The organism is Mycobacterium lacus, from assembly GCF_010731535.1.
GTDB classification, from domain to species: Bacteria; Actinomycetota; Actinomycetes; order Mycobacteriales; family Mycobacteriaceae; genus Mycobacterium; species Mycobacterium lacus.
This window is the reverse complement of record NZ_AP022581.1, coordinates 2,764,355-2,994,333: the sequence shown is the minus strand read 5'-3', so window position 1 is coordinate 2,994,333 and position 229,979 is coordinate 2,764,355. Positions and strand designations below refer to the sequence as shown.

Genomic DNA, 229,979 nt, shown 5'->3' with positions numbered 1-229,979 from the left:
AACACGTGACCTCGGATCTGGCGGCCGGGCTGGTCGAGCGCGACGTCGCGGTGGTCTCTGGTGGCGCGTACGGCATCGACGGCGCCGCTCATCGCGCCGCGCTCAGTTCCGACGGCATCACCGTGGCGGTGCTGGCGGGCGGCTTCGACATCCCCTATCCGGCCGGCCACTCGGCGCTGCTGCATCGCATCGGCCAGCACGGGCTGCTGTTCACCGAATACCCGCCCGGCGTCCGCCCGGCCCGGCACCGATTCCTGATCCGCAACCGCCTGGTGGCCGCGGTTGCCGCGGCGGCCGTCGTCGTGGAAGCGGGCTTGCGCAGCGGCGCCGCGAATACCGCCGCCTGGGCACGGGCGCTGGGCCGGGTGGTGGCGGCGGTTCCCGGGCCGGTCACGTCGTCGGCGTCGGCGGGTTGTCATCTGCTGCTGCGCAACGGCGCGGAGTTGATCACCCGAGCCGACGACATCGTCGAGCTGATCGGTCGCATCGGCGAGCTGGCGCCCGAAGAACCCCGGCCGATGACGGCGTTGGACGGGCTCGGCGAAGCCGAGCGTCAGGTGTACGAGGCGTTGCCGGGCCGGGGCGCCGCCACGATCGACGAGATCGCCGTCGCCTCCGGACTGATGCCCGAGCGGGTACTGGGGCCGCTGGCGATCCTCGAGGTGACCGGGTTGGCTGAGCGCCACGACGGTCGGTGGCGAATCGTTCGCGTCGCTAAGGCCGACGCCGCGGCCCGGATTTCGCAGCCGCGGCTCGTATAGTCAACGAGGGTCGAGTCTGGACAGGAGGACAGAGTGGCAGGTCGACCTCTGCAAGCCTTCGAGGTTGTCGGTACCCAACAGCTCACACCGCACATGGTTCGGGTAGTGCTCGGCGGCAGGGACTTCGACAGCTTCGTGCCCAGCAAGTTCACCGACTCTTACGTCAAGCTGGTATTCCTCGCCGACGACGTCGACGTGGCCGGGTTGGCGCGGCCGTTGACCCTGGACAGCTTTGCGGGCCTGCCCCCCGAGAAGCGGCCTTCGGTGCGGACCATGACCGTCCGGCGCGTCGACGTCGCGGCCGGCGAGATTGCCGTGGACATCGTGGTGCACGGTGAGCGCGGGATAGCCGGTCCGTGGGCGCTATCGGCCCAACCCGGTCAGCCGATATACCTGATGGGCCCGGGCGGCGCCTACACCCCCGACCGGGCCGCCGACTGGCATCTATTGGCCGGGGACGAATCCGCGCTCCCGGCCATGGCGGCGGCGTTGGAAGCGTTGCCCGACAACGCAATCGGCAAGGCCTTCATCGAAGTCGCAGGCCCTGATGACGAGATCGGATTGACGGCGCCGAAGGCTGTTCAGGTGAACTGGGTTTATCGCGGCGGCCGGGCCGATTTGGTTCCCGAGGACCGCGCCGGTGATCACGCACCGCTGATCGAGGCGGTCACCACCGCCGAGTGGTTACCGGGGCAGGTGCACGTCTTCATCCACGGCGAGGCACAAGCCGTCATGCACAACTTGCGCCCCTACATCCGCAATGCGCGCGGTGTGGACGGGGCGTGGGCGTCGTCCATCTCCGGTTACTGGCGGCGCGGACGCACCGAAGAGACGTTCCGGCAGTGGAAGAAAGAACTGGCCGAGGCGGAGGCGGGGGCTCAGTAGCGCTGACCACCGGCTGGGATCTCCACCCCACGGCATGGGGACCTCAAAGATCTCACCCCGGACACATTGCGGCGCGTCGAATACCACTCGGCGGGACGCGCCTGCGACCGTGGGGGGGTGGAGACCGTCCTCGACGAGTTCGACGACTATCTGGCGCTGCAGTGCGGTCGCTCGGTGCACACCCGCCGCGCATACCTGGGCGACCTGCGCTCGCTGCTCGCCTTTCTCGCCGACCGCGGGGCCGATCTGGACGCGCTGAGCCCGCCGGTCCTGCGGTCGTGGCTGGCCACCGCGGCCGGCGCCGGCGCGGCGCGCACGACCCTGGCCCGGCGCGCCTCGGCGGTCAAGGCGTTCACCGCGTGGGCGGCCCGGCGCGGCCTGCTGGCCACCGACCCCGCCGCCCGGTTGCAGGCGCCGAAAGCGCATCGCACACTGCCGGCGGTGCTGCGCCAGGACCAGGCGCTGGCGGCCATGGCGGCGGCGAAATCCGGTGCCGAACAAGGTGATCCGCTGGCTCTGCGGGACCGGCTGATTGTCGAACTGTTGTATGCCACCGGAATCCGGGTCAGCGAACTGTGCGGCCTCGACGTCGACGACATCGACTCCGGTCATCGGCTGGTGCGAGTTCTCGGTAAGGGAAACAAGCAGCGCACCGCGCCGTACGGCCAGCCCGCCGCCGACGCGCTATCTGACTGGCTGGCCGACGGGCGTCCCGCGCTGGCCACCGCGGAGTCCGGCGCGGCGCTGTTGCTCGGCGCCCGGGGGCGGCGGCTCGATGTGCGGCAGGCGCGCACCGTGGTGCACCAGACCGTTGCCGCGGTGGACGGCGCGCCCGACATGGGTCCGCACGGGCTGCGGCACAGCGCGGCAACCCACCTGCTTGAAGGCGGCGCCGACCTGCGCGTGGTCCAGGAGTTGCTGGGTCATTCCAGCCTGGCGACCACCCAGCTGTACACCCATGTCACGGTCGCCCGGTTGCGAGCGGTGCACGATCAAGCCCATCCGCGGGCTTGATGGTATGAGGGTTGTGGAGTGGACGGGCGAGGACGACAGAATCCTAACTTTGGATGAAAAGTTGGCGATTCGCGGATTAACGGCGACTCGCCGGAAATCAACAATCCGACGGTGTTTCCCGGGATGACCGTCTTATCGCACTAATAAGCGACTGTTGCCTGAATCAACTGGGGCAGAAAGCGCTTATTGTTTGTAACCGCATACCCGAAAATGCTGGCGGCGACGGTGCCAACTATCCAGCTATCAGCGATGAGAGCACAGATGGAATGGTTTGCCTTACGACCGGCAGGGTTGCCGCCGTGCGATCCACGTGGACAGCCGGCTTGGTTCGTGACGGCGCCGCGGGTCACCACCCATTCCCATGGGGCGGTCGAGAACGTTGCCGCGATCTCGGCCGGCTGAGGAGGGATTGTGTGGGACTTCGGCGCTTTACCGCCCGAGATCAACTCTGGGCGCATGTATGCGGGTCCGGGATCGGGACCGTTGCTGGCCGCCGCGGCGGCCTGGGATGGTCTGGCGGCCGAATTGGCGCTGGCGGCCGCCGGCTACAGCTCGGTGATCTCCGAGCTGACCAGCGCGCAGTGGGTGGGGCCCGCGTCGGCGGCGATGGTGGCCGCGGTCGCGCCTTACGCGGCGTGGCTCGGCACTACCGCGCAGCGGGCGGAGCAGGCGGGCACACAGGCCAGGGCGGCCGCGGCGGCCTATGAGCTCGCGTTTGCGATGACGGTGCCGCCACCGGTGATCGCGGCCAATCGGGCTTTGTTGATGACGCTGATCACGACCAATTTCTTCGGTCAGAACACCCCGGCGATCGCGGCCACCGAGGCGCAGTACGCCGAGATGTGGGCCCAGGATGCGGCCGCCATGTACGCCTACGCCAGCTCCTCGGCGACGGCCTCGGTGTTGACCCCCTTCATGCCGGCGCCAGAAACCACCAACCCGGCCGCAGTGGTCCTGCAAGCCGCGGCGGTCGGCCAAGCCGTCGCCGCACCTGCCGAAAGCGCCGCGTCGACGGCGTCGATGACCCCACAGCTCGTCGCTGCCACCGCGGTCGCCGAAGTGCTACGGCAACTCTCGTCGCCGGCGTCGATGCCGTGGTACTGGGAAATCGCGCAGTGGATTGAGGCGCACCTGCCTGACCTCACGGTCGCCAACCGGGTCACAATTGTCCGGATCCTCGGGCAATCCTATTTCTTTGCCGGGATAAGCCAATATGTTGCCTCGATCGTCCAGCAAATGATCCCAGGCACCCCGGGTGGCGCGGGTGACGCCGGATCCTCGGTCCTTGACTGGTGGGGACCGAGCTTGGCGTCCGGTTTCGGGGCGGGCCACGGCACCGCGGCCGGCGCGGGCGGCGCCGTTGTTCGCGGCGTGCCGACGGCGGTGTCGCAGTACTGGGCATATCAGGGCCACCCGAGCGCGGCATTGGGCAAGGGTGGCTCGATTGGATCGTTGCGGGTACCGGAGGATTGGGCCTTCCGCGTTCGAATGGCCAATCCGACAGCTATGGGAGGGCCGGTCGCGAACAATGTCACCGAAATCCTGAAGGGTCCGACGGAAAACGCCCTGCTCCGGGGAATCCAAATGTCCGGCGCTGGCCAGGCCACGGGTGGCGGCTATGGCCACAAGTACGGGTTCCGCCTGGCGGTGATGCAGCGCCCGCCGTTCGCCGGTTAGCACACCGTTAGTCGTCCCAGCGGTTTGAGCCGGAGCGGAGTGGACCTCAACAGACCCAGCGGATCGACATACCGGGCGGCCGACGCCGGACCCCACATCGCGCCCCAGTGCAGGCACGCAGCGGTCGAGCAGCCGGGGTGCCCGGCAACCACCTCGCCGATGACCGTCGCGGTCGTCACCGGCTGCCCGACCCGGACGGCGGCCCGGACCGGCTCGTAGCTGGTGTGCAGACCGCCGGGGTGGGCCAGCGCAACGACGGGCCGTCCCGCCAGCATCCCGGCGAAGACCACGGTGGCATTGCCGGCGGCGTAGACGGGCTGTCCCGGCGCCCCGGCCAGGTCGACGCCCCGGTGCCCGGGATTCCAGTTGGGCGACGGCGCGTCGAATCCGCGGACGACGCCCGGAGGCGGCCGCAACGGCCACTGAAGCCGCTCGCCCTCGGCATGCGCCGGCGCTGTACACAGCAGTGCCAGGGCCAACAGCATCACCCACCGCATGTATACAGTTCACTCGCGTGCCGGTGACCCGGCCAGCCGGGTCGGCCCGTTCTGTGCACGACGGCGCCGCTGTGGACAAAGCGCCAGCTGGGCCGGTGTAAACTGCTCGTCGCAGCTCGTTCGCGGGCTGACTTCGCGCGCTTGCGCCGCGGCTCTGAGTTTCTTGCGGAGTTCGCACCGCATGCCGGGCGGTCCCGTAACAGGGTCCGGCATCGCAGCAGACGCCAGGGCCCGGCTTCACCCGATGCCGGGCGACAACCGACACACAAGTAAGGCACAAGCATGGCCGTAGTGACCATGAAGCAGCTGCTTGATAGCGGCACCCACTTCGGGCATCAGACCCGTCGGTGGAATCCCAAGATGAAGCGGTTTATCTTCACTGACCGCAACGGCATCTACATCATCGACCTCCAGCAGACGCTGACCTTCATCGACAAGGCGTACGAGTTCGTCAAAGAGACTGTGGCCCACGGCGGGTCGGTGCTGTTCGTCGGCACCAAGAAGCAGGCACAGGAGTCCGTCGCGGCCGAAGCGACCCGCGTCGGCATGCCATACGTGAACCAGCGCTGGCTGGGCGGCATGCTCACCAACTTCTCCACGGTGCACAAGCGCCTGCAGCGTCTCAAAGAGCTCGAGGCGATGGAGCAGACCGGTGGCTTCGAGGGCCGCACCAAGAAGGAGATCCTGGGCCTGACCCGCGAGAAGAACAAGCTCGAGCGCAGCCTCGGCGGCATCCGCGACATGGCCAAGGTGCCGTCGGCGATCTGGGTCGTCGACACCAACAAGGAGCACATCGCCGTCGGCGAGGCCCGGAAACTGGGCATCCCGGTCATCGCGATCCTGGACACCAACTGCGACCCCGACGAGGTCGACTACCCGATCCCGGGCAATGACGACGCGATCCGCTCGGCCGCGCTGCTGACCAAAGTGATCGCCTCGGCGGTCGCCGAGGGCCTGCAGGCCCGCGCCGGTCTGGGCCGCGGTGACGGCAAGCCCGAAGCGGAATCGGCCGAGCCGCTGGCCGAGTGGGAGCAGGAGCTGCTGGCCTCGGCAACCCCCGCGGCCGGCACCGAGTCCACCACTGACACCACAACCACGGAAGGCTGATATGGCGAACTTCACCGCGGCCGATGTCAAGCGACTTCGGGAGCTGACCGGTGCCGGCATGCTCGACTGCAAGAACGCGCTGGCCGAAACCGACGGCGACTTCGACAAGGCCGTCGAGGCGCTGCGCATCAAGGGCGCCAAGGATGTCGGCAAACGCGCCGAGCGGGCCACGGCCGAAGGTCTGGTCGCGGCCAAAGAGGGCGCGCTGATCGAGCTGAACTGCGAGACGGACTTCGTTGCCAAGAACGCGGAGTTCCAACAGCTGGCTGACGAGATCGTGGCCGCCGCTGCGGCATCGAAGGCCGCCGACGTCGACGCGCTCAAGGGTGCCAGCGCCGGCGACAAGACCGTCGAGCAGGCGATCGCCGAGCTGTCGGCCAAGATCGGCGAGAAGCTCGAACTGCGCCGCGTCGCGATTTTCGACGGCACCGTCGAGACCTACCTGCACCGGCGGTCGGCCGATCTGCCGCCGGCGGTAGGGGTTCTGGTCGAGTACACCGGCGGCGATGCCGAAGCCGCGCACGCCGTCGCCCTGCAGATAGCCGCACTCAAGGCGCGCTACCTGTCCCGCGACGACGTGCCCGCGGACGTCGTGGCCAGCGAACGCCGCATCGCCGAGGAGACCGCAAAGGCCGAGGGCAAGCCGGAGCAGGCCCTGCCCAAGATCGTCGAGGGCCGCCTCAACGGCTTCTTCAAGGATTCCGTCCTGCTCGAGCAGCCCTCGGTCGCCGACAGCAAGAAGACCGTCAAGGCCCTGCTCGACGAGGCCGGCGTGACGGTGACGCGGTTCGTTCGCTTCGAGGTGGGCCAGGCTTAACCGCCAAGAGTATGAACCGCGTACACGCTTTCACTGACGACGCCCTCGGCGACCTCGACGCCGTTGCCCTTGCCGACGCCATCCGGTCCGGCCGGCTGGCCCGGGGCGAGGTCGCCGAGGCCGCGATCGCGCGCGCCGAAGCGGTCAACCCGGCACTCAACGGCTTGGCCTACGCCGCCTTCGACACCGCACGGGCCGCAGCCGCAAGAGGGGACTCCGACCACGCCTTCTTTCACGGCGTGCCCACATTCATCAAGGACAACGTCGACGTCGCCGGGCAGCCGTCGATGCGGGGCACCGACGCATGGGAACCATACGCGGCCGTCGCCGACAGCGAGATAACCCGGGTGGTGCGGGCCACCGGGCTGGTGTCGCTGGGCAAGACGCAGATGTCGGAATTCGGCTTCAGCGCCGCCGCGGAGCATCCCCGGTTGGGACCGGTCCGCAACCCGTGGAACACCGACTACACCGCGGGCGCCTCGTCGTCGGGCTCGGCCGCGCTCGTCGCCGCTGGTGTGGTGCCGATCGCGCATGCCAACGATGGTGGCGGTTCCATCCGCATCCCGGCGTCCTGCAACGGGCTCGTCGGGCTGAAGCCCTCACGCGGGCGGTTGCCACTGGACCCGGTGTATCGACGGATGCCGGTGGGGATCGTCGCCAACGGCGTGGTGACCCGATCGGTACGCGACACCGCCGCGTTCTACCGGGAGGCCGAGCGTCTCTGGCGTAACCCCAAGCTGCCGCCGATCGGTGACGTCACACGGCCCGGCAAACAGCGGTTGAGCATCGCTATGGTGACCCGCTCATTGCTGCGCGAGGCCAGCCCCCAGGTGCGGGAGCTAACACTGAAGGCCGGGGCGCTGCTGGAGGAACTGGGGCACCACGTCGAACACGTCGACGAGCCTCCGGTACCGGACAGTTTCGCGGACGATTTCGTGCTGTATTGGGGACTGTTGGCGCTGGCGCAGGTTCGGATCGGCCGGCGCGAATTCGGCGCCACGTTCGACCCGACCCGGCTGGACAAACTGACGTTGGGGCTGGCCCGCCACAGCGGCCGTAACCTGCACCGGCTACCGCTGGCGATCCTGCGTCTGCGCAGGGTGCGACGGCGCAGCGCATCGTTCTTCGGTACCTACGACGCCGTGCTCACACCAACGGTTGCCGAGGAGACGCCGCGGGTAGGGCATCTCGCGCCCACCGACTATCAGCAGGTCATCGACCGGCTGGTCGACTGGGTCGCGTTCACGCCGCTGCAAAACGTCACCGGGGAGCCCGCGATATCGCTGCCGCTGGCTCAATCGGCCGACGGCCTACCCGTAGGCATGATGCTGTCCGCGGACGTGGGGCGCGAGGCGCGGCTGCTGGAACTGGCCTATGAACTCGAAGAGGCCCAGCCGTGGGCCAGGATCCAGGGCCCCCAACGGTGAGTCGCGCCTGAGCGTCAGTCGGATCCGAGCGTGTGCAGCATGCGTTTGAACTCGCGCTGCTGAGCCCCGCTCAGTCGGGCGAGGATGCGGGCATCGGCGGCGCGCACGACTGCCTCCGCCCGCTTCAGCAGGATGTGGCCTTGGCCGGTGAGCGTGGCCGGCAGCGCGCGCCCGGACGACACCGATGCGGGCCGTGCCACCGCGCCGAGGTCTTCCAGCCTGCGCAGCACGGTGTTCATCGCCTGTGGTGTGACGTTGGCGTGCCGGGCCAGTTCGGCGCTGGACAGTCCTGGCGAGATCGAAAGAATGCGCAGGCACACGAATTCGGGGAGCGTCAGGCCGAGCGGACTCAAGGCCGTGGAAACCTCCGGCCGCAATACGGCCGCCACCCGGTACAACAGGTAGCCCAGCGGCGCGTCTTCGGCCTGAACCATATCAACGATCTTGACATATATGTGGCCTTCGACCGCGCCGACGTGCCGAGCAGATGCCTATCGCGCGATCGAGTCGGGCGTTGGCGCCGGCGTTGATGCCAGCGCGGCACCGAGCACCGGCTCGCCGACAATCCAGCGCGGCTGCGGCGGTGTCACCGCCATGTAGCCCACGCCGCGGACGGTGTCGACCATCGATTCGTGCTCGGCTCCGAGTTTGGCGCGTAGTCGTCGCACGTGAACGTCGACCGTGCGGACGCGGCCGGTGCAGTCAAACCCCCAGACCTCATGCATCAGCCGGGTACGGGAAAACGCCTGACCGGCATGTTGCACCAGGAAATTCAGCAGCTTGAACTCGGTGAGGGTCAGACCCAGGTCCGTGCCCCGAAGCGACGCGGAATAGCGGGCCGGGTGAAGGACGAGGTCGCCGAATTCGAGTGTGCCCTCGAGCGCACAGCGTCGACGCGCGATCGCCAGCCGCAGCCGCGTCTGCAGCTCGGCGGTGCCGGCAGGCGCCAGCAGCACGTCGTCGAAATGCCAGTCCACGTCGACCTCCACGAAGTCCGCCGGCGTGACCACGGCGACAACCGCCAGGGCTGGCGCGCTAGCTGTCAACCGCCGACACACCCAGCGTGCCGCCGTCGGGTCGGTGCGGGCGTCGATGATCGCGACGTCGGCCCCCTCATGGTTCCCGTCGGCACCTGCGTCAAGGGGTTCACGCCGCACCCTACGCGCGAACGACTCCAGCGTCGGCAAGGCCGATTCGAAATCGGCCGCATCGGTAAGCAGTACGACGTCCAACAGGCATCTCCGGATTTCTTGTGGGTGCCATTACCCCCCGACCCAATGGACAGCTCATTGGAAGATGTCTATCCGCGCAGCCGTGAGTACCCGATTCGGCGCAGAATTATGCATTGCTTCTGGTGCACCCGGCCCACGCCGCAGTGCGGCGATGAGGCAGGATGTGTGGTGCCGTCCCGGGGTGGCCGCCGGGCTGGCAGCTCATGCACGCAGTTGCATACGAGGAGTCTGATGACGGAGTCGGATGTCGCCGGTGCGGCGCCGGGAAAGCCCGAGCCGAGTAGCGGCAACGGCGTGCCGGCAGCTGGACCGCGCTCTGGACATCCTCGCCTCCAATCGGCGACTCGGCCCAAGTATTCGCGAGTGTTGCTCAAGCTCGGCGGCGAAATGTTCGGCGGCGGCCAGGTGGGGCTGGATCCGGACGTCGTGGCGCAGGTGGCCCGTCAGATCGCCGAGGTGGTGCGGGGCGGCGTGCAGGTCGCCGTCGTGATCGGCGGCGGCAACTTCTTCCGCGGCGCACAACTTCAGCAGCGCGGCATGGAGCGAACCCGTTCGGACTACATGGGAATGCTCGGCACCGTCATGAACAGCCTTGCACTGCAAGACTTTCTCGAGAAGGAAGGCATCGTCACGCGAGTCCAGACCGCGATCACGATGGGTCAGGTGGCCGAGCCCTACCTCCCGTTGCGGGCCGTCCGACACTTGGAAAAGGGCCGGGTGGTGATCTTCGGCGCCGGCATGGGGCTGCCGTACTTCTCGACGGACACGACGGCAGCGCAGCGGGCGCTCGAGATCGGCGCGGACGTGGTCTTGATGGCCAAAGCGGTCGATGGTGTGTTTGCCGAGGATCCGCGGGAGAACCCCGAGGCCGAACTGCTCACCGCGATCAGTCATCGCGAGGTCATCGACCGCGGGTTGCGGGTAGCCGACGCCACCGCATTCAGCCTGTGCATGGACAATGGCATGCCGATTCTGGTGTTCAACCTGCTGACCGATGGCAATATCGCCCGGGCGGTCGCTGGTGAGAAGATCGGAACGCTGGTCACCACCTGAGGAGGAGCGGCGCAAGTGATCCGCGGCGGCGACGATGCAGAGCAAAGCGATGAGGAGGAGCGGCGCAAATGATCGACCAGGCTCTCTTCGACGCCGAAGAGAAGATGGAGAAGGCCGTGTCGGTGGCCCGGGAGGACCTGTCAACCATCCGGACCGGCCGCGCCAACCCGGGTATGTTCTCCCGGATCGTCATCGACTATTACGGCACGAGTACTCCCATCACGCAGTTGGCCAGCATCAATGTCCCCGAGGCGCGGCTGGTCGTCATCAAGCCTTACGAGGCCAACCAGCTGCATGCGATCGAGACGGCCATCCGTAACTCCGACCTGGGGGTGAACCCCACCAACGACGGCACCCTGATCCGGGTGGCCGTGCCACAGCTCACCGAGGAACGCCGGCGGGAACTCGTCAAACAGGCCAAGGGCAAGGGCGAGGACGCCAAGGTGTCGGTGCGCAACATCCGTCGCAAAGCGATGGAGGAGCTGCATCGCATCCGTAAGGAGGGCGAGGCCGGAGAGGATGAGGTCGGCCGCGCCGAAAAGGATCTGGACAAGACGACCCACCAGTACACCGCCCAGATCGACGAGCTGGTCAAACACAAAGAAGGCGAGCTGCTGGAGGTCTAGCGGCCGCCAGCAATCAAGTCCGTGGCAACGACCAATGCCGGCGCAGGCAATCCGCCCGACGAGCCGGTCGCCAAGAAGACGTCCCGGGCGGGACGCGATCTGCCCGCCGCGATCACGGTCGGCGTTGCCATCGGCGGCGTCCTCATCGCGGCGCTGCAGTTCGCTCCTCGCCTTTGGGTTGCCATCGTCGCCGTCGCGATGTTTGTCGCGACTCACGAGGTGGTGCGGCGCCTGCGCGCAGCGGGGCATCTGATCCCGCTCATCCCATTGCTGGCCGGTGGTCAGGCCATCGTGTGGCTCACCTGGCCGTTCCACGCCGTAGGGGCGTTGGCAGGCTTCGGTGGCACGGCGGTTGTCTGCATGATCTGGCGGTTGTTCATGCGGGACACCAGGTTCCATGACCCCCATGACCCCAATGGCGTGGCGGGGCAGTCGTCTTACCTGCGCGACGTGTCCGCAACGGTCTTCTTGGCGACGTGGGTCCCGCTGTTCGGCTCGTTCGGAGCCATGCTGGTCTACCCGCACAACGGCGCGGGACGGGTGTACGTCCTGATGCTCGCGGTCATCGCTTCCGACGTCGGTGGCTACGCCGTGGGGGTGCTCTTCGGCAAGCACCCGATGGTCCCGACGATCAGCCCGAAGAAGTCCTGGGAGGGATTCGCCGGTTCGCTGGTCTGCGGGATCACCGCAACGATCCTCACCGTGACGTTCCTGGTGGGCAAAGCGCCGTGGGTCGGTGCGCTGCTGGGTGTTCTCTTCGTGCTTACCACCACGCTCGGCGACCTGGTGGAGTCTCAGGTGAAGCGCGACCTCGGCATCAAGGATATGGGCCGGCTGTTGCCCGGCCACGGAGGCCTGATGGACCGGCTCGACGGCGTGCTCCCATCCGCGGTGGCGGCCTGGATCGTGCTGACTTTGCTACCTTAGGCTGCCCCTGACTTGGCCGATACTGGACGGGTAATGGTCCAAGAGTTGACGTTCCACGTGCCGCGCCGCGGCAAGCCGCCGCGGCACCTCGCCGACCTCGATGCGGCGGGTCGCGCTTCGGCCGTCGCGGAACTGGGGCTGCCGGCGTTTCGGGCCAAGCAGCTTGCACACCAGTACTACGGCCGATTGATCGCGGACCCGCGACAGATGACCGACCTTCCCGCGGCCGTTCGCGACCTGATCGCCGAGACGATGTTCCCGAACCTACTCACCGCGGCCGCCGAACTCACCTGTGACGCCGGCGAGACGCGAAAGACGTTGTGGCGGGCCATCGATGGCACCACATTCGAGTCGGTGCTGATGCGCTACCCGCACCGCAACACGGTGTGCATCTCGTCGCAGGCCGGTTGCGGCATGGCCTGTCCGTTCTGCGCCACCGGCCAGGGCGGGTTGACGCGGAACTTGTCGACTGCGGAGATCCTCGAACAGGTGCGGGCCGGGGCAGCGGCGCTGCGGGACGACTTCGGCCCCCATGGTCAGCGGCTATCGAACGTGGTGTTCATGGGCATGGGGGAGCCGTTGGCGAACTACGCCAGGGTGCTGGCCGCGGTCCGGCGTATCACGGAGTCGCCGCCGCACGGATTCGGCATCTCGGCCCGCTCGGTGACGGTGTCGACGGTGGGTCTGGCCCCGGCGATCCGCAAACTTGCCGACGAACGGCTCGGGGTAACCCTGGCGCTGTCCCTGCACGCGCCCGACGACGGGCTGCGCGACACGCTGGTTCCGGTGAACAACCGCTGGAAGATCGGCGAGGCGCTCGACGCCGCCCGGTACTACGCGGATACGACCGGCCGGCGAGTGTCTGTCGAGTACGCGCTGATTCGTGACGTCAACGACCAACCGTGGCGGGGCGACCTCCTGGGCAAGCGGCTGCATCGTGTTCTCGGGCCGCTGGTGCATGTGAACCTGATACCGCTTAACCCGACCCCCGGAAGTGATTGGGACGCCAGCCCCAAGCCGGTGGAACGCGAGTTCGTCAAGCGTGTGCGCGCGAAAGGGGTCTCGTGCACCGTGCGAGACACCCGCGGCCGCGAAATCAGCGCCGCCTGCGGACAGCTGGCCGCCGAAGGCGGGTAGCTGGAGCGCAGGCGATTGAGCACCAGCCTGCGGACAGCTGGCCGCCGAAGGCCCTCCGTACCCGCGCCGAGTGTGAACCACACGACGCGACACGCCGCGCAGGCGTCGTGGATTTCCCGCTGGGCAGTCACGGGTGCCCGCAGCGGGCTGAACCACCAAGGCGGGAATTTCGTCGTCCTAGGCGTACCTACCAGCAAATGAGGCCAGCCATGCGTATTCGACCGTTGTTCCCACTCAAGTTGTTTGCCGCTGGCGTGGTCGCCGCCGCTCTGACGTTCGGGCTGGCCACCGCCCCGCGCGCCCTGGCCGCGGACGATCGTCTGCAGTTCACCGCCACCACCCTCAGTGGTGCTCCTTTCGATGGCGCGAGTCTGCAAGGCAAGCCGGCGGTGTTGTGGTTCTGGGCACCGTGGTGCCCGTTCTGCAACGCCGAAGGCCCGGGCCTTAGCCAGGTGGCGGCCGCCAATCCGGGGGTCACGTTCGTCGGCGTCGCGGCCCGCTCTGACGTCGGCGCGATGCAGAACTTCGTCTCCAAGTACAACCTGAACTTTACGAACCTCAATGACGCCGACGGCGCGATCTGGGCCCGCTACAACGTGCCGTGGCAGCCGGCGTGGGTGTTCTATCGCGCGGATGGCTCGTCGACGTTCGTGAACAACCCCACCTCGGCTATGTCCCAGCAGGAGCTGGCCGGCCGGGTGGCCGCGCTGACGTCCTGACGTCGTGAACCAGGCCCTGATCGGTTTGGCCTTCGCCGCCGGACTGGTGGCAGCGCTCAACCCGTGTGGTTTCGCCATGCTGCCCGTGTACCTGCTGCTGGTGGTGCGCGGGCAGCAATCCGGCGCGCGGCGGGGGTTGGCTCCGCTCGGCCGCGCTCTGGGAGCCACCGTGGCGATGGCGCTCGGCTTCTTAACGGTATTCGGATCGTTCGGAGCGCTAACCATCTCGGCGGCCACGACGGTACAGCGATACTTGCCGTATGCGACGGTGGTCATCGGAATCACGCTTATGGCCCTGGGGGTTTGGTTGCTATCGGGCCGAGAGTTGACGGCGCTCACGCCGCGTCAGCTCGGCGTGCGATGGGCTCCCACGGTTCGGCTTGGGTCGATGTATGGGTACGGCGTCAGCTACGCGATCGCCTCGCTGTCGTGCACCATTGGACCGTTTCTCGCGGTCACCGGCGCTGGGCTGCGGGGCGGTTCGATTCTCGGGGTCGTGTCGATCTACCTTGCCTACGTCGCTGGGCTGACGCTGGTCGTCGGCGTGCTTGCCGTCGCCGCGGCGACGGCAAGCACGGCGCTGGCTGAGCGTGTGCGCCGCGTCCTGCCAGTGGTGCACCGGATCGGTGGTGCGCTGCTGGTGCTGGTCGGGTTGTACGTGGCCTACTACGGGCTCTACGAGGTGCGCCTGGTCGCGGGCGCCGGGGCGAATCCCCAGGATGCGGTGATTGCCGCGGCCGGTCGGCTGCAAGGTGCGTTGGCGGGCTGGGTGCACGTGCATGGCGTGTGGCCTTGGGCGGCGGCGTTGGTGCTGTTGGTGGCCGCCGCACTCGCCGGTACTTGGTACCGGCGAGTGCGGCGCTGACTGGCTTGTCCCCGACCCGGCGCGGCTACCTGATCCAGCCGCGCCGCCGCCCCCACAGGTCGCGTACCAGGACGATGAGCACGAGTGCGGCGAACCCGATCAGGAACCAGTTCTCGACATGGCCGACGTGGTTGCCGCGCAGCATCGCCAGCAGGAAGCCGAAGGCACACAGACCGGTGATGTGCCAGGTGCGGTGATTGATTGCGCTCCATCCCCAGTGTGCGGACGGCACCTCAGCTATGTCGACGCCGGTGAACTGCTCCACCTCGGTACTGGCCACGGCGATCCCTCCGGTTGGTCTGGCCCCTGATCGACAGGGTTTGCAAATCTCCCGACATTCTGGCACACCCGGTTCTGGCGAGCCGCGTGGCAATTACATGGGCGGCATCAGCACGGTGTCGATCATGTACACCGTCGCGTTCGCGGTCTGCACGCCACCGCAGACGACCGAGGCGTTGTTCACCTTCAGGCTGTCACCCGATCCCGCCACGGTCACCGGGGCACCCTCGACGGTGTTGTGTGCGCCACCGACTTGTGCCGGGCTCAGCTGCCCGGAAACCACATGGTAGGTAAGGATCTTATTCAGGAGCGGCGCATTGGTTTTCAGCGATTCGATGGTGGCAGCGTCGAGCTTGCCAAACGCCTGATCGGTGGGAGCGAATACCGTGAACTGGCCGCCGTTGAGGGTGTCCACCAGGTTCACCTTGGGGTTGAGCTTGCCGGAGACCGCCGCGGTCAGCGTGGTCAGCTGCGGGTTGTTCGACGCCGCCACGGCGACCGGGTCCGTCGCCATCCCGGCCACCGAACCCGGTCCAGTGGGTACCTGTTGCGCGTAGGCCTGGCAACCGGGTCCGACCAAATTGGATGTGGGCGCGGCCGCTGCCAGCGGGCTGGCGGCCACCGCGAAACCTATTGCCGCGGCCGCGAAAGTCGTTGCCGCTACCGCCTTGTCGTGGAATTTCATTGCCGTGTACTCCTCGTAATCGATGAGGCGGATGAGTACCGCCCAATTTTTCTCTGACACAATGGATTCGGAGCCAGACGGCACTTGGATTGGCGCCGCCGCAAGATCGCTGGGTCAGCCGTAGGTGAAGGAGTAGACCTGTAACCCCTTGCTGGGCCGCACTTCCAGCATTCCGGACATCGGCTGATCGCCGGCGACGATCTCGTGAGCGGTCGGTGCCCCGCCGATGGGCAGCGTGGCTGACTTTCCGTCACGCACCACGGTCACAGTCCCGGTCCCGCCGACAACGATGTAGACGTTCTTGGCGTGGAAGTTGAGTCTGATCGTGGAGTTGTCGCCATCGGGCGTCGCGCCTTGATAATCCAGCGACCACGGGCCACTCAGCGCGAATTTGTCGGCAGCCAGAGCCGGCGGGTAGCTGAACGTTGCCGACCCCTCGTCGTACGCGCCGTCCCCGCCGTAGTTGACCACCTTGCCGACCCCGAAGTAGGTCTCCGGGGTAAGCGTGGTCTGCGGGGTAAGGTCGGGCGCGGCGTCTGCCCCTACGGGCCGGGGCAGCTTGAGGCCGGGCTTGGCATCGGTGAGCAACCGCCTGATCAGTGTCTCGGTGCCGTTGTAATCGCCTTCGCCGAACTTGATGTGCCGCACCGTGCCGTTGGCGTCGATCAGATATTCCGCGGGCCAGTACCGGTTGCGGTAGTTCGTCCACGTTGAGTAGTTGTCGTCCAGCGCAATCGGATACGTGATGCCCAGATCGGCCGCGCCTTTGGCCACGTTGCCCGGGACTTTTTCGAACGCGTACTCGGGGGTATGCACGCCGATGACCTCGAAACCGCTGTCCTTATACGCCTGGTACCAGCCGACGACATGCGGGATGGCCCGTTGGCAGTTGATGCAGGAATAGGCCCAGAAGTCGACCAGCACGACTTTGCCGCGCAACGAGTTCAGAGCGATCGGTTTGCCGCTGGGTGTGTTGAGCCAGCCGGTGATTCCCTTGAGATCTGGTGCAGTGCCGCAGTTTTCGAGTTGCGTGGCTCCATTGCTGCAGTTCGACAGCTGCGCATTCTGGTCGTTGACAATGCCGCCGAGATTCAGCTTTTGCCGTATCGCCTCAGAACTGCCGACCCTGTCTTGCAGCGGCGCGGTGTAGTCCGGAATGGCACGCTGCAGGGCCGCCGGCAGGTCGAACACCAGCGCAACCGCGAGCAGAATCGTCACGATGCCCGCGCCGATTCGGATCTCGCGCTGGCGGCGCCGAAACGCGTTCACCCGCTCGGCTATCCGTTGGCCGGCCAGCGCGAAGAACAGCAACGGCAACGCGGCCCCGATGGCGAACGCGGCGGTGAGCACGATCGTTCCCACGCCGATGGTGGCAGTGGCGCCGGCGACGACGATCGCGGCCAGCACCGGACCCGCGCAGGGGACGTAGAGCACACCCAGCGCCAGGCCCAGTCCGAAACCGTTACCACGAGTGCCGACTTGCCTCTGCGGAATCCGGGAGAACGGCTTTTCCAGCAGCTGTTCGAAGCGCGGAAATATGAGACCGATGCCGATCGCCACCAACGCGACCAGCGCAACCCAGCGGATCGCGTCCTGCGGCAGGTGCAGCACCGACAGCAACGCCGAGCCGAGCAGGGTGACCACGCTGAAGCTGAGCACCAGACCGCCGATCACCCGGTAGGGGCGCAAGGTGGCTGACAGTGTGCGTTTCGGCTTGACCGCCACTGCTCCTTCGGATTTCGCGGCAGTTCCAGTGCCGGTGCTCTGCGCGCCGGAGAAGAAGATCACTGGTAGGACGGGCAGGATGCATGGTGATATTCCGGTGATGAGGCCTCCGAGGAAGCCCACTAATGCGAGGGTCAACACGTCTGCTATTCGTTGCCGCCGCGCTCATGGATTGGCCACGGCGGCAACGAGTTTTACCCCACCGAACACACGAAGACGGCAAGGTAGCCCGCGGACCGGGCCACCTTGCCGTGATGCGAAACCAGCGCTACTGCCCCGGAGGCATCAGCACGGTGTCGATCATGTACACCGTCGCGTTGGCGGTATGTACCCCGCCGCAGACCAGGCCGGCGTTGTTGACCGTGAGCGCGTTGCCGGTGCCCATCACCGTCACGTCGGCACCCTGCAGGGTCTTGTGGGTGCCGTCGATCTTGCTGGGGCTCGCCTGACCAGCCACCACGTGGTAGGTCAAGATGCTGCTCAGCAGCTTGGAGTCGGTCTTGAGTTGGTCGATGGTGGCCGCGGGAAGCTTGTCGAATGCGGCATTCGTGGGCGCGAAAACCGTGTACTGGCCGCTGTTGAGGGTGTCGACCAGGTTCACGTCCGGGTTCAGCTTGCCCGACAACGCGGCGGTCAGCGTGCTCAGCTGCGGGTTGTTCGATGCCGCGGTCGCGACCGGGTCGGCCGCCATCCCGGCCACCGACCCGGGGCCGCTGGGATTCTGCGCCGCGTATTCCGCGCACCCGGGACCTATCAGGTCGGCCGCGGGGTCCGCCATCGTCGACGGCATGGTGGGTGCCGCCATGCTGGTCGCGGGTTGTGGGGTGGTGGTGCCTTGCGACGCGGGCTTCGTGCTGGAACACCCCGCTAAACCCGCGATCGCGAGCGCGGCGAGGCTTGCCGCCGCGACGGTCTTGGCCTGCATGTTCATCATCGCGATTCGATTCCTTTGCTACTGACGGTGCTAGTGACGGCCTTTGAAACGACGATTTCCGCCATCCATCCGGCCGTACACGAGTGATTCGGACTCACGGGGGTCATGGATGGGCCGGGCCCCGAACCGGCGAGGAAAAGGCGACACGCGGGCACGCGCGCCGCTTCGCAGGCGGCACAATGTATGGGTGACTAACCCCGCCGACGGGCGCCTGCGTGTGCTGGTGCTGGGCTGTACCGGTTCGATCGGCACCCAGGCGCTGGAGGTGATCGCCGATAATCCGGACCGCTTCGAGGTTGTCGGCTTGGCGGCGGGCGGTGCGCGCGTGGACACGCTGCTGCGGCAGCGCGCCGAGACCGGGGTCACCAACATCGCCGTCACCGACAATCACGCGGCCGAGCTGATCGGCGATGTCCCGTACCGCGGGCCCGATGCGGTCACCCGGCTGATCGAGGAGACCGAGGCCGACGTCGTCCTCAATGCGCTCGTCGGGGCGTTGGGCCTGCGACCGACGTTGGCTGCGCTCGCCTCGGGAGCCCGGCTGGCCCTGGCCAACAAGGAATCGCTGGTTGCCGGGGGTTCATTGGTGCTGCGGGCCGCGCGGCCGGGCCAGATCGTGCCCGTCGACTCCGAGCACTCCGCGCTGGCCCAGTGCCTGCGCGGCGGTCGCGCCGACGAAGTCGCCAAGCTGGTGCTGACCGCCTCGGGCGGGCCATTTCGGGGCTGGTCCGCCGCGGACCTCGAGCGCGTCACCCCCGAGCAGGCCGGCGCGCACCCGACCTGGTCGATGGGGCCGATGAACACGCTGAACTCGGCGTCGCTGGTCAACAAGGGGCTCGAACTCATCGAGACCCACCTGCTGTTCGGCATCGATTACGACCGCATCGAGGTGGTGGTGCACCCCCAGTCGATCGTTCATTCGATGGTCACCTTCATCGACGGCTCGACGATCGCCCAGGCCAGCCCCCCGGACATGAAACTGCCCATTTCGTTGGCGCTGGGCTGGCCGCGGCGGGTGCCCGCGGCGGCCACCTGTTGTGATTTCCATACCCCGCAGACCTGGGAATTTGAGCCGCTGGATACCGACGTTTTTCCCGCCGTCGAGCTGGCCCGGCAGGCCGGCCGGGCCGGCGGCTGCATGACCGCCGTCTACAACGCGGCCAACGAGGAGGCGGCGGCGGCGTTCCTTGCGGGCCGGATCGGCTTCCCGGCCATCGTCGGCACCATCGCCGAGGTGTTGCATGCCGCCGACCAATGGGCCCCCCAATGGGGCGAGGTACCCGCTACCGTGGATGACGTACTCGAGGCGCAGCGCTGGGCCCGTGAGCGAGCGCGGCGCGCGGTATCCGGAATGGATTCCGTGGCGATCGTAACCGCGGCGAAGCCGGGCGCTGGGGGTCGACACGCATCGACTTGAGAAAGGTCCTGACGCACCTGATGATGTTCATAGTCGGCATAGTGCTGTTCGCGCTGGCCATCCTGATCTCGGTGGCCCTGCACGAATGCGGCCACATGTGGGTCGCGCGGGCCACCGGCATGAAAGTGCGTCGCTATTTCGTCGGCTTCGGGCCGACACTGTGGTCGACCCGGCGCGGCGAGACGGAGTACGGTGTCAAGGCCATACCGCTGGGCGGCTTCTGCGACATCGCCGGTATGACGCCGGTCGAGGACCTTGCGGCCGACGAACGTGACCGCGCGATGTACAAGCAGTCGACGTGGAAGCGCGTTGCGGTGCTGTTCGCCGGGCCCGCGATGAACTTTGTCATCTGCCTGGTGCTCATCTATGCCATCGCCGTGATCTGGGGGTTGCCGAACCTGCATCCGCCGACCAGGGCCGTCATTGGCGAAACTGGCTGTGTCGCACAGGAAGTCAGTCCGGGCAACCTCGGCAAGTGCACCGGTCCCGGCCCGGCGGCGCTGGCCGGAATCCGCGCCGGTGACGTCGTCGTCAAGGTCGGTGACACCCCGGTGTCCAGCTTCGACGACATGGCCGCCGCGGTGCGCAAATTGCACGGCACCGTTCCGATCGTCGTCGAGCGCAACGGCACCACACTCAGCACCTATGTCGACGTCGCCGTCACCCAGCGCTTCGTCAGCCACGGGCGAGGTGGTCAGCCCGAGCCGGCCACGGTGGGCGCGATCGGGGTCGGCGCTGCCCACGTCGGGCCGAAGCAGTACACCGTGATCTCCGCGGTGCCGGGCACCTTCGTCTTCACCGCCGACCTTGCCCGTGAGGTGGGCAAGGCACTCGTGGCGATCCCGACCAAGGTCGGCGCGCTGGTGCACGCCATCGGCGGCGGACAGCGTGACCCGCAGACCCCGATGAGCGTGGTCGGGGCCAGCATCATCGGCGGCGACACCGTCGACCATGGGCTCTGGGTGGCGTTCTGGTTCTTCCTCGCCCAGTTGAATCTCATTCTGGGCGCCATCAACCTGCTGCCGTTGTTGCCGTTCGACGGCGGCCACATTGCCGTCGCGGTGTTCGAGAAGATCCGCAACACGATCCGGTTCGCCCGGGGCAAGGTGGCCGCCGCGCCGGTGAACTACCTCAAGCTCATGCCCGCGACGTATGTGGTTCTGGCCTTAGTCGTCGGCTACATGCTGTTGACCGTCACCGCCGACCTGGTCAACCCAATCCGGCTCTTCCAGTAAGGGGTTAACAGTGACCATTGGCCTAGGCATGCCGCAGCCGCCGGCACCCACGCTGTCCCCCCGGCGCGCCACGCGTCAGCTGATGGTCGGCAACGTCGGGGTGGGAAGCGACCACCCGATCTCGGTGCAGTCGATGTGCACCACCAAAACCCACGACATCAATGCCACGCTGCAGCAGATCGCCGAGTTGACCGCGGCCGGCTGCGACATCGTGCGGGTGGCGTGCCCGCGTCAGGAGGACGCCGACGCGCTGGCCGAGATCTCCCGGCACAGCCAGATCCCGGTGATCGCCGACATCCACTTCCAACCGAAATACATCTTCGCCGCCATCGACGCCGGATGCGCCGCGGTGCGGGTAAACCCGGGCAACATCAAGGAATTCGACGGGCGGGTCGGCGAGGTCGCCAAGGCCGCCGGCGAGGCGGGCATCCCGATCCGCATCGGTGTCAACGCCGGCTCACTGGACAAGCGGTTCATGGCCAAGTACGGCAAGGCCACGCCGGAAGCCCTGGTCGAGTCGGCGCTGTGGGAGGCCTCGCTGTTCGAGGAGCACGGCTTCGGCAACATCAAGATCAGCGTCAAGCACAACGACCCGGTGGTGATGGTCGCCGCATACGAGCAGCTGGCCGCCCAGTGCGACTACCCGCTGCACCTCGGGGTCACCGAGGCCGGCCCCGCCTTCCAGGGCACCATCAAGTCGGCCGTCGCGTTCGGTGCCCTGCTGTCGCGGGGCATCGGTGACACCATCCGGGTGTCGTTGTCGGCCCCGCCCGTCGAAGAAGTCAAGGTCGGCAACCAGATTCTCGAGTCGCTGAACCTGCGGCCGCGTTCGTTGGAAATCGTGTCCTGCCCGTCGTGCGGACGCGCGCAGGTCGACGTCTACACCCTGGCCAACGAGGTGACCGCCGGGCTGGACGGCCTCGAGGTGCCGTTGCGGGTGGCCGTGATGGGGTGCGTCGTAAACGGCCCGGGTGAGGCGCGCGAGGCCGACCTGGGCGTCGCGTCGGGCAACGGCAAAGGGCAGATCTTTGTTCGCGGTGAAGTGATCAAGACCGTGCCCGAAGCCCAGATCGTCGAGACGCTGATCGAGGAGGCGATGCGGATCGCGTCGGAAATGAGCGACAACGATCCGGGCGCGACAGCCAGCGGTTCGCCTATTGTGACCGTAAGCTGATAGTGGCCAATCCTCCAGGCCGTCAGTTCGCGCCCGCATAGATTTCTAATCCAAAGAGTTCTAACCCAGAGAGTTCTTCAGATGTCGGCTCCGCCCATCTTTCGCCTTGTCGGCGAGCGACGGGTGTCCGTGGTGCGTGATCTCGACGCCGTGTGGCGCGTACTTGACGACGACCCGGTGGCTTCGTGCATGGTCGCCGCACGGGTAGCGGACTATGGCATCGAACCCAATTCGATTGGCGGGGAACTGTGGACCCTTCGCGGCGCCGAGGAATCGCTGTGCTTCGCCGGTGCCAACCTCATCCCGCTGCGTGGCGGTCCGATCGACTTGAATGCCTTCGCCGACGCGGCGATGGGCTCGACGCGGCGGTGTTCGTCGTTGGTCGGCAGGGCCGACCTGGTGTTGCCGATGTGGCAGCGGCTCGAGTCGGCCTGGGGTCCGGCGCGTGATGTGCGTGACCACCAACCACTGATGGCGCTGGCTACCCACCCGAGTTGCGAGATCGACCCCGGCGTGCGCCAGGTTCGGCCGGAGGAACTGGACGCCTACTTGGTGGCCGCCGTCGACATGTTCATCGGCGAAGTGGGCGTCGACCCGCGGCTCGGCGACGGCGGGCGCGGCTACCGCCGCCGGGTGGCTGGCCTCATTTCGGCCGGCCGTGCCTGGGCGCGCTTCGAGCAGGGGCACGTTGTCTTCAAGGCCGAGGTGGGATCGCAGTCTCCCGGCGTCGGGCAGATCCAGGGGGTCTGGGTGCATCCCGAGTGGCGCGGCCTGGGGCTGGGCACCGCCGGCACCGCAACGCTCGCCGCCGTGATAGTCGGCAGCGGGCGCATCGCCAGCCTGTATGTGAACGGCTTCAACACAGTGGCCCGCGCCGCGTACAGCCGAGTCGGGTTCAAGGAAGTGGGCACCTTCGCGACGGTGCTCCTGGACTGAGTCGCGAGCCTGTAGTTAGCGCGCGAAAGTGCGAATAGCGAGCACGGTAACGACAGGCTGGAGATGTCTCGGTGTGTCGGTGCCGATGTCCAAGTCACAGTTCTAACATCAGCAACGATGGTAACTCGAACAATATTTGCCTCAACTGCCGTGTGTGTGCTGTTTGTCGCGGTTTCCGCGCTGCCGGGCTGCACTCCGCGGCCCGACGGTCCGGGCCCGGCCGCCGAGAAGTTCTTCGCGGCGTTGGCCGTTGGCGACATCGCGACGGCCGCCCAACTCTGCGACAACCCCAACGAAGCCCGTGAAGCGCTCAACGCGGCCTGGTCGGGACTGCAGGCCACCCACCTCGACGCGCAGCTGCTCAGCTCGAAATACGCCGAGGACACCGGCATAGTCGCGTATCGCTTCACCTGGCATTTGCCCAAGAACCGGACCTGGAGCTACGACGGCCAGCTGAAGATGTCCCGCGACGAGGGACGCTGGCAGGTTCGCTGGGCCACCACGGGGCTGCACCCCAAGCTGGGCGAGCATCAGACGTTCGCGCTGCGGGCCGACCCGCCGCGCCGCGCCTCGGTCAACGAACTCGGGGGCAGCGATGTGCTGGTGCCCGGCTACCTGTACCACTACGCGCTGGACGCCACTGCGGCCGGGCCCGCGCTGATTGCGACGGCTCACGCGGTGGTCGAGGTCCTGCATCCCTTTAACGACACGCTGAACGACCCGCAGTTGCTCGCCGAACAAGCCAGCTCGGCGACCCAGCCGATCGATCTGGTCACCCTGCATCCCGAGGACAACGACAGGGTCTTCCCAGCGATTGGAAAACTACCCGGCGTCGTGATCACACCCCAGGCCGACATGTTGCCAACCGATCCCCATTTCGCGCCGGCCGTCATCAGCGAAGTGAAGAAGGTCGTGATCGATCAACTTGACGGTCAGGCGGGCTGGCGGGTGGTGAGCGTCAACCAGAACGGCGTGGACGTCGCCGTGCTGCACGAGGTCGAAGGGATACCGGCGCCGTCGGTCTCGATCACCCTGGACCGGGCGGTGCAAGACGCCGCTCAGCGCGCGGTGGACACCCGCGGTGGCAAAGCGATGATCGTCGTGATCAAGCCGTCGACCGGGGAGATTCTCGCGATCGCGCAGAACGCCGGGGCGGACGCGGACGGCTCGATCGCCACCACCGGCCTGTTCCCGCCCGGGTCGACCTTCAAGATGATCACCGCCGGTGCGGCCGTCGAGCGTGACATGGCCACGCCCAACACGATGCTGGGCTGTCCGGGCCACATCGACATCGGGCACCGCACCATCCCCAACTACGGCGGATTCGATCTTGGCGTGGTGCCGATGTCACGTGCGTTCGCCAGCTCCTGCAACACCACGTTCGCCGAGTTGAGCAGCAGGATGCCGCCTCGTGGCCTGACGCAGGCCGCCAGCCGGTACGGGATTGGCCTCGACTATCAAGTCCAGGGCATCACCACCGTGACCGGGTCGGTTCCACCGACGGTGGACCTGGCCGAGCGCACCGAGGACGGCTTTGGCCAGGGCAAGGTGCTGGCCAGCCCGTTCGGCATGGCCCTGGCCGCGGCCACGGTCGCGGCCGGCAAGACCCCGGTGCCGCAGCTGATCGTGGGCCGCCCGACCGCTGTCCAGGGCGACCTCACGCCGATCAGCCCGAAGATGGTCGACGCCCTGCGACCGATGATGCGGCTGGTGGTGACCAACGGCACCGCCAAGGACATCGCCGGCTGCGGCGAGGTGTTAGGTAAAACGGGTGAAGCCGAGTTTCCGGGCGGATCGCATTCCTGGTTCGCCGGGTACCGCGGTGACCTGGCGTTCGCATCGCTGATCGTCGGGGGTGGCAGCTCGGAATACGCGGTCCGGATGACCAAGGTGATGCTCGACTCGCTGCCGCCGGGCTACTTGGCTTAGTGGCCGGCTACGTCAACCCGTTCAATCCGTTCTGGCCCAGCAGCAGCCCGCCGGTGCCGACGCCGCCCGTGGTGCGGCCCGTCCGTTTGCGCAACAGCAACGGCGGAGACCCCGCGGCCGGGCTGATCGTTGACGCCGCAACGGCGGTAAGTTGCGGGGGAGGGCGGAGACCGCCGTCGCAGCACCCAAGGAAAGGCCATGACGAACGGCAGTGGTGGGGACATGGTGGCGTTGCGGGTTTCCGACGCCGACCGCAACGGCACGTTGCGCCGGCTGCACAACGCCGTTGCGCTCGGGCTGATCGACATCGACGAGTTCGAACAGCGCTCGTCACAAGTGGCCTTCGCGCGGACCCGAAACGAGTTGGACGGGCTGGTCGGCGACCTGCCCGGGCCCGGCGCCATCGTCACCTCGGCGGCTGACCGGGTGGAACTGCGCGGCTGGGCGGGCTCGCTGAAGCGCCACGGCGCCTGGACGGTGCCCACCAGGCTGGCACTGGTGCGCCGGCTCGGCTCGATCGATCTCGACCTCACCAGGGCCCGTTTCGCGGGGCCGGTGGTGGTCATCGAGCTCGACCTGAAGTTCGGCTCGCTGGACCTGCGGCTCCCGGACGGCGCCAGCGCGTCGATCGACGACGTCGAGGTCTACGTGGGCAGCGCGAGCGATCGTCGCAAAGACGCACCGGCGGAGGGAACGCCGCACGTCGTACTGACTGGTCAGGTGGTGTGCGGCTCGGTGGTCATCCGGGGACCGCGGCGGGCATTGCTGCGCCGCGCGCGTCACGCGTGACCTAAGCTAGCCGCATGCCTACCCGAACCGCGCTTTCCCCCGGCGTGCTGTCGCCGACGCTGCCGGTGCCGAAGTGGATCGCGCGCCCGGAATATGTCGGCAAGTCGACGGCCAAGGAGGGCACCGAGCCGTGGGTGCAGACGCCGGAGGTAATCGAGAAGATGCGCGTCGCCGGGCGGATCGCGGCCGGTGCGCTGGCCGAGGCGGGTAAGGCCGTCGCACCCGGGGTGACGACCGACGAACTCGACCGGATCGCGCACGAATACATGGTCGACAACGGCGCCTATCCGTCGACGCTGGGCTACAAGGGATTCCCGAAGTCGTGCTGTACGTCGCTCAACGAGGTCATCTGCCACGGGATCCCTGACTCGACGGTGATCGAGGACGGAGACATCGTCAACATCGATGTCACCGCCTACATCGACGGGGTGCACGGCGACACGAACGCGACTTTCCTCGCCGGCGACGTCGCCGAAGAGCACCGCCTGCTCGTTGAGCGAACCCGGGAGGCGACGATGCGCGCGATCAACGCCGTCAAACCGGGGCGCGCGTTGTCGATCATTGGCCGCGTCATCGAGTCATATGCAAATCGGTTCGGGTACAACGTGGTTCGCGACTTCACCGGTCACGGCATCGGCACCACGTTTCACAACGGGCTGGTCGTCCTGCATTACGACCAGCCGGCCGTCGGGACAATCATGCAACCGGGAATGACGTTCACCATCGAGCCGATGATCAACCTCGGCGCACTGGACTACGAGATCTGGGACGACGGCTGGACGGTGGTCACCAAGGACCGCAAGTGGACCGCGCAGTTCGAGCACACCCTGCTGGTCACCGACACCGGCGCCGAGATCCTCACGGTCGCCTAAGTGGCGCGAGCAGACGCAAAAGCCCCCATTTCGGCACGAAATTGGGGGCTTTTGCGTCTGCTCGCCACAACGAGGTGAGCGGGGCGCTGCTGGTGGCGGGCACCAGCTCCGACGCCGGGAAGTCGGTGGTGGTCGCGGGTCTGTGCCGGCTGCTGGCGCGCAACGGCGTGCAGGTCGCGCCGTTCAAGGCGCAGAACATGTCCAACAATTCGGCGGTCACCGTCGAGGGCGGTGAGATCGGCCGGGCCCAGGCCATTCAGGCCCGGGCGGCGGGGCTGGAGCCCAGCGTGCGGTTCAACCCGATCCTGCTCAAACCCGGCGGTGATCGGACGTCGCAATTGGTGATTCGGGGACGGGTCACCGACGCGGTCACTGCGTCCGGGTATCTGCGGCACCGCGACCGGCTCGCCGGCGTGGTGATCGACGAATTATCTTGCCTGCGTGACGAATTCGACGCTGTGATCTGCGAGGGCGCGGGCTCGCCAGCCGAAATCAACTTGCGGGCAACGGATTTAGCCAACATGGGACTGGCCCGGGCGGCGAACCTGCCGGTTGTTCTGGTGGGCGACATCGACCGTGGGGGCCTGCTGGCACATCTGTTCGGGACGCTAGCGGTGCTGGAGCCCGACGACCAGGCGCTCATCGCGGGATTCATCGTCAACAAATTCCGCGGCGACCCGGCGCTGCTGCAACCCGGGCTGCAGCAACTGCGCACATTGACCGGCCGCCCAACCTACGGAGCGCTGCCCTACACCGATCAGCTCTGGCTCGACGCCGAGGACTCGCTGTCGGTGGTCGCTCACCGCGCCGTCGGCGCGCCGGCGCCGCCGCGCGGCGACGAATGGCTGCGGGTGGCCGCGATCCGGCTGCCCCGGATTTCCAACTCCACCGACGTCGAGGCGCTGGCCTGCGAACCGGGCGTGCTGGCGCGCTGGATCACCGACCCCGCCGAGTTGGCCGACGCCGACCTGATCGTGCTGCCCGGCAGCAAGGCCACCGTCGCCGACCTGGCCTGGCTGCGTGAGCGCGGCCTGGCCAGCGGGATTGCCCAGCACGCGCGCGCGGGCAAGCCCGTATTGGGCATCTGCGGGGGTTTCCAGATGCTATGCCGGCGCATCGAGGACCCGGTGGAATCCGGTGCCGGGGTTGTCGCCGGGCTGGGGCTGTTGGACGCCGACATCGTCTTCTCCGCGGCCAAGGTCCTGCGCCGCTGGCAGGCGCCGCTGACCGGCTATGAAATCCATCATGGTCGGCTCGCCCGCTGCGCGGAGGCGTCCTGGTTCGACGCGGGATCCGAACCGCACGGCATAGTGCGCGACGCGGTTTTCGGCACCCATTGGCACGGCCTCCTCGACAACGACGACTTTCGTCGCGCATGGCTCGCCCGCGTTGCCGCTGCCGCCGGTCGGAACCGATTTCATGTCGCCGACGACGTCAACGTTGCCGCCCGACGCGACGCCCAACTGGATCTGATGGCCGAGCTGTTGGCGTCGCATCTCGACATGGACGCCGTCACCGGCCTGCTCGATGGCCCACCGCCACGACGGCCGCATCTCGTCAGCGAGCTCCGAAGGTAGCCGCTCGCAGGCCCATTCCGGTAACTTGCGTAAGTGCCCTCGATGATGACCACGCTCGATGGGTTTCCGGTCCCGGTGGCCGTGGCCGGTCCGGAAAAGGGCGTTGTCGTCGTGGTCCTCGCCGCCGAACAGCGACCGCCGACGGCCTATGACCCGGTATGTGAGCGCCTGCACAACGCATCGCTTCGGACCGTGGTCATCGGTCCTGACCCGCGGCTGACCCCCAAGTCTGTGATCGGCATCCTCGACGGCCTGGGAATCGGGTGGGCGGTGGTGGTCGGCGACCGCGCCGGGGCCGAGCTCGCCTGGGTGCTGGCGGCGACCAGGCTGGGGCGGTTCGTCGGCCTGGTGGCCATCGATCGCGGGCATCCGGCGGTGCCCGGTGTCGATGGCGTGATTCGCGACCCACACTGCCCGCCGGTGGAGGCCGCGACCACCGTCCTGGTGAGCTCGGACGCCGTCCGGGCAGTGGCCCGCGACAGCCAGCGGTTGGTGTACGCCGACTACCGCATCGTGTGCCTCCCGGGGCGACGCAACGCACACGACTCGACCGCGCAGCTGGCCACCGAGATCGTGTTGCGCACCAGCGGCTGGTAGCGCCATCGGCCCCGCGCCGCCGTCGGGACATAGGGGTGGCCCGCGACGCGCTAGCCTGAACTGTTCACGGCGGCGGATGGTTTGGCGGAAGGCGGGGCGGCTCGATGAATGGTCCCGGTGCTCCCATGCTGTCGCCGGACGACCTGGAACGGCTGGTCGCGGCCGGCGACGTCGACACCGTCATCGTCGCGTTCACCGATATGCAGGGCCGGCTGGCCGGCAAACGGGTCTCGGGCCGGTTTTTCGTCGACGAGGTGGTCGAGCACGGGGTCGACTGCTGTAGCTATCTGCTTGCGGCCGACGTGGACCTGAACACGGTGCCCGGGTATGCGATGTCGAGTTGGGACACCGGGTACGGCGACATGGTGATGACCCCGGACCTGGCCACCCTGCGGCGCGTTCCCTGGCTACCCCGCACGGCACTCGTGCTGGCCGACCTGGGTTGGGCCGACGGCAGCGCCGTCGCCGCCTCGCCGCGCGCCATCCTGCGCCGCCAGCTCGACCGGCTCGCTGAGCGCGGACTGGTCGCCGATGTCGCCACCGAGCTGGAGTTCATCGTGTTCGACGAGCCGTATCGCCAGGCCTGGGCTAGTGGCTATCGCGGCCTGACGCCGGCCAGCGACTACAACATCGACTACGCCATCTTGGCGTCCACGCGGATGGAACCGCTGCTGCGCGACATCCGGCTGGGCATGGAGGGGGCCGGTCTGCGGTTCGAGGCCGTCAAGGGTGAATGCAACAGGGGCCAGCAGGAGATCGGATTCCGCCACGACGACGCGCTGGTCACCTGCGACAACCACGCCATCTACAAGAACGGCGCCAAGGAAATCGCCGACCAGCACGGCAAGAGTCTGACGTTCATGGCGAAATACGATGAGCGCGAAGGCAACAGCTGCCACATCCACCTGTCGCTGCGGGGCAAGGACGGCTCCGCGGTGTTCGCCGATGGCGGCGGACCGCATGGCATGTCGTCGATGTTCCGCGGTTTCCTCGCCGGCCAGCTCGCCACCCTGCGCGAGTTCACACTGTTTTACGCGCCGAATATCAACTCCTACAAGCGATTTGCGGATGCCAGCTTCGCGCCGACGGCGGTAGCCTGGGGACTGGACAACCGCACCTGCGCGGTGCGGGTCGTCGGCCAGGGCCGTAACATCCGGATGGAATGCCGCGTCCCCGGCGGCGATGTCAACCCGTACCTCGCGGTGGCTGCCCTGGTCGCCGGGGGGCTGTGCGGAATCGAGCGGAAACTGGAGCCACCCGAGCCGTGCAATGGCAACGCCTACGAAACCACCGGCATAGCTCGCCTACCCACCACGTTGGCGGAGGCCGCCGAGGCCTTCGAGGCGTCGGCCGTCGCCCGGGAGGCGTTCGGCGACGGCGTGGTCGCGCACTACGTGAACAACGCGCGCGTCGAGTTGGCGGCCTTCAACGCGGCGGTCACCGATTGGGAGAGGATGCGTGGATTTGAGCGTCTCTAGACGGCCGGTAGTGGGCATGACGGCATACCTCGAGCGGGTGCAGGCCGGAATCTGGGATGTCCCGGCGTGTTACTTGCCCGCCGATTACTTCGAGGGCGTCACCATGGCCGGTGGTATCCCGGTGCTGCTGCCGCCGCAGCCGGTCGACCCCGACATCGCCGGCCGCGCGCTGGACAGCCTGGACGCTCTGGTCATCACCGGCGGGTATGACCTCGACCCCGCCGCCTATGGCCAGCAACCCCATCCGGCCACCGACGAGCCCCGCCGGGCCCGCGACGCCTGGGAGTTCGCGTTGTTGGCGGGCGCGCTGGACCGGGGGCTGCCGGTGCTGGGCATCTGTCGCGGCGCGCAGGTGCTCAACGTCGCGCTCGGGGGCACGCTGCACCAGCACCTACCCGACGTCCTCGGCCACCACGGGCACCGGGCCGGCGACGGGGTGTTCACCAGGTTGCCGGTCCGCACCGTGCCGGGCACCCGGCTGTCGGCGCTGATCGGGGAGTCCGCCGACGTGCCGTGCTACCACCATCAGGCCATCGACAAGGTGGGTGCGGGCCTGGTCGTCAGCGCGTCGGACATCGACGGCGTGGTCGAGGCGCTGGAGCTGCCCGGCGACGGGTTCGTGCTCGCCGTGCAGTGGCATCCGGAGAAGTCCCTGGACGACCTGCGGTTGTTCAAGGCGCTGGTGGACGCCGCGGGGTCGTACGCAGGCCGCCGATGAGCACGGTGCAACTGATCAACCCCGCCACCGAGGCAGTGCTGCGGTCGATCGAGCACGCCGATGCCGCTGCCGTCGACGACGCGGTGCGGCGGGCGCGGGTGGCCCAGCGGCGGTGGGCACGCTTGCCGCCCGCCGAACGGGCGGCCGGCCTGCGGGCCTTCGCCGCCGCCGTCGAGGCGCACAGCGACGAGCTGGCCGCCCTGGAGGTCGCCAACTCCGGACATCCCATCGGGTCGGCGCAGTGGGAGGCCGGCCACGTCCGCGACGTGTTGGCGTTCTACGCCGCCAGCCCGGAACGGCTGTCCGGCAAGCAGATTCCCGTCGCTGGCGGGCTCGACGTCACCTTCAACGAACCGCTGGGCGTGGTCGGTGTGATCACGCCGTGGAATTTCCCGATGGTGATCGCGTCCTGGGGCATCGCGCCGGCGCTGGCCGCCGGCAACGCCGTGTTGGTCAAACCGGCCGAACCGACACCGCTGACCACGCTCCGGCTCGGCGAGCTGGCGGTCGAGGCCGGGCTCGACGCGGACCTGCTGCAGGTGCTGCCGGGCAGGGGCGCGGTGGTCGGGCAGCGGTTCGTCACCCACCCGGACATCCGCAAGATCGTGTTCACCGGGTCCACCGAGGTCGGCAAGCAAGTGATGGCCGGTGCGGCGGCTCAGGTCAAGCGGGTGACGCTGGAACTGGGCGGCAAGAGCGCCAACATCATCTTCGATGACTGCGACCTGGAACGCGCAGCGGCGACCGCGCCGGCCGGGGTATTCGACAACGCCGGACAGGACTGCTGCGCCCGCAGCCGGATCCTGGTGCAGCGCAGCGTTTATGACCGGTTCATGGAGCTGCTGGAGCCGGCGGTGAAAAGCGTCGTCGTCGGTGACCCGGCTTCGCGCGACACCGAGATGGGTCCATTGGTCTCCGCGGCGCACCGGGCCAAGGTGGCCTCTTACGTGCCCGACGACGCACCCGTGGCGTTTCGCGGCACCGCACCCTCCGGACCCGGATTCTGGTTTCCGCCAACGGTTCTCACGCCAGCGCGCACCGACCGCACCGTCGCCGAGGAGATCTTCGGTCCGGTGGTCACCGTGCTGGCGTTCGACGACGAGCACGACGCGATCACGCTGGCCAACGACACCGCCTACGGACTGTCCGGATCGATCTGGACCGACGACCTGTCCCGGGCGCTGCGGGTATCGCGGGCCGTGGAATCGGGGAATCTGTCCGTCAATTCGCACTCGTCGGTGCGCTACAACACGCCGTTCGGCGGCTTCAAGCTGTCGGGCCTGGGCCGTGAGCTTGGGCCGGATGCGCCGTTGCATTTCTCCGAGACCAAGAACGTGTTCATCGCTATCAAGGAGGTCGAGTGACTGACCTGACGCGGCGGCTGGCGGGCCGGGTGGCGGTCGTCACCGGCGGCGGTAGCGGCATCGGCCTGGCCGCCGCCCGCCGGATGCGTGCCGAAGGCGCGACGATCGTCGTCGGCGACATCGACCGCGAGGCCGGCGGGGCGGCCGCCGAGGCGCTTTCCGGATTGTTCGTGCCCGTAGATGTTTCCGACGAGGGCGCGGTCAACCGGCTGTTCGACACTGCAGCCGAAACCTGCGGCGCGGTCGACATCGCATTCAACAACGCCGGCATCTCGCCACCGGAGGACGACCTGATCGAAAACACCGAACTGCCGGCGTGGCAACGGGTTCAAGACGTCAACCTGAAATCGGTGTACCTGTGCTGCCGGGCGGCGCTGCGGCACATGGTGCCCGCTGGGAAGGGGTCGATCATCAACACCGCGTCGTTCGTGGCCGTGATGGGTTCGGCGACCTCGCAGATCTCCTACACCGCATCCAAGGGCGGGGTGCTGGCCATGTCGCGCGAACTCGGGGTGCAATTCGCCCGGCAGGGCATCCGGGTCAACGCGCTGTGCCCCGGCCCGGTCAATACCCCACTGCTGCAGGAGCTTTTCGCCAAGGACCCCGAAAGGGCCGCCCGCCGCATGGTGCACGTTCCGTTGGGCCGATTCGCCGAGCCCGACGAAATCGCCGCTGCGGTCGCGTTTTTGGCCAGCGACGACGCGTCGTTCGTCACCGCCTCGACGTTCTTGGTCGACGGCGGCATCAGCTCGGCCTACGTCACCCCGTTGTAGTGCCCGTGTGGCGCTGGTCATCCTCCTGCTGGTGAGCGGGGGACCACGCTGGGGCGCAGCTCGAACCGGGACGCGGGAGGGCCGCCGGTGCCACGACCGCCCATGCTCGCGAACGGCATCAGCGGCATTCCCGCGGATCCGAGGTCTGCCGATCCGAGCGGGGCAGCGTTCAGTCCGGCGCTTGGCAACGCCGCGGCGATAGGACTCGCCGGCGTCGTGATCCAGGCCTGCGGCACCGACAGCGCTCCGATCGACATCCCGCGGCCCACAGCCGCGGACATCGCCGCGTCGCTGCCGGCGCCGCCCACGCCCAACACGACCGATCCCAACGAATGCGCCCCGGACTCGACCGCCTTCATCGCACCAGCGGCAGCTGCCGTGACCGGCCCGGTGGCGGCCTTGGCGAACCCCAGGCCCTTATCCAGGAAGTTCAGCGGGTACATCGCGAAATTCAAGGGCACGGTCAGCGAACTCAGCTTCGACACAGACGATGACAGCGACGCCCACGCCGCGTTGAGCTGTGTGACTGTCGACGACGCGGCGAGCCCCTCGAGTACTTGGGGCACAGTCGAGACGAGCCGAGACCCGGCCAGTATGGCCTCCTGAGCCGCTGTCCCGGCCGACGTGCCGATCGCGTGGGCCACCGCGGCGCCTTGCATGGCCACGCCTGCCGGGTCGGTAGTCGTCGGCGGCGGGGTGAATGGTGTCACCTTCGACGCGGTCGCCGAGGCGGCGGCATAGCCGTACATGGCGGCGGCATCCTGGGCCCACATCTCGTCGTAATCGGCCTCCGTGGCTGCGATCGCGGGGGCGTTCTGACCAAGGATGTTCGTCGCCATCAGCGACATCAGCAACGTGCGGTTGGCGACGATCATCGGCGGCGGAACCGTTGCGGCGAACGCCGCCTCATAGGCGCGGACGGCCGCCCGAGCGCGGGCGGCCGCCTGCTCGGCCTGGGCGGCGGTGGCGCTGAGCCAGGCCGTATAGGGTGCCGCGGCTCGGGCCATCGCCGCCGCCGCGGGGCCGTCCCACTTGCCGGCCAGTCCCGCGGTGGCCGAACCGTAGCCACTGGCCGCCGCGTAGAGCCCGACGGCCAGCTCCTCCCAGGCCGATGCGGCGGCCAACATCGATCCTGCGCCCGGACCGGAATACATGCGCCCGGAGTTGATTTCGGGCGGTAACGTCGCGAAATCCATTGTTATCCCACCCCGAGTGCGACTGGAAGAACGACGGTTTCGAATTGCGTTGTGCTGCTAAAGAACATGGACTTCTCCTGCAAGATACGGAAGTTACTGTGTCGTGTCGCGGAGGGCCTTGGCCCGCGCTGCGGAGCCGATTCACGCGGAGCGCTGTGATCGAGTTTCCCCATCAAACCGACGCTGCGGATGAATGCTCACCGGCGCTCGTGACAGAGCGCGAAATAGCCTGGCGCCGGCCGATCAGCGCCGGGCGACGCAGAGTTGATTCAGTAGGTCGTGACCACCCTGAGGGATGGCAGGAGCACGGGAATGTGGTACACCCGGCGCGTGCCCGACGGTCCTCACGGAAGCCGGCGTTGGCAGTGACCACTCCGGTGGCGCCGAGCGCGACCAAGTCGGTGGCCGATCACGCTTTATCCCAGCGCTTTTGAGTGGCTTCTGATTTTTCGAGGAGGAACCCCGATCGACTGTCATTGCCGGCTTGGAGCTATCGGTCACTTGGGCGGGGACAATAGCGACAGTCAGCTGTGACGCCGCCACGGGCTGCGGCGGGCCGGCCGCAGCAAGATGGGTCCGCAATGTCCAAAATCCGACGATGGCGGCCAACAAGGCTAGCCCGGCGACAGCTGCGATGACAGACTGCCATCGCGGAGGTCTGCCCGAGCCCCGGAAATTCACAGTGCCCCAACTGTAGCAGTGACGAGGGCCGCCCGGGATGCGAAACAGCGGGCCGCGCCGACCGAGCTTCCCCCGTAGGTCGAACCCGGTTGCGGGCCAGCGGATGTGGTAGGCGCCCGCTATCCGGCGGCCGGCGGGTGGGTCACCACCGTCGGCCGGAACCCGTAGCGGGGGGCTTCAGCGAAGCCGCGTCCGGACGAGCCGGTCAGCGGCATCCCGCCGAGCATGCTCGACGGTCCTCCGCCGACCGCGGGGGCGCCCGCGGCGCCGTTGGGCAACGCCGACCCGGCGGCGCCGAGCGGCGTCGTCGCCGTCCAGCTGGGCGGCACCGACAACGGCCCGATCGAGGCCGCGTTGCCCACCCCCGCCGACACCGCACCCCCGAGGCCGCCCATCCCGGGCACCGCGTCGCCAAGCCCGGTTGCCGCGGCCTCGGCGGCCCCTTCGGCGGCCTCGGCGGCCGCACCCGCACCGGAAAGGCCGATGAAATCGCACATGGTGCCGAAGAAGTTGCCCGGCGTGTAGAAGCCGGAGGAAAGGGCGTTCATCTCGATGGCATTGAGGAAGGTGCCCACCGGAGACCCGTCGGACCCGTTCAAGAACGCGAGCAGCCCGGTTGGCGTTGTGAGGTCGATTCCGCCCAGCCCGAGCCAATTCTTCAGGTCGCCCAACTGCACGGTTGAGGTAGGCGCGGCGAGTCCCTGCAGCGCGCCGGGTACGGCGGACATCAGCCGCGCGAGCGTGGCCTGCGTCCCCGCATTGCCGGTGGTCGCGACGGTCTGGGTGAGCGCGGCGGTTTGGGCGCTGGTGGTTGGTGGTGGGTCGGTGAAGGGCGTCAACGCCGATGCGGTCGCCGACGAGCCGGCGTAGCCGTACATGGCCGCGGCATCTTGGGCCCACATCTCGGCGTACTGCGCCTCGGTGGCGGCGATCGCCGGAGTGTTTTGGCCGAACAGGTTGGTAGCCACCAGCGACGCCAGCAGCGCACGGTTGGCGGCGATCGCGGGCGGCGGCACCGTCATGGCGAACGCGGCCTCGTAGGCCCCGGCGGCCGCCTTGGCCTGGACCGCGGCCCGCGCGGCTTGCGCGGCCGTGCTCCCCACCCACTGCACATACCCGGCGGCGGCCGCCGCCATCGCCACCGATGCCGGGCCCCGCCACGGCCCACCGGCGAGATCGGTGACCACCGAAGCGTAATTGCCAGCGGCCGTGGATAATTCGGCGGCCAAGCCCTCCCAGGCCGTCGCCGCGGCCAGCATCGGGCCACAGCCCGCGCCGGTGTACATGCGCCCGGAGTTGATTTCGGGTGGCAGCGCTGCGAAATCCATCGGTTGTCCTCCTCTAGCTCGCGTCGACGGCCGCCGTGCAAAGCATTTCGGGTACGATGTGGACGAACGACATGGAATGCTCCTTGGGAATTGACGGCCCGGGGTAGGGCGCCGGTATCAGGGCGCACGACCGTAGCGCACGACGGCGATCTGCGAACGTGCGTGAGAGATGGCTTGGCGAACCGTGTTTCAGCCAGCAACAACCGCGCCGGGACCGCAGCGGATTGGCTACAGTCGTCGACTCCTACGGTGCTGCAACGATCTTCGTGTTTTCTTCGTCAAGCCCAGAGCCGGTGGTGATCGCGGCTTGCGGTAAACCAAAGCCGATTTGTCGAGGAGCCGACTATGTGGTGCCACGGTCCCCCGCCGCCTGGATTGCGACGGCGGCTGCCGGCTCCAGAATGGAACGGCCATGTGGCGTCCCCTCGACGTGGGAAGAAACCTCCTGTCACAAATAGGTAACTCCAGCCGGCGCGCAGATGCAATCGATTTGCAGAAGCAAATATGCGAACTTATTCGCAGGTTGGCGACCTGCCGCGGTCGCTGGGGATCGGCACGTCCGGTAAGCGCCCGAGCGGGTCCGTCAGCCGCGCGAGACCGCGTTGAAAACGATTAGCGGAATTGCCATTTCGACTGCGGTGGCCCCACCATGAAATCCGATGAGTCGGGCCGTTTCTGGGGGCTCATGGCCGGTCGCCAGCACGGCGGCATCGGAGGTGCAGGTGACCACGACGTCTCCGACCCGGGGCAGGTGCCGAGGGCTCATCGGCCCGAAGATGCCAGTGGCCACCGCCTCTTCGCGGGTTTGCACGTTGGCACAGCCGCCAAGGAGCTCGCTCCAGGTGGCCACTACATCGGCCGCGGCGCCGGGCTCGGTGTGCAGGTAACGCACCCGCGGCTCGCCGGCGACCACCCGTACGCCCGCTCGCAGCCTCGGGTCGGTGTCGAAGTCGACGCGGGCATTCGCCGGAACGTTGAGGCCGCCGTGGTCCGCGGTAACCAGCAGCGCCGCGTTGCGCGGCAAGGCCTCGACCAGCCGGGTCAGCAACACGTCGATACGGGCGCCCGCGTCGTGCCAGTGGTCCGAACCGATGCCGAACACATGGGCAGCCGTGTCGAGTTCGGCCGTGTAGCCGTAGACCAATCCTGGTGCCGCGTCCAGCTCGTTGGTCAGGCGCTGGGCGTAGTCATCCGCCGTGCGCGTCGGGCACAACCGAGCGCCGCGATACGCGGCATCGGTCAGCCCGCTGCCGACCAACCACTCCGGTAGCACGGCGCGCGCGCCGAACCCGGCCCGCGTCAGCCGCTCGAACCACGTTGGCAGCGGCTGCCATTCGGCGTGTGGTGGGTCATCGCGCCAACGGATGTGGTTGAGGACCCGGTCGGTGCCGGGGATGTTGAGGGTGAAGCCCAGGATGCCATGCTCGCCGGGTTGTGCGCCGGTGCCCAGCGACACCAGGCTGCTGGGTGTGGTCGACGGGAAGGTGCAGACGAGTTGCTCCAGCCGTCCGTCGCCGCCCGCCAAGACCGACGCGAGGAGCGGCGCGTCGCCGACCAACTTCGGTAGCAGGTGCCAGCCCAAACCGTCGACCAGCAGCACCGCGACACGATCAACCTGATCGACGTCGACCGATTCCGACAATCCCAGCGGGTCAACCACACCCGGTGCCCCGAGCAGCGCGGCCGCGGCGGGCAGCACATCGCAGATCGAACCGGGCACGATGGTCAGTCTGGCACGAAGTGAAGCGTGCGCCAGCCGTCGGCCGGTCACCCGCGGGTGGGCCATGCCCCGGAAAACCTCGTCGCCGCGCGGCGCACCTCGTCGACCGATCCGTCTCGCAACGTGGCGCCCGGTGGGGGACCGCAATAGCCCAGCGTGTTGGGGGCGTAGGCGCAGCGAACATCTCGACGCCCCGGTTGTCCGTCAAGCCCGCCCCGCCAGCTTGGCGGCGTCACGGTGGATGCGCCCGAAGTTGTAGTAGGCCGCACACGCCCCCTCGGGGGACACCATGCACGTCCCGATCGGGGTCTCCGGGGTGCATGCGGTGCCGAAAACCTTGCATTCCCAGGGTTTGAGCACGCCCTTGAGCACCTCCCCGCATTGGCAGGCCTTGGGGTCGGCGACCCGCACGCCGGGCATCGCGTAACGCAGTTCGGCGTCGAATTCGGCGAACTCGTCGCGCAGCCGCAGCGCGCTCTGCGAGATGAATCCCAGCCCACGCCATTCGAAGTGCGGGCGCAGCGCGAACACCGTGCCCAGCAGCGCCAGCGCCGCGGGGTTGCCGTGCTCGGGCACGACCCGCGTGTATTGGTTCTCCACCTCGCAGCGGCCCTCGCGGAGCTGGCGCAGCAGCATCGCGACCGACGCCAGGATGTCCAGCGGCTCGAATCCGGAGACCACCAACGGTTTTCGGTACACCGCCGGCACGAACCGGTACGGGCGGGTGCCCACGACCGTGGATACGTGCCCTGGTCCGATGAACCCGGACAGTCGCAGGTCGGGTGATTCCAGGATGGCCTTGATCGGCGGCACGATCGTGACGTGGTTGCAGAACACGCTGAAGTTGGGCAGGCCCAGGTCGCGGGCGCGCACCAGGGTCACCGCGGTCGAGGGTGCGGTGGTTTCGAATCCGATGGCGAAGAACACGACCTGCTTGGCGGGGTTGTCGGCGGCGATCTTGAGCGCATCCAGAGGGGAGTAGACGAACCGCACGTCGGCGCCGCGGGCCCTGGCGTCCAGCAGGCTGCCGGACGATCCGGGCACCCGCATCATGTCGCCGAAGCAGGTGAAGATGACGCCGGGTTGGCCGGCCAGCCACATCGCGTCGTCGATGCGGCCCATCGGGATCACGCAGACCGGGCAGCCCGGGCCGTGCACCAGTTCGACGTTGTCGGGCAGCAGGCGTTCGATGCCGTGGCGGTAGATGGTGTGGGTGTGCCCGCCGCAGACCTCCATGAACTTGAAGTGCTCACTGTTACCGGCCAAATGGTCGATGGCGCCCAGCAGTTGGCGGGCGGCCGCGGGATCGCGGAATTCGTCGACGAAACGCATGGACACTCCCTAGCCGATGGCCGACGAGTCGAAGGCCTCCAGTTCGGTGGCGTACGCCTCGCCGAGCTTTTGGACGGCGGCCAGGGTGAGCAAGGCCTCGGTTTCGTCGATCTTGGCCATAGCGAAACCGACGTGCACCAGTACCCAGTCGTCGGGTTCGGGCATGTCGTCTTCCAGTAATCGCACGCTGATGGTGCGTTGCACACCGCCGACGTCGACCCTCGCCAAATAGTTTGCCGGATCGGTGATCTCGACGATCCGGCCCGGAATCCCCAGGCACATGTCGCTCTCCTCCCTTGGCGGTTCAGCAGATTCGCGGCAGCGGGTCGCCGACGAGCATCTCGACGATGCGGGTGCCGCCGAACCCGGTACGCAGCACCACGCATTCCGCTGGCTCGGCGACGATTTCCCCGATCTCGACCGCCTCGGCGCCCAAAGGATGCGAGCGCAGCGCGGCCAGCCCCACCTGGGCCTCCTCCGGCGCGACGACGGCGACGAACTTGCCCTCGTTGGCGACGTAGAGCGGGTCGATGCCCAGCAGTTCGCAGGCGCCATTCACCGTGGGCCGCACCGGAAGTCGCTCCTCGGTGAGCAGCACCCCCAGACCGCACGCCGCCGCCAGTTCGTTGCACACGGTGCCCACCCCGCCCCGCGTGGCGTCGCGCAGCCAGCGGGTCGACGGCGCGGCCGCCAGCAGCAGTTCCACGAGCGGGCTGACGGAGGCCGTGTCGGAGGCGATGTTGGCCTCGATCCCCAAATCGCCCCGGGCGAGCATCACCGCCATGCCGTGATCGCCCATCGACCCGGACAACAACACCTTGTCCCCGGCGCGCACCGATTGTGCCGACAGCCGTCGCCCCGCGGGAATGACGCCGGCGCCGGTGGTGGTGACCAACACGCCATCGGCGGCGCCCTTGGGCACCACCTTGGTGTCGCCGGTGACGATCTGCACCCCGGCGTGGGAGGCCGCCGCCGCCATGTCGGCGACGATCCGTTTGAGTTCGGCGATTCCGAAGCCCTCTTCGAGCACGAACGCCGCGGCGATCCAGGCCGGCACCGCCCCGGCCACCGCCAGGTCGTTGCAGGTTCCGTACACCGCGAGCTCGCCGAGGCAGCCGCCGGGAAAACGACGCGGCGCCACCACAAACGAATCGGTGGACATCGCGATTCGCTCGCCGCCGGGCAAGGCCAGCACCGCGCTGTCGCCGAGCGATTCCAGCGGCGGATTGCGGAACGCCTCCACGAACACCGCGTCGATAAGCGCCGCCGAGGCCTTCCCGCCCGCCCCGTGCGCCAGCGTCACGTGATCGTCGAGCAGGCGGGGACGGCGCCGCCGGAACGATTCGATCCGCTCGCCGACCTCGCCCTCGCCGAACCGCGGCCCCGAGGACAGGTATTCGCTTGCCGGTCTGCTCACGCCGCGCCCCGATCATCGACGTGTTCATGGGTGGCCAACCACAGCCGATAGCCCAGCAGCGCTTGGGATTCCTGGATCCGGTGCACGCTTTGGGAGCGAACCACGAAGCAGGCGTCCACGTCGGGATTGTCGGCAAACGCGCCGCCGTCGTATCCGGCGAAACCGACGGTATACAGGCCACGCCGGCGCGCCTCGGCCAGCGCGGTGAGCAGGTTGGGCGAATTGCCGCTGGTCGACATGGCGATCGCGATGTCGCCGGTCCTCGCGCGCGCGATCAACTGGCGGGCGAACACTAACTCGAATCCCACATCGTTGCCCAGCGCGGTCAGGATCGCCTGGTCGGCGGTCAACGACCAGGCCGGCAGGGATTTTCCGACCGGCGGGTGGGCGAACAGCCCCGCCAGGATGGTCGAATCCGTGCAGCTGCCGCCGTTTCCGAAGGTGAACAACCGCCCACCCGTCGCGAAACGGCGCGCCATCTCCGCTGCGGTCCGCGCCAGCAACTCGGCATTGGCTTCCAGTGTCCAGCGTCTCAGGGCCAGGCTCTCGGCCGCCTTGGCCTGCGCCGACGCGGTCAGGTCGGCAAGCAGCGAGTCGGCGTCGTCTTCGGCTGCGTCGATGAACGGATACAGGAAGTTGGTCGGCTCGTCGTGCGTCATGAATCGTCCTCCTCGTCGCCGACGCGGCCGATCGCGGTACCGGCGTGCACCAGCACCAGATCGCCGGCGGCGACCGGGCCGACCAGCGTCGTCGCCACGTCCTCGATGCCGCGCGCGGTGCGCACCGCGGCCAGCCCGTCGTCCGAGGCGGCCACCACCTCACCCAAACGACCCTCGTCACCACACGTGACACAGACGTCGTCGGCATCCCCCGGCTTGAGCAACCCCGGATGCTCAAAACAGACATGGGTCAACTCCCACAACAGGTGATACAACAGCACGAAGCCACCGGTCGCGGGCGCTCGGGGGTCCGGATCGTCGAGCCACAGCACGTGGTCCGCCCTGCCCGCCGAAGGTCGCTGGCCGCTGCCGATCCACACGGTGGTGGCACCCCACGCCGGGGTGCGGCGCATCACCGAACGCACCTGCGCGTCGTCCGCAGCGGCGATCGCGACCACGAGGTCGCCGGGCCGCACCGACACCCGCGCCAGGTCCACCAGGCCGGGGCCGGTCAGCGCCACCGCCGGCAAGGCCCGCTTGCCCATGATCACCGGATGCACGAACTCGACCGCGATGTGCAGGGCATGCGGTTCCCAGGACGGCGCGATGGACCACATCGTGGCGCCCGCCGCGAACCGTCTGGCCAGCGTGAACGCGGTAGCGGCCAGGTCGGCGGCCAGGTCGGCGCCAAGCCCGCGATCGATACCGGTAGCGCCCGTCACCGTTTCGCCTCCCCTAGCCCCGCCAGCATGCCGACCACCGCCTGACCCAGCGCCAGCCCGCCGTCGTTGGGCGGAACGGTGTGATGGGTCAGCACGTCAAATCCTGCCAGCCGCAACCGCTCCCGGCACGCGCGCAGCAACAGCACATTCTGGAACACCCCACCGGTGAGGCCCACCAGCCGCACCTCGCCGGCCACCTGACCGACCACCTTCGCGACGGCGTCCGCGACGGCCCGGTGGAAGGCCGCCGCCAGCAGCACCGGCGGCGTGCCGGCGCGCAGGGCCGACACCAGCGTTTGCACCAGCGTGGCCGGATCGATCACCCCGTCGGCCCGCACCGTGAGTGGCAGTGACGGGCCAGGCCGGCCGGGCGCCGAGTCGGCCAGCGCCTCGAGTTCGATGGCGGCCTGGCCCTCGTAGTCGATCCGGTGCCGCACCCCGAGCAGGGAGGCGACCGCGTCGAACAGCCGGCCCATGCTCGAACACGGGACACATCCCACGCCGCTCTCCAATTGCGAACGGGTGAGCCGCAATTCGTCCGGCGTTGCCGCGGCGACCGGCGCCAGATCCGGGGTCCAGTCGATGTCGGCCATCCACAACGCCGACAGCGCCACCCGCCAGGGATTGCGCACCGCGGCGTCGCCGCCCGGCAGCGGGACCGGCAACAGATGCCCCACCCGCACGAAACGGTGGCTGTCATGCCCGAGCGCGAGGATCTCCCCGCCCCAGATCGTCCGGTCGCTGCCGTAACCCGTGCCGTCGAAGGAGACCCCGACGATGGGTTCGCCGATGCGGCCGTGCTCGGCCAACAGCGACACCACGTGGGCGTGGTGGTGCTGCACCAGGTCCACCGGTCGATCGTCCGCGTGGCGCTCCGCCCAGCCGCGGGTGTGATACCCGGGATGCAGGTCGGCGGCCAATCGCGCCGGCCGGCCCCGTAACTCGCTGAGCTGGCCGAGCGCGCGCTCGAACGCGCGCAGCGTCTCCCAGGTGGCCATGTCGCCGATGTGCCCGGACATGTAGGCGCGTGACCCGTCGGTGAGGCAGAAGGTGTTCTTCAGCTCCCCGCCCACCGCAAGGACCGCCGGGCCCCGGTACCCGATCTCGATTGGCAACGGCGCGTAGCCGCGGGAACGCCGGATCGGCAATTCCCGGCCGTCAACGACGCGCACCACCGAGTCGTCACACGGCACGTGGATGACCCGGTCGTGGTCGAGGACGGCATCACTGAGCAATGGAAGCCTGAGTGCGGCATCCTCTTCGGTGAAACAGATGGGTTCGTCGGAGCGGTTGGCGCTGGTGAGCACCAGCGCGTCGGGGACCGGACCGCGCGCACCGGGCACGGCCGCCAGCAGCAGGTGATGGATGGGGGAGTACGGCAGCATCAGCCCGATCAGCGGGCTGCCGGGCGCGACCGCGTCGGCGACGGGCGCGGTGTCGCTACCGGGACGTCGGCGCAGCAACACGATCGGCCGTGCGGGATTCGACAGCACCGCCGCCTCCGCGTCGTCGATGTAGGCGTAGCGCCGCGCCACGGCCAGGTCGCGGACCAGCACGGCGAAAGGCTTGGCGCCCCGCGCCTTTCGGACCCGCAGCGCGCTCACCACCGCCTCGTCGTGCACGACGCACGCCAGGTGGTAACCGCCGATTCCCTTGACGGCGACCACCTGACCCGCGGCCAGGGCCCGTTGGGTGGCCGCGAGTGCGGCGTCCGACCCGTCGATGCGGCGCGCGGCATCCGTCCGGAACCACAGCGATGGCCCGCAGTCCGGGCAGGCGATGGGCTGGGCGTGGAACCGGCGATCGGCCGGATCGTGGTATTCGGCGGCGCAGCGCTCACACATGGCGAACTCCGACATGGTGGTGGACGCACGGTCGTAGGGCAACGCGCGGATGATGGTGAACCGCGGCCCGCAGTTGGTACAGGTCACGAAGGGGTGGCGGTACCGCCGGTCGTGCGGGTCGAACAGCTCGGCGACACAGTCGTCGCACACCGCGATGTCGGGGGGGATGGCGGTTTTAGAAGTCTTAGCACCGGTGACGGCCTGGCTGGCCACGATCCGGAACTCGCGTTCGGCGGTGTCGATGGGAACGTCGGTGACGGAGACGGCGCTGATCCGCGCCAGCGGCGGGGCGTCGGCGCGCAGCCGGCGACCGAATTCCTGCACCCGTGCGCGGTCTCCCTGCACCTCGAGAAAGACTGCGCCCGAATCGTTTCCGACGAATCCGGCCAGGCCCAGCTCGCTGGCGATGCGGTGGACGAACGGGCGAAAGCCAACCCCCTGGACGACACCGGTCACCGTGACGCGTCGGCGGACCTGCGTACAGGGTGGGCCGGCCCGCAACATCAGGGAGACGTCGGTCATCTCAACCGCCACCCGGATCGCCGCGGCCCCGGCCGATCAGCTCCAGGCCGGCCATCGCTTGCTTGGCGTTGGCCCGGCCTGTCCTCTCGGCTACGAAACCCATGTGGATGATCAACCCGGTCGCCGGGCGCGGATGTCCCTTCCGGGGGCATGCCGACATCGACCTTGCGTTGTTCGCCGGTGACAGCTGCCCCTGGTAACCGTCCAGCAATCCTGATCACCTGACCGGGCATGCCCAGACGCATGGGTCAGCACTCCTTTCGCACCGACGCCGCGCCCGCCGGGATTTGCAACGCCGCGACGATCTCCTCGACGGCCCGCACCGCGCGCGGGACGGCTCTGGCCACCGGCTCGCTGAGCCCGATTCCTTCCTCGACGCTTCCCACCTCGCATCCGACGACGACCGTATACGGCGGACTGCCCCCCAGCGCGCGCAGTCGGGCGAATACCGTTGCCGGATCCATGCTGTGCGCATCCATGCCCGTCGCGCTGGGCCAATATGCTTGGTCGGCTTGGAAATCGGCCTGGAAGACGTGCAACGTGCCCGGGCTGCCACGATTGGGTACCGCGTCGACCAGGATCAGCGTGTCCCATCCCTCGAGCAGGTCGTGGGCCAGGTGCATGCCGCGGATGCCGTAGTCGATGACGCGCACGGCCGTGTCGTCCCGCAGGAGCTCGGTCTGTCGCACCACCTCCGAGCCGAACCCGTCGTCGCCCAGAAACATGTTTCCGATTCCGGCCACCAGGATGCTTGCTGCCATCGGGTCACCCCACGCTACATGCGTCGGTGCTTGAGGTAGCGGCGGGCGTCCGGGAGGGACACCGGCCCAATCACCACCGCCGCCGCGACGGCAATTGCGATGACGGCCAGCAATACCCAACCCAAGACATCCATCTCGAACTCCTTTCGTCGGTTGGTGTGGCATCGGGGGCTCCCAGCGGTTCGAATGCGCTAGGGCCAAAGGACATTTCGCAGTCAACCGCCTCGTCCCACGTCAGCCACGAGCCGCCCGGCGTGACCAGGTCGCCGACGGGCTCGAAAGCCCGTCATCGAGCGCGCGCTCGGCCCGGCGACGTTGCAACCGCAGGAACCGCACCACCACGCTCAGCGCCCGGGCCGGTTGCCGTGTAGAGCGGATAGGTCAGCGTCTCCGACAGGTTGTCCGGGTGGATCGGGCAACCCGGAACGCAGACGATCGGAATACCGGCCTTGCTCTTCCACTCCCAGCCGAGATGATCGGACACACCCATCGCACCGGCGACCTTGAGGCCGCGAAGCGCGCCGAGTGCGATCTCCTCGATGCTGGGCTGGGTGGCGGCAGTTGACGCCACCGAATCGCCGTCACAGCCAAGACCCGCGTTGATCCAGAGAACGTGGGTCGATGTTTCCGCTGCTTCGGGTGGCATGCTGCAGCTCTCCGGGGCCGGGCTGAAACCCCTGCGCCGCCGGAGTCGACCGTCGGCCCACTTGCGCAGCGCTGTGTCTGGGTCTACTCCCGCGGCCCGGTCGTTGTCAACGGTTCGCGGTTGGCTTCAATCGGCTGGACCTGCCGCGAACCGCCGCAGCCAGCCGAACCAGGCGCCCATGCCGGCTCCGGTGCGCGCGGAGACCGGCAGGATCGTGGCGGCCGCGTTGACCTCGCGGACGTGCGCGATGTAGGCGCCGACATCGGCATCCAGGTAGGGCACCAGGTCGATCTTGTTGAGCAGGACGACGTCCACCGATCGGAACATCACCGGATATTTCAGTGGCTTGTCCTCGCCTTCGGTGATGGAGTAGACCATGGCCTTGGCGTGCTCACCGACGTCGAATTCCGCCGGGCACACCAGATTGCCGACGTTTTCGATGATCACCAGGTCCAGGCTGGGAAGGTCCAGGCCCGGCAGGGCGCGGTTGACCATCGGCGCGTCGAGGTGGCATTCGCCGCCGAAGCCGTTGCTCGTGTTGAGCAGCGACACCTGGGCACCGCGACCGCTGAGCTTGGCGGCATCCAGATCGGTGGCGATGTCGCCTTCGATGACCCCGATGGCGAACTCGCCGGCGAGCTCATCGAGCGTGGCCTGCAGCACGGTCGTCTTCCCCGACCCCGGGGAGCTCATCAGGTTGAGCGCGCGGATCCCGTGGCTCTCGAAGACCGCCCGGTTGAGGTTCGCCCGGATATCGTTTTCGGCGAAGATCCCCTCCAACACGTCGACGCGTTGTGGTCCGGTCTCATAACTACTGTGATCCCCGTGTTCATGGGTGTGCACGGTTCCGTCGTCGTGCCGGTGAAACCTACCCACTGTGAACACCTTTCACGAGACGTCCAGCGACGTCACCAGGAATTCGTTGCCGCGTAGCACCTCGACGTCGGAACTGTCACACCCAGGGCACCAGATCGACCAGGCCGAGGTGATCTCCGACCGTCTACCGCACGCACGGCAGCGCACCTCGGCGGTGACGCACTCGAGCTCCAGTTCCGCATCCGGCATGTTCTCCGAGTCCCGGACCAGTGTCCAGCAGAACGACAACGATTCCGGGACCACCTGCCGAAGCGCGCCGACCCGGACCCGGACCACGTCGACGTGGCGACCGTGGGCATGCGTTTTGACCACACCGGCGATCGCTTCGCACAGGGACAGCTCATGCATGAGCACCGTTCTACACCGCGCCGAGATTGCCGCCAAGGCTGTGATTCTGACGCCGGTCGCGACCATGGTGGCAATTTCGATGCGTGACCGCGCTGCGGTCAGTTCGCGCTGTCGGCCGCTGGGGCCCACTTTTCTTCAATGCGACCGTAGCGCCAGACGAGCACGGCGACGGCCCACGTGATCACGAACATCCCAACGACAAAGAAGCCGGCGGCGTTGAGGTCGAGCGCGCCGACCCAGTCCCAGAACGCTCCGCGCCAGCCGAACTGGCCGGCGAACAGGCCGAGCAATTCGACGCTGCCGATCAGCAGCGCCACGCCCACCGATAGCCCGGTGATGGTGATGTTGTAGAAGATCTTGCGCACCGGCTTGGAAAGCGCCCAGCCGTAAGCGAAGTTCATGAACGAGCCGTCGATGGTGTCCAGCAGGCACATGCCGACGGTGAACAGCAGGGGCAGACACAGGATGGCATACCAGGGCAACCCGGCCGCCGCGCTGGTGCCCGCCAGGACCAGCAGCGCGATCTCGGTGGCGGTGTCGAATCCGAGCCCGAACAACAATCCGACCGGATACATGTGCCAGGACTTGGTGATCGACCGGGTGAGGCGGCGCAGAATTCGGTTGAGCAGCCCGCGCCGGAGAGCCTTGTCCAACTGCTGTTCCAGCTCGGCTCCGTCTTTTTGTGGGTCGTAGTGCCCTCGGCGCAGTCGCACGAACACCCTCAGGATCCCAACCAAGACCACGACGTTGAGGACGGCGATCAGATACAGAAACACCCCTGAGACGCCGGTGCCGATCAGCGTCGTGTAGTGGTGCAGCGTCGAGGAGTCGTCGGCGACCGGGCCGATGATGGCTTTGATTCCGGTTGCCAGCAGCACCGCGAGCCCGAAGACCACGGTGGAGTGGCCCAGCGAGAAGAAGAATCCGACGGCGAGGGGGCGATGCCCGTCGCTCATCAGCTTGCGGGTGGTGTTGTCGATGGCGGCAATGTGGTCGGCGTCGAACGCGTGCCGCATGCCCAGGGTGTAGGCGGTCAGCCCGATGCCGACGCCAAATACCTTGCCGCCCACGGCGAATCGCGCCGGCTCCACGAGAAAGACCAGCGTGATCCAACCAACCAGGTGCAGCGCGACGATGACCGCCAACATCGCCGCGAGGCGCCGCCACTCCGATGGTGTCAGCAGCCTAGACCACCATGACAGCCGCAAGTCGAGCGCGCTGTCGGCCATGCCCGTCCTTCCACCGCTGGGCAGAAAGCAACCGACCCGACTTTAGGTTCGGTGATGGGCTGGATGCAAGTCAGTTGCAAGAATGGTGTCATGGCCGGGGGAGGCCAGCGCTGGCAATCCCGGGTATCAGGCGCAACACTGAAAAGGTGACACGCAAGCCGTCGGGGCTGGACCCGGCGGTCACCGAACGGATCGGCGAATTCCTGCGCGCCCGTGGATTGCGGCGCATGGCGTCGCGGATCCAGGTGTTGGCGGTGCTCGAGCCGGTCAACGGGCATTTGTCGGTGGCCGAGATCCATCGGCGGCTGCCGGAGTGCGTGCCGCCCGGCGCACCGGTGCCCGACCTGGCGACGATCTACCGCACGGTGACCACGTTGGTCGGCCAGGGGGTGTTGCACACGTTGACCCTCGACGGCGGGGTTACCACCTATGGGCTCGCCACCGCCCCACATCACCACGCGGTGTGCACCCAGTGCGGTGCGATCATCGAGGTACCCGCGCGGCAGCTGACCTCGGCGCTGGAGCACGCGATGGCGGGCAGCTCGTTCGCGCTGTCGGAGCGGGCCGGGCTGACGCTGCGTGGCCTTTGCCCGCAGTGCCAGGACAGCGCGCTGGATCTTGACGACCCGACCGACCCGCGTCCGCTCAAGCGGCGCGACCCGCGGCAGCGTCGACGTTGAGCTCAGCGCAGACCCAGTAGCGCGTTTTCGACGACCTCGGGCAGCGCCGGGTGTATCCAGTACTGTCCGCGCGCCATTTCGGCGGCCGTCAGCCCGAAGCTCATCGCCTGGATCAACGGCTGGATGATCGAGGACGCCTGGTAGCCCATGATGTGCGCGCCGATCAGGCATCCGCTGGCGCGATCGGCGATGAGCTTGACGATTCCAGTGGTGTCCTCCATGGCCCAGCCGTAGGCGACATCGCCGTAATCCTGTATCGCCACGGAGATATCGAAACCCCGTGCGATTGCCTGGTTTTCGGTCAACCCGACGGCGGCGAGCTGGGGATCGGTGAACACCGCCGCCGGAACATAGCGGTGGTCGGTCGCGGCCATCGATCCCGTGTCGTCCCAGTCGCACAGCAGGTTGCGCGCGACGACGCGGGCCTCATGGTTGGCGACGTGCTTGAGCAGATACGGCGAGGAGACGTCGCCGAGCGCGAAAACGCCACGCGCCGAAGTCCGTTGGTATTCATCAACCAGCACTCGACCGTCCTCGACCTCGATGCCGGCCTGCTCGGCGTCCAGGAGATCGGCGTTGGACACCCGCCCGGTCGCCACCAGCAGCAGGTCGGCGTTGAGGACGCCGCCGTCGTCGAGCTCCAGGGCTATGCCGGGGTCACGGTTTCGCGCGTTCACGACGTTGCGGTGGGTGTGCAGCTCCCACTTGGTTGCCGCGATGCGGGTGAACCGTTCGCAAATGGTGTCGTCGCAATGCCGCAGCAAGCAGCCGCCCCGGATGACGATGGTGACCCGCACCCCGAGCGCGGAGAAGACGTGTGCGAATTCGGCTGCCACGAAGCCGCTTCCGATGATCACCACGTGCTCGGGCAGCTCGGCGATCCGCATCACGGTGTCGCTGGTGTGATAGTCGACCCCCGATGTGAGGATGGCCGGCGGAATCACCGGCCGTGAGCCCGCCGCGATCACCACCTGTTCGGCGGTGAATTCTTCGCCGGCGTCGGTGCGCAACAAATAGCGCCCGTCCGCCTGAACCGGCCCGAATCGCGTGTGCTGGCGGTACACGTCGATGTTGGGCGCGGAGCGTCGATAGTCCTCGCCGCTGAGCGCGATGGGATCGATCCGCCCGAAGACGCGCGACACGATGTCGTCCCACCGCACCCGGTCGATGCGGGCGTCGACGCCGTAACGGGCCGCGTTCCTAATGGTTTTGGCGACTTCGGCGGCGTAGACGAACATCTTGGTCGGGATGCACCCGACATTGAGGCAGGTGCCACCGAAGGCGCCCTGCTCGCATATCGCCACCCGTTTGCGCGCGTAGCGCTCGTCGAGAATGCTATTGCCCGAACCGGTTCCGATGATCGCGATGTCGTAGGTTTCCATTTTATTGGGGCCGTTGGCCTTTCGTTGACGAGGACGAGGCGTGGGTGTCGTTGCGTGTGTTGAGGTAGTGGTCCAGCCAGAGATCCAATTGCTGGTATGCCACCTGGCGTGGCTGAGGTAGCGACAAAAACACGTCGTGTTTGGCGTCCGCCACCGGAACGACGGTGGTGCGGTTGCCGATGCAGCCGGCCCACCGGGCGATCTGGCGGACGTCGAGAACCGCGTCGCCGCGGTGCAGCGCCGTCGGGCCGGCACTCTCGCGCACCGTGTGATCCGAACGCAGGATCAGGTTGGGCACGCCAACGTCGAGACCGCGATGCAGCCGGACCTGGCCGCGGCGCACGGCGTGCAGCCAGCCGAAGGTGACCGGAAATCCGCCCACCGGTTTCCACTGAAGGTTGTAGTCGAACTCCCCGTCGTAATCCCGGTGCAGGCTGGTGCCGTAACCGCCCTCAACCGGCCCGCGGGCCACTGCCTTGGAGCGCACTCGCGACACCGCCGCGATCGTTGCCGCGGTCACGCTCAGTCGCACAATCGCCGGCCCCCGCAGATCCAGAAACGGGCTGTTGAGCACCAGGCCGGCGATGCCCGAGCGGGTGGTGGCGGCGCGCTGACGTAACCGGTCCAGCCACAGCGACACGATGAGCCCACCCGCCGAATGGCCGTAGATCAAGACCCTGGGGGAGCGGTTCTGCTCGCCGATGACCGCGAGGGCGTGTTCGAGTTCGGCGTCGTAGTGGGCCAGATCCGTGGTGAAGTGCGGCGTCTGGCCGTCCCGCCGAGACCGGCCGCACTTGCGCAGGTCCAGCGCATAGAAGGCGAAGCCACGGCTGGCGAAGTGATCGGCCAACTCGGTGTGGAAGAAGTAGTCGGTGTACCCGTGCACCGCCAGCACCGCCCGCTCGGCGGCGTCGGTGTCTCCGCGGCGGATCAGGGTCGCGACGATCTCGCCCTCACCGTCGGGGTCGGGCCCGAGCGGGATCGTGTGCTGCCAATAGCCGGGCAGGACGTCGGGTACCCAGCCAGTCACGGGGTCAGCTTAGAGCGTGGTCAGCGCTCGTGCGGTCAGCCGTCCTGGCCGGGGTTGCCGTGGAAGCCCGCTTTGCCGGACACGCCGGTGGCACCGGAGGTGGTGTCCCCATGGCCGCCCGCGCCGCCGCCGCCGGCCGCGCCGCCGGCACCCCCGGCACCACCCAAGCCGCCGGCGCCACCGGCGCCGGTGCTGCCCGCCTGTCCGATCAGCCAGCCCCCGGCCCCGCCGTCACCACCGAGGCCGGCGGCCCCGCCGGGCCCGCCGTCGCCGCCGTTACCGCCGTCGCCGCCCGCGCCGCCGTCACCGCCCGCGCCGCCGTCACCGCCATTGGAGGTGGTAGAACCGGCGCCGGCAAGGGCTTCGCCCCCGGCACCACCGGTGCCGCCGCCGCCGCCGGTGCCGCCCACACCGCCCGCACCGCCGCTGCCGCCGTCGCCGCCGTCGCCGCCGTTACCGATCAGCAGCCCGCCCGCACCCCCGTGACCGCCCAGACCCCCGGCGCCCCCGGCGCCCCCGGTGCCGAGGGCGCTGCCGCCGTCACCGCCGTCTCCGCCGTCGCCACCGGTGATGGTGGCACCGCTGCTGAGGCTGTTAGCAACGTCGGCCTTGCCGCCGCTGCCACCGGCACCACCGGCGGCACCGGCGCCGCCCATGCCGCCGGCACCACCGCTGCCTCCGATGCCGCCGTTGCCGGCCAGCAGACCGCCGCGGCCGCCGTCACCGCCGGCGCCGCCCCTGCCGCCGGCGCCGCCCGACACGTCGCTGTCGTGGCCGTTGCCGCCGTTACCGCCGTTACCCCCGGTCACGCTGGTGTTGGCCTGAGCAAACCCGCCGTTGCCGCCGTTTCCACCGTTCCCGCCGGAAGCCAGGGCGTTGCCCCCGTTGCCCCCGGCACCACTGATCGCAGTAGCACCGCCGTCAGTGACGGCTTCCCCACCGGCGCCACCGCTGCCGCCGTTGGCGCCGTCTCCGCCGTGGCCGCCCGCGCCTCCAAAGGCGTTACCGGTACCACCAAATAGGTTCCTTACTTCGCCGCCGTGGCCCCCGTTGCCGCCGTTCACGGTGACGCCGCCAGCATCGCCGGGATCCCCGGGGCCGCCGGTGAGGTCGGTATTACTACCATTCACGTCGTGACTCGCTCCGTCGCCGCCGGCAGCGGCGGTGCCGAGGGGGGTGGGATTGCTGCCCGCGATGCCGGTGGCGCCGGTGCCGCCCTGCCCGCCGGCGCCACCGTCGCCGAACAGGACGGCGTTGCCGCCGTGGCCTCCCAGCCCGCCGACGCCGCCGTTGACACCGGCTACGCCGATCCCGCCGTGGCCGCCCGCCCCGCCGTTCCCGAACAGCAGCCCCCCGGTGCCGCCGTTACCGCCGGCCGCGCTCGTCCCCCCGGCGCCGCCGGCCCCGCCGTGGCCGATCAGCCCGGCGTTGCCGCCGGGGCCGCCCGCCTGGTTGGGTCCGCCCGCGGCGCCGTTGCCGCCGTTGCCGTACAACAACCCGCCGGCCCCGCCGGCCTGGCCCGGGGCCGACCCGTCGGCGCCGTTACCGATCAGCGGGCGTCCCAGCAGTGTCTGGGTGGGCGCATTGACCGCGTCCAGCACGGTCTGCAGCGGCGACGCGTTGGCGGCCTCGGCGCTGGCATACCAGACCCCGGCCGTGGTCACCCCCCGGGCGAACTGGTCATGGAACGCCGCCGCTTGGGCGCTAACGGCCTGGTATTCCTGGGCGTGCGTGCCGAACAGCGCCGCCACGGCCGCCGACACCTCGTCGGCGGCCGCGGCCAGCAACCGTGTCGTCGGAACCGCCGCGGCCGTATTAGCCGCACCGATCGCCGACCCAATGGCCGCCAGATCTGACGAGGCGGCCGCGAGCATGTCCGGTGTTGCGATGACGAACGACATGGGGGCGACCTTCCACTCAAGAGGCCGGCCATCCGGCCCTCCGTCAGAGCACGATCGGCAAATCAGATCGTATAGCTAACACGCAGGTGGCGTCTCGCGGATTGGAGTAAGAGGCGCGGGCGCGTCGTGCGGTCGGCTGAGAGCGCGGTCGGGCCATTGCCCCCTGTCCGGTCGGCTCGATCAACCGTGTGCGCCAGTCGCGCCATTCGCGCCCGCAACACCGCCGACGCCGTCGCTGCCGGACGTGATTGACCCGAAGCCCCCCGCGCCGCCGCCGCCGGCAGCGCCGCCCGCGCCGCCGGCACCGCCCGCACCACCCGCGCCGCCGGCACCGGTGCCGCCGGTGCGTCCGATCAGCCACCCCCCAGACCCACCCGTGCCACCGAAGCCCGGGGCACCGCCGGCACCGCCGTTGCCGCCGTTGCCGCCGTAACCGCCGTCGCCACCGTCGCCGCCTATGAACTGGAGAGACGCGCCGCCACCTGTACCGGCTCCGCCGGCGCCACCAGCCCCGCCGGCGCCGCCGTCGCCGCCCGCGCCACCGGCACCGGCGTTGCCGCCGGCGCCGCCGGCGCCGCCGTCCCCAATCAGCAGCCCGCCCGCGCCCCCGTGACCGCCCAGACCCCCGGCGCCACCCGTGCCGCCCGTGCCGAGGGCGCTGCCGCCGTTACCTCCCGTACCGCCGTCGCCGCCGATGGCCGAGTTGCCTGCGCCGGCGATGTTGCCGGCATCGCCGCCGCCGCTACCGCTGCCGCCGGCACCGCCGGGGGCGCCGGCACCACCGTCGCCGCCGGTGCCGCCGCTGCCTCCGATGCCGCCGCTGCCCGCCAGCAGACCGCCGCGACCGCCGTTGCCACCGGTGCCGCCGGCACCGCCCGCGCCGCCGGACACGTCGGTGTCGTGGCCGTTACCGCCGCTGCCGCCATTACCCCCGGTGGAGTTGCTGACCGCACTGGCGTTCCCGCCTTTGCCACCGTTTCCGCCGGCACCGCCGAGAGCCTGCCCGTTGCCTCCGTCACCGCCGGCACCGCCGACGGCGGTCGCGCCCCCGGACGTGGTGGCGGTCCCGCCGGCACCGCCATTGCCGCCGTTGCCGCCGTTCCCGCCGTCGCCGCCGTGGCCGCCGGTGGCGGTGCCAACTGAGGTGCTCACGCTGCCGCCTGCCCCGCCGGTCCCGCCGGTCATGGCCACCCCGCCGTCAGCTCCGGCCCCGCCGGGGCCGCCGACCCCATTGGCCGCGGTTGAATTTGCGCCGTCGCTGCCGGGCGCGGCCGTGCCAACGGGGATGGGGTTGCTGCCGGCGACGCCCGTGGCCCCGGTGCCGCCCCGCCCGCCGATTCCGCCGTTTCCGAGCAGGACGGCGCTGCCACCGTGACCGCCGTGCCCGCCAACGCCGCCGTTGACACCCGCGACGCCGAGCCCGCCTTGGCCGCCGGCCCCACCATTGCCGAACAGCAGGCCCCCCATTCCGCCGTTGCCACCCGCCGCGCTCGTCCCCCCGGCGCCGCCGGCCCCGCCGTTGCCGATCAACCCCGCGTCCCCGCCGGCACCGCCAGCTTGGGTGGGTCCACCGGCGGCGCCGTTACCGCCGTTGCCGTACAGCAACCCGCCCGGCCCGCCGGCCTGACCCGGTGCCGACCCGTCGGCGCCGTTGCCGATCAGCGGGCGTCCCAGCAGGGCCTGGGTGGGCGCGTTGACCAGGTCCAGCAGCGCGTCCAAAGGTGACGCGTTGGCGGCCTCGACGCTGGCATAGGCGCCCCCGGACGTGGTCAAGGCCTGCACGAACTGGGTATGGAACGCCGCCGCTTGGGCGCTGAGGGTCTGATAGCTGCGGGCATGCGCCCCAAACAGCGCCGCGATCTGCGTCGACACCTCGTCGGCGGCCGCGGCCACAACCCCGACCGTCGTCAGTGCCGCCGCGCCGTTTGCCGCCTCGATCGCCGAACCAATCTCCGCCAAATCCGTGGCCGCCGCCGCAACCAATTCCGGTGAAGCGACCACGTACGACATCGGTTACCTCCCAGGGAGAACCGGACTCGGATTGTGCGGATTGTATGGCGGCCGGGGCCGCGCAGTGTGCGCTTCGGGGCAAACGTCTTGGGCTGGCTGCGCCCGGGAGGCATCGGTCCGGGTAGCTATGCGCGTCGGGATAACCTGGGACCGGCACAGCCCAGGAAAGGAACCCGGTGTCAGAACTGGCCAGAACCGACGTCGTGCTGGTGGGCGCGGGCATCATGAGCGCCACCCTGGGTGCGTTGCTGCGACGGCTGGAGCCGGACTGGTCGATCACCCTGATCGAGCGGCTGGACGCCGTCGCCGCCGAAAGCAGCGGTCCCTGGAACAATGCCGGCACCGGGCACTCCGCGCTGTGCGAGATGAACTACACCCCCCAGCGACCCGACGGTTCGATCGATATCGCCAAGGCCGTACTCGTCAACGAGCAATTCCAGGTCACCCGCCAGTTCTGGGCGTATGCCGCCCAGAATGGGATCCTGACCGACGTGCGCGGCTTCCTTAACCCCGTCCCGCACGTGAGTTTCGTGCACGGGGCGCAGCGCGTCGACTACCTACGGCGGCGATGGCTGGCGCTGGCCGCCAACCCGTTGTTCGGCCGCACCGAATTGATCGACGACCCGGACGAATTCGCCCGCCGGCTGCCGTTCATGGCCGCCAAACGTGGTTTCTCCGAGCCGTTTGCGCTCAACTGGGCCCAAGACGGCACCGACGTCGACTTCGGAGCGCTGTCCCGACAGCTCATCGGCTTTTGCGTGCGCAACGGCACAACCGCGCTGTTCGGTCACGAGGTCGGCAACCTGTCGCGACGGTCCGACGGCGGCTGGACGCTGAGCGTCAGGAACCGCCGTAGCGGCGAAAAGCGCAAGCTGACCGCCAAATTCGTTTTTGTCGGCGCTGGAGGTGGCGCGTTGCGGTTGTTGCAAAGGTCCGGCATCGCCGAGGTGAAGGGCTTCGCCGGCTTTCCGATTGGCGGCCGGTTCCTGCGCACCGACAACCCGGCGCTCACCGCGGCGCACCGGGCCAAGGTGTACGGCTCTCCGTCGCCGGGCGCGCCACCGCTCGGCGCGCTGCACTTGGACTTGCGGTTTGTCAACGGCAAGTCCTGGCTGGTATTTGGGCCGTATGCCGGGTGGTCGCCAAAGTTCTTGAAATACGGCCGCTTCAGCGATCTGCCCCGGTCGGTCAAGTCGGATAACCTGCTGTCCATGCTTGGTGTGGGCGTCACCCAGGTCAAGCTGCTCAACTATCTGGTCGGCCAGCTGCGGCTCTCCGAGCCCGACCGTGTCCGTGCGTTGCGCGAATTTGCACCCAGCGCATCCGATTCCGATTGGGAGCCGACGATAGCCGGTCAACGAGTGCAGGTGATCCGGCGAGACAAGCGCAAGGGCGGGGTGCTCGAGTTCGGCACCACCGTGCTGTGTTCAGCGGACGGCAGCATCGCCGGGGTGCTCGGCGGTTCCCCGGGGGCGTCGACCGCCGTGCCGATCATGCTGGAGGTGTTGGAGCGCTGTTTCGCCAACCGGTATCAGTCCTGGCTGCCCGCGCTCAAGGAGATGGTGCCGTCGCTGGGGGCCGAGCTGTCCCGCGAACCCGCGCTGTACGACGAGGTGTGGTCATGGGGCACCAAGGCACTGCAGCTGGACGTCGCATGACCGAAACGCTGCGCCGCATGTGGGCCAAAGACCTTGACGCCCCGACCCTTTACGAATTGCTCAAGCTAAGGGTGGAGGTTTTCGTCGTCGAACAGGCGTGCCCGTATCCGGAGCTGGACGGACGTGACCTGCTCGCCGAGACCCGGCACTTCTGGCTCCAAACGCCGGAGGGCGAGGTGATCTGCACGCTGCGGCTGATGGAAGAGCACGCCGGAGGCGAGAAGGCGTTCCGGATCGGCCGGCTGTGCACCAAACGCGATGCGCGTGGACAGGGCCACACCACCCGGCTGCTGCGCGCCGCGCTGGCCGAAGTGGGGAACTATCCGTGCCGGATCGACGCGCAGACCTATCTGGCGGACATGTACGCCCAGCACGGATTCGTCCGCGACGGCGACGATTTCATCGACGACGGCATACCGCATGTGCCCATGCTCAAGCCCTCACGCCCGCCTCCTGCGCAGGCCGATACCCCGCCTGCATCGTCGGCGGGCGGGCCCGGCTCCGGTCTGGCGGCGCAGCCGTGAAGCCGTACCCATTCAGCGCGATCGTCGGGCACGACCAGCTGCGCCTCGCGCTGCTGCTGTGTGCGGTCCGCCCGGAGATCGGCGGCGCGCTCATCCGCGGCGAGAAGGGCACCGCCAAGTCGACGGCCGTGCGCGGGCTGGCCGCGCTGCTGTCCGCGGCCACCGGGAGTAGCGGGGCCGGCCTGGTCGAGATGCCGCTGGGCGCAACCGAAGACCGGGTGGTCGGCTCACTGGATCTGCAGCGGGTGCTGCGCGACGGCGAGCACGCGTTCTCACCCGGGTTGCTGGCGCGTGCGCACGGCGGCGTGCTCTACGTCGACGAGGTCAACCTGCTGCACGATCACCTGGTCGACGTGCTGCTCGACGCCGCCGCGATGGGACGGGTACACGTCGAACGCGACGGCATCTCCCATTCACACGAGGCCCGGTTCGTGCTGATCGGCACGATGAACCCGGAAGAGGGCGAGCTGCGTCCCCAACTGCTGGACAGGTTCGGTCTCACCGTCGACGTGCACGCGTCACGTGATGTTGACGTGCGGGTGCAGGTCATCCGCCAGCGGATGGCCTACGAGGCCGATCCCGATGCGTTCGCCGAGCGCCACGCCGACGCCGACGCCGAACTCGCGCGCCGGATCGCCGCCGCGCGCGCGATCGTCGACGATGTGGTGTTGCCGGACAACGAGTTACGACGCATTGCGAAGCTGTGCGCCGCGTTTGACGTCGACGGCATGCGGGCCGATCTGGTGGTCGCCCGAACCGCCGTCGCCCACGCCGCCTGGCGCGGCGTCAAGGCCGTCGAGGAGCAGGACATCCGGGTGGCGGCCGAATTGGCGCTGCCGCATCGGCGCCGTCGGGACCCGTTCGACGATCACGGCATCGACCGCGACCAGCTGGACGATGCGCTGGCGCGGGCCGGTGCTGACCCGGAGCCTGATCCCGACCCGCCCGGCGGCGGCGGGTTCACCGATAAGTTTGCGCCGCAACCGAACTCGCAATCTGGTTCGAAGCCGCAACCGCCGCGGCCCAGTGCGCCGCCTTCGCAGACCTTCCGTACCCGCGCGCTCACCGTGCCCGGGGTCGGTCAAGGGGCGCCGGGACGACGATCACGGGCCCGCAACGCCTCCGGCAGGGTCGTGGCCGCCGCCGACGGCAACGACGCCCACGGACTGCACCTGTTCGCCACCCTGCTGTCCGCCGCCGAGCGCACCACGGGCGCCGGGCCGTTGCGCCCGCGGCCCGATGATGTCCGCCGGGCCGTCCGCGAGGGACGAGAAGGCAATTTGGTGATCTTTGTCGTCGACGCCTCCGGCTCGATGGCCGCCCGGGATCGCATGGCCGCGGTCAGCGGCGCCACCCTGTCGCTGCTGCGCGACGCCTACCAACGGCGGGACAAGGTCGCGGTGATCACCTTCCGCCAGCACGAGGCGCGGTTGTTGCTCCCGCCGACCTCGTCGGCGCACATCGCCGGCCGCCGACTGGCCCGGTTCGACACCGGGGGCAAGACGCCGCTCGCCGAGGGCCTGCTGGCCGCGCGTGAGCTGATCCTCCGGGAGAGGGTGCGCGACAAGGCTCGACGGCCGTTGGTGGTGGTGCTCACCGATGGCCGGGCCACCGCCGGGCCGGACCCGTTGGGCCGCAGTCGAACCGCGGCGGCCCGGCTGGTCGCCGAGGGCGCGGCCGCCGTGGTCGTGGATTGCGAAACTTCGTATGTGAGGCTGGGGTTGGCCGGGCAATTGGCCCGCCAGCTGGGGGCGCAAGCGGTGCGGCTGGAGCAGTTGCACGCCGATCACCTGACGCGGGCCGTGCGTTGCGTGGCATGAGTGGGTACAGGTAACCGTTTATGCCACAAGGTAATCCGCTCCAGGTGCCCGATGATGGCCTGACCACCCGGGCCCGGCGCCACACACCAGTGCTGGCCGTGCATACCGGTGCCGGCAAGGGGAAGTCGACGGCGGCGTTCGGGATGGCGTTGCGGGCTTGGGATGCCGGGCTGGACGTTGCCGTCTTCCAGTTCGTCAAGAGTGCCAAGTGGAAGGTGGGCGAGGAGGCGGCGTTTCGTCAACTCGGCCGGTTGCACGACCAGCACGGAGTGGGCGGATCGGTGGAGTGGCACAAGATGGGCAGCGGCTGGTCCTGGACGCGTACGTCGCGCAAGGCCGGCAGCGACGCCGAGCACGCGGCGGCAGCTGCGGACGGCTGGGCCGAGATCGCGCGCCGGCTGGCCGCGCAACGCCACGACTTCTATGTGCTGGACGAATTCACCTACCCGCTGCAGTGGGGCTGGCTCGACGTCGACGAGGTGGTGGACGCCTTGCTGGCCCGGCCCGGCTTTCAGCACGTCGTGATCACCGGGCGCGACGCCCCGGCGCGGTTGGTCGAGGCCGCCGACCTGGTCACCGAGATGACCAAGGTCAAGCACCCGATGGATGCGGGGCGCAAGGGGCAGAAGGGCATCGAGTGGTGAGCGTTGATGTGCGCGGCGAGCGCGCGTGTCTGCGCCACGACACGCCGTATCGGGCGGCATATTGCGCACGCTCGCGGCGCCGGGTCACGACGTGACCCGCGTACCCGCGGTGGTCGTATCGGCTCCCGCGTCCGGTAGCGGAAAGACCACCGTCGCAACCGGTTTGATCGGAGCCCTGCGGCAGGTGGGCCACACTGTGGCACCTTTCAAGGTGGGCCCGGACTTCATCGACCCCGGCTACCACACGCTGGCCGCGGGACGGCCCGGCCGCAACCTGGATCCGGTTTTGGTGGGGGAAACGCTTATTGGCCCGCTGTACGCCCACGGTGCTGCCGGCGCCGACATCGCCGTCATCGAGGGCGTGATGGGCCTATTCGACGGTCGAATCAGCGAAGCCGCGACCGCTGCGGCGGCAGGCTCCACCGCGCACGTGGCCGGTCTGCTCGGCGCCCCGGTGGTCCTGGTGGTCGACGCGCGTGGCCAGAGCCATAGCATTGCGGCGCTGCTGCACGGGTTTTCCACGTTCGACACGACGACCCGGATTGCGGGCGCGATCCTCAACCGGGTCGGAACGGCCAGACATGAGCAGGTGCTGCGGCAGGCGTGCGAGCGGGTCGGTGTCGCGGTGCTGGGCGCCATCCCGCGCACCGCTGAATTGGAGCTGCCGACCAGGTATCTGGGACTTGTCACCGCCGTGGAGTACGGCGGTCGTGCACTGTCGGCGGTGAACGCGATGACCGCCCTGGTCGCTCGCCACGTCGACCTCGCCGCGGTGATCGGCGCCGCGGGAAGCACGGCCGCCGCTCCGCCGTGGGACCCCGAAACGGCGGTGGGCGAGGCAGCGGGCCCGCGACCCACGGTCGCGATGGCGGCTGGCAAGGCATTCAGTTTCGGCTATGCCGAACACGCCGAGCTCTTGCGGGCCGCCGGGGCCGAAGTGGTCGAGTTCGACCCGCTCGTCGACCCGCTGCCCGACGGGACCGGCGCGGTGCTGCTGCCCGGGGGTTTCCCCGAGCAGTTCGCCGCGGAGCTGTCGGGCAACGATGTCGTTCGTCGACAGATCGCCGAGTTGGCCGCCGCCGGCGCGCCGGTACATGCCGAATGCGGGGGGCTCACCTATCTGGTGTCCGAACTCGACGGATACCCGATGTGCGGCGTGCTGGCCGGATCGGCGCGGTTCACCCAACACCTCACGTTGGGATATCGCGACGCCGTCGCGGTCGCCGATTCGGCGCTGTATTCGGCCGGCCAGCGGGTGGTTGGGCATGAATTCCACCGCACCGCAATCACTTTCACCGATAACTATCAGCCGGCGTGGATATATCGCGGCCAGGACGAAGCCGCACATGACGGCGTGGTGCATACCGGGGTGCACGCGTCATACCTGCATACCCATCCGGCTGCCAAGCCCGATGCGCTCGCCCGCTTCGTCGCACACGCCGCCGCCACTAAGCTTGGCGGGTGACTGAGAGTCCCTACCTCGTCGGACTGCGACTGGCCGGCAAGAGGGTCGTCGTCGTCGGCGGGGGCACGGTGGCCCAGCGTCGGCTGCCCCTGCTCATTGCCAGCGGCGCAGACGTGCATGTCATCTCCCGGAGCGCCACCCGGGCCGTCGAGGCCATGGACGGGATCACCCTGGTGACCCGTGAATACCGCGACGGCGACCTCGAGGGGGCATGGTATGCGATCGCGGCCACCGACGACGCGCACGTCAACGCGGCCGTCGTCGCCGAGGCCGATCGCCGCCGCATCTTTTGTGTCCGTGCCGACATTGCCGTTGAGGGGACGGCGGTCACCCCGGCCTCGTTCAGCTACGCGGGACTATCGGTGGGTGTGCTGGCCGGTGGCGAGCACCGCCGTTCGGCGGCGATCCGATCGGCCATTCGTGAGGCGTTGCAACAGGGCCTTATCGCCGCCGAGAGTTCCGATGTCGTCCGCGGTGGGGTCGCGCTGGTCGGCGGCGGCCCTGGCGATCCCGAACTGATCACGGTGCGTGGCCGCCGTCTGCTCGCCCAGGCCGATGTGGTGGTCGCCGATCGGCTCGCGCCGCCCGAACTGCTGGCCGAGCTGCCGCCTCACGTGGAGGTCATCGACGCGGCCAAGATCCCGTATGGCCGGGCCATGGCTCAGGACGCGATCAACGACGTCATGATCGAACGGGCCAGATCGGGGAAGTTTGTGGTGCGCCTCAAAGGGGGGGACCCCTTCGTGTTCGCCCGGGGTTATGAGGAAGTGCTGGCCTGCGCCGACGCCGGAGTTCCGGTGACCGTGGTGCCGGGTGTGACGAGTGCCATAGCGGTGCCCGCGCTGGCGGGCGTTCCCGTCACCCACCGGGCCACAAATCACGAGTTTGTGGTGGTCAGCGGCCATCTCGCGCCGGACCACCCCGAATCGTTAGTAAATTGGAATGCACTGGCCGCAATGACGGGCACCATCGTTTTGCTGATGGCGGTCGAACGCATCGAGCTTTTCGTGGAAGCCTTGATTAGAGGCGGACGACCTGCGGATACGCCAGTGCTGGTGGTTCAACAAGGAACGACGGCCGCTCAGCAGACGTTGCGGACGACCCTCGCTGACACGCCGGAGAAGGTCCGCGCGCAGGGGGTTCGACCTCCCGCGATCATCGTGATCGGGGCCGTAGCGGCGTTCGGGGTTTAAACAATTCTTAAGATTACTGTAAGGTAACCCGCTATGACGGCTCTCAATGACACAGAGCGGGCAGTCCACGACTGGACGTCCGGCCGCCAGGAACGTCCGGCCCCGGAGCGTCCGCCGCGCCCGACCGTAACCGTCTCAGAGCGTCTTAGCAGGTATTACCCGACCTGGCTGCCCTCGCGTAGCTTTGTCGCCGCCGTCATCGCCATCGGTGGTATGCAGCTGCTGGCGACCATGGACAGCACCGTCGCCATCGTGGCGCTTCCTAAGATTCAGAACGAGCTGAGCCTGTCCGACGCCGGCCGCAGCTGGGTGATCACCGCCTACGTGCTGACGTTCGGTGGGCTGATGCTGCTCGGGGGTCGCCTCGGCGACACCATCGGACGCAAGCGCACCTTCATCGTCGGCGTCGCGCTGTTCACCATCTCGTCGGTGCTGTGCGCGGTCGCCTGGGACGAGGCGACGATGGTCATCGCGCGGCTCTCCCAGGGCATCGGGTCTGCGATCGCTTCGCCGACCGGTCTGGCGCTAGTCGCGACCACCTTCCCGAAGGGGCCGGCCCGTAATGCCGCGACGGCCGTGTTCGCCGCGATGACGGCGATCGGCTCGGTGATGGGCCTGGTGGTCGGCGGGGCGCTGACCGAGGTTTCCTGGCGGCTGGCCTTCATGGTGAACGTGCCGATCGGGCTGGTGATGATCTACCTGGCCCGCACGGCGCTGCGGGAGACCAGCAGAGAGCGGATGAAGCTCGACGCGACCGGGGCCGTGCTGGCCACGCTGGCCTGCACGGCCGCCGTCTTCGCCTTCTCGATGGGGCCGGAGAAGGGCTGGATCTCCATCACCACGATCGGCTCGGGCATGGTGGCCTTGGCGGCCGCCATCGCGTTCGTCGTAGTGGAGCGCACCGCCGACAACCCCGTCGTGCCGTTCCGCCTGTTCCGCGACCGCAACCGGCTGGTGACGTTCACCGCGATCTTCCTGGCCGGGGGTGTCATGTTCAGCCTGACGGTGTGCATCGGCCTGTACGTGCAGGACATCCTGGGGTACAGCGCGCTGCGCGCGGGCGTCGGCTTCATCCCGTTCGTGCTCGCGATGGGCATCGGTCTGGGTATCTCGTCGCAGCTGGTGTCGCGGTTCTCACCACGCGTGCTCACGATCGCCGGTGGGTACCTGCTATTTCTCGCCATGCTGTACGGCTGGTGGTTCATGCACCGCGGCGTGCCGTACTTCCCGAACTTGGTGGCGCCCGTCGTCGTGGGCGGGATCGGCATCGGCATGGCCGTCGTCCCGCTGACGCTGTCGGCGATCGCCGGCGTCGGCTTCGACCAGATCGGCCCGGTGTCGGCGATGACACTGATGCTGCAGAGCCTGGGTGGGCCGCTGGTGTTGGCCGTCATCCAGGCCGTGATCACCTCGCGCACGCTGTACCTGGGCGGTACCACCGGCCCGGTGAAGTTCATGAACGACGTTCAGCTGCAAGCCCTTGACCACGGCTACACCTACGGCCTGCTATGGGTGGCCGGGGCGGCCGTCATCGTCGGCGGCGCGGCGCTGCTCATCGGCTACACCCCCGCGCAAGTTGCCCACGCGCAAGAGGTCAAGGAAGCGATCGACGCCGGCGAGCTATAGCCGGCCGAGCAGACACAAAGGTGCCTTATTTCGGGCAGACCTGGGAGCTTTCGCGTCTGCTCGGCTAACTAGGCTTGCGCGCTGTGATCACCCGGATGTCCGAGTTGTTCCTGCGCACGCTGCGCGACGATCCCGCCGACGCCGAAGTCGCCAGCCACAAACTGCTGATCCGGGCGGGATACGTACGGCCCGTCGCGCCCGGGCTCTACAGCTGGCTACCACTCGGCCTGCGGGTGCTGCGCAAGATCGAACGCGTCGTCCGCGACGAGATGAACGCGATCGGCGGGCAGGAGATTCTGTTCCCGGCGCTACTGCCGCGGGCGCCGTACGAGACGACCAACCGGTGGACCGACTACGGCGACGGGGTATTTCGCGTCAAGGACCGTCGCGGCAACGACTACATGCTGGGCCCGACGCACGAAGAGTTCTTCACCCTGACGGTGAAGGGCGAATACAGCTCCTACAAAGACTTTCCGCTGCTGCTGTACCAAATCCAGAACAAATACCGCGACGAGACGCGGCCGCGCGCCGGCATCCTGCGCGTCCGGGAGTTCCTCATGAAGGACTCCTACTCCTTCGACATCGACGACGCGGGCCTCAAGGCCGCCTACCACGCGCACCGCGAGGCCTATCAGCGCATCTTCGACCGACTGCAGGTGCGCTATGTCATCGTGTCCGCGGTGTCCGGGGCGATGGGCGGCAGCGCGTCGGAAGAGTTCTTGGCCGAGAGCCCGATCGGTGAGGACACCTTCGTGCGGTGCCTTCAGTCGGGTTACGCGGCCAACGTCGAGGCGGTCGTGACCTCGCGCCCGGAGACGCTGCCCATCGACGGGCAGCCCGAGGCGGTGGTCTACGACACCGGTGACACCCCGACCATCGCCAGCTTGGTGGCTTGGGCGAACGAGGCCGACCTGGGCCGCGCGGTCACCGCCGCGGACACCTTGAAGAACGTCATGGTCAAGGTTCACCCGCCGGGCGGGGATTGGGAGCTGCTGGCCATCGGCGTGCCGGGCGACCGCGAGGTCGACGACAAGAGGCTGGCCGCGGCGCTGGAACCGGCCGACTACGCATTGCTCGACGACGACGACTTCGCCAAGTATCCGTTCCTGGTGAAGGGTTATATCGGACCGAAGGCGTTGCGGGACAACAATGTTCGCTACCTCGTCGATCCGCGGGTGGTCGACGGCACCAGCTGGATCACCGGGGCCGACGAGCCCGGCCGCCACGTGGTCGGGCTGGTGGCCGGCCGCGACTTCACCGCCGACGGCACCATCGAGGCCGCCGAGGTGCGCGACGGTGATCCATCTCCCGATGGTGGCGGTCCGCTGGTATCGGCGCGCGGTATCGAGATCGCGCACATCTTCCAGCTTGGCCGCAAATACACCGACGCGTTCACCGCCGACGTGCTCGGTGAGGACGGCAAGCCGGTGCGGCTGACCATGGGCTCCTACGGCCTCGGGATTTCGCGGTTGGTGGCCGTTATCGCCGAGCAGCATCACGACGAGTTGGGACTGCGCTGGCCGTCAGCGGTGGCACCGTTCGACGTTCACCTCGTGATCGCCAACAAGGACGCGCAGGCGCGCGCGGGAGCCGCCGCGTTGGCAGCCGACCTGGATCGGTTGGGCGTTGAGGTGCTCCTCGATGACCGCCAGGCCTCGCCCGGCGTGAAGTTCAAAGACGCTGAACTGCTGGGTATGCCTTGGATCGTTGTCGTGGGGCGAGGCTGGGCGGACGGCGTGGTCGAGCTGCGCAACCGCTTCAGCGGCGAGATTCGCACGATGACCGTCGGTGCGGCGCTGGCCACCGATATTGTGGCGACGGTCACCGGCTAGCGACGGCGCTAGTCCGAAGTTGCGACTGTTGGGTTAGGTGATTTCTTGGGTTTACCTGGGGTTTTGCCGGTTCGGGTGGGTGTTTGTTCTGGCTACGCGGCGATGGTGAGGGGAATGGTGGTGTCGATGAGGTCGAAGGCGCGGCGTTGGTCGGGGGTGGGTTCGGTGAGTTTGTCGATTTCGATGTCGGTGTCGTGGTAGCGGATGCGGTCGCGGGTGAGGGTGCCGAGATGGTCGAGCAGGCCGCGGAAGCTGCGTAGCGGGTTGCCGTCGGCGTCGTGTTTTGTCGAGGCTTTCGCGTTGGCGGCGGCGGAGCGTTGCGCGGCGCGACCGGGTTGTCGCGCGCCGGTGGTGTTTCGTCGGTGAAGGTCAGCGGCGCCCAGGCCTGCGTAGGTGCCAGACGAGGTAGCAGGCCAGCAGGCAGATCAGCACGTGCGCGCGCACGCTGATCGAGACGGTGATAGATGGGTCGCAGATCCAGGTCGTCGGCTTTGATGATGCGAAAGTCGCGTTCGATATTGGCCAGGTTCTTGTAGCCGGCGACGACGCCGGCCGCATCGAGGGTGTCGGGGTCAACGCTGGTGCGTAGCACGTAGATGCCATCCAGGGCGGCTTCGGCGTCGATGGCCGCCTGGTTGCGTGCGAAGGTGAAGCTGGTGTCGGTGATGGTGGTGACAAAGTGCTTGTCCACCTTGTATTTTCCGCTGACTTTGCCGAGGGCTTTGCCGATCTCGGCGGCGCCGGACAAGGTGCCGCGGTCCACCGGTCCTTGATCCGGGCGAGCTCTTTGTCGGTGGCGTCCAGTAGATCGCGGCGTTTGCGGGCACGCTCGGCCGCCAGAGCGGGTTGCGGCAGGCGATGAGCCGTTCGTCGGGGTAGTCGGGGTGGACGATCTCGGCCAGGTCCTGGGTGTCGAACAGGGTCATCTGCAGTGGCCCGTCGTCACGGGCGAGTTTGGCGATCGCCGGTGCCCGCAGCGCGGTGATCCACCCGAAATCGGTTGGGGCGTCGGGGTTGTCGTTGAGTTCGCGCAGCATGCCGATGCGCGCGGAGGTGATCATGCCGCGATCACCCACCAGCACCAGGTCGGTGAGGCCGAAGGTGGCGGGCAGTTCGGCGACGATCTCGGTGAACGCGACCGGGTCGGCGGTATCCCCGCGCACCACCCGCACCGCCACCGGCCGTCCGCCGGGGTCGGTGAGCACCCGTACTCGATCTGCGCGCAGCCCTTCTTGCCGTCGCGGGAATACCCGTGCGCGGCCAGCTCACAACACCGCCCGGTCACCCACGAACTGGTCAGGTCAAACAACGCCATCCGATGCGGGTTTGCTTGCGGGCTCAGGTGTTTGGCGGCCAGTTTGCGCTCGATCGCATCTTGGCGGTGCGCCAGCCAGTCCATCGCCGCGTAGATCTCGTCGGTCGACGCCCCCCGCCACGTCCAGATCGACACCCAACGTGGTATCGGGCCACCGTGACAGGGTGGACAGCTTGGACGCTGGGCGGATCACCCGCGAGATGATCAACGCGAACACCACATCGCGTGACCGGCAGGCCGGGCCCAGCAGCGCGGGAAACCCGAGCCGATGCGCCATCGCCGACACCGCGGCCACATGCCCGTGCGGCAGCGAGCGGGTCTTGGTGAACTCGCTGCCCGCCGGGATCAGGGCCTGCCCCCTTCAGCGTCGCCTCCAGCGCGGTGATCGAGGCCGCCGGCAGCATCGACAGGTTGGCCACCGTCTCGTTCCGCACTTTGGCGCCGTCGCGAAACGTGCGGCGCAGATACACCGATTCGTAGTCACGCCGCCGCCCCTGCTTATCCACATGAGTCTTCTTGACTCTGACTACGTGGACTTTCCCCATGTTGCGCGGCATACCAAGCATCGTAACCGACCTACCGCGACGATCATCAACACAACACACCAGTATTCTGACTACAAACACCAGGGCTTCAACACCCGAAACGTCAGGTCACATCACACTTCCGCGTCAGAACCCGTCGCAACTTCGGGCTAGTTTTGCCGAGCAGACGCAAAATCCCCCAAAACAGGGCTCTTCTGACAGTTCCGTGGGTGGATAGCAGCGAAGTAGGGGCGCACGCCGTTGTGGCTTAAGGTTTCTGGCTTGTGAAGGGTCCGAAACCAAAGGAGCCAGCAACGACGTGCGCAATGTGAGGCTATGGCGTGCGCTGCTTGGTGTCGACCGCCGCACGGTAATCGAGGACATCGAGTTCGCTGAAGACGGCGATGGCGCGGAGTTGGTGGTGGCGCGGGTGCGCTCGCGCAGCGGTATGTCGGGCCGCTGTGGCCGCTGTCAACGCAAGGCGCCCTGGTATGACCGGGGTGAGGGACCGCGGCGGTGGCGGGGCTTGGACTTGGGCACGATCCGGGTGTTTTGGAGGCCGAGGCGCCGCGGGTGAATTGCCCGCCCATGGGCCGACCGTGGTGATGGTGCCGTGGGCGCGTCACCATGCTGGACACACGTTTGCCTTTGATGACACGGTGGCCTGGCTGGCGGTGGCCTGCTCGAAAACCGCGGTGTGCGAACTGATGCGAATCGCCTGGCGCACCGTGGGGGCAGTCGTGGCCCGGGTGTGGGCCGACACCGAAAAGACCGTCGATCGGTTCGCCAATCTGCGTCGTATCGGCATTGACGAGATTGCCTACAAACGCCACCACAAGTATTTGACGGTGGTGGTCGACCACGACAGCGGCCACCTGATCTGGGCCGCGCCGGACGCGACACCGCCACCCTGCGGCGCTTCTTCGACGCGCTGGGTGCCGACCGGGCCGCGCAGATCACCCATGTGTCCGCCGATGCGGCGGACTGGATCGCCGACGTCGTCGCCGAGCGTTGCCCGGCCGCGATCCGTTGCGCCGATCCGTTTCACGTGGTGGCCTGGGCCACCGAGGCCCTGGACGCCGAGCGGCGCCGGGCCTGGAATGACGCGCGGACGCTGGCGCGTACCGAGGCCAAATGGGGCCGTGGCCGGCCCGCCAAGAACACCGCGCCGCGGCCGGGTCATGAGCGGGCACGGCGGCTCAAGGGTGCCCGCTATGCGCTGTGGAAAAACCCCGAAGACCTCAGCGAACGTCAAACCGCCAAACTGGCCTGGATCGCCAAGACCGATCCCCGGCTATACCGTGCCTATCTGCTCAAAGAGGGCCTACGGCACGTGTTTTCGGTCAAGGGCGAGGAAGGCAAACAGGCCCTGGACCGGTGGATCTCCTGGGCGCGGCGCTGCCGCATCCCGGTATTCGTCGAGCTGGCCGGCCGCATCGTGCGCCACCGCCAGGCCATCGACGCCGCCCTCGACCACGGCCTGTCCCAGGGACTGATCGAATCCACCAACACCAAAATCCGGGTCCTGACCCGCGTCGCGTTCGGGTTTCACAACCCCGCCGCACTGATCGCGCTGGCCATGCTCGCCCTCGGCGGCCACCGCCCACACTGCCCGGCCGCGGCTAACACCCCACCAGGGCACCCCTGGCGGGCCCCTTCCGCAGCGTCGCCGATTCTGCGCCACCCGCGCGTCGGTGTCCATGTCGTTCCGCCTCGCTGCGCTCGGGGGGCTCCACATGGACACCTCCCACGCAGGCAGCGCCAACGAGCAACTATCGCGGAAGGGAGCAAGAAGAAACTTCCAACCCATCAACCCACGGATAGGTCAGGAGCACCCAAAACAGGCTGGTTTTGGGGGATTTTGCGTCTGCTCGGCAAAACTACTCGTTCCCGCCCGGGAAGGACGCGGTGATGGGCCAGGCGCCCAGGACCCGGTTCCAGCGGGCGGCCATGACCGCGCTCTGGGTTAGGGCCGTCGACGCGAACGCGCGGTCACCCGCCGTGTCGGCGCGCTCGACGACCGCGCGCCACGCGGTCGCACCGTCGTTCTCCATCCGCACGGCCAGCCGCGCCGCATCCGCCGCGCTGCCCACCTGCATGGGCAGCTGGTAGCCCGCAGCGGCGACCGGGGCGGTGATCTTGCGGGCGGCCAGCATCGCGATGACATCGTCGCGGCGCTGGCGGTGCTGGGTCAACGCCTCCGCCACCAACGAGTTGACACTCGGAGGCGACAACGCCGACACGATGCCGTAGCCGTAAATAGTCGCGTGCTCGATGGCCAGTGCGTCGCTGAGCGACGTGTTGTCGCCGTTCTTGCCGGTGGGGGACCGCTTCGGAGTGGCACCCGGGGTCGGCTCGGATGAGGTCATATCGAGGGACCCCCGGGCACGAGGGCAACCGTGTAGGACGCGGTGCAGGAAGCGGCGATGGAGGCCAGCAGCCCGGCCCGGTAGCCCGACGCGGTGGCCACCAGGCGACCGGCATTTTCGGCCGACGAGCGCAGCGAATCGATCACGTCGGACACCGGTGGCGGCGGTGGCGCCGGCTCGGTTGGGCTGGGGCCAGGGCTAGAGCTACTCGTTTCGTTCGTTGCGGAGGCGAGTTTGCCCGCGGCCCGGGCGATTTCGGTGGCCAGGGCGCGCGCGTGCGCGGCACGTTGGGAGGCGACCACGGTCAACGCGGCGGCGATCTGCGGCGGGTTCCCGACCGCCTGGGCCGCTGCGGAAGCCAGGGCGCTGTCCCGCCGCGCCTGGTCCAACGGCGACAACAGCTCGTCGACCGCGGGAGGCTTGGGCGGGGGCCCGCCGCAGGCGGACACGACCACCCCGAGCGCAGCGAGAGCGGCACCACCGGCGAGCACACCCCGCCTGTCAACGACAGGTACTGCTCTGGGCACAGCAACATCCTGCCACTAGAACCCACCGCGATGGCGGCGGGCACGGCGCGGTGACCTTGACGAGGCGATGACGGCTGGATTGGCGATTCCTGGCGTATCGTTGATAACTGGCTCTCCGGATTTTCTCCGAACGCCGGTCTTGGTGTGCGGTGAGACCCTGGGAGCCGCGCCTGGCGGCGATTTGTGCCAGATGACCGGACAACTCAAGATGAGGAGCTCGCCGTGACCACCGGGCTACCGTCGCAGACGCAGGTGATCGAGCTACTCGGTGGAGAGTTCGCGCGCGCCGGCGTTGAGATCGAAGACGTGGTCATCGACACCCATGTCCGCCCGCCGCGGATTGCCGTGATCGCCGACGGTGACATCCCGCTGGACCTCGACACCATAGCCGCGCTGTCGCGTTCGGCGTCAGCCTTGCTGGACGGCCTGGACGGCATCCGCGACCGCTACGTCCTCGAGGTCAGTTCGCCCGGTGTGGAACGCCCGCTGACCAGCGAGAAGCACTTCCGGCGCGCGCGCGGCCGCAGGATCGAGCTGGTGCTGTCGGACGGATCGCAGTTGACCGGTCGAGTCGGCGAGACGCGGGCTGACGCGATCGCGCTGGTGGTCCGGCAGGGCCGGGAATTGGCGGTACGCGAAATTCCACTTTCCGACATTGTGAAAGCCGTTGTCCAGGTTGAGTTTTCGCCACCAGCCCGAGCCGAGTTGGAACTGGCGGGATCGGCCGAGACGAGTCGGCCCCGTGGGACGGAGGCCGGAGCGTGAACATCGACATGGCGGCGCTGCATGCGATCGAGGTGGACCGCGGCATTTCCGTCAATGAACTGCTCGAGACGATCAAGTCGGCGCTGCTGACCGCCTACCGGCACACTCATGGCCACCAGAACGACGCGCGCATCGATATCGACCGCAAGACCGGCGCTGTCCGGGTGATCGCGCGCGAGACCGATGCCGACGGCAATCTCATCAGTGAATGGGACGACACCCCCGAGGGGTTTGGCCGTATCGCTGCCACCACCGCGCGTCAGGTGATGCTGCAGCGATTCCGCGACGCCGAAAATGAGCGCACCTACGGCGAGTTCTCCACCCGTGAGGGTGAGATCGTCGCCGGCGTGATCCAGCGCGACAGCCGCGCCAACGCCCGTGGCCTGGTCGTGGTCCGGATGGGCACCGAGACCAAGGCGTCCGAGGGTGTGATCCCGGCGGCCGAACAGGTCCCCGGCGAGAGCTATGAGCACGGCAACCGCCTGCGGTGTTACGTGGTCGGCGTGACCCGGGGTGCGCGTGAGCCGCTGATCACGTTGTCGCGCACCCACCCCAACCTCGTACGCAAGCTGTTCTCACTGGAAGTTCCCGAGATTGCCGACGGGTCGGTAGAGATCGTGGCGGTGGCGCGGGAAGCTGGCCATCGCTCCAAGATCGCGGTGCGCTCGAACGTTCCCGGCCTCAACGCCAAGGGCGCTTGCATCGGTCCGATGGGGCAACGGGTTCGCAATGTGATGAGCGAACTTTCCGGGGAGAAGATCGACATCATCGACTATGACGAAGACCCGGCCCGTTTCGTCGCCAACGCGCTGTCGCCGGCGAAGGTGGTTTCGGTGACGGTCATCGACCAGATCGCCCGGGCCGCTCGCGTCGTGGTGCCCGATTTCCAGCTGTCGCTGGCCATCGGCAAGGAGGGGCAGAACGCTCGGTTGGCGGCTCGGCTCACCGGGTGGCGTATCGACATCCGCGGTGATTCCCCGAGTTCTCCGGCTGGCCAGCCCGAACAGGGCGCTAGCCGCGGAATGGCACACGAGCGGTAGCCCGGCGACGATGCAGACGGCGCAGCCGTCTGGGGAGAGCTGGACAATCGGGCTTGAGCACCCGACGGCTTATCCCCGGGTGGTTCTGACCACCCATTTGGTGACGCTAGACTGAGCCGTGATCCAGCGCGAGCCTTCGGCCCCCCAAACCCGCTGGGCGCACAGAAGCACGGATGGTCCCGTGCGAACGTGTGTCGGGTGCCGGAGGCGAGAGTTGGCCGTCGATCTGCTTCGAGTGGTGGCTGTGTCGATCGGGAACGGCAACTACGCCGTGATCGTTGACACAGGCGGAAGCCTGCCGGGGCGGGGTGCGTGGCTGCACCCCACACGGCAGTGCGTGCAACGGGCGATTCGACGGCGGGCTTTCACCAGAGCGCTGCGCATCGCCGGTGCACCGGACACATCCGCGGTGGTCGAGCACATTGGTGGTTTGAGTGAGCTCGCCCCACCGGGCAACAGAACAGGTAGCAACGAACATGAGCACACCGTGAAGTCCCGATGACTCCCACCTCTATGCGTTACAGCTAGCACTCGAGGCGCGGCCCACGACTGTCGCCTCATGGACAGGAGATGTAGTGGCAGGTAAGGCCCGCGTACACGAGTTGGCCAAGGAACTCGGTGTAACCAGCAAGGAAGTTCTCGCCCGACTGAGCGAACAGGGCGAATTCGTCAAATCGGCATCGTCGACGGTGGAGGCACCCGTCGCCCGGCGGCTGCGCGAATCGTTCGGTGGCGGCAAGGCGGCGTCCGAGAAGGCTCCGGCCAAGGCCCCCGGCAAAGGCCCGGACAAGTCCCTCGACAAGGCGATTGACAAGGCCCCCGGCAACGGCGAGGCGGCCGGCGCGGCTGTCAAGGCCGTCGGCTCCGGTGCGGCGGCAGCTGCCACCGCGCCTCCTTCTCCAGCCGCGACGGCCGCGGCTTCCGCGCCGCCAGCTCCCGGACAGCTGCCGCCGACGCCCGGCCCGTCCGCGCCCCACCCGGGTATGACGCCGGGTCCGCGTCCGGGCCCGGCGCCGAAGCCGGGGGTTCGCACGCCGCGCGTCGGCAACAACCCGTTCTCGTCGGCGCAACCGGTCGACCGGCCCATCCCGCGTCCGGCGGCTCCTCGCCCCGGAGCGGCCCGGCCAGGGGCGCCGCGTCCGGGCGCTACGCCCGGCAGCATGCCGCCGCGTCCCGGCGGCGCGGCCGGTGGACCCCGCCCACCACGCGCCGGTGCGCCGCGACCCGGTGGCCGTCCCGGTGGGCTCGGCGTCGGCCGCCCCGATGCCGGTGGTAACTACCGCGGTGGCGTGGGCGCCGCGCCCGGAGCCGGCCCCGCAGGTTTTCGGGGTCGCCCCGGTGGCGGCGGGCCGGGCGGCGGTGGTGGCCGTCCCGGGCAGCGCGGCGGTGCGGCCGGCGCGTTCGGCCGTCCCGGCGGCGCGCCCCGGCGCGGCCGCAAGTCCAAGCGGCAGAAGCGGCAGGAATACGACTCGATGCAGGCCCCGGTCGTCGGTGGCGTGCGGTTGCCGCATGGGAACGGCGAGACGATCCGGCTGGCCCGCGGGGCGTCGCTGAGCGACTTCGCCGAGAAGATCGACGCCAACCCGGCGGCGCTGGTGCAGGCGCTGTTCAACCTCGGCGAGATGGTGACGGCCACGCAGTCGGTGGGCGACGAGACGCTCGAGCTGCTGGGCAGCGAGATGAACTACAACGTTCAGGTCGTCAGCCCCGAGGACGAAGACCGCGAACTGCTCGAGTCGTTTGACCTGACCTACGGGGAAGATGCGGGCGACGAGGCCGCCCTGCAGACTCGCCCGCCGGTGGTGACGGTGATGGGCCACGTCGACCACGGCAAGACCCGGCTGCTGGACACCATCCGCAAGGCCAACGTCCGCGAGGCCGAGGCCGGCGGCATCACCCAGCACATCGGCGCGTACCAGGTGTCGGTCAACCTCGACGGCAGCGAGCGGCCGATCACCTTCATCGACACCCCGGGTCACGAGGCGTTCACCGCCATGCGTGCCCGCGGCGCCAAGGCCACCGACATCGCGATCCTGGTGGTCGCGGCCGACGACGGCGTGATGCCCCAGACGGTGGAGGCGATCAACCACGCGCAGGCCGCCGACGTGCCGATCGTGGTGGCGGTCAACAAGATCGACAAGGAGGGCGCCGACCCGGCCAAGATCCGCGGGCAGCTCACCGAATACGGTTTGGTGGCAGAGGATTTCGGTGGTGACACGATGTTCGTCGACATCTCGGCGAAGGTGGGCACCAACATCGATCAGCTGCTCGAGGCGGTGTTGTTGACCGCGGACGCCGCCCTGGACCTGCGGGCCAACCCCGACATGGAGGCCCAAGGCGTGGCCATCGAGGCGCACCTGGACCGCGGTCGCGGTCCCGTCGCCACCGTGCTGGTGCAACGCGGCACGCTGCGCGTCGGCGACTCGGTGGTCGCCGGCGACGCGTACGGCCGGGTCCGCCGGATGGTCGACGAGCACGGCGAGGACGTCGAGGCGGCGTTGCCGTCGCGTCCGGTGCAGGTCATCGGCTTCACGTCGGTGCCCGGCGCGGGCGACAACTTCCTGGTCGTCGACGAGGACCGCATCGCGCGCCAGATCGCCGACCGGCGCAGCGCCCGCAAGCGCAACGCCCTGGCGGCGCGCAGCCGCAAGCGGATCAGCCTGGAGGACCTGGACTCGGCGCTGAAGGAAACCAGCCAGCTGAACCTGATCCTCAAGGGCGACAACGCCGGTACCGTCGAGGCGCTGGAGGAGGCCCTGATGGGCATCCAGGTCGACGACGAGGTGGCGCTGCGCGTCATCGACCGCGGCGTCGGTGGCATCACCGAGACCAACGTCAACCTGGCGTCGGCCTCGGACGCGATCATCATCGGCTTCAACGTGCGCGCCGAAGGCAAGGCCACCGAGCTGGCCAACCGCGAAGGCGTCGAGATCCGCTACTACTCGGTCATCTACCAGGCGATCGACGAGATCGAAAAGGCACTGCGCGGCCTGCTCAAGCCGATATACGAGGAAAACCAGCTGGGTCGCGCCGAGATCCGGGCGTTGTTCCGGTCCTCGAAGGTCGGCCTCATCGCCGGCTGCCTGATCACCTCCGGGGTGGTGCGCCGAAACGCCAAGGCCCGGCTGTTGCGAGACAACATCGTGGTCGCCGAGAACCTTACGATCGCGTCGCTGCGGCGGGAAAAGGACGACGTGACCGAGGTCCGCGAGGGCTTCGAGTGCGGTCTGACGCTGGGGTACGCCGACATCAAGGAAGGCGACGTCATCGAGTCCTACGAGCTCGTTCAGAAAGAACGCGGGTAATGGCTGACCAGGCCCGGGCGCGTCGGCTGGAGAAGCGGATCTACTCGATCGTCGCGTCGGCGATCGAGTACGAGATCAAGGACCCGGGGTTGGCCGGTGTGACAATCGTCGACGCCAAGGTGACCGCCGACCTGCACGACGCCACGGTGTACTACACGGTGATGGGACGCACGCTGGACGACGAGCCGGATTACGCCGGCGCAGCCGCGGCGCTGGAGCGGGCCAAGGGCACGCTGCGCAGCAAGGTCGGGGCGGGCACCGGCGTGCGATTCACTCCCACCCTGACGTTCACCCGGGACACGACGGCGGACAGCGCGCATCGAATGGACGAGCTGCTGGCTCGGGCCCGCGCCGCCGATGCCGATCTCGCGCGGGTTCGGGTCGGGGCAAAGCCGGCGGGGGAGGCGGATCCGTACCGGGTGAGCAGGGAGCCCAACCCTAAGGACACCGGTGACGGCGACCGACCCGAAGACTGAGCTGGCCGCGGACGTCGGACGCGTCGATGCTTTCGGCGCCGCCGAACTACTGTCGGCGGCGACGACGATCGGGGTGGTCTGCCACGTCAATCCCGACGCCGACACCATAGGTGCCGGGCTGGCGCTGGCCATGGTGCTTGACCGGTGCGGCAAGCGGGTTCAGGTCAGCTTCGCCGCGCCGACGACACTGCCCGAGTCGCTGCGGTCGCTGCCCGGCTGCCACCTGCTGGTCGCGCCGGAGGGCATGCGCCGCGACGTCGATTTGGTTGTGACCGTTGACGTTCCGACTGTCAACCGACTCGGCGGGCTCAGTGACCTGGCGGCGCCGGGCCAGGAGCTGCTGGTCATCGACCATCACGCGTCCAACGACATGTTCGGCACCGCGAACTTCATCGACTTGTCGGCGGATTCCACCACGATGATGGTCGCCGAACTGCTCGACGCGTGGGGGAAGCCAATAGACACCGACGTCGCGCACTGCATTTACGCCGGGCTGACGACCGACACCGGGTCGTTTCGCTGGGCCAGCGCGCGCGCTCTACGGCTGGCCGCCCGGCTGCTCGACATCGGTGTGGACAATGCCGCCATCAGCCGGACGCTGATGGATACCCATCCGTTCGCGTGGTTGCCGCTGCTTTCGCGGGTGCTGGGCTCGGCGCAGTTGGTGCCCGAGGCGGTCGGCGGTCGGGGGCTGGTCTACGTGGTCATCGACCATCTGGAGTTCGCCCGCGCGCGCTCGGAGGAGGTGGAAAGCATCGTCGACATCGTGCGCACCACGGCCGAGGCCGAGGTGGCGGCGGTGTTCAAGGAGGTCGAACCGCGGCGGTGGTCGGTGTCGATGCGGGGCAAGGCCGACGTGGATTTGGCGGCCGTGGCTTCGGGGTTCGGCGGCGGCGGCCACCTGCTGGCCGCCGGCTATACGACCACCGGCTCGATCGATGACGTGGTGGCGTCGCTGCGGGCGGCGCTCGGCTAGCCGCCTTGACGGAAGCGGATTCTGACCCGGGCCGACATGGCGGGCCTCCTCCCGGCGATGGGCCGTGACCGAAACGGCGTAACGCGCCGAGATTGCCGCCATGGCTGTCGTTCGCGCATCAAGCACGACCGTGGCCGCACTTTCGGCGAAAAGCCAGCGGCTACACTGCGCCCGTGGTGACGACGCCGCGGCCATGGCGAGACCGGCCGTCCAGGGATTATCTGTTGTTCGCCGTCTTGGTGGGTCCCAATGTCGCGCTGTTGGTGTTGTTCATCTACCGGCCGTTGGCCGACAACATCCGGCTGTCGTTTTTCGACTGGAATATCTCCGATACGAGCGCGCAGTTTGTGGGGTTGTCGAATTACGCGGAGTGGTTCACGCGTTCGGATACCCGTCAAATCGTGCTCAACACCGCGGTGTTCACCGCCGCGGCGGTGATTGGTTCGATGGTGCTGGGCCTGGTTCTGGCCACGCTGCTCGATCAACCGCTGCGGGGACGGAATCTGGTGCGTTCCACCGTGTTCGCGCCCTTTGTGATCTCGGGTGCCGCCGTCGGCCTGGCGGCCCAGTTTGTCTTCGACCCGCATTTCGGTCTGGCGCAAGACCTGTTGCACCGTGTTGGAATCGGCGTGCCCGACTTCTACCAGGACCAGCGCTGGGCGTTGTTCATGGTGACCGTGACCTACATATGGAAAAACCTCGGGTACACCTTCGTCATCTATCTGGCCGCGTTGCAAGGGGTACGCCGAGACCTGTTGGAGGCGGCCGAAATCGACGGCGCCAGCCGCTGGGCCACCTTCCGCCGAGTGCTGTTGCCCCAGCTGCGTCCGACCACCTTCTTCCTGTCGATCACGGTGCTGATCAACTCGTTGCAGGTGTTCGACATCATCAACGTCATGACGCGAGGCGGCCCGCTCGGCACCGGCACCACGACCATGGTGTATCAGGTGTACTTGGAGACCTTCAGGAATTTCCGGGCCGGTTACGGCGCCACCGTCGCCACGATCATGTTCCTGGCCTTGCTGGCCGTGACGTACTACCAGGTGCGTGTCATGGATCGGGGGCAGCGGCAGTGACCGAGGATCGGCGTCGCGGGACCGCGCGACTGCTCGGCTATGCGGCGATGTTCCTGGTTGTCGTGTTGATCGCCGGGCCGCTGGTATTCGTCTTCTTCACGTCGTTCAAGGACCAGCCCGACATCTACTCGCAACCGACCACGTGGTGGCCGCCGCGCTGGTATCCACAGAACTACCGGACGGCCACCGAGCAGATTCCATTCTGGAGGTTCCTGCGCAATTCGCTGATCATCACGTCGGTGCTGGCCGTGGTGAAGTTCGTCCTTGGTGTGCTCAGCGCGTTTGGCTTGGTGTTCGTGCGGTTTCCGGGCAAGAACGCGGTGTTCTTGTTGATCATCGCCGCGCTGATGGTGCCCAACCAGATCACCGTGATCTCGAACTACGCGTTGATCTCGCAGGTGGGCCTGCGCAATACCTTCCCCGGCATCATCGTGCCCCTCGCGGGAGTCGCATTCGGAACCTTCTTGATGCGCAACCATTTTCAGTCGCTGCCGTCCGAGGTCATCGAGGCGGCCCGGATGGATGGCGCGCGTTGGTGGCAACTTCTGCTGCGGGTCGTGTTACCGATGTCCGGGCCCACCATGGTGGCCTTCGGCATCATCACGGTGGTCAACGAATGGAACGAGTACCTTTGGCCGTTCTTGATGTCCGACGACGAATCGGTGGCGCCGCTGCCGGTGGGCCTGACCTTCCTCCAGCAAGCCGAGGGTGTGACGAACTGGGGTCCGGTGATGGCGGTGACGCTGCTGGCGATGCTGCCCATCCTGCTCATCTTCATCGCCTTGCAACGGCAGATGATCAAGGGCCTCACCTCGGGCGCGGTCAAGGGTTGACATGGACGCCCTGAGCCGACGGAGCTTCTTGGCGCTAGCGAGTGCGACCGTCGCAGCTGGCTGTGCAGGGATGGGCCGCGGCGTCTCGGTGAAGTCGGGTTCTGGACCGATCACCTTCTGGTCCAATCACCCTGGTCAATCCGGTGGGGTGGAACGAGAACTCATCGGCCGCTTCCAGCGCGAGTTCCCCGCGTTGCCGGTCAAGCTGATCGACGCCGGCAAGGACTATGACGAAGTGGCGCAGAAGTTCAACGCGGCGCTCATCGGCACCGATGTTCCCGATGTCGTTGTGTTGGACGACATTTGGTGGTTCCATTTCGCCCTCAGCGGCGTCATCGCCCCGCTCGATGACCTGTTTCGTCAAGTCGGAGTGGACACCACCGATTACGTCGACACGATGCTGGCCGACTACGAGTTCGATGGACGCCACTATGCGTTGCCCTATGCGCGCTCGACGCCGCTGTTCTACTACAACAAGGTGGCCTGGGAGCTGGCCGGCCTGCCCGACCGCGGGCCGCAAAGTTGGCAGGAATTCGACGACTGGGGTCCGCGGCTGCAGCGCGTCGTCGGCGCTGGGAAATCGGCGCACGGCTGGGCCAACGCCCAGTTGATTTCGTGGACGTTCGAAGGACCAAACTGGGCATTCGGCGGCGCCTACTCCGACGAGTGGGCCTTGAGGTTCACCGACCCGGCCACGATTGCGGCGGGCAACTTTTTCCGGGATTCGGTCCACCGCAAGGGTTACGCGGTAATCGCCAACGATGTGGCCAACGAGTTCGCCACCGGCATCCTGGCCTCCGCCGTGGCATCGACCGGCGCCCTGACCGGCATCACCGCCGCGGCTCGATTCGATGTCGGGGCGGCGCCGCTGCCCACCGGCCCCGGTGGAGCGCCCGCCTGTCCGACGGGCGGGGCGGGGCTGGCGGTTCCCGCGAAGCTGTCCGAGGAGCGGAAAGTGAACGCGCTCAAGTTCATTGCGTTCGTCACCAACCCGGCAAACACCGCCTACTTCAGCCAGCGCACCGGCTATCTGGCGGTGCGAAAATCCGCCGGCGACGACCCCAGCGAACAGGACTACCTGGCGAGCAATCCCGCCGCCCGGGTGGCGCTCGACCAGCTCCCGCACACTCGCCCGCAGGATTACGCGCGCGTGTTCCTGCCCGGCGGCGACCGCATCATCTCGGCCGGCCTGGAATCCATCGGGCTGCAGGGGGCCGACGTGACCACGACCTTCGCCGAGATCGACCGGCAACTGCAAGTCATCCTCGACCGCCAGATCAAGCGCAAGCTGGCGCGCCATGGCTAAAGTCCAGTACCGCGCGGTCACCCACCGCTATCCCGGCGCCGACGCGCCGGCCGTCGACAACCTGGACCTCGACATCGCCGACGGTGAGTTTCTGGTGCTCGTCGGTCCTTCGGGTTGCGGCAAGTCCACCGTCCTTCGCCTCTTGGCTGGGCTGGAATCCGTTGAGCGTGGCCATATCACGATCGGTGATCAGGATGTGACGCACCTTCCGCCGCGGGCTCGCGACGTCGCGATGGTGTTCCAGAACTACGCGCTGTACCCGAACATGACGGTGGCCGCCAACATGGGGTTCGCGCTGCGAAACGCCGGCGCATCGCGCGCCGAGACCCGACAGCGCGTGCTCGAAGTCGCCACCATGCTGGAACTGACCGAGCTGCTTGACCGCAAGCCTTCGAAACTGTCCGGTGGGCAGCGCCAACGGGTGGCGATGGGACGTGCGATCGTGCGGCGGCCCCGGGTGTTCTGCATGGATGAGCCGCTGTCGAATCTGGATGCCAAGCTGCGGGTGAGCACCCGATCGCAGATCTCGGAATTGCAGCGCAGGCTCGGCACCACCACCGTGTACGTCACCCACGATCAGGTGGAGGCGATGACGATGGGTGACCGGGTCGCAGTGCTCAAAGATGGTGTGCTGCAACAGGTCGACGTTCCTCGAGCGCTGTACGACAACCCGGTCAACACGTTTGTCGCGACCTTCATCGGGGCGCCGGCGATGAACCTCATCGACGCGGCGGTGGCCGACGGCGTCGTGAAATCACCCGACCTGTCGATACCGGTTCCCCGCGGAGTGGTTGGCCGTGTGCTGGTCGGTGTTCGGCCGGAGTCGTGGGACGTGGTGCCGGCGGGCACACCGGGAGCGTTGACCGTTCGCGTCGAGCTGGTCGAAGAGCTTGGCTTCGAATCGTTCGTCTACGCAACGCCCGTCGCGCAGGAGGGGTGGTCGTCACGCGCGCAACGGATCGTGTTCCGCGCGGACCGCCGCACCGGGGTCAGTGTGGGCGAGGCGTTGTCGATCGTGCCACACGCGGTCGAAGTGCGCTTTTTCGATGCCCAGACCGAGACCCGTATTCGTTGAGCGCTGGTTGCCCGGCGCGGGTAGTCCGTTAATAGGTCAGCGCGAATTCTTGATCGATCCGCACGCCCAGTGCGGGCTGCGCCGGGCCAACGGCGGACCTGCTCGACCGCGTCAGCGGGCATTGCCAGCCGCGGCGCGGCACCCATCCTCGTGGAGCCGAAGCTGACGGCATCCGGGGGCTGCGAGCCGATCGGCGCCGGCTGCGGTGACGGGTCGCCGCCCCCCGGTCAGCCGACCGCGCCGGGCGCTCCGGGTGCCCCCGTCACGCCTGATGCCCCGGATTTGCCGGCGGCACCGGCGCTCCCCGGGATGGACCCCGCGCCGGCCGCGCCGCCGAGGCCGCCCACGGCACCCGAGCCGGCGCCACCGCCGGCTCCGCCTGCCCCACCGGCGCCCGGGTTGCCCGCGCTGTCGAACAGTCCGCCCCTGCCGCCGGCGCCGCCGTTGCCACCCGCTCCACCGGAACCGCCATCACCGCCATCACCGCCCGCGCCTCCGTCCCCGCCATCGCCGCCGGAGCCTGAAGCGCTGGTGACGTCGCCGCCCGCACCGCCAGCACCCCCGATGCCGCCATTTGCGCCGAGGCCGCCGGCCCCACCGGCACCCCCGGCCCCACCGGCACCCCCAACCCCGAACAGCAACCCGCCATTACCCCCGGCCCCACCGGCCCCGCCGGTGCTGCCGGCCCCGCCGGCGGCGCCAGCGCCCCCGGCCCCACCGGGCCCACCGTTCCCGCCGATGGCGGCGCCGGCAGGAGCGTTGGCGAAGCCACCGGCCCCGCCGGCCCCACCGGCCCCACCGACCCCACCGGCACCCCCGGCCCCGCCGACACCCCCGGTGGCGGAGCCAAAGCTGGCGATGGCGGCCCCGCCGCCGGTTCCGCCCGCCCCGCCGCTGGCCCCGCCGCCGCCATCACCGCCGGCACCGCCGGCGCCGCCGATGGCGGTGCTGCCGCCGCCGGTGGCGCCGGCGTCGCCACCGGCACCGCCCGTCCCGCCGGGTGCGCCGCCGCCGGGCGCGTCGCCGCCGTCGCCACCGGCACCGCCGTCCCCGCCGGTGACGCTTCCGCTGGACATGCCCGAGCCACCGTCGCCGCCGGCGCCGCCGGCCTGCCCGGCGGATGCGCCGGCGGTTCCCGCGCCGCCGTGGCCGCCATTGCCGCTGGGATTGTTCGTGCCCGCGCTGCCCCCAGCCGCCGGCGTCACCGGGGTAGCCGGAACGGGATTGCCGTTAGCACCCGTGGCGCCGGTACCGCCGGTGCCGCCGGCACCCCCGGCGCCCCACAACCCGGCGCTGCCGCCGTCGCCGCCGGCCGCACCGATCCCGCCGTTGACCCCGGCGACCCCGGACCCTCCGGCGCCGCCGCTGCCCCCGTTTCCGAACAGCAGCCCGCCGGCGCCGCCGTGGCCGCCGCGCGCGCCGGCCCCGCCTGCCGCGCCGCGGCCGCCGTTGCCGATCAGCCCGGCGGCCCCGCCGCTTCCACCGGCCTGACCAGGATTGCCGGCGGCTCCATTACCGCCGTTGCCGAACAGAATTCCGCCGTCGCCGCCGTTGCCGCCGGGCGTCGTCGCGTTGGCGCCGTTGCCGATCAGCGGGCGCCCAATCAGCGCTTGGGTAGGCGCGTTGACCACGGCCAAAGCCTGCTGCATCGGCGATGCGTTGGCCGCCTCGGCGGCCGCGTATGACACCGCGCCCGCGGACAAGGCCTGCACGAACTGCTCATGAAACCGCGCCGCCTGGACGCTCAGTGCCTGATACGCCTGCCCGTGCGTGCTGAACAGTGCCGCGATGGCCGCTGACACCTCGTCGCCGCCGGCAGCCAGCACCACCGTCGTCGGGGCCGCCGACGCGTTGGCGACCCGATCGCCGACCCGATACTGGCTAGATCTCTGGCTGCGGCGCTCACCATCTCCGGCGCCGCGATTAGATACGACATCGGCTTTCCTCTCGCCATGGACGCTCAGCGACCTGCTACTGCGCTCGGGGTCAACCCACCGTGAACGACACAGTAATGCGGTCCAGTCCACGATCTAGCGTTTTCGCGTTAATCCAAATGATCATGGCCACGAGGAACGCGGTGACGAGTACCGTGAACGCGAACGCCGACCACTCCCACAGAGGGTGTTCGGCGTGCACCCGCGATGACCATTCCGATACATGCCAGCAGGGCATCATCAACCACAACGACCGCAACAGTGCGGCAGCCAGCGCCAACGCGCATGCCGCCGGCAGTACGACAGACCACAGCACGGTCGCCACGATGTCGGCTGTCGATCGCCGCTGCGGCGATCCCTGCGGTGAGGCCATCGCGGTCAGCGCACCTGGGAGCGTCCGCGTTGCAGCACGGCCTCTCGATTGGCCGCGATGTCGTCACCGCTGACCCGGAATTGCCTGGCCGCCATCGCCTCCAGCCACAGGCCCCCGCTGGTCTGCGACTCGTCGATCCGGTGGTAGGACGCCAGCAATGCACGCACCGCGTTCTGGTTGTTGCCGACGATGGTCGTGGCGACCCGGCGGGCGGTGGCCAAAAGTTGGTCGTGCGGTACCACCTCGGTGACCAGGCCGGCCCGCAGCGCGTCGGCGGCCGACAGGTAGTCCCCGGTGAGGCTCATCCGGCGGGCCAGGCCCACACCCACCTTCTGCGGCAGCCGCACGCTCAGCCCCAGGTGGGCAGCAGGCCCACGCGGGCATGCGTGTCGGCGAATCGTGCGTGCTCCGAGGCGATCACGATGTCGCAGTAAAGGACCAGCTCCAGCCCGCCGGTGACCGCGGCGCCGTTGATCGCGCCGATCACCGGTTTGGTCATCGCCGGCCACCGCGGTGAGATGTCCGGCAACGCTGACTGGCCGCCCAGCTCCTTGAGATCCAGTCCCGCGCAGAACACTGGGTCGGCGCCGGTGACGATGACGACGTCGACGCCGTCGTCGGCCTCGGCGTTAGCCAGGGCCCCGAAGAACCGATCGCGCAGTGCCGCGGACAGGGCATTGCGGGACTGCGGCCGGTTGAGCGTCAGGGTGCGGACCCGCTCGTTGGTTTCGATCAGCAGGATGTCCTCGGTCATGAGTTTCACCGTAGCCAGCCGCGTGCAGACCAGTAAACTGACGATATGACCAGAAATATGACCGCTACCGAGGTGAAGGCGAAGATCCTTGCGCTGCTTGACGAAGTGGCAGCCGGCGAGGAAATAGAGATCACCAAACATGGCCGCGCGATAGCCCGGCTGGTAGCAGCACCGGGTCCCACGCTCTCAAGGGTCGGTTGTCCGGGATCGCGATGACGGCCGCCGATGAAGACCAACTCTTCACCACCGGGGAATCCTGGAACGCCTCGTGACGACCTTGTTGCTCGACTCCCACGTGGTCCATTGGTGGTCGGCCGAGCCAGAGCGACTCAGCAAGGCCGCCAGCCGGGCGGTTGAACAGGCCCACGAGCTCGCGGTTGCCGCGATCACGTGGTACGAGCTGTCTTGGCTCGCGGAGCACGAACGCATCCACTTGACGATTCCGATGCGGTCCTGGCTTGAGCGGCTCGCCGAGCACGTCCGCACAATCGGCATCACTCCGTCCATCGCGGCCACCGCGGTGTCGCTTCCCTCGTCGTTCCCGGGCGATCCGGCCGACCGGTTGATCTATGCCACCGCCGTCGAGCAAGGCTGGCGCCTAGTGACCAAGGATCGGCGGCTGCGTGGTCATCGGCATCCGCGCCCGGTCACGGTCTGGTAGCCGCGGGCCGCGCCTATCGTTGGGGGCATGTGCCGGAACATCACCGAACTGCGCGGGCTCGAGCCGCCGGCGACGGCCACCGAGATCGCGGCGGCGGCGCGCCAGTACGTGCGCAAGGTCAGCGGCATCACCCACCCGTCCGGGGCCAGCGCCGGGGCGTTCGAGGCCGCGGTCGCCGAGGTCACCGCGACCACGACCTGGTTGCTGGGTGAGCTGCCACCACGGCGCCAGCCGCCGAAGACCGTACCGCCGCTGCGCCGACTGGCGGCCAGATGACGCGGGTGGCGACGACGTCCGCGCTCAAGGAGTGGAGCGCGGCCGTGCACGCCCTGCTCGACGGTCGTCAAACCATCCTGCTGCGCAAGGGCGGCATCGGAGAAAAGCGATTCGAGGTGGCGGCCCGGGAGTTCCTGTTGTTCCCGACGGTCGCGCATAGCCACGCCGAGCGGGTCCGACCCGAGCACCGCGACCTGCTGGGCCCGGCGGCCGCCGACAGCACCGACGAGTCCGTGCTGGTGCGTGCTGCGGCGAAAGTTGTTGCGGCGGTGCCGGTTAACCGGCCCGACGGTCTTGGCGCCATCGAGGATCTGCATATCTGGACGGCGGAGTCCGTGCGCGCCGACCGGCTCGACTTCCGGCCGAAGCACAAGCTGGCCGTGCTGGTGGTCTCGGCGATCCCGCTCGTCGAGCCCGTGGCGCTGACCCGCACCCCCGAGTATGCCGGTTGCACCAGTTGGGTGCAGGTTCCGGTGACGCCCAGGCTGGCGGCGCCCGTGCACGACGACGGCGCGCTAGGCCGAAGTTGCGACGGGTTCTGACGCGGAAGTGTGATGTGACCTGACGTTTCGGGTGTTGAAGCCCTGGTGTTTGTAGTCAGAATACTGGTGTGTTGTGTTGATGATCGTCGCGGTAGGTCGGTTACGATGCTTGGTATGCCGCGCAACATGGGGAAAGTCCACGTAGTCAGAGTCAAGAAGACTCATGTGGATAAGCAGGGGCGGCGGCGTGACTACGAATCGGTGTATCTGCGCCGCACGTTTCGCGACGGCGCCAAAGTGCGGAACGAGACGGTGGCCAACCTGTCGATGCTGCCGGCGGCCTCGATCACCGCGCTGGAGGCGACGCTGAAGGGGCAGGCCCTGATCCCGGCGGGCAGCGAGTTCACCAAGACCCGCTCGCTGCCGCACGGGCATGTGGCCGCGGTGTCGGCGATGGCGCATCGGCTCGGGTTTCCCGCGCTGCTGGGCCCGGCCTGCCGGTCACGCGATGTGGTGTTCGCGTTGATCATCTCGCGGGTGATCCGCCCAGCGTCCAAGCTGTCCACCCTGTCACGGTGGCCCGATACCACGTTGGGTGTCGATCTGGACGTGGCGGGGGCGTCGACCGACGAGATCTACGCGGCGATGGACTGGCTGGCGCACCGCCAAGATGCGATCGAGCGCAAACTGGCCGCCAAACACCTGAGCCCGCAAGCAAACCCGCATCGGATGGCGTTGTTTGACCTGACCAGTTCGTGGGTGACCGGGCGGTGTTGTGAGCTGGCCGCGCACGGGTATTCCCGCGACGGCAAGAAGGGCTGCGCGCAGATCGAGTACGGGGTGCTCACCGACCCCGGCGGACGGCCGGTGGCGGTGCGGGTGGTGCGCGGGGATACCGCCGACCCGGTCGCGTTCACCGAGATCGTCGCCGAACTGCCCGCCACCTTCGGCCTCACCGACCTGGTGCTGGTGGGTGATCGCGGCATGATCACCTCCGCGCGCATCGGCATGCTGCGCGAACTCAACGACAACCCCGACGCCCCAACCGATTTCGGGTGGATCACCGCGCTGCGGGCACCGGCGATCGCCAAACTCGCCCGTGACGACGGGCCACTGCAGATGACCCTGTTCGACACCCAGGACCTGGCCGAGATCGTCCACCCCGACTACCCCGACGAACGGCTCATCGCCTGCCGCAACCCGCTCTGGCGGCCGAGCGTGCCCGCAAACGCCGCGATCTACTGGACGCCACCGACAAAGAGCTCGCCCGGATCAAGGACCGGGTGGACCGCGGCACCTTGTCCGGCGCCGCCGAGATCGGCAAAGCCCTCGGCAAAGTCAGCGGAAAATACAAGGTGGACAAGCACTTTGTCACCACCATCACCGACACCAGCTTCACCTTCGCACGCAACCAGGCGGCCATCGACGCCGAAGCCGCCCTGGATGGCATCTACGTGCTACGCACCAGCGTTGACCCCGACACCTCGATGCGGCCGGCGTCGTCGCCGGCTACAAGAACCTGGCCAATATCGAACGCGACTTTCGCATCATCAAAGCCGACGACCTGGATCTGCGACCCATCTATCACCGTCTCGATCGCGCGTGCGCGCACGTGCTGATCTGCCTGCTGGCCTGCTACCTCGTCTGGCACCTACGCAAGGCCTGGGCGCCGCTGACCTTCACCGACGAAACACCACCGGCGCGCGACAACCCGGTCGCGCCCGCGCAACGCTCCGCCGCCGCCAACGCGAAAGCCTCGACAAAACACGACGCCGACGGCAACCCGCTACGCAGCTTCCGCGGCCTGCTCGACCATCTCGGCACCCTCACCCGCGACCGCATCCGCTACCACGACACCGACATCGAAATCGACAAACTCACCGAACCCACCCCCGACCAACGCCGCGCCTTCGACCTCATCGACACCACCATTCCCCTCACCATCGCCGCGTAGCCAGAACAAACACCCACCCGAACCGGCAAAACCCCAGGTAAACCCAAGAAATCACCTAACCCAACAGTCGCAACTTCGGGTTAATAGGTCAGCGCGAATTCTTGATCGATCCGCACACCCAGTCCGGGCTGCGCCGGGCCAACGGCAGACCTGCTCGACCGCGTCAGCGGGCATTGCCAGCCGCGGCGCGGCACCCATCCTCGTGGAGCCGAAGCTGACGACATCCGGGGCCTGCGAGCCGATCGGCGCCGGCTGCGGTGACGGGTCGCCGCCCGCAACCCCGGTCAGCCGACCGCGCCGGGGGCTCCGGGTGCCCCCGTCGCGCCTGATGCCCCGGATTTGCCGGCGGCACCGGCGCTCCCCGGGTTGGACCCCGCGCCGCCCGCGCCGCCGAGGCCGCCCACGGCACCCGAGCCGGCGCCACCGCCGGCTCCGCCTGCCCCACCGGCGCCCGGGTTGCCCGCGCTCCCGAACAGTCCGCCCCTGCCGCCGGCGCCGCCGTTGCCACCCGCTCCACCGGAACCGCCATCACCGCCATCACCGCCCGCGCCTCCGTCCCCGCCATCGCCGCCGGAGCCTGAAGCGCTGGTGACGTCGCCGCCCGCACCGCCAGCACCCCCGATGCCGCCATTTGCGCCGAGGCCGCCGGCCCCACCGGCACCCCCGGCCCCACCGGCACCCCCAACCCCGAACAGCAACCCGCCATTACCCCGGCCCCACCGGCCCGCCGGTGCTGCCGGCCCCGCCGGCGGCGCCAGCGCCCCCGGCCCCACCGGGCCCACCGTTCCCAGCGGTGGCGGCGCCGGCAGGAGCGTTGGCGAAGCCACCGGCCCCGCCGGCCCCACCGGCCCCACCGACCCCACCGGCACCCCCGGCCCCGCCGACACCCCCGATGGCGGAGCCAAAGCTGGCGATGGCGGCCCCGCCGCCGGCTCCGCCCGCCCGCCGCTGGCCCCGCCGCCGCCATCACCGCCGGCACCGCCGTCGCCGCCGATGGCGACGCCGGTGCCGGCACCGCCGGCGTCGCCACCGGCACCGCCCGCCCCGCCGGGTGCGCCGCCGCCGGGCGCGTCGCCGCCGTCGCCACCGGCACCGCCGTCCCCGCCGGTGACGCTTCCGCTGGACATGCCCGAGCCACCGTCGCCGCCGGCGCCGCCGGCCTGCCCGGCGGATGCGCCGGCGGTTCCCGCGCCGCCGTGGCCGCCATTGCCGCTGGGATTGTTCGTGCCCGCGCTGCCCCCAGCCGCCGGCGTCACCGGGGTAGCCGGAACGGGATTGCCGTTAGCACCCGTGGCGCCGGTACCGCCGGTGCCGCCGGCACCCCCGGCGCCCCACAACCCGGCGCTGCCGCCGTCGCCGCCGGCCGCACCGATCCCGCCGTTGACCCTGGCGACCCGGACCTCCGGCGCCGCCGCTGCCCCCGTTTCCGAACAGCAGCCCGCCGGCGCCGCCGTGGCCGCCGCGCGCGCCGGCCCCGCCTGCCGCGCCGCGGCCGCCGTTGCCGATCAGCCCGGCGGCCCCGCCGCTTCCACCGGCCTGACCAGGATTGCCGGCGGCTCCATTACCGCCGTTGCCGAACAGAATTCCGCCGTCGCCGCCGTTGCCGCCGGGCGTCGTCGCGTTGGCGCCGTTGCCGATCAGCGGGCGCCCAATCAGCGCTTGGGTAGGCGCGTTGACCACGGCCAAAGCCTGCTGCATCGGCGATGCGTTGGCCGCCTCGGCGGCCGCGTATGACACCGCGCCCGCGGACAAGGCCTGCACGAACTGCTCATGAAACCGCGCCGCCTGGACGCTCAGTGCCTGATACGCCTGCCCGTGCGTGCTGAACAGTGCCGCGATGGCCGCTGACACCTCGTCGCCGCCGGCAGCCAGCACCACCGTCGTCGGGGCCGCCGACGCGTTGGCGACCCCGATCGCCGACCCGATACTGGCTAGATCTCTGGCTGCGGCGCTCACCATCTCCGGCGCCGCGATTAGATACGACATCGGCTTTCCTCTCGCCATGGACGCTCAGCGACCTGCTACTGCGCTCGGGGTCAACCCACCGTGAACGACACAGTAATGCGGTCCAGTCCACGATCTAGCGTTTTCGCGTTAATCCAAATGATCATGGCCACGAGGAACGCGGTGACGAGTACCGTGAACGCGAACGCCGACCACTCCCACAGAGGGTGTTCGGCGTGCACCCGCGATGACCATTCCGATACATGCCAGCAGGGCATCATCAACCACAACGACCGCAACAGTGCGGCAGCCAGCGCCAACGCGCATGCCGCCGGCAGTACGACAGACCACAGCACGGTCGCCACGATGTCGGCTGTCGATCGCCGCTGCGGCGATCCCTGCGGTGAGGCCATCGCGGTCAGCGCACCTGGGAGCGTCCGCGTTGCAGCACGGCCTCTCGATTGGCCGCGATGTCGTCACCGCTGACCCGGAATTGCCTGGCCGCCATCGCCTCCAGCCACAGGCCCCCGCTGGTCTGCGACTCGTCGATCCGGTGGTAGGACGCCAGCAATGCACGCACCGCGTTCTGGTTGTTGCCGACGATGGTCGTGGCGACCCGGCGGGCGGTGGCCAAAAGTTGGTCGTGCGGTACCACCTCGGTGACCAGGCCGGCCCGCAGCGCGTCGGCGGCCGACAGGTAGTCCCCGGTGAGGCTCATCCGGCGGGCCAGGCCCACACCCACCTTCTGCGGCAGCCGCACGCTCAGCCCCCAGGTGGGCAGCAGGCCCACGCGGGCATGCGTGTCGGCGAATCGTGCGTGCTCCGAGGCGATCACGATGTCGCAGTAAAGGACCAGCTCCAGCCCGCCGGTGACCGCGGCGCCGTTGATCGCGCCGATCACCGGTTTGGTCATCGCCGGCCACCGCGGTGAGATGTCCGGCAACGCTGACTGGCCGCCCAGCTCCTTGAGATCCAGTCCCGCGCAGAACACTGGGTCGGCGCCGGTGACGATGACGACGTCGACGCCGTCGTCGGCCTCGGCGTTAGCCAGGGCCCCGAAGAACCGATCGCGCAGTGCCGCGGACAGGGCATTGCGGGACTGCGGCCGGTTGAGCGTCAGGGTGCGGACCCGCTCGTTGGTTTCGATCAGCAGGATGTCCTCGGTCATGAGTTTCACCGTAGCCAGCCGCGTGCAGACCAGTAAACTGACGATATGACCAGAAATATGACCGCTACCGAGGTGAAGGCGAAGATCCTTGCGCTGCTTGACGAAGTGGCAGCCGGCGAGGAAATAGAGATCACCAAACATGGCCGCGCGATAGCCCGGCTGGTAGCAGCACCCGGGTCCCACGCTCTCAAGGGTCGGTTGTCCGGGATCGCGATGACGGCCGCCGATGAAGACCAACTCTTCACCACCGGGGAATCCTGGAACGCCTCGTGACGACCTTGTTGCTCGACTCCCACGTGGTCCATTGGTGGTCGGCCGAGCCAGAGCGACTCAGCAAGGCCGCCAGCCGGGCGGTTGAACAGGCCCACGAGCTCGCGGTTGCCGCGATCACGTGGTACGAGCTGTCTTGGCTCGCGGAGCACGAACGCATCCACTTGACGATTCCGATGCGGTCCTGGCTTGAGCGGCTCGCCGAGCACGTCCGCACAATCGGCATCACTCCGTCCATCGCGGCCACCGCGGTGTCGCTTCCTCGTCGTTCCCGGGCGATCCGGCCGACCGGTTGATCTATGCCACCGCCGTCGAGCAAGGCTGGCGCCTAGTGACCAAGGATCGGCGGCTGCGTGGTCATCGGCATCCGCGCCCGGTCACGGTCTGGTAGCCGCGGGCCGCGCCTATCGTTGGGGGCATGTGCCGGAACATCACCGAACTGCGCGGGCTCGAGCCGCCGGCGACGGCCACCGAGATCGCGGCGGCGGCGCGCCAGTACGTGCGCAAGGTCAGCGGCATCACCCACCCGTCCGGGGCCAGCGCCGGGCGTTCGAGGCCGCGGTCGCCGAGGTCACCGCGACCACGACCTGGTTGCTGGGTGAGCTGCCACCACGGCGCCAGCCGCCGAAGACCGTACCGCCGCTGCGCCGACTGGCGGCCAGATGACGCGGGTGGCGACGACGTCCGCGCTCAGGAGTGGAGCGCGGCCGTGCACGCCCTGCTCGACGGTCGTCAAACCATCCTGCTGCGCAAGGGCGGCATCGGAGAAAAGCGATTCGAGGTGGCGGCCCGGGAGTTCCTGTTGTTCCCGACGGTCGCGCATAGCCACGCCGAGCGGGTCCGACCCGAGCACCGCGACCTGCTGGGCCCGGCGGCCGCCGACAGCACCGACGAGTCCGTGCTGGTGCGTGCTGCGGCGAAAGTTGTTGCGGCGGTGCCGGTTAACCGGCCCGACGGTCTTGGCGCCATCGAGGATCTGCATATCTGGACGGCGGAGTCCGTGCGCGCCGACCGGCTCGACTTCCGGCCGAAGCACAAGCTGGCCGTGCTGGTGGTCTCGGCGATCCCGCTCGTCGAGCCCGTGGCGCTGACCCGCACCCCCGAGTATGCCGGTTGCACCAGTTGGGTGCAGGTTCCGGTGACGCCCAGGCTGGCGGCGCCCGTGCACGACGACGGCGCGCTAGGCCGAAGTTGCCGTTCGGGTCCGCGACGCGGTGGGCTAAGGGGGGATCACCCCCGCGTTTGCGGGGAGCACCTTGTCAGCGATGTAGGCGGCTCATCCTCGCTCGGATCACCCCCGCGTTCGCGGGGAGCACGGCGGCCGCCACAGCCAGCGCGGTGCGGATCGCGGATCACCCCCGCGTTTGCGGGGAGCACCGGTGCTGTAGCCAGCCGGCCAGCCCATCTTGCGGATCACCCCCGCGTTTGCGGGGAGCACATCGCGGCGCGCACACGGTGTGACCTGATCTGGGGATCACCCCCGCGTTTGCGGGGAGCACCTGCTGAACGGGAAACGCGACGACGTCAAGGAGGGATCACCCCCGCGTTTGCGGGGAGCACTCGTCGTCACTCACTACTTCGGCGATGAGCTGGGGATCACCCCCGCGTTTGCGGGGAGCACCCACGTCGGCAACCCAATCATCGCCGCAACACCGGATCACCCCCGCGTTTGCGGGGAGCACGCGGACGGTGTGGACGTCTGGGGAGCCAGTCGAGGATCACCCCCGCGTTTGCGGGGAGCACGACCACACGCCTTGCCGCATTGCGAACAGGTAAGGATCACCCCCGCGTTTGCGGGGAGCACGGGGTCGTTCATCGCGGCGCGGCGCCGCTGTGGCGGATCACCCCCGCGTTTGCGGGGAGCACCCCTGGTCGACTGAGTCTGAACGTGCCTGGTCAGGATCACCCCCGCGTTTGCGGGGAGCACCAGCAAGCTGATTGGGTGCCCAAAGCGGATACCGGATCACCCCCGCGTTTGCGGGGAGCACAGCATGCGGCGGAGCCGTATTAGGTCGGTGAACGGATCACCCCCGCGTTTGCGGGGAGCACGCGGATGATCTGCGACTGCTGGTGCATACGGGCGGATCACCCCCGCGTTTGCGGGGAGCACTCGGTGCGCAGGTCCGGCGGGGGCCGCTTGCCAGGATCACCCCCGCGTTTGCGGGGAGCACCGCATAGATGTGTAACCTGTGCTGCACCCACCCGGATCACCCCCGCGTTTGCGGGGAGCACGTACCTGTCCGGGCACGTACATCAAATAGCCTCGGATCACCCCCGCGTTTGCGGGGAGCACGCCATGGGTCAATATTGAGAATTTCCACAATAAGGATCACCCCCGCGTTTGCGGGGAGCACAGACGCCGACCTTGACGCCGTACGCAAAGCGGCGGATCACCCCCGCGTTTGCGGGGAGCACGCCTGCCCGCCGCGCGCGAACTCGGCCATCGCCGGATCACCCCCGCGTTTGCGGGGAGCACATTCGTCCATTTCCGCATCAAGCGCGTCAAGGAGGATCACCCCCGCGTTTGCGGGGAGCACCACACCGGCTTTGATGAATTTAGTCGCATCAGGGGATCACCCCCGCGTTTGCGGGGAGCACAATTTCAGGACGCGCTGACGCAGTTCATTTTGCGGATCACCCCCGCGTTTGCGGGGAGCACGTGTTGACCTGTTTCCGAACGCGCTCGGAACCCGGGTCACCCCCGCGTTTGCGGGGAGCACTTCGGAGTCTTCTTCTGCTGCGCGCAGGGTGATGGATCACCCCCGCGTTTGCGGGGAGCACGCGGTCAAAGCGTGCCCCTTGTTGGTGGCCAACTGGATCACCCCCGCGTTTGCGGGGAGCACCAACCGCGGGTTCACCCCTGATGACGCAGGACGCGGATCACCCCCGCGTTTGCGGGGAGCACTCCCTTCCTCTCTAGCCTCTCAGACATCGATAGGGATCACCCCCGCGTTTGCGGGGAGCACTGGCCATTTTGTGGGGGTAGTCGATTGACCCGGGGATCACCCCCGCGTTTGCGGGGAGCACCCAGCAGCCTGTGCCTGTGCCTGCCCGACCTGCGGATCACCCCCGCGTTTGCGGGGAGCACCTCGCGAATCTGAGCGTGGATTGGCGTGCCTGGGGATCACCCCCGCGTTTGCGGGGAGCACGCCCGGCGACCCGCAACCCCCAGGGGTTGGCGTGTGGATCACCCCCGCGTTTGCGGGGAGCACGGAGACGCAGCAATCATGACGCAGCAGCCTGACGGATCACCCCCGCGTTTGCGGGGAGCACTCGAGGACTGCGATCGCGAGCCCGATGTCGATCGGATCACCCCCGCGTTTGCGGGGAGCACTGACTGTTGTCCCACGCGGTCACGCGGCTGCTGGGATCACCCCCGCGTTTGCGGGGAGCACCGATCAATAACCCAAGCGCCCTGCGACAACACCGGATCACCCCCGCGTTTGCGGGGAGCACGCCAGTACTAGTCACCGATACCCGCAAATACCGGGATCACCCCCGCGTTTGCGGGGAGCACCCCAACGCGCACCCACAGACATCAGAGCTCGCCGGATCACCCCCGCGTTTGCGGGGAGCACAGGCAAACTGCACTCCGTGTGTCTCGCAATTTGGGATCACCCCCGCGTTTGCGGGGAGCACTCGAAAATGGATGCAGGCCATCGTGGTTGGGGAGGATCACCCCCGCGTTTGCGGGGAGCACGTTTTCGGCTTACCTTTGACGCGGTCTAGCAGAGGATCACCCCCGCGTTTGCGGGGAGCACGCATGTGTTGGTCTGAATCGACGCTTGATCACTGAGGATCACCCCCGCGTTTGCGGGGAGCACACGGCTATCGCTCACGGATACGGGCGGGTCGGGGGATCACCCCCGCGTTTGCGGGGAGCACTCGCGGGCACACACTGACATGTGCTGACAGGCGGGATCACCCCCGCGTTTGCGGGGAGCACGGCTCCCTGTGCCCGGCCAAGAGTGGAAGTTGAGGATCACCCCCGCGTTTGCGGGGAGCACGGACCTCGATGATGCTGTGTTTCATGCTGGTCGGCATCACCCCCGCGTTTGCGGGGAGCACCGCAGCATATTCACATGTCAGTGCCACCTACAGGGATCACCCCCGCGTTTGCGGGGAGCACTTACTGGTATCAACCGGCATCGGCAGATGAATCGGATCACCCCCGCGTTTGCGGGGAGCACTCGCGCGAGGTAGTCAGCGACGGCCCGCTCAGCGGATCACCCCCGCGTTTGCGGGGAGCACCACATCAACGCAAATCGGACGGTGCGCAACGCCGGATCACCCCCGCGTTTGCGGGGAGCACCCGCCCTACTCGCGGCGGCCGATCTTGCAACACGGATCACCCCCGCGTTTGCGGGGAGCACGTGCTCCTCACGACACGAGACGTCGCCGAGCGCGGATCACCCCCGCGTTTGCGGGGAGCACGCCAGCCGGAGCAGCCGCGCGATCTTGATCATTGGATCACCCCCGCGTTTGCGGGGAGCACGTCTCCATCGGAGACACCTCCTGCCAGTACGCCGGATCACCCCCGCGTTTGCGGGGAGCACAGGTCCTCCCGCAAATCCGTCGCCATGCGTCTCGGATCACCCCCGCGTTTGCGGGGAGCACGTGCTGGCTTGACTGCTGATGAGCTTGTGGTGGTTGGATCACCCCCGCGTTTGCGGGGAGCACTCTCCGTTCAACAAAACCCACGGCTGAACGAAGGGATCACCCCCGCGTTTGCGGGGAGCACTGCTTCCTGTAATCCGAGTTCGCCCTTTTGCACGGATCACCCCCGCGTTTGCGGGGAGCACATTCCCGGTGACATGCGGCGCGTCGTTAACTTGGGATCACCCGCGCGTTTGCGGGGAGCACTGTCGTATCCGTTTGGGTTCGGCGGCAGTGGCAGGATCACCCCCGCGTTTGCGGGGAGCACAGCGTCGGCCCGGTTTCAGTTTCCGGTCATCGAGGATCACCCCCGCGTTTGCGGGGAGCACCACGATGGGCAATGTGTCAGGTATGCAACAGAAGGATCACCCCCGCGTTTGCGGGGAGCACCTGTGTTTGTACTACGCCGTCAATGACACTTTCGGATCACCCCCGCGTTTGCGGGGAGCACGCCAACGAGCTTGCAACAACAGTTCCTTGATGTGTGGATCACCCCCGCGTTTGCGGGGAGCACTCGCCAAAACCATGCGCCACCGTCGCAGCCTGCGGATCACCCCCGCGTTTGCGGGGAGCACGCACACTGGTGACATGACTACACAGCAAGCTGAGGATCACCCCCGCGTTTGCGGGGAGCACCAGGGATACCGAGCGACCTGCTGTCGGGAATCTGGATCACCCCCGCGTTTGCGGGGAGCACGCTGCGACAGGTTGTGCGGGACTGGTTCGCATCGGATCACCCCCGCGTTTGCGGGGAGCACTTTGTAGTGGGCGCGTTTTCGCGCGTTGATCGCGGATCACCCCCGCGTTTGCGGGGAGCACTCCCGTAATGCTCAGCGGAAAGGTCCGGGTGAAGGATCACCCCCGCGTTTGCGGGGAGCACCGTCCGCATGGGTCCTGCTGTTTGTAGCGACTGGGATCACCCCCGCGTTTGCGGGGAGCACTGGTCAACCGTCTGACATGTTCGGTACCCCGGAGGATCACCCCCGCGTTTGCGGGGAGCACGTTCCAATCTGCTTTAGCCGCAGTTGTTTTCGCGGATCACCCCCGCGTTTGCGGGGAGCACGGCGCGCTTGACAACTGGGTAGCCTGCGGTGTGGGATCACCCCCGCGTTTGCGGGGAGCACCCAACTATCGGTCTGGTGAACAAGCCGTTGAGCGGATCACCCCCGCGTTTGCGGGGAGCACAACGCCTGCGTCGCCTTGGACAACCGGAGCTGCGGATCACCCCCGCGTTTGCGGGGAGCACCATATCTTCTATCTGTCTGGTCCGCTGGCTCCGGGATCACCCCCGCGTTTGCGGGGAGCACTGCGAAAGAGGGGGACAATGACCGCCTCGACGAGGATCACCCCCGCGTTTGCGGGGAGCACAGACCGGGTACACGTCTTCGGTGCCACGATTGGGGATCACCCCCGCGTTTGCGGGGAGCACCTTGTGGTGTTGTTTTCTCGTCTACGCTGTATCGGATCACCCCCGCGTTTGCGGGGAGCACGCCTGTAGGGGTGATCCAGCCTAGCGAGGACCAGGATCACCCCCGCGTTTGCGGGGAGCACACCGTCACGTTCACCGCAGATGGGACGGACACCGGATCACCCCCGCGTTTGCGGGGAGCACAGTCGGTCACATCACCAAAACGCCAACTGGATAGGATCACCCCCGCGTTTGCGGGGAGCACGGCTCGATGGGGCCCGCGACCGCGTCATGGTCGGGATCACCCCCGCGTTTGCGGGGAGCACTGGTGCGTCGTTCAGTAAGGCGTTTGGTGGTGGGGATCACCCCCGCGTTTGCGGGGAGCACTTTTCCAGTATCTTGCGTGTCATTTTTGCCTTCGGATCACCCCCGCGTTTGCGGGGAGCACGTCATCGTTTATTGCCCGCATCTGAATCACCTGGGATCACCCCCGCGTTTGCGGGGAGCACACGGGCGGTAATACGGACACTGTCACGCAGATAGGATCACCCCCGCGTTTGCGGGGAGCACGTTTGCCGTTTGCTTTGATTATGGGTTGCATCGGGATCACCCCCGCGTTTGCGGGGAGCACAGTGACTGTGGTACCTGTCCGGGCAACGCACACGGATCACCCCCGCGTTTGCGGGGAGCACGAGCAAGCTTGGGCGATACGGAGTTGTCGAGCAGGATCACCCCCGCGTTTGCGGGGAGCACGCTGTGCGCTACACCGAATGGGGCTGGCACGTAGGATCACCCCCGCGTTTGCGGGGAGCACGCACCTCATTGCTGTCCAACGCGTACGTGAGACAGGATCACCCCCGCGTTTGCGGGGAGCACAGGACTAGCACGGAGTTTTCCGGTGTCAGATAGGGATCACCCCCGCGTTTGCGGGGAGCACTAACCAGTCAATCAACTTGGGGCGGAACGGGTAGGATCACCCCCGCGTTTGCGGGGAGCACCTGCTCGCACAGCGCATCGTCGGATGCTTTCGCGGATCACCCCCGCGTTTGCGGGGAGCACCCTGCATCGACTGCTGGGAATCCTACCCAGAACGGATCACCCCCGCGTTTGCGGGGAGCACGGCTTCAGCGATTTGGAGATTCCAGCCTCTGGAGGATCACCCCCGCGTTTGCGGGGAGCACGGTGTCCTGGTCGACCCTCCGTATGAGGTGGAGGGATCACCCCCGCGTTTGCGGGGAGCACGAAGTACACCCCCCCGTCGGGGCCGACGACGACGGATCACCCCCGCGTTTGCGGGGAGCACTAAAGAGCCCTTTGCGTATCCGTTGGAGGATGGGGATCACCCCCGCGTTTGCGGGGAGCACGCATCTGGGTCGAGTGCCTCCGGGTCGAGTGCCGGATCACCCCCGCGTTTGCGGGGAGCACAATGGTTCGTTGATGCCCCTCAAGTGCCTCCAAGGATCACCCCCGCGTTTGCGGGGAGCACGTTCATTCGGGGAGTTCCTCGATCAGTTGACGGGGATCACCCCCGCGTTTGCGGGGAGCACCAGCCGCCTTGACAACGCTAGTAAGCACCACGCGGATCACCCCCGCGTTTGCGGGGAGCACAAATCCGACAGAGGGACATCGAGCAGGGGCTACGGATCACCCCCGCGTTTGCGGGGAGCACTCGCAGATGAGGATGTCGAGTAACGTGTAAAGCGGATCACCCCCGCGTTTGCGGGGAGCACCCGAGCATGTCAGGCGTGCAAGCGGCAATCATGGGATCACCCCCGCGTTTGCGGGGAGCACCCTAACCCGTTGGTGTTGCTGTTGTCTACGCGGGGATCACCCCCGCGTTTGCGGGGAGCACTCATGGTCTTCTACCTCCTCGACGATATCGCTAAGGATCACCCCCGCGTTTGCGGGGAGCACACAGTGAGCGCCTCGACGCGCTGTGGCGTGCGCGGATCACCCCCGCGTTTGCGGGGAGCACCAGGGATGAGGTGGTGTGCTGCCTCTCGCGCTGGGATCACCCCCGCGTTTGCGGGGAGCACGCACGGTCCGCGAACGTTGCCGGCCGCTTCCTGGGATCACCCCCGCGTTTGCGGGGAGCACGTGCGTTCATCGAGGACCGCATGTATGGGGTGAGGATCACCCCCGCGTTTGCGGGGAGCACGTGCATCGTCAGTCGGTGTACCACCAGTGGGGAGGATCACCCCCGCGTTTGCGGGGAGCACGTCTCCCCCCTCTTTTGATAGCTACATATACAGGGATCACCCCCGCGTTTGCGGGGAGCACTTGACATTGCCTGGTGTGTCAGCTAAGGACGCGGGATCACCCCCGCGTTTGCGGGGAGCACACAATGTCGTTTTACAGATCCGTGATGGCGACAGGATCACCCCCGCGTTTGCGGGGAGCACAAACAACCGGTCAATTAACCTGTGCTTCGCTGGGGATCACCCCCGCGTTTGCGGGGAGCACCCGCCTCCACCGTCTCCCGTTGGTGGCCATAACGGATCACCCCCGCGTTTGCGGGGAGCACGCGTTGGGCAATTTCCGCGACAGCCCGCGCAGCGGATCACCCCCGCGTTTGCGGGGAGCACAAACGCGCGATTATTTTTTTGATCACTTGTTTCGGATCACCCCCGCGTTTGCGGGGAGCACTCTATAGCAGGATCCATGCGGACGCAAGAGGTGGGATCACCCCCGCGTTTGCGGGGAGCACTCATTCGGTCCACTCAACAGCGGGCAGGTTGCGGGATCACCCCCGCGTTTGCGGGGAGCACTAGCCGAGCTACTGGACAACCCAGAGTGGGGAAGGATCACCCCCGCGTTTGCGGGGAGCACCCGCAACAGGAAGGATTAGTCGATGAGCGACGAGGATCACCCCCGCGTTTGCGGGGAGCACGCAAGAGGTCCGCATGGGTCCTGGCGACGCCTCGGGTCACCCCCGCGTTTGCGGGGAGCACCTGCGAAACTGTAATCCTGTGGGCCACAACCGGGGATCACCCCCGCGTTTGCGGGGAGCACCAGCAAGCTGACTGGGTGCCCAAAGCGGAGACCGGATCACCCCCGCGTTTGCGGGGAGCACGGGACTGGGAATAGTCAGTCAACACAGGCCACAGGATCACCCCCGCGTTTGCGGGGAGCACAGGGCTGTCAACGCGATGCAAAACGTGTTTGACGGATCACCCCCGCGTTTGCGGGGAGCACGGTGGAGAAAACCTGTGGACGATGTCACCTACCGGGATCACCCCCGCGTTTGCGGGGAGCACTTTGGTAAGCGAGTGGAAGTTGATTGTCGGCACGGATCACCCCCGCGTTTGCGGGGAGCACCCATCCTTTCAGCAGCTGTACTGATGACGTTATTAGGATCACCCCCGCGTTTGCGGGGAGCACGTAGACCAATTCGTCGGGCAGGCGGCTAAGGCGGGATCACCCCCGCGTTTGCGGGGAGCACCGTAGGTGATGATGGTGGTCATTTCCGTTTCCCGGATCACCCCCGCGTTTGCGGGGAGCACCCGAGCATGTCAGGCGTGCAAGCGGCAATCATGGGATCACCCCCGCGTTTGCGGGGAGCACTGGGTCTTGAGCGGGTAGCCTCGGGCGGCGAACGGATCACCCCCGCGTTTGCGGGGAGCACGTTGGCCACTAGCCGATCGACATAGCCGGGTTCGGATCACCCCCGCGTTTGCGGGGAGCACCCGCAACAGGAAGGATTAGTCGATGAGCGACGAGGATCACCCCCGCGTTTGCGGGGAGCACGGAGATGATGGTGGCGTCTATGCCGGAGAGCGCGGATCACCCCCGCGTTTGCGGGGAGCACATAATCACCAGTCGTGTGACAATTGGGCGCGCCGGATCACCCCCGCGTTTGCGGGGAGCACGTTGCAGCGCTATGTTTCTCGGTATGTGATCGAGGATCACCCCCGCGTTTGCGGGGAGCACACTCGTAAATTGGTCTCCCGCCAGGATGCAGCCGGATCACCCCCGCGTTTGCGGGGAGCACGACATACCCGAGACACGTAGTCCTGCCCGATGAGGATCACCCCCGCGTTTGCGGGGAGCACACTTCTTGACTAGGGCAATCGCTAACCTTTCCCACAAATTTTGATCACTTGGCCGGTAACGAGATGTGGCAGATGTTCACGTCTTACCTTTGAATTTCCTTCGGGCGTTGCGGCGCTTCCAGATTGTGTCCGAGGCTGTTCCCGTCGCTTGACGTGAACGCTGCGGCGGCCGAGCGGCCGCATCATGGGCCGGTCGGTAGACCGGTACATAGTCGGGAACAGTCTGTCGGCGCATTAGCGAAATCCCCTCGTAGTCAACCGGAACCCAATCATGACCGTGCACCTTGAAGGCGAGTCGTTGTTCGTTTCGTGCCGTGAAGACCATCAAGGCTCGGCCATCGGTAACGAACTCGACTACACGCTGCCACATTAGCTCCCTGACGCGCGCGGAGATGTGGCCTACGAACACTCCGGGGCTGATCTCAAGCAACCAGCGGGTCAAGTGCCCTCGTAGGCCTGGTGGTACGGCGGTAAGAACGACGACGGTCACAAGTCGCTCCCGTATGACGTGCCGCCCGGCACCGCTTCGGCGCGTTCGTCCCAAAGCGAGAGGACGTCGAAGTCGAGGTAGTCATCGCTGGGTGGTTCCGAGTCTCCGAGTAAGAGCATCTGAACGTCCTGAGCGCAGCGTTGCAGGAGTCGGCCATCGTGCAATCGATCGCGCATTCGACGCCGCGTCTCACCGCCGAGGTCCGTGACTGTGTCGGCTGCGACGTCGAAGGCCACCGGAATGCTGACCTCCGCCTTGTATAGATCGGCAATGTCATACACGAAGGATCGGTAGCTGTCAAGGTGTTTGAGACAGCGTCTCACTATGTGGACACTATTTTCGGTTGTGGGGTCGGTGGGTTGATCCATGCCGCGGTCGGTAGTTTCGGGGGCTGTGGTGGGCTGCTAAACCGGTTGGGGTTGGCGGCGTAGGCATCGGCCATGACCCGGGCTCGTTTGGCCTGGATGTCGGCGGCGGTGCCGAAGTACACCGACGCCGGTGTGTGCAGGCCGAGCGCGGAATGGCGGTGCTCGTGGCGCAGGTAGTCGAAGAAGTCTTTGCACCAGGTGCGGGCGTGCTCGATCGAGTCGAACCGTTCGGGAAAATCGTTGCGGTACTTCAGCGTTTTGAACTGGGATTCGCTGAACGGGTTGTCGTTTGACACCCGTGGGCGCAGTGGCTGCGCGCCACGCCGAGGTCGATTAGCAGCTGGGCGACGTTCTTCGACGTCATCGCCGAACCCCGGTCGGCGTGGATCGCGCCGGGCCGCCCGTGTAGCGCGGTCAGCTCGGCCATCCAGTCCTGGGCGATGTCGGCGTCCTCGTGGTACTCGACGCGCCAGCCGACGGGTAGCGGCTGAAGATGTCCAGCATCACGTAGAGCTGGTAGAACTCGCCGCGCACCGGTCCCGCCAATTTGGTGATGTCCCAGGACCACACGTCGTTGGGTTGGTGGGCGACCAGCTCGGGTTTGACCCGCGGCGGGTGTGGCTACCCGCCGCCGTTCGCGGGTCATGTTGTGCGTGCGCAGGATCCGGTACATCGTGGACTGCGAGCACAGGTAGACGCCCTCGTCGAGCAGCTCGGCCCACACTTGGGCGACCGCCTTGTCGGCGAAGCGCGGCTGGCACAACACCGTAAGGATCTGCGTGCGCTCGGCCGCGTCGAGCGCATTGGGCGGCGGTCCGCTCGGCCCGGGTTTGCGGCGTGGACCGGCAGGGCGGTTGCGCTGCCGATACAGGCTCGCGCGCGGCTTGCCCAGCAGCGCGCACGCCTTCGCGGTCGAGGTCAGCCGCTCCACCTCGGGCAGCAACTGTGCGATCACTTCTTCGACCCGGGCCGCGTGCCCGTGCTCTCGGAGAGCGTCTCCAAGAGCGCGTGTGCTTTTCCCACCAGATCCAACGCGGCCCTCGTGCGTTCAAGCTCGGCCTCGGCCCGTTCGGCCCGCTTCCGTAGCCGTTCGATCTCGGCCTGGTCGCGGTCCTTACCACGACCGCCTGACCGGGCAAGCCCGTCCAACGCGCCCGCGTCGCGCGCTCGGCGCCACTCCACGATGTGCGATGAGTACAGGCCCTCACGCCGAAGCAGCGCACCCCGCGCACCCGGCTCGGTCAACGCGTCGTACTCGGCCACAATGGCCGCCTTGTACTCCGGGGTGAAGTTGCGCCGCCGGGGACGATCCGCCCGCGGACCCTGGGCCGAATCGGTTCCCACGCCTTCATCATCGGCGCTACCCTTCCGGACCTCAGCCAAAGTCGCCGTCATTGTTCGTTGCAATCCTTACTTGCCCTCAATACCTGGTCAGATATTTTCGAACCCTGCTGTCTCAACTAACCCTGCCAGAGAGGGAGGTCGCGGTCACGACACGGTTTAGAACTTGTAGTACGGGACGAGGTCGTTTGCCCGCTGCAGGTTGGTGGACGGGCAGTCGACGTCGGGCTCGGAGTAGACCGTCGAGTAGAACAGCGCCTGCTGGATCACCCCGTAGCTGGTCTTGAACGTCACCATGCAGGAGAAGTACCAGAAGCTGTTGTGATAGGTCGGCTTCATCACCCAGTACTGCGCGGCGCGGTGACCCGCGATCGTCGTCTCGATCGCGTCCGGGGGAAGTGTCTGGGCGTACGTGCGCCAGATGATGGGCTCGACGGCCAGCTGGTAGTTGCCGGCGTCGAAGTGGCAGCGCAGCCCTTCCTCGGCTTCGGGCGGGGTGAATGCCAGGCCGAGTCGCTGCACCGCGTCGAAGGGAATGTCGTTGCACGGGTCGAACGGGCTCGGGTCGGTGGTCGCCACGATCGGGCTCTTCATGGTGGTTTCCAGCGGCTGGGCGGTAGAGCGCAGCTGGACGGTCCGACCGGCGCCGGGGGCCGCTGGCGGGATTCCGTGCGCGCCCACCACGATCGCGGTGATCAGCGCAGCAAGCGCTGCGACCAGACGCACCTTGGTGAGCACGCCACCCCCTGCCCTCGGCGGGTCCCTTTGCCGGGAGTGTACAAGTCGCGTCATGGCAAAACCAGAACGTGTTCCAACCTCGGCCGCCTTTGATGCGGTGAATTTTGCGGCAGCCCCCGCCGACGCATAATGGGGTGCCCTTCGAAGGACATGAGGAGGTCGGGGGTGCTTCAGATCAGCCCGCAGCAGTGGCTGAGCTCGTCCGCGCACGTGACCGCGCACGGTGAGGACCTGGCAGCCGCACATTTGTCGTGCGACTATCGGATCCAGGCCGCGCAGTCTGGCTGGCAGGGCGCCTCGGCGGCGGCGCTCAGCGCGAAGATGGACGACTGGCTGGAAGCGTCGAGGGCGCTACTGACCAGGATCGGTGATCACGCACGCGGCCTGCACGAGGCGGGTGTCCAGCATGCGGCGGCCGAGCAGGAGCGCGCGCGGGCGCTTGCCCAGGTGGGGATTTCCGCCGGCGCCATCGCCAGTGGGCGTCAGGGGTGATCGGTGCCGTTGACGGTGGCCGATATCGATCGGTGGAACGCGCAAGCGGTCCGGGAGGTGTTTCACGCGGCCAAGGCCCGAGCGGAGGTGACGTTGGAGGTGTCGCGTCAGTTGGCGACGCTGTCGATTTTTGCGAATTCGGGTGGCAAGACCGCCGAGGCGGCGGCACACCACAACGCGGGGATTCGCCGAGACCTTGACGCCCACGGTAACGAGGCGCTGGCCGTTGCCCGGGCGGCCGACAAGGCCGCCGACGGGATTGTGAAGGTCCAGTCCGAGCTGGCCGCGCTGCGCAAGGATGCCGCGGCCGCCGAGCTGACGGTCGATGCGCTGACCAACCAGGTGGTGCCGATCCCCGGCCTGCGGTACACCGAGGCGCAGTGGGCGCGGATGCTCGCCAGGCAGGCGGAGCTGCAGGCCGATCTGGATGCGATTGTGGCTGAGGCTAACGCCGTCGACGAGGAATTGGCATCGGCGGTCGGCATGGCCACCGGCGATGTGCCCATCCCCGCCGAGGCCGGCCCGCCGGTCGGCCGCGAGGGGCTGACCCCCACACAACTCGCCAGCGATGCCAACGAGGAGCTGCTGCGCGAGGAGCGGGCGAAGCTGCAAACACAGATCGGGCAGTTGCAGGGGCGGTATGACCAACTCGCGGCGCAGGCCGCCGAGGACTACAACAACGGCCTCCTGGACAGCGATGCGTTGGGCCAACTCGCGGCCCTCACAGATCAGCTGAGCGCCGCCAAGGGCCGGCTGGGCGACCTCGATGCCGTCGACCAGGCGCTGAGCAACGCCCCGGAGACCTACCTGACCCAGCTGCGGGTTCCCGAGGACCCACACCAGCAGGTGCTGGCGGCCGTGGCCGTCGGTAATCCGGACACCGCCGCCAACGTGTCGGTGACCGTGCCCGGCGTCGGGTCCACCACCCGGGGCACCTTGCCCGGCATGGTCGCTGAGGCGCGCGACCTACGGTCGGAGGAAATCCGGCAATTAAATGCCGCCGGAAAGCCCGCGTCGGTTGCCACCATCGCCTGGATGGGCTACAGCCCGCCCCCCAACCCGCTCGACACCGGTAGTGCTGGGGACCTGTGGCAGGCCATGACCGACGGGCAGGCACACGTGGGCGCGGCCGACTTGTCGAGGTATCTGCAGCAGGTTCGGGCCAACAACCCCACCGGCCATCTGACGGTGTTGGGCCACTCCTACGGGTCGTTGACGGCGTCGCTGGCGCTGCAGGACCTCAACGCCCAAGGTGCCCATCCCGTCAACGATGCCGTGTTCTACGGCTCACCCGGGCTGGAACTGTACAGTCCGGCGCAGCTCGGGCTCGATCACGGAATGGCCTATGTCATGCAGGCGCCGCACGACCCCATCACCGGCGCGGTGGCCCCGCTCGCGCCGCTGCACGGCTGGGGCCCGGACCCGTATCTGACTCCTGGGTTGACGGAGCTGTCGTCGCAGGCCGGTTTCGATCCGGGCGGCATTTGGCGCGACGGGGTGTATGCCCATGGTGACTATCCGCGGGTCTTCCAAGATGCCGCCGGTCAGCCGCAGCTGCGGATGTCCGGCTACAACCTGGCGGCGATTGCCGCCGGGCTGCCGGACAACAAGGTTGTCGCGCCGCTGCTGCCGCCGATTCTGGGCGGCGGCATGCCGGGAGCCCCCCGCCCAGTGGCAGGGGGACGTTGATGCGGTGGCCGATGGCGTGGCCGCTGGCCCTGGTGTGTGTGATGGCGCTGGGCTGCGGGCCCAGCGGTCACGGGACCGGTGGTGGAGAGGAGGGGCCGTTGAGCCCGGAAAAAGTTGCCGAACTGGAGAACCCACTGCGCGCCAAGCCCCCGCTGGAGGCCGCGAAGGACCAGTACCGGGCGGCGGTCACCCAGATGGCCAACGCCATCACGGCCCTGGTGCCGGGGTTGACGTGGCGAACGGATATGGACAGCTGGACGGGTTGCGGTGGGGACTACGAATGGACCAGGGCCAAAGCGGCGTACTTCATGGTTGTCTTCAGTGGACCGATCCCCGACGACAAGTGGCCGCAGGTCGTGCAGATCGTCAAGGACGGCGCGAAACAGTTCGGCGCCACCAACTTTGGTGTGATGAAGAACAAGCCCGGCGACCACGACGTCTACATCGCCGGTCATGGCGGTGTCGAGTTCAAACTGTCGACCCAGAAAGCGGCGGTGCTCACGGCACAGTCGGACTGCCGGATCAGCCAAACCGACACCCCGAAACCCTCGCCGACCAGGTAGCAACGACTCGTCCCGCGCCAGTGCGGGAGCAAGGTGTGGGACGGCAGACTTTCGTCTCCGCGTCGCCGGGTTATTTCGGAGGTGAGTCGTGACAAGGCAGGAGGCGGATGGGGGACAGCCTACACTCGGGCCGATGATGTTCCGGGTTGTCGCGGGAATTTTGGGGATGGTGGTGATGTGCTTGTCGGTTTCGGGATGCGGTGACCCCGGTCCGGGTATGCACGGCAACCCCGGGCCGGAGCGGGTGGCCGAGCTGGAAAGCGGGCTGCGGTCTAAGCCGTCGTTTGAGGCCACGCGAGCCGACTACGTCGCCGCTACGAACCAGATGGCAGAGCAGATAGCCGCCTTGGTCCCGGGCATGAGCTGGCACGTCGAGGAAAACAGCTGGGGAGGCTGCGGCGGCGAATATGTCTGGACTCGCGCGAGGAAGGTTCACATTCGAATCGTGCTGGACCGCGCGATTCCTGATGCGGCGTGGCCGAAGGCGCTGCAGATCGTCAAGGACGGTGCCGCGCGTTTCGGCGCCACCAGTGTTAGTTCGTTCGTCGACCAGCCCGGCAACAAGGATCTGGTGGTCTTTAGCCCTGAGGGTGCCCAGTTCCACTTTGGGACTGCCGTGCAGACGATCCTCGCGGCGACGTCGGATTGCCGGATGCGCGAAACCGATACGCCGACACCGGCATCGCCCGGGCAAGTATCCCCCGGGGGACGTTGATGCGGTGGCCGATGGCGTGGGTGATGTCCATGGTGTGCGTATTGGCACTGGGCTGCGGACCCAGCGGTCACGGGACCGGTGGTGGAGAGGAGGGCCCTTTGAGCCCGGAAAAAGTTGCCGAACTGGAGAACCCACTGCGCGCCAAGCCCCCGCTGGAGGCCGCCAAGGAGGGGTACCGGGCCGCGGTCACCCAGATGGCCAACGCCATCACGGCCCTGGTGCCGGGGTTGACGTGGCGAACGGATATGGACAGCTGGAATCACTGTGGTGGCGAGTATGTGTGGACCGACGCCAAGATGGCGTATTTGATGGTTGTCTTCAGTGGACCGATCCCCGACGACAAGTGGCCGCAGGCCGTGCAGATCGTCAAGGATGGCGCGAAACAGTTCGGCGCCACCAACTTTGGGGTGATGAAGAACAAGCCCGGCGACCACGACGTCTACATTTCTGGCAGTGGCGGTGTCGAGTTCAAGCTCGGGACCCAGGTAGCCTCATCGCTCACCGCACAGTCGGACTACCGGATCAGCCAAACCGACACCCCGAAACCCTCGCCGACCAGGTAAGCGGCGAACACGTCGTCGGATTTCGTCTGCACTTCGCCGGGTCGTTAGGGTGATGAGTCGTGACTTGGAAACGATCGGGGCAGGAGACACGCGGGGCACAGCCGACGCTGTGGGCGATCTCCGACCTGCACACCGGTCACCTCGGTAACAAGCCCGTCGCCGAATCGCTGTATCCGTCCTCGCCGGAGGATTGGTTGATCGTCGCCGGTGACGTTGCCGAACGCACGGACGAGATTCGGTGGTCACTGGACCTGCTGCGGCGCCGTTTCGCCAAGGTGATCTGGGTGCCCGGCAACCACGAGCTGTGGACCACCAACCGGGATCCGATGCAGATCTTCGGCCGGGCGCGTTACGACTATCTGGTCACCATGTGCGACGAGATGGGCGTCGTCACGCCCGAGCATCCCTTCCCGGTGTGGACCGAGCGCGGCGGCCCGGCCACCATCGTGCCGATGTTCTTGCTGTACGACTACACCTTCTTGCCGAACGGGGCCAACAGCAAGGCCGAGGGCATGGCCATCGCGCGACAGCGCAACGTCGTGGCCACCGACGAATTCTTGCTCTCGCCCGAGCCGTTCCCCACCCGCGAAGCCTGGTGCCGCGACCGGGTCGCCAGCACACGTAAGCGGCTCGAGCAGCTCGACTGGATGCAACCGACCGTGCTGGTGAACCACTTTCCGCTGGTGCGCGAGCCCTGCGACGCGCTGTTCTACCCCGAGTTCTCGCTGTGGTGCGGAACCACCAAGACCGCCGACTGGCACACCCGCTACAACGCCGTCTGCTCGGTCTACGGCCACCTACACATTCCGCGCACCACCTGGTACGACGGCGTGCGCTTCGAAGAGGTGTCGGTCGGGTACCCGCGGGAGTGGCGGCGCCGCAAGCCGTACAGCTGGCTGCGCCAGGTGCTGCCGGATCCGCAGTACGCGCCCGGCTACCTCAACGACTTCGGCGGTCACTTCGTCATCACGCCCGAGATGCGGGCGCAGGCCGCCCAGTTCCGGGAACGATTGCGGCAACGGCAGTCACGATGACGGCAAGCACGCTGATGTCGTCGCTGCTGCCCGGCACGGCCATCGAGGATCTGGCGTACGCGGAGGTGTATTCCGACCCGCCCGGGCTGGCCCCACTGCCCGAGGAGGAACCACTGATCGCCAGGTCGGTTGCCAAGCGGCGCAACGAATTCATCACCGCTCGTCACTGCGCCCGGATCGCGCTGGGTCGGCTGGGCGTGCCACCGGTACCGATCCTCAAGGGCGACAAGGGCGAACCGTGCTGGCCCGACGGCGTGGTGGGCAGCCTCACCCACTGCACCGGCTACCGCGGCGCCGTGGTCGGGCGCAGTGCCGCGGTGCGATCGGTGGGCATCGACGCCGAACCGCACGACGTGTTGCCGGATGGTGTGCTGGACGCGATCAGCCTGCCGGAGGAACGCGCCGAGATGCCCCAGCAGATGCCCACGGGCCTGCATTGGGACCGAATCCTGTTCTGCGCCAAGGAGGCAACGTACAAGGCGTGGTTTCCGCTGACCAAGAGGTGGCTGGGCTTCGAGGACGCGCACATCACGTTCGAGGTGGACGGACCCGGGTCGGCGGGCCGTTTCGTGTCCCGGATTCTGATCGATGCGTCCACGCTGTCGGGTCCGCCACTGACGGCGCTGACCGGCCGATGGTCGGTCGAGCGCGGGCTGGTGCTGACCGCGATCGTGCTATGAGCGAAAGCCCTAGCGGCCCAGGAATCGTCGTCGTCGACAAGCCCGCCGGAATGACCAGTCACGACGTCGTGACGCGGTGCCGCCGAATCTTTTCCACCCGCAGGGTAGGACACGCCGGGACGCTGGACCCGATGGCCACCGGTGTGCTGGTGATCGGGATCGACCGTGCCACCAAGATCCTCGGCCTGCTGACCGGGGCCTCCAAGTCGTATGCTGCCACCGTCCGGCTGGGCCAGCGCACGTCCACCGAGGACGCCGAAGGTGAGCTCCTGCAGTCTGTTTCGGCTGAGCACCTGACAGCCGAGGCGATCGTCGCCGCGATGGCCCGGCTGCGCGGTGACATCAGCCAGGTGCCGTCGGCGGTCAGCGCGATCAAGGTCGGCGGTCGTCGCGCCTACCGGCTGGCCCGCGAGGGTCAGCCCGTCGACCTCGAGGCACGCCCGGTACGCATCGACCGGTTCGAGTTGCTGGCCACACGTCCCCACGATCGGCTGGTCGACCTCGACGTCGAAGTGGACTGCTCATCGGGAACCTACATCCGCGCTCTGGCCCGCGACCTCGGCGACGCCCTCGGGGTGGGCGGCCATGTGACGTCGTTGCGACGTACCCGCGTCGGCCACTTCACCCTGGACCAGGCGTGGTCACTGGACGACCTGGCGAAGCGGCCACGGTTGAGCCTGAGCCTCGACGAAGCGTGCCTGCTGATGTTTCCCCGCCGCGACCTCACCGCCGAGGAGGCCCAGGCCGCGGGCCACGGCCGGCCGCTTTCCCCCGCCGGTATCGCCGGCGTCTATGCCGCCACCGACGCCGACGGACGGGTGATCGTGCTGCTGCGTGACGAGGGTTCGCGGACCAAGTCGGTGGTGGTGATCCGGCCAGCCACGCTGTGAGGCACACTGAGGGCGGGGTCGCTCGCGAGCCACTCGGAAGGGGCATTTATGTCTCGCAAGATGCCTAACAAGGTTTACGTCGTCGGCGTTGGCATGACGAAGTTCGAGAAGCCCGGCCGCCGCGAAGGCTGGGACTACCCGCAGATGGCCAAGGAGTCCGGCACCAAGGCGCTCACCGACGCCGGGATCGACTACACCGAGATCGAGCAGGGCTACGTCGGCTACGTCGCGGGCGATTCCACCTGCGGCCAGCGCGCCCTTTACGAACTCGGCATGACGGGCATCCCGATCGTCAACGTCAACAACAACTGCTCCACCGGATCCACGGCGCTGTTCCTCGGTGCGCAGGCCATCCGCGGCGGGCTGGCCGATTGCGTGCTCGCGCTGGGCTTCGAGAAGATGCGGCCCGGAGCGCTCGGCGGTGGCGCCGACGACCGCGAATCGCCCCTGGGCAGGCACGTGAAGGCGTTGGCCGAGATCGACGAGTTCGCCTTTCCGGTGGCGCCGTGGATGTTCGGGGCCGCCGGCCGCGAGCACATGAGGAACTACGGCACCACCGCCGAACATTTCGCGAAGATCGGCTACAAGAACCACAAGCACTCCGTCAACAACCCGTACGCGCAATTCCAGGACGAGTACACCCTCGACGACATCCTGGCCGCGAAGATGATCTCCGACCCGCTCACCAAACTGCAGTGCTCGCCCACCTCCGACGGCTCGGCCGCGGTGGTGCTCGCCAGCGAGGACTATGTGACCCGGCGCGACCTTTCCGGGCAGGCAGTGGAGATCGTCGGGCAGGCGATGGCCACCGACTTCGCCTCCACCTTCGATGGCAGCGCCCGCAACATCATCGGATACGACATGAATGTGCAAGCCGCCCAACAGGTTTACCACCAATCCGGGCTCGGCCCCGAGGACTTCGAAGTGATCGAGCTGCACGATTGCTTCTCTGCCAACGAGTTGCTGCTGTACGAGGCGCTGGGCCTGTGCGGTGAAGGCGAGGCGCCGAAGCTCATCGACGACAACCAGACCACCTACGGCGGACGGTGGGTCGTCAACCCGTCCGGCGGCCTGATCTCCAAGGGGCACCCACTGGGTGCGACCGGTTTGGCCCAGTGCTGCGAACTGACCTGGCAGTTGCGCGGTACCGCCGACAAGCGCCAGGTCGACAACGTCACCGCAGCACTGCAACACAACATCGGGCTGGGCGGCGCGGCCGTCGTCACCGCCTACCAGCGGGCCGGACGTTAGGGGCCGAAACGCCATGATCGAGTGGTCCGACACCGACCTGATGGTGCGCGACGCCGTTCGGCAGTTCATCGACAAGGAGATCCGCCCGCATCGGGACGAACTGGAAACCGGTGCGCTGTCGCCCTATCCGATCGTGCGCAAGCTGTTCAGTCAGTTCGGTCTCGACGTCATGGCCGCCGAGGCGGTGAAGGCGATGCTGGAGCGGGAGCGCGCGGGGAAGAGCGAAAAGCAAGGCGGCATGGGAGGTTTCGCGGGAGGCGCGCAGGTGTCGATGATCGCGGTGCTGGTGTCCGAAATCGCCGGAGTCAGCATCGGGTTGCTGAGCACCGTCGCCGTCAGCCTCGGGCTGGGCGCGGCGACCATCATGAGCCGCGGCACGCTGGCCCAGAAGGAGCGCTGGCTGCCCGAGCTGATGACGCTGGAAAAGATTGCGGCGTGGGCGATCACGGAGCCGGACTCCGGTTCGGATGCGTTCGGCGGCATGAAGACCTACGTCCGGCGCTCCGGCGACGGAGACGGGGCCTACATCCTCAACGGGCACAAGACCTTCATTACCAACGGGCCCTACGCCGACGTGCTGGTGGTCTACGCCAAACTCGATGAGGGAGACCCAACCGTGGACCGGCGAAACTGGCCGGTGCTTGTCTTCGTGCTCGATGCGGGCATGCCGGGTCTGACGCAGGGCAAGCCGTTCAAGAAGATGGGCATGATGTCCTCGCCGACCGGGGAACTGTTCTTCGACAACGTGCGGCTGACCCCGGACCGCCTGCTCGGCGAGGACGAACAGCATTCCGAGGGGGACGGCCGCGACAGCGCCCGCGCCAATTTCGCCGTCGAACGCCTCGGGGTGGCCTTGATGGCGCTGGGCATCATCAACGAATGCCACCGGCTGTGTGTGGATTACGCGAAGACTCGCACGTTGTGGGGCCGCAACATCGGGCAGTTCCAGCTGATCCAGCTCAAACTGGCCAAGATGGAAGTCGCCCGGATCAATGTGCAGAATATGGTTTTTCAGACCATCGAGCGACTCAAGGCCGGGAAAGAGCCGACGCTGGCCGAGGCCTCGGCGATCAAGCTGTACTCGTCGGAGGCCGCCACCGACGTCGCGATGGAGGCCGTGCAGTTGTTCGGCGGCAACGGCTATATGGCCGAGTACCGGGTGGAGCAGCTGGCGCGCGATGCGAAGTCGTTGATGATCTACGCCGGTAGCAACGAGGTGCAGGTCACCCACATCGCCAGGGGGCTGCTGACCTGAGCCAGCTTCGCGAGCGTAACCGGGCTGCGAAGAACCTCGCAAGAAAACGCAGCCGTTACGTTCGCGCGAGGAATCGCCGCGTCAGGCCACCACCCAGATCGCCTGGGCGGCCGGGCTGCCCAACTCGACGGTGGTCGCGGCGCCGTCGGCCGATTCGATCGCCACCGACACCATGCCGGCGAATTCGCGCCTGGTCAGCACCCGCAGCCGCGAATCCAGGTTGATCCCGACGCTGTCGAAATAGCGCAGCATCTCCGGGTCGGAATCGGAGATGCGCGCCACCGTCCCGGTGTCGCCGTCGGCGCAGGCCCACAGCTGACGCGCGGGCGGGGTGGGGACCTGGCCGTCGGTGGCGGGGATCGGGTCGCCGTGCGGATCGCGGCGTGGGAACCCCAGCTTGGCGTCGATCCTCGCCATCAGGCGATCCGATACCGCGTGCTCGAGCACCTCGGCTTCGTCGTGCACCTCGTCCCAGCCGTAGCCGAGTTCATTGACCAGGAACGTCTCCAGCAGCCGGTGCCGGCGCACCATCGCCAGCGCCGCCCGTCGCCCAGCTTCGGTCAACGTCACCGCGCCATATTTCTCGTGATCGACCAGGCCCTGCTCGGCGAGCCGGCGGATGGACTCCGAGGCGGTGCTGGCGGACACCCCGATCTTCTCCGCCAGCATCTTGGTGCTGACCTTCTCCCTTGACCACTCTTGGGCGGTCCAAATGACCTTCAAATAATCCTGGGCAACCGCGGTGAGACCGCCAGGCTCCTCATCAGCCCTCACAACGAGAAAGTCTAGGTCTTCCACTGCCATCGAGTCTGCGGTGACGGCGGTTCCGAGCGGGCCGGTGGGGACGTGGACGCAGCCTGGGCGCCCCGTGCGCAGTCTCGGCGCGCGGCGCCGCAGTCTCGGCCGCGCGAGACCGGTGGATCAGGCACCCGGATGCCGCACCGCGCCGTAGGCTGACGGTCGTGGAGCGGTGGCGGGGACAGAACGAGATTCCCACGGACTGGGGTCGGTGTGTGCTCACTGTCGGCGTGTTCGATGGAGTTCACCGCGGACATGCCGAGCTGATAGCGCACGCGGTGAAGGCCGGCCACACACACAATGTGCCGACCGTGCTGATGACGTTCGACCCGCACCCAATGGAAGTGGTCTACCCCGGCAGTCACCCCGCGCAGCTGACGACACTGACCCGACGTGCCGAGCTCGTCGAGGACCTGGGCGTCGACGTCTTCCTGGTGATGCCGTTCACCATCGATTTCATGAAGCTCACGCCGGACCGCTACATCCACGAGCTGCTGGTCGAACACCTGCATGTGGTGGAGGTCGTGGTGGGTGAGAACTTCACCTTCGGCAAGAAGGCGGCCGGCAACGTGGCGACCCTGCGCCGGGCCGGCGAGCGGTTCGGGTTCGCGGTGGAGTCGATGTCACTGCTGTCCGAGCACCACAGCAACGAGACCGTGACGTTTTCGTCCACCTACATCCGGTCCTGCGTGGACGCGGGCGACATGCAGGCGGCGACGGAGGCGCTGGGCCGTCCGCACCGCGTCGAAGGTGTCGTGGTCCGCGGTGAGGGTCGGGGCGCCGAGCTGGGTTTTCCCACCGCGAACGTGGCGCCGCCGATGTATTCGGCGATTCCGGCCGACGGCGTGTACGCCGCCTGGTTCACCGCGCTCGGGCATGGACCGGCGACCGGCACCGTCGTTCCCGGTGAGCGCTATCAGGCCGCGGTGTCGGTGGGCACCAACCCGACCTTTTCCGGACGCACCCGCACCGTGGAGGCGTTCGTGCTCGATACCTCCGCCGACCTGTACGGCCAGCACGTGGCATTGGACTTCGTCGCGCGCATCCGCAGCCAGAAGAAGTTCGACTCGGTGCGCGACCTCATCGCCGAGATGGGTGCCGACACCGACCGGACGCGCACCCTGCTGTCCGCCGATTGAGGGCGCGCACAGCCTGCTAGACTGCATCGGCGCGTGCTGCGGTTCGCGGTGGCCGTGCCGTGAGATCCCTGATCGCGGACCAATCGATGGAGACATTTCGTGGCGCTGACAGCCGAGCAGAAGAAGGAGATTCTGCGCTCCTACGGCCTGCACGAGACCGATACCGGATCCCCCGAGGCGCAGATCGCGCTGCTGACCAAGCGGATCGCGGACCTGACCGAGCACCTCAAGGTGCACAAGCATGACCACCACTCGCGGCGGGGGCTGTTGCTGCTGGTGGGGCGCCGCAAGCGGTTGGTCAAATACCTCACGCAGGTCGATGTGGAGCGGTATCGGTCGCTGATCGAGCGGCTGGGCCTGCGTCGCTGACGCTGGCGCCACGCGCCTTGATCCCGGCCTTGCCGGCTAGTCCTCGCAAAACCGCGGGTTGGCCCGTGTAGAGTGAGGACGTCCTGGGCCGGTTCGGTCCAGCAAATGGTGCGGTTCGCGCAGATCCGCGTGCGCCGTTCCAGCGAGTCACTATGCATGTCAGGGAGCGGTCCAGCCTGCATCGGGCGGTCTTCGGTAGTGGCTGCCGGGCTCCCCGGATCCGGGGAAGGTCGGCCGCTTCGATCGACGGCCGTAGCCGCATTCAGGCCTTGCTTGTCTACCAAACCTCCCCGGTCGCGCGTGACCACGCGAAACAGCTGAATAACCCAGAGAGGCCGTACGGACACCCATGTCTGTAGCTGAAATTGAAGAGGGCGTGTTCGAGGCGACCGCCATCATCGACAACGGGAGCTCCGGCACCCGCACCGTCCGTTTCGAGACCGGCAGGCTGGCCCTGCAGGCCGCTGGCGCGGTGGTCGCCTACCTCGATGAAGACAACATGCTGCTGTCGGCGACCACCGCCAGCAAGAACCCCAAGGAGCACTTCGACTTCTTCCCGCTCACGGTTGACGTCGAGGAGCGGATGTATGCCGCCGGCCGTATCCCCGGCTCGTTCTTCCGTCGTGAAGGCCGGCCGTCCACCGACGCGATCCTGACCGCCCGGCTCATCGACCGTCCGCTGCGTCCGTCCTTCGTCGACGGCCTGCGCAACGAGATCCAGGTCGTGGTGACCATCCTGAGCCTGGATCCCAACGATCTGTACGACGTGCTGGCGATCAATGCCGCGTCGGCCTCCACCCAGCTGGGGGGCCTGCCGTTCTCCGGGCCGATCGGGGGTGTCCGTGTGGCGCTCGTCGACGGCACCTGGGTTGGCTTCCCCACCGTGGAGCAGATCGACCGGGCCGTCTTCGACATGGTGGTGGCGGGCCGGATCGTTGGTGGTGACGTCGCGATCATGATGGTCGAGGCCGAGGCCACCGAAAACGTCATCGAACTGGTCAACGGCGGCGCCCAGGCCCCGACGGAAAGCGTTGTGGCCCAAGGCCTGGAGGCCGCCAAGCCGTTTATTGCCGCGCTGTGCGGCGCGCAGCAGGAGCTGGCCGACGCCGCCGGAAGGCCAGCCGGCAATTATCCGGTGTTCCCCGACTACGGCGACGACGTGTACTACTCGGTGGCCGCGGTGGCGACCGACGAGCTGGCCGCCGCGTTGACCATCGGCGGCAAGGCCGAACGCGACCAGCGCACCGACGAGATCAAGACCCAGGTTCTTGAGCGGCTAGCCGACACGTACGAGGGCCGGGAAAAGGAGGTTGGCGCGGCGTTCCGCTCCCTGACCAAGAAGCTGGTCCGGCAGCGCATCCTCACCGACCATTTCCGCATCGACGGGCGGGGTATCACCGACATCCGCGCGTTGTCGGCCGAGGTCGCCGTGGTTCCACGGGCCCACGGCAGCGCGCTGTTCGAGCGCGGCGAAACCCAGATCCTCGGGGTGACCACGCTCGACATGGTCAAGATGGCCCAGCAGATCGACTCGCTCGGGCCGGAGACGACCAAGCGGTACATGCACCACTACAACTTCCCGCCGTTCTCCACCGGCGAGACCGGCCGGGTCGGCTCGCCCAAGCGGCGTGAGATCGGGCATGGCGCGCTAGCGGAGCGCGCACTGGTGCCGGTGTTGCCGAGCGTCGAAGAATTCCCGTATGCCATCCGCCAGGTATCCGAGGCCCTGGGCTCCAACGGCTCGACCTCGATGGGGTCGGTGTGTGCCTCCACGCTGGCGCTACTCAACGCCGGAGTGCCGCTGAAGGCGCCGGTGGCCGGCATCGCGATGGGCCTGGTCTCCGACGACGTCGAGACGGATGGGGGTACCGAGCGCCGCTTCGTCACCCTGACCGACATCCTGGGCGCCGAGGACGCATTCGGCGACATGGACTTCAAGGTCGCCGGCACCAAGGACTTCGTCACCGCGCTGCAACTGGACACCAAGCTCGACGGGATCCCCTCGAGGGTCCTGGCGGGCGCGCTTGACCAGGCCAGAGACGCCCGACTCACGATCCTCGAGGTCATGGCCGAGGCCATCGACTCACCCGACGAGATGAGCCCATACGCCCCGCGGGTGACCACCATCAAGGTCCCGGTGGACAAGATCGGTGAGGTCATCGGTCCTAAGGGCAAGGTCATCAACGCCATCACCGAGGAGACCGGCGCGCAGATCTCCATCGAGGACGACGGCACGGTGTTCGTCGGCGCCACCGACGGGCCCTCGGCGCAGGCGGCGATCGACAGGATCAACGCCATCGCCAACCCGCAGCTGCCGACCGTGGGGGAGCGGTTCCTCGGAACCGTGGTCAAGACAACCGATTTCGGTGCGTTCGTCTCGCTGCTGCCCGGGCGTGACGGTCTGGTGCATATCTCCAAACTCGGCAAGGGCAAGCGCATCGCGAGGGTCGAGGACGTGGTCAACGTCGGCGACAAGCTGCGGGTCGAGATCGCCGACATCGACAAACGGGGCAAGATCTCGCTCGTCCTGGTCGACGAAGCAAGCGCCGCAGCTCCCGCCGGGACCGCGCCAGCCGATGCCGCGACGGCCAGCAGCTGACCCGGGGGCTGCCCCGGCCGTCCGTCGCACCACGCTGCCCGGCGGCCTGCGGGTGGTCACCGAGCACCTGCCCGCGGTGCGCTCGGCGTCGGTCGGGGTCTGGGTCGGGGTGGGATCGCGCGACGAGGGTGCCACGGTGGCCGGGGCCGCGCACTTCCTGGAACATCTGCTGTTCAAGTCGACTCCGACACGGACCGCCGTGGACATCGCACAGGCCATGGACGCCGTCGGCGGGGAGCTCAACGCGTTCACCGCCAAAGAGCACACCTGCTACTACGCGCACGTGCTCGACAGCGATCTGGAGCTGGCCGTCGACCTGGTGGCCGATGTGGTGCTCAACGGTCGCTGTGCCGCCGACGATGTCGAACTGGAACGCGACGTCGTCCTCGAGGAGATCGCGATGCGCGACGACGACCCCGAGGATGCGTTGGCGGACATGTTCCTGGCGGCGTTGTTCGGCGACCACCCGGTGGGCCGCCCGGTGATCGGCAGCGCGCAATCCGTGTCGGCGATGACGCGGGCTCAATTGCACTCGTTTCACGTGCGCCGGTACACACCGGAGCGGATGGTCGTCGCGGTGGCCGGCAACGTCGACCACGACGACGTGGTCGCGTTGGTGCGCCAGCACTTCGGGCCGCGGCTGGTCCGCGGGCGGCGGCCCGTCGCGCCGCGCAAAGGAGCGGGCCGGGTAAACGGCAACCCCGGGTTGGCGCTGGGCACCCGGGACGCCGAGCAGACCCACGTGTCGTTGGGGGTACGCACGCCCGGGCGCACCTGGGGCCATCGCTGGGCGTTGTCGGTCCTGCACACCGCGCTGGGCGGCGGCCTGAGCTCCCGGCTGTTCCAAGAGGTCCGCGAGACCCGCGGGCTGGCTTACTCGGTCTACTCCACGCTGGACATCTTCGCCGACAGCGGAGCGCTCTCGGTGTATGCCGCCTGCCTGCCCGAACGCTTCGCCGACGTCATGCGGGTGACCGCCGAGGTGCTCGAATCGGTGGCACGCGACGGCATCACCGAGGAGGAATGCCGCATCGCCAAGGGTTCGTTGCGTGGTGGGCTGGTGCTCGGTCTGGAGGATTCCAGCTCGCGGATGAGCCGGCTGGGTCGCAGCGAATTGAACTACGGCGCGCACCGCGGCATCGAGCACACCTTGCAGCAAATCGAGCGGGTCACCGTCGAGGAGGTCAACGCCGTGGCCCGCCGCGTGCTGAGCAGGCGCTACGGCGCCGCCGTTCTCGGACCGTATACCTCGAAACGATCGCTGCCACAACAACTTCGGGCGATGGTAGGGTAGCGCGATGGTACTGGGCTTCTGGGACATCGCGGTGCCCATCGTGGGCGCGCCGATGGCCGGCGGCCCGGGCACCCCGGCCCTGGCGGCGGCGGTGTCGAACGCGGGCGGACTGGGCTTCGTCGCGGGGGGCTACCTGAGCGCGGAGCAGTTCGCCGACGATATTGCTGCCGCCCGCGCCGCCACCACCGGCCCGGTCGGGGCCAACCTGTTCGTGCCCCAACCCAGTGTCGCCGATTGGGTCCAGCTGGACTACTACGCGGAAGAGCTGGAAGAGGTCGCCGAGTTCTACCGCGTCGAGGTGGGCCAGCCGCACTACGGCGACGACGACGACTGGCAACGCAAGCTCGAAGTGGTGGCCGATATTCGGCCCGAGGTGGTGTCTTTCACCTTCGGTGCGCCGCCGCCGGATGTCGTCCGCCGGTTGAGCGCGCTGGGGTTGTTGGTGTCGATCACCGTGACGTCGGCCTATGAGGCCGGGGTGGCCATCGCCGCCGGCGCGGACAGCCTCGTCGTCCAGGGCCCGGCTGCCGGCGGGCACCGTGGCACGTTTGCGCCGGACATGGAACCCGGCGCGGAATCGTTGCACCAGCTATTGGATCGGATCGGCAGCGCGCACGACATCCCGCTCATCGCGGCGGGTGGCCTGGGCACCGCCGAAGACGTCGCGGCCGCACTGCGCAGGGGGGCCGTGGCCGCGCAGGTCGGCACCGCGCTGCTGCTCAGCGACGAAGCCGGCACCAACTCTGCACACCGTGGTGCGTTGAAGAATCCCGCATTCGACTCCACCGTGGTCACCAGGGCGTTTTCGGGTCGGTACGCGCGTGGGCTGGCGAACAATTTCACGCGCCTGCTCGACCACGTGGCGCCGCTGGGCTATCCCGAGGTCAACCAGATGACCAAGCCGATACGGGCCGCGGCGATCGCCGCGGATGACCCGCATGGGACAAACCTCTGGGCGGGAACGGCGTACCGGGAGGTCCGGTCGGGCTCGGCGGTCGACATCGTGGCGTGGCTGGCCCCCGATGTTCGCTCCCTGTAACCGCTGACGTCAGCCCAGCAAGCTCGCCGGCTCGACGAATGGCAAATCCAGGTCGGCGGCGACGTGCTCCGCCAACAGCGCACCGGCATGCGTCGAAAGGCCTTTGGCCAGCGCGGGATCCGAACGGCATGCCGCACGCCAACCCTGGTCGGCGAGCTTGAGCACATACGGCATCGTCGCGTTGGTCAGCGCATAGGTCGACGTCTTCGGCACCGCACTGGGCATGTTCGCCACGCAGTAGAACAGCGCGTCGTGCACGTGAAACGTCGGCCGATCGTGGGTGGTTGGCCGCGAGTCTTCGAAGCACCCGCCCTGGTCGATCGAGACATCGACCAGCACCGCACCTGGCTTCATTTGTGCGACAAGCGAATTAGAGATCAGCTTGGGAGCCTTGGCGCCCGGCACCAGGACGGCTCCGATCACCAGGTCGGCACGTTTGACGGCACCTTGAAGCTCGTACGCCGACGAGTAGCGGGTGCTGATGCGGCCGCCGAACTCGGCGTCGAGTAGCCGGAGTTTGTTGATGTTGACGTCGAGAACCCGGACGGACGCACCCATGCCGCTGGCGACCCGGGCGGCGTTGTAGCCCACGGTGCCGCCGCCGATCACGACGATGTCGGCGGGCTTGACGCCGGGCACCCCGCCCATGAGCACACCGCGCCCGCCGTGCGTCCGCATCAGGTGGTAGGCCCCGACCTGCGCGGAGAGCCGGCCGGCGACCTCGCTCATCGGGGCCAACAGGGGTAATGCGCCGTCGGCCGTCTGGACGGTCTCGTAGGCGATTGACGTTGCGCCGGAAGCCAAGAGCGCATCGGTGCAGGCTCGCGAAGCCGCCAGATGCAGGTAGGTGAACAGCGTCTGCCCGGAGCGCAGATAGCCGTACTCGGCCGGCATCGGTTCCTTGACCTTGAGCACCAGGTCGGCCTCGGCCCACACCCGTTCGGCGGTGCTGGCTAGTTGGGCGCCCGCCGCCTTGAATTTCGCGTCGGCGATCGCCGACCCGTCTCCGGCGCCGGACTGGATCAGCACCTCATGGCCGCGATGCGTCAGTTCGGCGACACCCGCCGGGGTTATGGCCACCCGGAATTCGTTGTTCTTGGTCTCCGTGGGAATGCCGACTAGCATGGCCTCAAGTTTGAAGAAAGTTCGAGAATATCGCAATTCGACCGATGATAATTCTGTAAAGTTCCGCTATGCCCGATAAGATAACGGAACGGACGGGCCGGCCAGACGACTCACCGAAGAATGTTCGGCCGGCTGATCTTGATGAGGTGGACCGCAGAATCCTGAGCCTGCTGCACGGCGATGCCCGGATCACAAACAATGCGCTCGCGGAGGCCGTCGGGATCGCGCCGTCAACGTGCCACGGCCGCGTTCGGCGGTTGGTGGACCTCGGCGTCATCCGGGGGTTCTACAGCGATATCGACCCGGTCGCCGTGGGATTGCCGCTGCAGGCGATGATCTCGGTCAACCTGCAGTCCAACGCGCGCGGGAAAATCCGCAGCTTCATCCAGCAGATCCGGCGTCGGCGACAGGTGATGGACGTCTATTTCCTGGCCGGCGCCGACGATTTCATCCTGCACGTCGCCGCGCGCGACACCGAGGACCTGCGTTCCTTCGTGGTCGAAAATCTCAATGCCGACGCCGACGTCGCGGGGACGCAGACGTCACTGATCTTCGAGCATCTGCGCGGAGCCGCGCCCATCTAGGCTGGCTATCATCGTCGGATGACTCGCCGCGATCCCGCCGTCGCCATCGTCGGGGCGGGTATGTCCGGATTGTGTGTCGCAATTGCGTTGCTGCGCAACGGGATTACCAACATCACCATCTACGAGAAGGCCGACGAGGTGGGCGGGACGTGGCGGGAAAACACTTATCCGGGTCTGACGTGTGACGTGCCGTCGCGGTTTTATCAGTACACGTTCGACAAGAACCCGGACTGGACCCACCTGTTCTCGCCTGGCCCCGAAATCCAGACCTACCTGCGGGGGGTCGCCGATCGGCACGCACTGAGGGACCGGATTCGGTTCGGCACGGAAATCGTCAGCGCCCGATTCGACGCCGGCCGGTGGGTGCTGCGCACCGATGCCGGAGCCGAGTCGACAGCCGACTTCCTGATCTCGGCGACCGGGGTGCTGCATCATCCCCGAATCCCGGCCATCGCCGGTTTGGCCGACTTCGGCGGGACCGTCTTTCACTCCGCCCGCTGGGACCATCGGGTTCCGCTGCGGGGCCGGCGAATCGCGGTGATCGGCACCGGATCGACTGGCGTTCAGATCATCTGCGGCCTGGCGGGCCTGGCGGGCAAACTCCTCATGTTCCAGCGCACGGCGCAATGGATCCTCCCGTTGCCCAACCCTCGCTACTCGAGGCTGGCCTCCGTTTGCCATCGCGCCGTTCCCTGGCTGGGCTGGGCGGCCTATCGGGCGTACAGCCTTGTTTTCGAGCTGCTTGCGGCCGCGGTGACCCGACCAGGCTGGCAACGAAAGCTGATGGGAGCCGTGTGCCGCGCCAATCTGCGTACCGTGCGCGACCCCGGTTTGCGCAGGGCCCTGACCCCGGATTACCAACCGATGTGCAAACGGTTGGTGATGTCCGGCGGGTTCTACCGTGCGATGCAGCGTGATGACGTCGAACTGGTCACCGCCGGTATCGACCATGTCGAACACCGGGGCATCGTGACCGATGATGGCGTCCTACACGAGGCTGACATCATCGTGCTGGCCACCGGATTCGACACGCACGCATTCTTTCGTCCGATGCGACTGACCGGGCGGGACGGCATCGTGGCGGACGATGTCTGGCGCGACGGCCCACGGGCGCACCAAACCGTCGCGATGCCGGGATTTCCCAACTTCTTCATGATGTTGGGGCCGCACAGCCCGGTGGGAAATTTCGCACTCACGGCCGTCGCCGAATCACAGGCCGATCACATACTGCAGTGGATCCAGCGTTGGCGCCGTGACGAATTCGACACGGTGGAGCCGACGTCGTCGGCGACCGAAACCTTCAACGCCGAGTTGCGGGCCGCGATGCCGAACACCGTGTGGACCACCGGTTGCGACAGTTGGTATCTGGGCAAAGACGGTGTGCCCGAGGTTTGGCCGTTTACACCCGCCCGACACCGGACCATGCTGGCAAATCCGGATCCCGAGCAGTACGAGTTGCGTCGCACCCTCAGTGAGGCCTGACCCTGGCCCTCTAGCTGCCGGTGCGTTTCCTCTAGTCGGTGGACCCGCACCTGTCGCCCGGGACCACGCCGCATTGGCGCCACTATTTCAACGCGGCTCGCCGGGGCTTGGTGTGGTCATCGACGCTTGAGTCGGTAGCCTACGTGCGGCACGCTCACACCGGGCAGTGGCTTCCAGGCGAAGGTGCGGCCGTCGACTTCGAAGTTCTTCTTCTCGTAGAAGCGGCGCGCCTTGGCGTTTTTCTCCGCGCACCACAGAACCACGTCGTCTGACGGATACGAGCGCAGAACCTTGTTGAGCAGGCGTCCGCCGATGCCGTGCCGTTGGCTTTCCTCTGCTATGTACAGTGCGTCGATTTGAATGCGATCGGGTTGTGCCGGGTCCGGCCCGAACATGGTCATACCGAGTGTCCGGCCACCGGATTCGGCAATCCACATACTCCACCCGCGGCGATTGAGGGTTTGGGGGTAGAACTCCGAGGCCCAGCGTTGCGGCTGAGCGAGCATGTCGAGCAGGTGCGCCGCCAGCATTCCGGACCAGGACTGTCGCCAAACCGGATAGTGCATTTCCACGATCTTGGGGAAATCGATCGGCTTGGCTTCACGGATCCTGATGTCGCTGGATTTCACGCGAGCACCTCCGCTGGTAGCGGCAACATCATCCAAGCCTAGATTCGCGGTGGCGTGTAGTCGCCGCGGTAAGCGCGACGTCATGGACCCGCCCGCTCCTCGCCGTCGGTGCGGAGGCGTTCGGGGAGTCGTTGGTTCTTGGTAGGCCGTGGTCGTGGTTTTTGGGGTGGGATCCATTCGGTGTGGCCGTTGGGAGTTTTCTTGTGCGCCAGTCTGGTCCGGCCTGTTGTGGTTGGGCGTGCAGGCGAAGGTGAGTTTGTCGGCGTTGGTGTGGCCGCCGGCGGCCCAGTCGTCGACGTGGTGGACTTCACACCAATAGCCGGGGACGTCGCAGCCAGGTGGGTGCAGCCGCGGTCCTTGGCATAGACCCGGCGGCGCGCCTCGGCGCAGCTGATCCGCAGCCAGTCGGCGACCACCTTGTGCACCGGGCCGCCGATGTCGGCGGGATCCTCTTTGGCCAGCCCCGCGATCACGTCGTGACTGAGCGCCACCTGGCGCCGGCGGGTCGTCTGCAGCCGCTCCAGCGCGCGCAGCCGGATAACGGGGTCGAACGCGTCGAAGTTGACGTCACCGATCGCCGCCACGGCCTCGTCGAGCCCGTCCAGCAGGACATCTATCGAACGCATATTCGAATCATAGTCGACCCGTGACACGGATAACGTCCCAAGGCCGACAGCTGTGGACAGACGCCGAACTGTGGACAAACCCGCCCGGTCTAGGGTGAAGACCATGCGGGTAGGCGTGCTGGGCTCCAAAGGCAAAGTGGGGGCGACGATGGTAGCGGCGGTCCAGGCCGCCGAGGATCTGACGCTGTCCGCGCAGGTGGACGCCGGCGATCCGCTGACTCTGCTGACCGACGCCAACACCGAGATCGTCATCGACTTCACCCACCCGGACGTGGTGATGGACAATCTAAAGTTCTCGATCGACAACGGAATTCATGCCGTGGTGGGCACGACGGGCTTCACCGCCGAGCGGCTGCAGCAAGTTCAAACGTGGCTGGCCGAGAAACCGGCCACATCGGTGCTGATCGCGCCGAATTTCGCAATCGGGGCGGTGTTGTGCATGCGTTTCGCCCGGCAGGCCGCACCCTTCTTCGACTCGGCGGAGGTCGTCGAGCTGCATCACCCCCACAAGGCGGACGCGCCCTCGGGCACCGCCACGCGTACCGCCAAGCTGATCGCCGAGGCCCGAAAGGGCTTGCCGCCCAACCCCGATGCAACCGGCACCAGCCTGCCCGGGGCGCGCGGCGCCGACGTCGACGGGATTCCGGTGCATGCGGTGCGGCTGGCCGGCTTGGTCGCGCACCAAGAGGTGCTGTTCGGTACCGAGGGGGAGACGCTGACCATCCGCCACGACAGCCTCGACCGCTCGTCGTTCGTGCCGGGTGTGCTGTTGGCGGTTCGCCGCATCCGCGAACGCCCCGGACTGACCGTCGGTCTTGAGCCGCTGCTCAATTTGCAATGACAAGCATCGTACGTATCCAGCTCCTCATCGCCTTCATGTGCGTGGCGCTGCTGGCGTACTTCGTCATGCTTGGCCGCCTCGCGGTCGCGATGATCGGCTCGGGCCACGCCGCCGCCGTGGGGCTGGGGGTGGCGCTGCTGATCATGCCCGGGCTCGGGGTGTGGGCGATGATCGCTACCCTGCGGGCCGGTTTCGCGCACCAGAGGCTGGCCCGGCTTATCGCCGAAGACGACATGGAGCTCGATGTCAGCGCGCTGCCGCGACGGCCGTCGGGCCGCATTCAGCCAGACGCGGCCGACGCGCTGTTCGACGCCGTGCGTTGCGAGCTGGAAGGCGACCCTGGCAACTGGCGTCGCTGGTACCGGTTGGCGCGTGCCTACGACTATGCGGGGGACCGGCGCCGAGCCCGGGAAGCCATGAAGACCGCTGTCGAACTGCAGACGCGGGCCAATGAGTAAGACGCTGCTCATCGTCCACCACACCCCGTCGCCAACCACTCGCGAACTCCTCGAAGCGGTGCTCGCCGGAGCCCACGACCCCGAGATCGAAGGCGTCGACGTAGTCTCGAGGCCGGCGCTGGCCGCGACCATCCCGGACATGCTCGACGCCGACGGCTACTTGTTCGGCACCACCGCCAACTTCGGCTACATGTCGGGGGCGCTCAAGCACTTCTTCGACACCGTCTACTACCCGAGCCTCGACCACGTGGCGGGCCGCCCCTACGGTCTGTGGGTCCACGGCAATAACGACACCGTCGGCGCCGCCGCCGCCGTCGGCAAGCTGGCGGCCGGGTTGTCGCTGAGCCGGGTCGCCGACGTGCTGGAGGTTGTCGGCGCCATCGACGCCGCGGCGCGCGAGCGCGCCTACGAACTGGGCGGCACGTTGGCCGCAACGTTGATGGAGTAGCGAAAGTGCCCGAAATAGCCGAGATTCCCCGCGACCAGGACCCGTTCCCAACCGCGGGTGTTTCCCCCGACTCCAATGGCGTCCCCCGCCACCAGGAGCTGCCCGCCACCCTGCTGGACATGCTCGCCGAGCAGGTTGACGACGCCGGTGCGCGCCTGGACCTGACACCGGACACGGCGTTGCCCGACGCCGAACCCTACGTGACCGAAAAGCTCGGCCCCGAAGACACGGCCGCGCTGTTTTACACCTCGGGGGAACGGGTTCCGATGTCTAGGACTGCCAACGGATCTCGGTGAGGGGATGCGCACCCTAATCTCGGTACCGCTGTTCCATGTGACCGGTTGCAACTCACAGCTGCTGTTTGCCGCCCGCGTCGGGGAACGTCGGTGTTCATGCCCGCGCTCGACGTCGACCAATTGATCGCCGCGCTGCCCGCCGAACGGATCTCGTTGCTGGTGACCGTCCCGGCGGTGTATTCATTAGTGTTGCGGCACAAGGACTTTGCCTTCCAGGGGGGTCCGTTGGGTGGGCTACCGGGGCGCGCCGATCAGTACCGTGGTTGGTGCGGGCGGTGAAGAACGCGTTGCCGCAGGTCACGGTGTTCAACGGCTACGGCATGACCGAAACCGCGTCGCTGATGACCGCGATGCCGTCGCGCACGCCGATTCGGTCGGATATCCGGTCCCTTCGGGGCACCTTGGCCTGATCCCATACGGCGACGAGCCCGGTCTGGGGTGAGTTGGTGGTGCGCGCAGCCAACGTGACGGCCGGCTACTGGAACCGGCCCGACGCCACTGCGGCGGCGATAGTCGACCGTTGGTTGCGCACCGGCGACGCCGTCCGGGTCGACGACGGGGGTCGGGTGCGCATCATCGATCGACTCAAGGACATCATCAACCGAAGGTCTGGAGACATTCTCGTCGAGGTCGAGGCCGTGTTGCTGGCGGCCCCCAAAGTCGTCGACGCCTGCGAAGGTGGGCGCGATCCTGTTCGGCGGCCGGGACCACATCGACGTGACCGCGGTGATCGACCACTGCCGCGAGCGGCTCGCCGACGTCAAGGTTCCGCGATACGTCACGGTGGTAGACAGCGAGTTGCCACGCAACGCCGGCGGCAAACTGCTCAAGGGCTAGCTCCGCGAACAGGTGAAGTGGGGTTCTCCGCTCCGATGACCGGCACGCGTGCGTGGCGTCGCCCGCCGCGTGCCTCAATTCTTGTGCATTCCAGTGCGGGTGCCCCCGGCCAGATGACACGCTCGAAAGGGCAATGTTAAGACTGCCGGCGCCAGCGTTAAGAAGCCGTAACTGGATTCATCACCGGCGCCTTTCGGCCGGGACTGCGGGGGTGCGCATCGTTAGTCTTATCCCGACACACAGACACTGGTCAGCTAATCCGCAGAATCTGATCAGCAAATTCACAGGAGCCGATGCGGGTCGGCACCGTTCAAACATGAGGAGCAACAGATGTCATTCCTGACGACTCAGCCTGAAGAGTTGGCGGCGGCAGCGGGCAAGCTGCAGACGATTGGCTCAGCGATGGACGCCCAGAACGCGGCCGCAGTGGCCCCGACCACCACGGGCGTGATTCCCGCGGCCGCGGATGAGGTTTCGGCGCTGCAGGCGTCATTGTTCACGGCATACGGCACGCTCTACCAGCAGGTCAACGCCGAGGCTCAAGCCATGTACGAGATGTTCGTGCACACCCTCGGGATCAGCGCCGGCACATATGCGGCCACCGAGGCCGCCAACTCGTCCGCGGCGGCTTCACCCCTGTCGGGTATCGCGAGCATCCTCGGCGCGGCGCCGAATCCGGTGCCGCCTTGGGTGTCCGATATCGCCAACCTCTTCAACATCGGGGTTGGGAACTGGGCCTCGGCCGCGTCGGACCTGCTCGGGTTGACGGGCGGCGGCCTCGTTGCCGCCGAGGTCGGTAGCGAGGAAGCCGCCGAAGCCGCCGGCGCTGCCGGCGCGGAGGGCGCAGGCCTGGGGGAGTTGGGGGCGGCAGCAGCCTTCGGCGCGGCCCCGGTCGCGGCCAGTGTGGGCGAGGCATCCTCGATCGGCGTGATGGCGGCACCACCCAGCTGGGCCGGTCCGGCCACCCTGGTATCGAGCAGTAGCACGTTACCGGGCGCAGGCTGGACCGCCGCCGCGCCGCAGGCCGCCCCGGGAACCGTCATTCCCGGAATGCCGGGGCTGGCCTCCGCAACACGCAACAGCGCCGGCTTCGGGGCGCCGCGCTACGGCGTCAAGCCGATCGTCATGCCAAAGCCTGCGGTCGGCTAGCCGACGTGGTCGCCCAATCGACACCAACCAGCGAAAGCCGATAAGGAACGGATAGGAAAAATGGATTTCGGAGCTTTGCCCCCTGAGATCAACTCCGCACGCATGTACGCCGGCGCGGGCGCGGCACCGATGATGGCCGCGGCGGCGGCGTGGAATGCCCTAGCCGTCGAGTTGAGCACCACAGCATCGTCCTTCGAGTCGGTGATCACGCAGCTGACCACCGAGCGGTGGACGGGTCCCGCGTCGATGGCGATGGCCGCCGCGGCCCAGCCATACGTGGCCTGGCTGGCCTACACCGCCGAGTGCGCGCAGCGCGCCGGCTCGCAGGCCACCGCGTCGGCGGCCGCCTTCGAGACGGCGTTTGCCACGACGGTGCCACCCGCCGAGGTGGCGGCCAACCGGGCGCTGCTGGCAGCGCTGGTGGCGACGAACATCCTGGGCCAGAACACACCGGCGATCATGGCGACCGAGGCCCACTACGCCGAAATGTGGGCCCAGGACGCTCTGGCCATGTACGGCTACGCGGCGTCCTCGGCGGCCGCCGGCACGTTGAACCCATTGATCGCGCCGTCGCAGATCACCAACCCGGCCGGAGTGGCGAGCCAGGCCGCCGCGGTCAGTCAAGCCGCCGCGTCGGCCACCGTCGCGCAGGTGGGCCTGGGCAACCTGATCAGCAACTTGCCCAACGCGGTGATGGGGCTGGCCTCCCCGGTCCAGGCGACGGGGCTGGGCGGAATCATCGATGACATTCTGGGGCTGCTCGACATTCCGTTCGTGCAAAACGCCATCAACGGTGCGGTCAACACCGCGGCGTGGTTTGTCATGAACACCATCCCCAACGCGGTACTCCTGCACCATGTTCTTGCCGGCGCCGCACCCGCAGCTGCTGCCGCCGCCCCGGCCGCCGCGGGCGCAGCCAGCTTGTCGCAAGCCGTGACACCGGCGGGCGCCGGCACAGCGATGGTCGCGGGTCTGGGCAAGGCCTCCGCGGTCGGCGGCCTGTCGGTGCCGGCGAGTTGGTCCAGCGCCGCCCCGGCGATGACTCCGGGCGCCACAGCGTTGGAAGGCAGCGGCTGGGCCGTCCCCGACGAAGCCGCGCCGATCGCCGGTATGCCCGGGATGCCGGGGATGGCCTCGGCAACCAAGGGCACCGGTGCCTACGCGGGCCCGCGATACGGGTTCAAGCCGATCGTTATGCCCAAGCAAGTGGTGGTGTGACGCCAGTAAGGGGCATGTCGCTCGGTTGACCGCCGCGCCCGCAACATGACCGCTATGCGGCCGACCACCGTGGCGAGATCGCGCTCCGAATCGGCCGTGCGGCAACCGAACTGGACACCCGAACGGTCGCAACCTACACCGGTGTCGCGCCGACAGCCCCGACGGAACGGCGCCGCCGCCCCTGCTATCCGTGGCCGCCGCCGCAGCCGACGCCCGGGATGCAGCCGCCGCCGCCCGGCACCAGGTCGGGGCCCCAGAACTGGCCGCCGGAACCGCAACCGACGCCCGGGATGCAGCCTTGGCCCCCGGGACCGCCGCCCGGGCCGCTGTTCACGCCCCCGGAGCCGCAGTTGCCGTTGGCGTCGCAGCCGCCGCCGCCGGGTTCATTTGCTGGGAAGAAGTGAGTAACCGTAGTGGTGGTCATCGGGGGACCAGCAGAACCAGCGGTAAAACCCCCGGCTGACGCCGCTGGTGCCGCAGCGATCGCTGTAGCGATAGCCCCGGCCGCCACCAGTGGTTTCATGAGGTTGAATTTCGCTAACATTCTTTTCGCATACCACGTCCAAGCATGTGCAAAACATGGCACAAGGAATCGGGCGCTATGACCTCAATGGATCTGACCGGCCGCACCGCGATAGTCACCGGCGCCTCCAGGGGAATCGGGTTGGCGATCGGGCAACGCCTGGCCGAGGCGGGCGCCAACGTGGTGCTCACCGCCCGTAAGCAGGAGGCCGCCGATGCGGCGGCGGCGCAGGTCGGAGACCGGGCCGTGGGCGTGGGCGCGCACGCGGTCGACGAGGAGGCCGCGCGGCGCTGCATCGACCTCACGCTCGAACGCTTCGGCGGCGTGGACATGCTGGTCAACAACGCTGGCACCAACCCGGCGTACGGCCCGCTGATCGACCAGGACCACGCCCGCTTCAGCAAGATCTTTGACGTCAACCTGTGGGCCCCGTTGCTGTGGACGTCGCTCGTCGTCAAGTCATGGATGGGTGAGCACGGCGGCGCGATCGTCAACACCGCCTCCGTCGGCGGCATGCACCAATCGCCGGCCATGGGCATGTACAACGCCACCAAGGCGGCGCTGATCCACGTCACCAAGCAACTGGCGCTGGAACTTTCGCCGCGCATCCGGGTCAATGCAATCTGCCCGGGCGTGGTGCGAACCCGGCTCGCCGAGGCGCTCTGGAAGGACCACGAGGACGCGTTGGCGCGCTCGATTGCGCTCGGAAGGATCGGTGAGCCGGCCGATGTGGCCGACGCGGTCGCCTTCCTGGTTTCGGACGCGGCCAGCTGGATTACCGGGGAGACGCTGGTCGTCGACGGTGGCCTGTTGCTCGGGCCGGCGCAGGGCTTTCAGGCCCGATGACTACCGAAGCCGACCTTCAGGCCAGGGTGCGGGCGCTGCTCGACGAGCACGACCCCATCACCAGCGACCCGCAAGATTTCCTTGGCGCGCGGTTCGACGCGGGCCTGGCCTGGGTGCACTTTCCGCGGGGTAACGGAGGGCTCGGCCTGCCGCCCACCTATCAGGCGCAGGTCGATGCCCAACTGGCCGCCGCGGGCGCGCCGCCGCCAGGCGGCGGCAGGAACATCATCGGTATCGGCATGGCGGCACCCACGATCGCCGCGTTCGGGACCGACGAACAGAAGCGAAAGTTCCTGCGCCCGTTGTTTACTGGCGAACACCTGTACTGCCAGTTGTTTAGCGAGCCGGGAGCCGGATCCGACTTGGCCGCCGTGGCAACCCGGGCCGTTCGCGACGGTGACGACTGGATTGTCAACGGGCAGAAGGTGTGGACGTCGATGGCGCAACACGCGCAGATGGCCATCCTTGTCGCGCGCACCAACCCCGACGTGCCCAAACACGCTGGCCTGACGTACTTCCTGTGTGACATGAGGCAACCGGGCATCGACATCCGTCCGCTGCGCCAGATCACCGGCGAAGCGGAGTTCAACGAAGTGTTCCTGACCGACGTCCGGGTGCCCGACGCGAACCGGCTGGGCGCCGAAGGCGGCGGGTGGCGGGTGGCGACGACCACACTCAACAACGAGCGCGTCGCCATTGGCTCGCGAACCGGAATCCCCAGGGAGGGCGGTCATATCGGCAGGGTCACCGCGGCCTGGCGAGACGAGCCCGCGCTGCGCAACCCGGCGATGCACGACGAGATGATGCGGCTGTGGGTCGAAGCCGAGGTTGTCCGCCTTACCGGTGAGCGGCTGCGGCAGCAGGCCGCCACCGGTCAGCCCGGCCCGCAGGGCGCCGGAATGAAGGTGGCCTTTGCCCGTCTCGCACAAGCGATTTCCGGATTCGAGATCGAGCTGCATGCCGAATCCGGGCTGCGCTACGACGACTGGACCCTGCGCAGGCCCGAAACGGTCGACCTGATCGGCCGCGGGCCCGGGTATCGCTACCTGCGGGCGCGCGGCAATTCGATCGAGGGTGGCACCTCGGAGATCCTGCGCAACACGATTTCCGAGCGGGTGCTGGGCCTGCCGGGCGAGCACCGTGTCGACAAGACCGTCGCCTGGAAGGACCTGCCGCGGTGAGCACCGGGGATCTGCTCTACTCCGACACCGAGGAGGCGTTGCGGGACAGCGTTCGGTGCCTGTTCGCCGAAAGGTGCCCGCCGGAATTGGTGGCGCGTGCCTATGATTCGGCGCCACCGGACTTTTCGGCACTCTGGCAAACGCTGGCCGCCGAGCTGGGGGTGGCGGGGCTGCTGGTGCCCGAGTCGCTCGGTGGGGCCGGCGCGGGTGCTCGCGTGGCCGCAGTCGTCATGGAGGAGATCGGCCGGGCCGTCGCGCCGGTGCCGTTCCTGTCCAGCGCCGTGCTGGCCACCGTCGCGCTGCTGCATGCCGGCGACAGCGAAACCCTGTCGGAGTTGGCTGTCGGTGCGATCACCGCGGCGCTGGTGGTGCCGGTGTCCACCGCGCCGGCCGATCCGGTCGCCGGGGTGAGCTACGAAGTCGACGGGCTGACCGGACGCGTCAGCTCCGTCGCGGGCGCCAGCGAGGCCGACGTGCTGGTGGTGCCGGTCGCCGGCGCGGATGGGCTTGAGCTGCATACCGTTTCGCGCGAGGCGGCCGGCCTCGAGGTGTCGCCGCTGCTCGCGCTGGATATGACCAGACCGATTGCCGACGTGCGGTTTTCGGGCGTGGAGTCGTCGCGGGTTGGGGCGGCGGCTGCTTCGGTGCAGGCGGCACTGCATACGGGGGCGGCGCTGCTCGCGTCCGAGCAACTCGGGGTCGCGCAGTGGTGTTTCGACACCACACTGACCTACGTCAAGGACCGCAAGCAGTTCGGCCGCGCGATCGGCTCGTATCAGGCTATCAAGCACCGGCTGGCGGATCTGTGGTTCGAGGTCGGTTCGGCCACGGCGGCGGCTCGATACGCCGCCGACACCTGTGCCCGCAGCGACGACGACGCGGCCATCGCCGTGGCCATCGCGCAGGCCTATTGCAGCGGTGTCGCGGTGCACGCCGCGGAGGAGTGCGTGCAGTTGCATGGCGGCATCGGGATGACGTGGGAGTATCCCGCGCACCTGTACCTGAAGCGGGCCAAGAGCGACCAGCTGGCCCTCGGCACCGCCTATCGGCACCGGAGCCGGCTAGCTGAGTTGGTCGACCTCCCGGTCTCTTAATGGTGAGCAGTCGCAAAAGCCCCATTTTCGGCACGAAAATGGGGCTTTTGCGACTCCTCGCGGGGGCTAGCCGAGCACGGCGCCGAAAGTGTCCACCATTGCGGTCCAATGCCGCTCGTCGGCGGCGGCGTCGTAGGGCGGGTTATCCGGGACCGCGAAGCCATGGGCGGCCGGGTACCACTCGATGGTGTGCCGCACGCCGGCCGCCGTCAGCGCTTTGTCAAGCCGTTCGGCGTGCTCGGGGGTGAACGACGCGTCGTTCTCGGCTCCCCCGACGTACACGGTCGCGCTCATCCGGTCGGCCAGCAGGTGCGGGCTGTCCGGCCTGTCGGTCACCAGGCCGCCGCCGTGGAACGACGCCGCGGCGGCGACCCGGTCCGGAAGACGGCCGGCCACCAGCACCGATATCCGCCCACCCATGCAGTAGCCGCAGACGCCGAATCGCTGGCCGGTGACCTCGGGGCGGCTGGCCAGGTAGTCGAAGAACGCGGCGGCGTCGCGGGTGATCCGATCCGGCGTGACGGTGCCAATCATGAACATGATCCGTGCGCGTTCTTTCGCGTCGCCGAACACGGTGACCATGTCGAACGGGGCCCAGTCGCCCTCGCGGTAGTACACGTCCGGCAGCAGCACGGCATAACCGAATCCGGCCAGCTTGGCCGCCATCTGGTCGAACGTTTCGCGCACGCCGCCCGCGTCGGGGAACATGATCACCCCCGGCCATGGGCCTTGGAGATCCGAGCCTTCAGGGGTGAATAACCGGACGTTGCAAGTGCCGTCGGGAGTTGCCACGCGATCGCTGACTTTCGGCATGACACCCGTTCTACTCCTCGCGATCGCCGCTGGATTCTTTGGCGCCGACCCGCCGCGCCCGGCTTCGCCGTGCTCGCGATCGCCGCTGGATTCTTTGGCGCCGACCCGCCGCGCCCGGCTTCGCCGTGCTCGCGATCGCCGCTGGATTCTTTGGCGCCGACCCGCCGCGCCCGGCTTCGCCGTGCTCGCGATCGCCGCTGGATTCTTTGGCGCCGACCCGCCGCGCCCGGCTTCGCCGTGCTCGCGATCGCCGCTAAGCTGACCGCGTGCGGATTGCCACGCCCTACGAGGATTTGCTGCGCGTGGTGCTCGACAGGGGTGCGGCCAAAGCCGACCGTACCGGCACCGGCACCCGCAGCTTGTTCGGTCAGCAATTGCGTTACGACCTGGCGGCCGGCTTCCCGCTGCTCACCACCAAGAGGGTGCATTTCAAGTCGGTGGTCTACGAGTTGCTGTGGTTCTTGCGCGGCGACTCCAACGTCGGGTGGCTACACGAACATGGAGTCACCATATGGGACGAGTGGGCCAGTGACACAGGCGATCTCGGGCCGATCTACGGCGTGCAGTGGCGATCCTGGCCGGTGCCTTCAGGTGAGCACATCGACCAGATCAGCGCGGCGCTGGATTTGCTGCGCACAGACCCTGATTCCCGGCGCATCATCGTGTCGGCATGGAACGTCGGCGACATCCCGCGGATGGCGCTGCCGCCGTGTCACGCGTTCTTCCAGTTCTACGTCGCCGACGGGCGGCTGAGCTGTCAGCTCTACCAGCGCAGCGCCGACCTGTTCCTCGGTGTGCCGTTCAACATCGCCAGCTACGCCCTGCTGACGCACATGATGGCCGCCCAGGCCGACCTGGACGTCGGCGAGTTCGTCTGGACCGGCGGCGACTGCCACATCTACGACAACCACGTCGAGCAGGTACAGCTCCAGCTCACGCGCGACCCGCGGCCGTATCCGGAACTCGTTCTAGCGCCTAGGGATTCGATCTTCGACTACACCTACGACGATATCGTCGTCAAGAACTACGATCCGCATCCGGCGATAAAGGCGCCAGTGGCCGTATGACGGTGGTGGGCCTGATCTGGGCTCAGTCGACGTCCGGTGTCATCGGCCGCGGCGGTGACATCCCGTGGCGGCTGCCCGAGGACCTGGCCCGCTTCAAGCGGCTCACCATGGGCCACACAGTCGTGATGGGCAGGCGGACCTGGGATTCCCTGCCGGCCAGATCCAGGCCGCTGCCCGGCCGCCGAAATGTCGTACTGAGCCGTCAGACTGGCTTCATGGCTGACGGAGTGGAGGTGGTCGACGCACTCGACGAAGCCCTGACCGACCCCGAGGCGTGGGTGATCGGCGGCGAGCAGATCTATCTGCTCGCGCTGCCGCTGGCCACCCGCTGCGAGGTCACCGAGGTCGACATTGACCTGCCGCGCGATGACGACGACGCGCTGGCCCCGGTGCTCGACGAGGCCTGGGTGGGCGAGCCCGGGGAGTGGCTGACCAGCCGTGCCGGGTTACGGTACCGGTTTCACAGCTACCGCCGCTCATGAGCACCATTACGGCCGCGCAGGCCCGCCGGGTGGCGGTCGCGGCACAAGGGTTCGCCGAGCCCAAACCGGCCGGCGCGATCGCCCGCGCGCATCTCAGGCGGCTGATCTCGCGGATCCAAGTGCTGCAGCTGGATTCGGTGTCGGTGGCGGTGCGCGCCCACTATGCGCCGGTGTACAGCCGGCTCGGCCCGTACGATCGCGGCGTGCTGGACCGCGCGGCCTGGGGCCTCTCGAGGACCCGGCTGCTGGTGGAGTATTGGGCGCACGAGGCTGCGCTGATGGCCGTCGACGACTGGCCGCTGCTGCGTTGGCGGATGCGCCGGTACCGGCACGGCCGGTGGGGCAGCCACATCGTCAAGGCCAACCCGGAGCTCGCCGACGACGTCGTTGCGGCCGTCGCCGAGCTCGGGCCGAGCACCGCCGGTCAGATCGAGGCGCACCTCGAGGCCGAACCGCGTGGCGCGAGAGGACCCTGGTGGGGGCGCAGCGACAGGCGCAGCGACACCAAGTGGGTCGCCGAGGCGCTGTTCGCCTCCGGCGTGCTCACGACCGCGACCCGGGTCGGTTTCGCCCGCCACTACGACCTGGTGGAGCGGGTGCTGCCGCCCGATGTGCTGGCCCGCGAGATCGACGACGACGACGCCGTCCGCGAGCTCACGCTGCGCGCGGCCACCGCGCTCGGAGTGGGCACCGAGGCCGACATCCGCGACTACTTCCGGTTGTCGGCTCAACAGGTGAAGCCGGCCCTGGCCGACCTGCTGGCCGCCGGGGAGATCGAGAAGCTGGACGTCGAGGGCTGGGCGGCACCGGCGTATCTGCGGGCTGGCCGGACGGTGCCGCGCGTGGACCGCGGCACGGCGCTCCTGTGTCCGTTCGACCCGTTGATCTTCTTCCGGCCCCGGGTAGAGCGGCTGTTTAACTTCCACTACCGCATCGAGATTTACACCCCGGCGAGCAAGCGCCGGTACGGCTATTACGTGTGGCCGCTGCTGCTGGACGGGCAGCTGGTCGCGCGGGTGGACCTCAAGGCCGACCGGGCCGCCGACACGCTGCGTGTGCTGGGGGCGTTCGGGGAGCCGGGTACGTCGCGGGCCCGGGTTGCCGCGGCGCTGGCCGGTGAGCTGGAGTCGATGGCGGCGTGGCTGGGGTTGGGCGGCGTCACCGTGTCCGACCGCGGGGATCTCGCGGGGGAGCTACGCACGGCAGCCAGGCGAGCCAGCTGATGTGCGGCGCACAGAGAGAACGGCTTGGTGATCACCTCGATTTCGCCAGCGGAAATGTTTCGCCAGCGCGAGGGTCTGACGGCCGCTATCCCGTCTATGGCGCCAATGGCGTTATCGGGTATGCGGCCGAGCACAATGCTCGCGGGCCGCTAATAATAATCGGTCGCGTTGGTTCGAATTGCGGTAGCTTGTACTACCACGAGTCCGATGCCTGGGTAACCGACAACGCACTCGTCTGTCGCGCGAAATTCCCCTCGGAAACGCGATATTGGTATTACGCACTGCAGTGCTGCGGACTAAATCGATATCGGGTCGGCTCGGGACAACCCCTGTTGAGTCAGAGTATTCTTCGAAACGTTTCGGTCCAGGCCGTCGCAGGGCCCGATCGCCCTCGAATTGGCAACATCCTCGGTGCCTTGGACGACAAGTTGGCCGCCAACGACCGCGTCATCGAAGCCGCGGAGGCGTTGATGCTTGCGATCGTCGGGCGCATCTCTGATTACGTGCCTTTGTCGAGGCTGGCGAGACGGTTGACCGCGTGTCTTGATCCTCGGAAATTCGATGACAAAGTCGCTTATTACAGCCTCCCGGCCTTCGATGACGGCGCTCAGCCAACCCGCGTCGATGGTCGAACGATCAAAAGCACCAAGTTCGTTTTGTCAGGGCCGTGTGTATTATTGGCCAAGCTGAATCCGAGAATTCCACGAATCTGGAATGTGACGAGTCTGCCGCCAGAAATGGCTCTGGCAAGTACGGAATTCGTAGTTCTGCGGCCAATTGGCGTCAGTACTTCGGCGGTGTGGTCAGCGCTACGACAACCTGATCTGTCAGCAAGCCTCCAACAGATGGTCGCGGGCGTGACCGGAAGCCGCCAACGAATCCGACCGCATGACCTCCTGCGGGTTCGGGTGCGCGATGTCCGGGGGTTGACCCCCGGACAAGCGAAGGCGATTGCGCGCCTGGGTGCGCTCTGTCATGGGCGACGAATCGAATCCGCGCACTTGTCGTCGCGTCGCGATGCCCTGCTCGCGCTTCTAATGTCCGGCAACGTCGGGGTCAAGGGTGCCGAGCCCGTCGCAAGGGCCATGGTGTAGATGGTCTACCCACATGGGTTGCTCGCGAGGGTGATCAATGAGATGGCCCTTGCCGGAAGCGAATGGAAGATATGGAGTATTCCCGCGATGCGGCTCGAAGAGGCTGCGCGGCTCGAAGGGGCGCTTGTGCGGACCGACGAGTTCGAACGTGAGGCGTGGCGCAGATCCGATGCGGCGTGTGACCTGAAGAAGGTACTGATCGACGGGTTGCTGCCGGTGCCCGGACGCTCGATGCCCACCCCACCACGCCCGGCGAGGGCGCGGCCGAGAGACGAGAAACAGGAAGGAATTCTCCGATGCCTCCGAGGAAACAGCAGCCGGAGCGGCAGGTGCCGTCGACCATGAAAGAGCTCAAGGACACGCTCTGGAAGGCCGCCGACAGGCTGCGCGGATCGCTGTCGGCTAGCCAGTACAAGGACGTGATCCTGGGTCTGGTGTTCTTGAAGTACGTGTCGGACGCGTATGACGAACGACGAGAAGCGATTCGGGCCGAACTGTCCGCCGATGGGTTAGACGAGTCGCAGATCGAAGACCTGATCGACGATCCCGAGGAATATCACGGCTACGGGGTGTTCGTGGTGCCGCCGAATGCTCGTTGGAAGTTCTTGGCCGAGAACGCAAAAGGCAAACCGGCGGTCGGCGGCGACGCCGCGAAGAACGTCGGCCAGCTGATCGACGAGGCGATGGACGCGGTGATGACGGCGAATCCGAGGCTCGCAGGGACGCTGCCGCGGTTGTACAACAAAGACAACGTCGACCAGCGCCGGCTGGGTGAGCTGATCGACTTGTTCAACAGCGCGCGGTTCAGCCGACAGGGTGAGCACCGCGCCCGCGATCTGATGGGGGAGGTCTACGAATACTTCCTCGGGAATTTTGCTCGTGCGGAAGGCAAGCGGGGAGGGGAGTTCTTCACCCCGCCCAGCGTGGTGAGGGTGATCGTGGAGGTGTTGGAGCCGTCACGGGGGCGGGTGTATGACCCGTGCTGTGGGTCGGGCGGCATGTTCGTGCAAACGGAGAAGTTCATCTACGAGCACGACGGCGACCCGAAGGACATCGCGATCTACGGGCAGGAAAGCATCGAGGAGACCTGGCGAATGGCCAAGATGAACTTGGCCATTCACGGCATCGACAACAAGGGCCTCGGTGCTCGGTGGGGCGACACGTTCGCCAGTGATCAGCATGCCGATGTGCAGATGGACTACGTGATGGCTAATCCACCGTTCAACATTAAGCACTGGTCGCGCAACGAGGAAGACCCGCGCTGGCGCTTCGGCGTGCCGCCGGCAAACAACGCGAACTATGCCTGGATTCAACATATCCTGTCAAAGCTCGCGCCCGGTGGTAAGGCCGGAGTGGTGATGGCCAACGGCTCGATGTCGTCGAACACCAACGGCGAGGGTGATATTCGTGCTCAGATCATCGAAGCTGATCTGGTGTCCTGCATGGTCGCGCTGCCCACTCAGCTGTTCCGCAGCACCGGAATCCCGGTGTGTCTATGGTTCTTCGCCAAGGACAAGACGGCGGGAAAGCGGGGTTCGATCGACCGGTCCGGGCAAGTGCTATTTATCGACGCTCGGGAGCTCGGCTACATGGTTGACCGGGCTGAGCGGGCGTTGACGCACGATGAGATCGTCCGGATCGGCGATACGTATCACGCCTGGCGGGGATCGAAGTCGGCTGTCGCGAAACGTCTTATTTACGAAGATATTCCGGGATTTTGCAAGTCGGCGACTCTTCAGGAGATCAAGACAGCTGACTACACACTAACGCCGGGGCGGTATGTGGACGTCCCTGAGGCGGAGGACGACGGCGAGCCGATCGACGAAAAGATTGCGCGGCTGACGAAGGAGCTACTGGCGGCGTTCGACGAGTCGGCGCGGCTGGAGCGGGTCGTGCGCGAGCAGTTGGAGCGAATCGGTGGGTGACCCGTGCCCGCGGGCGTGATCAAGGTGGTCGCCTCCGGTTTCCCGCAAGTGCGGCTATTCGCGCGTCGTGCACCGGAGATCCGACGATCTTATCCGCCGTGAGCGTCGTCTCAAGCCGGTCCCAATAGCTTGCCGGCTCGCTGAGCACGGAGAGCGTTGGCGAAGCGAGCCGGGCATTGGGAGCTTGGCGGGTTGTAGATCTTCGGATGCGCAGGCATGGCCAGGGAATCGCCCATGCGGATTTGCCCTCGGCAAGTTCCTTGATCAGCTCGGCCGCGGCGGAGTGGAACTCGGCGTCCCGCCGATGGGCAAACACCGGGATGTTGGGTGGCCGTAGACGGTGTCGCGAATCTTGTCCCACGACGCCCCGCGGAACGCCGGCTGTAATCCCTGGCCGTCGACACTGGCATCGGTGAGCACGAGCGATGAGGAGCCGGATCGTTGCTTGACTACGGTGCATAGGCCGGTCTCGATCAACTCGCGCAGCGTAGTTCGTTCGCGGCGAGCCAATTCCTGCGCCTCGCGCAGAAGCTCGTCGGGAAGATTCACGTTGGTCTTCATCGACATCCCTACACGATCCCAGCGCCGAGACTGCGCTCAGCGCGCCCGATCGGGCCGCACGCACGCGCTGTGCGCAGTCTCGACGCCACCAACGCAGACTCGCCCCGCTAGCCTCGATTGCCGGACTCTCCCGCTGGCCCCGCAAGCGGGAAGGCCCCCAGCGCGGCTGGGGTAGCCCCAAGCTCGCGCCGTTGCACGGCACCCATCGTCGCCCCGCTAAGGCTAAGGTGAGCGCCGTGGCCGAAACCGCGCCGCTGCGCGTGCAACTGATCGCCAAGACCGAGTTCGAGGCGCCGCCGGACGTGCCGTGGACCACGGACGCCGACGGTGGCGCCGCGCTGGTCGAGTTCGCCGGGCGGGCCTGCTATCAGAGCTGGTCCAAGCCCAATCCCCGGACTGCGACCAACGCCGGTTACATCAAGCACATCATCGACGTCGGGCACTTTTCGGTGCTCGAGCACGCGAGCGTGTCGTTCTACATCACCGGCATCTCGCGGTCATGCACCCACGAGCTGGTCCGCCACCGGCATCTGTCCTACTCGCAGCTGTCGCAGCGCTACGTCCCCGAAAAAGACTCGCGGGTGGTGGTGCCGCCGGGCATGGAGGACGACCCGGAGCTGCGGCAGATCCTGACCGCCGCCGCCGATGCCAGCCGTGCCACCTACGCCGAGCTGTTGGCCAGGCTGGAAGCCAAGTTCACCGACCAGCCAAACGCCGTGTTGCGCCGCAAGCAGGCCCGCCAGGCCGCTCGCGCGGTGCTGCCCAACGCCACCGAGACCCGCATCGTCGTGACGGGCAACTACCGGGCCTGGCGACATTTCATCGCGATGCGGGCCAGTGAGCACGCCGACGTCGAGATCCGGCGCCTGGCCATCGCCTGCCTGCGTCAGCTCGTCGAGGTCGCTCCGGCGGTGTTCGCCGACTTCGAGGTCTCCACCCTGGCCGACGGCACCGAGGTCGCGACGAGCCCGCTCGCGACCGAAGCCTGAGCCCCAGAGCGAGCGCGCGCAGATGTACAAACACGCGCCCTCGCGGCAAATGGTTAAGGGGCAGGTAACCTAAGGAGCCGTGAGCACCGTCGGAATCGACGTTCCCGCGCGCCTGGGAACCCTGCTAACGGCGATGGTGACGCCGTTCGGCGCCGACGGTTCCCTCGACACCGCCGCCGCGGCGCGACTGGCGAACCACCTGGTGGACGCGGGGTGCGACGGCCTGGTGGTCTCGGGAACCACCGGCGAGTCGCCGACCACCACCGACAACGAGAAGCTCGAGTTGCTGCGGGCCGTGCTGGAGGCGGTGGGGGACCGGGCGCGGGTCGTCGCCGGCGCGGGCACCTATGACACCGCGCACAGCGTCCGGCTGGCCAAGTCCTGCGCGGCGGAAGGCGCGCACGGGCTGCTCGTGGTCACGCCCTACTACTCGAAGCCGCCGCAGTCCGGGCTGCGGGCACACTTCACCGCCGTCGCCGACGCGACCGAGCTGCCGATGCTGCTCTACGACATCCCCGGCCGGTCGGTAGTGCCGATCGAGCCCGACACCCTCCGGGCGCTGGCCAAGCACCCCAACATCGTCGGCGTCAAGGACGCCAAGGCTGACCTGCACAACGGTTGCCAGATCATGGCCGAAACCGGCCTGGCCTACTATTCCGGTGACGACCAGCTGAACCTGCCCTGGCTGGCGATGGGTGCCGTCGGCTTCATCAGCGTGATCGGCCATCTGGCAGCGGGCCAGCTTCGAGAGTTGTTGTCCGCTTTCCAATCCGGGGACATCGCCACCGCCCGCAAGATCAACGTCGGCCTCGCCCCGCTGTGCAACGCGATGGGCCGCCTGGGCGGGGTGACATTGTCCAAGGCGGGCTTGCGGCTACAGGGCATCGATGTCGGCGATCCCCGGCTGCCTCAGATGCCCGCAACACCCCAGCAGCTCGACGCGTTGGCCGCCGACATGCGTGCGGCCTCGGTGCTCAGGTGAGCCAAAGGGCGGCCGACACGTGGATGTAGACCTCGCCCCCCCAGGTCCTCTAGCCTCAGGCGGGTTGCGGGTTACGGCGCTGGGCGGCATCAGCGAAATCGGCCGCAATATGACGGTTTTCGAACACCTCGGTCGGCTGCTGATCATCGACTGCGGCGTGATGTTCCCCACCCACGACGAGCCCGGCGTCGACCTGATCCTGCCGGACATGCGCCACATCGAGGACCGGCTCGACGACATCGAGGCGCTGGTGCTGACCCATGCGCACGAAGACCACATCGGGGCGATCCCGTTCCTGCTCAAACTGCGGCCGGACATCCCGATCGTCGGCTCCAAGTTCACCTTGGCGCTGGTCGCCGCCAAATGCCGTGAGCACCGCGTCAAGCCGGTATTCGTCCAAGTCGCGGAGGGGCAAAGCACCAGGCACGGTGTGTTCGAGTGCGAATTTTTCGCCGTCAACCACTCCGTCCCCGATGCGTTGGCCATCGCGGTGTACACCGGCGCGGGCACCGTCTTGTTCACCGGCGACATCAAGCTCGACCAACTACCGCTGGACGGCCGTCCCACCGACCTGCCGGGCATGTCCCGGCTCGGCGACGCCGGTGTGGACCTGTTCCTGTGCGACTCGACCAACGCCGAGATCCCCGGCCTCGGACCGTCCGAAAGCGAAGTGGGCCCGACACTGCACCGGCTGATCCGGGGCGCCGACGGGCGGGTCATCATCGCGTGCTTCGCCTCCAATGTGGACCGAGTGCAGCAAATCATCGATGCCGCAGTTGCATTGGGCCGACGGGTATCGTTCGTCGGGCGATCGATGGTGCGCAACATGGGAATTGCGCGGGAACTGGGCTTCCTGCGGGTGTCCGATTCCGACCTGATCGACATCGCCGCCGCCGAGACGATGGCGCCCGAACGGGTGGTGCTGATCACCACCGGCACCCAGGGCGAGCCGATGTCGGCGTTGTCGCGCATGTCACGCGGCGAGCATCGAAGCATCAACCTGACCTCGGGTGACCTGATCGTGTTGTCGTCGTCGCTGATCCCCGGCAACGAGGAGGCGGTCTACGGTGTCATCGATGAGCTGTCCAAGATCGGAGCCCGAGTCGTCACCAACGCCCAAGCCCGAGTGCACGTTTCGGGCCACGCGTACGCCGGCGAGTTGTTGTTCCTGTACAACGGGGTGCGGCCGCGCCACGTCATGCCGGTGCACGGGACCTGGCGGATGCTGCGCGCGAACGCCAAGCTGGCGGGCCGCACCGGAGTGCCGGAGGAGTCAATCCTGTTGGCCGAGAACGGTGTCAGCGTCGACCTGGTTGCCGGCAAAGCTTCGATTTCCGGTGCGGTGCCCGTGGGCAAGATGTTCGTCGACGGCTTGATCACCGGTGATGTCGGTGACATCACCCTGGGTGAACGGCTCATCTTGTCGTCCGGCTTCGTCGCGGTGACCGTGGTGGTCAAGCGTGGCACCGGTCGGCCGGTGGCCGCGCCACACTTGCATTCGCGTGGCTTCTCCGAAGACCCCAAGGCGCTGGAACCCGCCGTGCGCAGGGTCGAGGCGGAGCTGGAACAGTTGGTGGCGGCCGACGTCACCGATCCGATCCGCATCGCGCAGGGAGTGCGCCGCACGGTCGGTAAGTGGGTGGGCGAGACCTACCGCCGGCAGCCGATGATCGTGCCCACGGTCATCGAGGTCTAGCTTCTAGGTCTTCTCCGCGTAGGCCGACCATTCCAGCTGCGACGCCTTGAGTTCGCGCCCGGTGGGCTTGACGAAGCGCTCGACGAGCTCGTCGGGCCCGGCCTGCTCCACCAGGAGCCACCCGTAATCGGCGATGAATCCCGCTACGTCATCAGGATGTAAACCGAAGTGCCACAGTTGCCTTCGCTGCCGGACCGAGCGGTATAGCGTCCGTGTGCCATACCGATTCGTCCCGTCGATGAAGTCCTTGCGGACGTAGGTGAACACGATTCGGCTGCCCGCCGCGGCCGCGCGCAGCCCCTCCAGGGTCCTCCGGACAGCGGCTTCGGTCAGGTATTGGGTCACGCCCTCGCAGATGAAGAAGACCCGGTAGTCGGTGCGATAGCCGTGCTCGGCCAAAGCGGTGAGCAGGTCATCATGTTCGAAGTCAACCGCCACCAACCGAACCGACAGCGGCAGCTCGCCCAGCACCCGTCGGACCGTCTTGGCCTTTCTGGCAATGTTGACCGGTAGATCTACCTCGAAGACCGGGATACGCACCCGCCGGGTCAAGGTATACGGGAGGGTGTCCAATCCGGCGCCGAGGATCACCACCGCGTCGATGTCGTCGAGCGCTTCGGCGAGCTTGTCGCCGATAAACCGCTTGCGGCAGACCAGGTTCGCCCACAGCCCGGGGCCGGACCACTCCAACGACCGGATGAAAAGGCGCCTGACCGTCGCCGGCCGGGTGGCGCCGACGAGCCAGCGCAGCGGCCTGGGCAGGAACAGCTCGGCGAGGTCGTCGTCCACCAGCCGGCGGCCGGGCGGCTCGTTTTGTTCGACGGCCGCCAACACCATGGGGCCAAAGGCAGTCTGTGCCACGGGATTTCGAGTCATCAGTTACCGCTTATTCACGCAGCCCGCGTCGACCGGCAAGGCGACGCCGGTGACATAGCGAGCTTGATCGGACACCAACCACGCCACCGCGTTAGCGATGTCGTCGGCCGGCAAAACCTGCACCGGCAGCGCGTTGCCCGCACCCGCGGCCGCGCCCTGCGCGACCATGTCGACAAGCCACTGCTGGATGAACTCGTTGTTGATCATCGGTGTGTCAACACCCGAGGGATGCACTGAGTTGACCCGAATGTTGTGCTGCGCAAGCAGATTGGCGTACAGCCGCATTAGCCCCACGAGACCGTGCTTGGCAGCGGTATAGCCGATGGAGCCGGCATCGGCGCTGCCGATGCCGGCCAGCCCCGCGGCCGAACTGATCAGCACGATCGACCCGCCGGCACCCTGCTCGATCATGGTCGGTACCGCGACGTCAATCGTGTGGTAGACGCCGGTGAGGTTGACGTCGATGACGTCGCGCCAGCCGTCGCCGCCCGCCTGCATGGGAGCGATACCGGCATTGGCTATCACGATGTCGAGCCGGCCGAACTCGTTGAGGCCCGCCTGCAACGCGGCGGACAGCGATGCGCGGTCGCGGACGTCAGCCCGTTTGGCGACGATTCGGGCACCGGTGTCCTCGACGAGCTTGACGGTGGCCGCCAGGTCGTCGGCAGTGCCTAACGGATATGGCACGCTGGCGATCTGATCGCACAGGTCGACCGCGATGACGTTGGCGCCGTCGGTCGCCAGCCGAACCGCGTAGGCGCGGCCCTGGCCGCGCGCGGCGCCGGTGATGAAGGCGACCCGGCCCGCCAATGGCCGGCCCATCAAGGACGGAGCTGCCCTTTGCTGAAGTCTCCGGCGGGAATTGGCTGCAGCATCTTGATGTCGGGTTGGCCGACCAGGTGCTCGCCGGCCGCCGCGAACAACTTGGCGACCGCCGGTGCGGCGCTGTGGGTCTTGAGGGCGTCGGCGTCGGCCCATTGCTCGATGAAGACGAAGGTCTCGCCCGTTTGGTGCAGCGAGTACAGCTCGCAGCCCGGCTCGTCGTGCACCTCTTCGACCGCGGCGGTGAGGATGTCGCGGACGGTGCCGACCGATTCGGGCTTGACACTCAGCGTGGCGACGACGACGACGGACATGCTCGAGCCTCCTGGGACTATCCGGCGTGACGCGGCGCGACTTTGGTCACCGTTTGTCACACTACCCACGCGCCGAGATAACGCGGCGAGCGCATGCGGAACAAGGCGCCGTTACCAGTGTGGCGGATGGTGCGTATGTTGTATTTGCGATTAGGCTTGCGGGCATGGCTAGTAAGACCGTCGCCCGCTCCGGCACCCGAACGAGCAGGTCAAAGGCCACTTCGCGGGGTTCATCCCGAGGTGGGCGATCAACTGGGCTGGCCGGGGGGCCCAGAAAGCGTGCGCGCCAGCCCGTCAAGCGCCCGAGCAGGCCCGCCAGGCGGCGCGATCGGTCCCTGTTGGTCGCCGCCGGGCTGACCTGCGGCCGGGCCATGCGCGCCACCTGGATGATGGCGGCCAAGGGCGCGGGCGGCGCGGCGCGGTCGATCGGACGAGCCCGCGGCATCGAACCCGGACATCGGCGCGACGGAATCGCGCTGTTCCTGCTGGGCGTCGCCGTCGTCATCGCGGCGAGTTCGTGGTTCGACGCCGCCCGGCCGGTCGGTGCGTGGGTCGACACGATCCTGCGGACATTCATCGGCTCGGCCGTCATCGTGCTTCCGGTGGCCACCGCCGCCGCGGCGGTGGTGCTGATGCGCACCCCGCCCAATCCCGACGCGCGGCCCCGGCTGATCCTTGGCTCGAGCTTGATTGGCCTGTCGATTCTCGGCCTGTGCCACCTGTGGGCGGGTTCGCCCGACGACCCAGGAGTGCGGCGGGCTGCCGCAGGCTTCGTGGGTTACGCCATCGGTGGACCACTCTCGGACGGGTTGACGGCCTGGATCGCGGCGCCGCTGCTGTTCATCGGTGCGCTGTTCGGGCTGCTGCTGCTGACCGGGATCACGATCCGGGAGGTGCCCGATGCGGTGTTTGGCATGTTCGGCACCCGGATATTCCAGCGCGAATACGACGACGACTGCCGGGACTGTCAGGACTTCGTGGGCGACGAAGCGGACACCGTGGAAGTCGCGTGTGAGGATTTTTCCGACGGCTACTACGACGAGGCCGTGGACGATGACCCGCGGGCGTGGCCGTCCGCGCAATCGCTGGATGTTGGGGACGACACGCCGACCATTCCCGAACCCGCCGTCGCGCGTTCCCGCCGCCGTTCACGTAAGGGCACCGAAGTCCTCGACCGGGTCATCGAAGGTCCCTACGCACTGCCGTCGCTGGACTTGCTGGTGGCGGGCGACCCGCCCAAGAAACGCAGCGCGGCCAACAACCACATGGCCGGCGCCATCGGCGAGGTGCTCACCCAGTTCAAGGTCGACGCGGCCGTCACCGGCTGCACCCGAGGCCCCACCGTCACCCGCTACGAGGTCGAGCTCGGGCCCGGCGTCAAGGTGGAGAAGATCACCGCGCTGCAGAAGAACATCGCCTACGCGGTGGCCACCGAGAGTGTCCGGATGCTGGCCCCGATCCCCGGCAAGTCCGCCGTCGGCATCGAAGTTCCCAACACCGACCGCGAGATGGTGCGGTTGGCCGACGTGCTCACCGCGCCGTCGACCCGCAGGGACCACCATCCGCTGGTGATCGGGCTGGGCAAGGACATCGAAGGCGACTTCATCTCGGCCAACCTGGCCAAGATGCCGCACCTACTGGTCGCCGGCTCGACCGGATCGGGCAAGTCCAGCTTCGTCAACTCTATGTTGATTTCGCTGTTGACCCGGGCCACCCCGGAAGAGGTCAGGATGATCCTGATCGATCCGAAGATGGTGGAACTGACGCCGTACGAAGGCATTCCGCATCTGATCACTCCGATCATCACCCAGCCGAAGAAGGCGGCGGCCGCGCTAGCCTGGCTGGTCGACGAGATGGAGCAGCGCTACCAGGACATGCAGGCATCCCGGGTGCGCCACATCGATGACTTCAACGCTCATGTGCGATCCGGCGCCATCACGGCGCCACTGGGCAGCCAGCGCGAGTACCGGCCCTATCCCTATGTGGTTGCGATCGTCGACGAGCTGGCCGACCTCATGATGACCGCGCCGCGCGACGTCGAGGACGCCATCGTGCGGATCACCCAAAAGGCCCGCGCGGCCGGCATCCACCTGGTGTTGGCCACCCAGCGCCCGTCGGTCGACGTGGTCACGGGCCTGATCAAAACCAACGTGCCCTCCCGGCTTGCCTTTGCGACGTCGTCGCTCACCGACAGCCGGGTGATCCTGGACCAGGCGGGCGCCGAGAAGCTGATCGGGATGGGCGACGGCCTGTTCCTGCCGATGGGCACGAGCAAACCCATCCGGCTGCAGGGCGCGTTCATCACCGACGAGGAGATCCACGCCGTCGTCAGCGCCTGCAAGGAGCAGGCCGAACCCGAATACACCGAGGGCGTCACCACCGCCAAGCCCACCGGCGAGCGCGCCGACGTCGACCCGGACATCGGCGACGACATGGACGTTTTCTTGCAGGCCGTGGAGCTGGTGGTGTCCAGCCAGTTTGGTTCCACCTCGATGCTGCAGCGCAAGCTCCGCGTGGGCTTCGCCAAAGCGGGGCGGTTGATGGATTTGATGGAGACTCGCGGCATCGTCGGGCCCAGCGAAGGTTCCAAGGCGCGGGAGGTGCTCGTCAAGCCCGATGAGCTGGCGGCGACGCTGGCTGCGATCCGGGGCCTCGGCGGCTCCGACAACGAGGGCAAATAGCGCCGAGCAGACGCAAAAGCGCCCAAATCCTCGGCGTGTCGTGGGCTTTTGCGACTGCTCGCCGCACTAGAGGACCAGCAGCATCCGGGAGTTGCCGAGGATGTTCGGCTTGACATAGCTCAGATCGAGGAATTCGGCCACCCCGATGTCATAGGAACGGCACATCTCCTCGAACACCTCGGCGGTGACCGGTGTGCCCTCGATCTCGGTGAACCCGTGCTGGCCGAAGAACTCCGTCTCGAACGTCAACACGAAGAGTCGCTCCAGCTGCAGGTCCCGAGCGAGTTCGAGAAGCCGATCGACGATGGCATGGCCGATACCGTGGCCGGTCATCGCGGGGTCGACTGCCACGGTGCGGATTTCGCCGAGGTCCGACCACAACACGTGCAAAGCACCGCAACCGACCACTTTGCCCGGAATCTCGGGGTGTTCTGCCACCCAGAATTCCTGGACTGCCTCGTAGAGCGTCACGAGATTCTTTTCCAGCAGGATCTTTCCCGCATAGGTGTCGACGAGTTGTTTGATCGCGGGCACATCAGATGTGCGCGCGCGCCGGATTATCGGCCGGTAATCCCGTGGACTCTCGCTCACGGGTGAACAGTATCGACATCAGGGATCGCATGAGCTGGTCAACCCGTTATTCTGTTGCCGTGTCGGGGCAGGCTGAAACCGGTCAATTGACCAGCCGCGCCCGCATCGCCAACCTCGCCAATATCCTGACGCTGTCGCGGCTGCTGATGGTCCCGATTTTCTTACTCGCCTTGTTCTATGGGGGCGGTCACCACTGGACGGCCCGCGTCGTGGCTTGGGCGATATTTGCGGTTGCCTGCATTACCGATCGGTTCGACGGCCTGTTGGCGCGCAACTACGGTATGGCAACCGAATTCGGTGCATTTGTCGACCCCATCGCGGACAAAGCGCTGATTGGGTCGGCGCTGGTCGGCCTGTCGATGCTTGGTGACTTGCCGTGGTGGGTGACGGCGCTGATCATGACTCGCGAGCTCGGGGTGACCGTGTTGCGGTTGGCTGTGATTCGCCGCGGTGTCATTCCGGCCAGCTGGGGAGGCAAGCTCAAGACCGTGGTGCAGGCGGTGGCGATCGGGCTGTTCGTGTTGCCGCTTCCGGGTCCGCTGCGCGTGGCGGCAGAGGTTGTCATGGCCGCCGCGATCGTGCTCACGGTGGTGACCGGTCTCGACTACGTCGCATCGACCGTCAGGGAAATTCGCCGGACGACCGGCTGATAGCGGACCGGACGGGAACCCCGGCACCGGCGCCGGCGTTCAACCTAATGATCATTGCGGAGTAGGTGCCGAGCAGGCTGGGGCGGACCCCGATCGAACGAGGAGAGCACGATGGCGTCATTGGTGCGCGAGGTCATAGGCGACGTACTGCGCCAGGCCCGGACTTCGCAAGGCCGGACGCTGCGCGAGGTGTCCGATTCGGCGCGGGTGAGCCTCGGGTATCTGTCGGAGGTCGAGCGTGGCCGCAAGGAGCCTTCCAGCGAGCTGCTCAACGCGATCTGCGACGCGTTGGCGGTTCCGTTGTCGACGGTGCTCACCGATGCCGGCGAGCGGATGGCGCGCGAGGAGCGCGCGGCGCCCACGGCTCCGGCCAACGTAGCCAGCGGTGCCACCATCGATGCCAGCACCAAAGTCGTCATTCGCCCGGTGGCGTCGTTGGCGGTGGCATGAGCGCTATCGGGCAGTGGGTGTGAACGAGAAGCGCACCACGGGTGGGGGGATCGGCTCTGACCCGATAAATTGAGCGGCAGGGTAAGTGCTGAGCCATCGGCGCATACGAGAAACGAAGGCGGAGCTAACTCATGGCCAATCCGTTCGTCAAGGCGTGGAAGTACCTCATGGCGCTGTTCAGCTCGAAGATCGACGAGCACGCCGATCCCAAAGTGCAGATCCAGCAGGCCATCGAGGAAGCACAGCGCACCCATCAGGCGCTGACCCAACAGGCCGCGCAAGTGATCGGCAACCAGCGCCAGCTGGAGATGCGGCTCAACCGCCAGCTGGCGGACATCGAAAAGCTGCAGGTCAACGTGCGTCAGGCGTTGACCTTGGTCGACCAGGCCACCGCCGCCGGAGACGCCGCCAAGGCGACCGAGTACAACAACGCCGCCGAGGCATTCGCCGCCCAGCTGGTCACCGCCGAGCAGAGCGTCGAAGACCTCAAGGCGTTGCACGACCAGGCGCTGTCCGCGGCGGCTCAGGCCAAGAAGGCCGTCGAACAGAACGCGATGGTGCTGCAGCAGAAGATCGCCGAGCGCACCAAGCTGCTCAGCCAGCTCGAGCAGGCCAAGATGCAGGAGCAGGTCAGCGCGTCACTGCGGTCGATGAGTGAGCTCGCTGCTCCCGGCAACACGCCGACGCTCGACGAGGTGCGCGACAAGATCGAACGTCGCTACGCCAACGCGCTCGGTTCGGCCGAACTGGCGCAGAGCTCGGTGCAGGGCCGCATGCTCGAGGTCCAGCAGGCCGGTGTGCAGATGGCCGGTCATTCCCGGCTGGAGCAGATCCGCGCGTCGATGCGCGGCGAAGCTCTGCCCGCCGGAGGTGCGGCCACTCCCGCGGCCACGCCGGCCACTCCCGCGGCCGCGCCGGCCACCGAGACCGGCGGGGTTGCCGAGAAGCCGTTCGGCCAGTAGGGCTTCAGATGGCGGTGAAGTCGCATCAGCGCGGGCAGTGGCGTTCGCTACTGCAGCGGGGATGTGACGCCCTCGCTGACGTGTCCGACCTGCTCGCCCAGAAGATCAGCGCCGCGACCGATCCGCGGGCACGATTGCTGCGTCGTCGTCGGCGGGCGCTGCGGTGGGGTCTGATATTTGCTGCCGGGTGCCTGTTCTGGGCAGTGGTGACGGCGGTGCTGGCCGCGTGGGGCTGGTTCACGCTGCTGCTGCAGATCACCGGCGCGATCTCCGTCGTCCAGGCGATTCCCGCGACGCTGTTGTTGTTTCGCTACTACTGGCTGCGTTCGGAGCCGCTGCCGGCGCAGCGGCCGGTCAGCACGCGTCGGCTGCCCCCACCGGGTTCGGCGGCGCGGCCCGCGATGTCCGCGCTGGGCGCCTCGGAACGCGGATTCTTCTCGCTGCTCGGCGTGATCGAGCGTGGCGCCTTGTTGCCGGCATCCGAAATACGCGACTTGACGGCCGCGGCCAACCAGACGTCGGCGGCGATGGCGGCCACCGCCGCCGAGGTGGCGTCGATGGAGCGGGCGGCTCAGCACTCCGAATCGTCACGCGAGTATCTGGTGCCGACCATCAATGCGTTCACCGCACAGTTGAGCACCGGGGTCCGGCAGTACAACGAAATGGTTACCGCCGCAGCGCAATTGGTTTCGTCGGCCAACGGCGGGGGCGCAGGGGAAGCCGGTTCGCAACAGCGTTACCGAGACGAACTGGTTGGCGCTACCGATCGTCTGGTCGGGTGGGCGCAGGCGTTCGACGAACTCGGCGGATTACCCCGCTAATTTGTCGAGCCGCTAATCGGGCGGCCGGGGGCCATAGCGTTCGATGTACGCCTGGTGGACATGGGCGTCGCGTCGACGCGCACGTTCGTCGACGAGCTCGGGGTCCAGGTCGTGTACGCGCAGCATGTGCCGGCGCCAAACCTTGTTGAGCGCATGCGAGAAGTAGACGAACGGGATGAGAATCGGCAGCGTCATGCTCAGGTGGACGTCCAGCGTCGTCGGGATCAACCAGAACGGGGCGAGCACCAGCACGGCTGGAACCGCGACACGGATCATCATCCGGGCGGCCGCGCCCTTTCCCGCCAGGTCGTTGCGGACCCAATCGCGCATCGAGTCCGGCAATCGCCTGCCGTAGCAGTAGCGAATGTACTGCAGCGCAGTCGGTTTGGTGCGGACCTTGGCCTCGCTCATCTGTCTACAGCGTTGCCCGCAATGACGGGAACACCACGCCGGCCAGTCCGCGCAAGAGCCCCTTGAGCATGTCGTAGGTATCGACGTAATCGCGCCACAGGGTGATCCGGCCGTTGTGCACCTCGAAGATGCCGCATGCCCAGAACTGTATCCGCAGCGGGCCCACGATCAGCGCGTCGGTGCGTTCGGTGAGCACTGCTGCGCCATCGGCGGCGACGCGATGAATCTTCACCTCGAACCCGATGCGGCCTTGCATCTTGCGCAGCAGCTTCACCGTTCGGCGACCGCCACGGATCCGCGAAAATCCGACGTTTTCGTAGACGAGGTCGTCGTCCAGTGCCGCGTCGACGGTTTCGAAATCCTCGTCCTGCAGGGCGTTCAGGAAACCCTCGACCGTGCGGATGTTGTCGGTGGCTACCCCGGTCTGCTCGGTCATGGTTGCCAGCGTACGGCCGGGGCAGTGTGGGAGGGTAAGGCGGATGCGTGTCGCCGTGGTCGCCGGGCCGGATCCCGGGCACTCGTTTCCCGCGATCGCGCTGTGTCAACGTTTCCGCGAGGCGGGCGACGCGCCCACTCTTTTCACCGGGGTGGAATGGCTGGACGCCGCCCGCGCCGCCGGGATCGATGCCGTGGAGCTGGAAGGGCTCGCGGCTATCGACGACGACGTCGACGCCGGGGCCAGGATCCATCGCCGGGCGGCGGGGATGGCCGTGCTCAACGTGCCGGCCCTGCGTGAGTTGGCCCCCGATCTGGTGGTGTCCGACGTCATCACTGCGTGCGGTGGCATGGCCGCCGAGCTGCTGGGGATCCCGTGGATCGAGCTCAACCCGCATCCGCTGTACCTGCCGTCCAAGGGGCTGCCGCCGATCGGCAGCGGGCTGGCGCCGGGCACCGGTGTCCGCGGTCGGCTGAGGGATGCCGTGATGCGGGCGTTGACGGCGCGATCATGGCGTGCGGGACTGCGACAGCGCGCGGCCGTGCGGGTCGAGATTGGCCTGCCGGCGCGCGACCCCGGGCCCTTACGGCGGCTGATCGCCACCCTGCCCGCGCTCGAGGTGCCCCGTCCCGATTGGCCGGCCGAGGCCGTCGTGGTGGGCCCGTTGCATTTCGAGCCGACCGATCGGGTGCTGGCGATCCCGGAAGGCTCCGGGCCGGTGGTGGTGGTCGCGCCGTCCACCGCAATGACCGGGACCATCGGATTGGTTCAACTCACGCTGCAATGCCTGCGGCCGGGCGACACCCTGCCACCGGGATCGCGGTTGGTGGTCTCGCGGCTGGAGGGTCCGGACCTGGCACTGCCGGCGTGGGCGGCGGCGGGGCTGGGACGGCAGGACGAGCTGCTGACGCACGCCGACCTGGTGGTCTGCGGAGGCGGTCACGGGATGGTTGCCAAGACGTTGCTGGCGGGGGTGCCGTTGGTGGTGGTGCCCGGCGGCGGAGATCAGTGGGAGATGGCCAATCGGGTCGTGCGCCAGGGTAGCGCCCGGCTGATTCGGCCGTTGACCGCCGAGGCGCTGGTGGCCGCGGTCGGTGAGGTGTTGTCGTCGCCGAGATACCGCGAGGCCGCGAAGAAGGCCGCCGCCAGCCTTGCCGGGGTTGCAGATCCGGTGCGAGTGTGCCACGAAGCGCTCGCTGTGCCGGGGTAATCGCCTGGGTATGTTGGCTGGCGTGCGGCTGACGGAGTTCAACGAGCGGGTGATCCTGCGATTCGGCACGGCTTATGGCGCATCGGTGCTGGTTGACCACGTGCTGACCGGTTTCGACGGCCGTACCGCCGCCCAGGCGATCGAGGACGGTGTCGAACCCCGCGACGTGTGGCGGGCGTTGTGCGCCGACTTCGACGTCCCGCGCGAGCAGTGGTGATGCTGGTTCGGCCATGCGTGGCATCGACTCTGCGTACCGGGTCTGGGTCGGCTGGAAAATCGCGCCGTCACCGCGGACTCGACGCCGTCTGCGCAGACTCGGCCCGGCTAGAGCGGACAATCGCCGCATTTGCCCCCGTCGGGCAGGCGGTAGTACAGGCAGCAGCTGCGGCGCCTGAAGTCCAGATCCGGGCTGGTGATCACGCCGGATCCGGCCAGCTTGCCGATGTCCAGGAGGTCGTTGGTGGTCTGGACGATCGGCCCGCGTAGGTCGGGCCGCACCGATAGCAACGCCCGCGACGCGCCGACGAGGGCGGACGCGACGTTGCCGGACAGCAGCCTGGGTGCCAACTTGACGCGCAGGCCCGCCGCGAGCGGTTCCATGTGGTCCTGCACGACTATGCGATACAAGAGCTCGGGGGAAGGCGGGGCGGGGTTTCCGACGGGCTCGGGCAGCCGTAGCTGAGCTCCGTCATCGGCACGCTGCAGTTCAGTCAGGTCGGGAACGGCGCCGTGGCCCAGGACGCAGGCCAGAACGGGTGACCACAGCCGGGCGGCATGGCCGAGGTGCACCAAGGAGGCACCGATCCGCGGCTCGGTAGTGCGATATCGCGCGACGGTGACGTCGATCAGATCCGCGAAACCGTCGGCGTACGACCGGGCGACCGGATGCCAACCCGCCGCGTCGCCACCCACGGTGAGCGCGAAAAACCCTCCATAGGAGGAAATTTCGGACAGCTCCACGGAGATATTCATGTGTTCTTGGCTCGATTCAAGATAGCCGATATTGCCACACCCGGCGTGTCGAACTTGAATCGAACAGATGTTCGGCTACTGTGGTGATCATTCGGAGACTGGATTTGTCGGTGGCTCTCTCTAGTGTCACGGCCAACCGACCGATACCGGTCATCGAACACCGACTACAGGAGAGGCACCATGACGCAAGCCCCCGACCGTGAGAAGGCTCTCGAACTGGCGATGGCCCAGATCGAGAAGAGTTACGGCAAAGGATCGGTGATGCGCCTCGGCGACGAGGTGCGTCAGCCGATCTCGGTCATTCCGACCGGGTCCATCGCGCTGGACGTGGCCCTGGGCATCGGCGGCCTGCCGCGTGGCCGGATCGTGGAGATATACGGCCCGGAGTCCTCGGGTAAGACCACCGTGGCGCTGCACGCGGTGGCCAACGCCCAGGCCGCCGGGGGTGTCGCGGCGTTCATCGACGCCGAGCACGCGCTGGATCCGGAGTACGCCAAGAAGCTCGGCGTCGACACCGATTCCTTGCTGGTCAGTCAGCCGGACACCGGGGAGCAGGCACTCGAGATCGCCGACATGCTGATCCGCTCCGGCGCGCTCGACATCATTGTCATCGACTCGGTGGCGGCGCTGGTGCCGCGCGCGGAGCTCGAAGGCGAGATGGGGGACAGCCATGTCGGCCTGCAAGCCCGGCTGATGAGCCAAGCCCTGCGGAAAATGACTGGCGCGCTGAATAATTCGGGAACCACGGCGATCTTCATCAACCAGCTCCGCGACAAGATCGGCGTCATGTTCGGCTGCATGAACTATTCGACCCGAGTGACGCTTGCTGACGGCACCACCGAAAAGATCGGCAAGATCGTCAACAACAAGATGGATGTCGAGGTGCTGTCCTACGACCCGGCCACCGACCGGATCGTGCCTCGCAAGGTGGTGAACTGGTTCAACAACGGGCCAGCCGAACAGTTCCTTCAGTTCACCGTCGAGAAGTCCGGTGGCAATGGTAAGTCGCAGTTCGCAGCGACGCCCAACCACCTCATTCGCACACCGGGCGGCTGGACCGAAGCTGGTGATCTGATTGCAGGTGACCGTGTACTGGCCACCGAACCCCGTTTGCTCGGCGATCAGCAGTTCCAGGTGGTGCTGGGATCGCTGATGGGTGACGGGAACCTCTCGTCTAGTCGACGTGATCGCAACGGAGTCCGCTTCCGGCTAGGACACGGCGCCAAGCAGGCGGAGTACCTGCGGTGGAAGATCGCGCTAATGGGCAACATTCGGCATACGGTCCGGGAGGACACTAAGGGCGCGAACTTCGTCGACTTCACCCCACTTCCAGAGCTCGCCGAACTCCAGCGCGCGGTCTATCTCGGAGACGGCAAGAAGTTCTTCTCCGAGGAGTATCTCAAGGCGTTGACGCCATTAGCCCTGGCCATTTGGTACATGGACGACGGCTCATTCACCATGCGTTCCAAGGGATTGCAGGAGCGTACCACTGGTGGCAGCGGGCGCATTGAAATCTGCGTCGAGGCCATGACCGAAGGCACACGCGTCCGCCTGCGCGATTATCTGCGTGACACACATGGCTTGGATGTGCGCTTGCGACAGGCTGGTTCAGCCGGTAAGGCGGTGCTGGTGTTCTCCACCGCGGCCACGGCGAAGTTCCAGGAACTGGTCGCGACGTACATGGCTCCGTCCATGGAGTACAAGCTGTTGCCGCGGTTCCGCGATCAAGGGGCGGTCACGCCACAGTTCGTCGAACCCACGCAACAGCTGGTGCCGGCCCGCGTTCTTGATGTGCATGTCAAACCACACACTCGCTCGATGAACCGGTTCGATATCGAGGTGGAAGGCAACCACAATTACTTCGTCGACGGGGTGATGGTGCATAACTCGCCCGAGACGACAACGGGTGGAAAGGCTTTGAAGTTCTACGCGTCGGTGCGCCTGGACGTGCGGCGGATCGAGACGCTCAAAGACGGCACCGAGGCGGTGGGCAACCGCACCCGGGTCAAGGTCGTCAAGAACAAGGTGTCGCCGCCGTTCAAGCAGGCCGAGTTCGACATCCTCTACGGCAGGGGCATCAGTAGGGAGGGTTCGCTGATCGACATGGGCGTGGATCAGGGCTTCATCCGCAAGTCCGGTGCCTGGTTCACCTACGAGGGCGAGCAGCTGGGCCAGGGCAAGGAGAATGCCCGCAATTTCCTGCTGGGGAACGCCGACGTGGCCAACGAGATCGAGAAGAAGATCAAGGAAAAGCTCGGCATTGGTGCAGTGGTGACCGATGACAGCGTCCTGCCCGCCCCCGTCGATTTCTGAGCCATCGCGCGAAGAGCAGGCGCGGGCGTTGTGCCTGCGCCTGCTCACCGCGCGATCACGCACCCGAGCCGAGTTGTTCGGTCAGTTGGCCAAACGCGGATACCCCGACGACATCAGCAACCGGGTATTGGATCGGCTGACCGTCGTCGGCCTGGTGGACGACACCGACTTCGCCGAACAGTGGGTGCAATCCCGGCGGGCGAACGCGGGCAAGAGCAAGCGCGCGTTGGCCGCCGAGCTGCATACCAAAGGCGTCGACAACGACGTGATCACCGCGGTGCTGGGCGGGATGGATGCCGGTGCCGAGCGGGCCCGGGCCGAGCAGCTGGTACGCGCCAGGCTGCGGCGAGAGGTGCTGAGCGAGGACGATGCGCGGGTGAGCCGCAGGCTGGTGGCGATGCTGGCCCGCCGTGGCTACAGCCAGACCGTGGCGTGCGAGGTGGTCATCGCCGAACTGGCCGCCGAACGGGAGCGGCGGCGCGTCTAGCTGGCTCGACTCGGCCGGCTCGGCCCGACACGGTCAATCGCCGTACGATGGCCCCCGTGACGTCGATGGTTGCGCGAGACGGCCAGGCTGCGCCGGTATCGCGGTCGGCGCGCACCTATCAGGTCCGCACCTACGGCTGTCAGATGAACGTCCACGATTCCGAGCGGCTGGCCGGCCTGCTCGAAGCGGCTGGTTACCGGCGCGCGGCCGACGGCGCTGACGCCGACGTGGTGGTCTTCAATACGTGTGCCGTGCGAGAGAACGCCGACAACAAGTTGTACGGCAACCTCAGCCACCTGGCCTCCCGCAAGCGCACGAATCCCGACATGCAGATCGCGGTCGGCGGTTGCCTGGCGCAGAAGGACCGAGACGCGTTGCTGCGCAGGGCGCCGTGGGTGGACGTGGTATTTGGCACTCACAACATCGGGTCGCTGCCCACGTTGCTCGATCGGGCCCGGCACAACAAGGTCGCTCAGGTGGAAATCGCCGAGGCGCTGCAACAGTTTCCCTCGGCGCTACCGAGCGCACGCGAATCCGCTTACGCCGCTTGGGTTTCCATCTCAGTTGGATGCAATAACAGCTGTACCTTCTGCATTGTCCCGTCGCTGCGTGGCAAGGAAGTCGACCGCAGCCCGGCCGACATCCTCGCCGAGGTGCGATCGCTGGTGGACGACGGCGTGCTCGAAGTCACCCTGCTGGGCCAAAACGTCAACTCCTATGGAGTCAATTTCGCCGACCCCGCATTACCCCGCAACCGGGGCGCCTTCGCCGAGCTGTTGCGGGCGTGCGGACGCATCGACGGGCTGCAGCGGGTCCGATTCACCTCCCCGCATCCGGCGGAGTTCACCGACGACGTCATCGAGGCGATGGCACAGACGCCGAACGTGTGCCCCGCCCTGCACATGCCGCTGCAGTCCGGATCCGACCGGATCCTGCGTGCGATGCGTCGGTCCTATCGCGCCGAGCGCTATCTCGGCATCGTCGAGCGGGTGCGGGCGGTCATGCCGCACGCTGCCGTCACCACCGACCTGATCGTGGGCTTCCCGGGTGAGACCGAGGACGACTTCGCCGCCACCCTGGACGTGGTGCGACGGGCCCGGTTCGCGGCCGCGTTCACCTTCCAGTACTCCAAGCGGCCCGGAACACCGGCCGCCGAACTCGGTGATCAGCTGCCGAAAGCCGTTGTGCAGGAACGGTATGAGAGGCTGGTCGAGCTGCAGGAGCAGATCTCGCTGGAGCAGAATCGCGCGTTGATCGGAAAGACCGTCGAACTGCTCGTCGCCACCGGCGAAGGGCGCAAAGACGCCCGCACGGCGCGCATGAGCGGGCGGGCACGCGACGGTCGGCTGGTTCATTTCGCGGCAAGCGACCAACAGGTGCGTCCCGGCGACTTCGTCACCGTGGCGATCACCGATGCCGCGCCGCATCACCTCATCGCCGACGCCGGCGTGCTGACCCACCGTCGCACCCGCGCCGGCGACGCGCACGCGGCCGGGCAGCGCCCACGCGGCGTCGGCCTCGGCATGCCCGGCATAGGACAGCCCGTCGCCCCCCTCAAACCCGTCGAACCCCTCGGATGTGCCCGATGAGCCGCGGACACGGCGCTGAGGATTTCGACGCCTACCGGACTGAAATCGAGGCGGCAGAGCGCCGCGTCGCGCGTGAAATCGACCCAGGTGTAAGGGGTTTCGTTGTCGCGATCTTGGTGTTCGTGCTGCTGGGGTCGTTTATCCTGCCGCACACCGGCCACGTGCGGGGATGGGATGCGCTGTTCGGCACCCACGGTGCCGCGGCGGCGGCGGTGGCGCTGCCCTCGCGCGTGTTCGCGTGGTTGGCGCTGGTATTCGGTGTCGGTTTCTCGATGCTGGCGTTGATGACCCGGCGCTGGGCGCTGGCCTGGACAGCGCTGGTTGGTTCGGCGACGGCCAGTGCCACCGGGCTGTTGGCCGTCTGGTCGCGGCAGACTGTGGCCGCGGGACATCCCGGCCCGGGCCTCGGGCTCGTGGTGGCGTGGATCACCGTGATCGTGTTGACCTTTCACTGGGCCCGGGTGGTGTGGACCCGCACCATCGTGCAACTCGCGGCCGAGGAACAGCGCCGCCGAGTCGTCGCGCAACAGCAGCCCGGGACGTTGCTGGAAACTCTGGAAGAACCCGATGAGGGGACGGCCCCGAGCCAGGGCGGCGACCACTCGGATCACGAGGACCGCTAGGGCCTGCGGGACAACGCCTCGGCGGCCGCCTCGGCCCACTGCCGCCACTGCTCGGCGTTCGCCTTCGCCTCTTCGGCCTCTCTGGTGCGGCCGGCGGCCTCAGCCTTGTGGGCCTGCTGTTCGAATTGCTCGGCCCGGGCGCGGAACTGTTCGGCACGGGCCTGCGCCTGCGGATCGGACCAATCCGATTCGCCGGCGTCACGCACCTTCTTCTCGATCGCGCGCAGCCGCCGCTCCAACTCGGCGGCCCGTTCCCGTGGCACCCTGCCGATCGCGTCCCACTTCTCCACGATCGATCGCAGCGCCGTCCTGGCGGCGTCGTAGTTGCTGGTGTCAAGCTTTTCCGCGTCCGCCAGCAACGCCTCCTTCGCGGTGGCGTTGGCCCGCAGCTCCGCTTCCTTCTCGGCCGTCGCGGCATTGCGCGCCGTGAAGAACGTGTCCTGCGCGGCCTTGAATCGCCGCCACAGGGCGTCATCCACATCCTTGGTCGCTCGTCCCGCCGCCTTCCATTCGGTGAGCAGCTTTCGGAACTCGGCGCTCGTCGCGGTCCAGTCGGTCGAATCCGACAGCTCTTCGGCCCGCTCGCAGAGCCGTTCCTTGGACTGGCGGACACCCGAACGCTCACGGTCCAGCTCGGCGAAGTGGGAGCCCCGCCGCCGGTTGAAGGTTTCCCGGGCGGCCGAATAGCGCTTCCACAGCGCGTCGTCGACCTTGCGGTCCAGACCGCTGATCGTTTTCCACTCGTCGAGGATCGCCCGCAGCCGGTCGCCGGCGAGCTTCCATTGGGTCGAATTCGCGGCCAGCTCCTCGGCCTCGACGGCCAGCGCCTCCTTGCGGGCGGTCTGGGCGGCGCGATGCTCCTCACGACGTACGCGGTCCTCGGCGGCGGCGGCGTCGGCGCGCTCACGAAGGCTGGCCAGCCGGTGCTCGAGCGCGTCGACGTCGCCCAGCACGCAGGCCGTCGGCAACGTCTCGGCCAGCGCTGCCGCATTGGCTTTGATCTTGCGCGCGTCGCCGGTCCCCGAGGTCAGCCGCTCCTCCATGAGCGTGATCTCGGTGCTCAGGTCGTCGAATCGCCTGCCGAAGTGGGCAAAGGCGGCCTCGGGATCGCCGGCCTGCCAAGAGCCGATGACGCGCTCGCCGGCCGCGCTGATCAACCACACCGTGCCGTCGTCGTCGACTCGTCCGAACCGGTGTGGATCGCTGTGCGGGAGGGCCACCGGGTGGGCGGTCGGTCGCGGCATTGGCCGGGGGCCCGGACGCGGGCCCGGGCGGGGCGCCGGCCCCGAAACCGGCCCCGAAACCGGCCCCGAAACCGGCCCCGAAACCGGCCCAGCTGCATCGTTGCCGCGGGCCTCGTCAGGCGTCATGCGCTGGTCACCTACCTTTGCCACCCATCGCGCGGTCTATGTCCCGCGCAGCTGCCGCGCGAAGCGGCACCTATACAGCCGGGCGGTCGGGTGCGGGCCACTGCCGTCACCAGGGCCTCCCAACCTGTTACAACAGTATTCAAGCAGCATGGCGGCCCGCGCGTCGCTACCCTGATCGGTATTGGCCCGGGGCCCGCCTCCCCAGCGTCACAAGAGTCGTGAGCCACCTCGATTGCTTGCCGCGAATTCCGCCGCGACGCCCGGAAAAGCGATTCTGGATAGCGCAATGAGCAACCGATTATGGGCGGCAAGGCCGCATGCCGGCAGCACACCAATCGTTTCGGGCGGAAAGCCCGATTGTGCTGCTTATCCGGCGTATAAGCGTCACTATTGAACAACTGCTTGACGCGTGGTTTTCTGGTCAGTTGCCGGGGGATGGATGCCGGTGGGAGGTCGCCGATGAGCAACCCGGGGGTCGCGACGGTGCTCGCGCTAGGTGCCGCGCTGCTGGCCGGCATCGGGTATGTGATTCTTCAGCGGTCCGCGCAGCAGGTTACCACCGACGACGTCGGCCATTTCACCCTGTTCCACCTCTCACTCCGCCACGCCCAGTGGTGGCTGGGCAGCGTGGCCGCCCTGTCCAGTTTCAGCTTGCAGGCTGTCGCCCTGACCATGGGTTCGGTGGTGTTGGTGCAGTCGCTGCAGGCCACGGCGCTGCTGTTCGCGTTGCCGATCGATGCCCGGCTGACTCATCACCGGTGTACCGCCAAGGAGTGGATGTGGGCGATACTGCTGGCCGGCGCGGTGGCGGTCATCGTGATATCCGGTGACCCGAGGGCTGGCCACGCCCGGGCGCCGCTGGCGGACTGGGCCGTGGTGGCGAGCGTGATGGTTCCGGCGGTGCTGCTCTGTGTGCTGGGGGCGCGGATCTGGTCTGCTCCGATCTCCGCGGTGCTGCTCGCGGCGGCGTCGGCGGCGACGCTGGCGGTTTTCACGGTGCTGACCAAAGGAGTCGTCGCCGAACTCGGCAAGGGCTTCGCCACATTGATCCGCACGCCCGAGTTGTATGCCTGGATCCTGGTGCTGCCAATCGGCCTGATGCTTCAGCAGTCGTCGTTGCGCGCGGGTGCGCTGACGGCCTCCCTGCCGACGATTACCGTAGTCAGGCCGGTAATCGCGGCGGTGCTGGGGGTCACCGTGCTCGATGAGGTGCTGCACGCCGGGCAGGGACAGTTGCTCACGCTGGCGGCTGCGGTGGCGGCGGTGGTTGCCGCCACCGTTGCGCTGGCCCGTGACGAGGCCACCATGATGGCGGCGCCCACCTGCGAAATGGAAGCCACCCGCCAGCTCGTGGTTCCCTAGGAGCAGCAAGCTCCCAGCGGCGATGTTTCACCGATGCTAGTTGAAGGCACCCGATTGGTTATCGCTCGTGTTGAAAGCGCCCGAGTCATTGTCGCCGGAGTTACCGACGCCCGAGTCGGCCGTGCCGCCCGAGTTGTACCAGCCCGTGTTAGCGCCGGCGCCGGAGTTGTTGAAGCCAACGTTGTAAGCGCCGTGCCCGAGGGCCCCGGGTTGCTGCGGGTGCCCGAGTTCCAGGCGCCTACGTTACCGCCGGCACCCGAGTTCAAGAAGCCAACGCTACCTCGGCACCCGAATTCAAGAAGCCCGCGTTTGCTTGCCCCCGTCGCGCGCAGCGGCCGCGTTCAACCACCCCGTATACGGAGCCGCCGCCGCGGTCATTGCGGCCGCCGCTGCACCTTGCCACGCCTGACTCGATCCACCGTTGAGGCCTGAGGTCACCGATCCGAACGAGTCCGCCGCCGACCCCAACTCCGCGGCCAGCCCATCCCAGGCTGTGGCTGCGGCCAGCATCCGTACGCGGGCTGGTCGGCTCCGCCGCCGGCATCCGAGTTCCGGGCATAGCTGGCACAGGTCAGGCCTCGAGAAGGAGTCGGCCCCGCTGCGTTCAATCCTCGCGTCGTCGAGACGTTAGTTTGGTGGCGTGTTGAGCGCCATCGCGATCGTTCCGTCCGCGCCGGTGCTTGTTCCCGACCTCGCCGGGGCGGCCGCCGCGGAGTTGGCCGACCTTGGCGCGGCCGTCATCGCGGCGGCCGCCGTGTTGCCGTCGCGCTGGGTTGTCGTGGGAACAGGCCGTGCCGACGAGGTGCTGGGCCCCGGCGGGGTTGGCACCTTCGCGGGCTTCGGCGCCGATGTGCGCGTTCGCCTTTCACCGCAGGACGGTGACCGGGCCGATCCGCCGGTCGAATTGCCGCTGTGCGCCCTGGTCGCCGGCTGGGTGCGTGGCCGGGCCGGGCCCGAGGCCAGCGCACGGGTCCACGTCTACGCGGCCGACCACGATCGCGACGTCGCGCTGGCCCGCGGCAGGCGACTGCGCGCCGAGATCGATCGGGCACCCGATCCGGTCGGTGTGCTGGTAGTCGCCGACGGCGCGAACACGCTGACACCGGCCGCGCCGGGGGGCTATGACTCGGCCGGCGTCGACGCGCAACTGGCCCTTGATGACGCGCTGGCAACCGGCGACATCGCCGCCTTGACCCGGCTGCCCGGGCGGATCCTCGGGCGGGTGGCGTTTCAGGTGCTGGCCGGCCTGACCTGGCCCGGGCCGCGATCGGCTAAGGAGCTGTACCGGGGAGCGCCCTTCGGTGTGGGGTACTTCGCCGGCGTTTGGCAGCTGTGAGGGTAGCCGTGCGACCACTGGCGATCATCGGCCCCACGGGCACCGGCAAGTCCCAACTCGCGCTGGACGTCGTCGAGCGGATCAGCGGCGAAGTCGGCGCGGAGATTGTCAACGCCGACGCCATGCAGCTCTATCGCGGCATGGACGTCGGGACCGCGAAGTTGCCCGTCGAGCAGCGCCGCGGCATCCCACACCACCAGCTCGACGTCCTGGACGTCACCGAAACCGCGACGGTCGCCCGCTACCAGCGGGCCGCCGCCGCGGACATCGAGGCGATCGCGGCCCGGGGAGCGGTACCGGTCGTGGTGGGGGGCTCGATGTTGTACGTCCAATCGCTGCTCGACGACTGGGCGTTTCCGGCGACCGACCCCGCGGTGCGCGCGCGCTGGGAGCAGCGGCTTGCCGAGGTCGGGGTCGGCAGGCTGCATGCCGAGCTGGCCCGCCGCGACCCGGCCGCCGCCGCGGCGATCCGGCCGACCGATGGCCGCCGCACGGTGCGCGCACTCGAGGTGGTCGAGCTCACCGGGCGGCCGTTCGCCGCCTCCGCGCCGCGCATCGGCGCCCCGCGCTGGGACACGGTTATCGTCGGGTTGGATTGTGAGACAACGATTCTCGACGAAAGGTTGGCCCGGCGTACCGATGCGATGTTCGAGCACGGCCTGGTCGAGGAGGTGCGCGCGCTGTTGGAGCACGGGCTGCGCGACGGGGTCACCGCTTCGCGAGCGTTGGGTTACGCCCAGGTGATCGCGGCGCTCGACGCCGGCGGAGCCGGTTCGGCAGCCGACCGCCTGCGTGACGCGCGGGAGCAGACTTACGCGGGCACCCGTCGCTATGTGCGCCGGCAGCGGTCCTGGTTCCGCCGCGACCACCGGGTGCACTGGCTCGACGCGGGCGCGGGGGACCGCCTCGTCGAGGACGCATTGCGGGCATGGCGGCAAGTAACCTGATCAGCGTGATCTTCGCCAAGGGCCACGGCACCGAGAACGACTTCGTGCTGCTGCCCGACATAGATGCCCGGGTGACGCTGTCGACTTCCCAGGTGGCCGCGCTGTGCGACCGGCGCCGGGGGCTGGGTGCCGACGGGGTGTTGCGGGTCACCACCGCGGGTGCCGCCGCGACGGCCGGTGTGCTCGATCGCCTGCCCGACGGTGTCGGCGCGGACGACTGGTACATGGACTACCGCAACGCCGACGGCTCGACCGCGCAGATGTGCGGCAACGGCGTGCGGGTGTTCGCGCACTACCTGCGCGCCACCGGCTTGGAGACCCGCGACGAGTTCGTCGTCGGGTCGTTGGCCGGCCCTCGACTGGTCACCCTGCACCGAGCCGACCCCACCGATGCCGACGTCACCGTCGACATGGGCAAGGCCAACCGGGTGGGCGTGGGGGAGGCCGTTGTGGGCGGTCGGCGCTTCCGCGGCGTGGCGGTGGACGTGGGCAATCCGCATCTGGCGTGCGTTGATCCGGGGTTGAGCGGCGACGAGCTGGCGGCCCTGGATGTCGCCGCGCCGGTGAGCTTCGACCGCGCGCAGTTCCCCGATGGCGTCAACGTCGAAGTGATCACCGCCCCGGTGGGCGGGGTGGTCCGCATGCGGGTCCACGAACGCGGGGTGGGCGAAACCCGATCGTGCGGCACCGGAACGGTCGCGGCGGCAGTCGCCGCGCTGGCCGATGCCGACACCGGCGCGCTCACCGTCCGCGTGCCCGGCGGTGACGTGCTGGTCACCGTCACCGACTCCACCAGCTTCCTGCGCGGACCGTCGGTGCTGGTCGCCCGCGGGGAGGTAAGCGAGGAATGGTGGCGCGCGCAACGGCGTTAATTCCGATGCACGATACGGATTGAGCGTGCACTATTGCTAATTGCCGATGACACATCCCGAATTTCCCAACCCCGCTCAGCCGGCTTCTGAGCCCAGCACCGGCGAACTCGCCCTCGATGACCGCTCGGCCCTGCGCCGCGTCGCCGGGTTGTCGACCGAGCTCGCCGACATCACCGAGGTCGAGTACCGCCAGCTGCGCCTGGAGCGGGTGGTGCTGGTCGGCGTGTGGACCGAGGGCAGCGCGGCCGACAACCAGGCGAGCATGGCCGAGCTGGCGGCGCTGGCCGAAACCGCCGGCTCGCAGGTGCTCGAAGGGCTCATCCAGCGTCGCGACAAGCCCGACCCGTCGACCTACATCGGTTCGGGCAAGGCTGCCGAGCTTCGTGAGGTGGTCGTGGCGACCGGCGCCGACACCGTCATCTGTGACGGCGAGCTGTCCCCGGCTCAGCTGACCGCGCTGGAGAAGGCCGTCAAGGTCAAAGTGATCGACCGCACAGCGCTCATCCTCGACATCTTCGCCCAGCATGCCACCAGCCGGGAGGGCAAGGCCCAGGTGTCGCTCGCCCAGATGGAGTACATGCTGCCGCGGCTGCGCGGCTGGGGTGAGTCGATGTCGCGACAGGCTGGGGGGCGCGCCGGCGGCAGCGGCGGAGGCGTCGGGCTGCGCGGTCCCGGTGAAACCAAGATCGAGACCGACCGGCGGCGCATCCGCGAGCGGATGGCCAAGCTGCGGCGCGAGATCAGGGCCATGAAACAGGTCCGCGACACCCAGCGCAGCCGCCGGCTGCACAGCGAGATGCCGTCGATCGCCATCGTCGGCTACACCAACGCGGGCAAGTCCAGCGTGCTCAATGCGCTGACCGGGGCCGGGGTGCTGGTCCAGGACGCGTTGTTCGCCACCCTGGAACCCACCACCCGCCGCGCGCAGTTCGAGGACGGCCGGCCGTTCGTGCTCACCGACACTGTCGGCTTTGTGCGGCACCTGCCCACGCAGTTGGTCGAGGCGTTCCGCTCCACGTTGGAGGAGGTCGTCCACGCCGATCTGCTGGTGCACGTGGTCGACGGCTCCGACGTCAATCCATTTGCCCAGATCAGCGCGGTCCGTCAAGTGGTCTCCGAGGTCATCGCCGACCATAACGGTGATCAGCCGCCCGAGCTTTTGGTGGTGAACAAGGTCGACATCGCAAGCGACCTGATGCTGGCCAGGCTGCGCCACGAGCTGCCCGACGCGGTGTTCGTCTCGGCCCGCACCGGCGACGGTATCGACGCGTTACGGCGACGGATGGCCGAGCTTGCCGTCGCCGACGATACCGCGGTGGACGTGATGATCCCGTACCACCGGGGAGACTTGGTGGCCCGCGTGCACGCCGACGGGCGGGTGCAGCACGCCGAGCACAACTCGGAGGGCACCCGGATCAGGGCCCGCGTTCCGCTGGGCCTGGCCGCCAGCCTGCGGGAGTTCTCGGCGCCGTAGCGCGCCGCCCGCCGTCATCCACGAACGCCACCGGCTGCCGACCAACCGTCTGGTAGGTATGTTGGGCGGCAGAGTTCCGCTTTCATCCGATAACCGGAGGCCGCACGCATGGGCAGTGCCATCAAGTACCAGCGCACTCTTTTCGAACCCGAACACGAACTGTTCCGCGAGTCCTACCGGGGTTTCCTCGACCGCCACGTCGCGCCGCATCACGACGAGTGGGAGAAGGCCAAGATCGTCGACCGCGGGGTGTGGCTCGAGGCCGGCAAACAGGGTTTCCTGGGAATGGCGGTGCCCGAGGAATACGGCGGCGGCGGTAACCCCGATTTCCGTTACAACACCGTCATCACCGAGGAAACCACCGCCGGGCGCTACAGCGGCATCGGGTTCGGCTTGCACAACGACATCGTGGCGCCGTACCTGCTGGCGCTGGCGACCGAAGAGCAGAAGCAGCGCTGGCTACCCAAGTTCTGCACCGGCGAGCTGATCACTGCGATCGCGATGACCGAGCCGGGAACCGGTAGCGACTTGCAGGGCATCAAGACCCGCGCGGTCAAACAGGGCGATCACTACGTATTAAACGGGTCAAAGACATTCATCACCAACGGGATCAACTCCGACCTGGTGATCGTGGTGGCGCAGACGGACCCCGAAAAAGGTGCGCAAGGGTTCAGTTTGCTGGTTGTCGAACGCGGCATGGAGGGTTTCGAACGCGGCCGCCATCTGGACAAGATCGGGCTGGACGCGCAAGACACCGCCGAGCTGTCCTTCACCGACGTGCGCGTTCCGGCCGAGAACCTCCTCGGGCAGGAGGGTATGGGGTTTATCTACCTGATGCAGAACCTGCCGCAGGAACGGATCTCGATCGCCGTCATGGCGGCCGCCGCGATGGAAGATGTGCTGGAGCGGACGCTGCAGTACACCAAGGAGCGCATGGCTTTTGGAAAGCCGATCGGCAGCTTCCAAAACAGCAGGTTCGTGTTGGCCGAGCTGGCCACCGAGGCCACCCTGGTGCGCATCATGGTCGACGAGTTCGTCAAGCTGCACCTCGAGGGCAAGCTGACGGCCGAACAGGCCGCTATGGCCAAGTGGTATTCCACCGAGAAGCAGGTACACCTGATCGACCGCTGCCTGCAGTTGCACGGCGGTTACGGATACATGCGTGAATACTCAGTTGCCCGTTCCTATCTCGATGCACGGGTACAGACGATCTACGGCGGTACCACCGAGATCATGAAGGAGATCATCGGCCGCAGCCTGGGCGTCTGAGCTCGGCTCAGGGCGTCGAGCCCTGGTTCTGTCCGTCGTGCTCCTGGTGCGCCCTTCGCAGCAACTCCATCAGCTCGGCTTCGTTTCGGATATTCGTGCGGTATTTGGTTGGGAGCGCGCGGATTTGGCGTTCCTCGGCGAGAAGTGTGGTGAAGATCTTCTCGCGTTCGATGGGATTCGCCTCATAGTGCGGGTCGAGGTATTCGGTGGCATGCCGGCGGGCCCGGGCTATGGAATTCTGCGCGCGTCCACGCGCCGAGAGCACCGATACCGCGGTCGTAATCAGCAGGATGACGACGATCACCGCCAGCGACGTCGCTGTGCTCACTTTCACGGCGGTGACCGTCCGACCGTGGTTGATGAACGGAATATTGTTGTTGCGCAACGCGTCTAGGATCAGCTTGATGCCTATGAAGCCAAGAATGGCCGCCAGCCCGTAGGACAGATAGACCAGCCGATCCAGCAGATTGTCGATCAAGAAGTACAACTGGCGGAGGCCCAGCAATGAGAACGCGGTGGCCGCAAACACCAGGTAGACGTTCGCGGTCAGGCCGAACAGCGCCGGGACCGAATCGAACGCGAACAGGACGTCACTGCCGCCCACGGCGATCATGGCCAGAAACACCGGTGTCATCACCCGTTTTCCGTTCTCCACCGTGAACAATCGGTCGGCGTCGTAGTCCCGCGAGGTGCGCAAGAACCGGTTGGCCAGCCGGACGACAAACCGCCTGTCAACCGGATCGGGGTTGCGGCCTTCTGGCTCTGCGGGTTTGGCGAGGTTGCCCGCCAGCAACAACAGGCTCAGACCGAACACGTAGAACGCCCAATCGAAGTTCTCGATGAGCACGGCACCGACCAGGATGAGTACGGTGCGCGCGACGAGCGCGAACGCGATACCGAACAACAGCACCTTCTGCTGGGCCACCCTGGGCACCCCAAAACCGCTGATGATGACCAAGAAAACGAACAAGTTGTCGACGGACAAGGCTTCGTTGCTCAGGTAGCCGGCGAAACACTCAATACCCATGGCCGGGCTGCCGAAGACCACCACCGCGATGCCGAATAGGATCGCGATCCCGACATAGGTTGCCGACCAGACGACGGCCTGACGTAACGTCGGGACATGTGTCGCGCGCACTTGGAAGACGTAGTCGAACACCATCAGGCCGACGATCACGGCGATGGTGAGGGCCCAGGCAAGTCCGGAAACACCCATGTCAGCTGTGTTTCCTCTCGCCGCATCGGTCGGCCTGTCCAGCGCAAGCGGGTGATACCCCCACTTTCCGGGACGGTAGCGGAAACCATGCGGCGGGCGCAGCCCGGTTATTCGCAGCACCGGCGCGTTCCGGCATCATTTCGACATCGGCTGGGTATCCGTTTTCGTAAGATTTTCGAATTGACTTCGCAATTGTCATTCGCTGGAGCAAAGTTATGCGAGCCCCGGGCGGCCCACGGTGGGGGTGCCACCGGCCCGTGGGGTGGGCAGCGCACGGGCATGACCGCAGATAGGGGCGTCTCCGTCGGCTGGGAGGCTTGGTGAACAGGCAGAGAGGTCAATTGGGCAGGCTGGTCGCACGGGCGCTGGTCGGCTTGGCGGGCATGGCGTTGGCCGCCGTGCTGACACCTGTCGCAGTGGCTTCGCCGATAGGCGACGCCGAGGATGCCATCATGGCCGCGTGGGAGAAGGCCGGTGGCGACAGTTCACCGCTCGGCGCCCGCACCGGTGATGTCTACCCCGTTGGCGACGGGTTCGCCTGCGACTTTGCGGGTGGCAAGTTTTTCTACACGACGGCTAGCGGTGCCAGGTTCATGTACGGGCCGGTCCTGGCCAAATACGAACAGCTAGGCGGTCCGGTCGGCAGCGATCTGGGATTCCCGACCATCAACGAAGTGCCCGGCCTTGCGGGACCCGACAGTCGCGTGAGCACGTTTTCGGCCAGCGACACCCCGGTGATTTTCTGGACTCCCGACCACGGCGCATTCGTTGTGCGCGGCGCGCTCAACGCGGCGTGGGACAAGCTTGGCAGCTCGGGCGGCGTTCTGGGTGCACCGGTCGGGGACGAAACCTACGACGGCGACGTAACTTCCCAGAAGTTCAGCGGCGGTGAGCTCTCCTGGAACCGGAAAACCAAGGAGTTCACCACGATCCCTGCAGTGCTGGGCGAGCAACTACAAGGGCTGCAGTTCGTGATGGACCCCCCTGCGGCCATCAACATGGCCTGGCGCGCGGCAGGCGGCGCCACCGGTCCGCTGGGCGCCAAGAAGGGCGGTCAGTACCCCATCGGCGGCGACGGAATTGCCCAGGACTTCGTCGGCGGCAAGATCTTTTTCAGCCCGGCCACCGGTGCGAATGCCGTCGAGAGCGACATCCTGGCGAAGTACGAGTCGCTGGGTGGGCCGGTGAGCAGCGACCTGGGTTTCCCCGTCGCCAACGAGTCGGACGGCGGCGTCGGGCAGAGCCGGATCGTGACGTTCTCTGCGGCGGACAAGCCGGTGATCTTCTGGACGTCTGACCACGGCGCGGTCGTCGTGCGCGGAGCCATGAAGGCCGCGTGGGACAAGCTCAAGGGCCCCACCGGCAAACTCGGCGCGCCGGTCGGCGACCAGACCGTGGATGGCGACGTCGTGTCGCAAAAATTCACCGGCGGAAAGATCTCCTGGAACCGCGCGACGAACACGTTCACCACCGACCCGGCGAACCTGGCACCGTTGCTGTCCGGTCTACAAGTGTCAGGGCAAAACCAGCCCAGCACTTCCGCGTCGCCGCCGCACGCCAAGGCGTTCACCTGGCACTGGTGGTACTTGATGGGTGTCATCCCGGTGCTGCTACTGATCGTCATGTTCGCATTGGTGGCGATCGGGTGGCGTCGGCGCCGTACCGCCCCTGACACCACCGCCTACGAGCATGACTACGAGGAGGACGCGGCCTACGAGAGCGCCGCGGCTGACGGGCACTGGCCGCATGAGGACGCCGATCTCGGCCTCGAGCACTACTACCCGGGCGACCAGCATCCGCCGGACGACTATGGGCTGCATGCCGGCTCCGTGTCGCGGGTCAGCTGGCCACGAGGCGCCGCGGCTGGTGCCGGCCAGACGGAGCATGTCCCGACCGGCCGAGCGTACGGCGGCGACGTCGCGCCCCGATCCGACGAGGGCTTCGCGTTCGAAGAGCAGGATGCCGACGCGGTGGACACCACGCCCACCCCCGTCGTGACGGATGCCGACCTGCGCAGTGCCGGCTTTCCGGACGCAGCGGTAGCCGAGACCGTCATTCCCGAGCCTGTCGTTCCGGAAGTCGTGGCCGCAGACGAGGTGTTTCCGGACGACGTTGGTCCGGACATCGCGGGTGCCAAGGCCCGGGCTTCGGAGATGGGATTCCCGGAGACCGCTGTCCCCGAACCCGAGGTGAGAACCGGGCGCCACGCCGCCGCGGAGCCCGGGGCAGATGCTTTTGAGGCGGTCGCCGCGGCGGCCGCGGAAATGCCGAGCGCGCCACCGGCCGGGGTCGCGCCCGCTCCGGCCGCGCGTCCCACGATCCATCTGCCGCTGGACGACCCGTACCAGGCGCCCGAGGGTTACCCCATCAAGGCGAGCGCGCGCTTCGGTTTGTATTACAGCCCCAGCAGCGCCCTGTATCACGACACGCTCGCCGAAATCTGGTTCGCCAGCGAAGAAGTCGCACAGGCCAACGGCTTCATCAAGGCCGACTGAACGCCCGGCCCTATATTTTGCGAATCACCGTGACGACCTTGCCCAGCACCGTCGCGTCGTTGCCGGGTATGGGATCGAACGCCGGGTTGTGCGGCATCAGCCAGACCTGACCGCGCGCTCGCTTGAAGGTTTTCACGGTGGCCTCGCCGTCGATCATGGCCGCGACAATGTCGCCGTTGTCGGCGACGTTCTGTTGCCGCACCACCACCCAGTCGCCGTCACAGATGGCGGCTTCGATCATCGAGTCACCGACCACCTTGAGCAGGAACAGGGTGCCCTCGCCGACCAACTCGCGGGGCAACGGGAAGACGTCTTCGACGGCCTCCTCGGCAAGGATCGGACCGCCTGCCGCGATGCGTCCGAGGACCGGGACAAAGGTGGGCTCCGGCAAGGCATCCGAGCCCGCGACTTCGGTGCTGGGCGGCGGTGTCGCGTCGTCGGCACCGCGCACGTCGACCGCCCGTGGGCGGTTGGGGTCACGGCGCAGGTAGCCCTTGCGCTCCAGGGTGCGGAGCTGGTGAGCAACCGAGGACGTCGACGTTAGACCCACGGCGTCGCAGATTTCCCGGATGCTCGGCGGGTATCCGCGGCCGGTGACCGAAGCGCGGATGACGTTCAGGATGGTGCGCTGTCGCTCCGTCAGCGTCGAATCCACGGGCATCAAGCGGCCATCGGCGGCGTCTGCTTCAGATCTCTTACGCCGGGTCGAGGTGTCGGTGTTGTCGCTCATGGCACTGAATGTAGCCGCAGCGGCGCAAATAATCAAACATGTGTTCGACAAGTGTGTCGCGGGCGCCGGCTGACCGGCGCCGACGAAACCTGTCGGCGGGATGCTCTAGCGTTTTGTTCGCGCGACACGCTCCGCTCAAATGTTCGATATCGAACACACGAGCGACTAGTGTCGAACATACGAGCGAGAACCCGTCGACCGGAGGAACAAGATGATGCTCAGCCAGGCAGGCCCGTCGCGTACGCGTGGTGTGCGTGGCCCGGTCCACGGGCCGTTCGTCGCGCAACCTCGGCCCGGCCGGGTTGCGTTGGCGCCGTCGCGGAGGCCCGGCCCGTCGAGGCCAGCGGGGGCACCGCTGCGCTACCACCGAACGGGTGTCGCGTTCTCGACCGCGCCCCATCGCACTCGTCCCGTCACGCTGACGACGACGGTGGGGCTGGCCCTGCTCGCCGGGGTGATCACGCTCTGGCTCGGCTTGGTAGGCCATTTCGGGGGCATGATCAACGGCGACCCCGCCGATGCGGCGGCTCGAGTACCCGACAGGCTCGCGGTGGTGCGGGTTGAAGACGGCGAGTCCCTGCGGGACGTGGCCGCGCGGGTCGCGCCCGACGCGCCGGTGCGCCGGGTCGCTGACCGTATCCGTGAACTCAACGCCTTGGACTCGACGACGCTAAGCGCGGGCCAGACCCTGATCGTGCCGGTCGGCTGAGAGAATCACGATGGAGCGCGAAAACGGCTCTACGCCAAGGCTCCTCGGTAATCGGGGCATAGAGCTCGTATGGATGGCGGCCGCATTGGCCGTGCGGGCGAGCGCACAGGTACTCTCGGAGTGGTCTGCGGTACCTGGATATCAGCACGGCGAAGGAGCGGCCATGCACTGTCCGTTCTGCCGGCATCCCGACTCCCGGGTGATCGACTCGCGGGAAACCGACGAGGGCCAGGCCATTCGGCGCCGCCGGTCGTGTCCTGAGTGTGGACGACGGTTCACCACCGTAGAAACCGCGGTCCTTGCTGTGGTCAAGCGCAGCGGTGTCACAGAACCCTTCAGCCGGGACAAAGTCATCAGTGGCGTTCGTCGGGCCTGTCAGGGCCGTCAAGTGGACGACGACGCGTTGAACCTTCTGGCCCAGCAGGTGGAGGACACGGTGCGCGCCGCCGGGTCGCCGGAGGTCCCAAGTCACGAAGTTGGCCTGGCGATCCTCGGGCCGTTGCGCGAACTCGACGAGGTCGCATACCTGCGCTTCGCGTCGGTGTACCGGTCCTTCTCGTCGGCGGACGACTTCGAGCGCGAAATCGAGGCGCTTCGCGCGCACCGCAAGGTATCGACTCCGAGTTGACGGATCGTCGCGGGGCTCGGTTGGATTGGCCCGCTCTTGCCCGCACGCGGGTGGTACCCCGCCGCACGCCGCGTTCCGCGGCCCGCATCGTCGCGGCGCTAGGCTGGCTTCATGCCTGCCGACCTGCACCCCGACCTCGAGGAGTTGGCGCCCCTGCTTGGTAGTTGGGCCGGCCGTGGCGCGGGCAAGTATCCGACGATCGAGCCGTTCGAGTACTTCGAGGAAGTCCTGTTCTCCCACGTGGGCAAGCCATTTCTGGCCTACGCGCAAAAGACCAGGGCGGTCGCCGACGGGAAGCCGTTGCACGCCGAGACGGGGTATCTCCGCGTGCCGAGACCAGGTCACGTTGAACTGGTTCTGGCGCATCCGAGCGGCATCACCGAAATCGAGGTGGGCACCTATTCGGTGACCGGTGACCTCGTCGAGATCGAGTTATCCACGAGTCCGATCGGGGCCATCGGATTGACGCCGACCGCCAAAGAGGTAACTGCACTTGGCCGTTCCGTACGCGTGGCGGGCGACGACCTTTCGTACGCGTTGCGGATGGGCGCGGTCGGGCAACCCTTGCAGGATCACCTCGCGGCCACGTTGCACCGACAGCACTGACCTCCGCGTCAGTCAACGTGTGTGACACCGTCGTTGACGACCCGGCCGGCAACCCGAACCCAGCCCTCGGGGCTCCAGGTGGTTTCGATTATCGATCCCTTGCCCTGGATGATGACGAGGTCGCGGCTGAGGTAGTCGGTCATCCGTACGGCCGCGGAACCGGTGGCTTCGTCTTCCGGGACGCCCAGGTTGTCGGCAAACATTCGGGCACGCAATGATCCGGCCGCCCGGTCGGTCCACGTCCACAGGTAGTGCGCGATGTCGTCGGGAAAATCGGCGGGGTCGGCGGCCGCAAGATCGTCGAGTGAATCGAGGTCGTGGATGGCCAACTCAGGTGCCCACTCTGCGCGTGCTCTAATCGCGGTGAGGTCGCCTTCATAGCTCACCTGCACGATGCCGGCCGGCACCTGCAGCGTGTTGATCGGCATGCCGCTCTCGCGCAGCCACCAGGACGCCCCTACGGTTGGGTGGCCGGCGAACGGGACCTCGGTTCGCGGAGTGTAGATCGCAGCGTGTGCGGTGGTCGAGCCGGGGTGGGGAAGGTCAACGAATACCGTTTCGCTGAAGCCCAATTGGGCCGCCAGGTGCTGCCGATCCCGTGGTTCAACCTTGCTGGCATCGACCACGCCAAGCGGATTCCCGAAGTTCCCGTCCGAGTCTGTGAAAACCCGCAACACCGTGACGTCGATTCCCATGGCCTGACTGTACGACGCGGTGCGGCCAGATGATCAGGTGGCGCTGCGTTCGTCGGCGCCCATGGCGTTCAGCACGGCGACGCGAGTGTCGGCCGGGCCCGACACCGTACGTTCGCCGCTGCCCGTGCGGAGCAACTCGCGAAGCGCGACCTGGTCGTATTCGGCGGGCTGGGTGGTGTCGATGAAGCGCTGGACGACGTCGATGAATCGGGCTGGGTCGTCGTGGAACGGGAAATGGCCTGAGCCCTCGAAGATCTCCAGCTGGGAGCCCGGCATGGCGGCGTGCGCCATGTGGGCGTGGCGCACCGGTACCACCACATCCCGCGTGCCCCAAATGATCTGCACCGGGATGGCCTGCGTCAAATAACATCGGTCCAGCATGGTGACGATCTGCCCGCGCCAATCGACCACAGCCCGCAAGGTGCGGCTGAACGCCGAGGAGGCCGTCGGTTCCGGTAGGTCATCCAGGATCCGCAGCACATTCGGCAGGTCGCGTCCCAGGCCGGTCGATCCGAGCACCACGCCTACCACCCGCCCGACCAGCTGAACGGCAGGCAGCACCAGGGGTAACCGCAGCAAGGCCAGGGCCTCGCTGCCCATCGGCAACGAGGCCAGTCTCAGGACGACGTTGACATCCTTGGTGACGCCGCCGGCAGCGACCAGAACCAGCCGCTCGACCAGCTGCGGGAATTGGTAGGCGAATTGCATCGCCACCCCACCGCCAAGCGAATGTCCGATAACGGTCACCCGCTCGATATCGAGCACGCTAAGCAGGTCGCGCATTCCGTTGGCGTACGCCGCGACCGAATAGTCGGCGCGCGGCTTGTCGGACTTCCCGTGGCCCAGCAGATCCGGGGCGATGACCGTGAACCGCTGTGCGAGCTTGGCGTGAATGTCATTCCAGGTGGTCGAATTGTCACCGATGCCATGGATCAGGAGAATTGCCGGCCCGTCACCCGCGATGCGGAACGCCCGCTGGTAACCGTGAATGGTGCGGAACTGTAATGAGGGCGCAGTCACTTCCCGCACCGGGCGAAGATTGCGCTTCCGCTCGGTCATCTCGCCAACCTCGTTGTCGGGCTGAATGGGGCGTTCGAGAGGGTTAAGCCGGTTCGTCGTCGTCAAACTTCTTCTCTGCCTGCTGAGCTAGGAATCGCTCGAACTCGGCCCCAAGCTCGTCGCCGCTAGGCAGGTCTTCGTCGCGTGCTAGTAACGACCTGTTCGCCTGAGCGTCGATGAACGCATCGTACTGACGCTCGAGCGCGGCCACCACTTGAGCGACCTCGGCGCTCGCCTGGACCTGCTCGTCGATCTTGGCCCGGATGTCCGCTGCCGCTTCGGCCAGCGCCGCGAGCGGCAGCTGCAGCGATCCGGTCTTTGCCACTTGCTCAAGCAGCGCCTGGGCGGCGGCGGGGTAGTCGGTTTGAGTGAGGTAGTGCGGGACGTGCACGGTGAACCCGACGACCTCGTGACCGTTTTGGGCCATTCGGTATTCCAGCAGGTTGGAAGCGCTACCAGGAACCTGGATCTCGGAGATCCATGGCTGGAAGTCGGCGATCAGTTCTCGGTTGTTGGAGTGTGCAGTCATCGTGATCGGCCGGGTGTGTGGAACCGCCATCGGGACGGTACCCAGGCCGATGGTTTGCCGTACCCCCAGACGCTCGGCCAGCAGTCGCACCGCCGTGATGAAGCGTTCCCACTTCAGATCCGGTTCCATGCCGGCCAGCAGCAGAAACGGCGTGCCGACGCTGTCGCGCAGCGCGTACAAGCTGAGCTCGGGATCCTCGTAGTGGGTGAAGTGGTCGGTCTTGAAGGTCATCAGCGGGCGCCGCGATCGATAGTCCAGCAGCTCGTCGATCGCAAAGGACGCGACGAGCTCTGTGTCCAGGGCAGCCTTGAGGTGCGCGGCTGCCAGCCGGATCGCGTGCCCCGCGTCGGAGAAGCCCTCCAAAGCGTGCACTAATACCGGACCGCGGCCATCGGAGGTCACCAACTGAGGCGCCGGGAACTCGAGCTCGTACATGCCGGGTTGGCCTGGCTGGTAGTACTGTCCCTCTTCGGGGTCCTGATCGTGAGCCATGGGTTTTGCCTCCTCTCGAGGGTCGCTCCTGGGCTTCCCAACCAGTGTCCCTCAAATCGACGGGGACCAATAATTGAACAGCAACTGGCGCGTCGTTGCGAAGAAGTGCGGCGGCATTTGCTGACAGGCCGCTCGTCGCATGGGGATCCCCCACCTCGGACCGTTCCGGTCCGCATCGTCGCGCGACGGGTCAGCGGCGGAACTGACTGAGCGCCCGCATCTTGTTCGTCACGTCCAGCGCGGCGACCTTGTAGGCCTCGGAGAACGTCGGATAGTTGAACACCGCGTCGACCAGGTAGTCGACGGTGCCTCCGCACCCCATCACGGCCTGCCCGATGTGCACCATCTCGGTGGCGCTGGTGCCGAATATGTGCACCCCGAGCAGCTTGCGATCCTCGGTGGAAACCAGCAGCTTGAGCATGCCGTAGGAGTCGCCGGCGATCTGCCCCCGCGCGAGTTCGCGATACCGGGCCACCCCAACCTCGTATGGGATTGAGTCCTTGGTCAACTCCACCTCGGTGGCCCCCACATAGGAGATCTCGGGAATCGAGTAGATCCCGATGGGTTGCAGCTCGGTGATACCGTCGGTGGGTTCGCCGAAGGCGTGGTAGGCGGCCAGCCGGCCCTGCTCCATCGAGGTCGCGGCCAGGGCGGGGAAGCCGATGACGTCGCCGACGGCATAGATGTGGTCCACCTTGGTCTTGAACTGCTCATCGACCCAGATCCGTCCGCGGCCTTCGACCTGCAGCCCGGCGTTGTGTAGGTCGAGGTGATCAGTCTGCCCTTGGCGTCCCGCGGAGTACATCACAGTCTCGGCGGGAATCTGCTTGCCGCTGGCCAGGGTGGTGACGGTGCCCGCAGAGCCGACGTCGACCGCGGTCACTTCCTCGCCGAACCGGAAGGTGACCGCCAAGTCGCGCAGGTGGAATTTCAGCGCTTCGACCACCTCAGGGTCGCAGAAGTCCAGCATGTTTTCGCGCTTTTCCACGACGGTCACCTTGGTGCCCAGCGCGGCGAACATGGAGGCGTACTCAATGCCGATCACTCCGGCACCGACCACGACCATCGAGGACGGGAGCGACCTGAGATCGAGGATGCCGTCGGAGTCCAGCACGCGTTGCTCGTCGAACTCGACTCCAGACGGGCGCGCCGGCCGGGTGCCGGTGGCGATGACGATGTAATCGCCGGTGACGGTGGTCATCTCCCTGCGGCCCGGGTCTTCGATGACGATGGTGTGCGGGTCAACGAACCGGCCGTGCCCCACCAACAGGTCGACTCGGTTGCGCATCAACTGGTTGCGCACCACGTCGACTTCCTTGCCGATCACGTGTTGGGTTCGTCTCAGTAGGTCGGCCGGGGTGATCCGGTCTTTCACGCGGTAGCTCGCGCCGTAGAGCTCGCGCTGGTTCATGCCGGTGAGGTAAAGCACCGCCTCGCGCAACGTCTTGGACGGGATCGTGCCCGTATTCACGCACACCCCGCCGAGCATTCGGCCGCGTTCAATGATCGCAACCGTCTTGCCCAACTTGGCTGCGGCGATGGCGGCCTTCTGGCCGCCTGGCCCCGAGCCGATGACGACAATGTCGTACTCCTGCATCGAACCCATGAGATAGACGATAGAGCCCACAGTCGTGACTTTCTCCACAGATGCCTGCCTCAATCACGTCGCGCGAGCACCCCCTGACGGTGCGGGGCGTCAGCGTTGATGGTCATGACGACGCATGCGCCTGACTTCGAACTCAACCGCCCCGGTGCGCTGATCGCCGCGTTACCGGCCATTCTCGGCTTCGTGCCGGAAGATTCGCTGGTCCTGGTGTCGGTGGACGGTGGCCAACTGGGCTCGGTCCTGCGGGCGGACCTCTCCACAGAGCTCGCCGACCGGATTGGCGATCTCGCTGAACTGGCCGCCGCGGCTGAGCCTGAGGCCGCGATCGCGGTGATTGTCGACGCGGAGCATGCACACTGCCCGGCGTGCAATGAGGAATATCGGCAATTGTGCTCGACGCTCACAACGGCATTGGCACGGTACGACATTGTGCTCTGGGCAGCGCATGTGGTGGACCGGATAGCCCGCGGCGGGCAGTGGCATTGCGCCGACGGCTGCGGCTCGGCCGGCGTGGTCGACGATCCTTCGGCGTCGCCACTGGCCGCGGCGGCGGTGTTGGACGGCCGTCGGCTCTACCCGAGGCGCGCCGATCTGCAAGCCGTGATTGCGGTCGACGATCGGGCGCGCAGTACCCAGCTGGCCCTCGCCCTCGAGCGGCAGGCGGCGGCGCGCGAGCTCGCCCGCCGCGCGGATCCCGCGGGCTGCAGCCGCCGGGACGTGGAAAACGCAATGGTGGCCGCCGCTAGGGTCGCCGACGGGGTACCGCTCTGTGACGCCGAGCTGGCGGAGCTGGGCTGCGCACTGGCAGACGTGCAGGTGCGTGACACGCTGTATGCCCTGGCCGTGGGCGAAACCGCTGGCGAAGCCGAGGCCTTGTGGGCCGTGTTGGCGCGCGTGCTGCCACGGCCATGGCGCGTCGAGGCGCTGGTGCTGCTCGCGTTCAGCGCCTATGCCCGCGGTGACGGGCCGTTGGCCGGGGTGTCGCTTGAGGCCGCGCTGCGGTGCGATCCCGACCATCGGATGGCGGGGATGCTGGACACGGCATTGCAGTCAGGGCTTCGGCCGGAGCGCATCCGTGAACTCGCGGCGACCGGCTACCGGCTGGCGAAACGGCTCGGTGTGCGGTTACCCCCGCGTCGTCCGTTTGGGCGACGCGCCGGATAGGCGCTCGGGTCTTGCGATGTTTCAGACCTTCTCGACCCTGACCGCGTGCGCCATCTCGTGCGCCAGGGTGACGTTTTCGTGACCCGGTATGAGGATGGTCACGCCGGCAGGGCTTATCTCGACGGTCACTCGGGCATTGGGCACGACGCCGGCGTCTTTGAGCCGAGTGATGAGATCGATATCGCCCTGCACATGCTCGGTGAGCTGACGAACCACGACGGCCACCGGCGACCCGGCCGGCAGCTCGGTCAACCGGACCAGGTTGGCGTCGTCGGCGCCGGACTCCGGGCCCACGCCAAGGTCCAGCAGGCCCGGAATCGGGTTGCCGAACGGCGACGTGGTCGGGTTATTGAGCACCTTGACGAGTCGGCGCTCGACGTCCTCGCTCATCACGTGCTCCCACCGGCATGCCTCGGCGTGCACTTCTTCCCACGGCAACCCGATGACGTCGACGAGTAGCCGTTCGGCCAACCGGTGCTTGCGCATCACCGCGATGGCCAGCGCTCGGCCCTTCTCGGTGAGCTCTAGGTGGCGGTCGCCGGCCACGCGGAGCAGGCCGTCGCGCTCCATCCGCGATACGGTCTGGCTGACGGTGGGCCCGCTCTGCTCGAGCCTTTCGGCGATACGGGCACGCAGCGGAATTACGCCCTCCTCCTCGAGGTCGTAGATCGTGCGCAGGTACATCTCGGTGGTATCAACCAACTCGTTCATTCAGCACCCTCCATTGCAGCCGAGTCTACTTGGCCAGGTGCAGAAATGGTTCGCCAACGCTCCCATGGCAGCAGCATGCCCGCCGCGACCGCGGCGGGCATACCGTCTGCTACCTAGGTATGGGTTACCGTCAGGCTCAACTGGCGTACGACCGAAGCCGATCGGCCCGCTCGCCGTGGCGCAGCTTGGACATTACGTCTCGCTCGATCTGGCGGACCCGCTCGCGGGACAGGCCGAACAGCTTGCCGATTTGATCCAGGGTGCGTGGCTGGCCGTCGTCCAAGCCGAAGCGCAGCCGAATCACTTGATGCTCGCGCTCGTCGAGAGTCGCCAGCACACTGCGGATGTCGGTGTGCAGCAGCTCGGCGATGACCGCGTTCTCCGCGGACATGGCTTCGGCGTCCTCGATGAAGTCACCGAGCGGGGCCTCTTCCTCGGAGCCGACCGGCATGTCCAGGCTCACCGGGTCACGGCTGTGCTCGAGCAGGTCGTTGATCTTGTCGATGGGGATGCCGGACTCCGCGGCCAGCTCCTCGTCGGTCGCTTCGCGGCCCAGGTTCTGGTGCATCTCGCGCTTGATCCGCGCCAGCTTGTTGACCTGCTCCACGAGGTGCACCGGGAGCCGTATGGTGCGGCTCTGGTCGGCCATACCGCGGGTGATCGCCTGACGGATCCACCAGGTGGCATACGTCGAGAACTTGAATCCCTTTGTGTAGTCGAACTTTTCCATCGCGCGGATCAGGCCCAGGTTGCCTTCCTGGATGAGGTCCAGCAGCGGCATTCCCCGACCCGTGTAGCGTTTGGCCAGCGACACGACCAGCCGTAGGTTCGCTTCCAGCAGGTGGCGGCGTGCCGCCTCGCCGTCGCGGACCACGGTCGCCAGATCGCGTTTGCGGTTCTCCCCGAGGCGCTTCCGGGTTTCGAGCAGATGCTCGGCATACAGCCCAGCCTCGATGCGCTTCGCCAGCTCGACCTCGTCCGCGGCGGTGAGCAACGCCGTCTTGCCGATGCCGTTCAGATACACGCGCACCAAGTCCGCTGCGGGGCTTTGAGCATCCAGATCGCCGTCAACCCGGTTCGTGGTGCCCCGTGTGGTGGGCTGTGCCATAGCGACCTCCAATCGGCTTGCACTGTCACGTGGATTAACGACGGATACGCGCTAGGAGTTCCCACGCACTCGCCATCTCACACACCCTGACGTGCAGAAATGTCCCGGTGACCTGAGAATGTCCTGAGAAGCCTTGGCGAGTCGACGGTTAGTCGCAAGCCCGGCCAACTCTCGGCTAGCTCCGGCTAGCTCTCGTCCTGGAGGTCCGGCGAGTCCGACTGCGGCGCCGGGTGTCGCCGCGGCTCGAGCGCCGGCCGTTCGGCCGTCGGGAACAGCGGGGTGCGTCGCCGGGCGCGGTCGAATCGACGAGGCTCGTCGGCGCGGCGGGGCGGTCGGTCGTTGGCGATCAGGACGGCCATCCACGGCAACGGCACCGACACTGCCACGATCAGAAGGCAGATCAGACCGTTGTGCCAAGCGCCGTAGGCGACCGCGGCCAAAATGAGCGCCGGAATCCGGAACGCCATCAGGGTCAGATACTTCCGCACTCGCGCACGATGCTCCACCTCGTACGAGGGAGCGGCGGTGGTGATGAGGACCGGGCGGCCCCTATCGTCGAAGTCGTCGAACCTGTCGTCGTACCCGCCACCGAAACCCAGCTCGGAGCCGCGCTTCATCACTCCACTCTCCCACACGCGATCGATTCCGGCTTGGTTCGGTTTCGGGGGGAGTCAGGGGGCACAATGTGAGGTATGCGCACCCAGACGATCGAACGCACCGACGCCGAAGAACGCGTCGATGACGGGACCGGCAGTGATGTCCCTAGGTACTTCCACTACGTGAAGAAGGACAAGATCGCCGAGAGCGCGGTTATGGGCACCCACGTGGTGGCGTTGTGCGGTGAGGTATTTCCGGTCACCCGGGCCGCCAAGCCGGGCTCGCCGGTCTGTCCAGACTGCAAGCAGATCTACGACAGGCTCAAAAAAGGCTGATCAGCCCGGCGGCTCTGCGGCGGCGGTGTTTTGTTGCGGCGCCCCCGCATCTGTCGTCGCGGTGATGTCGCGGGTGCGTGACAGCAGCCAGTTGCGCAGCCGGTGGGCATGTGTCGCCGGCGCCGGCCATTCTTCCTGGATGGCGGCATTGAGTTCGGCCCCCAGCATGATCGCGAAGCCGCCGATGAACGCGAACAACAGGAACGCGATGGGGGTGGCCAGCGCGCCGTAGGTGTAGCCGGTGCTGGTGATCCACCTCAGGTAAAACCGCAGGCCCAGGGTGGCAATCAGGAACACCGCGATCGCCAGCACGGCGCCGACGACCAGGCGGTGCGTCGGCAGCGGTACCGGCAGCGCCACCCGGTACAGGACGATGACCCCGACCAGCAGTCCCAGAATCAGCGCGGGGTAGTAGCCGTAGCGCAGTATGTTGGCCAAACTGTACGGGATGTGCTCGCTCACCTTGCGCGGGCCCACCACCATCACCGGCGCGGTCGCAACGACGAACACCAGCATCACCACATACAGGAACAGCGCGAAGAATCGCTGCCGCACCGGATGCCGCAGCGGAGTCTGGTCATGAGCCTCGACCACGGCATCGACGTATGCCGAGATCGCCGACGACCCCGCCCATAGCGAGATCACGAACCCCAGCGACACCACCTCGCCACGCGCATTGGTGGTGATGTCGCGGATGGTCGGCTCGATGATCTCGTTGACGACGCTGGAGGAAAAGAAGCTGTGGGCCGTGGAGATGATGGTTTTTTCGATGGCGGGCAGCGTGTCCTGGCCGAACAACGGAGCCACATAGACCAAGCTGCCCAACAATCCCAATAGCAGCGGCGGTAGGGATAGGGCTGACCAAAAACCTGCTTGTGCTGACTCCGAGAAGATCGAGTCGTCCCAGCTCTTGGAGAGCGTCCTGAGACTGATTCGCCAGATGTGGTGGCGGGACGGCTTGGGGCTTAAGTCGCTCATCAAGTCCAGCATTACCCAAGACGGCTCGCGCCGCCGCCATTGCCGCCGGGCGCGTTGGGCGAACTTAGCTCCCGCTAACCTCCAGCACGGCGGCTAACTCAGTCAGTTTCGCCTCATGCTTGTTCGCGTGATGCTGGCAGAAGAGGAGTTCGGCTCCGGAACGCAGCTTGACACGTACCCGGGCTGCTGCGCCGCAGCGGTCGCAGCGGTCAGCTCTGGTCAGCTCGGGACCGGTCAGAGTCGCGTTCATAGCCTCTCCGTTCTCGTGTCTTCACTCTCTCAGACGTTCGGGGTTTTCGCGTTGTTCCCCGTTCGTTATCGGGTGTGTCGTTACTCACGCATTTCTGCCCGAAAATCGGGCAGGGTGGTTATCATGTCCTCCACTCCCGCCCTCCTGGTGCGTCTATGCGGTTCAGCCGAGTGGTCGCGGGCCCGCGATCGCGGTGCGATTCACCCTGAATCGCCGGGCCGGTTCGTCCATCTGTCGACGCTCGAGCAGGTACATCTGCCGGCTAACCGGCTCTACCGCGGGCGCAGTGACCTGGTCTTGCTCTACATCGACCCGGCGGCGCTGGACTCACCGCTGCATTGGGAACCGGGCGTAGCGACGGATCCCGAGTCGGTGCTGTTCCCGCATCTGTATGGCCCGCTGCCGCTGAGAGCTGTCGTGCGAGTCAGCGCTTACCCGCCGGCTCCGGACGGCACCTTCCCGCCGGCGCAACAAGCTCAGGAGTCGACGTAGGCGTCGGCTTCGATCTCCACCAGCAGGTCGGGCGCGATGAGTGCGGAAACCTCGATCATCGTGGTCACGGGCCGGATGTCGCCGAAAACCTGTGCGTGCACCTCCCCGACCTCGCGCCAGCGCGAAATATCCGTCACGTAGATCCGGTACGGACTACGTCGTCGAGTGCTGCGCCCGCCTCTTTGAGCGCAACCTCTATGCCGAAGTTCCGACCGCTTTTGCCCGAGGATTGTGTAGCCGACCTGGGAAATCAGTCGAATCACAGTTCGCGGATGTAGCCACGAATATAGTGTGTCGTTACGACGTTGTGTGATGAGAATGCGTTAGGATAACGGCGTGGCGGCATACTCAGGTTCGATGCACGTAGCCCGGAATCTGCGTGGATACGTGACGAAGTCAGGCGAGCAACGTCTCTACGAGACGATCCTGCTGCGCCGCTCGTTCCGCGACGGGGGCAAGGTGCGCCACCAAACTCTGGCGAACCTGTCCAAGCTCCCGCCGGAGGCGATCGCCGCCATCGAGGCGACGCTCAAGGGGCACACGCTCGTGGCGGCCGGCAGCGAGTTCAGCAAGACGCGGTCGCTGCCGCACGGTGATGTCGCAGCGGTGGCGGCGATGGCGGGCAAGCTCAAGCTGGCCGCACTGCTAGGCCCGCCATGCCGGGCCCGCGACATTGCTGTCGCGTTGATCATCTCGCGGGTGGTGCGGCCAAAATCGAAGCTATCCACCCTGGGCTGGTGGTCTGATACCACCCTCGGGGTCGACCTGGGTGTGGCCGACGCATCCACCGATGAGATCTACGCGGCGATGGACTGGCTTGTCAGCCGCCAGGAGACGATCGAAAGAAGCTGGCCGCAAAGCATCTCGCGGAGTCGGTGAACCCGGGCCGGATGGCGTTGTTCGACCTGAGTTCCTCGTGGGTGACCGGGCGCTGCTGCGAGCTGGCCGCACACGGCTATTCCCGCGACGGCAAGAAAGGGTGCCAGCAGATCGAATACGGTGTGCTCACCGACCCCGACGGGCGCCCGGTCGCGGTGCGGGTGTTCGCGGGCAACACCAGCGACCCGAGCGCGTTCACCCAGATCGTTGAGGTGATCAAAGACAAGCTCGCCATCCAGCGGCTGATCCTGGTCGGTGACCGCGGCATGATCACCGGCGCGCGCATCGACAAGCTGCGCGAACTCAACGACACCCCCGACGACGCAGCGTGTTTCGACTGGATCACCGCGCTGCGCGCCCCGTCGATCGCCAAACTCGCTCGCGACGACGGGCCGCTGCAGATGAGCCTGTTCGACCAGCAAGACCTCGCCGAGATCACCCACCCCGACTACCCCGGCGAACGGCTGATCGCCTGCCGCAACCCAGCACTGGCCGCCGAACGCGCCCGCAAGCGCCAAGACCTGCTGGCCGCCACCGACAAGGAGCTGGCCCACATCGCCGAACGCGTCACCAAGGGCACCCTGTCCGGCGCCGACAAGATCGGCATCGAGGTCGGTAGGGTCAGCGGAAAATTCAAGGTGGGCAAACACTTCCACCTCACCATCACCGACACCGCCTTCACCTACCACCGCGACCAGGCCGCCATCGACGCCGAAGCGGCCCTCGACGGCATCTATGTCCTGCGCACTAGCGTCGACGCCCAGGCCCTCGACCCCGCCGCCATAGTCGAAAGCTACAAGAAACTCGCCAACGTCGAACGCGACTTCCGCATCATCAAATCCGACGACCTCGACCTGCGGCCCATCCACCACCGCCTCCAAGACCGGGTCAAAGCCCACATGCTCATCTGCATGCTCGCCTGCTACCTCACCTGGCATCTACGCAAGGCCTGGGCACCGTTGACCTTCACCGACCAAGCACCCCCACAACGGGACAACCCCGTAGCCCCCGCACGCCGCTCCGCCACCGCCCAAGCCAAGGCCTCCACCAAACACGATGACGACGGCAACCCGGTCGGCAGCTTCCGCGACCTGCTCACACACCTGGGCACCCTCACCCGCGACCGGATCCGCTACCACGACACCGACATCGAAATCGACAAGCTCACCGACCCCACCCCCCACCAGCGCCGCGCCTTCGACCTTATCGAGGCCCCCATCCCACTGACCATCGCCGCGTAGCCACAACAACCACCCACCAAAACCAACAAACCCCCAGGTCAAACCGCGGATTCGCCTATCAGAACAACCTTAACTTCGGTCTATGCGGCGCAAAGCATCCCTGGTCTGGGCGGCGATATCACCGGCCGGCCCTGCTCCGGTCGTTCCGGCCACCCCCACGTGGGGCCCGACACGCATGGCTCGCGCGTAACCGACGGCCGGTTCGAAGGTGGATTCGGACGAGATGACGTTGCGGCCGTCGACGGAGTCCGAATTTATTGCGCCGCAGGGGATTCAAGTGCAATTCCGTGCATTCAGCCTACGACGACGCCGCGCCAGGAGCTGTATTACGACCCGAGCGGGACGCTGGAGCGACCCGGGCCCGGTTGCTCGCTAGGGCTCAGTCCAGGTAGTCGCGCAGGACTTGCGAACGGCTGGGGTGGCGGAGCTTCGACATCGTCTTGGACTCGATCTGGCGGATGCGCTCACGGGTGACGCCGTAGACCTGGCCGATCTCGTCGAGGGTGCGTGGCTGGCCGTCGGTGAGGCCGAAGCGCAGCCGTACCACGCCGGCCTCGCGCTCGGACAGCGTGTCCAGCACCGACTGCAGCTGGTCTTGCAGCAGCGTGAACGACACCGCATCGACGGCCACCACCGCTTCGCTGTCTTCGATGAAGTCGCCCAGCTGGCTGTCGCCCTCGTCACCGATGGTCTGGTCCAACGAGATCGGCTCACGGGCGTACTGCTGAATCTCCAGCACCTTCTCCGGTGTGATGTCCATCTCCTTGGCCAGCTCCTCAGGCGTGGGCTCGCGGCCCAGGTCCTGCAGCAGCTCGCGCTGGATGCGGCCCAGCTTGTTGATCACCTCGACCATGTGTACCGGTATGCGGATGGTGCGTGCCTGGTCGGCCATGGCGCGAGTGATGGCCTGGCGAATCCACCATGTCGCGTACGTGGAGAACTTGTACCCCTTGGTGTAGTCGAACTTCTCGACCGCGCGGATCAGGCCGAGGTTTCCTTCCTGGATCAGGTCGAGAAACGCCATCCCTCGTCCGGTGTAGCGCTTGGCGAGCGAGACCACCAGCCGCAAGTTGGCTTCCAGCAGATGGTTTTTCGCGCGATCGCCGTCGCGGCAAATCCACATCATGTCGCGCCGTTGGGCGGCGGGTAGCTTCTCGCCACGTTCGGCCAGCTCGCTCATCAGCTGCGTCGCGTAGAGGCCGGCCTCGATGCGCTTTGCCAGCTCGACCTCTTCCTCGGCGTTGAGCAGCGCCACCTTGCCGATCTGCTTGAGGTAGGCGCGAACCGAGTCCGCGGATGCGGTGAGTTCGGCGTCCTTGCGCGCCTGCCGGAGCGCTTCCGACTCGTCCTCGTCCCACACGAAATCGCCTGAGGCCTTGTCCTTTTCGGTGGGCTCGGCGATCTCCTCGTCGTCCTCGGCGGCAGTCTCGCCGGTCGCTGCTTCAGCGGCGGCCTCGATCTCCTCGCCGTCAGGCAGCTCGACCTCGTCCTCGGCGTCGGGCGCCACGTCTTCCAGGTCGTCGAGGCTGAGGTCGGCGGCGTCGATGTCGAGATCCTCACCGGGATCAACGTCGAGGTCCGGTTCGACGTCGAGATCCTCGACAGCGTCCAGGGTTACCTCGGGATCTATCGAGGCGTCGGGGCCGTCGGCGGGCGCCGACGCTTTGGCCTTCGTCGCGTGGCCGCGCGCGGAAGGTGCCGTTGCAGCCCCACGTTTGGCCGCCGCGCGGGCCTTCTTCGGTGTGGCGCTTTTCGCGGCGTGGTGGGTGGTCCCGGACGTCGCAGCGGACTTAGCGGCCCGGGCCGTCGTCTTGGCGGCCCGCTTTGCGGGGGTGGAGCCGTTGGCGGGCTTCGCCGCCGTTCGCCTAGCGCCGGCTTTGCCCGGGGACCCGGCAGACTTCGTGGCGGTGCGTTTCACCGGCTCATCGGTCGCCGAGCTTGCCTTGGTCGCTGCCACATACACCCCTTCGGTTGGGCTCACTTCCGGCGGGTTTGGGCATGGGTAAACCGAAAGTGTCTGCTATGTCGAATGTCGGCGTTGATATCAGCGTGAGTACTCGCGCGCTATCGTCGGGCGGCCGCCGGTGACCATTGTAACGACAGTGCGGACCCATACTGCGCGAGCGGGGAAAATTCAATGCATGACATTTGTGGTAGATGCCATCGCAGCACCGACTATCCCGGCAGTGTTCTGCAGCGCCGCGGGAACCACAGGGGTGCGGTTTTCAAGCAGCGGCACCCATTTGTCGGCCTTGCGGCTGATGCCGCCACCAGCGATAAACAGGTCGGGCCAGATCGCGTTCTCGATGGCGACCAGCACCCTTGTCACCTGCTTGGCCCACTTCGGGTAGCTCCAGTCGAACTTCTCTTTGACCGACGACGCCGCCCGTTGCTCAGCTTCCTTACCCCCGACCTCGAGATGCCCGAACTCGGTGTTGGGGATCAGTGTCCCGTTGTGGATGAGTGCAGACCCAATTCCGGTGCCGAATGTCAGCAGGACGACCAAGCCGGCGTTGTTCTTGCCCGCCCCATACCGTTCTTCAGCAAGCCCGGCCGCGTCGGCGTCGTTGAGAATCGTCACATCCTGACCGTCCAGCTCGGCGCTGATGATGTCGCGGGCGTTGGTCCCGATCCAGGACTTGTCCACGTTTGCCGCGGTTCGAACGACGCCGTGGGTGACGACACCGGGATAGGTCACCCCGAGGGGGCCGGTCCAGCCGAATCCGTTGACGACCTCGGCGATGGTCTTGGCAACCGCCGACGGGGTGGCCGGTTGCGGGGTAAGCAGCTTGATCCGCTCGCCGATCAACTGTCCGGTGTTCAGGTCGACGATTCCGCCCTTGATGCCGCTGCCGCCGACGTCGATGCCGAATCCGCGACGTTGCGACGTGGCGCCCGCCGTGCCGGTGTCGGGGTCAGACGATTCCGCGGTCGAGTCGGCGGCTGTCATCGAAATCTCCTCGGCGAGACTTGGGTGTCCGCTCACCTTAGCTCGGGGCACCGCGCGGAGCCGGCGACGACCCCGGCGGAGAAGACTGTGATGCGATAGACCGGTGACTCGACCTGACAACGGGCCCGCGCAGCTGCGTTCGGTCGCCGAAACGCTAGCCGCCGAGGCCGCCGAGTTCGTGCGCTGTCGCCGCGCCGAGGTGTTCGGCGCCTGCGCGGGCGGCCCCGGCGGCGGCGCGGTGCGCTCGAAGACCACCCCCACCGACCCGGTAACCGTGGTCGATACCGATACGGAACGGCTGTTGCGTGATCGGTTGGCTCAGCTTCGGCCCGGCGACCCGATTCTCGGCGAAGAGGGCGGCGGGCCCGTCGACCCGACGGCAACGTCGGCTGGCGCGGTCACCTGGGTGCTGGATCCGATCGACGGCACGGTGAATTTCGTCTACGGCATTCCCGCCTACGCGGTGTCGGTCGGGGCCCAGGTGGACGGCGTGTCGGTGGCCGGCGCGGTCGCTGACGTCGTCGCCGGCAGGCTGTACTCGGCGGCACGCGGTCTCGGGGCGCATGTCACCGACGAGCAGGGGAGACACGCGTTGCGCTGCAATGCCGTCGAAGACCTGTCGATGGCGTTGCTGGGCACCGGGTTCGGGTACTCGCAGCGGCGCCGCGCGACTCAGGCGGAGCTGTTGGCCCGGATGCTGCCGGTGGTCCGCGACGTGCGGCGCATCGGCTCCGCGGCACTCGATTTGTGCATGGTCGCGGCGGGCCGGTTGGACGCCTACTACGAGCACGGACTGCAGCTGTGGGATTGTGCGGCTGGTGCGCTGATCGCTTCCGAGTCGGGGGCCCGCGTGCTGTTGCCCGCGTGGGACGAAGACCGCGCAGGATTGGTGGTCGCTGCGGCGCCAGGAATCGCCGACGATCTGTTGGCGGCCCTCGGGCAAGTGAACGGTCTGGACCCGATCCTCGACTAAGCCGGGTCAATCAGCAGCTGCTGGAGTGAATCTTCGACAGCAGCGCGGGATCTGACGGTTCGGTGGCACCGGGACGCAGGGTCGCGAGGACGGCGTCGATGTTGTCGTTATGCGCCAAAGCGGTGAAGTCCGTGCCGAGCGCAAGGTCGACGGAGTCGTCGGAGCGGTTGTCGCGGAACAGTTCGGTGCACGGCGCCACCAGCCACACGGCGGCGGCAGTGGCCTGTCCTGCCGTGCCGAAGCGGATCTGGCCTTGGCAATTCAGGCGGGTGTTGGCATAGATCGGGTCATTGGCAGCGGATGGCTGCGCGAATCCCAGGTCCTGTAGCGCGCCGGCAATGTCGGCAGCCTGACCGCCCCGGCCACTGGCGTTGAGGACTCGGACCTTGGTGTCGCCGAGTTTGGCGGGCGCGACGTCCGTCATCTCCGACCGCGACACCTGCTCACCGAGTTTTGTCGGTGGCGAACCCGCGGGTTGCGGGGGTGGGTTGCACACTGCGGCCTCTCGAACATCCGCCGGTCGCGTCAGCGCCACAGTCCACACCACGCCCGTCACCAGCGCCAGGAACACCACGACGACGATGGCGGGCCGGGGATTGCGTCGCCGAAACGGCCGGCCGTGCTTGTCGAAGGCGGTACCCTCGGTGATTTGTGCGACCACACGTGCACTCTAGTCGACGTCGAATGCGCCTCAGATGCATCGTTGTCGCACGCCAAACGCACTGTTTGGAGCAGAATACAAGGGTCAATACTAGGATGTGACGCAAATCACACTTGAATGGGCCGAGATCCGGGCACGAATCGTTTGGTGGATGCGTTCGACGCTGGTACAAAGCGTTGCTTGAAGTGATGAGGGCATGTGAGGGGATAGGGCGATGCCTACCGACTATGACGCTCCGCGGCGCACCGAGGCCGACGATGTCTCAGAGGATTCGCTGGAGGAGCTGAAGGCACGACGGAACGAGGCGGCGTCGGCGGTGGTTGATGTGGACGAATCCGAATCCGCCGAGTCTTTCGAGCTGCCCGGCGCCGACTTGTCTGGTGAAGAGCTCTCGGTCCGCGTGATTCCAAAGCAGGCTGACGAATTCACCTGCTCGAGCTGCTTTTTGGTGCAACACCGCAGCCGGCTGGCCAGCGAGAAGAACGGCGTAATGATCTGTACCGACTGCGCGGCCTGATAGCCGCACTCAGCTTGTCAGGGCCGACAGCACCCGCTTCGGGTGACGGCAGCTCACCAGCCAGTACGGCGTCGGATCGTCGGGATCGTCGAGGACGATCAGGACCATCGGACCGACCCAGGCCCGGTGGAGCACATAGGCAGCCGGGTCGAGTTGGCGGCCCAGCGCCGCGGACTTGGCCGTGCGCGGGATCTCGGCGGACCGGGCGATGGCTGTGACGGGCAGATGCGCCGCGCCGGCCCAAAGTTCGACTGCGCGCTCGCCTTCCGAGCCTACGGTCACCCGGATCTCGATGCGGCCCAGCCACAGCAGGGTCGCTGCCGCAACGATGAACAGCGTCGCGAACGGCAGCCAGTCGGGCAGGGCCCGAACACCCATGTTCACTTCGAACGCGATGAGGGCCGAAAGCGCGAAACCCGGGGGCCACCACCACCATGGCACCCACAGTCGTTCGCGATATCGCACGTTATGCGGTGCGACATGGGTACCAAACATCCGGTCAAGGGTAGTCTGTGGCCCCGTGTCGACCACGCTGGCCGTTGTCCGCCTCGACCCCGGGCTTCCAGTGCCCACCCGCGCTCACGAGGGCGACGCCGGGGTGGATCTATACAGCGCAGAAGACGTCGAGCTGGCACCCGGGCAACGTGCACTGGTGGCGACCGGCCTCGCGGTCGCCATTCCGTTCGGGATGGTCGGCCTCGTGCACCCGCGCTCGGGATTGGCTTCGCGGGTGGGACTTTCGATCGTCAACAGCCCGGGGACCATCGATGCGGGCTATCGTGGCGAGATCAAGGTCGCCCTGATCAACCTCGACCCGGACACTCCGATCGTGGTACATCGGGGCGACCGGATCGCCCAGTTGCTGGTGCAGCGGGTCGAGCTGATGGAGCTGGTTGAGGTCTCGTCGTTCGACGAGGCGGGGCTGGCCGAAACAACCCGTGGCGATGGGGGTCACGGTTCCTCCGGCGGACATGCGAGTTTGTGATGGCATTCGGTAGACGCAAGGGCGACAGGCAAAACGGTTCCGTCGAGCCGGCGGACGAACACCCCGAACCGGAGGTCCAAGCGGAAGCCGGCTCCGAGCAAGGTGACGAGCTGGAAGAACTGGAGGGACCCTTCGACATCGACGACTTCGACGACCCCTCGGTCGCCGAGCTGGCTCGACTTGATCTGGGTTCGGTGCTGATCCCCATGCCGGCGGGGGGGCAGTTACAGGTCGAGCTGACCGAGTCCGGGGTTCCCAACGCGGTGTGGGTCGTCACACCCAACGGTCGATTCACCATCGCGGCCTACGCCGCACCCAAGACCGGCGGCCTGTGGCGTGAGGTGGCCGGTGAACTCGCCGAATCGCTGCGCAGGGACTCGGCCAAGGTCTCTATCAGGGACGGCAAGTGGGGTCGTGAGGTGCTTGGCACCGCCGCCGGTGTGGTGCGTTTCATCGGCGTGGATGGCTACCGCTGGATGGTCCGCTGCGTGGTCAACGGTCCCCACGAAACCATCGACGCGCTGACCGAGGAGGCTCGGGCAGCGTTGGCGGACACCGTGGTTCGCCGCGGCGCTACACCGCTGCCGGTGCGGACGCCGTTGCCGGTGCAGCTGCCCGAGCCGATGGTGGAACAGCTGCGCGAGGCCGCGGCCGCCCAACATGCCGAGGCGCAACTGGGGGAACGCCCCCAGAGGGAGGTGCCCCCACCCGCTAGTGGGGGACAGGCCAGCCAGCCGACCCCACGACGCGGCGCCGAAGGTTCGGCGATGCAGCAGCTGCGCAGCACAACCGGCGGAAACTAGGGGGTTTTGCGGCTCCAGGCGTCAGACAGGGCGGCCAGGCAGGCAGCGCCCAGCGCGGCGGTGTCGGTGCCGATCTGATCGAGCGTCACCGTCCGCAGCGCCGCGCGCGGCGCGGCATTCACCCAATCGACGCCGACCTGCAGGGGATGAATTGGATCGTCGACGGCCGCGACGACCCCCAACGGCGCGGCCAGCCGCCTCAGTTGGGCGCGGCTTGGGGCAATATAGGCCGCCGCTTCCTCCATCGCGTCGGGAAGCTGCGGCCACTGAACCCGCCACGACCGGGCCAGTTCGTCGGCTAACCAGCGCGGACTGGACTCCCGCATGTGCGTCGTCGTCGCCGCCAGGCCGTCGCGGCGCAACTGGGAAGCCGAATGTCGTGCCGCATGAGCCGCCGGGGCTGATCCGGGCGCTCCGGTCCACGCAGGTAGCGCGGCCAGGACGGCGACCGTGCGATCGGGATGGGCCAGTGCCCACGCGGCGGCCACCGCGGCGCCGATCGACACGCCGCCGACGCAGATCGAATCTGCGCAAGCGGCGTCATCCAGGGCGGCCACGTAGCCCTCAATCAGATGATCCGGCCGTGGCGGCGGCGTCACCAGCATCGCTCCCACCTCTTGCAAGGCGCCGGAAAATGCCCGGTAGACGTAGTCGTCGTCGGATCCCGTTCCGGGCAACAACACGGTTGTGATACCGCGCAAATCGACAGGCACACCTCGATAGTGCCCGGCGTTTTGAGGTCCTCCAAGATCGGTGGTTTCATCTGTGTGGCGCCCGGGAACCAACGGGTCTACGGTGACCGTTGGCATAGATGGAACGCGCCGATAGCCAGTGAGCTTCCGACAACGATCTGAAGTGGCAGGAGGGGCCATGGGGGCCCAAAGTTATCTGCGCCGGCTCACCCGTCGGTTGACGGAGGACCCGGAGCAACGCGACGTCGAGGAGCTGTCCGACGAGGTCGTCAATACCGGCGCGCAGCGTGCCATCGACTGCGAGCGTGGCCAGGAGGTGACGATGGTTGGCACCTTGCGCAGCGTCGAAACCAACGGCAAGGGTTGCTCCGGCGGGGTTCGCGCCGAATTCTTCGACGGTAGCGACACAGTCACGCTGGTGTGGTTGGGGCAACGCCGGATCCCCGGCATCGACTCCGGCCGGACGCTGCGGGTCCGGGGCCGGCTGGGCAAGCTAGAGAACGGGACCAAGGCCATCTACAACCCGCATTACGAAATTCAGCGGTGATCGCCTCGAAGACCGGGCCCCCCGGTATCTCGTGAACGCCAACCGAGTCAGCGCCGAGCGGCTGCTGGCACAGGCCGGCGGGGTGAGCGGCCTCGTCTACTCATCGCTGCCGGTGATGACTTTCGTGATCGCGTCCAGTGCCGCCGGCTTACTGCCCGCGATCACGTCTGCGGTGGGGATCGCCGGGATGGTCTTGTTGTGGCGGCTAATTCGACGGGAGTCTGTCCAGCCGGCGGTTGCCGGATTCTTCGGGGTCGCGGTGTGCGCGCTGATCGCCTACGCCGTGGGGGAGTCGAGGGGCTACTTCCTGGTGGGCATCTGGATGTCGTTGGTGTGGGCGGTGGTCTTCGCGTTGTCGGTCTTGATCCGCCGACCCGTGGTCGGTTACCTGTGGAGCTGGGCCAGCGGGCGTGATCGCGGCTGGCGCGTCGTGCCCCGGGCCGTATTCGTGTTCGACATCGCCACGCTCGGCTGGACGCTGGTGTTCAGCGCCCGGTTCGTTGTCCAACGGCTGCTCTACGACGCCGATTTGACCGGCTGGCTGGGGGTGGCGCGGATCGGGATGGGCTGGCCGCTGACCGCGATCGCCGCGCTGGCGACCTACTGGGCGGTCAAGGCCGCCCAGCGGGCCCTGCCTGCGCCCCATGACGCCGCAGCTGCGACGGGCGACGCTGACCTCAACACTGACACCGGCCGCGAGTAGTTCTGGCGGCTGGGACCGATTGCCCGATTCCTTGCTCGCGCCGTTCCGGCGCTCGCCGTCGTCGGGCTGGGACCGATTGCCCGATTCCTTGCTCGCGCCGTTCCGGCGCTCGCCGTCGTCGGGCTAGGACCGATTGCCCGATTCCTTGCTCGCGCCGTTCCGGCGCTCGCCGTCGTCGGGCTAGGTTGCCGGCAACAGCAGCTGACGCAGCTCCTCCTCGACCTCGGTGACCGCGACGAAGAGCAACTCGTCGCCACCTTCCAGCGGCTCATCGGCCTCCGGCACGATGACTCGCGGCCCACGCAGGATCGTCACCAGCGCGGCATCCCGGGGCAGCTGCAGTTTGCGCACCGGCTTGCCGCCCCACGGCGTGTCGTCGGGCAGGGTGATTTCGACCAAGTTGGCCTGACCCCGGCGGAATTCGATCAGTCGCACCAGGTCGCCGACGGCGACGGCCTCCTCGATCAGGGACGCCAGCATGCGCGGCGTGGATACGGCCACGTCGACCCCCCAGGCGTCGGTGAACAGCCACTCGTTGCGGGGATCGTTGACCCGGGCTACCACTCGCGGGACCGCGAATTCGGTCTTGGCCAGCAGGCTGAGCACCACGTTGACCTTGTCGTCGCCGGTGGCGGCGACCACGACGTCAAAGTCCTCGAGGTGGATGGACTCCAGCAGGCTCAGCTCGCAGGCATCGCCCAGTCGCCAATGTGCGGTCGGTATGGCGTCGGCTTCAAGGTGCTCGGGGTTGCGTTCGATCAGGGTGATTTCGTGTCCGTTTTCGACGAGTTCGCGGGTGACCGAGCGGCCGACCGCGCCCGCTCCGGCGACAGCTACCTTCATGTGCGCCACTCCTTCACCCCGGCTTCGCCGGCGTCTTCGTGCCGCGCTTCATTTGCGGCCAGGTCCTGTCTCGAGGTCCTCACTGGGCGGCAACGCCGCGATGGCGACCGCCTCGGCGGCGCGACCGGATATCGCGGCGACGTAGACCTGATCGCCGGCCTGCAGGACCGTCTTGGGTTCGGGTAACACACCGGTCCCGAAGCGGATCAAGAACGCAATCCGGGCGCCGGTGGCCTGCTCCAGGTCGGTGGCCCGATGCCCCGCCCAATCCTCGTGCAAGACGACCTCGCAGACGGCGACGGTACCGGTCGGATCGCGCCACTTGGCGGTCTCGGTCTCCTTGAGCAGGGCATTGAGCAGGCGGTCGGTGGTCCAGGGCACGGTGGCGATCGTGGGGATGCCGAGGCGCTCGTAGACCTCCGCGCGCTTGGCATCGTAAATTCGTGCGACGACGCGCTTCACCCCAAAGGTCTCCCGGGCCAACCGTGCCGAGATGATGTTGGAATTGTCGCCGGAGGACACCGCGGCGAACGCGTCGGCCTCCTCGATGCCCGCCCGCAGCAGCACGTCTCGGTCGAATCCCTGACCCAGCACCCGCTCGCCCGCGAACTCCGGGCTGAGCCGATTGAAAGCCGTGCTGTCGCGGTCGATGACCGCGACATCGTGGCCGATCCGGGACAGTCCATCGGCTACCGATGAACCCACCCGGCCGCACCCCATCACTACCACTCGCACCTGAGATCCTCTCGGCTGCGTCCCTGCGCGTCCCGTTCACTCGGCAATCCCCGTTGGCCAGCCGATTTCGGTCCGGAACATTCCCGCCTAGGGAACGCTACCGCCAAAGCCGCGGGGGCTTACTCTTGGCTCTCGTGTCCAAACTTTCAACCGCTGCGCGCAGGCTGCTGATCGGCAGGCCATTTCGCAGCGACCGGCTGAGTCACACGCTGCTGCCCAAGCGGATCGCCTTGCCGGTGTTCGCCTCAGACGCGATGTCGTCGGTTGCCTACGCTCCCGAGGAGATCTTCCTGGTGCTCTCGGTGGCCGGCCTGGCTGCCTACTCGATGGCGCCGTGGATAGGCCTGGCGGTCGCCGCGGTCTTACTCGTCGTTGTGTCCAGCTACCGGCAGAACGTGCATGCCTACCCCTCCGGCGGCGGTGACTACGAGGTCGTCACCACCAACCTGGGGGACACCGCCGGCCTCGTGGTTGCCAGTGCGCTGATGGTGGATTACGTTCTCACCGTTGCGGTTTCGATAGCTTCGGCGATGTCGAACATCGGCTCTGTGAGCCCGTTCGTGTACGAACACAAGGTGTTGTGTGCGGTCGGCGCGATCGTGCTGATCATGGCGATGAACCTGCGCGGGGTCCGCGAATCCGGAGTGGCGTTCGCCATCCCGACCTATGCCTTCATCGCCGGAATCGGCACGATGCTCGGTTGGGGGCTGTTCCGGATTTTCGTGTTGGGAAATCCGGTGCGCGCCGAGTCCGCGGGTTTCGAAATGCACGCCGAACACGGCACGGTCGTCGGATTCGCGCTGGTGTTCCTGGTGGCGCGCTCGTTCTCCTCGGGGTGCGCGGCGCTGACCGGTGTCGAGGCGATCAGCAACGGGGTGCCGGCGTTCCAGAAGCCCAAGTCGCGTAACGCGGCGACCACGTTGTTGATGCTGGGCATCATCGCGGTGAGCATGTTCATGGGCATGATCGTGCTGGCCATCAAGACAGGGGTCCAAGTTGTCGACGATCCCGACACGCAGCTGACGGGCGCCCCGCCGGGCTATCAACAGAAGACGCTGGTCGCGCAGCTGGCGCAGGCCGTGTTCGGCGGCTTTCACCTCGGGTTCTTGCTGATCGCCGGGGTGACCGCGCTGATCCTGGTGCTAGCCGCCAATACCGCCTTCAACGGCTTCCCGGTGCTCGGCTCGGTGTTAGCGCAGCACAGCTACCTCCCCCGCCAACTGCACACCCGCGGGGACCGGCTGGCGTTCTCCAACGGGATCCTGTTCCTGTCGGCCTCGGCGATCGGGGCGGTTGTCGCGTTCCGCGCCGAGCTGTCCGCCCTGATCCAGCTGTACATCGTGGGCGTGTTCATCTCGTTCACGCTGAGCCAGATCGGCATGGTCCGGCACTGGACCCGGTTGCTTCGCACCGAGACCGATCCTTCGGCGCGCCGCAGGATGATCCGCTCGCGGGTGGTGAACACGGTCGGCTTGCTGTCCACCGGCACGGTCCTATTCATCGTGCTGATCACGAAGTTCCTTGTGGGGGCGTGGATCGCGATTGTCGCTATGGGCGCGCTGTTCATCATGATGAAGCTGATCCACAAGCACTATGACAGCGTCAACCAGGAACTGGCGGAACAGGCCGCGGCAGAGGAATACCAGATGGTTTTGCCCAGCCGCAATCACGCCGTCGTGCTGGTGTCGAAGTTGCACCTGCCGACACGGCGGGCACTGGCCTATGCGCGAGCGACCCGTCCCGACGTGCTTGAGGCTGTCACGGTCAGCGTCGACGACGCGGAAACCAGGGAGTTGGTGCACCAATGGGAGGAGAGTGACATCAGCGTGCCGCTAAAGGTCATCGCCTCGCCGTACCGGGAGATCACCCGTCCGGTGCTCGATTACGTCAAACGGGTCAGCAAGGAGTCTCCGCGCACCGTGGTGACGGTGTTCATCCCGGAGTATGTGGTGGGCCGCTGGTGGGAGCAGTTGCTGCACAACCAGAGCGCGCTGCGCCTCAAGGGCCGCCTGCTGTTCATGCCCGGGGTGATGGTGACTTCGGTTCCCTGGCAACTGACTTCGTCTGAGCGGGTCAAGACTCTGCAGCCGCATGTGGCTCCGGGTGACGCCCGCCGGGGAATATTCGATTGACCCGCGCCGACGACGATGCAGAGCGAAGCGATGAAGAGGAGCGGCGCGATTGACCCGCGCCGACGACGATGCAGAGCGAAGCGATGAAGAGGAGCGGCGCGATTGACCCGCGCCGACGACGATGCAGAGCGAAGCGATGAAGAGGAGCGGCGCGATTGACCCGCGCCGACGACGATGCAGAGCGAAGCGATGAAGAGGAGCGGCGCGATTGACCAGAGAATCCGCGGGCCGGGAGCTGACGGTGGTCACCGGCGCCCCCGCGAACGGCGGCAGCTGCGTAGCGCACGACGAGGGCCGGGTGATCTTCGTCCGCTATGCGTTGCCCGGCGAACGGGTTCGGGTGCGGGTCACCGCCGATTGTGGTTCGTATTGGCACGCAGAGGCCTTCGAGATTGTCGACGCGTCGGCCGACCGGATCGCGTCGCTGTGCCCGATCGCCGGGGTAGACGGCGCAGGGTGTTGCGACCTGGCGTTCGCGGCCCCCGAGCCGGCCCGCGCGCTCAAAGCTCAAGTTGTGGCCAATCAGCTGGCGCGGCTGGGCGGACACCACTGGTCCGGTGAGGCTGAACCGCTTTCGGATGGCGGCCCCACGGGCTGGCGCACCCGGGTCCGGCTCGAGGTCGGGACAGACGGTCGCCCGGGTTTCCACCGCTACCACAGCGACGAGCTGGTGACCGACCTGCGTTGCGGGCAGTTGCCCGCCGGCATGTTGGATGGACTCGCAGCGTCCGATTGGCCGCCGGGCGCGAAGCTGCACGTGGCCGTCGACGACGACGGGCGGCGCCATGTGGTGCGCAGCCTGAGGCAGGGCCGGCGCACCGCGACCACGGTGGTGGAGGGAAACTACCAGGCGGCGCAACGGGTGGGTGGGCGCAGCTGGCGGGTCCCGGTGACCGCCTTCTGGCAGGCACACCGCGAAGCGGCGGAGGTCTACAGCAGACTGATCGCCGACTGGGCACAACCGGCCGCCGGCATGACCGCCTGGGACCTCTACGGCGGCGCGGGGGTTTTCGCCGCGGTGCTCGGTGAGGCGGTAGGGGAGTCGGGGCGCGTGCTGACGGTCGACACCTCGCGCGGGTCATCGGGGGCCGCGCGTGCCGCGCTCATCGACATGCCGCAAGTGGACGTCGTCACCGATTCGGTGCGGCGCGCGCTGTTGGCGCAACAAGCCGAAGCCTCGAGAGCTCATGTCGCGGTGCTGGATCCGCCGCGATCCGGGGCCGGGCGCGACGTCATCGACCTACTCGCCGCGGTCGGGGTACCACGGGTGGTGCATATCGGTTGTGAGGCAGCGTCTTTCGCTCGCGATATCGGACTCTACGTCGGCCGCGGTTACGCCGTCGAGAAGATCAGGGTCTTCGATGCCTTCCCGTTGACCCATCACACCGAGTGCGTCGCGCTGCTGGCCCGTTGATCGCCGCTGCGGCGCCTGCCCCTCAGCTCAACACGAAGTAACGCAGCCACAGGTAGACCGCGGTGAGCGCGAGCGAGATCGCGGTGACCACCAAGCCCTTGCGGGTGAATTCCCAGAATGAGATGGGAGCGCCGGCGCGCCGGGCGATTCCGAGCATGACGACGTTGGCGCTGGCCCCGACGGCGGTCAGGTTGCCGCCCAGATCGGCGCCCAGCGCCAGCGCCCACCACAGCGTGTCGGGGTCGACGTGGCCCGGCATGACCGCGACCAGCTCGGTGACGATCGGTGACATCGTGGCGACGTAGGGAATGTTGTCGATGATGCCGGACACCGGAGCCGAGACGCCGAGGATGAGCAGCACCGTGAGCAACCCGTTGCCGCCCGTCACCTCGGTCGCTGCCCGCGCCAGCTTGTCGACGACACCGGTCTTCACCAAGGCCCCGACCATGATGAACAGGCCGGCGAAAAACAGCAGCGTCTCCCACTCGACGCTGGACAGGTACTCGGAACGCGGCAGCCCGGAGATCACGATGAGGACGCCGGCGCCCAGCAGCGCCACCGCGGACGGCTCGATGTGCAGCACCGGATGGGCGACGAATCCGGTGAATACCAACACCAGCACGACGCCGCACTTGATCAGCAGCCCGGGATCGCGGATGGCCTCGCGCTCTTCGAGCGACATCACGTCGGCGACTCGCTCGGGGTCGACGGAGCAGGTGCCGACCAGGCGCGGTAGGAGTGCGACGAGCACAGCGACGACGATAACGATGATCGGTGCCATGTGGACGAGAAAGTCGTTGAACGTCAACCCCGCGCGGCTGGCGATGATGATGTTGGGCGGGTCGCCGACCAACGTCGCCGCGCCCCCGATGTTGGAGGCGAACACTTCGGCCATCAAGAACGGCGCCGCGTTGATAGCCAGCCGGTCACACACGAGCAGCGTGACCGGGGCGATCAACAACACGGTGGTCACGTTGTCCAGCAAGGCCGATCCGACCGCCATCACCAGCACCAGCAGGATCATGATGCGCAACGGGGAGCCGCCGGCGCGTTTGGTGGCCCAGATCGCGACGTATTCGAACACCCCGGTTTGCCGCAGCACGCCGACGATGATCATCATGCCCAGCAGCAAAAAGACGACGTCCCAATCGATTCCGGTCTCGTGGGAGTAGAACACGTCGTGGGTGCTGACGATCCCGGTGGCGACCATGATCGCCGCGCCCCCGAGCGCCGCCAGGGTCTTGTTGACCCGATCGCCGGCGATGAGCACATAGCTGACTACGAACACCGCGATCGCGATGACGCTCACGGGCTGTCCTTTCGAATCTTCAAGAGGCTCATCGTCGTTATGTGCAACGGTCAGCTCAGCACGAAGTAGCGCAACCAGAGATAGATCGCGCCGACCGCGAGGGACATCACCGTGACCACCGCGCCCTTGCTGGTGAATTCCCTGAAGGAAATGGGATTGTCCGCGCGCCCGGCGATACCGAGGATGACGACGTTGGCGCTGGCCCCGACGGCGGTGAGGTTGCCGCCGAAGTCGGTGCCGAGGGCAAGTGCCCACCACAGCACCTGCGGGTTGATGTGGTCCACCAGGGATGGTGCCAGCTCGGCGACGATGGGCGCCATTGTCGCGGCGTACGGGACGTTGTTGACGACGCCACTGATCACCAATGACGCCGCGAGGATCACCATCGTCGCCAACAACGTGTTGCCGCCGGTCGCGGTCACGGCCAGCCGTGCGAGCTGTTTGACGACGCCGGTCTGCACCAACGCCCCGACCATGATGAACAGGCCGGCGAAGAACAGCAGCGTGTCCCACTCGACACTGGACAGGTAATCGGATCGGTGCAGCCCCGAGACCGTGATCAGAATGCCGGCCCCGAGCAGCGCCACGATGGCGGGCTCCATGTGCACCTGCGCGTGGGCGATGAACGCGGCGAATAACGCCACCAGGACGGCGCTGCACTTGATGAGCAGCCCGTGATCGTGGATGGCCTCTTTCTCTTCGAGCGACATGACATCGGAAACCCGCTCGGGGTCGACGGCGAACGCGCCGGGAAACAGGCGCGGCAGCACGGCGATGAGGACGATCAGCACGACGATCACAACCGGGGCCAGGTGGATCAGAAAGTCGTTGAACGACAATCGCGCCTTGCTGGCGATGATGATGTTGGGCGGGTCGCCGACCAACGTCGCCGCGCCGCCGATGTTGGAGGCGAACGCTTCCGCTATCAAGAACGGCGCCGCGTTGATAGCCAGCCGGTCACACACCAGCAGCGTGACCGGCGCGACCAATAACACCGTTGTCACGTTGTCCAGCAAGGCCGACGCAACGGCGGTGACCAACACCAGCAGGATCATGATACGCAACGGGGAGCCGCCGGCGCGTTTGGCCGCCCAGATCGCGACGTATTCGAACACCCCGGTTTGCCGCAGCACGCCGACGATGATCATCATGCCCAGCAGCAAAAAGATGACGTCCCAATCGATTCCGGTCTCACGGGAGTAGAACACTTCGTGGGAATTGATCACCGGCAGGGCGGTCATCATCGCCGCGCCCACCAGGGCCACCAGCGTCTTGTTGACACGTTCGGAGGCGATCAGCGCATAGGCCACCACGAACACGGCGACCGCGATGACGCTCATCGGGTTTCCTGCGCTGCTGTCCGCAGCAGATTTGTCACTGCATCCGCGGGGATCAATGTTCCAGCGCCGCCCCGAGGAGGCGCGATGCCGTGATCACCCCGAGTAATCGTCCCTCTTTGACCACCGCGAGCAGCGGACTTCGCAGCCGTGCCATGGCGGCGGCCACCTCGATGATGGTGTCGTCGGCATTGACCGAGGGAACGTCGACAAGGCGGTCCGGCAACACATCGCGGACCTTCTTGCCACCCAACTTTTCCGCGGCCCGGTCGGCCGTCGATTCGTTGAGCACGCCGGCTAGCGAGGGATCGTCCTGGATGTAGCGGGGCACGATGAATCGCACCACCTGGGAGGCAGGCAGCACGGCGTACGGCTTTCCCGACGTGTCGGTGACCAGGAGTCCCGGCAGCCGGTGCTCGGCGAGCAAGCGGGCCGCATCCAGCGCGTTCGAATCGATCGTGACAACGGGAAAGTCTTCGGCGAATTCCTCGGCACGCATGTTGTGACGATACGTCTGGATCACAGGTGTGGTCTGGGCGATGTCGAGACTCACGGCAAACTCCGGGGTTGCGGGACACTGATGCCGACCAGGCTTCCCGGCTCACCGCCGACCGACGCTACCAAAGACGCGGTGTCGGTACCCGCTTCATGGGACCGACCCTTGCGGTGGCTGCGTAGACTAACGGGATGCTGGAACAGATCCGCGGGCCCGCTGATCTGCAGCACCTTTCCCAACAGCAGCTGCGGCATCTGGCTTCCGAGATCCGTGAGTTCCTGATCCACAAGGTTGCTGCCACCGGGGGTCACCTGGGGCCGAACCTCGGCGTCGTCGAACTGACGCTGGCGCTGCACCGGGTATTCGACTCGCCGCACGATCCGATCATCTTCGACACCGGTCACCAGGCCTACGTGCACAAGATGCTGACCGGGCGCTGCCAGGACTTCGAGAGCCTGCGCAAGAAGGGCGGGCTGTCGGGCTATCCATCTCGCGCGGAGAGCGAACACGACTGGGTCGAGTCCAGCCACGCCAGCGCCGCGCTGTCCTATGCCGACGGCTTGGCCAAGGCGTTCGAGCTGACCGGGCACCGCAACCGGCACGTGGTCGCGGTGGTCGGCGACGGCGCTCTCACCGGCGGTATGTGCTGGGAGGCGCTGAACAATATCGCCGCTTCCCGCCGGCCGGTGATCATCGTCGTCAACGACAACGGCCGCAGCTACGCGCCGACGATCGGGGGCGTCGCCGACCACCTAGCCACGCTGCGGCTGCAGCCGGTCTACGAGCAGGCGCTGGAGAAGGGCCGCAACGTGGTGCGCGCGGTGCCGCTCATTGGAGAGGTCTTTTACCACTTCCTGCACAGCGTGAAAGCGGGTATCAAGGACTCGCTGTCGCCGCAGCTGCTGTTCACCGATCTCGGGCTGAAGTACGTCGGCCCGGTCGACGGCCACGACGAACGGGCGGTGGAGGTCGCGCTGCGCAAGGCCCGCGGCTTCGGCCGCCCGGTGATCGTGCACGTTGTCACCCGCAAGGGGATGGGCTACCCGCCGGCCGAGGACGACGAGGCCGAACAGATGCATTCCTGCGGGGTGATCGACCCGGCCACCGGCCAGGCCACCAAGATCGGCGGTCCCGGCTGGACGGCGACGTTTTCCGACGCCCTCATCGACTACGGCAAGAAGCGCCGCGACATCGTGGCCATCACCGCCGCCATGCCCGGGCCCACCGGGCTGGCGGCGTTCGGGCAGCGTTTTCCGGATCGGTTGTTCGACGTCGGCATCGCCGAGCAACACGCGATCACGTCGGCGGCCGGGCTGGCGATGGGCGGGATGCATCCCGTCGTGGCGATCTATTCGACGTTCCTCAACCGGGCGTTCGACCAGATCATGATGGACGTAGCGCTGCACAAGCTGCCCGTCACCATGGTGCTCGACCGGGCCGGGATCACGGGGTCGGACGGCGCCAGCCACAACGGCATGTGGGACTTGTCGATGCTGGACATCGTGCCCGGCATCCGGGTGGCTGCACCCCGGGACGGCACCCGGTTGCGCGAGGAACTCGGTGAGGCACTCGACGTCGACGACGGCCCAACGGCGATACGGTTTCCCAAAGGCGATGTGGGGGAAGATATTCCGGCCCTCGAGCGGCGCGCTGGCGTGGACGTGCTCGCGGTGCCGGCGGCCGGCTTGAATCACGACGTGCTGCTGGTGGCGGTCGGTGCGTTCGCGTCGATGGCGGTGGCGGTGGCCAAGCGGCTGCACAACCAGGGGATCGGCGTGACGGTGGTCGACCCGCGTTGGGTGTTGCCGGTGTGCGATGGTCTGCGCGAACTGGCCATCGAGCACAAGCTGCTCGTCACGCTGGAGGACAACGGGGTCAACGGCGGTGTGGGTGCTGCGGTGTCGGCCGCGTTGCGGCGCGCCGAGATCGACGTGCCGTGCCGCGACGTCGGGCTGCCGCAGGAGTTCTACGACCACGCGTCACGGGGTGAGGTGTTGGCCGATCTGGGGCTCACCGACCAGGACGTGGCCCGCCGGATCACCGGCTGGGTCGCCGCGCTGGGAGCCTGCGCGTCCGACAACCCGGCCGTAGCCGAGATCCGCGAACAGCTGGACTAGGAGTTCTCGTCGGTCTCGGCGCCGGTGTCGGCAGCCCGTGTCACCGCCGCGGCCAGGATCGGCACCACGAGTTCTCGTTGCCACGCCCGCGCCTGGCCGGCGCGCAAGTACTCCTCGACAGCCGTGACGGGGTCAGAGGCGCCCTCCCACTCCCAGCACAGCCGTCGCACCAGGTCGGGTGGCACCAGGTTCTCGATCGGCACCCTCACCCGTTGCGACAACCGCGCGAGCGCCGTGCGGGCCGCATCCAGGCGTGCGGCGGCCTCCGGTTTTCGCCTGCCCCACCGCGCCGGCGGCGGCGGCCCGTTCGTCTGCTCGACTTCCTCGGGCAGATCTCGGCTTTCCCGGGCCGCTTCCAGCGCCGCCAACCACAGCGCGGCGCTGCGACGCTGATTGCGTCCACCGAACACTGGCAACGCCGCCAGATCGTCGATCGTCTTCGGGTCGGCGATCGCGGCCTCGATGATGGCCGAATCCGGCAGGATCCGGCGGGGCGCGATATCGCGACGCTGGGCGATGCGGTCGCGCGCCAGCCACAACTCGCGAACCGCCGCCAGGCCTCGCCGATCCCGCACCCTGTGCAGGCCCGACGTCCGGCGCCAGCGATCGCGTCGGGCGGGCGGGCTCCCACGTTCGCCTAAGGTCCGCAGATATTCGAATTCCTCCGTGGCCCATCTGGTTTTGCCTTGCTCGGCCAACACCGCTGAAATTGCCGCACGCAGTTCGATGAGCAGCTCCACGTCCAGGGCCGCGTAGTTGAGCCACGCCGGCGGCAGCGGTCGCCGGGACCAGTCGGCCGCGCCATGCCCCTTCGCCAACCCCAGGCCCAGGAGCCGCTGGACCATGGTCGCCAGGTTCACCCGGTCGAATCCGGCCAGGCGTCCGGCCAGCTCGGTGTCGTACAGCGCCGACGGTCGCATGCCGACCTCGGCCAGACACGGCAGGTCTTGATCGGCGGAGTGCACGATCCACTCGCCCTGGCCGAGCACCTCGGCGACGGGCCGCAGCACGGTCAGCGGATCACCGCCGTGGCTGACCGGGTCGATGAGCACGGTGCCCGCGCCGGCCCGCCGTATCTGGATCAGGTAGGCACGGTTGGAGTATCGGAAGCCCGATGCCCGCTCGGCGTCCACGGCAAAGGGTCCCGTGCCGTGGTCCAGGAGCGCTGCGGCCGCTTCGATCTGGCTGACGGTCACGGAGAGCTCCGGTATCCCATCAGCGGGGTGCATCAGCGGGGTGGGGTCGGGTTCAGTGCTGCCCGGCAGATCGGTCCCCCGCGGAGACAGCTCGGGGCACATGTCAGGCGCGTGACCGGGAGCTCAGGTCGGTGACCCCGGCCGGCGGCAGGCCCGCGGCGTGCTCGAGAACGTCGCAGAACGCCTCGACGTGGCTGCCCAGTTCGGGGGTGGTCGCCGTCCACGACGCCCGCAGCTCCAGCTGGTGGGCGCGCGGCGGTCCGGAGATGTCGCCGTAGCGCACCGATGTGGTGGCGGTGACGGTGCCGCCAAGGGCGGTCATGTGCTCGGTGTGCGACTCGAGCGCCTCGACCAGCCAACTCCACGCCACGTCGGGCAGCAGCGGGTCGATGGCCTCGTGCGAGTCCAGGTCGGCCTGGATGTAGGCGACCAGGCGGATCGTGCCGTCCCAAGCGTCGGAGCCCTCCGGGTCGTACAAGAGGATCAGCCGCCCGAATGCGTCTCCCTCGGATCGTTCCGGGACGACGTCGAGGTCGGGATGTTTGACCTCGGCTCCCAGCGCGTAACTGTACGGCGCCAGCCGCTGCGGTGGGCGGATGGGCCCAAGCTCGATCTCCGGCCGCACGTTGACGGCATTCATCGCTGCTACCGCCTCGCGGAAGGGGGCCGGTTCGGCTGAGGTCATCTGCGCCGCTCCTCTCCCCCCCAAGCGTGAGGTACCCCTCCGTCGCTGCGCTCCGTATCGTCGCTGGCGCGGGTCACAGAATTCGACGGTAGACCCATCGTCCGACAGGTGTGAACAGGCGCGCCGAATCGCGCTCAGCCGTGAGGGCTCAGCCGTTAGGGCCGGCGGCAAATCGCGCGGGGCGCTTCTCGCGGTGTGCGGACAGCCCTTCGCGGACGTCGGGACCGCTGAAACCGACGAATTCCAGGCCGAGCGACGTTTCGAAGGTGGGCCCGAACATCCGGTACCAGTGATTCAGGCTGCGCTTGGTCCAGCGAATCGCGTTTTGCGCGCCGTGCGCCAAATTCTCGGCGAGCCGGGCCGCGGTCGGGAGTACCTCGTTGTCGTCGACACAGGTCGACACCAGGCCGATGCGCTCGGCCTCCTCACCGGAGAGCGTCTCGCAGGTGAGCAGGTAGTACTTGGCCTTGGCCATGCCGACCAGTAGCGGCCAGCAGATCGCGGCGTGATCCCCAGCGGCGACGCCGAGTTTAGTGTGCCCGTCGATGATCTTCGCGGTCCGGCTGGCGACGGAGATGTCGGCGAGCAGCGCCACCACCAGACCCGCGCCGACGGCGGGGCCCCGAATCGCCGATATCACCGGCTTGTCGAAGTTGACCAGGTTGAGCACCAGGTCGCGCGCCTCGCGCATGATCCGGATCCGGCCCTCGTAGTCGCCGATCGTCTCGTCGATCAGGTCGAAGCTGCCGCCGGAGGAAAACGCCTTACCTTCCCCGCGGACCAGCACGACCCTTACGTCCGGGTCGCGATCGATCACCGGCCAGATGTCGGCAAGGTCGCGGTGCATTTGCGGCCCGACCGAGTTCAGCCCGGGCGCATCGAGGACCAGCTCGAGCACGCCATTTTCCCTGGGTTCGAAGCGGAGGCTGGGGAACTCGTCGTAGGTGACCGGCACCGGGTTGATGTTACGCAAGTGCCGATCTGCGCTCATGGCAGCATTGAAGCCAGTGAATACTCCTGCGCGTACCCGTCGCGACCTTGTGAAGTCGCCCTATCTGGCCGCCGTCGCCGGCCGCAAACCCAACCGGGTTCCGGTGTGGTTCATGCGACAGGCCGGCCGCTCGCTGCCCGAATATCGGGCCCTGCGCGAACGGCACAGCATGCTGGCGGCCTGCTTCGAGCCGGACCTGGCCTGCGAGGTCACCCTGCAACCGATCCGCCGCTACGACGTCGACGCGGCGATCCTGTTCTCCGATATCGTCGTGCCGCTGCGTGCCGCCGGCATCGATGTGGACATCGTCGCTGACGTGGGACCCGTGATCGCGGACCCGGTGCGCACCGCTGCCGATATCGAGGCCATGAAACCCCTTGATCCACAAGCGATTCAGCCGGTGTTAGAGGCGGTTTCGCTGTTGGTCGACGCGCTGGGCGAAGTTCCGCTGATCGGTTTCGCGGGCGCCCCGTTCACGCTGGCGTCCTACCTGGTCGAGGGCGGACCGAGCCGCCACCACGCCCGTACCAAAGCAATGATGCTGGCCGAGCCGGCGAGCTGGCACGCGCTGATGGAACGGCTGACCGACCTCACCATCGCGGTCCTGTGGGGCCAAATCGACGCCGGGGTGGACGCCGTCCAGGTGTTCGACTCGTGGGCGGGGGCGTTGTCGTTGGCCGATTACCGTCAGCACGTGCTGCCGCACAGCGCGCGGGTGTTCGGCACGCTGGCCGAGCGCGGCGTGCCGATGACGCATTTCGGGGTCGGCACCGCCGAACTGCTGGGCGCGATGTCAGAGGCCGGTGCGACAGTCGTCGGCGTGGATTGGCGTACGACACTGACCGATGCCGCCGCCAGGGTGCAACCGGGCACCGCGCTGCAGGGCAACCTCGATCCGGTGGTGTTGCTGGCCGGGTGGCCGGTGGTGGAGCGCGCCGCGCGGGCCGTCGTCGACGACGGGCGGCGCGCGGTCGACGCCGGGGCCGCCGGGCACGTATTCAACCTCGGCCACGGGGTGCTGCCGGAGACCGACCCGGGCGTGCTGGCCGAGCTGGTATCGCTGGTCCACTCGCTGTGACTTCTCGCTCGTATTGTGTTGTGGGCGGCGGAATCTCGGGGTTAACGGCGGCCTACCGGCTGCGCGTGGCCGCCGGCGGCGACGTGACCATCACACTGTTCGATCCGGCCGACCGGCTCGGGGGGATACTGCGCACCGAGTGGGTCGGGGGACAGCCCTTGGACGTGGGCGCCGAGGCGTTCGTGCTGCGCCGGCCCGAAGTGCCGGCGTTGCTGGCCGAGCTGGGGTTATCCGGGCATCAGCTGGGCACCACCGGCGCCCGGCCGCTGATCTACAGTCAGCAACGGCTGCACCGGCTGCCGCCGGAAACGGTGATGGGGATCCCGTCGTCGGCGAGGTCCATGGCGGGGCTGGTCGATGACGCAACCCTGGCGCATATCGAGGCCGAAGCCGGTCGTCCGTTCAGGTGGCGCGTCGGCAGCGACCCGGCGGTCGCCGAGTTGGTGGCCGACCGCTTCGGTGAGCAGGTCGTGGCCCGGTCGGTGGACCCGATGCTGAGCGGCGTCTACGCGGGCTCGGCGGCGACGATCGGGCTGCGCGCGGCCGCCCCCAGCGTGGCTGCGGCGCTGGACGGCGGCGCCGCCAGCCTGAGCGACGCGGTCCGTCAGGGGTTGCCGCCGAGCAGCGGCGCACCGGTGTTCGGCGCACTAGAGGGCGGCTACCAGGTCCTGGTCGATGCGCTCGTGGCCCGCAGCCAGCCGCGATGGGTAAGGGCCGCCGTCGAAAAGCTGGAACCCGGTTGGGTGTTGCACGACGATACCGGCGGCCGCTGGCACGCCGATGCGGTGGTCTTGGCTGTCCCGGCGCCGCGCCTGGCGCGCCTCGTCGACGGGATCGCGCCGCGCACTTTCGCCGCCGCGAGCCGGATCGTGAGTGCCTCGTCGGCGGTGGTGGCGCTCGCGGTGCCGGCCGATACGCCGTTTCCGCAGTGTTCCGGTGTCCTGGTGGCCAGCGGCGAGTCGTTGCGGGCCAAGGCGATCACCCTGTCCTCCCGCAAGTGGGGTCCACGCGGGGATGTGCAGTTGCTGCGGCTGTCGTTCGGGCGGTTCGGTCAAGATCTGGCCGCGAGCGCCCCGGATGACGAATTGCTGGCCTGGGCGGTGGACGACCTGGCCACGGTGTTCGGTGTAACGGTCCAGCCGGTGGACACCCGAGTGCAGCGGTGGATCGAGGCGATGCCGCAATACGGCCCAGGCCACGCCGACGTGGTCGCCGAGGTGCGCGCCGGCCTGCCGCCCACCCTCGCGGTGGCCGGCGGCTACCTCGACGGAATTGGCGTGCCGGCCTGCGTCTCGGCGGCCGGTCGGGCGGTGAGCGGCGTCCTCGAGGCCTTAGACGCGCAAGTGGCACGATAGGTTTCATGTCCCGTCTCGACTACGACGCCTTGAACGCGACGCTTCGCTACCTGATGTTCTCGGTGTTCTCGGTGCGCCCCGGCGAGCTCGGCCCGGAGGGAAGCGATGCCAGGAAAGAAGCCATCGACGACGCCTCCACCTTTTTCAAGCTGCAGGAGGAACGCGGCGTTGTGGTGCGCGGCCTCTATGATGTCGCGGGCCTGCGGGCGGACGCCGATTTCATGATCTGGACCCACGCCGGACGCGTCGAAGCGCTGCAGGCGACCTATGCCGACTTTCGGCGCACCACAACCCTGGGACGGGCTTGCACGCCGGTGTGGAGCAGCGTCGGGCTGCATCGACCGGCCGAGTTCAACAAGAGCCATATCCCGGCATTCCTGGCCGGCGAGGAGCCCGGTGCCTACGTCTGCGTGTATCCGTTTGTGCGGTCCTACGAGTGGTACCTGCTGCCCGACGAGGAACGTCGTCGCATGCTCGCCGAGCATGGCATGGCCGCCCGCGGATACAAGGACGTCCGGGCCAACACAGTGCCGGCGTTCGCGCTCGGCGACTACGAGTGGATCCTGGCCTTCGAAGCCCCGGAGTTGGACCGCATCGTCGACCTGATGCGTGACCTGCGTGCTACCGACGCCCGGCGGCATACCCGCGCCGAGACGCCGTTTTTCACCGGGCCGCGGGTGGGGGTGGAGCAGTTGGTGAACTCCCTGCCATGACCGCGCCGGCGACGATGCGGAGCCCGAGCGAAGGGGTGGGGGTCCCGCCCGCTTGCGCGGGAAAGCGGCGCTCATGACTCAATCCGACCCGAGCGATCCCACCCGCTTCGAGGACATGTATCGCGATGACCGGTTCGTGCACGGCCTGCCGGCTGCCACGCCGTGGGATATCGGCGGCCCGCAGCCGGTGGTTCAGCAACTAGTTGCCGTCGGCGCGATCAAGGGCGAAGTGCTCGACCCTGGCACCGGCCCTGGTCACCACGCGATCTACTACGCCGCCAAGGGCTACTCGGCCACCGGCATCGACGGGTCGGCGGCCGCTATCGATCGCGCCCTGGCGAACGCGCAAAAGGCCGGGGTTTCGGTGAACTTCCAGGTGGCCGACGCGACCCGGCTGGACGGGCTGGACGACCGGTTCGACACGGTCGTCGACTGCGCCTTCTACCACACCTTCAGCACCGCTCCCGAACTGCAGAAGTCTTATGTGCGGGCGCTGCATCGGGCCACCAGGCCGGGAGCGCGGCTGTACATGTACGAGTTCGGCGCGCACAACGTCAACGGGTTCAGCATGCCGCGGTCATTGTCCGAGGACGATTTTCGCCAGGTGCTTCCGCTTGGTGGCTGGGAGATCAGCTACCTGGGGACGACGACCTACCAGGTCAACCTGAGCGTCGAGACGCTCGAGCTGATGGCTGCGCGGAATCCCGACCTGGCCGACCGGGTGCAGTGCGTGCTGGAGCGGTTCCGCGTCATGGAGCCATGGCTGGTCAACGGCCGGGTGCATGCCCCGTTCTGGGAGGTCCACGCCACGCGGGTTGACGGATTCTCCGCGAGACTGTAGTTAGCGCGGAGAAGTGCGAGTGGAGACCGTGCCAACTACAGGCTCGGCGCTACGCTAAGTGCCGTCCGGCACCAGGCGCAGCGCGATCGAGTTGATGCAATAGCGCTTGTCGGTTGGCGTGGGATACCCCTCACCGGCGAACACGTGGCCCAGGTGGCTGTAGCAGTTCGCGCACAACACCTCGGTACGCTTCATCCCCATCGACCAGTCGGTGCGCAAGAACACCGCGCCGGAGCTGGACGGATCGAAGAACGACGGCCAGCCGCAATGTGATTCGAACTTCTCTGTGCTGCGGAACAATTCGGCGCCACAGGCCCGGCACTGGTACACGCCCGCCGTTTTGGTGTCGGTGTACTCACCGGTGAAGGGCCGCTCGGTGCCACCTTGGCGGAGCACGGCGAACTCCTCCGGGGTGAGTTTCTTACGCCACTCGTCGTCGGAGAGTTCCAGCTTCGGGGTCATGCGTCCACGCTAGACCACAATGGCGGTGACCCGCCGCGCCCGGCTGCGTCGCGCTTGCGATCACCGCGCGGGCTCCCGCTCGGCCGTGAGCCAGACGGGATCGATGCCGCTGTCCAGCCGGCTCTCCGCCTTGGCGTCCAGGTAGCGGAAGTAGAGCACGGTGAACGTCACGATCAGCAGCAGCGACCAGCCGTAAGTGATCTTCAAGTACTCCAGGGCGCGGCCGTATCTCATCCAGTTGAACAGCAGCCAGCGGTCCAGGGTCATGAAGCCGTAAATTCCCAGCCACGCCGGCCAGTTGCGGATCACGGAGTTGGGCAGCGTCACCGTCATCAGGAACGGGAACAGCATCATCGAGTAGTAACCCTGGGCCAGCGACATCACCAGCCACGACCACAGCAGCAGCACACCCGACGAGGTGGTGAACCAGAACAGGGGATCGCGGGTGCGGTAATAGCGGTACAGCAGCCACAGGGCGCCCATGGCGATCGCCGTGAACAGGAGCCGCAGGAACACGATCAGCCACGTGGGAAGGCCGAAGTAAACGCCGTTGCCCTCGATCGAGCTGTTGAAATAGTCGCGGGTGCCCAGGATGTAGGGCAGCGTGCGGGTGAAGAAGTCCATCGGGTGGCTGACCAGCGGCAGCGCGGCCAGATTGATGACGATGGGAACCGCGATGGCGGGCACCAGCGCCCGCCACTGGCGGTTGAGCACGGGCAGCAACAGCAGCGGTCCGAGCAGGGGTTTGAGCACCAGCGTCAGCCCGATGGCCAAGCCGGCCCACCACTGATGGCTGATCTGGCCGTCCAGCAGCCACCGCAAGAACAGCACCTCCAGCAGCAGGATGCAGCCGTTGATATTGGTGAACACCAGGGTGTTGGTCACCGTTTCGGTGCAGAACATGGCCAGTATCAGGGCGGGCGCGGCCACCGAGGTCATCGTGAAATTGAACATCCGCAACAACAAATAGGCGGCGACGAGGATGGCCACGGTGTTGATCGAAATGAACAGGTAGCGCGAGGGCGCGAAGGGCAGGTAGCCGAACGGCGCCATCAGCAGGGTGCCGCCCGGCGGGTAGAGGTAGTGGGGGTCGACGTAGTCAAAGTGCTCGTTGTAGATGTCCCAGCCATGGCGGAAGTTCAGCACCGCACGGTAGACCGGCTTGAAATCGTCGGTGATGTTGCCATTGGTCGTCAGCACGATGCTGCGATGCAGCACGGACAGGATGGCCGCCGGCCATAACACCGACCGCAGGATGGATGCGGTGCTCGGTGGGCCGGTTCGAGTCGAGTCAGCTGCCGTCACCAGCGCACCGTACACCGGGCGTCCGGCGACGATGCGGCCGCATAGCGACCGAGGTGGGGGGTACCCCCAGCCGGGCAGCGGCGAGATGGAGAGCCGGGCACTTGGGGCGAGGCCAACTGTCAGGCGGGACAGTAGGTGTCGGTTCCGGGCAGCTTGCCGCTGTCCAGGTACCCGATTATCGGGGGCACGGCGCAGGACGAATAGACGCTGGCGCCGTGACCGATGCCCTGCCACATCACCCGCTTGCTGGCCGCGTTGGCGTTGATGACGGTGGCGGCGGTGGCGGCGACTCCTTCCGAGCCGACGATCGGATCGTCCTGCACACCCAGCAACAGGACGTCGACCTTGAGATCCTTCGGCGGTTGCGCCGGTGAACCGGTGGGCCAGTGCACGCACTTGACGAGGTTGAGCGCGGCGACGGAGCCGAACTGGGGGTAAAGCTTCCCCCAGGCGACGACCAGTTCGCGCACCCGGTCCGGGGTCGGACGGTTGAGCGCGTCGCTGCACGCACTGACGAATTCGCCGTCGGTATCCCGGATTTCGGTGGCCCGGTTGATCAGATTGGTGAGCTGGTTGATGTCGCCGGAGCGGGCCGCATTTAGTGCGTTGGCCAGGTTCGTGGTGGTGCCGACGCGGTCGCCAGTGGGAAAGCCCAAGGCGGTGGTGATCGCGTTGGCGATCGACGCTACCGATGCGCCGCCGGGCCCATTACCGGAACGGGCGGCAGCCAGCAGCGCGCTGACCGCGCCCTTCGGATCGGGGCCCAGCGCGCAGTTCACTGCGACGCACTGCGCCGCGAACGCGTCGAGTGCCGCCTGCTGGCCCTTGACCTGCTGTTCGGCGGCTCCTTCGGCGTTGACGCCCAGCGCGACCGGCGAGTCGAGGACCAGCCTGGCGACCTTGTCAGGCCGCGACCCGGCATAGGTCAGCGCCACCTGGGCGCCGTTGCCGATTCCGACGAGCGCCAGCGCGGGGACGTCCCAGATGTTGCGCAGTCGCTCGATGTCCGAGGCGGCGTGCCCGTTGTCGTAGGCGGACTCGCCGGGCGCGATGGCATCGGTGCAGTTAGTGGTGGCGGTATTGGAGACCTCGGAGAGGTTGGCGACCGGATCGTCGCCGGACTGGAACTGCGCCTGATCGCGCATCTCTTCGCGGTCGAAGTGATCGCGGCAGTCGATGGGGCTCGACATGCCCATGCCGCGGCGGTCGATCGCCACGATGGGGTGGCTCTTGAGGACGTCGGCGCCCGCGTGGGTCAGCCAGACCGGCAGCTGCGTCGAGGACGGCAGATCGGAGCCGGTGGTGAAGACGAGGGGCCCAGCGTCCGTCGGGGTTTGAGTCGACTTGGCGCGGACCACGCCGATGCTGATCGACCCGGATCCACCGCTGACCGAGTCGAGGTCGGAGTCGTAGCTGGCGCACTCCAGCTTGATCCCGGGGGCCGCCGCGACCCCGGCGTCGGCGAACACCCGCGACGTGCAGTCGTGCCACGACAAGTCGTTCTTGGGCACGGCGATCGGCGGCGGGCCGCTGACCGGCTTGGTCGTGGTGACCGCGCCTTGTGGCCGGGCGCCGGAGTTGGTGGCGAAGCGCGGACCGGCGCCCAGGAGCGGGGCACAGCCGGCCAGAACTGCGCTCACTGAGCAGGCCATCGAGACCAGGATCGTGGTGGACGTGATGCGCCGACTCATGCCGACCACAGTAGCTACCGTTGCCGTCCCTCACGCTTTGACGTAACGCGTGTACAGGTAGCCGGCGCCGTCGCTGAGGACATGGACGCGACGCATCCGGGTTTGCACCTGGCGGGGACCCGTCGCGATGCGTCGGGCCACGCCACCGACAACACACGGCGCGATGGTCAGACACAACTCGTCGAGCATGTCGCGCTCGATGAGCGCGCCGAGCAGCATCGGTCCGCCCTCGGTCAGGATCTGGGTCAGACCGCGAGCGGCGAGGTTCGCCAGGATCGCTGCCTCGTCGACCTCGCCGGGATCATCCCCAGAGCAGTCGATCACCTCGGCGAGGCCCGCCAGCGCGCGGCGTGTTTCGTCGGCAACCGCCGTGCAGGTGAGCACCAACGGCGCCACCTCGGTGCGGGTGAACACTCCCAAGCCTCGGTCAAGGTGACCGGCCTTGGTGACGATGGCCAGTTGCGGGACTTCGCTTTGCTTTCGGGCCTGCCGCTGCTGGCGCTGGACGACCCCGAGGTGTGCGCCGGAGTAGCCCTCAATGCGCACGGTGCCGGCGCCGACCAGGATGACATCGGCGAGCTCACGCAGCAGGTTGAAGATGACTCGGTCGCCGGCGCCAGCCATTGCGCCGGTCTTGCCGTCGGCGGTGGCGCCGCCGTCGAGGCTGGTGATGAAATTCGCGCGCAGCCACGTGCCGTCGTGTTCTTCCGGATAGCGGTAAAGCTGCAGGAGTTCGCCGTCGTCGACGTCGCGATCCGCTCCCAGCAGTGTCATGGTGACGGTACCGGCTGAAGAGTCGGGCATGAGTTTGATTGCAACACGCAGCTACAGTGCCTGCATGCACGGGGTGGGCCGCCTGGTGGATCGGCATCCGACCGCGTCCCCGGAGCGACTGATCGCCCAGCTCAGACCGCCGCCCACGTTCGCCGACGTGAGCTTCTCGTCGTATCGGCCCGACCCGGCCGAACCGACCCAGGCGGCGGCCGTCGCGGCCTGCCAGGAGTTCTGCCGGCAGGCCGTCGCGCGGCGCGCGGGCCGCAAGAAGCTGTTCGGCAAGCCGGAGGTTCTGCCCGGTGTTGGGCTGTACCTCGATGGTGGGTTCGGAGTGGGTAAGACGCACCTGCTGGCTTCGGCGTACTACCAGTTGCCCGGCCCCGGGCCGGATGGGCGGTCAAACACGGCCACACGACCCAAGGCGTTCGCGACGTTTGCGGAGCTGACACAGCTGGCCGGCGTGTTCGGGTTCGTCGAATGCATCGATCTGCTGGCCGATTACACGGCGGTATGCATCGACGAGTTCGAGCTGGACGACCCGGGAAACACCACGCTGATCTCGCGGATGCTCTCGCAACTGGTCGAGCGGGGTGTGTCGGTCGCGGCCACCTCCAACACGCTGCCCGAACAGCTCGGCGAGGGGCGCTTTGCCGCCCAGGATTTCCTGCGCGAGATCCATACGCTGGCACGAATTTTCACCACGGTGCGGATCGAGGGACCGGACTACCGGCACCGCGACCTGCCGCCAGCGCCGCCGCCGTTGTCGGACGAGGAAGTCGCCGCGCGCGCCGCGCGCATCGAGGGGGCGACCCTTGATGACTTCGACGCGCTGTGCGCGCACCTGGCCACCATGCATCCGTCACGCTATCTGACGCTGATCGAGGGTGTGACCGCGGTGTTCCTGATGGGCGTGCACGGCATCGACGACCAGAATGTGGCGCTGCGGTTGGTGTCGCTGACCGATCGTCTGTATGACGCCGGCGTCCCGGTGGTGGCCTCGGGGGCGAAGCTGGACACGATTTTCAGCGCGGACATGCTGGCCGGTGGCTACCGCAAGAAATACCTGCGGGCCACCTCGCGGCTGCTGGCGCTGACCGCGGCCGGGATCACTCAAGCCCGCGAACCATGACGTAGTCGTTCTCGGTATGGGTGCCCAGCTGAAACATCCTGGTGCCGCTGATCGTAAAGCCGCTCTTGGTGTAGAAGCGTTGTGCGCGTTGGTTTTTCTGGTTGACGCCAAGCCATACGCGGCGGACGCCCCAGTCGACCGCGACGGTCAGCGCGGTGTCCATTAATGCCGTCGCGGCGCCCGCCCCGTGAAAGTCGGGTAACACGTACAGCTTTGATAGCTCGGCCGCTGGGACATCGCGATCGACGACGTCGCGAATGAGCATCGCGTAACCCACAATTCGCCCGTGCTGGCGTGCGGTGAGAACCGCACGTTGCGGGTCGGCCAGAAATTCGGCGAAGCGGCTAGCGGACAGGTTGGCCGCGATGAACGACGCGATGTCCTCCGGCGACGTCGTGGGCGGACACGCCAACGGGAAGGTTTGTGCGGCAACGGCTGCCAGCTCTTGGGTGTCGACGGAATCCGTCGTGGCGATGCGTACGGTCAGAGATTCCACTGTGCCAGGTGCTGGCCCGTCTTCTTGTCCAGCAGGACGACGTTGGAAACCGGGTCGCGGTAGGCGTCCCAATAGACTCCGCCGCGGACGATCGCTCCCTGCGGCGCGTTCACCAGCACGTTGTCCAGCGCGTCGGGCGCATCCGAGGGCCGCGGTTTGTAGGCGTCGGCGAACGGGGTCACCCCGTCGAAGCTGAAGTTGGTGGCCATGATGTAGGGATTGGGCACCCGCACGGCGCGGATCGTCACGTCGGCGCGATTGACCGAGCTGCCAGGGAAGCTCTTGACGGGAACGCCGCTGCGGGTGTAGCCGAATCCCGGTGGCGGGTCGCACGGCACGACGCTGCTGACGGTGACGTCCGCGACGTAGGTGCCGGTGTCCACCCGCAGCGTGTCGCCGATGTGACCGATCGGTGCGTCGCCGGCCCGGGCGCGGGGGGTGGCGACGCCCACGGCGGTGACGCTCGCGGCGGCGACGAGGAACGTGGACAGGGCGATCAGCCAGCGGCGCATCTTTGCCTCCTCGGCTCCCGGCTGGGGACCTTCGCATGATTACACACGCGAGGTCGCGACGGGGAGGGGTCGGCCGGCTCAGCTGAACCCGGCCCCACCGACGCCCTTACCGCTGGTGATCGATTCCAGGGTGGTGGCGAGATCGGCCTCGAGACGTTCCTTGTCGATGCCGGCTTGGCGCAGCGGTCCGTCTTCGAGCTCGAGCAGCGCCAGCAGCAGGTGTTCGGTGCCAATGTAGTTGTGGCCGAGGCGAAGTGCCTCCCGGAAGGTGAGCTCGAGCGCCTTGCGTGCCGGTCCGCTGAACGGGATCAGCGCGGGTGGTTCGTCCTGCGCTGGGGGCAGCTGCACCGCGGCACGCACGGCCTCGGTGTCGATCTGTTGGGCGTGCAGCAGCACGGTGGCCAGCGCGCCCGGATCGCTGAGCACGCCGAGTAGCAGATGGTCGGGCGTGATCTCGCTGTTGGCGGCCTCGTGCGCCGCGTTCTGGGCCGCGACGACAGCACTGCGGGCGCGCGGGGTGAAGCGCCCGAAGCCCTGACGGGGGTCCAGCGCGGTGGCCTCGGCCTTCGGGACGAATCGCTTTTGCGCTGCCTGTTTGGTGACGCCCATACTCCTGCCGATCTCGGTCCAGGAGGCTCCCGAGCGGCGGGCCTGATCGACGAAGTGCCCGATGAGGTGGTCGGCGATCTCGCCGAGGTGCTCGGCCGCCAGGACGGCGTCGGTGAGTTGATCCAGTGCGTCACTGTGCACCTGTTTGATGGCGTTGATCATCTCGTCGAGGCGGACGGGATAGGCGATGGGTGTTGGTTGAGCCATGTCGTCAACAGTAGGTTGACGACAGAGACCCTGTCAACCTTGGGTTGACGCGTGTGCTGGGCGGCGCCGCGGACAAGGTTTAACGACTCGGCTACGACGCCTACGACAGGCGAAACGTTTCGTAAACATTTGGCACTTACGTTTTTGCCGACTTCAGCGGTGGTGGCGTGGGAAGAAGGAAATTTGGACTTCCTTGCCCCGCAGGTGGTCGATCCGCTCAGCAAACTCCTGAACATCCACGTCCTGATTATCTGCTCATCGGTGTTGGCAGCTATTTCACGGTGCGCACCCGGTTCATCCAGGTTCGGTACTTCGGCGCGTGCTTCGCCAGCTGTGCAGATCCCTCGGCCCCGACGGGGGGGATCTCGTCGTTTCAGGCGTTCTGCGTCGGCCTTGTGTCGCGGGTCTTTGCGTTCGCCTCGGTGCTCAGCAATTACGTGTGAGCCGAGACCAACCTGATGTCTTCTGGTAGCTCGGCCCAGCGCGTTCAATGTGCTGAAAACTGTGACGCTGACGGCGATCGTGGTGGGGGCCACAGCCAGGCTCACGGTGGTCTGCGCGTTGGCCGATTGGTGATGGTGCTGATGGCCATCCTCAACCTGATTGCAATATGCCTGCTCGGCAAATGGGCGTTTGCGGCCCTGAGGGATTTTCACCGTAAGGACGCGCAGGGCAACAGGCGGTCTTCGTTGCCAACGGGGCTGGCCTGCCAGGCATTCTCGACGGCGACGTCTGGGTACGCAGGGAGGTCGACGAATGCGGCGGCACGGTGCACCGGGCGCGACGGATCCGTCAGCTGGCAAACTGAACGTGGCGGGTCGCCAGGGCGCTGGCGGCGTAGCGTGGCCGGGCTTTTCGGGTCCGGCGTGCGGGCGTAACGTGTTTGCGCGTGGGATGCGGGGGTGGCGCCGGTTTGAGACACTCAGGGCGTCATGAAACTTCTGCTCGCGTTAGCAAGTGTCGCCGCAGTCGTCGGCGTGGCCGGTCCGGCGCACGCCGACCAAAGTCAAGATCAGGCCTTCCTGGTCGCGCTCGGAGCGGCGGGCATCACCTACCAGGACCCGGATCGCGCGGCAGCAACCGGCAAAAAGGTGTGCGAGATGGCTAACGCCGGCAAGTCGGCCGCCGAGGTCGTCAAGTACCTCCAAGACCTCAACCCGGCACTCACGCAGGTCAACGCTGCCAGGTTCACGGCAATCTCGGCCGGTGTTTACTGTCCGAGACAACTACGCCCCGACAGCACCTCAGGTGGGAGCGGCGGTTAGCCCTGCTCCAGCTGAGCTGGCCGGTGACGGAACCCGCCAGCTGGCGTCGACGGCGCAATCCGCAGCGGGAGGACGCGGCGCCGAGCTGGTCAGTGTCGTCGAAATCGTTTTCAGTGCAACGTGATTGGGCTCTTGGTCAGGGACATCGGGGCGGGACTTGTCGACGGCAGATTCGGCAGCGGTAGATAGGAAGTTTGAATGGGCACAGGGCCAGGCGGCAGTGGCTGCTTGAACGGGAGCGAAGACCCGGCGTAGAAGGTGCCGGTGCCGACGTCGTGGACGCCAGCCGAGGCCCAGTAGACGTCGTGCCAGGCGCTCGAGTCCCGGGGCATGGCTCTGTCGGCCGGATCGGGGTCGCCCGGGCGCCACCGTATGTAGCTTCCGCCCAGGCAGTCCCGGGAGTGCCGTGGGCGGAATGCGCGCCCACCCCAGGCCGGCCAGGCCCAGATCGCCGGACAGCAGCGCGCCGGCAGGCTATCGAATCATCTGCAGCACAGGGGATTTGGACGCATAATGCGCGACTCTGCGGCCAGAAGGCGCGTCGGTGGATCGAGGCTGAGTGGTTTAGATAAACCGCGGGCCTGAATTTGGAGCTTGAACGGTGAACTCGACGGAATCTATATCGTTGTAGAGCTTTTCGGGTGTTCCATCGTGAAACTCAATGGACAATGCCACTACGTCCTGCAGCATGTCGTCGTGGACGACGGCGATTGGATGCCACATGGCGGGATCGTCGGGATCGCCCTCTATGCGGAGGCGCAGCGGCATGCCGCGGCCCTGGTACTTGGCAAGATCAGCAGCCGTACCGGCGAAACGTACTGGGCGCATAGGCCGAGATTAGTTGCTTACGAGGCGGCCGCAGAGGCAGGACACGCTTACGACGGCAGCAGTTCAGGGCCCGGAACCCCCGAACCGGGCCTGTAACCAGCGCGACGCAAAAGGCGCCGAGTCCGGCAAGCGTTCGACCTCTCCCCCGGGGATGAGGCAAGTCTTGTTTCGCCCCGCTAGATGGGCCTGGGCGAAATGTGTGGCCAACCCCCGGCGCGGGGGTTGGACGGTCGGTTCCACGCAGGGCATTCGTTGGGACCATCGGTTATCGGCGGCGCGCCTGGCGAGGCGGTTGTGGCTCGCGGCCGGACGATAGCGTGGCGCCAGCGATGACGGCCAAACAATAGCGCGACCACCCGCTGGCTATTTTGTCTAGTGCACTAGACTATTTTGGTCGTCATGGAGGAACCTACCCGGTCGGTCACCAAGCGGCTCAAGGACGCAGGCTTCACCCGCACCAGCACGAACGGACGCCACGCCACGCGGACTCATCCGTCGGGCGTCTGGGTGGCGGTCCCACACAGCCACCACACGATCAGCCCGGGCGTGGTTCGCAAAATCAACAAGGCCATCGACGACAGTAAGGGAAGTGATGCGCGAGTACAAGGTTGAGGTCACCCGCGACGGTCGCTGGTGGATGGTTAGCGTCCCCGGAATCGACGGACTCACTCAGGCCCGCCGCGTCGACGAGATCGAAGATATGGCGTGTAGCCTCATCGCCGTTAGCACCGACACACCCCTAGCCGACGTCGGGGTGCATGTGGTGAGCATCGTGGTGCCGGGTGTCGGCGAGATCCTTGGTGCCGCGCATCATATTGCGGATCTGCGGCGAAGGGCAGAACAGGCCCAGTCCGATGCGGCGATGGCTGTGCAGCAATACGCCAAACAGCTCACCCGCGGGGGCATTCCGGTGCGTGATACCGCGGCGCTAATCGGCGTCTCACCCCAGCGCGTGAGCCAGCTTGCTAACGCCTCCTGATCGAAGGGTCAGCCGGTCTCTCGGCCTCGACACGCTATCCGAGCTTCTGTCGGTGACGAACGGGGGAGCATCATCGACCCCATGGCGAGACATGAAGGCAGGGCATTAGCTGACCCGGACCCTAGCGGATGACGCGCTCGACTCGTACCTCGAGAGGAATCTCCGCGTCCAGTTTCCGAAGCTGAAGAACATCCGCGTCACACAAGCGACCGAGACCGACGAGTGGGACACCAACCGGGCAACGCCCAGGAAGTGGTTCGACGTCGTCTTCACTGCTGACGAGTAGGCCCTCGTGGCTGACGACTAGGCCCTCGTGCGCGGGTTTCGTCGGCTTCCCGGGCGGCGATTTTCGCCGAGCGCCGCCGCGCCCGGGCCTTGTCGCGGTCGCGTCGAAGGCGGTCGTGGTGTTGGTGGTAGTGGGCATGGCTAACTCTCGGGTCGGGCGAGATCGCCTGCCCGATCTGGCATGTATCTGGCACGCTATCCAAATCTGAGGCTCAAAAACCGCCTCTGACCTGCGTAAACGCTGGTGCGCGATACTGGGATTGAACCAGTGACCTCTTCCGTGTCAGGGAAGCGCTCTCCCGCTGAGCTAATCGCGCTTGGGGGTCGAATCTGGAGGTGGAGACGGGAATCGAACCCGTGTGCACGGCTTTGCAGGCCGTTGCCTCACCACTCGGCCACTCCACCGCGGGGGATTGATGCCACTTGCACCCTCGAGCGGATGACGGGATTCGAACCCGCGACCCTCACCTTGGCAAGGTGATGCGCTACCAACTGCGCTACATCCGCGCGCAACGGACGAGATCGTCGCCCGGTGCGAAGCACGACGATAGTCCACGTGAGCGGGCCCACACAAATCTCTTGGTGCGGACCATGTCCAGGCTATCGCGCGCCCAGGTCACGCGCATGTGGCGGGTGCTGCCGATCCGCGGGTCGTGCTAGTCTTCGACCTCGTTCGCCCGTCGGCGCCGGTCCCGTGGCTCAGTGGAAGAGCGTCCGCTTCACACGCGGAAGGTCGCTGGTTCGATCCCAGCCGGGACCACAAGTATTAGGGCAGGTCAGATCATATATCTCGGCCAGCGACATAACACTGAGCCGTCCAGCGGCCATGACCAGGCATGCGCGCCGGTAATTCTGGCCGCCTCGGCTGGTGGTCTGGATGCAGCCGGTATTCGATTCAAGCGGACCCCAAAAGCCTTTGCGCGCCGAGCCAAGCATGGATCCGTTCGGCGACGGCCTTGCACCCGGCTCTAGCATCATCACCATGTAGCCCATCCCTGCGAACGGCTCTGGTTGTGTTCCGTTTGCGCGCGCGGTCGCGCACACCTCGTCGTTCGTGATCAGACCGTCGCCTTCTGCCGCGAGGCTTACCCGGGCATCGAGCGGCCTCCGGGGGTGACAATGGGGCGGGCGCTGATAACCGGACTAAGACTCGGTAAGGACGGTGAACGGTGGCAAACAACGAGGGGATTGGCGTGCTGAAGCTCGAGTGCCCGCAAAGCCATCCCGTTGGCAGGATCCTCAAGGAAGCTCCGCATCAGACAGTCCAATACGACCCAGGAGCCGCGGTTGGCCCACGCCGGTTCTGGCCGGACGAAAGCGAGCAGCCGCAATTCAAAACGCGGTGCCGTTTCTGCGAAAAACCGGTGGGGGATGCCACGGCGACGCTCCAGGACAAGTTGCGCATATTGATCGAAGACCCAGGCGAGACTCACAAGGTTGCGACGCTGCCATACGTATAGGCGTACCTGTCGTTCCAGTGCGACGGACCGATCGCTGTGTGTGTCAAGGGACATGACGGTCGCAAGGAACTCGTCGCGATCACCGACGGGTATCGGGAGTCCACCGAGTCGTGGGCTGATCTACTGCGCGACTGCCGCCGCCGCGGCATGACCGCCCCGGTGCTGGCCGTCGGTGACGGTGCCCTCGGTTTCTGGAAAGCGGTCCGCGAGGTGTTCCCGGCCACGCGCGAGCAGCGGTACTGGTTCCACAAGCAGGCCAATGTCCTTGCTGCACTGCCGAAGTCGGCGCATCCGGCCGCATTGGCGGCGATCAAGGAGATCTACAACGCCGAGGATATCGACGAGGCGCAGGTGGCGGTCAAAGCCTTCGCGGTCGGCTACGGCGCGAAGTACCCCAACGCGGTCGCCAAGATCACCGACGATCTCGACACGCTGCTGGAGTTCTACAAGTACCCGGCCGAACATTGGATCCACCTACGCACGACAAATCCCATCGAAAGCACTTTTGCCACCGTGCGGTTACGGACCAAGGTCACCAAAGGCCCGGGATCGCGGGCGGCCGGTCTTGCCATGGCCTACAAGCTGATCGACGCCGCCCAGGCCCGCTGGCGGGCCGTCAACGCCCCGCACCTGGTCGCCCTCGTGCGCGCCGGCGCCGTCTTCCACAAGGGCAAACTGCTCGAACGGCCCACCGACATCACCCAGCCGCCACCGCACTCAGATGCCAACGAGCAAGCCGGAACGGAGGTCGCCTGAAAAATCCCGATCCACAGGTCTTGACAATTTCTCGCGATCTCGACGTTGTCATCGATTCCGCGCAAGCGATAGTTGCGCGACGGCGTAGGAGCTCTGACGATCCAAGCGTTCCGAAGGCCACCGGCGTTTCCAACGGCGCGATGTACCGCGCCTTCGGATAGCGCGGCGGGCTGCTCGGCCGTCTCTGGATTCGTGCCGAGCGCCGCTTCATGACGCTGCTGACGAGTCTGATCGATGAGGCGCACAACCACGATGGTGATCCCTTCGATGTGGCGCTTGCGGCCGTGGAGGCGTCGCTCCGCTGCCCGCGGCAGCATCCGAGATCGGCGGGATTGCTCATGGCGGTGCGGCGCAAGGACGCGTTGAGCCAGCCGATGCCGCCCGAGGTTGTCGAGCAGTTGCGAGCGCTCGACCGCGAGCTCGCCGATGTCATGTCGCAGCTGGCGATGCGGCTGTGGGATCGCGCCGATACTCAAGCGGTCGACGTGATCGCGAGTTGTGTCATCGAACTTCCGAAGTGGATTGTCTTGCGCGGCAAGCGATCCAACGGGACCATGACGCGCGAATATCTTCGCGGCGGTGCGAGCGGTCCTCGATGTTGGCCCCCAGCCGCTGGCGTCGGAGCGTGATTTGACAGCTGGTCGGTCTTTGCCGCAATGGGGCAGCCTAATTAGAACCCAAAGTGGGGCAGTATCACGGGGATTCGGGGCACGAGTGGTGGCACAACCGGAACCGGTGGAACCACGGGAGCCGGCATGACCGGGATCGGCGGTGCAGCGGGCGAGGGCAGGAGGGGCGCGGTCGGTGCCGTGGGCAGCGGCAGCTGCACCGGCGGCTTGGGTGTCGGCAGCTGTACGGGCGGTTTCGGTGTCGGTCGCGCCACCGGCGGCATAGGCTTCGGCAGCTGAACCGGAGGGGTCGGCGGGCTGACCCGTGGCGGATTTACCGGCGGCGGGTTCGCCGGCAGATTCAGCGGAAGCCGGATGCCCGGAACCGGCGGCGGAGCCGCGGGAACAAGTACCGGAACCGGAACAGGCACCGGCGCGGCTGGGGCTGGCGCGGGTGCCGGCACCGCCGCCGGGACAGGCACCGCGGGCGCCGGGGCGGCCGGCGTCCGGACACGGGGCGCAATCGGCGCATTGGGGACGGATGGCGGCACCAGCTGGTGAGCCGGAGGAGATGCCTGCAACGTAGGCGCAGGCGGGGGCGGCTGCTGGGTCGGGGCGATGAGACTCTGCTGAGGACTCGGTCGCAGCGCGACCGTCGTGCGGATATTGATCGCCAGCGCGACCTCGAGCGCCACGACCGCAGCAATGAAGATCACCGCCACGGCGCTGATGACCAGCAGCACTGGCCTGCGCCGCGTTGGTGTCTCGTCCGGACTGGGGTCGACGAGGGTGCGCAGCATGTCGGCGTCGGCGTCCGGGTCGGGTGCGTGGCTGTCCGCGACGGGGCGGGACCCAACCTCGGCATAGGCGTCCACATCGTCGGTGCCGGGGTCCTGGGCGTAAGCCAATGCGGCTGTCGATGAGACGAACAACGGCGCATTCGCCGAGGCCAGCGCCGCCCCGCGGGCCAGCGCCAGCGCCGGCTCCTCGGGTGCGCTCACCCTCAGCGGGGCCACCGCCTCCAGTGCCGGCTTGAGCGGCCGGATGTCGACGCCCTGGCCGACGATGAACACGCCCTCGGGGCGCGCCTGTTGCCCGTCGCAGGCGTTGACCATGGCGGCCAGCTGGGCGGCGGTGTGGCCAGAATGCCCCGAAGATTGCAACGGCTCCCTGCGTACTGCCGTGATCGACCCGTCGTCGGAATCGACGATGCCCAGGGTCGCGCTGTCCGGCTCAACGAGCAGCATCGCGGTGTGGTGGTAACCGATGGCCTGCCCGACGGCTTGGGCCAAAGCGGCCGCCGCCAGGAACGCCGAGACGAGCATGACGTTCTCGATCTTGTGGGCGGCCAGCGCGTCGGACAGAGCGACCGCCTCGGCGGGGTCGGTCCACGCCACGCCGGTCGACCTCAGGTGGTAGCCGCCCTCGGCGGCGCCTTCGCGGGTTCCCAATATCGCCGCCAGCACCTGACCGGGCGGGCCAGGGATCGCGGTGGTGTGGAAGCTGTCTTCGTCGACGGTGGCCCCGTCGGCGTCTTCGCCTTCGATCAGCACCATCCCGATCGCGGTGGAGCCCATCGACACCCCGAGTACGACGTCCACGGAACCTCCAAGCTTCGTCGCCGCCAGACCGATGTGCGGTGCGAGTCCCCCTGGCCTGCTATCTACTAAGGTCTCCTAACAGTCTGTCACCGAGCGCTGCTCACCGGAATCGGCCGGGCGCTATGAGTTACTTATGAAACGAGACGCCCACGTGACTACTTCGATCGGTTCCGGGAAACCACGCTGGACAACTTCGCGATCCTCGCGGCCACCGAATCAGAAGGTGGCATCCGGTCATCTGACACGAACCCGGGTCCCGCCGAGAAGGAGCGCTCATGCTCATGAGCATTGAATCCTCTGCTGATGTCGAGGTT

Annotated in this window: 206 protein-coding genes, 4 tRNA genes, 23 pseudogenes and 1 CRISPR repeat array (2 of these 234 running past the window's edge); of the genes and pseudogenes, 136 read left to right on the top strand and 97 right to left on the bottom strand. The window is 67.4% G+C overall.

All coding sequences use genetic code 11. The annotated features are described in order from the left end of the window. The 4 genes from dprA to G6N24_RS13780 all read left to right on the top strand — a co-directional run. A protein-coding gene (gene dprA, locus G6N24_RS13795) for a DNA-processing protein DprA (protein WP_085162853.1) crosses the window boundary here: on the top strand, positions 1–761 show its 3' portion. It extends 412 nt beyond the left edge of the window; the window shows 761 of its 1,173 coding nt (coding positions 413–1,173); the start codon falls outside the window, past its left edge; its stop codon occupies positions 759–761. Between the two features lie 33 nt (positions 762–794). Beyond that, positions 795–1,646: a siderophore-interacting protein gene (locus G6N24_RS13790; RefSeq protein ID WP_085162854.1), complete on the top strand. Its 852-nt coding sequence runs from the start codon at positions 795–797 to the stop codon at positions 1,644–1,646. Between the two features lie 117 nt (positions 1,647–1,763). Continuing rightward, positions 1,764–2,660, top strand: coding sequence for a tyrosine recombinase XerC (locus tag G6N24_RS13785; protein ID WP_085162855.1), 897 nt, complete (start codon positions 1,764–1,766; stop codon positions 2,658–2,660). A gap of 456 nt (positions 2,661–3,116) precedes the next feature. After that, positions 3,117–4,337: a PPE family protein gene (locus tag G6N24_RS13780; RefSeq protein ID WP_232070805.1), complete on the top strand. Its 1,221-nt coding sequence runs from the start codon at positions 3,117–3,119 to the stop codon at positions 4,335–4,337. Here G6N24_RS13780 and G6N24_RS13775 read toward each other — a convergent pair. Next, positions 4,334–4,834 carry a M23 family metallopeptidase gene (locus G6N24_RS13775; RefSeq protein ID WP_085162857.1) on the bottom strand — a complete coding sequence of 167 codons (501 nt, stop codon included), beginning with the start codon at positions 4,832–4,834 and terminating at the stop codon, positions 4,334–4,336. The two genes, G6N24_RS13780 and G6N24_RS13775, sit on opposite strands and share 4 nt — an antisense overlap. A 282-nt stretch (positions 4,835–5,116) precedes the next feature. Between G6N24_RS13775 and rpsB the strand changes: the two genes are divergently transcribed. Genes rpsB through G6N24_RS13760 form a run of 3 tightly spaced genes read left to right on the top strand, consistent with a single transcriptional unit; the run spans position 5,117 to position 8,185 of the window. After that, the gene (rpsB, locus tag G6N24_RS13770; protein ID WP_085162858.1) at positions 5,117–5,941 is read left to right on the top strand and encodes a 30S ribosomal protein S2; all 825 of its coding nucleotides are present in this window, start codon (positions 5,117–5,119) and stop codon (positions 5,939–5,941) included. A gap of 1 nt (position 5,942) precedes the next feature. Continuing rightward, positions 5,943–6,758 carry a translation elongation factor Ts gene (gene tsf / locus G6N24_RS13765; RefSeq protein ID WP_085162859.1) on the top strand — a complete coding sequence of 272 codons (816 nt, stop codon included), beginning with the start codon at positions 5,943–5,945 and terminating at the stop codon, positions 6,756–6,758. A gap of 11 nt (positions 6,759–6,769) precedes the next feature. Beyond that, positions 6,770–8,185, top strand: coding sequence for an amidase (locus G6N24_RS13760; RefSeq protein ID WP_085162860.1), 1,416 nt, complete (start codon positions 6,770–6,772; stop codon positions 8,183–8,185). 14 nt (positions 8,186–8,199) lie between these two features. On the opposite strand, the gene G6N24_RS13755 is transcribed toward G6N24_RS13760, so the two are convergent. Both G6N24_RS13755 and G6N24_RS13750 read right to left on the bottom strand, forming a co-directional pair. Beyond that, entirely contained in the window at positions 8,200–8,619 is a 420-nt protein-coding gene (locus G6N24_RS13755) for a MarR family winged helix-turn-helix transcriptional regulator (RefSeq protein ID WP_085162861.1), read from the bottom strand. Between the two features lie 57 nt (positions 8,620–8,676). Further along, positions 8,677–9,417, bottom strand: a complete 741-nt coding sequence (locus G6N24_RS13750; RefSeq protein ID WP_085162862.1) for a winged helix-turn-helix domain-containing protein — start codon at positions 9,415–9,417, stop codon at positions 8,677–8,679. Positions 9,418–9,648: 231 nt separating this feature from the next. Between G6N24_RS13750 and pyrH the strand changes: the two genes are divergently transcribed. The 6 genes from pyrH to G6N24_RS13720 all read left to right on the top strand — a co-directional run bounded on the left by pyrH (position 9,649) and on the right by G6N24_RS13720 (position 14,744). Then, the gene (gene pyrH / locus G6N24_RS13745) at positions 9,649–10,470 is read left to right on the top strand and encodes a UMP kinase (RefSeq protein WP_085162863.1); all 822 of its coding nucleotides are present in this window, start codon (positions 9,649–9,651) and stop codon (positions 10,468–10,470) included. Between the two features lie 68 nt (positions 10,471–10,538). Further along, positions 10,539–11,096 (top strand): ribosome recycling factor, encoded by a 558-nt coding sequence (gene frr / locus G6N24_RS13740; protein WP_085162864.1) that lies wholly within the window; start codon positions 10,539–10,541, stop codon positions 11,094–11,096. A gap of 21 nt (positions 11,097–11,117) precedes the next feature. After that, positions 11,118–12,023 carry a phosphatidate cytidylyltransferase gene (locus G6N24_RS13735; protein ID WP_085162865.1) on the top strand — a complete coding sequence of 302 codons (906 nt, stop codon included), beginning with the start codon at positions 11,118–11,120 and terminating at the stop codon, positions 12,021–12,023. Between the two features lie 33 nt (positions 12,024–12,056). Beyond that, complete coding sequence (rlmN, locus tag G6N24_RS13730) at positions 12,057–13,160, top strand: 23S rRNA (adenine(2503)-C(2))-methyltransferase RlmN (RefSeq protein WP_085162866.1); 1,104 nt, start codon at positions 12,057–12,059, stop codon at positions 13,158–13,160. Between the two features lie 209 nt (positions 13,161–13,369). Beyond that, positions 13,370–13,879 (top strand): protein disulfide oxidoreductase, encoded by a 510-nt coding sequence (locus tag G6N24_RS13725; protein WP_085162867.1) that lies wholly within the window; start codon positions 13,370–13,372, stop codon positions 13,877–13,879. A gap of 4 nt (positions 13,880–13,883) precedes the next feature. Beyond that, complete coding sequence (locus G6N24_RS13720) at positions 13,884–14,744, top strand: cytochrome c biogenesis CcdA family protein (RefSeq protein WP_163745512.1); 861 nt, start codon at positions 13,884–13,886, stop codon at positions 14,742–14,744. A 25-nt stretch (positions 14,745–14,769) separates the two neighbouring features. Here the strand turns inward: G6N24_RS13720 and G6N24_RS13715 are convergent, their stop codons facing one another. From G6N24_RS13715 to G6N24_RS13700, 4 genes are all read right to left on the bottom strand, one after another. After that, positions 14,770–15,024, bottom strand: coding sequence for a DUF2631 domain-containing protein (locus tag G6N24_RS13715; protein ID WP_085162868.1), 255 nt, complete (start codon positions 15,022–15,024; stop codon positions 14,770–14,772). A gap of 93 nt (positions 15,025–15,117) precedes the next feature. Continuing rightward, positions 15,118–15,708 (bottom strand): fasciclin domain-containing protein, encoded by a 591-nt coding sequence (locus G6N24_RS13710; RefSeq protein WP_085162869.1) that lies wholly within the window; start codon positions 15,706–15,708, stop codon positions 15,118–15,120. 114 nt (positions 15,709–15,822) lie between these two features. After that, on the bottom strand, positions 15,823–17,574 hold the full coding sequence (locus tag G6N24_RS13705) for a cytochrome c biogenesis protein DipZ (RefSeq protein ID WP_085162870.1): 1,752 nt from the start codon (positions 17,572–17,574) through the stop codon (positions 15,823–15,825). 127 nt (positions 17,575–17,701) lie between these two features. Further along, entirely contained in the window at positions 17,702–18,367 is a 666-nt protein-coding gene (locus G6N24_RS13700) for a fasciclin domain-containing protein (protein ID WP_085162871.1), read from the bottom strand. A 187-nt stretch (positions 18,368–18,554) separates the two neighbouring features. Between G6N24_RS13700 and dxr the strand changes: the two genes are divergently transcribed. From dxr to G6N24_RS13635, 13 genes are all read left to right on the top strand, one after another. Beyond that, positions 18,555–19,784 carry a 1-deoxy-D-xylulose-5-phosphate reductoisomerase gene (gene dxr, locus G6N24_RS13695; protein ID WP_232070562.1) on the top strand — a complete coding sequence of 410 codons (1,230 nt, stop codon included), beginning with the start codon at positions 18,555–18,557 and terminating at the stop codon, positions 19,782–19,784. Positions 19,785–19,804: 20 nt separating this feature from the next. After that, entirely contained in the window at positions 19,805–21,019 is a 1,215-nt protein-coding gene (locus G6N24_RS13690; RefSeq protein WP_085162873.1) for a M50 family metallopeptidase, read from the top strand. Between the two features lie 10 nt (positions 21,020–21,029). Beyond that, positions 21,030–22,193, top strand: coding sequence for a flavodoxin-dependent (E)-4-hydroxy-3-methylbut-2-enyl-diphosphate synthase (ispG, locus tag G6N24_RS13685; RefSeq protein ID WP_085162874.1), 1,164 nt, complete (start codon positions 21,030–21,032; stop codon positions 22,191–22,193). Between the two features lie 81 nt (positions 22,194–22,274). Then, the gene (locus G6N24_RS13680; protein WP_085162875.1) at positions 22,275–23,129 is read left to right on the top strand and encodes a GNAT family N-acetyltransferase; all 855 of its coding nucleotides are present in this window, start codon (positions 22,275–22,277) and stop codon (positions 23,127–23,129) included. A 117-nt stretch (positions 23,130–23,246) separates the two neighbouring features. Next, positions 23,247–25,058: a penicillin-binding transpeptidase domain-containing protein gene (locus G6N24_RS13675; protein WP_085162876.1), complete on the top strand. Its 1,812-nt coding sequence runs from the start codon at positions 23,247–23,249 to the stop codon at positions 25,056–25,058. Between the two features lie 198 nt (positions 25,059–25,256). Next, on the top strand, positions 25,257–25,847 hold the full coding sequence (locus tag G6N24_RS13670) for a DUF1707 SHOCT-like domain-containing protein (RefSeq protein ID WP_085162877.1): 591 nt from the start codon (positions 25,257–25,259) through the stop codon (positions 25,845–25,847). A gap of 14 nt (positions 25,848–25,861) precedes the next feature. Beyond that, positions 25,862–26,719: a type I methionyl aminopeptidase gene (gene map / locus G6N24_RS13665; protein WP_085162878.1), complete on the top strand. Its 858-nt coding sequence runs from the start codon at positions 25,862–25,864 to the stop codon at positions 26,717–26,719. Positions 26,720–26,793: 74 nt separating this feature from the next. Continuing rightward, positions 26,794–28,296, top strand: coding sequence for a cobyric acid synthase (locus G6N24_RS13660; protein ID WP_085162879.1), 1,503 nt, complete (start codon positions 26,794–26,796; stop codon positions 28,294–28,296). Positions 28,297–28,338: 42 nt separating this feature from the next. Further along, a complete protein-coding gene (locus G6N24_RS13655) occupies positions 28,339–28,893 on the top strand; it encodes an alpha/beta hydrolase (protein WP_085162880.1) in 555 nt (184 codons plus the stop codon). 104 nt (positions 28,894–28,997) lie between these two features. Then, the gene (locus tag G6N24_RS13650; protein WP_085162881.1) at positions 28,998–30,371 is read left to right on the top strand and encodes a glutamine synthetase family protein; all 1,374 of its coding nucleotides are present in this window, start codon (positions 28,998–29,000) and stop codon (positions 30,369–30,371) included. Continuing rightward, a complete protein-coding gene (locus G6N24_RS13645) occupies positions 30,337–31,089 on the top strand; it encodes a gamma-glutamyl-gamma-aminobutyrate hydrolase family protein (protein ID WP_085162901.1) in 753 nt (250 codons plus the stop codon). The genes G6N24_RS13650 and G6N24_RS13645 overlap by 35 nt, the downstream gene beginning before the upstream one ends. Beyond that, positions 31,086–32,453 (top strand): aldehyde dehydrogenase family protein, encoded by a 1,368-nt coding sequence (locus G6N24_RS13640; protein ID WP_085162882.1) that lies wholly within the window; start codon positions 31,086–31,088, stop codon positions 32,451–32,453. The genes G6N24_RS13645 and G6N24_RS13640 overlap by 4 nt, the downstream gene beginning before the upstream one ends. Further along, positions 32,450–33,226, top strand: coding sequence for a 3-oxoacyl-ACP reductase (locus tag G6N24_RS13635; protein WP_085162883.1), 777 nt, complete (start codon positions 32,450–32,452; stop codon positions 33,224–33,226). Before G6N24_RS13640 ends, G6N24_RS13635 begins: the two co-directional genes overlap by 4 nt. 17 nt (positions 33,227–33,243) lie before the next feature. Here the strand turns inward: G6N24_RS13635 and G6N24_RS13630 are convergent, their stop codons facing one another. From G6N24_RS13630 to nicT, 16 genes and pseudogenes are all read right to left on the bottom strand, one after another. Further along, positions 33,244–34,422, bottom strand: a complete 1,179-nt coding sequence (locus G6N24_RS13630; RefSeq protein ID WP_085162884.1) for a PPE family protein — start codon at positions 34,420–34,422, stop codon at positions 33,244–33,246. 800 nt (positions 34,423–35,222) lie between these two features. Further along, positions 35,223–36,431, bottom strand: a complete 1,209-nt coding sequence (locus G6N24_RS13625) for a PPE family protein (RefSeq protein ID WP_085162886.1) — start codon at positions 36,429–36,431, stop codon at positions 35,223–35,225. 583 nt (positions 36,432–37,014) lie between these two features. Beyond that, complete coding sequence (locus tag G6N24_RS13620) at positions 37,015–38,151, bottom strand: alkaline phosphatase family protein (RefSeq protein ID WP_085162902.1); 1,137 nt, start codon at positions 38,149–38,151, stop codon at positions 37,015–37,017. A gap of 59 nt (positions 38,152–38,210) precedes the next feature. Then, positions 38,211–38,387 (bottom strand): annotated as a pseudogene (locus tag G6N24_RS24685) (DUF6390 family protein); the annotation flags it as partial. Next, positions 38,356–39,483: a hydrogenase formation protein HypD gene (gene hypD / locus G6N24_RS13615; RefSeq protein WP_085162888.1), complete on the bottom strand. Its 1,128-nt coding sequence runs from the start codon at positions 39,481–39,483 to the stop codon at positions 38,356–38,358. The gene hypD and the pseudogene G6N24_RS24685, both read right to left, overlap by 32 nt. A 9-nt stretch (positions 39,484–39,492) precedes the next feature. Beyond that, positions 39,493–39,765: a HypC/HybG/HupF family hydrogenase formation chaperone gene (locus G6N24_RS13610; RefSeq protein ID WP_085162889.1), complete on the bottom strand. Its 273-nt coding sequence runs from the start codon at positions 39,763–39,765 to the stop codon at positions 39,493–39,495. 22 nt (positions 39,766–39,787) lie between these two features. Continuing rightward, positions 39,788–40,900 (bottom strand): hydrogenase expression/formation protein HypE, encoded by a 1,113-nt coding sequence (gene hypE / locus G6N24_RS13605; protein WP_085162890.1) that lies wholly within the window; start codon positions 40,898–40,900, stop codon positions 39,788–39,790. Beyond that, complete coding sequence (locus tag G6N24_RS13600) at positions 40,897–41,559, bottom strand: D-sedoheptulose-7-phosphate isomerase (protein WP_085162891.1); 663 nt, start codon at positions 41,557–41,559, stop codon at positions 40,897–40,899. Before G6N24_RS13600 ends, hypE begins: the two co-directional genes overlap by 4 nt. Continuing rightward, positions 41,556–42,281 (bottom strand): HypC/HybG/HupF family hydrogenase formation chaperone, encoded by a 726-nt coding sequence (locus G6N24_RS13595; RefSeq protein WP_085162892.1) that lies wholly within the window; start codon positions 42,279–42,281, stop codon positions 41,556–41,558. The genes G6N24_RS13600 and G6N24_RS13595 overlap by 4 nt, the downstream gene beginning before the upstream one ends. After that, positions 42,278–44,647, bottom strand: coding sequence for a carbamoyltransferase HypF (hypF, locus tag G6N24_RS13590; RefSeq protein ID WP_085162893.1), 2,370 nt, complete (start codon positions 44,645–44,647; stop codon positions 42,278–42,280). The genes G6N24_RS13595 and hypF overlap by 4 nt, the downstream gene beginning before the upstream one ends. Before the next feature lie 248 nt (positions 44,648–44,895). Next, positions 44,896–45,408: a hydrogenase maturation protease gene (locus G6N24_RS13580; protein WP_085162894.1), complete on the bottom strand. Its 513-nt coding sequence runs from the start codon at positions 45,406–45,408 to the stop codon at positions 44,896–44,898. 14 nt (positions 45,409–45,422) lie between these two features. Continuing rightward, positions 45,423–45,542 (bottom strand): DUF6893 family small protein, encoded by a 120-nt coding sequence (locus tag G6N24_RS25870; protein ID WP_372514590.1) that lies wholly within the window; start codon positions 45,540–45,542, stop codon positions 45,423–45,425. Positions 45,543–45,766: 224 nt separating this feature from the next. Then, positions 45,767–46,054: pseudogene (locus G6N24_RS13575) on the bottom strand (hypothetical protein); the annotation flags it as partial. A gap of 126 nt (positions 46,055–46,180) precedes the next feature. Then, on the bottom strand, positions 46,181–46,930 hold the full coding sequence (gene hypB, locus G6N24_RS13570; protein WP_085162895.1) for a hydrogenase nickel incorporation protein HypB: 750 nt from the start codon (positions 46,928–46,930) through the stop codon (positions 46,181–46,183). A gap of 12 nt (positions 46,931–46,942) precedes the next feature. Next, positions 46,943–47,278: a hydrogenase maturation nickel metallochaperone HypA gene (locus G6N24_RS13565; RefSeq protein ID WP_085162903.1), complete on the bottom strand. Its 336-nt coding sequence runs from the start codon at positions 47,276–47,278 to the stop codon at positions 46,943–46,945. Positions 47,279–47,376: 98 nt separating this feature from the next. Beyond that, the gene (gene nicT, locus G6N24_RS13560; RefSeq protein WP_085162896.1) at positions 47,377–48,507 is read right to left on the bottom strand and encodes a Nickel transporter NicT; all 1,131 of its coding nucleotides are present in this window, start codon (positions 48,505–48,507) and stop codon (positions 47,377–47,379) included. Positions 48,508–48,653: 146 nt separating this feature from the next. On the opposite strand from nicT, the gene G6N24_RS13555 reads away from it, so the two are divergent. Continuing rightward, positions 48,654–49,187, top strand: coding sequence for a Fur family transcriptional regulator (locus G6N24_RS13555; protein WP_085162897.1), 534 nt, complete (start codon positions 48,654–48,656; stop codon positions 49,185–49,187). Between the two features lie 2 nt (positions 49,188–49,189). Here the strand turns inward: G6N24_RS13555 and mtr are convergent, their stop codons facing one another. From mtr to G6N24_RS13535, 4 genes are all read right to left on the bottom strand, one after another. Beyond that, a complete protein-coding gene (gene mtr / locus G6N24_RS13550) occupies positions 49,190–50,569 on the bottom strand; it encodes a mycothione reductase (protein WP_085162898.1) in 1,380 nt (459 codons plus the stop codon). A gap of 1 nt (position 50,570) precedes the next feature. Then, positions 50,571–51,599 (bottom strand): alpha/beta hydrolase, encoded by a 1,029-nt coding sequence (locus G6N24_RS13545; RefSeq protein ID WP_163745511.1) that lies wholly within the window; start codon positions 51,597–51,599, stop codon positions 50,571–50,573. Positions 51,600–51,634: 35 nt separating this feature from the next. Then, positions 51,635–53,500, bottom strand: coding sequence for a PE family protein (locus G6N24_RS13540; RefSeq protein ID WP_163745510.1), 1,866 nt, complete (start codon positions 53,498–53,500; stop codon positions 51,635–51,637). Between the two features lie 180 nt (positions 53,501–53,680). After that, positions 53,681–55,510 carry a PE family protein gene (locus G6N24_RS13535; protein ID WP_163745509.1) on the bottom strand — a complete coding sequence of 610 codons (1,830 nt, stop codon included), beginning with the start codon at positions 55,508–55,510 and terminating at the stop codon, positions 53,681–53,683. A gap of 176 nt (positions 55,511–55,686) precedes the next feature. Between G6N24_RS13535 and mqo the strand changes: the two genes are divergently transcribed. The 8 genes and pseudogenes from mqo to G6N24_RS13495 all read left to right on the top strand — a co-directional run bounded on the left by mqo (position 55,687) and on the right by G6N24_RS13495 (position 66,272). Continuing rightward, positions 55,687–57,168, top strand: a complete 1,482-nt coding sequence (gene mqo, locus G6N24_RS13530) for a malate dehydrogenase (quinone) (RefSeq protein ID WP_085158061.1) — start codon at positions 55,687–55,689, stop codon at positions 57,166–57,168. Then, a complete protein-coding gene (locus G6N24_RS13525; RefSeq protein ID WP_085158063.1) occupies positions 57,165–57,692 on the top strand; it encodes a GNAT family N-acetyltransferase in 528 nt (175 codons plus the stop codon). Before mqo ends, G6N24_RS13525 begins: the two co-directional genes overlap by 4 nt. Further along, a complete protein-coding gene (locus G6N24_RS13520) occupies positions 57,689–59,512 on the top strand; it encodes a magnesium chelatase subunit D family protein (RefSeq protein WP_085158065.1) in 1,824 nt (607 codons plus the stop codon). Before G6N24_RS13525 ends, G6N24_RS13520 begins: the two co-directional genes overlap by 4 nt. Before the next feature lie 20 nt (positions 59,513–59,532). Further along, positions 59,533–60,156: a cob(I)yrinic acid a,c-diamide adenosyltransferase gene (gene cobO, locus G6N24_RS13515; RefSeq protein WP_085158067.1), complete on the top strand. Its 624-nt coding sequence runs from the start codon at positions 59,533–59,535 to the stop codon at positions 60,154–60,156. Positions 60,157–60,247: 91 nt separating this feature from the next. Further along, complete coding sequence (locus G6N24_RS13510) at positions 60,248–61,621, top strand: cobyrinate a,c-diamide synthase (protein WP_085158075.1); 1,374 nt, start codon at positions 60,248–60,250, stop codon at positions 61,619–61,621. Continuing rightward, positions 61,618–62,825 (top strand): annotated as a pseudogene (cobA, locus tag G6N24_RS13505) (uroporphyrinogen-III C-methyltransferase). The gene G6N24_RS13510 and the pseudogene cobA overlap by 4 nt, the downstream one beginning before the upstream one ends. A 22-nt stretch (positions 62,826–62,847) precedes the next feature. After that, positions 62,848–64,440, top strand: coding sequence for an MFS transporter (locus G6N24_RS13500; protein ID WP_085158071.1), 1,593 nt, complete (start codon positions 62,848–62,850; stop codon positions 64,438–64,440). A gap of 83 nt (positions 64,441–64,523) precedes the next feature. Then, positions 64,524–66,272: a proline--tRNA ligase gene (locus tag G6N24_RS13495; protein ID WP_085158073.1), complete on the top strand. Its 1,749-nt coding sequence runs from the start codon at positions 64,524–64,526 to the stop codon at positions 66,270–66,272. A gap of 92 nt (positions 66,273–66,364) precedes the next feature. On the opposite strand, the pseudogene G6N24_RS26100 reads toward G6N24_RS13495, so the two are convergent. Continuing rightward, positions 66,365–68,144, bottom strand: a pseudogene (locus G6N24_RS26100) (IS1634 family transposase). A 286-nt stretch (positions 68,145–68,430) separates the two neighbouring features. Here G6N24_RS26100 and G6N24_RS13485 point away from each other — a divergent pair. Beyond that, a pseudogene (locus G6N24_RS13485) lies at positions 68,431–69,744 on the top strand (ISL3 family transposase); the annotation flags it as partial. Between the two features lie 247 nt (positions 69,745–69,991). On the opposite strand, the gene G6N24_RS13480 reads toward G6N24_RS13485, so the two are convergent. Further along, positions 69,992–70,480, bottom strand: coding sequence for a ferritin-like domain-containing protein (locus G6N24_RS13480; protein WP_085158533.1), 489 nt, complete (start codon positions 70,478–70,480; stop codon positions 69,992–69,994). Then, a complete protein-coding gene (locus G6N24_RS13475; protein WP_085158531.1) occupies positions 70,477–71,007 on the bottom strand; it encodes a hypothetical protein in 531 nt (176 codons plus the stop codon). The genes G6N24_RS13480 and G6N24_RS13475 overlap by 4 nt, the downstream gene beginning before the upstream one ends. Before the next feature lie 222 nt (positions 71,008–71,229). Between G6N24_RS13475 and rimP the strand changes: the two genes are divergently transcribed. The 10 genes from rimP (at position 71,230) to G6N24_RS13425 (ending at position 81,859) form a co-directional block, all read left to right on the top strand. Continuing rightward, positions 71,230–71,772: a ribosome maturation factor RimP gene (gene rimP / locus G6N24_RS13470; protein ID WP_085158529.1), complete on the top strand. Its 543-nt coding sequence runs from the start codon at positions 71,230–71,232 to the stop codon at positions 71,770–71,772. After that, positions 71,769–72,812, top strand: coding sequence for a transcription termination factor NusA (nusA, locus tag G6N24_RS13465; protein WP_085158527.1), 1,044 nt, complete (start codon positions 71,769–71,771; stop codon positions 72,810–72,812). Before rimP ends, nusA begins: the two co-directional genes overlap by 4 nt. Before the next feature lie 118 nt (positions 72,813–72,930). Next, positions 72,931–73,314: a YlxR family protein gene (locus G6N24_RS13460; RefSeq protein WP_179963430.1), complete on the top strand. Its 384-nt coding sequence runs from the start codon at positions 72,931–72,933 to the stop codon at positions 73,312–73,314. 73 nt (positions 73,315–73,387) lie between these two features. Further along, positions 73,388–76,117, top strand: a complete 2,730-nt coding sequence (infB, locus tag G6N24_RS13455; RefSeq protein WP_085158525.1) for a translation initiation factor IF-2 — start codon at positions 73,388–73,390, stop codon at positions 76,115–76,117. Next, entirely contained in the window at positions 76,117–76,593 is a 477-nt protein-coding gene (gene rbfA / locus G6N24_RS13450; RefSeq protein ID WP_085158523.1) for a 30S ribosome-binding factor RbfA, read from the top strand. Before infB ends, rbfA begins: the two co-directional genes overlap by 1 nt. Beyond that, positions 76,568–77,569, top strand: a complete 1,002-nt coding sequence (locus G6N24_RS13445) for a DHH family phosphoesterase (protein WP_085158521.1) — start codon at positions 76,568–76,570, stop codon at positions 77,567–77,569. The genes rbfA and G6N24_RS13445 overlap by 26 nt, the downstream gene beginning before the upstream one ends. 176 nt (positions 77,570–77,745) lie before the next feature. Beyond that, a complete protein-coding gene (locus G6N24_RS13440) occupies positions 77,746–78,645 on the top strand; it encodes a carbohydrate ABC transporter permease (protein ID WP_085158535.1) in 900 nt (299 codons plus the stop codon). Continuing rightward, positions 78,642–79,478 (top strand): carbohydrate ABC transporter permease, encoded by an 837-nt coding sequence (locus G6N24_RS13435; RefSeq protein ID WP_085158519.1) that lies wholly within the window; start codon positions 78,642–78,644, stop codon positions 79,476–79,478. Before G6N24_RS13440 ends, G6N24_RS13435 begins: the two co-directional genes overlap by 4 nt. 1 nt (position 79,479) lies before the next feature. Then, positions 79,480–80,784: an ABC transporter substrate-binding protein gene (locus G6N24_RS13430; RefSeq protein ID WP_085158517.1), complete on the top strand. Its 1,305-nt coding sequence runs from the start codon at positions 79,480–79,482 to the stop codon at positions 80,782–80,784. Then, positions 80,777–81,859, top strand: coding sequence for an ABC transporter ATP-binding protein (locus G6N24_RS13425; RefSeq protein ID WP_085158515.1), 1,083 nt, complete (start codon positions 80,777–80,779; stop codon positions 81,857–81,859). The genes G6N24_RS13430 and G6N24_RS13425 overlap by 8 nt, the downstream gene beginning before the upstream one ends. 227 nt (positions 81,860–82,086) lie before the next feature. On the opposite strand, the pseudogene G6N24_RS13420 reads toward G6N24_RS13425, so the two are convergent. From G6N24_RS13420 to G6N24_RS13405, 3 genes and pseudogenes are all read right to left on the bottom strand, one after another. Then, positions 82,087–83,795, bottom strand: a pseudogene (locus G6N24_RS13420) (PE family protein). A gap of 50 nt (positions 83,796–83,845) precedes the next feature. Continuing rightward, positions 83,846–84,166, bottom strand: coding sequence for a hypothetical protein (locus G6N24_RS13410; RefSeq protein WP_085162426.1), 321 nt, complete (start codon positions 84,164–84,166; stop codon positions 83,846–83,848). Positions 84,167–84,171: 5 nt separating this feature from the next. Next, a pseudogene (locus tag G6N24_RS13405) lies at positions 84,172–84,920 on the bottom strand (enoyl-CoA hydratase). Positions 84,921–84,977: 57 nt separating this feature from the next. Between G6N24_RS13405 and G6N24_RS13400 the strand changes: the two are divergent. The 5 genes and pseudogenes from G6N24_RS13400 (at position 84,978) to G6N24_RS26095 (ending at position 88,293) form a co-directional block, all read left to right on the top strand. After that, positions 84,978–85,192: pseudogene (locus G6N24_RS13400) on the top strand (type II toxin-antitoxin system Phd/YefM family antitoxin). Then, positions 85,189–85,581, top strand: coding sequence for a type II toxin-antitoxin system VapC family toxin (locus G6N24_RS13395; protein ID WP_085162424.1), 393 nt, complete (start codon positions 85,189–85,191; stop codon positions 85,579–85,581). Before G6N24_RS13400 ends, G6N24_RS13395 begins: the two are co-directional and overlap by 4 nt. Before the next feature lie 27 nt (positions 85,582–85,608). Then, positions 85,609–85,857, top strand: a complete 249-nt coding sequence (locus G6N24_RS13390) for a DUF2277 domain-containing protein (RefSeq protein WP_085162423.1) — start codon at positions 85,609–85,611, stop codon at positions 85,855–85,857. Then, positions 85,854–86,399, top strand: coding sequence for a DUF1802 family protein (locus tag G6N24_RS13385; RefSeq protein WP_163745507.1), 546 nt, complete (start codon positions 85,854–85,856; stop codon positions 86,397–86,399). The genes G6N24_RS13390 and G6N24_RS13385 overlap by 4 nt, the downstream gene beginning before the upstream one ends. Positions 86,400–86,513: 114 nt before the next feature. Then, a pseudogene (locus tag G6N24_RS26095) lies at positions 86,514–88,293 on the top strand (IS1634 family transposase). A gap of 284 nt (positions 88,294–88,577) precedes the next feature. Here the strand turns inward: G6N24_RS26095 and G6N24_RS25865 are convergent. From G6N24_RS25865 to G6N24_RS13360, 3 genes and pseudogenes are all read right to left on the bottom strand, one after another. Further along, positions 88,578–90,279: pseudogene (locus tag G6N24_RS25865) on the bottom strand (PE family protein). A 50-nt stretch (positions 90,280–90,329) separates the two neighbouring features. Next, positions 90,330–90,650, bottom strand: coding sequence for a hypothetical protein (locus tag G6N24_RS13365; RefSeq protein WP_085162426.1), 321 nt, complete (start codon positions 90,648–90,650; stop codon positions 90,330–90,332). 5 nt (positions 90,651–90,655) lie between these two features. After that, positions 90,656–91,405, bottom strand: a complete 750-nt coding sequence (locus G6N24_RS13360) for an enoyl-CoA hydratase (RefSeq protein ID WP_085162427.1) — start codon at positions 91,403–91,405, stop codon at positions 90,656–90,658. Positions 91,406–91,462: 57 nt separating this feature from the next. Between G6N24_RS13360 and G6N24_RS13355 the strand changes: the two genes are divergently transcribed. Then, positions 91,463–91,678 carry a type II toxin-antitoxin system Phd/YefM family antitoxin gene (locus tag G6N24_RS13355; protein WP_085162425.1) on the top strand — a complete coding sequence of 72 codons (216 nt, stop codon included), beginning with the start codon at positions 91,463–91,465 and terminating at the stop codon, positions 91,676–91,678. Then, a pseudogene (locus G6N24_RS13350) lies at positions 91,675–92,066 on the top strand (type II toxin-antitoxin system VapC family toxin). Before G6N24_RS13355 ends, G6N24_RS13350 begins: the two are co-directional and overlap by 4 nt. Here the strand turns inward: G6N24_RS13350 and G6N24_RS24635 are convergent. Continuing rightward, the gene (locus tag G6N24_RS24635) at positions 92,033–92,194 is read right to left on the bottom strand and encodes a hypothetical protein (RefSeq protein WP_232070858.1); all 162 of its coding nucleotides are present in this window, start codon (positions 92,192–92,194) and stop codon (positions 92,033–92,035) included. The pseudogene G6N24_RS13350 and the gene G6N24_RS24635 overlap by 34 nt on opposite strands. On the opposite strand from G6N24_RS24635, the pseudogene G6N24_RS13345 reads away from it, so the two are divergent. Together G6N24_RS13345 and G6N24_RS13340 are read left to right on the top strand one after the other, a co-directional pair. Beyond that, positions 92,151–92,341, top strand: a pseudogene (locus G6N24_RS13345) (DUF2277 family protein). The gene G6N24_RS24635 and the pseudogene G6N24_RS13345 sit on opposite strands and share 44 nt — an antisense overlap. Before the next feature lie 43 nt (positions 92,342–92,384). Further along, positions 92,385–92,898, top strand: a pseudogene (locus G6N24_RS13340) (DUF1802 family protein). Between the two features lie 4 nt (positions 92,899–92,902). Continuing rightward, positions 92,903–101,791: direct repeats of the CRISPR family, unit length 28 nt; unit sequence GGATCACCCCCGCGTTTGCGGGGAGCAC. Between the two features lie 76 nt (positions 101,792–101,867). On the opposite strand, the gene cas2e reads toward G6N24_RS13340, so the two are convergent. The 6 genes from cas2e to G6N24_RS13315 all read right to left on the bottom strand — a co-directional run bounded on the left by cas2e (position 101,868) and on the right by G6N24_RS13315 (position 104,728). Next, entirely contained in the window at positions 101,868–102,281 is a 414-nt protein-coding gene (gene cas2e, locus G6N24_RS13335) for a type I-E CRISPR-associated endoribonuclease Cas2e (RefSeq protein ID WP_085157037.1), read from the bottom strand. Continuing rightward, the gene (locus tag G6N24_RS13330; protein ID WP_179963429.1) at positions 102,278–102,604 is read right to left on the bottom strand and encodes a CRISPR-associated endonuclease Cas1; all 327 of its coding nucleotides are present in this window, start codon (positions 102,602–102,604) and stop codon (positions 102,278–102,280) included. The genes cas2e and G6N24_RS13330 overlap by 4 nt, the downstream gene beginning before the upstream one ends. After that, positions 102,604–102,945, bottom strand: a complete 342-nt coding sequence (locus G6N24_RS24630; RefSeq protein WP_163745447.1) for an integrase core domain-containing protein — start codon at positions 102,943–102,945, stop codon at positions 102,604–102,606. The genes G6N24_RS13330 and G6N24_RS24630 overlap by 1 nt, the downstream gene beginning before the upstream one ends. Then, a complete protein-coding gene (locus tag G6N24_RS26090) occupies positions 102,900–103,604 on the bottom strand; it encodes a hypothetical protein (protein ID WP_232070556.1) in 705 nt (234 codons plus the stop codon). Before G6N24_RS26090 ends, G6N24_RS24630 begins: the two co-directional genes overlap by 46 nt. Next, the gene (locus tag G6N24_RS23915) at positions 103,601–104,044 is read right to left on the bottom strand and encodes a transposase (RefSeq protein ID WP_179963428.1); all 444 of its coding nucleotides are present in this window, start codon (positions 104,042–104,044) and stop codon (positions 103,601–103,603) included. Before G6N24_RS23915 ends, G6N24_RS26090 begins: the two co-directional genes overlap by 4 nt. Before the next feature lie 105 nt (positions 104,045–104,149). After that, the gene (locus G6N24_RS13315; RefSeq protein WP_085158181.1) at positions 104,150–104,728 is read right to left on the bottom strand and encodes a DUF3558 domain-containing protein; all 579 of its coding nucleotides are present in this window, start codon (positions 104,726–104,728) and stop codon (positions 104,150–104,152) included. Positions 104,729–104,893: 165 nt separating this feature from the next. Between G6N24_RS13315 and G6N24_RS13310 the strand changes: the two genes are divergently transcribed. The 10 genes and pseudogenes from G6N24_RS13310 (at position 104,894) to G6N24_RS13265 (ending at position 113,879) form a co-directional block, all read left to right on the top strand. Next, positions 104,894–105,220: a WXG100 family type VII secretion target gene (locus tag G6N24_RS13310; RefSeq protein ID WP_085158323.1), complete on the top strand. Its 327-nt coding sequence runs from the start codon at positions 104,894–104,896 to the stop codon at positions 105,218–105,220. Between the two features lie 3 nt (positions 105,221–105,223). Beyond that, entirely contained in the window at positions 105,224–106,909 is a 1,686-nt protein-coding gene (locus tag G6N24_RS13305; protein ID WP_085158183.1) for an alpha/beta hydrolase family protein, read from the top strand. After that, positions 106,909–107,472, top strand: coding sequence for an LppA family lipoprotein (locus G6N24_RS13300; protein ID WP_085158185.1), 564 nt, complete (start codon positions 106,909–106,911; stop codon positions 107,470–107,472). The genes G6N24_RS13305 and G6N24_RS13300 overlap by 1 nt, the downstream gene beginning before the upstream one ends. Positions 107,473–107,605: 133 nt before the next feature. After that, complete coding sequence (locus tag G6N24_RS13295) at positions 107,606–108,187, top strand: LppA family lipoprotein (RefSeq protein ID WP_139822247.1); 582 nt, start codon at positions 107,606–107,608, stop codon at positions 108,185–108,187. Then, positions 108,187–108,750: an LppA family lipoprotein gene (locus G6N24_RS13290; protein WP_085158189.1), complete on the top strand. Its 564-nt coding sequence runs from the start codon at positions 108,187–108,189 to the stop codon at positions 108,748–108,750. Before G6N24_RS13295 ends, G6N24_RS13290 begins: the two co-directional genes overlap by 1 nt. 59 nt (positions 108,751–108,809) lie before the next feature. Next, the gene (locus tag G6N24_RS13285; protein WP_085158191.1) at positions 108,810–109,784 is read left to right on the top strand and encodes a metallophosphoesterase family protein; all 975 of its coding nucleotides are present in this window, start codon (positions 108,810–108,812) and stop codon (positions 109,782–109,784) included. Then, on the top strand, positions 109,781–110,464 hold the full coding sequence (pptT, locus tag G6N24_RS13280) for a 4'-phosphopantetheinyl transferase PptT (RefSeq protein WP_085158193.1): 684 nt from the start codon (positions 109,781–109,783) through the stop codon (positions 110,462–110,464). Before G6N24_RS13285 ends, pptT begins: the two co-directional genes overlap by 4 nt. Next, positions 110,461–111,354: a tRNA pseudouridine(55) synthase TruB gene (truB, locus tag G6N24_RS13275; protein WP_085158195.1), complete on the top strand. Its 894-nt coding sequence runs from the start codon at positions 110,461–110,463 to the stop codon at positions 111,352–111,354. The genes pptT and truB overlap by 4 nt, the downstream gene beginning before the upstream one ends. A gap of 48 nt (positions 111,355–111,402) precedes the next feature. Next, positions 111,403–112,605, top strand: a complete 1,203-nt coding sequence (locus G6N24_RS13270) for a lipid-transfer protein (RefSeq protein WP_139822248.1) — start codon at positions 111,403–111,405, stop codon at positions 112,603–112,605. A gap of 13 nt (positions 112,606–112,618) precedes the next feature. After that, positions 112,619–113,879, top strand: a pseudogene (locus tag G6N24_RS13265) (acyl-CoA dehydrogenase family protein). 62 nt (positions 113,880–113,941) lie between these two features. On the opposite strand, the gene mntR reads toward G6N24_RS13265, so the two are convergent. After that, the gene (mntR, locus tag G6N24_RS13260) at positions 113,942–114,634 is read right to left on the bottom strand and encodes a manganese-binding transcriptional regulator MntR (RefSeq protein WP_085158199.1); all 693 of its coding nucleotides are present in this window, start codon (positions 114,632–114,634) and stop codon (positions 113,942–113,944) included. A gap of 188 nt (positions 114,635–114,822) precedes the next feature. On the opposite strand from mntR, the gene G6N24_RS13255 reads away from it, so the two are divergent. The 5 genes from G6N24_RS13255 to G6N24_RS13235 all read left to right on the top strand — a co-directional run bounded on the left by G6N24_RS13255 (position 114,823) and on the right by G6N24_RS13235 (position 121,098). After that, the gene (locus G6N24_RS13255; RefSeq protein WP_085158201.1) at positions 114,823–115,797 is read left to right on the top strand and encodes a bifunctional riboflavin kinase/FAD synthetase; all 975 of its coding nucleotides are present in this window, start codon (positions 114,823–114,825) and stop codon (positions 115,795–115,797) included. Positions 115,798–115,896: 99 nt separating this feature from the next. Continuing rightward, positions 115,897–116,166 (top strand): 30S ribosomal protein S15, encoded by a 270-nt coding sequence (gene rpsO / locus G6N24_RS13250; RefSeq protein WP_083050109.1) that lies wholly within the window; start codon positions 115,897–115,899, stop codon positions 116,164–116,166. A 349-nt stretch (positions 116,167–116,515) separates the two neighbouring features. Continuing rightward, entirely contained in the window at positions 116,516–118,765 is a 2,250-nt protein-coding gene (locus G6N24_RS13245) for a polyribonucleotide nucleotidyltransferase (RefSeq protein WP_085158203.1), read from the top strand. Beyond that, a complete protein-coding gene (locus tag G6N24_RS13240) occupies positions 118,743–120,059 on the top strand; it encodes a M16 family metallopeptidase (RefSeq protein WP_085158205.1) in 1,317 nt (438 codons plus the stop codon). Before G6N24_RS13245 ends, G6N24_RS13240 begins: the two co-directional genes overlap by 23 nt. A 4-nt stretch (positions 120,060–120,063) precedes the next feature. Continuing rightward, the gene (locus G6N24_RS13235; RefSeq protein ID WP_085158207.1) at positions 120,064–121,098 is read left to right on the top strand and encodes a nitronate monooxygenase; all 1,035 of its coding nucleotides are present in this window, start codon (positions 120,064–120,066) and stop codon (positions 121,096–121,098) included. A 9-nt stretch (positions 121,099–121,107) separates the two neighbouring features. Here G6N24_RS13235 and ald read toward each other — a convergent pair whose 3' ends face one another. Beyond that, a complete protein-coding gene (ald, locus tag G6N24_RS13230; protein WP_085158209.1) occupies positions 121,108–122,223 on the bottom strand; it encodes an alanine dehydrogenase in 1,116 nt (371 codons plus the stop codon). Between the two features lie 68 nt (positions 122,224–122,291). Here ald and aldR point away from each other — a divergent pair, with 68 nt between their 5' ends. Continuing rightward, the gene (gene aldR / locus G6N24_RS13225) at positions 122,292–122,807 is read left to right on the top strand and encodes an HTH-type transcriptional regulator AldR (RefSeq protein WP_085158211.1); all 516 of its coding nucleotides are present in this window, start codon (positions 122,292–122,294) and stop codon (positions 122,805–122,807) included. 18 nt (positions 122,808–122,825) lie between these two features. Next, on the top strand, positions 122,826–124,289 hold the full coding sequence (locus G6N24_RS13220; RefSeq protein WP_085158213.1) for a flavin-containing monooxygenase: 1,464 nt from the start codon (positions 122,826–122,828) through the stop codon (positions 124,287–124,289). Positions 124,290–124,405: 116 nt separating this feature from the next. On the opposite strand, the gene G6N24_RS13210 is transcribed toward G6N24_RS13220, so the two are convergent. Together G6N24_RS13210 and G6N24_RS24620 are read right to left on the bottom strand one after the other, a co-directional pair. Further along, the gene (locus G6N24_RS13210; RefSeq protein WP_232070803.1) at positions 124,406–124,918 is read right to left on the bottom strand and encodes a GNAT family N-acetyltransferase; all 513 of its coding nucleotides are present in this window, start codon (positions 124,916–124,918) and stop codon (positions 124,406–124,408) included. 365 nt (positions 124,919–125,283) lie between these two features. Beyond that, positions 125,284–125,544: pseudogene (locus G6N24_RS24620) on the bottom strand (DUF222 domain-containing protein); the annotation flags it as partial. A gap of 103 nt (positions 125,545–125,647) precedes the next feature. Between G6N24_RS24620 and dapB the strand changes: the two are divergent. The 6 genes and pseudogenes from dapB (at position 125,648) to G6N24_RS13175 (ending at position 130,791) form a co-directional block, all read left to right on the top strand. Next, a complete protein-coding gene (dapB, locus tag G6N24_RS13200) occupies positions 125,648–126,385 on the top strand; it encodes a 4-hydroxy-tetrahydrodipicolinate reductase (RefSeq protein WP_085158329.1) in 738 nt (245 codons plus the stop codon). Next, positions 126,382–126,843, top strand: a complete 462-nt coding sequence (locus G6N24_RS13195) for a hypothetical protein (protein WP_085158215.1) — start codon at positions 126,382–126,384, stop codon at positions 126,841–126,843. Before dapB ends, G6N24_RS13195 begins: the two co-directional genes overlap by 4 nt. Then, entirely contained in the window at positions 126,836–127,291 is a 456-nt protein-coding gene (locus G6N24_RS13190) for a flavodoxin family protein (protein ID WP_085158217.1), read from the top strand. Before G6N24_RS13195 ends, G6N24_RS13190 begins: the two co-directional genes overlap by 8 nt. A gap of 14 nt (positions 127,292–127,305) precedes the next feature. After that, positions 127,306–128,424: pseudogene (locus G6N24_RS13185) on the top strand (class I adenylate-forming enzyme family protein). A gap of 330 nt (positions 128,425–128,754) precedes the next feature. After that, the gene (locus tag G6N24_RS13180; RefSeq protein WP_085158219.1) at positions 128,755–129,573 is read left to right on the top strand and encodes a PPE family protein, SVP subgroup; all 819 of its coding nucleotides are present in this window, start codon (positions 128,755–128,757) and stop codon (positions 129,571–129,573) included. 60 nt (positions 129,574–129,633) lie between these two features. After that, positions 129,634–130,791, top strand: coding sequence for a PPE family protein (locus G6N24_RS13175; RefSeq protein WP_085158221.1), 1,158 nt, complete (start codon positions 129,634–129,636; stop codon positions 130,789–130,791). Positions 130,792–130,975: 184 nt separating this feature from the next. On the opposite strand, the gene G6N24_RS13170 is transcribed toward G6N24_RS13175, so the two are convergent. Next, positions 130,976–131,314, bottom strand: a complete 339-nt coding sequence (locus tag G6N24_RS13170; protein ID WP_085158331.1) for a PE-PGRS family protein — start codon at positions 131,312–131,314, stop codon at positions 130,976–130,978. Positions 131,315–131,392: 78 nt separating this feature from the next. Here G6N24_RS13170 and G6N24_RS13165 point away from each other — a divergent pair, with 78 nt between their 5' ends. From G6N24_RS13165 to G6N24_RS13155, 3 genes are read left to right on the top strand one after another with little or no spacing between them, the layout of a single operon-like run. Then, positions 131,393–132,160 carry an SDR family oxidoreductase gene (locus G6N24_RS13165; protein WP_085158223.1) on the top strand — a complete coding sequence of 256 codons (768 nt, stop codon included), beginning with the start codon at positions 131,393–131,395 and terminating at the stop codon, positions 132,158–132,160. After that, positions 132,157–133,341 (top strand): acyl-CoA dehydrogenase family protein, encoded by a 1,185-nt coding sequence (locus G6N24_RS13160; RefSeq protein ID WP_085158225.1) that lies wholly within the window; start codon positions 132,157–132,159, stop codon positions 133,339–133,341. Before G6N24_RS13165 ends, G6N24_RS13160 begins: the two co-directional genes overlap by 4 nt. Continuing rightward, positions 133,338–134,435, top strand: coding sequence for an acyl-CoA dehydrogenase family protein (locus G6N24_RS13155; protein WP_085158227.1), 1,098 nt, complete (start codon positions 133,338–133,340; stop codon positions 134,433–134,435). The genes G6N24_RS13160 and G6N24_RS13155 overlap by 4 nt, the downstream gene beginning before the upstream one ends. A 66-nt stretch (positions 134,436–134,501) precedes the next feature. Here the strand turns inward: G6N24_RS13155 and G6N24_RS13150 are convergent, their stop codons facing one another. After that, positions 134,502–135,248, bottom strand: coding sequence for a dienelactone hydrolase family protein (locus tag G6N24_RS13150; protein ID WP_085158229.1), 747 nt, complete (start codon positions 135,246–135,248; stop codon positions 134,502–134,504). Positions 135,249–135,514: 266 nt separating this feature from the next. Here G6N24_RS13150 and G6N24_RS13145 point away from each other — a divergent pair, with 266 nt between their 5' ends. The 5 genes from G6N24_RS13145 (at position 135,515) to G6N24_RS13125 (ending at position 141,039) form a co-directional block, all read left to right on the top strand. Beyond that, the gene (locus tag G6N24_RS13145) at positions 135,515–136,315 is read left to right on the top strand and encodes a thymidylate synthase (RefSeq protein WP_085158231.1); all 801 of its coding nucleotides are present in this window, start codon (positions 135,515–135,517) and stop codon (positions 136,313–136,315) included. Positions 136,316–136,317: 2 nt separating this feature from the next. Next, on the top strand, positions 136,318–136,797 hold the full coding sequence (locus G6N24_RS13140) for a dihydrofolate reductase (RefSeq protein ID WP_139822258.1): 480 nt from the start codon (positions 136,318–136,320) through the stop codon (positions 136,795–136,797). After that, positions 136,794–138,020, top strand: a complete 1,227-nt coding sequence (locus tag G6N24_RS13135; protein ID WP_085158235.1) for a winged helix-turn-helix domain-containing protein — start codon at positions 136,794–136,796, stop codon at positions 138,018–138,020. The genes G6N24_RS13140 and G6N24_RS13135 overlap by 4 nt, the downstream gene beginning before the upstream one ends. Then, positions 138,020–139,114 carry a restriction endonuclease subunit S gene (locus tag G6N24_RS13130; RefSeq protein WP_085158237.1) on the top strand — a complete coding sequence of 365 codons (1,095 nt, stop codon included), beginning with the start codon at positions 138,020–138,022 and terminating at the stop codon, positions 139,112–139,114. The genes G6N24_RS13135 and G6N24_RS13130 overlap by 1 nt, the downstream gene beginning before the upstream one ends. A 296-nt stretch (positions 139,115–139,410) precedes the next feature. Continuing rightward, positions 139,411–141,039, top strand: coding sequence for a class I SAM-dependent DNA methyltransferase (locus tag G6N24_RS13125; protein WP_085158239.1), 1,629 nt, complete (start codon positions 139,411–139,413; stop codon positions 141,037–141,039). A gap of 264 nt (positions 141,040–141,303) precedes the next feature. Here G6N24_RS13125 and G6N24_RS13120 read toward each other — a convergent pair whose 3' ends face one another. Continuing rightward, positions 141,304–141,600: a type II toxin-antitoxin system VapB family antitoxin gene (locus tag G6N24_RS13120; protein ID WP_232070555.1), complete on the bottom strand. Its 297-nt coding sequence runs from the start codon at positions 141,598–141,600 to the stop codon at positions 141,304–141,306. Positions 141,601–141,836: 236 nt separating this feature from the next. On the opposite strand from G6N24_RS13120, the gene thyX reads away from it, so the two are divergent. The 3 genes from thyX (at position 141,837) to G6N24_RS13105 (ending at position 145,267) form a co-directional block, all read left to right on the top strand. Then, positions 141,837–142,589 (top strand): FAD-dependent thymidylate synthase, encoded by a 753-nt coding sequence (thyX, locus tag G6N24_RS13115; RefSeq protein ID WP_085158333.1) that lies wholly within the window; start codon positions 141,837–141,839, stop codon positions 142,587–142,589. Between the two features lie 79 nt (positions 142,590–142,668). Beyond that, entirely contained in the window at positions 142,669–143,571 is a 903-nt protein-coding gene (gene dapA, locus G6N24_RS13110; RefSeq protein WP_085158243.1) for a 4-hydroxy-tetrahydrodipicolinate synthase, read from the top strand. 19 nt (positions 143,572–143,590) lie between these two features. Continuing rightward, a complete protein-coding gene (locus G6N24_RS13105; protein WP_085158245.1) occupies positions 143,591–145,267 on the top strand; it encodes a ribonuclease J in 1,677 nt (558 codons plus the stop codon). 3 nt (positions 145,268–145,270) lie between these two features. Here the strand turns inward: G6N24_RS13105 and G6N24_RS13100 are convergent, their stop codons facing one another. From G6N24_RS13100 to G6N24_RS13090, 3 genes are read right to left on the bottom strand one after another with little or no spacing between them, the layout of a single operon-like run. After that, positions 145,271–146,143 (bottom strand): SAM-dependent methyltransferase, encoded by an 873-nt coding sequence (locus G6N24_RS13100; protein ID WP_085158247.1) that lies wholly within the window; start codon positions 146,141–146,143, stop codon positions 145,271–145,273. Between the two features lie 3 nt (positions 146,144–146,146). Next, entirely contained in the window at positions 146,147–146,968 is an 822-nt protein-coding gene (locus G6N24_RS13095; RefSeq protein ID WP_139822252.1) for a mycofactocin-coupled SDR family oxidoreductase, read from the bottom strand. After that, positions 146,965–147,279 carry a putative quinol monooxygenase gene (locus G6N24_RS13090; protein ID WP_085158251.1) on the bottom strand — a complete coding sequence of 105 codons (315 nt, stop codon included), beginning with the start codon at positions 147,277–147,279 and terminating at the stop codon, positions 146,965–146,967. The genes G6N24_RS13095 and G6N24_RS13090 overlap by 4 nt, the downstream gene beginning before the upstream one ends. Between G6N24_RS13090 and G6N24_RS13085 the strand changes: the two are divergent. Beyond that, a pseudogene (locus G6N24_RS13085) lies at positions 147,278–149,960 on the top strand (DNA translocase FtsK 4TM domain-containing protein). The gene G6N24_RS13090 and the pseudogene G6N24_RS13085 overlap by 2 nt on opposite strands. 66 nt (positions 149,961–150,026) lie before the next feature. On the opposite strand, the gene G6N24_RS13080 reads toward G6N24_RS13085, so the two are convergent. Then, entirely contained in the window at positions 150,027–150,551 is a 525-nt protein-coding gene (locus G6N24_RS13080) for an amino-acid N-acetyltransferase (protein WP_085158255.1), read from the bottom strand. 59 nt (positions 150,552–150,610) lie between these two features. On the opposite strand from G6N24_RS13080, the gene pgsA reads away from it, so the two are divergent. The 4 genes from pgsA (at position 150,611) to pspM (ending at position 153,434) form a co-directional block, all read left to right on the top strand. Continuing rightward, positions 150,611–151,201, top strand: coding sequence for a CDP-diacylglycerol--glycerol-3-phosphate 3-phosphatidyltransferase (gene pgsA, locus G6N24_RS13075; protein ID WP_197743120.1), 591 nt, complete (start codon positions 150,611–150,613; stop codon positions 151,199–151,201). Between the two features lie 111 nt (positions 151,202–151,312). Then, the gene (clgR, locus tag G6N24_RS13070; protein ID WP_085158257.1) at positions 151,313–151,651 is read left to right on the top strand and encodes a transcriptional regulator ClgR; all 339 of its coding nucleotides are present in this window, start codon (positions 151,313–151,315) and stop codon (positions 151,649–151,651) included. 131 nt (positions 151,652–151,782) lie between these two features. Next, positions 151,783–152,613, top strand: coding sequence for a phage shock protein PspA (pspA, locus tag G6N24_RS13065; RefSeq protein ID WP_085158259.1), 831 nt, complete (start codon positions 151,783–151,785; stop codon positions 152,611–152,613). Positions 152,614–152,621: 8 nt separating this feature from the next. Continuing rightward, positions 152,622–153,434 (top strand): phage shock envelope stress response protein PspM, encoded by an 813-nt coding sequence (gene pspM, locus G6N24_RS13060; protein WP_085158261.1) that lies wholly within the window; start codon positions 152,622–152,624, stop codon positions 153,432–153,434. A gap of 12 nt (positions 153,435–153,446) precedes the next feature. Here the strand turns inward: pspM and G6N24_RS13055 are convergent, their stop codons facing one another. Continuing rightward, positions 153,447–153,845 carry a DUF5313 domain-containing protein gene (locus tag G6N24_RS13055; RefSeq protein WP_085158263.1) on the bottom strand — a complete coding sequence of 133 codons (399 nt, stop codon included), beginning with the start codon at positions 153,843–153,845 and terminating at the stop codon, positions 153,447–153,449. A gap of 4 nt (positions 153,846–153,849) precedes the next feature. Then, the gene (locus G6N24_RS13050) at positions 153,850–154,281 is read right to left on the bottom strand and encodes a limonene-1,2-epoxide hydrolase family protein (protein WP_085158265.1); all 432 of its coding nucleotides are present in this window, start codon (positions 154,279–154,281) and stop codon (positions 153,850–153,852) included. A gap of 43 nt (positions 154,282–154,324) precedes the next feature. On the opposite strand from G6N24_RS13050, the gene G6N24_RS13045 reads away from it, so the two are divergent. Together G6N24_RS13045 and G6N24_RS13040 are read left to right on the top strand one after the other, a co-directional pair. Then, on the top strand, positions 154,325–155,491 hold the full coding sequence (locus G6N24_RS13045; RefSeq protein ID WP_085158267.1) for a glycosyltransferase: 1,167 nt from the start codon (positions 154,325–154,327) through the stop codon (positions 155,489–155,491). Positions 155,492–155,513: 22 nt separating this feature from the next. Next, positions 155,514–155,708: a DUF3046 domain-containing protein gene (locus G6N24_RS13040; RefSeq protein WP_407938666.1), complete on the top strand. Its 195-nt coding sequence runs from the start codon at positions 155,514–155,516 to the stop codon at positions 155,706–155,708. A 107-nt stretch (positions 155,709–155,815) separates the two neighbouring features. Here G6N24_RS13040 and G6N24_RS13035 read toward each other — a convergent pair whose 3' ends face one another. Continuing rightward, positions 155,816–156,463 (bottom strand): (2Fe-2S)-binding protein, encoded by a 648-nt coding sequence (locus G6N24_RS13035; protein ID WP_085158271.1) that lies wholly within the window; start codon positions 156,461–156,463, stop codon positions 155,816–155,818. A gap of 180 nt (positions 156,464–156,643) precedes the next feature. On the opposite strand from G6N24_RS13035, the gene recA reads away from it, so the two are divergent. The 4 genes from recA to G6N24_RS13015 are packed head-to-tail and all read left to right on the top strand — an operon-like array spanning position 156,644 to position 161,475. Then, a complete protein-coding gene (recA, locus tag G6N24_RS13030) occupies positions 156,644–158,776 on the top strand; it encodes an intein-containing recombinase RecA (RefSeq protein WP_085158273.1) in 2,133 nt (710 codons plus the stop codon). Further along, positions 158,742–159,263, top strand: coding sequence for a recombination regulator RecX (gene recX, locus G6N24_RS13025; RefSeq protein WP_085158275.1), 522 nt, complete (start codon positions 158,742–158,744; stop codon positions 159,261–159,263). The genes recA and recX overlap by 35 nt, the downstream gene beginning before the upstream one ends. Positions 159,264–159,310: 47 nt before the next feature. Next, positions 159,311–160,852, top strand: coding sequence for a tRNA (N6-isopentenyl adenosine(37)-C2)-methylthiotransferase MiaB (gene miaB, locus G6N24_RS13020; RefSeq protein WP_139822255.1), 1,542 nt, complete (start codon positions 159,311–159,313; stop codon positions 160,850–160,852). Continuing rightward, a complete protein-coding gene (locus G6N24_RS13015) occupies positions 160,840–161,475 on the top strand; it encodes an Rv2732c family membrane protein (protein ID WP_163745504.1) in 636 nt (211 codons plus the stop codon). Before miaB ends, G6N24_RS13015 begins: the two co-directional genes overlap by 13 nt. On the opposite strand, the gene G6N24_RS13010 is transcribed toward G6N24_RS13015, so the two are convergent. Next, the gene (locus G6N24_RS13010) at positions 161,472–162,845 is read right to left on the bottom strand and encodes a DUF349 domain-containing protein (protein ID WP_085158279.1); all 1,374 of its coding nucleotides are present in this window, start codon (positions 162,843–162,845) and stop codon (positions 161,472–161,474) included. The genes G6N24_RS13015 and G6N24_RS13010 overlap by 4 nt on opposite strands. 459 nt (positions 162,846–163,304) lie before the next feature. On the opposite strand from G6N24_RS13010, the gene G6N24_RS13005 reads away from it, so the two are divergent. Further along, positions 163,305–164,207, top strand: coding sequence for a DMT family transporter (locus G6N24_RS13005; protein ID WP_085158281.1), 903 nt, complete (start codon positions 163,305–163,307; stop codon positions 164,205–164,207). A gap of 327 nt (positions 164,208–164,534) precedes the next feature. On the opposite strand, the pseudogene G6N24_RS25860 reads toward G6N24_RS13005, so the two are convergent. Beyond that, positions 164,535–164,717 (bottom strand): annotated as a pseudogene (locus G6N24_RS25860) (PPE domain-containing protein); the annotation flags it as partial. A gap of 130 nt (positions 164,718–164,847) precedes the next feature. On the opposite strand from G6N24_RS25860, the gene G6N24_RS12995 reads away from it, so the two are divergent. The 5 genes from G6N24_RS12995 (at position 164,848) to G6N24_RS12975 (ending at position 170,105) form a co-directional block, all read left to right on the top strand. After that, complete coding sequence (locus G6N24_RS12995; protein WP_085158283.1) at positions 164,848–165,543, top strand: class III extradiol ring-cleavage dioxygenase family protein; 696 nt, start codon at positions 164,848–164,850, stop codon at positions 165,541–165,543. Between the two features lie 8 nt (positions 165,544–165,551). Then, positions 165,552–166,490, top strand: coding sequence for a tRNA (adenosine(37)-N6)-dimethylallyltransferase MiaA (gene miaA, locus G6N24_RS12990; RefSeq protein ID WP_085158285.1), 939 nt, complete (start codon positions 165,552–165,554; stop codon positions 166,488–166,490). A gap of 5 nt (positions 166,491–166,495) precedes the next feature. Next, positions 166,496–167,362 (top strand): diaminopimelate epimerase, encoded by an 867-nt coding sequence (gene dapF / locus G6N24_RS12985; RefSeq protein ID WP_085158287.1) that lies wholly within the window; start codon positions 166,496–166,498, stop codon positions 167,360–167,362. A gap of 46 nt (positions 167,363–167,408) precedes the next feature. Continuing rightward, positions 167,409–168,836, top strand: a complete 1,428-nt coding sequence (gene hflX, locus G6N24_RS12980) for a GTPase HflX (RefSeq protein ID WP_085158289.1) — start codon at positions 167,409–167,411, stop codon at positions 168,834–168,836. Between the two features lie 108 nt (positions 168,837–168,944). Further along, entirely contained in the window at positions 168,945–170,105 is a 1,161-nt protein-coding gene (locus G6N24_RS12975; protein ID WP_085158291.1) for an acyl-CoA dehydrogenase family protein, read from the top strand. 7 nt (positions 170,106–170,112) lie between these two features. Here G6N24_RS12975 and G6N24_RS12970 read toward each other — a convergent pair whose 3' ends face one another. Beyond that, a complete protein-coding gene (locus G6N24_RS12970) occupies positions 170,113–171,321 on the bottom strand; it encodes a TerC/Alx family metal homeostasis membrane protein (RefSeq protein WP_085158293.1) in 1,209 nt (402 codons plus the stop codon). 320 nt (positions 171,322–171,641) lie between these two features. On the opposite strand from G6N24_RS12970, the gene G6N24_RS12965 reads away from it, so the two are divergent. Further along, complete coding sequence (locus G6N24_RS12965; protein WP_179963426.1) at positions 171,642–173,816, top strand: LGFP repeat-containing protein; 2,175 nt, start codon at positions 171,642–171,644, stop codon at positions 173,814–173,816. 10 nt (positions 173,817–173,826) lie between these two features. On the opposite strand, the gene lexA is transcribed toward G6N24_RS12965, so the two are convergent. Beyond that, positions 173,827–174,546: a transcriptional repressor LexA gene (lexA, locus tag G6N24_RS12960; RefSeq protein WP_085158295.1), complete on the bottom strand. Its 720-nt coding sequence runs from the start codon at positions 174,544–174,546 to the stop codon at positions 173,827–173,829. Between the two features lie 211 nt (positions 174,547–174,757). Between lexA and G6N24_RS12955 the strand changes: the two genes are divergently transcribed. The 3 genes from G6N24_RS12955 (at position 174,758) to G6N24_RS12945 (ending at position 176,489) form a co-directional block, all read left to right on the top strand. Then, a complete protein-coding gene (locus G6N24_RS12955) occupies positions 174,758–175,255 on the top strand; it encodes a LysM peptidoglycan-binding domain-containing protein (protein ID WP_372514534.1) in 498 nt (165 codons plus the stop codon). Positions 175,256–175,418: 163 nt separating this feature from the next. Continuing rightward, the gene (nrdR, locus tag G6N24_RS12950; RefSeq protein ID WP_085158299.1) at positions 175,419–175,883 is read left to right on the top strand and encodes a transcriptional regulator NrdR; all 465 of its coding nucleotides are present in this window, start codon (positions 175,419–175,421) and stop codon (positions 175,881–175,883) included. 111 nt (positions 175,884–175,994) lie between these two features. Then, positions 175,995–176,489, top strand: coding sequence for a peroxynitrite isomerase (locus G6N24_RS12945; protein ID WP_085158301.1), 495 nt, complete (start codon positions 175,995–175,997; stop codon positions 176,487–176,489). An 8-nt stretch (positions 176,490–176,497) separates the two neighbouring features. Here the strand turns inward: G6N24_RS12945 and G6N24_RS12940 are convergent, their stop codons facing one another. The 4 genes from G6N24_RS12940 to sthA form a co-directional block, all read right to left on the bottom strand. Continuing rightward, positions 176,498–177,184 (bottom strand): PhzF family phenazine biosynthesis protein, encoded by a 687-nt coding sequence (locus G6N24_RS12940; RefSeq protein WP_085158303.1) that lies wholly within the window; start codon positions 177,182–177,184, stop codon positions 176,498–176,500. 33 nt (positions 177,185–177,217) lie between these two features. Then, the gene (locus tag G6N24_RS12935) at positions 177,218–178,243 is read right to left on the bottom strand and encodes an alpha/beta fold hydrolase (RefSeq protein WP_085158305.1); all 1,026 of its coding nucleotides are present in this window, start codon (positions 178,241–178,243) and stop codon (positions 177,218–177,220) included. A 43-nt stretch (positions 178,244–178,286) separates the two neighbouring features. Beyond that, positions 178,287–179,264, bottom strand: coding sequence for a proteasome assembly chaperone family protein (locus tag G6N24_RS12930; protein WP_085158307.1), 978 nt, complete (start codon positions 179,262–179,264; stop codon positions 178,287–178,289). 190 nt (positions 179,265–179,454) lie between these two features. After that, complete coding sequence (sthA, locus tag G6N24_RS12925; RefSeq protein WP_139822260.1) at positions 179,455–180,861, bottom strand: Si-specific NAD(P)(+) transhydrogenase; 1,407 nt, start codon at positions 180,859–180,861, stop codon at positions 179,455–179,457. Positions 180,862–180,975: 114 nt separating this feature from the next. On the opposite strand from sthA, the gene G6N24_RS12920 reads away from it, so the two are divergent. After that, entirely contained in the window at positions 180,976–182,034 is a 1,059-nt protein-coding gene (locus tag G6N24_RS12920; RefSeq protein ID WP_163745502.1) for a DUF4192 domain-containing protein, read from the top strand. Positions 182,035–182,055: 21 nt separating this feature from the next. On the opposite strand, the gene ideR is transcribed toward G6N24_RS12920, so the two are convergent. The 3 genes from ideR to G6N24_RS12905 all read right to left on the bottom strand — a co-directional run bounded on the left by ideR (position 182,056) and on the right by G6N24_RS12905 (position 184,488). Next, entirely contained in the window at positions 182,056–182,745 is a 690-nt protein-coding gene (gene ideR, locus G6N24_RS12915; RefSeq protein WP_085158313.1) for an iron-dependent transcriptional regulator IdeR, read from the bottom strand. Between the two features lie 136 nt (positions 182,746–182,881). Then, on the bottom strand, positions 182,882–183,853 hold the full coding sequence (sigB, locus tag G6N24_RS12910) for a sigma-70 family RNA polymerase sigma factor SigB (protein ID WP_085158315.1): 972 nt from the start codon (positions 183,851–183,853) through the stop codon (positions 182,882–182,884). Between the two features lie 185 nt (positions 183,854–184,038). Beyond that, positions 184,039–184,488 (bottom strand): DUF3099 domain-containing protein, encoded by a 450-nt coding sequence (locus G6N24_RS12905; RefSeq protein WP_139822257.1) that lies wholly within the window; start codon positions 184,486–184,488, stop codon positions 184,039–184,041. Positions 184,489–184,545: 57 nt separating this feature from the next. On the opposite strand from G6N24_RS12905, the gene G6N24_RS12900 reads away from it, so the two are divergent. Further along, the gene (locus G6N24_RS12900) at positions 184,546–184,785 is read left to right on the top strand and encodes a DUF3039 domain-containing protein (RefSeq protein WP_085158319.1); all 240 of its coding nucleotides are present in this window, start codon (positions 184,546–184,548) and stop codon (positions 184,783–184,785) included. On the opposite strand, the gene G6N24_RS12895 is transcribed toward G6N24_RS12900, so the two are convergent. Both G6N24_RS12895 and G6N24_RS12890 read right to left on the bottom strand, forming a co-directional pair. Next, complete coding sequence (locus G6N24_RS12895; RefSeq protein WP_085158341.1) at positions 184,786–185,763, bottom strand: YihY/virulence factor BrkB family protein; 978 nt, start codon at positions 185,761–185,763, stop codon at positions 184,786–184,788. It lies immediately after the preceding gene. A 64-nt stretch (positions 185,764–185,827) separates the two neighbouring features. Next, entirely contained in the window at positions 185,828–186,013 is a 186-nt protein-coding gene (locus tag G6N24_RS12890; RefSeq protein WP_085158321.1) for a DUF7455 domain-containing protein, read from the bottom strand. 123 nt (positions 186,014–186,136) lie between these two features. Between G6N24_RS12890 and G6N24_RS12885 the strand changes: the two genes are divergently transcribed. Next, positions 186,137–186,505, top strand: a complete 369-nt coding sequence (locus G6N24_RS12885; protein WP_085158343.1) for a DUF952 domain-containing protein — start codon at positions 186,137–186,139, stop codon at positions 186,503–186,505. Here the strand turns inward: G6N24_RS12885 and G6N24_RS12880 are convergent. Then, positions 186,490–186,720 (bottom strand): annotated as a pseudogene (locus G6N24_RS12880) (Rid family hydrolase); the annotation flags it as partial. The gene G6N24_RS12885 and the pseudogene G6N24_RS12880 sit on opposite strands and share 16 nt — an antisense overlap. Before the next feature lie 121 nt (positions 186,721–186,841). Between G6N24_RS12880 and G6N24_RS12875 the strand changes: the two are divergent. Continuing rightward, a pseudogene (locus tag G6N24_RS12875) lies at positions 186,842–188,625 on the top strand (IS1634 family transposase). A 78-nt stretch (positions 188,626–188,703) separates the two neighbouring features. Here G6N24_RS12875 and G6N24_RS12870 read toward each other — a convergent pair. The 3 genes and pseudogenes from G6N24_RS12870 to ppgK all read right to left on the bottom strand — a co-directional run. Beyond that, a pseudogene (locus G6N24_RS12870) lies at positions 188,704–188,883 on the bottom strand (hypothetical protein); the annotation flags it as partial. A gap of 121 nt (positions 188,884–189,004) precedes the next feature. Further along, complete coding sequence (locus G6N24_RS12865; protein WP_085163239.1) at positions 189,005–190,582, bottom strand: RNA polymerase sigma factor; 1,578 nt, start codon at positions 190,580–190,582, stop codon at positions 189,005–189,007. Between the two features lie 177 nt (positions 190,583–190,759). Next, complete coding sequence (ppgK, locus tag G6N24_RS12860; RefSeq protein WP_085163240.1) at positions 190,760–191,575, bottom strand: polyphosphate--glucose phosphotransferase; 816 nt, start codon at positions 191,573–191,575, stop codon at positions 190,760–190,762. Positions 191,576–191,678: 103 nt separating this feature from the next. Between ppgK and G6N24_RS12855 the strand changes: the two genes are divergently transcribed. Further along, positions 191,679–192,548 carry an inositol monophosphatase family protein gene (locus G6N24_RS12855; protein ID WP_085163198.1) on the top strand — a complete coding sequence of 290 codons (870 nt, stop codon included), beginning with the start codon at positions 191,679–191,681 and terminating at the stop codon, positions 192,546–192,548. 10 nt (positions 192,549–192,558) lie between these two features. On the opposite strand, the gene cei is transcribed toward G6N24_RS12855, so the two are convergent. After that, entirely contained in the window at positions 192,559–193,209 is a 651-nt protein-coding gene (gene cei / locus G6N24_RS12850) for an envelope integrity protein Cei (RefSeq protein WP_085163199.1), read from the bottom strand. 214 nt (positions 193,210–193,423) lie between these two features. On the opposite strand from cei, the gene G6N24_RS12845 reads away from it, so the two are divergent. Next, positions 193,424–193,726 carry a DUF4193 domain-containing protein gene (locus G6N24_RS12845; protein WP_023372621.1) on the top strand — a complete coding sequence of 101 codons (303 nt, stop codon included), beginning with the start codon at positions 193,424–193,426 and terminating at the stop codon, positions 193,724–193,726. Between the two features lie 9 nt (positions 193,727–193,735). Here G6N24_RS12845 and G6N24_RS12840 read toward each other — a convergent pair whose 3' ends face one another. After that, positions 193,736–194,221 (bottom strand): DUF3093 domain-containing protein, encoded by a 486-nt coding sequence (locus G6N24_RS12840; protein ID WP_085163200.1) that lies wholly within the window; start codon positions 194,219–194,221, stop codon positions 193,736–193,738. Positions 194,222–194,246: 25 nt separating this feature from the next. On the opposite strand from G6N24_RS12840, the gene dut reads away from it, so the two are divergent. Both dut and G6N24_RS12830 read left to right on the top strand, forming a co-directional pair. Further along, positions 194,247–194,711, top strand: coding sequence for a dUTP diphosphatase (gene dut, locus G6N24_RS12835; RefSeq protein ID WP_085163201.1), 465 nt, complete (start codon positions 194,247–194,249; stop codon positions 194,709–194,711). After that, positions 194,711–195,514, top strand: a complete 804-nt coding sequence (locus G6N24_RS12830; protein ID WP_085163202.1) for a DUF3710 domain-containing protein — start codon at positions 194,711–194,713, stop codon at positions 195,512–195,514. Before dut ends, G6N24_RS12830 begins: the two co-directional genes overlap by 1 nt. Here G6N24_RS12830 and G6N24_RS12825 read toward each other — a convergent pair. Then, complete coding sequence (locus tag G6N24_RS12825) at positions 195,511–196,227, bottom strand: alpha/beta fold hydrolase (protein WP_085163203.1); 717 nt, start codon at positions 196,225–196,227, stop codon at positions 195,511–195,513. The two genes, G6N24_RS12830 and G6N24_RS12825, sit on opposite strands and share 4 nt — an antisense overlap. Positions 196,228–196,384: 157 nt before the next feature. On the opposite strand from G6N24_RS12825, the gene G6N24_RS12820 reads away from it, so the two are divergent. Next, a complete protein-coding gene (locus tag G6N24_RS12820; RefSeq protein WP_085163204.1) occupies positions 196,385–196,753 on the top strand; it encodes an OB-fold nucleic acid binding domain-containing protein in 369 nt (122 codons plus the stop codon). A 31-nt stretch (positions 196,754–196,784) separates the two neighbouring features. Beyond that, positions 196,785–197,456 (top strand): DUF3159 domain-containing protein, encoded by a 672-nt coding sequence (locus G6N24_RS12815; protein ID WP_085163205.1) that lies wholly within the window; start codon positions 196,785–196,787, stop codon positions 197,454–197,456. A 180-nt stretch (positions 197,457–197,636) separates the two neighbouring features. Here the strand turns inward: G6N24_RS12815 and G6N24_RS12810 are convergent, their stop codons facing one another. Beyond that, the gene (locus tag G6N24_RS12810) at positions 197,637–198,299 is read right to left on the bottom strand and encodes a potassium channel family protein (protein ID WP_085163206.1); all 663 of its coding nucleotides are present in this window, start codon (positions 198,297–198,299) and stop codon (positions 197,637–197,639) included. A gap of 48 nt (positions 198,300–198,347) precedes the next feature. Further along, a complete protein-coding gene (locus tag G6N24_RS12805; protein WP_139822652.1) occupies positions 198,348–199,034 on the bottom strand; it encodes a potassium channel family protein in 687 nt (228 codons plus the stop codon). A gap of 134 nt (positions 199,035–199,168) precedes the next feature. Here G6N24_RS12805 and G6N24_RS12800 point away from each other — a divergent pair, with 134 nt between their 5' ends. Both G6N24_RS12800 and G6N24_RS12795 read left to right on the top strand, forming a co-directional pair. Beyond that, positions 199,169–201,166, top strand: coding sequence for an APC family permease (locus G6N24_RS12800; RefSeq protein ID WP_085163208.1), 1,998 nt, complete (start codon positions 199,169–199,171; stop codon positions 201,164–201,166). Between the two features lie 208 nt (positions 201,167–201,374). Further along, complete coding sequence (locus G6N24_RS12795; RefSeq protein ID WP_085163209.1) at positions 201,375–202,580, top strand: class I SAM-dependent RNA methyltransferase; 1,206 nt, start codon at positions 201,375–201,377, stop codon at positions 202,578–202,580. 22 nt (positions 202,581–202,602) lie between these two features. Here the strand turns inward: G6N24_RS12795 and G6N24_RS12790 are convergent, their stop codons facing one another. Genes G6N24_RS12790 through G6N24_RS12780 form a run of 3 tightly spaced genes read right to left on the bottom strand, consistent with a single transcriptional unit; the run spans position 202,603 to position 205,725 of the window. After that, a complete protein-coding gene (locus G6N24_RS12790) occupies positions 202,603–203,889 on the bottom strand; it encodes an ArsB/NhaD family transporter (RefSeq protein ID WP_085163210.1) in 1,287 nt (428 codons plus the stop codon). Positions 203,890–203,939: 50 nt separating this feature from the next. Further along, positions 203,940–205,229, bottom strand: a complete 1,290-nt coding sequence (locus G6N24_RS12785) for an ArsB/NhaD family transporter (RefSeq protein ID WP_085163211.1) — start codon at positions 205,227–205,229, stop codon at positions 203,940–203,942. 52 nt (positions 205,230–205,281) lie between these two features. After that, positions 205,282–205,725 carry a CBS domain-containing protein gene (locus G6N24_RS12780; RefSeq protein ID WP_085163241.1) on the bottom strand — a complete coding sequence of 148 codons (444 nt, stop codon included), beginning with the start codon at positions 205,723–205,725 and terminating at the stop codon, positions 205,282–205,284. A 188-nt stretch (positions 205,726–205,913) separates the two neighbouring features. Here G6N24_RS12780 and dxs point away from each other — a divergent pair, with 188 nt between their 5' ends. Continuing rightward, positions 205,914–207,839 (top strand): 1-deoxy-D-xylulose-5-phosphate synthase, encoded by a 1,926-nt coding sequence (dxs, locus tag G6N24_RS12775; RefSeq protein ID WP_085163212.1) that lies wholly within the window; start codon positions 205,914–205,916, stop codon positions 207,837–207,839. Here dxs and G6N24_RS12770 read toward each other — a convergent pair. The 3 genes and pseudogenes from G6N24_RS12770 to G6N24_RS12760 all read right to left on the bottom strand — a co-directional run bounded on the left by G6N24_RS12770 (position 207,836) and on the right by G6N24_RS12760 (position 210,675). Beyond that, on the bottom strand, positions 207,836–209,137 hold the full coding sequence (locus G6N24_RS12770; RefSeq protein WP_085163213.1) for an HRDC domain-containing protein: 1,302 nt from the start codon (positions 209,135–209,137) through the stop codon (positions 207,836–207,838). The two genes, dxs and G6N24_RS12770, sit on opposite strands and share 4 nt — an antisense overlap. Position 209,138: 1 nt before the next feature. Next, positions 209,139–209,797 (bottom strand): annotated as a pseudogene (locus tag G6N24_RS12765) (DUF3000 domain-containing protein). 71 nt (positions 209,798–209,868) lie between these two features. Further along, the gene (locus G6N24_RS12760; RefSeq protein ID WP_139822656.1) at positions 209,869–210,675 is read right to left on the bottom strand and encodes an enoyl-CoA hydratase/isomerase family protein; all 807 of its coding nucleotides are present in this window, start codon (positions 210,673–210,675) and stop codon (positions 209,869–209,871) included. 34 nt (positions 210,676–210,709) lie between these two features. Between G6N24_RS12760 and hemE the strand changes: the two genes are divergently transcribed. The 4 genes from hemE (at position 210,710) to G6N24_RS12740 (ending at position 214,698) form a co-directional block, all read left to right on the top strand. Next, positions 210,710–211,789, top strand: coding sequence for a uroporphyrinogen decarboxylase (gene hemE, locus G6N24_RS12755; RefSeq protein ID WP_085163216.1), 1,080 nt, complete (start codon positions 210,710–210,712; stop codon positions 211,787–211,789). Beyond that, positions 211,786–213,144, top strand: a complete 1,359-nt coding sequence (locus G6N24_RS12750; protein ID WP_085163217.1) for a protoporphyrinogen oxidase — start codon at positions 211,786–211,788, stop codon at positions 213,142–213,144. The genes hemE and G6N24_RS12750 overlap by 4 nt, the downstream gene beginning before the upstream one ends. Positions 213,145–213,149: 5 nt before the next feature. Next, positions 213,150–213,857, top strand: coding sequence for a hydrogen peroxide-dependent heme synthase (gene hemQ, locus G6N24_RS12745; RefSeq protein WP_085163218.1), 708 nt, complete (start codon positions 213,150–213,152; stop codon positions 213,855–213,857). Between the two features lie 73 nt (positions 213,858–213,930). Then, complete coding sequence (locus tag G6N24_RS12740) at positions 213,931–214,698, top strand: class I SAM-dependent methyltransferase (RefSeq protein ID WP_085163219.1); 768 nt, start codon at positions 213,931–213,933, stop codon at positions 214,696–214,698. Between the two features lie 54 nt (positions 214,699–214,752). On the opposite strand, the gene msrB is transcribed toward G6N24_RS12740, so the two are convergent. The 4 genes from msrB to G6N24_RS12720 all read right to left on the bottom strand — a co-directional run bounded on the left by msrB (position 214,753) and on the right by G6N24_RS12720 (position 218,960). Continuing rightward, positions 214,753–215,160 carry a peptide-methionine (R)-S-oxide reductase MsrB gene (msrB, locus tag G6N24_RS12735; RefSeq protein ID WP_085163220.1) on the bottom strand — a complete coding sequence of 136 codons (408 nt, stop codon included), beginning with the start codon at positions 215,158–215,160 and terminating at the stop codon, positions 214,753–214,755. A gap of 60 nt (positions 215,161–215,220) precedes the next feature. Beyond that, on the bottom strand, positions 215,221–216,480 hold the full coding sequence (gene aftC / locus G6N24_RS12730) for an arabinofuranan 3-O-arabinosyltransferase (protein WP_085163221.1): 1,260 nt from the start codon (positions 216,478–216,480) through the stop codon (positions 215,221–215,223). Positions 216,481–216,584: 104 nt separating this feature from the next. Continuing rightward, on the bottom strand, positions 216,585–218,156 hold the full coding sequence (locus G6N24_RS12725; RefSeq protein WP_085163222.1) for an alpha/beta hydrolase: 1,572 nt from the start codon (positions 218,154–218,156) through the stop codon (positions 216,585–216,587). A 30-nt stretch (positions 218,157–218,186) separates the two neighbouring features. After that, a complete protein-coding gene (locus tag G6N24_RS12720; protein ID WP_085163223.1) occupies positions 218,187–218,960 on the bottom strand; it encodes a pyrimidine reductase family protein in 774 nt (257 codons plus the stop codon). Here G6N24_RS12720 and zapE point away from each other — a divergent pair. Further along, positions 218,959–220,059, top strand: a complete 1,101-nt coding sequence (gene zapE / locus G6N24_RS12715; RefSeq protein ID WP_085163224.1) for a cell division protein ZapE — start codon at positions 218,959–218,961, stop codon at positions 220,057–220,059. The genes G6N24_RS12720 and zapE overlap by 2 nt on opposite strands. Here zapE and G6N24_RS24610 read toward each other — a convergent pair. From G6N24_RS24610 to G6N24_RS12705, 3 genes are all read right to left on the bottom strand, one after another. Continuing rightward, positions 220,037–220,555, bottom strand: coding sequence for a GNAT family N-acetyltransferase (locus tag G6N24_RS24610; protein ID WP_232070551.1), 519 nt, complete (start codon positions 220,553–220,555; stop codon positions 220,037–220,039). The genes zapE and G6N24_RS24610 overlap by 23 nt on opposite strands. After that, complete coding sequence (locus G6N24_RS24605) at positions 220,543–221,067, bottom strand: hypothetical protein (RefSeq protein ID WP_232070550.1); 525 nt, start codon at positions 221,065–221,067, stop codon at positions 220,543–220,545. The genes G6N24_RS24610 and G6N24_RS24605 overlap by 13 nt, the downstream gene beginning before the upstream one ends. A gap of 78 nt (positions 221,068–221,145) precedes the next feature. Next, positions 221,146–221,883 (bottom strand): Clp protease N-terminal domain-containing protein, encoded by a 738-nt coding sequence (locus tag G6N24_RS12705; protein WP_085163226.1) that lies wholly within the window; start codon positions 221,881–221,883, stop codon positions 221,146–221,148. A 932-nt stretch (positions 221,884–222,815) separates the two neighbouring features. Between G6N24_RS12705 and G6N24_RS12700 the strand changes: the two genes are divergently transcribed. After that, complete coding sequence (locus tag G6N24_RS12700) at positions 222,816–223,148, top strand: DUF732 domain-containing protein (protein ID WP_169716111.1); 333 nt, start codon at positions 222,816–222,818, stop codon at positions 223,146–223,148. 564 nt (positions 223,149–223,712) lie between these two features. Here G6N24_RS12700 and G6N24_RS12695 read toward each other — a convergent pair. Next, a complete protein-coding gene (locus tag G6N24_RS12695) occupies positions 223,713–223,976 on the bottom strand; it encodes a hypothetical protein (protein WP_139822653.1) in 264 nt (87 codons plus the stop codon). A gap of 399 nt (positions 223,977–224,375) precedes the next feature. Here G6N24_RS12695 and G6N24_RS12690 point away from each other — a divergent pair, with 399 nt between their 5' ends. Both G6N24_RS12690 and G6N24_RS12685 read left to right on the top strand, forming a co-directional pair. Then, positions 224,376–224,588, top strand: a complete 213-nt coding sequence (locus G6N24_RS12690; protein ID WP_085163228.1) for a type II toxin-antitoxin system HicA family toxin — start codon at positions 224,376–224,378, stop codon at positions 224,586–224,588. Then, a complete protein-coding gene (locus tag G6N24_RS12685) occupies positions 224,569–224,955 on the top strand; it encodes a hypothetical protein (RefSeq protein ID WP_085163229.1) in 387 nt (128 codons plus the stop codon). The genes G6N24_RS12690 and G6N24_RS12685 overlap by 20 nt, the downstream gene beginning before the upstream one ends. Before the next feature lie 527 nt (positions 224,956–225,482). On the opposite strand, the gene G6N24_RS12680 is transcribed toward G6N24_RS12685, so the two are convergent. The 3 genes from G6N24_RS12680 to G6N24_RS12670 all read right to left on the bottom strand — a co-directional run bounded on the left by G6N24_RS12680 (position 225,483) and on the right by G6N24_RS12670 (position 225,747). Beyond that, positions 225,483–225,557 (bottom strand) — tRNA-Val (locus G6N24_RS12680). A gap of 14 nt (positions 225,558–225,571) precedes the next feature. Next, positions 225,572–225,645, bottom strand: a tRNA-Cys gene (locus G6N24_RS12675). 29 nt (positions 225,646–225,674) lie between these two features. Then, positions 225,675–225,747 (bottom strand) — tRNA-Gly (locus G6N24_RS12670). Positions 225,748–225,928: 181 nt separating this feature from the next. On the opposite strand from G6N24_RS12670, the gene G6N24_RS12665 reads away from it, so the two are divergent. The 4 genes and pseudogenes from G6N24_RS12665 to G6N24_RS12650 all read left to right on the top strand — a co-directional run bounded on the left by G6N24_RS12665 (position 225,929) and on the right by G6N24_RS12650 (position 228,085). Next, positions 225,929–226,000 (top strand) — tRNA-Val (locus G6N24_RS12665). Between the two features lie 409 nt (positions 226,001–226,409). Further along, positions 226,410–226,700 carry a hypothetical protein gene (locus G6N24_RS24600; RefSeq protein ID WP_085163230.1) on the top strand — a complete coding sequence of 97 codons (291 nt, stop codon included), beginning with the start codon at positions 226,410–226,412 and terminating at the stop codon, positions 226,698–226,700. Between the two features lie 54 nt (positions 226,701–226,754). After that, positions 226,755–227,456: pseudogene (locus G6N24_RS12655) on the top strand (IS256 family transposase); the annotation flags it as partial. 209 nt (positions 227,457–227,665) lie between these two features. After that, positions 227,666–228,085 carry a hypothetical protein gene (locus tag G6N24_RS12650; protein ID WP_085163231.1) on the top strand — a complete coding sequence of 140 codons (420 nt, stop codon included), beginning with the start codon at positions 227,666–227,668 and terminating at the stop codon, positions 228,083–228,085. A gap of 41 nt (positions 228,086–228,126) precedes the next feature. Here the strand turns inward: G6N24_RS12650 and G6N24_RS12645 are convergent, their stop codons facing one another. Next, positions 228,127–229,665 carry a DUF7159 family protein gene (locus G6N24_RS12645; protein ID WP_085163232.1) on the bottom strand — a complete coding sequence of 513 codons (1,539 nt, stop codon included), beginning with the start codon at positions 229,663–229,665 and terminating at the stop codon, positions 228,127–228,129. Between the two features lie 281 nt (positions 229,666–229,946). Between G6N24_RS12645 and G6N24_RS12640 the strand changes: the two genes are divergently transcribed. Then, a protein-coding gene (locus G6N24_RS12640; protein WP_139822655.1) for an SRPBCC family protein crosses the window boundary here: on the top strand, positions 229,947–229,979 show its 5' portion. 192 nt of this gene lie beyond the right edge of the window; 33 of the gene's 225 nt are visible here — the first part of the coding sequence; it begins with the start codon at positions 229,947–229,949; its stop codon lies off the right edge, out of view.

Excerpts from the sequence above, each read along its gene's own strand:
- G6N24_RS13010 (WP_085158279.1), bottom strand. The coding sequence starts at position 162,845 with ATGACGCCTGACGAGGCCCGCGGCAACGATGCAGCTGGGCCGGTTTCG.
- G6N24_RS13190 (WP_085158217.1), top strand. The coding sequence starts at position 126,836 with ATGAGTAAGACGCTGCTCATCGTCCACCACACCCCGTCGCCAACCACT.
- G6N24_RS13125 (WP_085158239.1), top strand. The coding sequence starts at position 139,411 with ATGCCTCCGAGGAAACAGCAGCCGGAGCGGCAGGTGCCGTCGACCATG.
- zapE (WP_085163224.1), top strand. The coding sequence starts at position 218,959 with ATGAGTTTGATTGCAACACGCAGCTACAGTGCCTGCATGCACGGGGTG.
- G6N24_RS13390 (WP_085162423.1), top strand. The coding sequence starts at position 85,609 with ATGTGCCGGAACATCACCGAACTGCGCGGGCTCGAGCCGCCGGCGACG.
- rlmN (WP_085162866.1), top strand. The coding sequence starts at position 12,057 with ATGGTCCAAGAGTTGACGTTCCACGTGCCGCGCCGCGGCAAGCCGCCG.
- G6N24_RS13175 (WP_085158221.1), top strand. The coding sequence starts at position 129,634 with ATGGATTTCGGAGCTTTGCCCCCTGAGATCAACTCCGCACGCATGTAC.
- G6N24_RS12920 (WP_163745502.1), top strand. The coding sequence starts at position 180,976 with ATGACGACGCATGCGCCTGACTTCGAACTCAACCGCCCCGGTGCGCTG.
- G6N24_RS12780 (WP_085163241.1), bottom strand. The coding sequence starts at position 205,725 with ATGCGTGCCGAGGAATTCGCCGAAGACTTTCCCGTTGTCACGATCGAT.
- G6N24_RS13170 (WP_085158331.1), bottom strand. The coding sequence starts at position 131,314 with ATGAAACCACTGGTGGCGGCCGGGGCTATCGCTACAGCGATCGCTGCG.
- G6N24_RS12695 (WP_139822653.1), bottom strand. The coding sequence starts at position 223,976 with ATGCGCCCAGTACGTTTCGCCGGTACGGCTGCTGATCTTGCCAAGTAC.
- G6N24_RS12690 (WP_085163228.1), top strand. The coding sequence starts at position 224,376 with ATGGAGGAACCTACCCGGTCGGTCACCAAGCGGCTCAAGGACGCAGGC.
- G6N24_RS12895 (WP_085158341.1), bottom strand. The coding sequence starts at position 185,763 with ATGAGCGACTTAAGCCCCAAGCCGTCCCGCCACCACATCTGGCGAATC.
- G6N24_RS13195 (WP_085158215.1), top strand. The coding sequence starts at position 126,382 with ATGACAAGCATCGTACGTATCCAGCTCCTCATCGCCTTCATGTGCGTG.
- G6N24_RS13245 (WP_085158203.1), top strand. The coding sequence starts at position 116,516 with ATGTCTGTAGCTGAAATTGAAGAGGGCGTGTTCGAGGCGACCGCCATC.
- G6N24_RS12650 (WP_085163231.1), top strand. The coding sequence starts at position 227,666 with ATGACGCTGCTGACGAGTCTGATCGATGAGGCGCACAACCACGATGGT.
- ald (WP_085158209.1), bottom strand. The coding sequence starts at position 122,223 with ATGCTAGTCGGCATTCCCACGGAGACCAAGAACAACGAATTCCGGGTG.
- pyrH (WP_085162863.1), top strand. The coding sequence starts at position 9,649 with ATGACGGAGTCGGATGTCGCCGGTGCGGCGCCGGGAAAGCCCGAGCCG.
- recA (WP_085158273.1), top strand. The coding sequence starts at position 156,644 with ATGACGCAAGCCCCCGACCGTGAGAAGGCTCTCGAACTGGCGATGGCC.
- G6N24_RS13220 (WP_085158213.1), top strand. The coding sequence starts at position 122,826 with ATGACTCGCCGCGATCCCGCCGTCGCCATCGTCGGGGCGGGTATGTCC.
- G6N24_RS13675 (WP_085162876.1), top strand. The coding sequence starts at position 23,247 with ATGGTAACTCGAACAATATTTGCCTCAACTGCCGTGTGTGTGCTGTTT.
- G6N24_RS13480 (WP_085158533.1), bottom strand. The coding sequence starts at position 70,480 with ATGACCTCATCCGAGCCGACCCCGGGTGCCACTCCGAAGCGGTCCCCC.
- rpsB (WP_085162858.1), top strand. The coding sequence starts at position 5,117 with ATGGCCGTAGTGACCATGAAGCAGCTGCTTGATAGCGGCACCCACTTC.
- G6N24_RS12930 (WP_085158307.1), bottom strand. The coding sequence starts at position 179,264 with ATGGCTCACGATCAGGACCCCGAAGAGGGACAGTACTACCAGCCAGGC.
- cobO (WP_085158067.1), top strand. The coding sequence starts at position 59,533 with ATGCCACAAGGTAATCCGCTCCAGGTGCCCGATGATGGCCTGACCACC.
- pspA (WP_085158259.1), top strand. The coding sequence starts at position 151,783 with ATGGCCAATCCGTTCGTCAAGGCGTGGAAGTACCTCATGGCGCTGTTC.
- G6N24_RS13525 (WP_085158063.1), top strand. The coding sequence starts at position 57,165 with ATGACCGAAACGCTGCGCCGCATGTGGGCCAAAGACCTTGACGCCCCG.
- G6N24_RS13130 (WP_085158237.1), top strand. The coding sequence starts at position 138,020 with ATGTGCGGCGCACAGAGAGAACGGCTTGGTGATCACCTCGATTTCGCC.
- G6N24_RS12700 (WP_169716111.1), top strand. The coding sequence starts at position 222,816 with ATGAAACTTCTGCTCGCGTTAGCAAGTGTCGCCGCAGTCGTCGGCGTG.
- G6N24_RS12720 (WP_085163223.1), bottom strand. The coding sequence starts at position 218,960 with ATGCCCGACTCTTCAGCCGGTACCGTCACCATGACACTGCTGGGAGCG.
- G6N24_RS12885 (WP_085158343.1), top strand. The coding sequence starts at position 186,137 with ATGTCCTCCACTCCCGCCCTCCTGGTGCGTCTATGCGGTTCAGCCGAG.
- ppgK (WP_085163240.1), bottom strand. The coding sequence starts at position 191,575 with ATGACAGCCGCCGACTCGACCGCGGAATCGTCTGACCCCGACACCGGC.
- truB (WP_085158195.1), top strand. The coding sequence starts at position 110,461 with ATGAGCGAAAGCCCTAGCGGCCCAGGAATCGTCGTCGTCGACAAGCCC.
- dxs (WP_085163212.1), top strand. The coding sequence starts at position 205,914 with ATGCTGGAACAGATCCGCGGGCCCGCTGATCTGCAGCACCTTTCCCAA.
- G6N24_RS13775 (WP_085162857.1), bottom strand. The coding sequence starts at position 4,834 with ATGCGGTGGGTGATGCTGTTGGCCCTGGCACTGCTGTGTACAGCGCCG.
- G6N24_RS13565 (WP_085162903.1), bottom strand. The coding sequence starts at position 47,278 with ATGCATGAGCTGTCCCTGTGCGAAGCGATCGCCGGTGTGGTCAAAACG.
- G6N24_RS24605 (WP_232070550.1), bottom strand. The coding sequence starts at position 221,067 with ATGCGCCGCTGGCTGATCGCCCTGTCCACGTTCCTCGTCGCCGCCGCG.
- G6N24_RS13535 (WP_163745509.1), bottom strand. The coding sequence starts at position 55,510 with ATGTCGTACGTGGTCGCTTCACCGGAATTGGTTGCGGCGGCGGCCACG.
- G6N24_RS12970 (WP_085158293.1), bottom strand. The coding sequence starts at position 171,321 with ATGGGTGTTTCCGGACTTGCCTGGGCCCTCACCATCGCCGTGATCGTC.
- msrB (WP_085163220.1), bottom strand. The coding sequence starts at position 215,160 with ATGACCCCGAAGCTGGAACTCTCCGACGACGAGTGGCGTAAGAAACTC.
- G6N24_RS13035 (WP_085158271.1), bottom strand. The coding sequence starts at position 156,463 with ATGAATATCTCCGTGGAGCTGTCCGAAATTTCCTCCTATGGAGGGTTT.
- G6N24_RS12935 (WP_085158305.1), bottom strand. The coding sequence starts at position 178,243 with ATGACCGAGCGGAAGCGCAATCTTCGCCCGGTGCGGGAAGTGACTGCG.
- pspM (WP_085158261.1), top strand. The coding sequence starts at position 152,622 with ATGGCGGTGAAGTCGCATCAGCGCGGGCAGTGGCGTTCGCTACTGCAG.
- G6N24_RS13055 (WP_085158263.1), bottom strand. The coding sequence starts at position 153,845 with ATGAGCGAGGCCAAGGTCCGCACCAAACCGACTGCGCTGCAGTACATT.
- ideR (WP_085158313.1), bottom strand. The coding sequence starts at position 182,745 with ATGAACGAGTTGGTTGATACCACCGAGATGTACCTGCGCACGATCTAC.
- G6N24_RS12705 (WP_085163226.1), bottom strand. The coding sequence starts at position 221,883 with ATGGCTCAACCAACACCCATCGCCTATCCCGTCCGCCTCGACGAGATG.
- G6N24_RS13150 (WP_085158229.1), bottom strand. The coding sequence starts at position 135,248 with ATGCCGAAAGTCAGCGATCGCGTGGCAACTCCCGACGGCACTTGCAAC.
- G6N24_RS12840 (WP_085163200.1), bottom strand. The coding sequence starts at position 194,221 with ATGTTTGGTACCCATGTCGCACCGCATAACGTGCGATATCGCGAACGA.
- hflX (WP_085158289.1), top strand. The coding sequence starts at position 167,409 with ATGACACATCCCGAATTTCCCAACCCCGCTCAGCCGGCTTCTGAGCCC.
- G6N24_RS13780 (WP_232070805.1), top strand. The coding sequence starts at position 3,117 with ATGTATGCGGGTCCGGGATCGGGACCGTTGCTGGCCGCCGCGGCGGCC.
- G6N24_RS24635 (WP_232070858.1), bottom strand. The coding sequence starts at position 92,194 with ATGCCGCTGACCTTGCGCACGTACTGGCGCGCCGCCGCCGCGATCTCG.
- G6N24_RS13015 (WP_163745504.1), top strand. The coding sequence starts at position 160,840 with ATGTGCCCGATGAGCCGCGGACACGGCGCTGAGGATTTCGACGCCTAC.
- G6N24_RS13755 (WP_085162861.1), bottom strand. The coding sequence starts at position 8,619 with ATGGTTCAGGCCGAAGACGCGCCGCTGGGCTACCTGTTGTACCGGGTG.
- G6N24_RS13005 (WP_085158281.1), top strand. The coding sequence starts at position 163,305 with ATGAGCAACCCGGGGGTCGCGACGGTGCTCGCGCTAGGTGCCGCGCTG.
- G6N24_RS23915 (WP_179963428.1), bottom strand. The coding sequence starts at position 104,044 with ATGACGGCGACTTTGGCTGAGGTCCGGAAGGGTAGCGCCGATGATGAA.
- G6N24_RS13680 (WP_085162875.1), top strand. The coding sequence starts at position 22,275 with ATGTCGGCTCCGCCCATCTTTCGCCTTGTCGGCGAGCGACGGGTGTCC.
- G6N24_RS12785 (WP_085163211.1), bottom strand. The coding sequence starts at position 205,229 with ATGAGCGTCATCGCGGTCGCCGTGTTCGTGGTGGCCTATGCGCTGATC.
- G6N24_RS13725 (WP_085162867.1), top strand. The coding sequence starts at position 13,370 with ATGCGTATTCGACCGTTGTTCCCACTCAAGTTGTTTGCCGCTGGCGTG.
- mtr (WP_085162898.1), bottom strand. The coding sequence starts at position 50,569 with ATGGAAACCTACGACATCGCGATCATCGGAACCGGTTCGGGCAATAGC.
- hemE (WP_085163216.1), top strand. The coding sequence starts at position 210,710 with ATGGCAGCATTGAAGCCAGTGAATACTCCTGCGCGTACCCGTCGCGAC.
- G6N24_RS13655 (WP_085162880.1), top strand. The coding sequence starts at position 28,339 with ATGATGACCACGCTCGATGGGTTTCCGGTCCCGGTGGCCGTGGCCGGT.
- G6N24_RS13120 (WP_232070555.1), bottom strand. The coding sequence starts at position 141,600 with ATGAAGACCAACGTGAATCTTCCCGACGAGCTTCTGCGCGAGGCGCAG.
- G6N24_RS25870 (WP_372514590.1), bottom strand. The coding sequence starts at position 45,542 with ATGGATGTCTTGGGTTGGGTATTGCTGGCCGTCATCGCAATTGCCGTC.
- G6N24_RS13700 (WP_085162871.1), bottom strand. The coding sequence starts at position 18,367 with ATGATGAACATGCAGGCCAAGACCGTCGCGGCGGCAAGCCTCGCCGCG.
- G6N24_RS13235 (WP_085158207.1), top strand. The coding sequence starts at position 120,064 with ATGGTACTGGGCTTCTGGGACATCGCGGTGCCCATCGTGGGCGCGCCG.
- G6N24_RS12725 (WP_085163222.1), bottom strand. The coding sequence starts at position 218,156 with ATGAGTCGGCGCATCACGTCCACCACGATCCTGGTCTCGATGGCCTGC.
- dapB (WP_085158329.1), top strand. The coding sequence starts at position 125,648 with ATGCGGGTAGGCGTGCTGGGCTCCAAAGGCAAAGTGGGGGCGACGATG.
- G6N24_RS12945 (WP_085158301.1), top strand. The coding sequence starts at position 175,995 with ATGCCTGCCGACCTGCACCCCGACCTCGAGGAGTTGGCGCCCCTGCTT.
- G6N24_RS13630 (WP_085162884.1), bottom strand. The coding sequence starts at position 34,422 with ATGGATTTCGCGACGTTACCGCCCGAAATCAACTCCGGGCGCATGTAT.
- G6N24_RS12940 (WP_085158303.1), bottom strand. The coding sequence starts at position 177,184 with ATGGGAATCGACGTCACGGTGTTGCGGGTTTTCACAGACTCGGACGGG.
- G6N24_RS13625 (WP_085162886.1), bottom strand. The coding sequence starts at position 36,431 with ATGGATTTCGCAGCGCTGCCACCCGAAATCAACTCCGGGCGCATGTAC.
- rbfA (WP_085158523.1), top strand. The coding sequence starts at position 76,117 with ATGGCTGACCAGGCCCGGGCGCGTCGGCTGGAGAAGCGGATCTACTCG.
- lexA (WP_085158295.1), bottom strand. The coding sequence starts at position 174,546 with ATGAGCGACAACACCGACACCTCGACCCGGCGTAAGAGATCTGAAGCA.
- recX (WP_085158275.1), top strand. The coding sequence starts at position 158,742 with ATGACAGCGTCCTGCCCGCCCCCGTCGATTTCTGAGCCATCGCGCGAA.
- G6N24_RS13430 (WP_085158517.1), top strand. The coding sequence starts at position 79,480 with ATGGACGCCCTGAGCCGACGGAGCTTCTTGGCGCTAGCGAGTGCGACC.
- G6N24_RS12770 (WP_085163213.1), bottom strand. The coding sequence starts at position 209,137 with ATGTGCCCCGAGCTGTCTCCGCGGGGGACCGATCTGCCGGGCAGCACT.
- G6N24_RS12685 (WP_085163229.1), top strand. The coding sequence starts at position 224,569 with ATGCGCGAGTACAAGGTTGAGGTCACCCGCGACGGTCGCTGGTGGATG.
- G6N24_RS13610 (WP_085162889.1), bottom strand. The coding sequence starts at position 39,765 with ATGTGCCTGGGGATTCCGGGCCGGATCGTCGAGATCACCGATCCGGCA.
- G6N24_RS13290 (WP_085158189.1), top strand. The coding sequence starts at position 108,187 with ATGCGGTGGCCGATGGCGTGGGTGATGTCCATGGTGTGCGTATTGGCA.
- G6N24_RS13240 (WP_085158205.1), top strand. The coding sequence starts at position 118,743 with ATGCCGCGACGGCCAGCAGCTGACCCGGGGGCTGCCCCGGCCGTCCGT.
- G6N24_RS13500 (WP_085158071.1), top strand. The coding sequence starts at position 62,848 with ATGACGGCTCTCAATGACACAGAGCGGGCAGTCCACGACTGGACGTCC.
- G6N24_RS13100 (WP_085158247.1), bottom strand. The coding sequence starts at position 146,143 with ATGACTCGAAATCCCGTGGCACAGACTGCCTTTGGCCCCATGGTGTTG.
- sthA (WP_139822260.1), bottom strand. The coding sequence starts at position 180,861 with ATGCAGGAGTACGACATTGTCGTCATCGGCTCGGGGCCAGGCGGCCAG.
- G6N24_RS12820 (WP_085163204.1), top strand. The coding sequence starts at position 196,385 with ATGGGGGCCCAAAGTTATCTGCGCCGGCTCACCCGTCGGTTGACGGAG.
- aldR (WP_085158211.1), top strand. The coding sequence starts at position 122,292 with ATGCCCGATAAGATAACGGAACGGACGGGCCGGCCAGACGACTCACCG.
- G6N24_RS12845 (WP_023372621.1), top strand. The coding sequence starts at position 193,424 with ATGCCTACCGACTATGACGCTCCGCGGCGCACCGAGGCCGACGATGTC.
- G6N24_RS13760 (WP_085162860.1), top strand. The coding sequence starts at position 6,770 with ATGAACCGCGTACACGCTTTCACTGACGACGCCCTCGGCGACCTCGAC.
- G6N24_RS12975 (WP_085158291.1), top strand. The coding sequence starts at position 168,945 with ATGGGCAGTGCCATCAAGTACCAGCGCACTCTTTTCGAACCCGAACAC.
- G6N24_RS13640 (WP_085162882.1), top strand. The coding sequence starts at position 31,086 with ATGAGCACGGTGCAACTGATCAACCCCGCCACCGAGGCAGTGCTGCGG.
- G6N24_RS13270 (WP_139822248.1), top strand. The coding sequence starts at position 111,403 with ATGTCTCGCAAGATGCCTAACAAGGTTTACGTCGTCGGCGTTGGCATG.
- G6N24_RS13365 (WP_085162426.1), bottom strand. The coding sequence starts at position 90,650 with ATGGCCTCACCGCAGGGATCGCCGCAGCGGCGATCGACAGCCGACATC.
- G6N24_RS13355 (WP_085162425.1), top strand. The coding sequence starts at position 91,463 with ATGACCGCTACCGAGGTGAAGGCGAAGATCCTTGCGCTGCTTGACGAA.
- G6N24_RS13165 (WP_085158223.1), top strand. The coding sequence starts at position 131,393 with ATGACCTCAATGGATCTGACCGGCCGCACCGCGATAGTCACCGGCGCC.
- hypD (WP_085162888.1), bottom strand. The coding sequence starts at position 39,483 with ATGCGTTTCGTCGACGAATTCCGCGATCCCGCGGCCGCCCGCCAACTG.
- G6N24_RS13410 (WP_085162426.1), bottom strand. The coding sequence starts at position 84,166 with ATGGCCTCACCGCAGGGATCGCCGCAGCGGCGATCGACAGCCGACATC.
- G6N24_RS13045 (WP_085158267.1), top strand. The coding sequence starts at position 154,325 with ATGCGTGTCGCCGTGGTCGCCGGGCCGGATCCCGGGCACTCGTTTCCC.
- G6N24_RS13160 (WP_085158225.1), top strand. The coding sequence starts at position 132,157 with ATGACTACCGAAGCCGACCTTCAGGCCAGGGTGCGGGCGCTGCTCGAC.
- hemQ (WP_085163218.1), top strand. The coding sequence starts at position 213,150 with ATGTCCCGTCTCGACTACGACGCCTTGAACGCGACGCTTCGCTACCTG.
- G6N24_RS13580 (WP_085162894.1), bottom strand. The coding sequence starts at position 45,408 with ATGGCAGCAAGCATCCTGGTGGCCGGAATCGGAAACATGTTTCTGGGC.
- G6N24_RS13385 (WP_163745507.1), top strand. The coding sequence starts at position 85,854 with ATGACGCGGGTGGCGACGACGTCCGCGCTCAAGGAGTGGAGCGCGGCC.
- G6N24_RS13710 (WP_085162869.1), bottom strand. The coding sequence starts at position 15,708 with ATGAAATTCCACGACAAGGCGGTAGCGGCAACGACTTTCGCGGCCGCG.
- G6N24_RS13670 (WP_085162877.1), top strand. The coding sequence starts at position 25,257 with ATGACGAACGGCAGTGGTGGGGACATGGTGGCGTTGCGGGTTTCCGAC.
- sigB (WP_085158315.1), bottom strand. The coding sequence starts at position 183,853 with ATGGCACAGCCCACCACACGGGGCACCACGAACCGGGTTGACGGCGAT.
- G6N24_RS13650 (WP_085162881.1), top strand. The coding sequence starts at position 28,998 with ATGAATGGTCCCGGTGCTCCCATGCTGTCGCCGGACGACCTGGAACGG.
- G6N24_RS12890 (WP_085158321.1), bottom strand. The coding sequence starts at position 186,013 with ATGAACGCGACTCTGACCGGTCCCGAGCTGACCAGAGCTGACCGCTGC.
- clgR (WP_085158257.1), top strand. The coding sequence starts at position 151,313 with ATGGCGTCATTGGTGCGCGAGGTCATAGGCGACGTACTGCGCCAGGCC.
- G6N24_RS13295 (WP_139822247.1), top strand. The coding sequence starts at position 107,606 with ATGATGTTCCGGGTTGTCGCGGGAATTTTGGGGATGGTGGTGATGTGC.
- G6N24_RS12955 (WP_372514534.1), top strand. The coding sequence starts at position 174,758 with ATGATGCTCAGCCAGGCAGGCCCGTCGCGTACGCGTGGTGTGCGTGGC.
- hypF (WP_085162893.1), bottom strand. The coding sequence starts at position 44,647 with ATGACCGACGTCTCCCTGATGTTGCGGGCCGGCCCACCCTGTACGCAG.
- G6N24_RS13050 (WP_085158265.1), bottom strand. The coding sequence starts at position 154,281 with ATGACCGAGCAGACCGGGGTAGCCACCGACAACATCCGCACGGTCGAG.
- G6N24_RS13690 (WP_085162873.1), top strand. The coding sequence starts at position 19,805 with ATGATGTTCATAGTCGGCATAGTGCTGTTCGCGCTGGCCATCCTGATC.
- G6N24_RS13600 (WP_085162891.1), bottom strand. The coding sequence starts at position 41,559 with ATGACGCACGACGAGCCGACCAACTTCCTGTATCCGTTCATCGACGCA.
- map (WP_085162878.1), top strand. The coding sequence starts at position 25,862 with ATGCCTACCCGAACCGCGCTTTCCCCCGGCGTGCTGTCGCCGACGCTG.
- miaB (WP_139822255.1), top strand. The coding sequence starts at position 159,311 with ATGGCCCCCGTGACGTCGATGGTTGCGCGAGACGGCCAGGCTGCGCCG.
- G6N24_RS13090 (WP_085158251.1), bottom strand. The coding sequence starts at position 147,279 with ATGTCCGTCGTCGTCGTCGCCACGCTGAGTGTCAAGCCCGAATCGGTC.
- G6N24_RS13425 (WP_085158515.1), top strand. The coding sequence starts at position 80,777 with ATGGCTAAAGTCCAGTACCGCGCGGTCACCCACCGCTATCCCGGCGCC.
- G6N24_RS13540 (WP_163745510.1), bottom strand. The coding sequence starts at position 53,500 with ATGTCGTTCGTCATCGCAACACCGGACATGCTCGCGGCCGCCTCGTCA.
- nrdR (WP_085158299.1), top strand. The coding sequence starts at position 175,419 with ATGCACTGTCCGTTCTGCCGGCATCCCGACTCCCGGGTGATCGACTCG.
- G6N24_RS12830 (WP_085163202.1), top strand. The coding sequence starts at position 194,711 with ATGGCATTCGGTAGACGCAAGGGCGACAGGCAAAACGGTTCCGTCGAG.
- G6N24_RS13180 (WP_085158219.1), top strand. The coding sequence starts at position 128,755 with ATGTCATTCCTGACGACTCAGCCTGAAGAGTTGGCGGCGGCAGCGGGC.
- G6N24_RS12900 (WP_085158319.1), top strand. The coding sequence starts at position 184,546 with ATGCGCACCCAGACGATCGAACGCACCGACGCCGAAGAACGCGTCGAT.
- G6N24_RS12740 (WP_085163219.1), top strand. The coding sequence starts at position 213,931 with ATGACTCAATCCGACCCGAGCGATCCCACCCGCTTCGAGGACATGTAT.
- G6N24_RS13300 (WP_085158185.1), top strand. The coding sequence starts at position 106,909 with ATGCGGTGGCCGATGGCGTGGCCGCTGGCCCTGGTGTGTGTGATGGCG.
- G6N24_RS13360 (WP_085162427.1), bottom strand. The coding sequence starts at position 91,405 with ATGACCGAGGACATCCTGCTGATCGAAACCAACGAGCGGGTCCGCACC.
- tsf (WP_085162859.1), top strand. The coding sequence starts at position 5,943 with ATGGCGAACTTCACCGCGGCCGATGTCAAGCGACTTCGGGAGCTGACC.
- frr (WP_085162864.1), top strand. The coding sequence starts at position 10,539 with ATGATCGACCAGGCTCTCTTCGACGCCGAAGAGAAGATGGAGAAGGCC.
- G6N24_RS13135 (WP_085158235.1), top strand. The coding sequence starts at position 136,794 with ATGAGCACCATTACGGCCGCGCAGGCCCGCCGGGTGGCGGTCGCGGCA.
- pptT (WP_085158193.1), top strand. The coding sequence starts at position 109,781 with ATGACGGCAAGCACGCTGATGTCGTCGCTGCTGCCCGGCACGGCCATC.
- nicT (WP_085162896.1), bottom strand. The coding sequence starts at position 48,507 with ATGGCCGACAGCGCGCTCGACTTGCGGCTGTCATGGTGGTCTAGGCTG.
- G6N24_RS12810 (WP_085163206.1), bottom strand. The coding sequence starts at position 198,299 with ATGAAGGTAGCTGTCGCCGGAGCGGGCGCGGTCGGCCGCTCGGTCACC.